Here is a 226237-nt window from a genome sequence, read left to right on the forward strand (position 1 = left end):
GATTTATTCGTGGCGCATGGTTCACGAACCCTCGACGGATGTGTTTAGAATGCCCTTCGTCACGATTACCCGGGTCCTTTGGGCAAGTCGTGCAAAGAGTTGAAACTGACCACTAAAACAAGAACAAGACGGGACCGAAGGCGTATGACGGACACCGATCCGATCGACGTTTGGCCGTCATAGTTTGAGGCTGCCGGGATGGCAGTTTCATCGTGGAACGCCATGAATTTCATTCTTTATTCGGATATCAACGACAGCTCCATCAGCCAGAATCCGGCTCAGCCTGATTCCAGTGACTTGCTACTGAAGGCCTATCGTCCGCTGCTTGAAACACTCGGGCGCGTTCACATCGTGCATTCTGTCGCCGCGGTCGATCCGCTCTACCGACAGTTGCTCAGCGCTGGCCAGGACAGCGTTTGCCTCTCGTTCAACCCCCCGCAGACAACGCCCTTCGATCTCGAGTGCCCGACCGTTTGTGTGGTCGCCTGGGAGTACGACTCGATCCCCGACGAACAGTGGGACAACGATCCGCTGCAGGACTGGACGCGCATGCTGGCGAAACACGGGCGGGTGATCACCCTGTCCAGCCACGCGGCCGCCGCGATCCGTCGCTCAATGGGCGACGCGTTCCCGGTGCTGGTGTTGCCGGCCCCCCTGTGGGAAAGCTTTGCGGCGATCCGCGAGGAGCACGCGAGCACACCGGTCAATGCCGGCACGACGTTGACGGTCAAAGGTTGCATCTTCGATTCTCGGCTTATGGACCTGCACCCGGATAAGCTGCTGCCGGAACCGCTCACCGCGGAGGAACAGGCGGAAATCGAGGCCCGACTGGAAGCTTCACGCCCACCGCCGCTGACCTTGAAGCGCCGCTATGTGATTGCCCGGCATTTCCTGCGCCTGTGGCTGCTGAATCTGGGCCACGAGCAGACGCCACCGGTGCCACGGGTGAGATTCCTGCAGAACTGGTACTGGGAAGGACTGCACGATCTGCTGCCGGAGCGGCTGCATGACTGGCTCGGTAAACGCTTGCCCACTATCGCCGGCCCGATACCGGTGCCTGTGGTCGCTCCTGCGCCACGGGAACTGCCGGATACCTCGGTAGAGGTCCAGACCCACATTGACGGGGTGGTCTATGTGTCGTCGTTCAGCCCTACGGACGGCCACAAAAACTGGATACAGATCCTTACCGCTTTTTGCGCGGCATTTCGCGACACGCCCGACGCAACACTGGTGATGCGCTTGACCCAGAGCGATCTGACGGATGTCTACGAGCACTTGATAACCCCGATGGCGCAACTGGCACCGTATGCGTGCCGAGTAATACTGATCGTGGGCGATCTGGATGATCGTGAACATGCCCGGCTTTATCAGGCCGCGAGTTTTTACGTCAACGCCTCGCATTGCGAAGGTGTGTGCCTGCCGCTGATGTCGTTCATGGCCTGCGGCAAACCGGTGATCGCGCCCGATCACACGGCAATGCAAGACTACATCGACGAGTCCGTGGCGTTCGTGGTCGGCTCCAGTCTGGAAGTGAGCAACTGGCCACATGATCCGCGTGGGCTGCATCGTGCGCGACGTTACCGACCGGACTGGGGCTCGCTGAAAAAGGCCTACGAAGACAGCTACCGGATGGCCACCACGCAGCCGCAGGATTATCAGCACATGGCACTGGCGGCGGCCGAGCGCATGCGCAACTACTGCGCGGTGCCCGCCTTGCAGGAACGCGTCGCGGACTTTTTCGGACTGGCGTCACACGCCGGCAACGTTGCCCAGGTTACGGATAACGCCTCATGCTGATCATCATCCATTCGGAAACCAACCAGCACACCATCAACCGCAACCTTGGCCGGTCGGAATACAGCTATTACTTCGTGCTCAAGGAGTATCGGCCTGTGCTGGAACGCCTCGGACGGGTGGTCGAGGTTGCTGATCCGGTCGCTGAAGTCGATGCGTTGTACGCGGACTGCCATGCCCGTGGCGAGCCCTGCGTGTTCCTGTCGTTCTCGCCCCCGCATCGCACCCCGGTGCATCTGGCCTGCCCGACGTTGCCGGTGTTCGCCTGGGAATTCAGCACCATCCCCAACGAACCGTTCAACGGTGATCCGTTGAACGACTGGCGCACCGTGCTCAATGCCTGCGGCGCCGCGATCACTCATTCCAGCTACACGGTCAATGCCGTGCGCGAAGCAATGGACGCCGATTACCCGATCGTCGCCGTGCCTGCACCGGTCTGGGATCGGTTTGCCGCGCGGGGCGTGCAGTTGCAGGGGCAGCCTGTCGTCGACGCCGTGCGGTTGAAAATCAAGGGACTGGTCGTCGACAGCCGCAAGCTCGATCTGAATGCTTTTGGTCCGGTGCGCCTGCGCCGCGGCAAGGGCATTGATTTTCAGGCGCCGGTCACCGAGCAAACGTTATTGCTTGAAGGCGTGGTGTACACCTCGGTGTTCAACCCTCGCGACGGGCGCAAGAACTGGGAAGACATGATCAGTGCCTTCTGCGCGACGTTCCGTGACAACGAAGACGCGACGCTGGTGCTCAAGCTCACCCACCACGATGCCGAAGAAGCCCTCACCGACATCCTTCATCACTTGTACAAGAATCAGTCTTATCGCTGCCGTATCGTGCTGATCTATGGCTACCTGGCAGACGCGGATTACGAGCGTCTGGTGCAGGCGACCCGCTATGTCGTCAACACGTCCTACGGTGAAGGCCAGTGCCTGCCGCTGATGGAGTTCATGTCCTGCGGCAAACCGGCAGTGGCGCCGTGCACGACGGCGATGATCGACTATCTGAGTGCCGATAACGCTTTCCTGATTGCGGCAACGGAGGATTTGACCACCTGGCCACACGATCCACGCTCGGCTTACCGCACGCTGCGCTATGCCACCCAATGGTCTTCGATTTGTGCGGCGTACCGCGCCAGCTATGAGGTGGCCAAAAACGATCCACAGCGCTATGCGTTGATGTCGGCGCAAGCGGTGGAGAGTTTGCGAGGTTTTTGCAGTCAGGCCGTGGCGGAGCAGCGGTTGCAGGTATTTTTTGCGCAACTGTTCGAGCGGCACGCCGAACGGGCTATTGAGGCGACCGGAGCATGATTCGCCGATTGCTTCGGCGTTTGCTCGGCGCACCATCGGCGCCCTCGGTTGAACCTGTTGTCGAGCCGGTGGCTGAGCCGACAACTGAACCGCCACCGCTGTTCACCTGGTCGCCGCGCGATGTCGGCTTCCATGACGCGGTACTCGATGGCTGGTTTCTCAATGACAGCGGCGAATTGCTCAAAGGCTTTGCCATTACGCCGGACGACACCTTGCTCGACGTCGGCTGTGGCGAGGGCGGCGCGACGTTGTTCGCGGTACGCAAGGGGGCCTCGGTGATTTTCACTGACAGCGAACACGACAAAGTGCGTGATCTGGCCCGTCAGGTTGAAGCTCAGAGCTCCCGGCCCGGATTGGGTCTTGTCAGTAATAGCCTGCCATTGCCTCTGGTTGATGGCTGCGCGAGCAAAGTGGTGTGCCTGGAAGTGATGGAGCACGTCGACGAGCCTGAGCCGTTCATGGCCGAACTGGTGCGCATGGGGCGCCCCGGTGCGTTGTATCTGCTCAGCGTACCGGCACCGGTTGGCGAGCATTTGCAAAAAGGCATCGCCCCCGAAAATTACTACCAGACGCCGAACCATGTGCATATCTTCACCCCGGAGCGCTTTGCAGCAATGGTCGAAGACGCGGGGCTGGTCATCGAGCATCGGCAGGCCAGCGGATTCTTCTGGGTGATGGGCATGATTTTCTTCTGGGCCAGCGAAAAGGCTGCCGGCAAGGATCCGGGGGGTGCGGTGCGCGATCGCATTCATGCGCCGTATCCACCGTTGATGGAAGGCTGGGCCCGAACCTGGGATGAGTTGCTGCAACGACCCGACGGACTCGCGGTCAAGCAAGTGCTCGACCAGTTCATGCCCAAGAGCCAGGTGATCATTGCCCGTAAACCCCTGGATACCGGGTTGCCCGATGAGCGCTGAACGAATGCTGGACATCATGGTGCCGCGCGCCAGTTGCGCCTACCTCACCGCCCGTAGTCCGACTCGCGCGCTGCGAGGTGGCCGCAACCGTCAGGAATCCTGGCGGATGCTCAGTGAACACAACGATCGCATTATCGAACTGCCCCTGCATTACCGTGGCGTTGCACGGGGCGAACGCCTCGGCACTTGCCGAACCGCCGTCCTATCCTCTGGAGCCACCTCATGCTGAGACTGTTGAAGAAACTCACGGCGACGACGCCTGTTCCAGCCCCGGCAGAGCCTGTCGCGGCGCCCGCCGCGAAGGCCGACTCGTACGCGCTCGGCCTGCACGATGCGGTGCTCAGCGGCTGGTTCAACCAGCAGACCGACGAGCTGTTCAAGGGCTTTGTGGTGTCGGCCGATGACACCGTGCTCGATGTCGGCTGCGGCGATGGCGGCAACGTGCATTTCTGCGGCATGCGCGGGGCGAAGATCATCATTGCCGACATTGATGGCGCCAAGGTCGAAGCCACCCGTCAGCGCCTGAGCGACACTCCGGCGCGCGACATCGAGTGCCACGTGACCGACTGCAACCCGCTGCCGATTGCCGACGCCACTGCCACGCGCGTGGTGTCCACCGAAGTCATCGAACACGTCGACGACCCTGCACAGTTCCTCGCTGAGCTGGTGCGCGTCGGCAGACCGGGCGCGCTGTACCTGTTGAGTGTGCCGCACCCCAGTTCCGAAGACCTGCAAAAGGACATCGCCGCGCCTGAGTACTTCCAGAAACCCAACCACATACGCGTCATCAGCGAAGATCAGTTCAAGGCGATGGTCAACGAGGCCGGGCTGGAAATCATCAGCCACAGCCAGTACGGTTTTTACTGGTCGCTGTGGATGCTGCTGTTCTGGGAAGCCAAGGTCGATTTGAGCGATCCGGATCATCCGCTGCTCAATCACTGGGCCAATACCTGGCAAGCCGTACTGGACTCGCCGCGCGGTTTGCAGATCAAGCAAGCGCTGGATGCGGTGGTGGCGAAAAGTCAGGTCATCATTGCCCGCAAGCCTGTTGCCTGATTAAGGTGGCGGCAACATCGGGTTGTATTTTTGGCGAGGGAACTTGCTCCCTCGCCACAGGATTGTTCACGGCATGCTGTTTTTTGTTCGTCAGCTGACATTAGCGGTCGCTGTATTACTGTTCGCCGGCTGCAAGCCGCAGGCCTCATTGCCGCTCGATCAGCAGCTCTACGTCTGGCAACGCCAGTGGACGTCGGCCCATGACCCTGCATTGCGTGACAGCCGTGCGGACTTCTCGACCTTGCGCGTGCTGGCCTTGCAGGCTTTTCCGAATGCAGGATGGAGCCGGGCGCGTATCGATCCGCAGGTGTTGAAGCGCGATGGTCGGCCATTGATCGCGGTCATGCGTCTCGACGGACAACTCCAGTCGCTGGACCAGGCGCAGGTCACGGCACAGATTCTCCAGGTCATCGCTGACTGGCAGGCACAAGGCCTGACCCTGAGCGGCATCGAGGTCGATCACGATGCCGGCAACGCGCGGCTGCCGGCGTACGCGCAATTCCTCAAGCATCTGCGCGCTGCGTTGCCGCCCTCTCTGCCATTGAGCATCACTGCGCTGCCCGCCTGGCTCGACAGCGGGCAATTGGCGACGCTGTTGCAAACCGTCGACAGCAGTGTGCTGCAAGTGCACGCAGTGAGCGATCCGCGACGCGGTCTGTTTGATCCCGATCAGGCGCTGCAATGGGCCAGGGCCTGGGCGCGGATCACCGATAAACCGTTCTATCTGGCACTCCCAGCCTACGGCGTGGCATTGCTGCCGGATGAGGGCGGTGCGCCGCTGGTGGAGAGTGAGGTGCCGCTCGAGCGCGGAGGTCAGCGTCAGGAGCTGCTTGCCGATCCCCAGCAACTGAGCCAACTGGGCAACACATTGCGTGAGGATCCTCCGGCCCATCTGGCCGGGCTGATCTGGTTTCGCCTGCCGCTGGCCAACGACCGCCGTGCCTGGAGTCTGACCACGTTGCGCGCCGTTGCCCGAGGCGATGCCTTGAACAGTCAGTTGGGCCTGACGCTCAGCGAAACCGACGGACTCTACGACCTCACACTCGATAACCCCGGTAACCTCGACAGCGCCTGGCCCGCGCGTATCACGGTGAAAGCGCGGGATTGCGAAGGCGCCGATGCGCTGGCCGGTTATGCATTGCAACAAAGCCCGGATCTGCTTACCTTCACCCGCCTGCGCGACGGCCGATTGCCGGCAGGCGCACAACGCGCCATCGGTTGGGCTCGTTGCGCACATATTGATCAAGGAGGTTCGCATGTTGACCCGTAACTGGCCCCGCCATTTGCTCTGCCTGAGTCTCAGCCTGCCGCTGGGTTCGGCGTTGGCCTGCGGCCCGGACTTCCCGCTGCGTCTGCTCGACAATCGCGGGCAGACCCTGGCCGATCTGCCGGAGGGCAACTTCAACTTCGAGATCAGCCGCCTCGGCAAAACCATCGCCGGGCTGAAAAACGCCACGGCCGCGACGCGTAATCCCGATGATCTGTACGGCGATGAGAGCGCAGCTGCTGCGGCGCGGGAGACCGCCGAGCAGGCCGGTCTGAGCGCCGAACAGCAAGCGCTGGTCAAACAGTTGCGTGGCTTGAGTGATGCGCGTCAGGCCGAGGCGCAGGGCGCCAGTCTGCCGCCGGAAATACGTTTGTATGTGGCTGGCGCCGTGGCATTTGCCACGGGCAATCATCCATTGGCGGTCGAGTACTTCGACAAGCTGCTGGCGCTGCCGGCCGATCAACGTCCGTTGCGCAGCACCTGGGCTGCGTACTCGTTGGGGCGTACCTGGTTTGCCATGAGCACCGAGGCGGGGGAAGCGCCAGAGGCGCTGGAACAATCGCGCGATGCCTTCCGCCAAGCCCGGCAACTGAGCATCGACGGCTTCAGCGACCCGCTGGAACTTGGGGTCGCCAGCCTCGGCGAAGAGGCGCGCGTGTTGCGCACCGCCGGCGACTGGAGTGGCGCGATCGAACTGTATGAAGCGCAAAACCTGCACGGCTCGGCCGTCGGGTATACCTCTCTGAAGCAATTGATGAATGAGCTGGCCGAACTGCCCGAGGCTGAGCTGGCGGATTTGCTCCAGCGCAAAGCCGTGCAGCAATTGGTCACGGCTTCTCTGGTCAGCCGTCTTGGCTGGTCGTTTGGCGATGAACCGCCGAACGAGAAAAAACTCGTGAAGCTGCTGCAGGACACTACCCGAGGCAGCCTGGAAAATGCCGATCGGCTGGCAGCGATGAGTTATCAACAGGGCGATTACGCCAGCGCCAAGGCCTTTCTTGAAAATGCCGGGGACGGCGGTCTGGCGTGGTGGTTACGGGCCAAACTGGCGGTGCGTGACGGTGATAAGACTGGCGCTGCCGCCGCTTATGCGAAAGCCGCGCAAGCCTTCCCGCAGACCGAAGACTGGGGCTATCGACGCACGCCAGACTGGGCGTTTGAAACCGTTCAGCCGAAATGCCGGGTCGAGGGCGAAAGCGCGATTCTCGCCTTGCAGCGTGGCGAATACCTGCAAGCCTTCGTGCAGTTGTATCGCAGCAACAGCACCTATTGGTTTGACGCTGCGACCGTGGCCGAACGTGTGCTGACGGTGGAAGAATTAAAGCGGTACGTGGATGAAAACGTGCCGGCCCCAGCGGCGCGAACCCAGCAGGAACGCGACAACTACGTGCCGCTGCCGGTCGCCGCCAGCCTGCGCAATCTGCTTGGCCGACGCTTGTTGCGTGAAGGGCATTACGCCGACGCGGTGGCTTATTTCGACAACCCCGATCTGCAGAACAAGGCCCGTCTCTACGGTGAGCAACGGCTGAAGGCCGATGCCGCGTGGTGGCCGACCAAACGCGCCAGTGCGCTGTACAACGCGGCGTGGACCGCCCGTGAGTGGGGCATGGACATCCTCGGATACGAGATGGCGCCGGACTACGCCACGTTCGGGGGCAATTACAGCCTGGAATCCGTCGAGCTGAACGTCGGCCCGCTGGTGTCCGAAGCCGAAGTGCAGCGCCAGAAGGCCAGCGAAGCACAACCGGATCAGCGTTATCACTACCGGTTTGTCGCCACCGCGCTGGCCAGTCGCGCCGCCGACAACCTGCCGCACACCAGTCAGGCGTTTGCCGCCGTGTTGTGCTCGGCCGCAGGCTGGAACAGCAGCCTGGAAGAGCAGAGCGCGTTATATCAGCGCTACGTGAAGGAAGGTCCGTACGTGCCCTGGGCGGTGGATTTTGGCCATCAGTGCCCGTATCCGGATTTTGAAAACGCCGACAAACGTTACGTCACCCAGGTCACCGATGCCGTGCGCACAACGCTGCGACCCTACAAATGGCCAGTGATCGGTGTCCTCGGGCTGGGCAGCGCCGCCGCGTTGTTGTTGATCAGCCGTCGCCGTCGCAAGACGCCCGACGTCTAAGCCTGTTGCACAAACGTCAGGCGCACCGCGAAGCCGATCAACAGGCTGCCGAACAGCCACTGTTGAACGCGTTGCGCCATCGGGCTGTGTTGCAGCCAGCGGCCCAGGGCGGCGCCGGTCAGGGCATAAGCACTGTCGAACAGCAGGCCGATGCCGACCAGCAGGGCGCCGAGCACGGCGAATTGGGTCAGCACCGGTGCGCCTTCGGCGACGATGAATTGCGGCAACAGCACTGAGCAGAACAGCAACGCTTTCGGGTTGAGCAGGTTGGTCAGCACACCGCGCCGGATCGCTTCACGCCATTGCCCGGGCATCCCGGCAACGTCGCCGGTATTCAGGTTCGGCACCAGCGTGCTGCGCAGGCACTGGATACCGATCCACAGCAGATACGCCGCGCCGGCCAGCCGTACCACTTCGAATGTCCACGGCGCGGCCTTGAACAGCGCCGCCAGCCCCAACGCCGCCAATGCCACGTGACAACCGCGGGCAATTGCCAGGCCTGTCGCTGTCGCCAGTGCCGCCCCGCGACCCTGCCGGGCCCCGGTTTGCAGCAGCAGGATCATGTCCGGGCCGGGCAACAGATAGACCACCGCCAAAGCCAGAAAAAACAGCCAGAGACTCGCCACCTCACACCCCTTTCGTTGTCGATTCGGTGAGCCAAGTCTAGAGCGCAAGGGCGGGGCAGGTGCTTGCGAAGTCCGCTTCAAAAGCCTGCAGGTTTGGCATAACCTGCTGGTTTTCAGCGGCTTTACTCTCGGAATCTGCCAAATATGAAACTGGACGCCTTTGATCGCAAGATTCTCGCCGCCCTGCAACGTAACGGACGCCTGAGCAACGTCGAGCTGGCCGACGAAATCGGCCTGTCGGCATCGCCTTGTCTGCGTCGGGTGCGGATGCTGGAGGAGGCCGGCGTGATTCGCGGTTACCAGGCCAATCTGGATCGCGATGAAGTGGGGCTGGGTCTGACGGTGTTTGTCGGGGTCAAGGTCGAGCGGCACAACGACGCACAGGCCGAGGCTTTTTATGAAGCGGTCACCGCGTTACCGGAAGTGATTTCCGCGTTTCTCGTTTCCGGTGAATCGGATTTTCTCTTGCAGGTGGTGGTGCCGGATCTGCGCGCGTATGACCGCTTTCTCAGCGGGTGTCTGTTGAAGTTGCCGGGGGTGAGCGACATTCGCAGCAACTTTGCGATTCACACGGTGAAGACGCCGGGGGCGTTGCCATTGGGGCATCTTCCGGATTGAGGTTGGCCTTCATTGCCAACAGGCTGGCCCCCACATTGGAACGCGGTCAAAGGTGGGATCCAGCCTGCCGGCGATAACGGTTTCTCTGCCTTGATTACATCTGCGTCGCCATCCCCTCGACATTCATTGCTGCCTGGCGCAACGCTTCGGAGCGCGTCGGGTGCGGATGACACGTCAGCGCAATGTCCTGCGCCGAAGCGCTGAACTCCATTGCCACACAGAATTCGCCGATCATTTCGCTCACGCTCGGGCCGACCAGATGCACCCCGAGAACTTCGTCCGTGCGTTCGTCAGCGAGGACTTTGGCAAAGCCTTCAGTCTCGTGGTTGATCTTCGCCCGGCTGTTGGCGGTAAACGGAAACTTGCCGACTTTGTAAGCGCGACCTTCGGCCTTGAGCTGCTCTTCAGTCTTGCCGACGCTGGCCAGTTCCGGCTTGGTGTAGATCACGTTGGGGATCAGGTCGTAGTTGACCTCGCCGGCCTTGCCGTGGATCTGCTCGACGCAGGCCATCGCTTCATCTTCGGCCTTGTGCGCAAGCATCGGCCCCGACGTGACGTCGCCGATCACCCACACGCCGGGCGCTTCGGTGCGGTGTTGTCTGTTGGCGAGCATGCCGCGTTTATCGGTGCTCAGCCCCACGTTTTCCAGACCCAGGCCCTGGGTGTACGGACGACGCCCGATGGCCACCAGCACGTAGTCGGCTTCCAGCAACTCAGCGCTGCCGCCGGCCGCCGGCTCGACGCTAAGCTGCACACCGCTGGCTGACGAGGTAGCGCTGGTGACTTTCGAACTCAACTTGAAGGCGATCCCTTGTTTGCTCAGCGAACGCTGCAGGGTTTTGCCGGCCTCGGCATCGACTCCGGGGCAGATGCGATCGAGGTATTCGACCACGGTGACCTGCGCGCCCAGACGCCGCCACACCGACCCCAGTTCGAGGCCGATGACCCCGGCGCCGATCACCACCAGATGGTTGGGTACTTCGCTCAGCGACAGGGCGCCGGTGGAATCCAGAATGCGTTGGTTGTCGATCTCCACGCCGGGCAGGGGAGTGGGCTCGGAGCCGGTGGCGATGATGATGTCCTTGGCGGTCAGTTCGACCTTGCTGCCCTGATCGTTGGTCACGCTGACTTTGCCCGGGCCGTCGATATGGCCCCAGCCCTTGATCCAGTCGACCTTGTTTTTGCGAAAGAGAAACTCGATGCCTTTGGTCAGGCCGCTCACGCTTTCGTCTTTCTGCTTCATCATCTGCGCCAGATTCAGCGTGGGTCTGACCTCGATGCCGAGGTTGGCGAATTCCGCACCCATTGCTGCGTCATACAGCTCCGAAGCATGCAGCAGCGCTTTGGAAGGCATGCAGCCGACATTCAGGCAGGTGCCGCCCAAGGTCGCGCGACCTTCGACGCAAGCGGCTTTGAGACCCAACTGGCCAGCGCGGATCGCCGCGTTATAACCACCGGGGCCGCCGCCCAGAATCACTACGTCATAGTTGCTCATGCGCTTGCTCCTGCTTGATGGATGCGGATGCTAAAAGTAGTCGGCGAAGAAAATTACGAACGTAATATGTGCGTTTATGGACATTTCGGTCAAGGCTTCAGGCAAGCGACAGGTTGGAAATCTTTAGATAAATGCAATTGTGTACGAATATTTCACGATTATCGTTATATCGTAACGATATGCGCAGTGAACCAATGATTTCGGGGTGTTATGCAAGTCGATCTGGAAGTTGAAGGCACGCCAGTGACCGGATTGCCGCGCTTTCAGCAGGCGGCGATGCAAGGTCGGCGATTACGGCGCTGGGCGATCGGCCTTGGCGGCTTGGCCGGGGCCGGGTGGGTGTTGGCGTTTTTTGTCGGGTTGTTCGCGCCGCAGTCGTTGTGGCTGCCGCTGTTGGTCAACCAGAGTGCGGCGTTGCTGGTGCTGGTCGCTGGTTTGCAATCGGCGTGGTGGGTGGCGCGATGGCGTGAGCGGGTGATGACGCCTCTGGCGTCGAATCCTCCAACAGTGGAAGAACCGTCTGCTGCGCAGGGATGGTACGAGCAGCTGTTGGAACGCGTGAGTCAGCGCAGTTTGCATTGGCTTGGCCAGATCGGTGCGGCGACGTTGTGGCTGGGTGGCTGGGCGTTGTTGGTGTTGCTTGGCATCGAGCAGGCATGGAACCTCGCGCGACCGGCTGCGGCGGTGGGTTTGTCTGCTACCGTTGGCGCGGTGATGGCGTTGTTGCTGGCCTTCGCCTTGCTGGTACTGGAGCGGCACCTGGCACAAGAGAGTCCGGCGCAATGGCCAGAAGCGGGCTCGCTGGCGCAACTGACGCGGGTGGTGATTATCACTCTGGTGCTGGGCGCACTGTGTTTACTGTTCGCCAGCGAGAGTGCCGTGTGGCCGGTTCGCGTGGCCGTACTGACTGGAATCTTGCCGGGACTGGTCGCGATCGAGCTGTTATTGCGCGCCGTATTGTCACTATTCAGTCCTCGTCGCGAGCAACTCGAGCCGACCCTGCTGGCGCGCACTTTTAGCGCCGATCTGCTGCGTTGGCCGCCACAACCGTTACTCGCGTTGCAGCACGAGTTGCACAACCGTTTCGGCATCGATCTGCGCCAGATCTGGGCGTTCAGCTACATGCGCCGCGCATTTCTGCCTGTGCTGGCGCTGGTTGTGGGACTCGGCTGGCTGCTGACCGGCATTCATGAAATTCCGTTGCAAGGTCGTGGGATCTACGAGCGTTTCGGCAAACCGGTGCAGGTGTTCGCTCCTGGGTTGCACGTTGGTTTGCCGTGGCCGCTGGGACGGGTGCTGAACGTGGAAAACGGCGTCGTCCACGAACTGGCGACCAGCGTCGGCGAAAACCCGGCGCCGGTTCAGCCCGATCCTGCCGAAGGCCCGGCCCCCATGACGGCCAATCGTCTGTGGGACGCCAGTCACGTCAACGACAAGTCTCAGGTGATTGCCAGCAGCCGCGGCGAGCAGCAGAGCTTCCAGATCGTCAACATGGACGTGCGGTTTGTCTATCGCATTGGCCTGAGTGACCAGGCGGCATTGGCGGCGACCTATAACAGTGCCGATGTCCCGACGTTGATCCGCAGCACGGCCAGCCGGATTCTGGTGCACGATTTCGCTTCGCGCACGCTCGACGGTTTGCTCGGTACCGATCGGGTAGGGCTGGGCGATCAGATTGGACGCGCGGTGCAAAACGATCTGCAAAAGCTCGACAGCGGGGTGGAGATTCTTGCCACGGTGGTTGAAGCCATTCATCCGCCGGCCGGTGCGGCCAACGCGTATCACAGCGTGCAAGCAGCGCAGATTGGCGCGCAGGCGTTAATCGCCCGTGAGCGGGGAGCGGCGGCTGAAGCGAGTAATCAGGCGCAGTTGCAGGCCAGCCTCGCCCGCGACCAGGCCAGCGCCAATGCGCGCGAAATCAATGCTTCGGCGCAGGCCGCAGACCTGAAATTCACTGCCGAGCAAAAAGCCTACGCCAGCGCCGGCCAGGCGTTTGTTCTGGAGCAATACCTCAGTCAGCTCAGCCAAGGCTTGAGCAAAGCCAAATTGCTGGTGCTCGACCATCGTCTGGGTGGCAGCAGCAATGCGCCGACCATCGACTTGCGTACGTTTACGCTGCCGGCTGATCCATCGCCCGCGCGCACCACCGCTCAACCAGGAGTTGCCCATTGAGCCAGTCGCACACTCACGATCACCATGACCACGGCGGCCACGATCACGGCCACGGCGGGCATCACCATCATCATGGCCATCACCATCACGGTGCGCCGGAAGAAGCGGGGCCGTTCCCCTGGCGACGCATGGCTTGGGCGGCATTGCTGGTGGCGTTTGCCATCGCGGCGGCGAGTCTGGTGCAAGTGCGCTCGGGCGAGGCCACGGTCATCACCCGGTTCGGTAATCCGTCGCGTGTGCTGCTCGATCCGGGTTTGAGCTGGCGTTGGCCGGCGCCGTTTGAAGCGGCGATCCCGGTGGACCTGCGTCTGCGCACCACCTCCAGCGGCTTGCAGGATGTCGGCACGCGCGACGGTTTGCGCATCATCGTTCAGGCTTACGTGGCGTGGCAGGTGCAGGGCGATCCGGACAATGTGCAACGTTTCATGCGCGCTGTGCAGAACCAGCCGGATGAAGCGGCACGGCAGATTCGCACGTTCGTGGGCTCGGCGCTGGAAACCACCGCCAGCAGTTTTGACCTGGCGAACCTGGTCAACACCGACGCCAGTCAGGTGCATATCGCTGATTTCGAGGCGCAACTGCGTCAGCAGATCGATCAGCAATTGCTCGCCACTTATGGTGTGCGCGTGGTGCAGGTGGGCATCGAGCGCTTGACCTTGCCGTCGGTGACGCTTACCGCCACGGTGGATCGCATGCGCGCCGAGCGTGAAACCATTGCCACTGAGCGCACGGCGATCGGCAAACGCGAAGCGGCGCAAATCCGTTCTGCGGCCGAGCGCGATGCGCGCATTGTGCAGGCGGACGCCACGGTAAAAGCCGCTGATATTGAAGCGCAATCGCGGGTTGAAGCTGCACAGATCTATGGCCGCGCCTATGCCGGGTCGCCGCAGCTGTATAACTTGCTGCGCTCGCTGGACACCCTTGGCACCATTGTTTCACCGGACACCAAACTGATTCTGCGCACCGACGCCGCCCCCTTCCGCGTATTGGTTGACGGCCCGCCCAGCGTCGACAGCAAATTCGGATCGCAGCCATGAGTGAAGAAGTTCCACGTGGAACACATGCGCTGAACAGTCCGTGGATTCAGGCAGGGCGCTTGGCGTTTTTCGCCCTGTATGCGGTGACATTGCTGGCCGCCCTGGCCTGGGCATTTTCCAATGTGCGGCAGATCGATCCGCAGAATCGCGCGGTGGTTTTGCATTTCGGTGCGCTGGATCGCATTCAGAATGCCGGTCTGTTGTTGGCCTGGCCGCAGCCATTTGAACAAGTGGTTTTGCTGCCGGCAGCGGACCGCGTGATCGAGCGCCGGATTGGCAACCTGCTGCGCAGCGCTGAGGCGGTGAAGGCAGATCGAGTCGCCTCGTTTGCGGTGCCGATCAGTGATGCGCTCGCCGGATCCGGATACCTGTTGACCGGTGATGCCGGTGTCGTGCAACTGGATGTGCGGGTTTTTTATAAGGTCACCGACCCCTATGACTTCGTGCTTCAGGGCGAACATGTGCTTCCGGCACTGGATCGCCTGGTCACGCGCAGTGCCGTGGCACTCACCGCCGCACGGGATCTGGACACCATTCTGGTCGCTCGTCCGGAGTTGATCGGCGCCGACAACCAGGCCGCCGAACGTCGCGAACGACTGCGCGGCGATCTGGTGCAAGGCATCAACAAACGCCTGGCCGAGCTTAAGGCGGGTGGGCAGGGCATCGGTATCGAGGTGGCGCGGGTCGATGTGCAATCGAGTCTGCCCGATCCGGCGGTCAGTGCCTTCAATGCGGTGTTGACCGCCAGTCAGCAGGCCGACAAGGCTGTGGCGAATGCACGTACTGATGCGGAAAAACTCACTCAGGCGGCCAATGAACAGGCCGACCGCGCGCTGCAAGTTGCACACGCTCAAGCCGGCGAGCGACTCGCCAAAGCCTCCGCCGATACCGCCACCGTATCGAGTCTGGCCAAAGCCCAACAGCAGGGCACTGACCCGCAGATGCTGTTGCGTCTGTATCGCGAACGCATGCCGAAAATTCTCGGTCAGGCTGGATCCGTGACCACGGTCGATCCGAAGGACGATTCCCGTCTGATCATTCAGGGAGCCGCAAAATGACCGCGACTACCGCTGCACCGAGCCTGTTGTCCTCGGCTGAACAACGCCGCGCCGCGCGGCAATTGACCTTGGCAATGCTCGCCTTGGGGCTGCTCGGCCTCGGTTTGATCTGGCGCTGGTTGAGCCCTGAGCAAACCGGCGTCAGCCAGTTGCTGCTCGGTTTCGCTTCTTTATTGGTTGCCGTGCCGGTGATGCGCTCGGCGTGGTTCAGCCTGCGTTACCCGAGTCTGCACGGCATCACCGATCAGTTGATTGCCTTGGCGATGCTCGGCGCCTGGGCGACCGGTGATCTGCTGACCGCAGCATTGCTGCCGATCATCATGATCTTCGGTCATGTGTTGGAGGAGCGCAGTGTCATCGGTTCCCAGGAAGCGATTCATGCGCTTGGCCAGTTGACCCGCAGCCATGCCCGCAAGGTTCAGGCCGACGGAACGATCATCGAAGTCGACAACGGCTCGCTCACATCCGGTGACACGGTCGAAGTGCGTGCCGGTGACCGTGTACCGGCAGACGGGCGGGTGTTGTCCGGCCAGGCCAGTCTCGACACAGCGTCGATTACCGGTGAGTCGGTGCCGGTAGAAGCGGGCGTCGGCATGACGGTGTTTGGTGGTGCGATCAACCTCGACGGTCTGCTGCGCATCGAAGTGACGCGCACCGGCGGTGAATCGACCCTCGGCAAAGTCATCGCGCTGATGCAAAACGCCGAGCGTTCGAAACCCCCGATCACCCGTTTGCTGGAGCGTTATGCCGGCAGCTACATGGTGCTGGTGTTGTTGTTGGCAGCGGTGACCTGGTTCATCACGCACAACGCGCAAGCGATGCTCGCGGTACTGGTGGCGGCGTGTCCCTGTGCCCTGGTGTTGTCGGCGCCGGCCACGGCGATTGCCGGTGTGGCGGTGGCGGCACGCCACGGGATTCTGATCCGCAGTTCGGCGTTCCTCGAAGAGTTGGCCGATCTGACGTCGCTGGTGGTCGACAAGACCGGCACGCTGACATACGGCACGTTGCGCTTGCAGTCGATCGACAAGCCGCGTGCCGACGCATCCATCGTTATGGCGTTGGCCGCAAGCCTCGGCGCGGCGAGCAGTCATCCGGTCAGTCGCGCGCTCGCCGGGCTGGTCAGTCAGGAAGAATGCCTGGCGCTGACGGATATCCACGAACGCCAGGGCCTCGGTGTGGTGGCGATGACCGCGCAGGGCGAAGCGGCACTCGGCCGTCCGGAGTTGTTTGCTCAACTGGGCATCACCACCACGGCCATTCCCGAGCACGATGGCCCGATCGCGGGCCTGGCCTTGAACGGTGAATTCCTCGCCTGGTTGCTGCTGGCCGATAGCGTCAAACCGGAAGCGCGCTTTGCCCTCGGTGAATTGCGCGACTTGGGTCTGGGCCGGCAACTGTTGTTGACGGGTGACCGGCAAAGCGTCGCCCACGCCCTGGCCAGGGAGGTGGGCCTGCACGAGGTTGAAGCGCAGGCGTTGCCCGAAGACAAACTCAATTGCGTGCTCAAGGAGATCGACAACGGTTTCCGGCCGATGGTGGTTGGCGACGGTATCAACGATTCGCTGGCCCTCAAGGCGGGCGTGGTGGGCGTTGCGATGGGGGCGGGTGGTGCCGATATCGCATTGGCCTCGGCGGATATTGTGCTGATCGGCAGTGACCTGCGTCGACTGGGGACTTGCGTGCGCCTGAGTCGGCAGTGCCGGCGAACCCTGCAAGTGAATGTGATCATCGGTCTGGGCTGGACGCTGGCCATCGTCGTGTTCGCTGCATTCGGCTGGCTGGGCGCCGCCGGAGCGATGATTGCCGCGCTGCTGCATAACCTCAGCACATTGCTGGTGCTGGGCAATGCCGGTCGTTTGTTGCGCTTTCAGGAGCCGCTGCTCAAGCTCAAGGAAGATGCCTGAAATTATTTTTTTCAGCCTCTGTAACGCCACAAGGGTAGGCCCTCTCTAGTGCTATGTCGGGACTGAACAACCTTCCAGCCGACAACCCCTGACGATGACCGAGGATAAAAAAATGACTATCAAGACCGCTGCTGCCGGTGCCGCTCTCGCTCTGGCTGCTGCCACAATGTTTGCCGGTGTGGCGACCAATGCGATGGCTGCCGATGCCAACGTTCACTGTTACGGTGTGAATGCCTGCAAAGGCCAGAATGACTGCAAAACCAAAGACCACGCTTGCAAAGGCATGGGCTCCTGCAAGGGCCAGGGCTTCAAGGCCATGACCCAGGCGGCGTGCGAAAAGGCCGGTGGCAAGGTCGGCGAATAACCTGACCGCCAGGTGTCGCCGCAGTGGTTAACGCCACTGCGGCCACTATCAACAGGAGTTCGCCCATGTCCGCCTCTCTTCCCTGTCTCGGTTATGGCCTGGGCTTGCGCAGCGCCTATTACCAACAGATCCTCGAACAGGCCCCTGACGTCGACTGGTTCGAAGTGATCTCGGAAAATTTCATGGTGCCGGGCGGTAAGGCCCTGTACTACCTGGACGCCATCGCCGAGCGTTATCCGCTGGTCATGCATGGCGTCTCCCTGTCCATCGGCGGGCCGCACGCCCTCGATCGCGACTACCTGATACACCTCAAACAACTGGCCGAACGGGTCAAGCCGGCGTGGATCTCCGACCACTTGTGCTGGAGCCGTGGCAACGCCCATCAACTGCATGACCTGTTGCCGTTGCCGTACACCGAAGAAAGTCTGGAATACATTGCCGGGCGCGTCGCGCAGGTGCAGGACGTTCTGCAGCGTCCACTGGTACTGGAGAACGTCTCCAGTTACGTGCGTGCCGCTTCCGATGATTTCACCGAATGGGAATTTCTCGCCGCCCTGAGCCGGGTGAGCGGCTGCGAATTGCTGCTGGACGTCAACAATGTCTACGTCAGTTCACGCAATCACGGCTTTGATCCGTGGACCTTCATTCAGCAGTTGCCGGCTGACAAGATACGTCAGCTGCATCTGGCGGGACACAGCGATTATGGCGACTACGTGATCGACACCCACGATCATCCGGTCAGCGATCCGGTCTGGGCGCTGTATCAACGTACGCTGCAACACCTCGGCCCGGTGGCCACCCTGCTGGAACGCGACGATCACTTTCCGCCGTTCGACGAACTGCTTGATGAATTGCACAAGGCTCGTGAATTGGCGGCAATGGTCCTGCAGGGGAGCACGCAATGCGCCTGAATGACTGGCAGTTGGCGTTCGAAGCATTTCTGCTGGATGAGGCCGTCGCCGATCCGGCACTGGTCGACTCGCTTGTCGGCGGCCCGACGCTGGATGTCGATACCGGTCTGGCGATTTACCACAACGCTTACCGAGCGCGACTGCTTGAGGTGCTGCGCAGCGACTTCCCGACGATCTGGCACTGGCTGGGCGACGAAGAATTCGACCTGCTGGCCAGCGCCTACCTGCGCCAACATCCTTCGACACATTACAGCCTGCGCTGGCTGGGCAAAGGCTTCGAAGGGTTCATCCGCGAACATCTGGTGCTGGCACAGAGTGCGCCGTTGGCTGAATTGGCAGCGCTTGAGTGGGCCTTTACGCTGGCCTTTGATGCGCCCGCAGGCGCGCCTTCAAGCATCGAGACAATGGCGACGCTGGCACCTGAAGAATGGCCTGGGTTGCGATTCAAACCGACCCCTTCATTGCAATGGTTTGAGTGTCGGTTCAACAGCCTTGCGCAATGGCGTGCGGTGAAGGAGCAAAGCGCTTTCCCTGCCAGCGTCAGCCTTGCGACGCCTCAGATCTGCCTGATCTGGCGAAATGGTCTGGTCAGTCATTATCGCAGCCTGCCATCTGCCGAAGGCGAAGCGCTGAACGGGGTGCTGAACGAGAACTGGAGCTTCTCTGAACTGTGCGCACAGGCAGCAGTCACTTATGGTGAGGGCGCGCCACTTCAAGCCGTCACCTGGTTGAAACAGTGGGTACAGGATGGCTTGCTGGAGCGTCTGCAATCATAGTTTCGGCTAATTAATTCGATAGCCTGCTATTTTTTCAGGATGGTCTACCCTCAGATCAGACGTCTGAAACAAGGGGGATTTTCCATGCTCGCGCAACTTCCACCGGCCTTACAGAATCTGCAGTTACCGCTTCGTCTGCGGCTCTGGGACGGCCATGAAATCAATCTGGGGCCGGCGCCCAGCGTCACCATTGTGGTCAAGGACCCGCAGATGGTCAGCCAGTTTACTCATCCAAGTCTCGACGCGCTGGGGGCGGCGTTCATCGAGGGCAAACTGGAACTGGAAGGCTCGATCAGCGAGGTCATCCGGGTCTGCGATGAGTTGAGCAGCGCGTTGCTCGATGAAGACGAAGACAGTCAGCCGGTGCGTTCCGTGCACGACAAGGAGACTGACGCTAAATCCATTTCCTACCACTACGACTTGTCCAACGCGTTCTACCAGCTCTGGCTGGACAGCGACATGGCGTACTCCTGCGCGTATTTCGAAACGGGCAGTGAAACCCTCGAGCAAGCGCAACAAGCCAAGTTCCGTCACCTGTGCCGCAAGCTGCGTTTGCAGCCGGGCGACTATCTGCTGGATGTCGGCTGCGGTTGGGGGGGGCTGGCGCGTTATGCCGCGCGGGAGTTCGGTGCCAAGGTGTTCGGCATCACCCTGAGCAAGGAACAACTGGAACTGGCCCGTGAACGGGTTAAAGCCGAAGGGCTGGAAGACCAGGTCGAACTGCAGTTGCTCGATTACCGCGATTTGCCGCAGGACGGGCGCTTCGACAAGGTGGTCAGTGTTGGCATGTTCGAACACGTCGGTCACGCCAATCTTGCCGAGTATTGCAAGACCCTGTTTGGCGCGGTGAAGGAGGGTGGACTGGTGATGAACCACGGGATCACCGCCAAGCACACGGACGGTCGTCCGGTGGGGCGCGGTGCCGGGGACTTCATCGAAAAGTACGTGTTTCCCAACGGCGAGCTGCCGCACCTGGCGATGATTTCGGCCGAGATCAGCGAGGCTGGGCTTGAGATCATCGACGTCGAAAGTCTGCGCCTGCATTACGCGCGCACACTGGATCACTGGAGCGAGCGCCTGGAGGACAACCTCGAAGCGGCGGCGAAACTGGTGCCCGATCAAGCGTTGCGCATCTGGCGTCTGTACCTGGCCGGTTGTGCGTACGCGTTCGCTCGCGGCTGGATCAATCTGCACCAGATCCTCGCCGTCAAGGCGCATCCGGATGGCAGCCATGAACTGCCGTGGACACGGGAAGATATCTACAATCCATGACGCCAGTGCGCCCTTGGCCTTACGGCAAAGGGCTCAAAGAATCGGTGAAATGAGCCGGGCGATCCGCATGCCGACCTGTTGCAGGCGGTGGATCTCCCGGCTTTCTTCTTTGGCGACCTCATAGGATTGCTCGAAATCCTGATTGAGCATGTGTTCCACACTGGCGGCGAAGTCGCTATCGACGGTCAGCAACATCACTTCGAAATTCAGCCGGAATGAGCGGTTGTCCAGGTTGGCGCTGCCGATCGCACTGATCTCGCTGTCGATCAGCACCACTTTTTGATGCAGGAATCCGGGTTCATAACGAAATACCCGCACACCGGCGCGTACCGCTTCAAAGGCGTAAAGGCTGGAGGCCGCGTAGACGATCCGGTGATCGGGCCGCGATGGCAGTAACAAGCGCACATCGACGCCGCGTAATACTGCCAGGCGTAACGCGGCAAATACCGCTTCGTCAGGAATGAAATAGGGGCTGGTGATCCATACTCGCTCTGTCGCGGCGTGAATGGCTTCGACGAAAAACAGCGAACAGGTTTCGTAGGCATCTGCCGGGCCGCTGGCCAGCAATTGGCAGAGCACGCCATCGTCCGGGTATTCATCCGGCAAAATCAGCGGCGGCAAGGCCCGCGCGGCCCAGAACCAGTCTTCGGCAAAGGATTCCTGCATGCACGCCACCACCGGACCGCGTACTTTCACATGGGTGTCACGCCACGGTGCCAGCGGTGGCTTTTCTCCCATGTATTCATCGCCCACGTTATGTCCGCCGACAAAACCGACTACACCATCGACCACGACGATTTTGCGGTGGTTGCGGAAGTTGACCTGAAAGCGGTTGAGCCAGCCACTGCGGGTGGCAAACGCCTTGACCTCGACGCCGCCGTCGCGCAATGCCTGCACATAGCTGTGGGGCAGGGCGTGGCTGCCGATGCGGTCGTAGAGCAAATGAATCGCCACGCCGTCGGCGGTTTTCTTCAGCAGCAGATCGCGCAGGCGCTGACCGAGGCGATCATCGTGGATGATGAAGAACTGGATCAGCACGGCTTCCTTCGCGTGTTCGATGGCCTGGAAGATTGCGTCGAAGGTGGCCGTGCCGTTCACCAACAACTGCACCTCGTTGTTCGCCAGACACGGCATGCGTCCCAGTTTGGGCATGGCGCGCAATGAGGTATAGGCGTTCGAGGCGCGTGCGGCCAGCGCTTCTTCGACCCACGGCCGCCAGTTCAGCTCGGAGATCGCCTGACGCATCTGTTCGTTGGCCTGGCGTCGCGCCTTGATGTAACCATCGAAAGTGCTGCGACCGAAGACCAGGTAGGGAATCAGCGTCAGGTAGGGGATGAAGATCAGCGACAATGCCCAGGCGATCGAGCCTTGGGCCGTACGCACGGTGAGCACCGCATGTACGGCGGCAATCAAACCGAGGGTATGTATCAGAGCGATGAGATAACCGAAAATGTGCGGTCCAAAATAATCCATGGGGCAGCCTTGCTCCGGAAGATTTAATGCTTAACAGACCATGTTCTGTTGCGAATGTCGCTATTTAATTGGTGCATGAACCGAAGCAATCGGCCGACGTCTAACGGCCACTACTGATCAGGAGTTTTTCGATGAACGTTCGTCTGCTGGGTTTGGCGCTGGGCCTGGGTTTGGCATTGCCGGTGATTGCGCAAGCGCAGATGTTGCAGCCAGGGCTGTGGGAAATGACATCGAGCAACGTCAAAGTCGATGATCAGCCGATGGATGTGCAGTCGATCCTCGGCCAGATTCAAGGCCAGATGACCCCGCAACAAAGGGCGGCCCTGGAAAAGAACGGTATCAATATTGGCGGTAAAGGTATCCGTGCCTGCCTGACGCCGCAACAGGTGGCAACCAACGATATCCCGTTGGCTGATCCGCAATCAGGTTGCAAGCAACAGATCACCGAGCGCAACGGCAACCAGTGGAAATTCCGTTTCAGTTGCCCGAAAGCCCAGGGCACGGGCGTGGCAACGTTCCAAAGCGATCGGGAATTCACCACGGTAGCCAACGGCACGTTCAATGCCATCGGGATCAACCAGAAGGGCAGCCTGGAGACCCGCGCCGTGTGGTTGGGCCAGGATTGCGGCGCGGTTAAACCAAGAGCTTAAAAAACATCGCGGGCAAACCCGCTCCCACAAGGTTCTGCAGTGGACATCAATGTTGTGTTCACCGGTGCAACCTGTGGGCGCGGACTTGCCCGCGATCGCGTCTTGTCAGTCACTGAATGCCTCAGCGCAAGAATCGCAACGCCAACCCTCGACACCCGTCATGCACCCGGTCGTCCCGCCACGCAATCTGCCCCGAAACAATTGTCGTATTCACCCGATGCCGAAAGCGGCGACCGGCAAACGGCGTCCATCCACATTGCGACAGAATCGGTTGCCGAGACACCTCCAGCGTCTGCGGTTCAATCAACACCAGATCTGCCCAATATCCCTCACGCAAATAACCGCGATCCGGAATGGCAAACAGATCCGCCACCCGGTGACTGGTCTTCGCCACCAGCGTGGTGATCGGCAAGACAGCGTCCGCCACCAGCTCCAGCAAGGCGGGCAGGGCGTGTTGCACCAACGGTAATCCCGATGGCGCCTCGCTGTAAGGTCGCTGCTTTTCCTGCCAGGTATGCGGGGCATGATCGCTGCCGATGACATCCAGCCGCTGGCTGTTCAACGCGGCGCGCAATGCATCACGGTCGGCGGGGGTTTTGATCGCCGGGTTGCATTTGATCAGGTTGCCCAGCGTTGGGTAGTCACGATCATCGAACAGCAGATGGTGCAGGCAGACTTCGGCGGTGATGTGCTTTTGCGCCAGTGGTTTGTCTTCGAACAGTTCGAGTTCACGTGCGGTGGTGAGGTGCAAAACGTGCAGGCGCGTGCCATGACGCTTGGCCAGGTCCACGGCCAGTGACGAGGAGCGATAGCAGGTCTCGGCATTGCGGATCAGTGCATGGGCATCCGGCGGCAGATGTGCACCGAACCGTTTGCGCAGGTTGGCCGCATTGGCGTCGATGCTCGGCGTGTGTTCGCAGTGTGCCAACAGAAGGGTCGGCACCTCGGCGAACAGCCGTTCGAGGATTTGCGGGTCATCCACCAGCATGTTGCCGGTGGACGCGCCCATGAACACTTTCACCCCGGCCACCTCACTCGGATTGAGCGCCGCCACCGTGTCGAGATTGTCCTGACTCACGCCAAAGTGAAAACCGTAGTTGGCCACCGAACTCATCGCTGCCCGGCGCTTTTTGTCCGCCAGCGCTTCGAGGGTGAGGGTGGCCGGTTGGGTATTGGGCATGTCCATGAAACTGGTGATGCCACCGGCAACCGCCGCGCGGGACTCGGTATATAGGCTGCCCTTGGCTGGCGCACCCGGCTCACGAAAATGCACCTGATCATCAATCATGCCAGGCAGTAGCCACTGACCGTTGGCGTCGATTTCCACCGCCGCGTTTTCGCCTTCGATGCTGCGGGCGATCTTGACGATGCGTCCGTTGCCAACCAATAAGTCGCCGTCGAACTCACGCCCTTCGTTGACCAGTCTGGCATTGCGAATCAGCACGCTGCTCATGGTTCAGAACTCGTTCTGCAAGGCTTTGTAGCCACGTACCAGATCGACATTGGTGCGCGCCACGTCTTCGGAAAACTCCGAGGCGCTGACGCTCACCGGTGGGAACTGCGAGAGATCGGTCTTCGGCCCGATGCGGGTGGTGGAGGGCACGTAGAACGCGTCGGGCAGATCGCGCCCGTCGACCACCGAGTTGTGCCGAACCACGCAGCCGTTGCCGACCACGCAGTTGAACAGCACGCTGTTGAAACCGATGAATACCCGGTTACCCACGACACACGGACCATGCACGATCGAACGGTGGGCGATGGAGCTGAATTCGCCGATCGTCACCGCCGCGCCGGATTTGGAGTGGATGACCACGCCGTCCTGGATGTTCGAATTGGCACCGATGGTTATCGCTTCCATCTCGCCCGATGCATCCACTTCGTCCGCGCGAATGACCGCATAAGGCCCGACAAATACGTTTTCGCCGATCACTACTTTGCCGCAGATGATTGCGGTTTTATCGACGTAGGCCGATTCGGCAATCTGCGGCAGATCACCTGATGGGTTCTTGCGAATCATGGTTGGCTCAGTGCGTTGTAGAGGGTGTTGAGGTTGTACTCGAACAGACCGGTGAAGGTGCTGGCCGGGCCGCTTGCGGCGAGGGCATCCGAATAGAGCGTGCCGCCAATGTGCGCTCCGCTTTCGTCGGCGATCTGTTTGAGCAGGCGTGCGTCCTTGATGTTTTCCATGAACACCGCTTTGACGTGGGCCTGGCGAATCTGGGTGATCAACGCGGCGACTTCCGCGGCCGAGGGTTCGCGTTCGGTGGACAGTCCTTGTGGTGCCATGAAGTCGATACCGTAGGCCTGGCCGAGATAACCAAAGGCGTCATGGCTGGTGACGATCTTGCGGTTGCCCGCTGGCAGCGAACCGAATCTGGCCTTGGCTTTGGCGAGCAGGGCGTAGATCTGCTTCCGGTAGGTTTGACTGTTGCGTTTGTAGTCGGCCTTGTTGGCCGGGTCGGCGGCGATCAACGCTTTGGTGATGTTGGCGATGTACAGCTCGGCGTTGGCCAGATTGTGCCAGGCGTGCGGGTCGGGGATGGTCTCGCCATCTTCATCCAGCGAACGTGGAATCACCCCGTGACTCGCACTGATCACCGTGGCCTGGGTGTCGGTGCTGGTCACCAGTCGATCCAGCCATGGCTCGAAACCGAGGCCGTTCTTGATGATCAGTCTGGCCTTGAGCAGCGCTTTTGCATCGTCCGGTGTCGGCTCGTAGGTGTGAGCATCGGCGTCGGGGCCGACCATGTTGGTGATCTGGACATGCTCGCCACCGACCTGATGAACCATGTCGGCGAGGATGCTGAAGCTGGTGACCACGGGCAGTTTTTCCGCCGCCGATAACGACATCGACAGCATCAGGCTGAACAGCACAAATAGAGCGCGCATCGGGAGACACCTCATTGGGATGTGAGCAAAGGCGGGCGGCGCAACAGACCGTGGACCGGTCCGAACACCACGGACAGCAGATAGCCGAGACCGGCAATCAGCACGATGGCCGGGCCGCTGGGCAGCGAGTAGTAGAACGACAGCAACAACCCGAGCCAAACCGAGAGGCAACCGAGGGCGGCTGCGATAGCGATCAGGCTCGGCAGGTGTCGGCTCCAGAATCGCGAAGCTGCAGCGGGAAGCATCATCAGTCCCACCACCATCAAGGCGCCGATGGCCTGAAATCCGATCACCAGATTGAGTACGACCAGGGTCAGGAATACGCCGTGGGCCAGAGGGCCGAGGCGGCTGACGGTGCTCAGGAACAGCGGGTCGAGGGTGTCGAGCAGCAGCGGTTTGTAGATCAGGGCCATGGCGATCAGGCTCAAGGCGCAGACCCACAACATGCCATGCAGTGTCGGTCCGTCCACGGCCAGTGCCGAGCCGAACAGCAGGTGCAAGAGGTCGAGGCGTTTGCCGGCGATGCCGAGAATCAGCACACCGCTGGCGAGGGAAATCGGATAGATCGCGGCGAGGCTGGCGTCTTCGCGCAGACCAGTGCGGCGAGTGATCCACGCCGCGAGGCCGGCCATGCTCAGACCGGCACCGAGACCGCCGAGGGTCAGGGCAGGCAGACTGAGGCCGGCGAACCAGAAGCCCAACGCGGCACCGGGAAGAATGCCGTGGGCGACGGCGTCACCGATCAGGCTCATTCGTCGCAGAATCAAAAACACCCCGAGTGGGGCGACGCTGCAGGCCAGCACCAGCCCGCCGAGCAGCGCACGCCGCATGAAAACGAACTCGCTGAACGGTTGCCAGAAGTGCGCGATGGCAAGCATCAGGCCACCTGCATGTCGGGAGTTTGTTGAATCAGTTCCGTGCTCGCGCCGTACACACATTGGCGATTGTTGATCAGCACTGTTTGAGCGATGTGTTGGCGGACGGCAGCGAGGTCATGGCAGACCACGACGAGGGTTCGGCCTTCGCCGTGCCAGGCGTGAATATGTTCCCAAAGCAACTGCTGGCCGAGTTCATCGAGTGCGGCGTGGGGTTCGTCGAGCAACAGGATCGGCGCGTCGGTCAGGCTCAAGCGCGCGAGCAGGGCACGTTGCAGTTCGCCGCCCGACAGTGCCATCAGCGGCCGGTGGCTGAGTCCACTCAGGTGCCAGTTGTCCAACGCATCGGCGAGTCGCTGGGCACGCAGCTGAGTCGATAATCTACGGCCCCAGAAACCGGCGGCCACCAGTTCGTGGAGGCTGATCGGAAATTGCCGGTCCAGATGCTGTTGCTGTGGCAGGAAGGACAGACCGCTCTGGCGTGGAACACTTAGCGTGACCTGGCCCGCCAACGGCTTTTGTAAACCGGCCATCACTTTCATCAGGCTGCTTTTGCCACAACCGTTAGCGCCAACGATTGCCGTGAGACTGCCATTGTCCAGCTCAAGTGAAAGGGGGGATGTCAGGGGTTGGCCGGGGGCGCCCCACGTCAGGGATTGGCAACGGATCATGCGTGCTCCCGCTGCCAGCGACTTTGCGCAACGGCGTCGTGGGCGTGGAGGCTTTCGGCATGAACTACGCGCAGCTGGAACGCGCTGACGCCCGGCGTGCGTCGCAGGGCCAGATTCAGTCGGCGGGCAGCGTCTTCGCAGAACATCAGATTTTGCCCGTTAGCGAGGGCGAAGGCTTGTTCGTCGGCGCGTTTCACTGCGGTTTGGACGGCGGTACCGAGCGCCGCTTCGGCGTCGTTGATGATTGCTGTCAGTGGCAACTCGTCGATGAATTCGTCCAGTTGAAGGTGCAATTCCGCAATGCTGCGTTGGCTGTGCGGCGTGGCGAGAATGCCTTGCGTTGATCCCAGCCAGGTCAAGACATCGGCATGTTGCAGCGACTTGTTGGCGAAGTCGTCGATGAATTGCTGCTGAATCAGCTGGCGGGCCAGCGCGGCGGAGCAAGGGCATGTTGAGGAGTAGGGCACGTCGATTTGTAGTTCCACGTGGAACATTTGCTTTTCCAGACGAGCAGCAATGGTTGCCGGATAGGATTTCCAGCCGCTCAACGGACTGACCAGTGCGGGTCTTTTCAGCAGCAAATCGGTGTGGATATTCAGATAGGCGCTATTGGATAAACCCTCATGGCTGTCGAGAAATCGTTGCAGCACCTGCCGTATCAGCGCAGGGGAAAGGTTTTCCTGCTCGAGTGCTGCGAGCGCCAGATAGAGGCGAGACATATGAATACCGCGTGCCTCGCCATCATCCAGACTCACGCCAGCATCGGCCTTCGCACTCAGTTGTCGGCCTTCCAGCCACACAGGTAAAGCGATGCCGCGCATGCCCACCCATTCGAGAGGGAGAGCCTGGCGAGCGGCCTGCGCGGCGATGTCCGGTAAGGTCAGCGCATTCATGTTCAGCCCCATCGTGTTAATTGAAATTGATGTTACATTATAACAATTCAAATCACGATGCCTTTTTCATGAACAGGCTTTCATATGCACAGACGCCATCTGCTTAACCTGATATTGGCCAGCGCGGCCTTCGCCCTTCCTTTCAGTGTCTCAGCCGCGCAAGTTCGTAATGCGCGGCTCTGGCGCTCGGGTGAGAAGTTGCGGCTGGTATTCGATTTGAGCGCACCGGTGCGCTACAAGACTTTTGCACTCAGCGCTCCAGAGCGATTGATCATTGATCTGAGCGGCGCCAGTGTGACCGGCGATTTCAGTCAGTTAGCCCTCGGTAACACGGTGATTCGTTCAATTCGATCCGGCCATTTCGGCCAGGGTGACACGCGGATTGTTCTCGATCTGAGCAGTCCGGTGCTGCTTAACAGCTTCCTGCTGGCGCCGCAGGATGGCCAAGGGCACCGCTTGGTGCTTGATCTGGTGAGCGCCAAACCGGCCCCGACCGCCCCAATGGTTCCACGTGAAACACCTGCAAAAGGCGTTCATCCTCAGCGCGACATTATCGTGGTCGTCGATCCCGGGCATGGCGGGAAGGATCCTGGCGCGGTTGGCGCGAAGGGCGAGCGTGAAAAAGATGTGGTGCTTTCCATTGCGCAACTGCTCGCAAAACGCCTGAAAAAAACCAGGGGTTTTGACGTGAAATTGGTGCGCAATGACGACTTTTTTGTGCCACTGCGCAAGCGCGTCGAGATCGCCCGCCAGCACAAGGCCGACCTGTTTATCTCGGTGCACGCTGACGCAGCGCCACGCCTGACCGCATCTGGCGCCTCTGTGTATTGTCTTTCGGAAGGGGGCGCGACGTCGGCAACCGCGCGCTTCATGGCGCAACGCGAGAACGGTGTGGATTTGCTCGGGGCTACCCGCTTGCTCAACCTCAAGGATAAAGACCCGATGCTGGCCGGCGTGATTGTGGATATGTCGATGAATGCAACGATTGCTGCCAGTCTGCAGCTGGGTAGCACGGTGCTTGCCAGCTTGGCGGGAATCACCACGCTGCACCAGAAGCGCGTCGAACAGGCCGGATTTGCCGTGCTGAAGTCGCCGGATGTGCCTTCCATCCTGGTTGAAACCGGCTTTATTTCCAATGCTCGCGACAGCCAACGACTGGTTACGGCGAGGCACCAGCAAGCGGTGGCCGAGGGATTGTTCGATGGTTTACAGCGCTATTTTCAAAAGCATCCGCCGGTCGACAGTTACATCGCCTGGCAACAGGCACAACACAGTTCGCGGGTCTAACAGCCCGTTATGCGGCTGCAGGTGAACTTTGCGCTGCTACCACCGGAGCTGGAGAAGCGATTGATGGTGGTCCAGCCCACCCGACGGGTGTAGCCCACCCAGGCTTCACCGTCGGACGCGATGCCGGTGAAGAACGTCAGTTGCCCGAAGCGGCTGTTGGTCTGCGCCCAGTAACGCTTTCCAGCTTTCTCGAATCCACGCAGGTAAAGCGTACTGCCCACGGTGTTGACGCTGTACGCATTGCCATCAGCATCCACGCAAGCCAGCAGATTGGCGCTGCGTGTGCAGCTGGCCAGCGCTGGAACCTGAGCCCAGGCATTGCCCACCATCAACAGCGCGAGGCTGAAAACCGAGTACTTCAGAGCATTTCTCATCACGTTTTCCAGGAAGCCAGTTGATTGCAGCTTCCAGTGCTTTGTCGTTCAAGGCAAGACAAGGGCTGGCTTGTTTGCATTGTTATACTATAACATTAATTTGAACTGAGCCTGACCCGACCGACTTCGAACGTTTACTTTCTCTGAAGCCCATCGTTTGGGGCCAGAAAACGTCCGGCGCGAGCAAAAGCGCCAGTCGGCTACCATTTGATGAGGATTACCCAATGTCAGCTGCATTGCCTGTGACAGTGCTTTCTGGATTTCTCGGCGCCGGAAAAAGTACACTTTTGAATTACGTACTACGTAATCGAGACGGATTGCGAGTGGCGGTCATCGTTAATGATATGAGCGAGATCAATATTGATGGCAGCGAAGTTCAGCGCGATGTCAGCCTGAACCGTGCCGAAGAAAAGCTCGTCGAGATGAGTAACGGTTGCATCTGCTGTACGTTACGCGAGGACTTACTCGAAGAAGTGAGCAAGCTCGCCCGCGAGGGTCGTTTCGATTACTTACTGATCGAATCCACCGGGATCTCCGAGCCGCTGCCGGTGGCAGAAACCTTCACCTTTCGCGACGAACAGGGGCAGAGCCTCGCTGACGTCGCGCGCCTCGACACCATGGTCACTGTCGTCGACGGCATGAACTTCCTCCTCGATTACCAGGCGGCGGAAAGCCTCGCCTCTCGAGGCGAAACCCTTGGCGAGGAAGACGAGCGCTCCATCACCGATCTGTTGATTGAACAGATCGAGTTCGCCGACGTGCTGCTGATCAGCAAGATCGACCTGATCAGCCAAGGTGATCGCGATGAACTGATGGCCATTCTCGGACGCCTTAATGCTCATGCTGAAATCATCCCGATGGTGATGGGCGAAGTGCCGCTGGAGAAGATCCTCAACACCGGTCGCTTTGACTTCGAAAAAGCCGCGCAGGCACCGGGGTGGCTGCAGGAGTTACGGGGCGAACACGTGCCGGAAACCGAGGAGTACGGCATCGCGTCTACGGTCTACCGTGCGCGTCGGCCCTTTCACCCGCAGCGGTTTTTCAGCTTCATCGACCGTCCGTGGCTGAACGGTAAACTGCTGCGCTCCAAAGGTTTCTTCTGGCTGGCCAGCAAACCCACGGATGCCGGAAGCTGGTCGCAGGCCGGCGGTTTGATGCGCCATGGCTTCGCGGGTCGCTGGTGGCGTTTTGTGCCGAAATCCCAGTGGCCGCAGGATCAGGAAAGCACCCAGGCGATCATGCAGAACTGGACGCCGAGCGTCGGTGATTGTCGTCAGGAACTGGTGTTCATTGGCCAGAACATCGACTTCGCCCAGCTCTCGGCGGATCTGGACGACTGCCTGCTGAGCGATGAGGAAATGGCACTCGGTGCGCAGGGCTGGCGATTGCTAGCGGATCCGTTCGGCCCCTGGCACGAAGAGGCCGCCTGATGCTCGCGTTCAAGCAGCTGCAAAACCGCGCGCGTTATCCGCATCACGGGCCGACGCCCAATGCATTGGCGCGGATCCTGGAGGACGACATCAACCTCGCGGTCTGGCAGCGACAACTGCCGCTGCACATTGCCGATTTCGCCGGGCTGCTGCTTTCGCGCAATGAACCCTTGGCGGAGTCGCTGTGCCTGGAATTGCCTGAGGAGGACGCCGAGCCTGACCTTGCCGGGCTGGCCGCAGGATTTCGTGACCTGGAAGGCTACGACAGCTTTATCGCCGACCTGAGATGGCTGGTCAGTGCATTTGCCTGTTTATTGGGTGCGCGGCGCATCGGCCTGCGGCTGCGGGTACTGGACAAGGCCATGTGCCCACGCTTCCACGTTGACCATGTGCCGGTGCGCCTGATTACCACGTACGCCGGCGTCGGCAGTCAGTGGCTCACCGAGGGCGCCATGGACCGTACTCAACTGGGGCAGGCCAACGCCGAGCCGCAGGATTGCGCGCAGATCCAGCAACTGTGCAGCGCTCACGTCGCGCTGCTCAAAGGTGAAAAATGGCACGGCAACGAGGGCTTTGGCTTGATTCATCGTTCGCCGGCATTATCGCCGGGCGAGCGTCGGTTGATCCTGACCCTCGACTGGCTCGGTTAAGCGCTCAAGGTTTGAGCCAGGTGCCCTGGCTCTGGCCTTCGCAATACGGTTGCAGATACACCGCATCAGTGGCGACGCCGTAATAGTGGATATCCTGGCGGTAAGGCATATTGGCGACTTGCGCGTTGCTGCACACGCCAAAGGCGCCGGCGGGGCATTGATCGACGTACTGCACCTCGACTTTCTGTCCGGCCAGGGTCGGCTGACAGAAACCGTCGCTGAACAGCTTGGCCGGGATGTTGCGGTTCTGCTGGCAGACTTTTACATCAAGCCGCTCGCCCTGACTGTGCACGACACAGGCCTGAGCCAACGCTTCGCTCGACAGCAGCATCAACAGCAACGACCATCCCACCCAACGCATCTTCAACCTCCTCAGAAAATGCCAGCCATGTTGCAGAACATTCCAACTCATGTCATCGCCGGTCCCTTGGGGGCGGGCAAGACCAGCCTGATCCGCCAGCTCCTGGCGCAACGCCCGGACGGGGAGCGCTGGGCGGTGCTGATCAATGAGTTCGGCCAGATCGGCCTTGATGCCGCACTGCTGACTCGTGACGCCGATGGTATCGCACTGGGCGAAGTGGCCGGGGGGTGTTTGTGTTGCGTCAATGGTGCGCCGTTCCAGATCGGGCTCGGGCGCTTGCTGCGCAAGGCAAAGCCGGATCGGCTGTTTATCGAGCCGTCGGGGCTGGGTCATCCGGCGCAGTTGCTCAGGCAGTTGAGTGAAGCGCCGTGGCGCGGCGTGCTGGCGGTACAGCCGTGTGTTCTGGTGCTGGACGCTCAGGCGCTGGCGGCGGGAAAACCGTTAGCGGCAGCGCAACAGGAGGCACTGGCCGGCGCCGGTTTACTGTTGCTGAACAAGGCTGAAAACCTTGATGAGCGCCTGCGCGGGCAGATAACCGCACAACTGCCGCCCGTGCGGTTGCTCTGGACGCAGCAGGCGCAGGTGTCCCTGAGCGAGTTGCCGGGCCTGACCGCACGGGCGACGGCGGGTGCGGATAGCCTGATCGTGCCCAACGGCCCGGCGCCCATGCCAACGGTGTGGAGTGATCCGACGCAACCGATCTGTCTGAGCCAGGCCCTGGAGGGCAGTTGGAGCGTGGGGTGGCGTTGGCACCCGGGGCAAACGTTCGACAGCCAGCGAATCGCCGACTGGTTGGCAAGCCTGGAGTGGAAACGCGCCAAACTGGTTATCCACAGCGTCGCGGGCTGGATTTCAGCGAATGCGCTGGACCGGGCTGAATTGAATTGGCAACCGAGCGAATGGCGGCGGGATTCGCGGATCGAGCTGATTTTCAGTGAGCCACAGGAAGTCGGGGCATTGCAGGCCGGTCTGGCGAGTGCGCGGACAAGCTGAGACTCAAAAGCTCACAAGACGGGGCTCAGGGCTTCCACTTGGTGTGTTCCTGGCGCCACTGACTGAGCTCGATCACTTCCGCGCGAGGCTTGTGCACCTCGACCACCGGCGGCGTATCGTCGAACGGCGCCGGGTAGGGCGCCAGTTCGATCTGTGCACTGTGCGCGCCGAACTGGGTGATGGTGCCGTTGTGGCGGGTTTCGCCGGTGACGGTGAATTCGAAGTTGTACACCCGCGCCAGGCGTCGGCGACCGCTGGCGTCCTTGATCAAGCCAATCTTTTTCAGCGCGACATTACCGTCCAGCAGTTCGATGCCAACGTTGATGCAATGCTGTTTGACCCGCTCCAGCGCCCGCTCGCGCAAGCCGTGGTTGTGCCATAGCCATGCGCCGGCAGCGGCGAACAGCATCAACACGAAGATGTTTTCGAGGGTCAGCATCGACAGGGGACTCCAAAAGATAGCGTCAGCTTAACTGCGTCGCCGGCCTGTCGTACAGGCTGCGTTTCGTCGCATACTGCGCGGCTTGAATTTCAATCGTTTTACGGAATGACCCGAATGAAACGTACGCCTCATCTGCTCGCCATCCAGTCCCATGTGGTGTTCGGCCACGCCGGCAACAGCGCTGCAGTTTTCCCGATGCAGCGGGTCGGGGTGAATGTCTGGCCCCTCAACACCGTGCAGTTTTCCAATCACACTCAATATGGGCAGTGGGCCGGTGAAGTGCTGGCACCGCAACAGATCCCCGAACTGGTTGAAGGGATCGCTGCCATCGGCGAACTGGGCAACTGCGATGCGGTGCTGTCCGGCTATCTCGGCAGTGCGGCGCAAGGGCGGGCGATTCTCAGTGGCGTCGAGCGCATCAAGTCGGTCAATCCCAAGGCGCTGTATCTCTGTGACCCGGTAATGGGCCATCCGGAGAAGGGCTGCAGTGTGCCGACCGAGGTCAGTGACTTCCTGCTGGAAGAGGCGGCCGCCGTGGCGGACATCATGTGCCCGAATCAGCTGGAACTGGACAGCTTCTCCGGGCGCAAGCCGCAGTCGCTGTTCGATTGCCTGGCGATGGCGCGAGCCCTGCTGGCCCGCGGCCCGAAAGCGGTGCTGGTCAAGCATCTGGATTACCCGGGCAAGCCGGCGGATGGCTTCGAGATGTTGCTGGTCACCGCTGACGGCAGCTGGCATTTGCGCCGGCCGTTGCTGGCGTTTCCGCGGCAGCCGGTGGGGGTGGGCGATTTGACGTCCGGCCTGTTCCTGGCGCGGGTGCTGCTCGGGGACAGCCTGGTAGCGGCGTTTGAATTCACCGCAGCGGCGGTGCATGAAGTGCTGCTGGAGACGCAGGCGTGTGCCAGTTATGAGTTGCAACTGGTGCGGGCACAGGACCGGATTGCGCACCCACGGGTGAAATTCGAGGCGACAGCCATCAGTCTGTAGCCCGCGTCATGCGCATTCGCGAGCAAGCCCGCTCCGACATTGGTTTGGTGAACCGCACAGATCCAGTGTGGGAGCGGGCTTGCTCGAGAAGGCTATCTATCAAGCCACATCAATTGGGGCTGATCAGGCGTCGCCCTTGATCTCCTGATAACGCTTCTCCAGCTCCTGGCGAATCTGCCGACGCTGCTGCGCTTGCATGTAGCGGCGTTTGTCTTCGCTGTTCTGCGGTTGCAGCGGCGGTACTGCCGCCGGTTTGCGCTGGTCATCGACAGCGACCATGGTGAAGAAGCAGCTGTTGGTGTGGCGCACCGAGCGCTCGCGGATATTCTCGGTCACCACTTTGATGCCGACTTCCATTGAGGTGTTGCCGGTGTAGTTGACCGACGCGAGGAAGGTCACCAGCTCGCCGACGTGAATCGGCTCGCGAAAAATCACCTGATCAACCGACAGGGTCACTACGTAGCGGCCGGCATAACGGCTCGCGCAGGCGTAGGCCACTTCGTCGAGGTATTTGAGCAGGGTGCCGCCGTGGACATTGCCAGAGAAGTTGGCCATGTCGGGGGTCATCAATACCGTCATCGACAGCTGGGCGTTTCCGGGTTCCATAACGTTCTCACGGATCAAGGCTGAGTGGCTGAAAGCACCTCTGCGGGTGCCTGGTCGCTTTTCAAAAGCACCGTTATCGGGACGCCGGGCGACAGGCCGCCGTCACGCCGGAATCGTTCTGTTTCCATATATTGCACCGCCTTCCAGGCGGAAGTCGCGGTGTTAACCTGCAAAAGGCCCTGCCCAAGGGCAATTCCCACGTGAAAAGCGGATTTTTCTCACCTCGCCCAGACCGTTCTGACGTCTGTCCGCGAGTCTCGTCATACAAGGAGGCCACGCCATGCATGCCATCAGCTTTATTCAGGATCTGGCAGTGATCATGTTGGTCGCAGGCGTGGTCACGGTACTGTTTCATCGCTTCAAGCAGCCTGTGGTACTCGGCTACATCGTTGCCGGCTTCATCATCGGTCCGCACACCCCGCCGTTCGGCCTGATCCACGACGAAGAAACCATCAAGACCCTTGCCGAACTGGGGGTGATCTTCCTGATGTTCTGCCTGGGGCTGGAGTTCAGCCTGCGCAAGCTGTTCAAGGTCGGCGCCACGGCCTTCATTGCAGCGTTCCTCGAAATTGTCCTGATGATCTGGATCGGCTACGAAATCGGCCGCTGGTTCGACTGGAACACCATGGACTCGCTGTTCCTCGGCGCGATCCTGGCAATCTCCTCGACCACCATCATCGTCAAGGCGCTCAATGACCTGAAGATGAAAAACGAGCGTTTCGCGCAGTTGATCTTCGGGGTGCTGATCGTCGAAGACATCCTCGGCATTGGCATCATCGCGTTGCTGTCGAGCATCGCGGTGAGCGGCACGGTGAGTTCCGGCGAGGTGTTTTCCACGGTCGGCAAGCTGTCGCTGTTTATGATTGTCGCGCTGGTCATTGGCATTCTGCTGGTGCCGCGCCTGCTGGCCTACGTCGCCAGATTCGACAGCAACGAGATGCTGCTGATCACCGTGCTGGGCCTGTGTTTCGGGTTCTGCCTGCTGGTGGTCAAACTTGAATACAGCATGGTGCTCGGCGCCTTCCTGATCGGTGCGATCATGGCCGAGTCGCGGCAACTGCTGAAAATCGAGCGCCTGATCGAACCGGTGCGCGACCTGTTCAGTGCGATCTTCTTTGTGGCGATCGGTCTGATGCTCGACCCTATGATTCTGCTCGAATATGCCTGGCCGATCGCCGTGATCACTGTCGCCGTGGTGCTAGGCAAGATGCTGTCCTGCGGCCTCGGTGCCTTTATCGCCGGCAATGACGGACGCACCTCACTGCGCGTCGGGATGGGCCTGTCACAGATCGGCGAATTTTCCTTCATCATCGCCGCGCTGGGCATGACCCTGCAGGTCACCAGCAACTTCCTTTACCCGGTCGCTGTGGCCGTGTCGGTGATTACCACGCTGCTGACGCCGTATCTGATTCGTGCCGCCGATCCGCTGTCGATCAAGTTGTCCGCCGCTGTGCCCAAGCGCCTGGGGCGTGTTCTGGGTATGTACGGAGAGTGGCTGCGCAGCATTCAGCCGCAGGGCGAGGGCGCGATGCTGGCGTCGATGATCAGGCGAATCCTGTTGCAGGTCGGGGTCAATCTGGCGCTGGTGATTGCGATCTTCTTCGCCGGGGCCTACTTCGCCGAGCGTATATCGACCTCATTGCAAGACTGGGTCAGCGATCCGAGCTGGCAGAAGGCGTTGATCTGGGGCGGGGCGTTGTTGGTGTCGTTGCCGTTTTTGATCGCGGCGTATCGCAAGCTCAAGGCGCTGTCGATGCTGCTGGCAGAGATGGGGGTAAAGCCGGAAATGGCCGGTCGTCACACGCAGCGAGTGCGCCGGGTGATCGCCGAAGTGATCCCGATCCTCTCGCTGCTGGTGATTTTCCTGCTGTTGTCAGCCTTGTCGGCCAGTATCCTGCCGACCAACAAGTTGCTGGTGCTGATCGCCGTGGTGGCGGCCGCCGTGGCGGCGCTGCTCTGGCGCTGGTTCATCCGCGTGCACACGCGGATGCAGGTGGCTTTGCTGGAAACCCTCGACAACCACAAGGAGTCGTCGGGGCACTGACCTACCGGGACGTGTGGCGGATCAGCTTTCCAGCCAGACGTCCCGCGCCCAATGCCACACCGATTCCCAGGACTCTTCGGTGATCAGCTCTTCTTCGCCGGACCACAGCACCACGGTGCCGTCTTCTTCAACGCAGTAGTAGTTGTAGCCGTCCTGACAGATCGGGATCAGGTCGCGCGGTACGCCAATATCCCAGGCGTTGGCCGCGACTTCCGGCAGGTAGGTGTGCGATTGCGGGTCGGTGACGGTCACCGGCTCGAGGCTGCCAAACACCACATCGCTGACGGTCAGCAGAAACTCTTTGAAGACGAACGGAATGTTGATGAACAGTTCTTCCTCGATCTCCACCAGTTGGTCTTCGTCAGGCAATTCCAAAGGAACCGGTACGGGTTCGTTGGCTTCGCGCAGTTGTTCGATGATTTCTTCCACGTCCGGGATCCTCTTGCTTGAATGGCGCGGTTTATATGGGCCGGTTTATACAGTAGCTCGCTATAGATGCAACCGCGAAATAGAAAAACCCCGGACGAGTCCGGGGTTTTCTTGGTCGCAGGTTCAGCGCAGCAAGGCTCAGCCGTTCTGACGAATACCGGCCACCAGCCAAGGCTGGTTGTCGCCCTGCGGACGTTCCATGTTCCAGCTTTCGCTGAACACTTCGCCCTGGTCGAAACGCGAGGTTTTCGACACACCACTGAAGGTCAGGGTGGCGATGGTCTTGTCGGCACGATCATCGACGCCGTCCAGCTGCACCTGCAGGTTGTCGATGTAGGTCGACTGGAAGCCGTCGCCCAGATCCGCGCGCTCACGCTTGAGGAAGTCGAGCATTTGCGGGGTCACGAACTCGGCAATCTTGTCCATTTCGTTGGCGTCCCAGTGCTGCTGCAGCGACTGGAAGTGGCTGCGTGCGGCTTCAAGGAAGCGCTGCTCGTTGAACCAGGCTGGCGCGTTGATTACCGGACGAGCGGCAACCGGAGCCGTCGAACCACCGAAGATCGAACCCATGGCAGCAGGCTTCTGTTCGAACACTTCACGCTGCATCGGCGCGCCGGCCGGAGCCAGATGCTCCTGCTGCTTGCGTCGACGGGCGGCGATGAAGCGGAAGATCACGAACGCGATCACGGCCATGATCAGGATGTCGAAGATCTGCATGCCCTGGAAGCCGCCGCCCATGAACATGGACGCGAGCAGGCCACCGGCAGCGATACCGGCCAGCGGGCCGAGCCATTTCGAAGCGCCACCGGCCTTGGCAGCGGCGCCAGCGGCACCGGCAGCACCAGCGGTCGCTGCTGCGCCGCCCATGCCTGGAGAAGAAGGAGCCATCTGGCTGGTCTGGTGCGTCGGCGCAGCGCCGGAGCTTTTGCCACCACCTAAGCGCTTGGCGTTGGCGTCGAGGCTCATCGTCAGGCCGATGCACAACGCCATGGCGATGCTAAGAAAACGTTTCATAAGGGGAATTCCCGTTTGTGGAGACACGCGCGCCATGTTGCACAGCTGAAGTGTTACTGGCTAGCGAGAGAGTGTTTCGGGCTTTTGCCTGACAGGTTAGGTTCAGCTTGGTCAGGGCAATAAGGCTGTTTACTTTTGGCTGTAGGAAACGACGACTGGTTCAGTGAGAAATCGCCTTAGCGACGAAACGCCAACATCACCACACCTGCCGTGATCAGGCCGATGCCGCCCCATTGGCGCAGGTCGAGTTTTTCGCCCAGCAGGATCACGCCGAGCACCGCCACCAGCACCACGCTGAGTTTATCCACTGGCGCGACCAGCGAGGCCGGGCCGACTTTCAGTGCGCGGAAATAGCAGAGCCACGATGCACCGGTCCCCAGACCGGACAGCAGCAGGAACAGATAGCTCTTGGCGGAGATCGAACCCAAGGACTGATATTGGCCCGTCGCGTACAAAATCAAGGCCAGGCTGACCAGTACCACGATGGTGCGCAGCAGGGTGGCGAAGTCGGAATTGACGTTTTCGATGCCGACTTTGGCAAAGATCGCCGTCAGTGCAGCGAAAGTCGCCGAGAGCAGGGCCCAGAATGTCCAGGAGGAAAAGAAGCCTGAGCCCATGAATTGCTCCCAAATTGCATCAAAGCTCACACAAGCTCTGTAGGAGTGAGCCTGCTCGCGATTGAAGCACCTCGGTCTAACTGTCAAACCGTGGTGAAGCTATCGCGAGCAGGCTCACTCCTGCAGAAGAGCAATCGAGCAAAGCCTTAGATAGCTTCCAGCTTGGCGTAACCGAGCATCAGCCACTTGCTGCCTTCGCTGAAATTCACCTGAACCCGCGCCTGCGCGCCGGCGCCTTCGAAGTTGAGGATCACGCCGTCGCCGAAGATCGAATGGCGCACGGCCTGGCCCAGACTGAAGCCGGTTTCCGGAATTTCGCTGCCGCTGAACAGGTTGCTGCCGCTCATTGACTGGTTGCCACCGAACGGTCGGCTGACGCTGTTCGACAAACGCACTTCCTGAATCAGGCCCTTCGGCACTTCGCGTACGAAACGCGAAACCTTGTTGTAGGTTTCGCTGCCGTACAGGCGTCGGGTTTCAGCATAGGTCATCACCAGATTCTGCATGGCCCGGGTGATGCCGACGTAGGCCAGGCGCCGTTCTTCCTCAAGGCGCCCCGGTTCTTCCAGGCTCATCTTGTGCGGGAACAGGCCTTCTTCCATGCCCACCAGGAACACGTAAGGGAATTCCAGGCCTTTGGCGCTGTGCAGGGTCATCAGCTGAACGCTGTCTTCGTGTTCGTCGGCCTGGGTGTCTCCGGCTTCCAGCGAAGCGTGGCCGAGGAACGCCGCCAGTGGTGTCAGCTCTTCGTCTTCTTCGGTGTTCTCGAAGTTGCGCGCGGCGCTGACCAGTTCCTCAAGGTTTTCCACCCGTGCCTGGCCTTTCTCGCCTTTTTCCGCTTCGTGATAGGCGATCAGCCCCGACTGCTCGATGACGGTCTGGGTCATCAGGTGCAGCGGCATCTCCATGCACTTGGCGGCGAGGTTTTCGATCAGCTCGATGAACGCACCCAGCGCCCCGGCGGCGCGACCGGTCAGGCCTTTATTGGCCACCAGTTGGCGCATCGCTTCCCACATCGACACATCGCTGTGGCGTGCGTGGTCGCGGATCGCTTCGACGGTTTTTTCGCCAATGCCACGGGCCGGTACGTTGATCACCCGTTCCAGCGCGGCATCGTTGCCGCGGCCTTCGAGCAAACGCAGGTAGGCCATGGCGTTCTTGATTTCCGCGCGCTCGAAGAAGCGCTGGCCGCCATAGATGCGGTACGGAATGCGTTCGCGCAGCAAGGCTTCTTCCAGAACGCGCGATTGGGCGTTGGAGCGGTACAGAATCGCGATATCGCTCCGGGCCAGGCCGGTTTTCAGCGCGCTTTCGATGGTTTCGACAACGTAACGTGCTTCGTCGTGTTCGTTGAACGCGGCGTACAGATTGATCGCTTCGCCGTCGCCGCCATCGGTCCACAGCTCCTTGCCCAGGCGCCCGGTGTTATTGGCGATCAGGGCGTTGGCCGCTTTCAGGATGCCGGCGGTGGAGCGGTAGTTCTGCTCCAGGCGAATGGTTACCGAATCCGGGAAGTCGGACGAGTACTGATGAATGTTCTCGATTTTCGCGCCACGCCAGCCGTAGATCGACTGGTCGTCGTCACCGACCACCATCAGGCTGTCGCCACCCTTGCCGAGCAGACGCAACCAGGCGTATTGCACGGCGTTGGTGTCCTGGAACTCGTCCACCAGAATGTGCCGGAAGCGCTTCTGATAATGCGCCAGCAGGCCTGGGTGGTCGCGCCACAGGTCGAGAGCGCGCAGCAGCAGTTCGGAGAAGTCGATGACGCCGGCACGCTGGCAGGCCGCCTCGTAGGCTTCGTAAATGCCGCGCATGGTGGCCAGGAACAGATCGCCACTGGCTTGAATATGTTGCGGGCGCAGACCTTCGTCTTTTTGCCCGTTGATGAACCACTGGGCCTGCCGGGCCGGCCAGCGTTGCTCGTCCAGACCCAGCTCGCGGATCACTCGCTTGACCAGTCGTTGCTGGTCGTCGCTGTCGAGAATCTGGAAGGTCTGGCTCAATCCCGCTTCCTGCCAGTGCGCCCGCAGCAAGCGGTGCGCCAGGCCGTGGAAGGTGCCCACCCACATGCCGGCCGGGTTGATACCCAGCAACTGCTCGATGCGGTGACGCATCTCGGCAGCGGCCTTGTTGGTGAACGTCACCGACAGGATGGAGTGGGGCGAGGCGTTTTCGACCTGGATCAACCAAGCGATACGGTGCACCAGCACTCGGGTTTTACCGGAGCCAGCACCGGCCAGGACCAACTGACGGCCAACGGGGGCGGCTACGGCCTGGCGTTGGGCATCGTTGAGGGAGTTCAGCAGAAGGGAGAGATCATCGCGCATCGGGGCATTCTAGGGTGCGCCGCAGGCCCGGGCAAACCGAGCTTTGCATTAGCCGATGAAAGTGCTGCCGATGACGACCGGTCGGTCATCGGCTGAAGGCGTGAGTCCGTGTGGCTCTGCGGGTTTCGGCGTCGTTGCGGGGAGCAAATGTTTCGCTGAAATTATGACCTTGGGCAGTTTGGCAACGGGATCGGCTTGTGTATGCTCCGTGCACGTTTCGGGCGCACGCCCCCCTTATAAGAACAAGAACGTTGCCCATGACCCTCAGCTCCGAACTGTCGGGCCCCTCTGTGGAACCCCGGGTTATCCGCAAGCACTATGCCGTCGAAATGGCGGTGGAGCGCACGCGCCTGCTGTACCAGGGCTCTCTGTTGCCCACCCTGTTCATGTTGATCAATGGTCTGGTCTGCGCCGCTTTGCTCTGGAGCCCGCAGCGCTACTTCGTGGTCAGTGTCTGGCTGGTGTGGTTGCTGTCGCTGGTGGCGTTGCGCGTGATTCAAGTGGCGGCGTTCGATTCGGCGATACCCAATCGCCAGGCCCAGCCGATCTGGTTCCGCATGTTCCTGCTCGGCTCGACCATGACCGGCCTGACCCTGGCTGGCGCTGGCATTGCCCTGGTGCCGGCCGACAACTTCATGCAGCAGGCCTGGGTGTTCGGCCTGATCGGTGCCGCGACATTGTCGGCCAGTGTCGCCTATGCGGTGAGCCTGCCGGCGTTTCTGTCATTTACCTTGCCGTGCCTGCTGCCGGCGATCGGCTATCTGTTCTGGGGCGGCGACGAGCAGGCGCGCGGCTGGGGCTGGCTGGGCCTGATTCTGCTCGGCTCGCTGAGCGTGGTGGCGTGGCAGGTCAATCGCCTGATTGATCGTGGTTTGCTGCGGCGCTTTCAGAATCAGCACCTGATCGAACATCTTCAGCAGACGCAGTCGCGCAGCGAACAACTCAATCAGGAGCTGGCGCGGGAAATTGAGCAACGGCGTTGCGCCGAAGGCCAGTTGCGCGAAGCGCAGGTCGACCTGGAAGACCGCGTCGCTCAGCGCAGCCGCGAGCTGGACGCCGCCAATCAGGCCCTGAGCAAAAGCGAAGCGCGCCTGGCGCTGGCGCTGAAGGCCAGCGAGCTGGGGTTGTGGGACTGGAACCTGCAGACCGACGAGGTTCATCACACGCAGATTCAGGAGCTGTTCGGCCTCGCCCCGGAATACGTCACGGCCATCCTGCGCGACCTTAAGCCACGCCTGCACCCGGAGGATGTGCCGTCGCTCAAGCACGCCTTGGTCGAGCATTTGAAGGGCCGCACCGAGGACTATCAGATCGAATACCGCGTGCGCCACGGCGATGGTCACTGGGTGTGGATCGAAGACCGTGGCCGCGCCGTTGAACGCAGCGAGAGCGGGCAAGTGATCCGCATGGTCGGCACCCGCCGCGACATCAGTGCCAGCAAAAGCCTCGAAGAGCAGCAGCGCCTGGCGGCGACGGTGTTCGAAGCGGCCAGCGAAGGCATTGTGATCCTCGACCCGAACTACGCGCTGATCGCGATCAATCAGGCCTTCAGCCGGGTGACCGGTTACGACATCGACGACATGCTCGGGCGCAATGTCGTCGAGTTGCCGTGCAGCCGCGATGCCCGTCGGCATTACGTCGCGATCCGCCATGCGCTGGAGCAGCATGGCAGTTGGCAAGGTGAACTGGTGGAAACCCGCAAGAACGGCGAGTTGTATCCACAGTGGCTGCAACTCAATGCAGTGCGCGACAGTCGGGGCAACGTCAGTCATATCGTCGGCTTCTTCGCCGATCTCTCGGCGCGGCGCGAATCCGAAGAGCGCATGCGTTACCTGACGCACTACGATGAACTCACCGGACTGGCCAATCGCTCGCTGTTTCGCGAGCGCCTGCACGAAGCCCACCAACGGGTCCGGCAGGGCGGACGGCGCAGTCTGGCGTTGCTGCACATCAATCTGGATCGTTTCAAATTGCTCAACGACAGCCTCGGCCATGAGATCGCTGACCAGTTGCTGCAAAAAATGTCCCGGCGGCTGGTCAATGCCTTGCCGGAAGCGGACACGATTGCGCGGTTGTCCGGTGACGAATTCGCGGTGCTGTTCGACGCTTACGGCAACCTGTCGAGCCTGGCGCGGGTCGCCACGCGGTTGTCGAGCAAGCTGCGTCTGCCGCTGACCGTCGAAGGGCATGAACTGGTGGTCAGCGCCTCGATGGGCATCAGTATGCTGCCGGACAACGCCCGTGAAATTTCCGCGCTGGTCAGTCAGTCGAACATGGCCATGCAGCATGCCAAGCATCTGGGCGGCAATAATTTCCAGTTCTACACCGACAGCCTGCAGGCCAGCACCCTTGAGCGTCTGCAACTGGAGAACCAGTTGCGCAAAGCTATCGAAGACAAGCAACTGAAGGTGTTCTATCAGCCGAAGTTGTGCCTGGCGACAGGTCGGCTGAATGCGGCTGAGGCTCTGGTGCGCTGGGAACATCCGATTCTGGGGCAGGTACCGCCAGGCGATTTCATCGGGCTGGCCGAAGAAACCGGGTTGATCGGCCCCATCGGCGAGTTCGTCTTGCGTCAGGCGTGTTGGCAGGCGTGCGAATGGCAGCGCGAGGGCCTGGAGGCGATCCGCGTGTCGGTGAACCTCTCGGTGCACCAACTGCGTCAGGGCAAACTGGTCAGCCTGGTGCGGCAGGTGTTGGAGGAGACCGGTCTGGCGCCGCATTTTCTCGAGCTGGAATTGACCGAAAGCCAGTTGCTCGACAGCGTTGAACACATCATTGCGACGTTCCAGCAACTGCGGGATCTGGGGGTGAAACTGGCCATCGACGACTTCGGCACCGGGTATTCGTCGTTGAGTTATCTGAAACGGATTCCGGTGGATTACGTGAAGATCGATCAGGCGTTCATTCGCGGCCTGGGCGAGGGCAGTGAGGATGCGGCGATCACCCGCGCGATCATTGCCATGGCCCACGGACTGTCGTTGAAGGTGGTGGCCGAAGGGGTCGAACGGCCGGAGCAACTGACGTTTTTGCGGGCCGAGGGCTGCGACGAGGTGCAGGGCTATCTGATCAGTCGTCCGGTAGAAGCTGCCGCGCTGGCCGGGCTTTTGCGTGAGCAGGCAAAACCGTTTTAAGTGCTACATGCGCGTCATCACGCCCAATACGGGGACATTGAGTTACGCATTGAGCAGGCAAAAAGCCAATTCATGTAGTATAACTACAAGCGTGCTACATCCTTGCCCATAAGAAGAGTCCAGCCCCTTGAATCTGCTGCAACACATCGCCCAGTCACGTCACCTGTTACGCAAGTCGGAGCTCAAGGTCGCCGACCACGTGCTGCTTGACCCTGCGGCCGTGATGCACAGTTCCATGGCCGATCTGGCCCACAGCGTCGGCATCAGTGAACCGACCATCGTGCGCTTCTGTCGCGCCATCGGTTGTTCAGGTTTTCAGGATCTGAAACTGAAACTGGCGCAGAGCCTGGCTGCCGGTGCCAGTTTTGGTCAGTTCGCGATCCATGAGGACGACTCGGTCGCCGACTACAGCCTGAAGATCTTCGACACCACGCTGCACACCCTGATGGAGGTTCGCGAGAAGCTTGATCCGGTGGAGTTGCAGCGCGCGGTGACGCTGATGTCTCAGGCGCAGCGTGTCGAGTTCTATGGCTTTGGTGCGTCCGGCGCGGTGGCGGCGGATGCGCAGCACAAGTTCTTCCGTTTGCTGCTGACGGCGGCGGCGTACTCCGACCCGCACATGCAGGCGATGTCGGCGGTGACGTTGAAGCCGACCGACGTGGCGATCTGCATTTCCCAGTCCGGGCGCTCCAAGGATCTGCTGATCACCGCCAACCTCGTTCGCGAGAGTGGCGCTTCGCTGATCACCCTGTGCCCAAGCCAGACGCCGTTGGCCGAACTGTCGACCGTCAACCTGGCGATTGATGTGCACGAAGACACCGAGATCTACACGCCGCTGACCTCGCGCATTGCGCATCTGGTGGTGATCGACGTGTTGGCGATGGGCGTGGCGATGGCGCGCGGGCCGAGCCTGGTCAATCACCTGAAGAGCGTCAAGCGCAGTCTGCGCAGCTTGCGCTTGTCGCCGAAAGCCGTAAAAGCGCTGGATGACTGAAATCATCTAAGGTCGTTCCGAACTTAATCGCGAGCAGGCTTGCTCCCACAGGGGATCTTCTGTGAACACACATTTTGTGTCACACCGAGATCAAATGTGGAAGCGAGCCTGCTCGCGAAGGCGTCCTCAGAAACACCACAACCCTGCGCAAGTTTCATCGCACTGTCATCCCCGCGCAGCCAAACCGTCATCCCTCACGCCTATCGTGAAACTCCCGTACTCGCCTTGGGAGACTCGAAATGGCTCAGCCCTACGAAGAACGCAACAGCGCCGCGAAAACCCGTCGTCAACAGGAAGACCAGCGCCGCATGGAATTCCGTCGCGCCATCGAAGATCGCTTCGAACTTCGTCAGCTTCAAAGCGAAATCAGCGATTTTCCCGAGGACATTGAAATCAACTACTGGCAGGCCGTACCGGCAGCTTCCCGTCGAAGCGCTCAACCAGCGCGCTGATCTGCACCCGTTCGCTGCGGATAAACGCCAGGAAGGCGTGCGCCACCGGTGACAGCCGTTTGGCCTTGGCTTGCACCAGGCACCAGCTACGGAACAGCGGCAACTCCTCGACCGGCAACTCCACCAGGCCGCCGGTCGCCAACTCCAGGTTCAGGGCGTGGCGCGTCAATAGCGCCAGGCCCAGACCCGCCACCACGCATTCGCGCTGGGCTTCGGCCGAGGCCACTTCCTGAGTCTGGGTGAAGTGCACGCGTTTCTCCTTGAAGTAGTCCTCGCAGGCCATTCGCGTGCCCGAACCCGGTTCGCGGATCAGCAGTGTGTAGGGTTCAAGGTCCTGCAAACGCAGCGGCCCCATATGCGCCAGCGGATGATCCGGGCGCGCCACGGCGACAATCGGGTTGTTCAGAAAGGGCAGAAACTCCAGGCCCATGTCCTGCGGCACCATCGACATGATCACCAGATCGTCGCGGTTGTCCGAGAGGCGGCGGATCACCTGGCCACGGTTGACCACGGTCAGTTGCAGGTTCACTTCCGGGTGCTGGCGCTTGAAGGCGGCGAACAGGTGCGGCACGAAGTATTTGGCGCTGGATTCCACCGCCAGCTTCAGTTGGCCTTGCAGCGAGCCCTGCATGTCCGACAGCTGCATGTCGAGGTTTTCCAGGCGACCGAAGATGTCCCGGCTGGCCCGCTGCAGGGCTTCGGCAGCCTCGGTCATGTAGAGTTTTTTGCCGACATAATCGAATAATGGCTGGCCGATGAGCTCTTCCAGCTGACGAATCTGTAGGCTGACGGCCGGTTGTGTGAGCGACATTTCTTCAGCCGCACGGCTGTAAGAACGCAAATCACACACTTCGTTGAAGATCTGCAACTGGCGTAATGTCATACGCATCAAGGACTTACGCATTTCTTATAGGCTCTGACGGCAGGCTGATGGTTTAACTATAAGTCTTTGCTTATGCCTGACCCAATTTTTATTCATTTTTGTTAATCCCTTGTGAGCGCTAGTGTGGGGCTGCGACTGAATTGAAACATTTGGTCACGCGTCGACCTGGGTCTAGCAGGTCGTGGTGCCACCGGCTCAAGGGAACCTCCAAGTGATAACAAAGATCCTGATCGCCAACCGTGGTGAGATTGCCGTAAGAATCGTGCGAGCCTGCGCCGAAATGGGCATTCGCTCGGTTGCGATTTTTTCCGACGCCGACCGCCATGCCTTGCATGTGAAGCGTGCGGACGAAGCCCACAGCATCGGTGCCGAGCCACTGGCCGGTTACCTGAACCCGCGCAAGCTGGTGAACCTGGCGGTGGAAACCGGTTGCGATGCATTGCACCCCGGTTACGGCTTCCTCTCGGAAAATGCCGAGTTGGCAGACATCTGTGCCGAACGCGGGATTAAATTCATCGGCCCGTCGGCAGAAGTCATTCGCCGCATGGGCGACAAGACCGAAGCCCGGCGCAGCATGATCAAGGCCGGCGTACCGGTCACCCCGGGCACCGAAGGCAACGTGGCCGACATCAATGAAGCCTTGGCCGAGGGCGACCGCATCGGTTACCCGGTCATGCTCAAGGCCACCTCCGGTGGTGGCGGGCGCGGCATCCGTCGCTGCAACAGCCGCGAAGAACTCGAACAGAATTTCCCTCGGGTGATTTCCGAAGCGACCAAGGCCTTCGGTTCGGCGGAAGTGTTCCTGGAAAAATGCATCGTTAATCCGAAGCACATCGAAGCGCAGATCCTCGGCGACAGCTTCGGCAACGTCGTGCACCTGTTCGAGCGTGACTGCTCGATCCAGCGCCGCAACCAGAAGCTGATCGAGATCGCCCCGAGCCCGCAACTGACCCCGGAACAGCGCGCCTACATCGGCGACCTGTCGGTGCGCGCAGCCAAGGCTGTGGGCTACGAGAACGCTGGCACCGTGGAGTTCCTGCTCGCCGAGGGCGAGGTGTACTTCATGGAGATGAACACCCGGGTGCAGGTGGAACACACCATCACCGAAGAAATCACCGGGATCGACATCGTTCGTGAGCAGATCCGCATCGCCTCCGGCCTGCCGCTGTCAGTGAAGCAGGAAGACATCCAGCACCGTGGCTTCGCGCTGCAGTTCCGGATCAACGCCGAAGACCCGAAGAACAACTTCCTGCCGAGCTTCGGCAAGATCACTCGCTACTACGCTCCCGGCGGCCCCGGCGTGCGCACCGACACGGCGATCTACACCGGCTACACCATTCCGCCGTTCTACGACTCGATGTGCCTGAAACTGGTGGTCTGGGCGCTGACCTGGGAAGAGGCGATGGACCGTGGCCTGCGCGCCCTCGACGACATGCGTCTGCAAGGGGTGAAGACCACCGCCGCGTATTACCAGGAAATCCTGCGCAATCCGGAATTCCGTAGCGGCCAGTTCAATACCAGCTTCGTTGAAAGCCATCCTGAACTGACCAACTACTCGATCAAGCGCAAACCCGAAGAGCTGGCCCTGGCCATCGCCGCCGCCATCGCCGCCCACGCAGGCCTATAAATGCAGCTGCGAGCTGCAGCGACAAGCTTCAAGTGAGAGCGACTCGGCTTTTTCTTGCAGCTCGTAGCTTGAAGCTTGCCGCTATGAGGAGATACCAATGACTAAGAAGATCTTCGTTACCGACACCATCCTGCGCGACGCTCACCAATCGCTGCTCGCCACCCGCATGCGCACCGAAGACATGCTGCCGATCTGCGACAAGCTCGACAAAGTCGGCTACTGGTCGCTGGAATGCTGGGGCGGTGCGACGTTCGACGCCTGCGTACGTTTTCTGAAAGAAGACCCGTGGGAACGCCTGCGCCAACTGCGCTCCGCGCTGCCCAATACCCGTCTGCAAATGCTTCTGCGCGGGCAGAACCTGCTGGGCTACCGCCACTACAGCGACGATGTGGTCAAAGCCTTCGTCGCCAAGGCCGCAGTCAATGGCATCGACGTGTTCCGCATCTTCGATGCGATGAACGACGTGCGTAACCTGCGCGTGGCGATCGAGGCGGTGAAGGCTGCCGGCAAACATGCGCAAGGCACCATCGCCTACACCACCAGCCCGGTGCACACCATCGACGCGTTCGTGGCGCAAGCCAAGCAGATGGAGGCCATGGGTTGCGACTCGGTGGCAATCAAGGACATGGCCGGCCTGCTGACGCCGTACGCCACCGGCGAACTGGTCCGCGCGTTGAAAGCCGAGCAGTCGCTGCCGGTGTTCATCCACTCCCACGACACGGCCGGCCTCGCCGCAATGTGCCAGCTCAAGGCGATCGAAAACGGCGCCGACCACATCGACACCGCGATCTCCAGCTTTGCCTCGGGCACCAGCCACCCAGGCACCGAGTCAATGGTTGCTGCGCTCAAGGGCACCGAGTACGACACCGGTCTGAACCTCGAATTGCTGCAAGAGATCGGCCTGTACTTCTACGCCGTGCGCAAGAAGTACCACCAGTTCGAAAGCGAATTCACCGCCGTCGACACTCGCGTGCAAGTCAACCAGGTGCCGGGCGGGATGATCTCCAACCTCGCCAACCAGTTGAAAGAACAGGGTGCTCTCAACCGCATGGCCGAAGTGCTGGCGGAAATCCCGCGGGTGCGTGAAGACCTCGGCTTCCCGCCACTGGTGACCCCGACCTCGCAGATCGTCGGCACCCAGGCGTTCTTCAACGTGTTGGCCGGCGAGCGTTACAAGACCATCACTAACGAAGTGAAGCTTTACCTGCAAGGCGGCTACGGCAAGGCGCCGGGCGTGGTCAACGAACAGCTGCGTCGTCAGGCTATCGGCAGTGAAGAGGTGATCGACGTACGTCCGGCCGATCTGCTCAAGCCGGAAATGACCAAGCTGCGGGCCGACATCGGCGCGCTGGCGAAGTCCGAAGAAGACGTGCTGACTTTCGCCATGTTCCCGGACATCGGGCGCAAGTTCCTCGAAGAGCGTGCCGCCGGCACCCTCGTTCCGGAAGTGCTGTTGCCGATTCCTGAGGCCGGTGGTGTGGCGAAGGCTGGCGGCGAAGGCGTGCCGACCGAGTTCGTCATCGACGTCCACGGCGAGACTTACCGCGTCGACATCACCGGCGTCGGGGTGAAGGCCGAAGGCAAGCGTCACTTCTACCTGTCCATCGACGGCATGCCGGAAGAAGTGGTGTTCGAACCGCTCAACGAATTTGTCAGCGGCGGTAGCAGCAAACGCAAGCAGGCGTCGGCACCGGGCCACGTCAGCACCACCATGCCGGGCAACATCGTCGATGTGCTGGTCAAGGAAGGCGATACCGTCAAGGCCGGCCAGGCCGTACTGATCACCGAAGCGATGAAGATGGAGACCGAAGTGCAGGCCGCCGTTGCCGGCAAGGTGACCGCCATCCACGTTGCCAAGGGCGACCGCGTCAACCCGGGCGAAATCCTGATCGAGATCGAAGGCTGAGATAACGGCCACGATCAAACGCTTTAAACCTCGGGGGGGCATGGTGCTCCCCTTTTTTTTGCCTGAACACAACGCTCACCTGTAGGGCGGCCGCAGACTGCAAACCTTTGACTTTGATTTTTTAAACCAGATTAAAAGACCGCAGCCTGTGGCAGCACTACCGATCGAGTTTTAGAACGCCATACGCCATTGACCGACGACGCCGTGAGTGCGGCTGTCGGTACCCATTTCACCGGTGACGCCTACGCCCAGCGTGTGGTTGGCGGAAAGCCCGAGGTCGAGGCCGGCATCCACGGACAGGCTGTTACGATCCAGCGCCGCACCGGCAATATCAAAGCGTTTGCCGCCCTTGACCAGTTGTTGGCGGGTATCGTTTTCGATCTCGCCAAAGGTGTGTTTCCAGCCGGTGCTCAGGCGCGGTGTCAGACGCATGCCGTTGTCGAGGATGCTGGTTTTGGCAACGCGAACTCCGAAGGTGCTACTGAGGTTGGCGCGCGTCTGGCCGAAGACTCTCAGCGCCGCATCGCCACCCTTTTCGCTATAGCTGTCGCGTTGGTAGCGTTGAAAACCGAGGCCGGCGAACGGCTCGAGCGTCACGTTGTTGCGGCCAAGATTGAAACCCAGTTCGGCAAAGGCTTGCTGGGTATTGACGTCGTAGGCGCCTTTGAGGCGATCACTGAAATCATTGAACGCCACGCGTCGTTTGCTGCTGCCGGCATGGCTTGCGTAGGTGGCGCCCAGGCGCAGAGCCATCGGTCCGTCCTGACGCACGGCATAAGCACCGAGGTGCCAGCTGTCGAGGTCGCCGTCGTATTGACGGGCGTCGAGTTTTGTCTGGGATTTCCCGCCGATCAATCCGACGTGCCATTGCTCATCGAGACGCCAGTCAGCACCGATGACCAGGCCTTGGGTCGCGTGCTTCAGGGCGCTGTCAGCGTCATGATCAACCTTGCCGCCATGGCCGAGCGCCTGAACCCAGACTCTGCCGGTATCAGCCGCGCCAGCGGCCTGGCGCGGCGAACTGGCGGAGCCATGGGTTGTGCCCGAGCGGGTGTTCAGCTGGTGCATGGCCGAGAGCATGCTTTTGCTCACGGGAGTGAGGCTGCTGAGTGTCGCCTTGGCGAGGTTGGCGTTGCTGCTGCCGGCGAGCTGTTCAATGGCGATCGGGGCGGACGCGCGGGTGCTACTCACGAGCGCTTGCACGGCGGTGTTGAGGGTTGCCGTCATCGGCGTATCAACGCTGCGCGCCAACGCCTGGCCACTGGCGGACTCCGCCAGTCGTTCGAGTGCCAGATCGTTGCGTTTGTACGTTAACGCTACGGCAGTGTCAGTGTACGAAAGCGTTGGCGTCAGGAAGGCCAGGTTAGTGCTGACCCGGCCGAATTCGCCTTCGATTTTTCCTGCAAACAGAATGGGGTGAGTGGCACTGTTGGCGTAGTCGCCGGGGGCGGCAAAAACCTGAACGCTGGCATTTGCCAGCGTTGCTGTGCCTTCTACCAGAACGGGGGTCGAAAACTGGTCAGCCGTCACTCCGTAGGAGTAAGTCGCGGTTTCGGTGAATTCCAGGTTGCCTTTGACGATTGGCGAACCGATTTCGGTATTGGCGACCAGTGCGCCTTGGACATATAAGTTGGAGACTTTGCCGTTCCCGCCGTACACGGCGGATTCGTCGACATAGGCATCGCCTTCAATCGAGCCGTTGTTCATCAGGCTGGCACCGGCCTGGACCTCGGCCGATCCCTGGAACTCATCGTGCAATTGCCATTTCCCTCGCGCGACACGTAGACCGGCAAAATTTGCGGTTGCCCCGATCTCTCCGCCTTCGGAAGCGTTCAGCAGTAATCCGTTCTTGCCTGCGCCGCCGTCGAGCCGGCCCTCCCATCGGGCGCCGTTGTTGATAACAAGCAAGTCGTCCGCCTCACCGAGTTGCAACGAAACACCTTCAACGTTTTCAATTGCTTGCGAGATAAACGAGATCTGAGTGGTGTAGGCATTCTGAAATTCGTCGAACGAATCGTCATCCAGCTCTGCTATCTCTGTTTCTCCAGTCTCAGGCTCGGGGAATTCGAGAAACTCATAGAAGGCGTCATCGAACTCGACAACCGCTTTGGCCGCTTCGACCACTGGCAATCGCGTTATCGCGTCTTCACGCGGCTCATTGATGGCTGGACGGGTATGCTCCATCGGGCCGATAAAATCCGGAATCTCAAAGAGATCGACGAAGGGCTCCGGTTGTTCGATGGCTGCATCAGGCAGGGCGGGGGCAACCTTTTTGGGGAGCCTTTTACGTGTTTTGGTTCCTTCTGCAGCGGTGACAACAGGTTCTTCTGCCTGTTGAGCGACGGAGCTCTCCACGCAGCAAACGGTCAGTGCAATCGCTAACGCCAGATGTTTCGGTTTGAATGTGTGTTGAACGGGCATCAAGTACGGCCTCTTTTGACAGGAGGCCAAACTCTAGGGAGATACCGCAAACTTCGATGTCGGCTGCTTCCCACGGAATTGCAGGGGACATCGGATCATTCTGTAGAAATTCACCGCCTGAGTCGGAACCGTTGTTTTTACGCGGTTCTGCCGATCCCTTTTCCTACAAGTAAACGGGACGACGCCTGCTAGCAAATATCAAAAACTCATTTGCCACTGCCCGATCAAACCGTGGTTGCGACTGTTGTTGCCCAACTCGCCGCGGTACCCCAGCCCCAGCGTATGCCGCGCAGAGACGCCCACGTCGAGGCCGGCTTCGAGCAGCAGGCTGTCGCGATCCAGTGCGCTGCCATCGACATTAAACGCAGTGCCGCCGGTCACGAACGCCTGACGCGTCGAACTGCTGACATCGCCGTACGTGTGCTTCCAGCCGAGAGCCATGCGTGGGGTCACGCTCATGCCGTTGTCCAGGCTGCTCAGGTGCGCCAGACGCAGACCGAGGCTGCTGCTGAAGTTGTCCTGGCTCTGGCTGTCGACCTGCAGCGCGGCGGCGCCGCCCTTTTCCTTGTAGCTGTCGCGGTGGTAGCGCTGGTAGCCGAGGCTGGCATACGGTTCGGCGCTGAGGCGACCGCTGCCCATGGCGTAACCGAGTTCGGCGAAGGCTTGCTGGCTGTCGGCGTCGTAGTCGCCTTTGGGCCGGTCGCTGAAACCGTTGAAGGCGATGGTGCGTTTGCTTTCGCCCTGATGGCCGCTGTAGGCCGCCCCCAGACGCAGCGACATCGGGCCATTTTGATGCAATGCATATACACCGGCGTGCCAGCTCTCGACGTTGCCGTCGACGCCGGTCGCGTCCAGATCGGTTTTCGAATAACCGCCCAGTACACCCAGGCGCCACGCCGGATTCAGCGACCAGTCGGCGCCGAGCACGCTGCCCTTGGTGCGTTGTTCGAGACCACTGCTGCCCTGTTCGCCGTCAAGCTTGCCGTAGCCACCGATGCCTTGCAGCCAGAGTCGGCCGCGAGCGTTCGGGTCATTCAGGTTGCGCGCCTCGGACGGCACGCCGTTGGCCGCCAGCACCGGCGTGTCGCGTTGATCGAGGCTGACCAGCAGTCCCGGGCTGCCGCCCATCTGCTGCAGCGCCGAGAGCATGCTGTTGCCGACCTGACTGCTGGCGCCAAGTGTGGCGCTGGTCAGGTTGGCGTTGCTGGTGCCGGCCAGTTGCTCGACGGCCGCGCTGGCGGTGCTTTGCGTGGTGTTGAGCAAGGCGTTGTACAGCGCCGTTTGCGTGCCCAGCGAGGCCAGGCTGTTGGCGGCGTTGCGGCCGTTGCCGGTGGCGGCGAATTCGCTGAATGCCACGTCGTTGCGGGTGTACGTCAGATCGACCTGCGTCGGCGTGTAGGCGAGGGTCGGCGTCAGGAACGCATAGTCGCTGGTGACCTGGCCGAAACGGCCGTTGACCTGCGCCGCTTGCAGCACGGTGTAATGATTCTGCCACGGCCAGGTGCCGCTGCCGGGATTGACCGCCAGTGTTGCACCGTTCAGGTTGGCCGTGCCGCCGACCTGCACCGGCGCACTGCTGCCGTCGGCGTTGACGCCGTAGGCGAGGGTGGCGTCGCTGCCCAGGTTCAAGTCATGCACGATGGTTGCGCGGCCGAGCCGGGTGTCAGTACGCAGGGTGCCGTTGACGGTGAGGCTGCCGACCGAGCCGCCCCCGGCATACACACCGCCGGTATCGACGGTCAGATTGCCGGCAATGCCGCCCTGGTTGATCAGCGTCGCGCCATTGCGCACTGCACCGCCGTCGCTGAAGTCATCATGGCCGGTCAGCGTCCACGCGCCTTGCCTGACCTCCAGCCACTCGAAGTTGCGACTGCTGCCGAAGTTGCCACCCGCCGGGTCATCCATCACCACCCGGTCATAACCGCTGCCACCGTCGACCACGCCGATGAAGCGGCTGCCGCTGCGCAAGGTCAGGTTGTCATTGCCGCCGCCCAGATCCAGCGCCAGGCCATTGCTGCCGCTGAAGGTGCCGCCGTTGATGACGTTGTCGGCGAACTCGCCGACAAACTTCACACCGAAACCGGCGAGGCCCTGGATGCTGCCGAAGTTTTCCAGTGTGGTTGCCGCCAGCCCGGAACCGCCGCTGCCGTCGTCCACCAAAATCGCGCTGTTGGCGCCACTGATCAGCGCGCCGCTGGCATTGAGGATGTAACCGCCGCCCAGTGCGATGCCTTCACTGCCATTGGCGAAACCGCCCTTGTCCACGCCGCCGGCGCCGACGCCTTGGAGGGTGCCGTAGTTTTCGATGTGGGCGATCTTGTCGATGTCCACACCGTCGCCGTCACCATTGGCTTGCAGCCCGGAATAGGCCCCGGTGATGGTGCCGTGGTTGATCACTGTGCCATCGCCGTCGGAGCCGAAGCCCGAGCCATTGCGCCCGCTGATCTGCCCGTAGTTGATCAGCGTCGCGCCAAGGTCGGTGGTGATGCCGTGACGGCCACCGGAAATCACCCCGTAGTTGGTGATGCTGACACCGTTGGCGGAATCAATGTCGATGCCGTCGAACTTCTCGTCGGCGTTGTGCGAATCCCCGGTGGAGATCTCGCCGTAGTTGCTGATGGTCGCATGGGCGCCGGTTTTCATGCCGTCGCTGGCATCGCCGCGGATCAATCCGCCCGCGCGGTTGATAATGGTGGTTGTTACCCCTTCGCTGCGCAGGGCATCAAGGTCCAGGCCCTGGCCGGTGGTCGAGCGAATGATGCCGCTGTTGTCGATCAGCAGGCTGCCGCTGACGAAGTTGCTGTCGACACGCAAGGCGTCGTTGGCGCCGAGAATCTGCCCGCCGCTGCGGTTGTATATCTGATAGTTGCGCGCCCGGGTCAGGTCGCCGCTGCTGTCGATTGCGCGGCCACCCGTGGAGATGATTTTGCCCGCATTGTCGATCACCACGCCGACCCCGCTGGTGCTGTCTTTCAGGCTCACGGCCTTGCCGCTGTTGGTGATGCTGCCCGGCGCCGAAATCGTCAGCGTGTCACTGCCGCCGAGAGTCTGCGATGCCGTGGTGGCGGTGTCGATCTGCACGGTTTTGCCGTGAGCAGTGGTGGCCGAGATCAGCAGGGCGATGGTGAGGGACAGACGCTGAGGCGGGAACGGCATGGTCGGACGGCCTTTTTGTTATAAGCGGGTCGTCCTGTATAGCGAAGGGTTTTTACAGAATGATGTCGGTGACTGATCTGCATTATTTTGCATTCGGATGGTGGTAATAAGGATTTAATCTGCAATTTGTTGCAGATTTAGGGAGAGCTGTCAGGCTTTGAATGCACTATATTGCATCTGGTATGAAGGAAAGCTCTGCTGAAATGCATTTCAATGCAGGTGGGAAGGCATGTACAACCTGACATTACAGATATTCACGGCGGGTAAATGGCAAGACGCGATGATTCTGAGCTTCGACGATCCTGAAAAGGGTTTCGAGAGTCGCTGCAGTTTTGGTTACGAGACGGCCTACCTTGCTGAAAATATTGAAGCCATGGGCTCTCCGTTTTCCAGGGCGGTGAGTGCGTTGTACCCACTGGATTGGGACGGCCATCGTTCCAAAACGCCGGCATTTGTGCACGACATTGCCCCCGCAGGGGCCGCCAAACGCTTTTTACTTGAGCGTCTAGGTCGAGAAAAACCGGCGAACATCAGCGCCGATCTATATCTGCTCGGTCGCAGTACTCCAGCCCCCATCGGCAATATGCGCATAAAAGAGTCGGCCGAGGCTGTCGATGAGCGCAAGCCAATCGGATTCAAGCGTGAGGATGTCGTCCACCGTGACAACCGTTTCCTCGAATATGCCTATGAGCTGGGTGCGGCAATCGGTGGAGCTACAGGCGCGGGTGGTGAGGCACCGAAGCTTTTATTGGCCGAGAACAAGGCTGGTCTCCTGTACCCCGATGCCGTATTGGATGACGACAAAGTCAGACAACATTGGTTTGTGAAATTTGCCAGAAACAGAGGCGGTTTGACCGATCAAGACATCCTGCGAAGCGAATTCCATTACTACAAGGCGCTTCAGAAACTCGGCATCGAAACGATCGCAGCCGAAGGCTTGGCACTGGAAGAAGCGAACAAGCCAAGTTTGTGGATGCAGCGTTTTGATCGCAAGGTAAGGGACGGTGATGTAAGCCGCTTGGCTGTGGAGTCGATTTACTCGTTGGCTCAAGTGACGACGCCGGGAAGTGCGATGAACCATATGGAGGTTATCCGCATGCTCGCCGGGCTTTGGCGCCAAGCAGGGCAGGCCAGTCAGATACCCGCTCTTGTGACGGACTACTTACGTCGGGATCTGATCAACAAGATTCTTGGTAACTCGGATAACCATGGTCGCAACACCGCGATCATTCGTCAGGCAAACACATTTCGTTTGGCGCCGATTTATGACCTGGCCCCGATGGTCATGGATGACGAAGGCGTGACCCGTACGACCAAATGGCCTAGAGATCTGGAGAGGGCTGGAGACGTGGATTGGCGTGGAGTGTGCCGTGCGTTGGCGGATATTGCTGAACCCAATGACCCATTGGCAGCGCTATGTGATGCGCCAGCGCTTTTCGAACGATTGCGCGAAGATGCCCAACGTCTGGCGGCACTGCCCGACATACTGACGGCGAGTGGTTTGCCCGACAGAACCATGAACCACCCAGGCATTCATCTGAAAAATCTGGAGCAACGCTTGAAAGAGTGGGATCTGCAATGACCATGACGGTTGCCGAGCGCACTGTGCTCATCGAAAGCATTCAAGAGGCGCTGGCCCAGGGGACGCTGGAGATCGGTGAGGCCGTTCGCCGTTTGCGCGTGGAAGTGACCGGTCTGCATCAGACCCAGTTTGCGAAGATGTGCAAAATATCGGTGCGTACGCTGGTTCATATCGAACACGGTGAGGGCAATCAGACACTTAAATCGTTGAATGCAGTGTTTCGTCCGTTTGGACTGAAAATGGGCGTTGTGCGGGTGCGCCGAGAGATCAATTAAAACCCGACGCTGCCCGCAATGTTCCGATCGCCCTAGCTGCGACGCACGTAAGCCTTGCCGTAGTGCCGTTCCATCCGCGCCTGAATCAGCTCCAGCCCGATCGACATCAGCCAGTAAATGATCGCTGCGGTCGTCAGCATTTCGATGTAGCGGTAGCTTGAGCGCCCATAGGATTGCGCCAGAAACATCACTTCCCAGACCCCCATCACCGAAATCAGTGACGAGTCCTTGAGCATCGAGATGAATTGGTTGGTCGTGGGCGGAATGATCGTGCGCATGGCTTGCGGCAGGGTGATCCGCCAGAAAATCACCGTCTCGCGCATCCCCAATGCCAGCGACGCTTCGCGCTGGCCGTGATCGACCCCGAGGATGCCGGCGCGGAAGATTTCGCTCAGATAGGCGCCGTAGTTCAGCGACAAGGCGATGATGCCGGCCACAATCGCGCCGGGCACGATACCCAGTTGCGGCAAGCCCAGGTAGATCAGCAGGATCTGGATGAGCAGTGGCGTGCCGCGAAAGAACGAGGTGTAAAAACTGGCGATGCCGAACGCCACGGCGCTTTTCGACAGGCGTGCCAGTGCCGTGATGAAGCCCAGCAGCGACGAGGCGATGATCGAGCACAGACAGAGGAACAGCGTCAGCGCCGCCCCTTGCAGAAAACCGTTGGGCGCCAGGTGCAGGCCGACCAGATTGGGCAGTTTGTCGAGGATGATCGAGAACTTCAGGTCGAAGCTCAGGAAGAACCCGGCGAACAGGCAGAACAGCGCTGCCCAGGTCAGGTACAGCCGCGTACGGAAACCGAACATGCGTTGCAGGCGTGATTCAGCCACCGGTTGCGGTGGCTGTGGAGGTGTCGGGAAAGCAGTCATTGGCTGATATCGGCGCCGATCCATTTTTGCGACAGTTGGCTCAGGGTGCCGTCCTGTTTCAGTTGCGCGAAGACCTCGCGAACTTTGGCATCCCATTGCGCGTCACCCTTTTCGATGGCCACCGAATTCGGCTCCGAGTACAGCGCCGGACCCGCCAGCTTGAAGCGTTTGTCTTGGTTCAGGCGCGGCTGTGCGGTGACGAGGTTGGTGAGAATCGCATCCAGGCGCACGCCGGCGCCCAGCCCCAAGTCCTGGAAGGCGACGTTATCGGTGTCGTACGGCGCGATCTGCACATCGTCGAACGGGTACTGCAACTGCGTGTCTTCGGCGCCTTCGATCACCAGGTTCTTGTTCAGATAGCTTTCGTAGCTGGACGCGCTGGTGAGGCCGACCTTTTTGCCACTCAGGTCCTTGGCGTCGTGGATGCGCTCATCCTTGGCATTGACCACGATCACCGCTGGCGAAGCGTAGTACTCGACGGGGAAATCGAACACTTCGGCGCGGGCCTTGCTCGGCGTCATCGAGCAGATGCAGATATCGTAGCGCCCGCTCCAGCGGCCGGCGGCAATGACGTCCCAGGACGGCGTTTCGAGTCGCAACTTGACCCCCAGTTTTTCCGCCACAGCCTTGGCGACATCCACGTCGAAGCCGTCGAGTTGGTTCTGGTCATTGAGGAACGAGAACGGTGGATAGCTTTCCATCAGCACGCCGACCAGCTCTTTCTTTTGCTCGATACGGTCCAGCGTTGTGCCACCAACGGCTTGCGTGGAGGCGGCCAGAATCGTCAGGCCCAGGGCCAGTAGCGGTTGAAATTTCACAGTCGATCCCTGAGCAAAAAAGAGGTTGTTATTAACCGGATGGTGCGTATTAAATAGTTATAAGAACGACTCCGATAGTGAGTTATTTTCATAAGCATATGAGTGAAAAGCATATGGGCGCAGCAAGCACGATTATTCTCGATGGCGGCATGGGCCGTGAGTTGCAGCGCGCCGGTGCGCCATTTCGTCAGCCGGAGTGGTCGGCGCTGGCGTTGAGCGAGGCGCCTCAAGCGGTCGAAGCGGTGCATGCCGCTTATATCGCCAGTGGCGCCAATGTGATTACCACCAACAGTTACGCCGTGGTGCCGTTCCATATTGGCGAAGAACGCTTCGCCGCTGAAGGGCAGGCGCTGGCCGCGTTGGCCGGTGAGCTGGCGCAACGTGCGGTGCAAGCCTCGGGGAAATCCGTGCGGGTGGCCGGCTCATTGCCACCGCTGTTTGGCTCGTATCGGCCGGATCTGTTCAACGCCGACCGAGTGACCGAGTTGCTGGCGCCATTGGTCAATGGCCTGGCACCGCACGTGGATCTGTGGCTGGCGGAAACCCAGAGTTCGCTGGCCGAGGCGCGAGCGATCCATGCGGGGTTGCCGAAGGACGGCAAAGCGTTCTGGCTGTCGTTCACCTTGCAGGATGAAGACACCGATGAAGTGCCTCGTCTGCGTTCCGGTGAGCCTGTGGCCGAAGCGGCCGCGGTGGCGGCTGAGTTGGGCGTCGAGACGTTGTTGTTCAATTGCAGTCAGCCGGAAGTGATCGGTGCCGCGATTGATGCGGCGCGCGCCACCTTCGAGCGTCTGGGGGTGAAGATTCACATTGGTGCGTATGCCAATGCGTTTCCGCCGCAGCCAAAAGAGGCAACCGCCAATGACGGACTTGATCCGTTGCGCGATGACCTGGATCCACCGGGTTACTTGCACTGGGCGATTGACTGGCAGCAGCGTGGCGCCAGCCATTTGGGCGGTTGCTGCGGGATCGGCCCGGAGCACATTGCGGTGCTTGCGCAAAAGCTGGGCTGACAGCCGATCAAAAGATCGCAGCCTGCGTGGGATTCAAATGCACGCCTGCAGGCGCTGTCGCGGGCTGCGATCTTTTGTTTTCAAGCAATCAGGAACGGCATTCCACCAAGCCTTTTACCTGCCCGTCTGGCGTCTGATTTTCATCCGCCAGCCACTGCTCGAACCCTGCCGCGATCGCCGGCCACTCTCCATCCAGAATCGAATACCACGCGGTGTCGCGGTTGTGGCCCTTGACCACCATGTGCTGGCGGAACACGCCTTCGAAGCTGAAGCCCAGGCGCTCGGCAGCGTATCTGGAGCGGGCGTTGCTGTTGTTGCACTTCCATTCGAGGCGGCGATAACCCAGCTCGAAGGAATACTTGGCCAGCAGGAAAACCGCCTCGGTGCTTTTCGGTGAGCGCTGCATCGGCGCACCGAAGGTGACGTGACCGATTTCGATGCGGCCCTGGGCCGGGACGATCGACATCAGGCTGAGGAGGCCTTGCACCTGACTGCTGGCGCGATCAACGACGCTGAAGAAGTACGGATCGCTGGCGGCCGCGTGGTTGTTCAGCCATGCGTCGAACGCTGTGCGCTCCGGGAATGGGCCGTAGGGTAAATAATCCCAGAGTTTGGGGTCGGCACCGGGGCCTTCGAGGGCGGCGAACAGTTGGTCACCGTGGCGCGCCGGGTCCAGTCTTTCCAGGCGAATGAAGCGGCCCTCGAGCAGGGTGGCGGTGGGGGCGGGGACGCCTTTCCAGTCAGCGAGTGAAGCGGTCATGCGTGCGTCTCCTTAAAGGGCTTTGCGAAACTGGATGAAGCCCGGGCGTTCGGCGATGCGCTCGTAGAGCTGGATCGCGGTGGCGTTGGTTTCATGGGTCAGCCAGTGGACTTTGCAGCAACCGTCGGCCTTGGCCGTGGCGTAGACGTGTTCGATCAGCAGACGACCGACGCCGGTGCCGCGGACTTGCGGCACCACCAGCAAGTCCTGCAGGTAGCAGGAGTTTTCGATGCTCCAGTTCGAACGATGATAAATGTAATGCACCATGCCCACCGCCTTGCCGTCGGCCCAGGCCAATGCCGCGTGGGTGAGTTCGCCCGGGTCGAGAAAGCGCTGCCAGGTGCTTTGCGTCACCGTGTCCGGCAGTTCGGTGTTGTAGAACCTCAGGTAAGCCTGCCACAGCGGCAGCCACGCGGCGTGATCGCCAGCGGTGACGGGGCGTATCTCGATCTGACTCATGGTGATTTCCTTAGCGCATCAGTTGGGCGAGGGTTTGGTCGTTGACTTCGGGACTGGCGGCCAGGCCTTCGCGCACGCCGGCGATATCGTCAGCGCTGCGGTTCTGGCTGAGCTTGCGCTTGCCTTCGAGGCGGTCGACGGGAATGGCAAAACCGACGATGGCCTTGAGCATGCCGTCGATGTAATCGGCCGGCGCGTCGGCCACCGACCAGGGTTGTGCGCGGCCAGCCTCATGGCGGTCGGTGAGGGTGCTGACGATGTCGAGCAGGCGTCCGCCGTCGCTGAAGGTTTCGGCGCGGCCGTAGGCGTGCACGGCGACATAATTCCAGGTCGGCACGACTTTGCCGTGTTCGGCCTTGCTCGGGTAGAAGCCCGGGCTCACGTAAGCATCTGCGCCGGCAAAGATCAGCATGGCCTCGGCACCGTCGCGCAGGTCTTTCCACTGGGGATTGGCTTTGGCCAGGTGTCCGTACAGCGTACCGAACTCACCCTGTTCGCGATGCAGCAGCACCGGTACATGGCTGGCTTGCAGGCCGTTGGCGCCGTGGCTCACCAGGATGGCGAGGCGGCTGGCGAGGATCAGTTCGTGCAGTTGCGACAGCTCGTCGATGGCAAAGGCTTTGGGCGTGTACATGGCGAGATTTTCCTTGGCGAATGCCAGCATCGTAGGCAGGCTATTGGACTGTTGTAAGAGCCATTACCGGCCAATTTCACAGGTCCATTGCCATGTCCGTTTCGCCGCCGCTGTCCATGCCATTCAATCCTGCCGGTATCGAGCTGGATCGCCGCCAGGGCTTGAGCCGTCAGCTCTACCAGGCCCTGCGTCTGCGGGTACTCGATGGCCGGCTGGCCAGCGGCACGCGTTTGCCGGCGAGCCGGGATCTGGCGTCAGCACTGGGGATTTCCCGCAACAGTGTGGTGCGGGCCTACGATCAGCTGTATGCCGAAGGCTTTATTGAAGGACGAGTCGGCGACGGTACCTACGTGGCGCAACTGGCTCAGTCGCTGAGCTCGGCAAAAAAACTATCCACAAAAGTATCCACAGGGTTGTCAACAGGCTTACCCACAGCCTTATCCACAAATTGGCTGGATTTGCCTGTGGTTTCATCCAGTAAAGTTATCCACAGCGCGACATTTTCGCGCCTCGAAAAGAACCATTTACCGCGTCCGCCCAGTGGTCCGCCGCGTGCATTTCGCGTGGGTGTGCCGGCGTTCGATCTGTTTCCCTTCGAGGTCTGGGCCAAGCTGAACGCGGCTTTCTGGCGCAAACCGGATCTTCAGCAGCTGTGCTACGGCGACCCGGCCGGCGATGCGCGTTTGCGCGGGATGATTGCCGCTTATTTGCGCAGCTCCCGTGGCATGCAGTGTTCGGCTGAACAAATTGTGATCACCAGTGGCGCCCAGCAGGGCATCAGTCTTTGTGCACAGTTGCTGGTAGAGCCGGGCGATGGTGTCGCGATCGAGAATCCCGGCTATCGCGCGGCGGGTCATGCGTTCGCTGTGGCCGGGGCGCAATTGCATGGCGTGGCGGTGGACAGTGAGGGCATCGACTGTGCGGCGATGGCCGGGCTCAGCGATTGTCGCGTGGCTTACGTGACGCCCTCCCATCAATACCCGACCGGCGTAGTGATGAGCCTGGCGAGGCGTCTGGAGTTGCTGGCGTGGGCCGAACGCAACCAGGGCTGGATCGTCGAGGATGACTATGACGGCGAGTACCGTTACACCGGCGCGCCTTTGGCGCCCTTGGCAGCACTCGATCGTCAGGGCCGCGTGTTGTACGTCGGTACCTTTGGCAAAGTCGCATTTCCGGCGTTGCGCCTTGGTTATCTGGTCTTGCCTCCCGGGCTGGTGGACGCGTTCTCGCAACGCCGGGCGGTGGATGTCCGGCATTCCGAGGTGAGTACTCAAGCGGTGATGGCCGAATTCATGGCCGCCGGGCATTTCCAGCGACACATCCGGCGCATGCGCCGCGCCGCGCTCAACCGCCGCAATACGCTGCTCAATGGCTGGCCGTCGGGCATTCCCGGGGTGGGTGCGCTGCCGGCGGTCTCGGCCGGGCTGCACCTGACGGTGGCGGTGGAGAGCATCGCGCGCGAGCAGCAGTTGGTCGAGCAGGCGGCACGCGCGGATGTGGAGATCAACGGTTTGAGCAGCTATTGGTTGCCCGACTCGACGACGCCAGCCGATCGCCGCGCCGGTCTGGTGCTGGGCTTCGCCGCCGTTCCGGAGCCGGCCATCAGAGCGGCACTGATGCGCCTGCGCCAGGCGTGGCTGGGGTGAAAAACAGGCTTTGCGCCAGCGGGTTGCTGATTTCGCTGCGGTAGATTGCGATCAGGTCCTGAGTGCTGTTGCCTTGCCGATAGAACGCGCCTCCCAGCCGTCGTTGCCGGACGGTTTTCATGTGTGCCGCGGTGAAGCGGCCAACCGCGTCAGCGCCTTTCGCGTAATGGAAATGCGCGTACCACAACACCTTGCCGGCTTTTGCATCGCGCACTTCATATTCATCCAGAAAGTCTTTGGCTCGCCCTTTGAGCCGGCGGCGTTTGACGGTTTGCGTGATCTTCACTTCGTTTTTGTGCCGGAGCCATTCCACGCGGGCCGCGGTCGGCGGTTGTTGTTTGATCATCTGAATACGCGCATTCGTACCCTTTGCGTACAGGGCTGTCGCGGCTTCGCTCAGGGCGTGACCGAGGGCTTGCGTCGGCCGCTTTGAGTCGACGGTCTGATTGCTGGCCGTCAGCGCCTCGTCGATCGCTTCGCCGGCATTGCGTAAACGGGCGGCGTGCTGATGGTAGATTTCTTCGATCTCCACCGGAATGCGTTGCGCCCGATTGATGAGCGCCTCGGTACGTCGCCGGAACAGCGCCAGTCCGTCGATCAGGGCCTGACCGGCCTCGACGCTTTTCGCAAGATTGGGCGTGGTTCTGGCTGGCGTCGGTTTCGGCGAAAGGTGTTCGACCCACTCGCCGGGGGATTTCTCATGGAAGGTCGCGATGACCCCCGTCAGCTCGCCTCGTACTGCCACCAGGTGAGCGGAATCTGCCTCTGTGCTGGTCACCGGTTCGCCGACGAGGGTGCCCTTGAATCTGGTTTTGATGATCTTGCGGCTCCATGAGACCGTCGGTTTCGACGGGTCAGGTATTGGCTCCAGCAAATGTTTGTTGCGCAGCAGGTCGGCCAGTCGTTCGTCCGTGCGCACCTTGAACTCAAGCGTGCGCGCACGCACGTGGTTCAGCCGGTCGTTGTCGAGCTGCTCAGGGAATTCGGCGGCAAAATCGACGAAGCGCTGATCGACCGAAGCAAATTGCTCGGAAAGATTGCTCAGGGTTTCGGTCCGCTCGCGCAGGTTGGTCAGGCTTTCGTCGCTGGTCAGATTCAGTGAACTCTGAATATTCAGGGCGGCGTCTTCGATCAGGGCTTCGAGCATCTGCCGGGCGTCGGCGTGAATCGCTGACGTGCCGGGTCGGACGCAGATTTCCTGGCCGAGACTGATCTGCAACAACTTCATGTTGTCCAGATTGTAATCGGGCACGCCCTTGCGATATTTGCTGACCCGCTCGACACCCTCTTTGCCGAGCCGTTGCAATTCTTCGAGCCGCGACTCGACCGCTTCCATTTTCTCGATGATGCCTTGGGTCTGTCCGGTCATGCGTTCGCAGGCCAGGATAAACGCCGAAGATTCGGTGTCGGGGTTGGCGGCCATCATGTCCATCGTTGACTTGACGCTGACTTGATAGGTCGCGGAGTGTTCGTTGAGCCACTCCAGTATCAGGAATATCTGCATTTCCAGACGTTGAATCATCAGCCCGCGAAAGGCCGGCTCGGGCTCTATCAGCTCCAGGGCCTTGAGCTTCTCGATCATGGCCCCGTACTCCCGACTTTGCGCGTCGAGGACATCAAGGTATGGCTGGCGTTGCCCCTCACGGGCCTCAGGCAATGCTTCTTGCAGCGCGGCGCGCGCGGCCAGGAGACGGGTACGTTTGTCCGGCATGGTCAGGTCGAACGCTTCGATTTCCGTGTTCAGTGCCTTGGCTTGCGCCTGCCGTCTTTCCCGGGCTTCTCGCTGGCGCCTGCTCAGGCCGCCACCGCGCAGGCGCAAGCGCAGGTCGATGATCCATTGGCCATTGACGGTGCGGGCCAGCACCGGACCGGCGCGAGGTGGTTGCTGGCGCGAGTCGATCAACTGAATGTCTTCGTTGTCGTTGATCTGCACTTCAAACCAGCGCTGGCCGACGGGCGCGTACCATTTCGTACCGTGGGCATACAGCGATCTGTATGGCCCTGAGCTGTGGGGCGTGCCGAGGTCTTCGGGCCGGGTGACTTTGAAACGGTCGAGCAAGGATGCCAGCGCTGTCGGTGAGCGTTTCAAAGCCGCAGGGGTGTTGAGTGAAGTCTCACGGGGGGGCAGAGGATCGTCGTCAATCACATCCGGCAAACGCTGCGGTTTGAGCGCTTGCGGGACGGGTTTCGGGACTTGCGTGGGTTCTTCCGGTGCGCTGATAGATTGCGTCTGGGGCTTGTCGCCGACCGCCGCGCGATGGGCCAGCACCATCCCCAGCGCGAGGAGAATATCGGCCAGTGCCGACCAGGCGACCTCGCCGGATGCTTGATTGGCGACGTCGCTGACTTCCTGCAGGTCGTCCATGATTTGCCAGATCCATGCTGCCGTTCCGACACTGCGCCCAAGAAACGGCAGCGCCGCATTGAACAGCATCCAGCCACCCTGCTTGAGCGTGGCCCAGCGTGCTTCTGCGTCGGAGACCGACTGACGATCCGCCTGGGTGATAAGCGCCTGGACGTTACTGGCGTACAGGGTCTCCAGTGCATCGTTTTCGATAAGCGTGGTGCCCAGTTCGACGGGGCGTGACATGTCCAGGGGCGTCACCGGATTGACCAGCAACTGCGGAATTGTCCACACCGAAGGCAGTCTGGCGGTGAACACAAACTGGCTGTAATTGAACCGTACATCGTCCGGCAGCCAGGCCAGCACCGACTCGCGCAGATGTTGCGAATGCTGGATCGCATACAACAGGTTGGCGTGGCCGGGGTATTGGAGCAGTGCCGTTTCAAACAATGGCCGATACAACACGCAGGGGCCTGAACCGGCCACGCGCGGGCCGATGACGAACATGTTCTGCACGGTGTCCGCCCTTGAACTGCTGCGGTGGGCAACGAATGCCAATGGCCGGATGACAATGTCCAGTCCATCGACCCGACGCTCGCCGGCAGTGCTGCCGAGGGCGGCGAGTACATAGCGGTAACCCTGCTCGTCGATACCGGCCTTGCCAAGAATTTTGTTTTGCAACGCCAGCAGCGGCAGTTCGATGCACAGCTGGCGGGTGTAGAGCGCTTGCAGGGTATGCGCCTGCGCAATGTCATCGACCAGCCGCGCTTTCAGGTACGCCGGGTAGGTCCTGCCGATGTCGACGGTGCTGACCAGGTTTTCCAGGTAAGCCACGCTCATCCACGCCGGCAATGCGCTGCCGTCCCTGGCGCTCACGGTCTTGTTGCCCAATGGCAGGCCCGCCAGGTTCTGCAGGGCCAGTTCGAGGAGCGACAGGGTCCGGGTCTGCGTATTGCCCGGCAGAACGAATGTGCCCCAGACCACCACGCTGGTGATGCTGACCTGGATGTCATCAATGCTCACATCAGCCGCTGTGGGATGGTCCTTGAGCATTGCCCGGCTCAGGGCATCGCGGGTGAAGGTCTGCAGGCTGTCCACTTCACTCTGAAAGGTTTTGCCATTGTTGGCATGCTGCACCGTGGTCAGGTCCAGCAGATGCCGGCTGTAGCTGGACTGATCGGCGGGGGATGCGGTGTTCAGCCACGAGGGCAACAACGGTTGCAGGCGTTCCATATGCGGTTTGAGGCGTGGCGTGGGTTGCTGATGATTGCCCGCAGTACCGGCGTGTGGGTAGAGGTTGTATTCGGTCGAGCCATCGAAGAAGTTGATCTGCCCCAGCGCATCGGCCTCCAGCGCAATCAGGCTGCAGGCCTGATGATCGAAAAAATTGCCGTCGGGCTCGAACAGCCGCCACTTGAGCTCGGCACTGGTGCTGTTGCGCCCGAAACGGCGCGGCAGGGTGTCGGCGAACTCATCCAGCGAATCGAAGCGCTGAAATCCATTGATCACCGAGTAGCTGATGATCAGGCTGCGTTCTGCCGCGGTACCGATCAACACGGCTGTGTCGAGCCGGGCCATGTACCCGCGCTCAGCCTCGGCACTGTAGTCGAGGTCGATCAGGCAGGTGCGTGTCTTGTAGGGATCGCCGGGCAGCCGCTGGCGTTTGTCCGGCTGCTGGAAAACCCTGTGCGCCATGGCCTGCAGGTCGGCATCCCAGCCAAGGCTGGCGTCGACGTTCCACAGGTTGCGCAAGGCATCCGACAATTGCAGCCAGCGCGGCTGTCCGGGGCTGGTGAATTCGTCCCAGTATTCGACCTGTTGTTCTTTGTAGGCGATGAACAGCAGCGGGGCCAGTTCGTTGAGCAGGGCGCCGATGGCATCGATCTTTACCGGCAACTGGAGTGACACGGGGACGCCAGGCTGCAAGGTGAGAAAGTGCTCGCCCTCGAGATACGTCACCGTGGTTCCGGACAGGCCGAGCCGTACCAGCACATCGGTGAGCGATTCGCTGTGACTGGCGCCCGCGATCACCTGGTCGTCGGCGATGAGCCAGGAGGGGGTCACCACCATCGCCAGTTGCGGGTCGATGTCCAGCGTCGGGTACAGTGCTTTCAGCGCGGGTTGCAACGCCCGGGTCGCAACTTCGCACGGCGACGGGCCGGTCACCAGTTGCGTTATCACTTCAACGGCGCTGGGTAAGGAGGGTTCGGTCATGGGCAAGTCCTGCTCTGTTTGGGGCGCCCGGCATGGGCGGCGAGTCAGCGCAAGATAAAAGGCCCGTCGCAACGGTGTGCGGTACATAAAGCTTGCGGGCAAAAAAAAGACCCGCAAGGGCGGGTCTCCGTCAGCAACGTTGTGTCAGGTGCCGGACTTGATCTTCGTCCATGCCCGGGTGCGTGCCCGTTCGGCGTCGCGCGGCAGTGGTTGCAGGGTGTACAGCGTGTTCATGGCGGCGTCGGTCGGGTACAGATTGGGGTTGTTGCGAATGGCCGGATCGACCTGTTCGGTGGCGTCCTTGTTCGGGTTCGGGTAACCGACAAAATCGCTGACCGGCGCAATCACTTGCGGCTGCAACAGGTAGTTGATGAAGGTGTAGGCGTCCTCGGTGTTCTTCGCTCCCTTGGGAATGGCGAGCATGTCGAACCAGATCGGTGCACCTTCCTTCGGCAGGCGCATGTCGACCACCACGCCGTTCTTCGCTTCCTTCGCCCGGTTGGCCGCTTGCGAGAAGCTGCCGGAATAACCGACGGCGACGCAGATGTCACCGTTGGCGATATCGGCCATGTACTTGGACGAGTGGAAGTAGGTCACGTAGGGCCGGATCTTCATCAGCAAGGCTTCGGCTTTTGCATAGTCGGCCGGGTTCTTGCTGTTCGGATCAAGACCCAGGTGTTGCAGGGCCAGCGGCAGAATCTCCGACGGCGAGTCGAGCAGGGCGACGCCGCACTGCTTGAGTTTGCTGATGTTGTCTTCCTTGAAAATCAGGTCCCAGCTGTCCACCGGCGCGTTGTCGCCCAGCGCAGCTTTGACCTTGGCCGGGTTGAAGCCGATCAGGATGGTGCCGTACATGTAAGGCACGGCAAACTTATTGCCCGGATCGTTGGCTTCGATCAGCTTCATCAATTTCGGATCGAGGTGATTCCAGTTCGGCAGTTTGCTGCGATCCAGCGGCTGGAATACGCCGGCCTCGATCTGCTTGGCGAGGAACACGTTGGACGGCACCACCACGTCGTAGCCGGAGTTACCGGTCAGCAGCTTGGCTTCCAGCGCTTCGTTGGTGTCGAAGATGTCGTAGACCAGTTTGGTCTGGGCGTTCTGCGTCTTGAAGTCTTCCAGGGCCTTGGGCGTGATGTAGTCGAACCAGTTGTAGACGCGCAAGGTGCGTTCTTCAGCGTGGGCTGCGCTGCTCAGCAGCGCCGTGCACAGGGCTGGCGCGATGAAATGCTTGAGTCGGTTCATTGTTCAAACCCTTCCAGCACGTTCACCGCGTTGATGCCGATTTCTTCCACCGCGTAACCGCCCTCCATGACGAACAGGGTTGGTTTGCCGAGGGCGGCGATGCGTTTGCCCATCGCCAGGTAATCCGGGCTGTCGAGTTTGAATTGCGAGATCGGGTCGTCCTTGAAGGTATCGACGCCCAGCGAGACCACAATGATGTCGGCGCCGTAGCGGTCGATCTCGTTGCAGGCCTGGTCCAGTGCCGCGCTCCACACGTCCCAGCCGGAACCGGCGGGCAGCGGGTAATTGAAGTTGAAGCCAACACCTGCGCCTTCGCCGCGTTCATCGTCGTAGCCGAGGAAGAACGGAAACTCGGCTTCCGGGTGGCCGTGAATCGAAGTGAACAGCACGTCGCTGCGCTCATAGAAAATCGACTGGGTGCCGTTACCGTGGTGGTAGTCGACGTCGAGGATCGCGACCTTTTTGTGCCCCTGGTCGAGGAACGCCTGAGCGGCGATGGCCGCGTTGTTGAGGTAGCAATAACCGCCCATCAAGTCGCTGGCAGCGTGGTGTCCCGGTGGACGGCACAGGGCGAAGGCACTGCGTGCACCGCGCTGGATTTCCGCCTGGGCCGTCAGCGCCACTTGTGCTGCGCTGTAGGCTGCTTGCCAGGTGCCCGCGGTGATCGGTGCGCCGCCATCGAAGCTGTAATAGCCGAGCTGGCCGTGCAGGCTGGTCGGTTTGATCTGCCGCAGCGTGCGCGCCGGCCAGGTGTAGGGCAGCAGATCGCCGTCGGTGTTGAATTCAGTCCAGCGCTCCCATGCGCCTTTGAAGAAGTCGAGGTAATCGCGGCTGTGGATGCGTGCGATCGGCTCCAGGCCAAAGTCCTTCGGCGCCTCGACCGGGCCAAGGTGCTGGTTCTGCACCCGTTGCAACACGTGGTCAGCGCGCGAGGGCATTTCGAAGCATGGCTTGAGCTGGCCGTCGATGAGTTCACAGCGACCATGGTGCAGGTGGTGATCGTCCGAGTAGATCGTCAGCATTTGTTGTTCTCCGCAGGGCTGGTTCGGTGGCCTCCAGTGTTGCGGCGCGCGGCGAATCGGAGAACGGCAGAAAAGGCCAAAAGGGGATCGTTATGGCCAAAAGGTCTGACCGCAATTCGCCCCTTGCTGATGCAGGTTTGCACCTGTCATGGGCAGGAAATAAAACATCCTTGTGGGAGTGAGCCTGCAGGGGGGGCTCAGTGGGGTCTGAACTGGCTGGGCGCGACACCGCTCCAGCGCACGAACGCATGGCGGAAACTGGCGGTCTCGCTGAAACCCAGCGTCTCGGCGATGCGGTAGATCGGCAACTGATCCTCACACAACATCTGCTTGGCGCGCTCGAAACGCAGCTCATCCAGCAACTCCTGATAACTGCTGCCCATGTCCTTGAGGTGGCGGCGCAGGGTGCGTGGCGAACACTTCATCTGGTGGGCCAGGCCTTCCAGTCCCGGCGCGGCATTCAGCTGGGTGCTGAGCAAGTGGCGGATGCGCCCCAGCCACGCCTGACGCCCGGTGAATTCAAGGTTCTGCTTGCGGCAACGTTCAGCCATCGCCTGATGGGTGATGACGTCGGCCAGCGGCAGTGGTTGCTCGAGCCAGCGGCGGTCGAACGCAAAGGCGTTGTCCTTGGCAGCGAAGTGCAGCGCACTGGCGAAGTGTTCGGCATAACTGTCGCGATAGTCCGGCGCATCATGCTCGAATCGCGTGGCCAGCAGCGGTAGTGGATGTCCGAGCAGGTCGTCGCAAATCACCTTCAGCGACACCAGGCAGAACTCGGCATTGAACACCGCCATCGCCGGGCTCTCGCGATAATCGGCGGCGACGAACCAGACCCGCTCGCCATCCTCTTCCAGACTCAGTTCAAAAAGTGTTCCCAGCAGCGCCGGATAACGGATCGCCAGACGCAAAGCGTCACCGAAGGTGGCACAGGTCAGCAGTGCGTAACCGAGGATGCCGTAGCAGGACACGTGCATGCGCCGGCCCAGTTCGAGGCCGATGTCATGCTTGAGGGCCACGGCGTTGGCGCAGACCTGCATTTCCTGATTGGTGGTGATGCGCGTGTCGGCGCGGGCCAGATCCGCCGCACTGATGCCGCTGCCCGTGAGCAGGGCGTCACTGGACAGGCCCTGATCCTTGAAGGTGTTGAGCACCAGCGAGACGGCGTTGAGGGTGGTGAGGTGGGAGTGCAGCATAGGATCTTCCAGCCTTGGGGATGGCTGGAGCGCAGCAAGTTGCATGCCGGACAACGATCAAAATGCAGGAGTGAGCCTGCTCGCGATAGCGGTCTGTCGGTTGCCCCAGGGTTTACTGACAGACCGCTATCGCGAGCAGGCTCACTCCTACAGGGTATTGCGTTGTGTCAGATCAGTTCGCCACACAGGTCGAGTTCGATCAGACGCCGCACTTCAGCCGTTTCCAGACCGGCACCGAGCAGCGCCTGCAACTTGCCGAACGCCGCCTCGCGGGTCATGCCGCCACCGGACAACACGCCCACGCCACGCAAGCGGCTGCCGGCCTCGTAAACGTCCAGCTCGACGCCGCCTTCATGGCACTGCGTGACCGCGACCACCACCACACCGTTATCCCGCGCACGGCCGAGGCTGGCGAGGAACTCGGCGTTGTCGCTCGGACCGGTGCCGCTGCCGTAGCACTCCAGCACCAGGCCCTGGATGCCGCCGTCGAGCAGGCCGTCGACAATCCCGGCGCTGATGCCGGGGAACAGCGGCAGCACCGCGACATTCGCCAGTTGTCTGGGCTGGTTGTAGTTCAGCGCTGCGGGGATCGCCGTAGCTTTCACGCCGCCACCCTGACGTTCCAGGCGCTTGAACGGATGCCGGCCGAAGCTGCGTACTTTCGCGCAGCGGGTCGGGGCCAGCAGTTCGCCGTGGAAGTACAGGTGCACGCCTGGCGCCAGGCCCTGGCCGAGGGCGACCAGCGCGCCACTGAGGTTTTCCCAGGCGTCGCTGTCAGTGACGCCCGCCGGCAGCATGGAGCCGGTGAAGCACACGCGTGCGTGGAGGCCGAGCAACTGGAAACTCATCGCGGCGGCGCTGTAGGCCAGGGTGTCGGTGCCGTGCAGGATCAGCACGCTGTCGCAGCCTTGCACGTCCACGGCATCGACCACCGCTTCACGCAGTTGCTGCCAATAGGCCGGGGTCATGTTGGCGCTGTCGATCAGCGGCGACATTTCCCGGAAGCGCCACTGCGGCACCACCAGCTCGGGTTGGCTGTGCAGGTAGTCGCGCATGCGGGCTTCGAAACCGGACGCCGGAGCCAGGCCGTTGGCACTGGCCTGCATGCCGATGGTGCCGCCGGTGTAGAGCACCATGACGTGTTGAGCGGCGGGGTAGGTCGACGAATTCATGGGGATTCTCCGAAAGGATGAGGTCCTTGTGGGAGCGAGCCGGCTCGCGAAGGGGGCATCCCATTCAACATTAATGTTGACTGATCAACCGCTATCGCGAGCAGGCTCGCGCCTACAAGTTATTGCATCACAATAACTGACGGGCGCAGGGGATGCGCCCGTCATTCACCTGTCAGCGTTGCGCTGCAGGCACGCCTTGCGGCTCGACGTCGGTCTTGCCGGCGGCTGGCGCGTCGGTCGGCCAGGCTTTCAGGTCCAGATCCAGATCGGCAAATTTGCTGGAGTCGAACACGGGCTGCTTGACGCCGGCGCGGCGCTGCTCGTCGTAGTCGCGCATCACGCGCATGCCGACCTTGAACAGCATGGCCAGGGCCATCAGGTTGACGAAGGCCAGGCAGGTCATGGTGATGTCGGCGAAGGCGAACACGGTCGACAGGTCCTGCATCGAACCCCATACCACCAGCGCCAGGACCAGACCGCGGAAAATCATCAGTGCGGCGCGGTTGCGGGTAAGGAACTGCAGGCTGTTCTCGCCCAGGTAGTAGTTGTAGAGGATGCAGGTGAAGACGAACAGCGACAGCGCGACGCTGACGAAGATGCGGCCCCAGTCACCGACCACGGCGGCCAGCGAGTTCTGGGTCAGGACGATGCCGTCACCTTCGAAGCCCGGGGTGTAGAAGCCCGACAACAGGATCAGCAGCGCGGTGCAGGTGCAGATCACGAAAGTGTCGAGGAACACGCTGAAGGCCTGAACCACGCCCTGAGCGCCCGGGTGCTTGACGGAGGCCACTGCGGCGACGTTCGGCGCACTGCCCAGGCCCGCTTCGTTGGCGAACACGCCACGCTTCACGCCCATGACGATGGCGCTGCCCAGCAGGCCGCCGAAGGCCGGGTCGAGACCGAAGGCGCTCTTGAAGATGGTTTCCAGCATGGCTGGTACGTGTTCGATCTGGGTGCCGATCACGTACAGGGTCACGCCGATGTAGGCCAGGGTCTTGACCGGTACCAGCAGGTCAGACACTGCGGCGATACGCTTGATGCCGCCGATGAAGGTGATGGCCAGCAGCACCGCCAGGACGATACCGGTTTGGCGTGGGTCGAAGGCAAAGGCGTTCTGCAGCGAATGGGTCACGGTGTAGGACTGCAGGCCAATGAAGGCGAAGCCGTAGGTGACCAGTAGCAGGATCGAGAACACTACCGCCATGCCTTTCAGCTTGAGGCCATGCTGGATGTAGTAGGCCGGGCCGCCGCGGTACAGGCCGTCGCCATCGGCGCGCTTGTACACCTGAGCCAGGGTGCATTCGAAGAAGCTGCTGGACATGCCGACCAGTGCGGTCACCCACATCCAGAACACCGCACCCGGACCACCGAGGGTCACGGCGATGCCGACACCGGCGATGTTGCCTGCACCGACACGGCCGGCAAGGCTGAGCATCAGGGCCTGGAACGAGCTGAGTTGCCCGCCGCTGCTTTTCAGGCTGTCGCGGAACACCGCGAACATGTGGAAGAAGTGCCGCAGTTGAACGAAACGCGAGCGAATCGTGAAGTAACTACCGAGCCCGACAATGAGCACGATCAGTACTTTCCCTGAGAGGAAGTCGTTAATGACTTCGAGCATGGATTTTTCCTCGCTGTTTTTTGTGTGAGCAAATGCTGGACGGTCGGAAACATCGTGTTACGCCGGTGTGCACGCGGCACGACAGGAGAGGCGATGGTTTCGTCCCGGAGCTATTTCGCGGGTTTGTTATTAGTTCGGGTTTCGCATGGGTTATGGCCTCGTTACCGACGACCGCTCACGCGAAGAGGGGCGGCACTATACCGATCAGTGCGGCGCCCGTCTGCACGGTTGTGGTGCAAGCGACGAAACGAAGCTTTGAAACACCCGGCGTTACCGGCGCCGGGCTTTTGTAGGCGTGAGCCTGCTCGCGATGCAGACGCTGCGGTTTTGCAGGCTCACCGCGTAATCGTTCATCGCGAGCAGGCTCACTCCTACAGAAGACATTTGTCCTTTCCAACAGTTAAAAAAAAGGGCTTGGAGACAAATCCCCAAGCCCTCAAAAGGTGAGAGGTGTCTAGTCCCTCGACCTGGTGAGCGGTGCTACACGTAACGCGTCGGCTCAGGCTTTGAGCGGAACCAGACGCGGAGCAATCATGTTTTCCGGGCGCAGGATGTCGGCGAGACTGGCTTCGTCGAGCAGACCTTCTTCGCGCACCAGTTCCAGCACGCCGCGGCCGCTTTCAAGGGCGATACGGGCGATGCGGGTGGCGTTTTTGTAGCCGATGTACGGGTTCAGCGCGGTGACCAGACCGATCGAGTGCTCGACCAGTTCGCGGCAGCGGGCTTCGTTGGCGGTGATGCCGACGATGCAGTGCTCGCGCAGCATGTCCATGGCGCGTTGCAGCAGGCGGATCGAGTCGAAGATCTTGAAAGCGATCAAAGGCTCCATCACGTTCAGCTGCAGTTGGCCGCCTTCGGCTGCCATGGTCAGCGCCAGATCGTTACCGATGACCTGGAAGGCCACCTGGTTAACGGCTTCCGGAATCACCGGGTTGACCTTGCCGGGCATGATCGAGCTGCCTGGCTGACGCGCTGGCAGGTTGATTTCGTTGATGCCGGTGCGCGGGCCGCTGGACAGCAGGCGCAGGTCGTTGCAGATCTTCGACAGCTTGACCGCAGTGCGCTTGAGCATGCCGGAGAACAGCACGAAGGCGCCCATGTCGGAAGTCGCTTCGATCAGGTCGGCCGCCGGTACCACCGGTTGACCGCTGATCAGGGCCAGACGCTGTACCGCCAGCGCTTGATAACGCGGGTCGGCGTTGATGCCGGTACCGATCGCGGTGCCGCCCAGGTTCACTTCAGTCAGCAGTTCCGGGGCCAGCGTCTTCAGACGGGCCAGGTCTTCACCCATGGTGGTGGCGAAGGCACGGAATTCCTGGCCGAGGGTCATCGGCACGGCGTCTTGCAGCTGGGTACGGCCCATTTTCAGGACGTGATCGAACTCTTTGCCCTTGGCCGCGAACGCCTGGATCAGGCTGTCGAGGCTGGCCAGCAGGGTGTCGTGACCCAGCAGCAGGCCCAGACGTATTGCGGTCGGGTAAGCGTCGTTGGTCGACTGCGCCATGTTGACGTCGTCGTTCGGGTGCAGGTACTGGTACTCGCCTTTCTGGTGACCCATTGCTTCGAGCGCAATGTTGGCGATCACTTCGTTGGCGTTCATGTTGGTGGAGGTACCGGCGCCACCTTGAATCATGTCGACCACGAACTCTTCGTGGAAATCACCGCGGATCAATCGGGCACAGGCTTCGCTGATGGCAGCGTGCTTGGCTTCGCTCAGGTGACCCAACTCGCGGTTGGCGTCAGCGGCGGCCTGTTTGACCATCGCCAGACCGACAACCAGTTTCGGGTAATGCGAAATCGGAACGCCGGAGAGACGGAAGTTGTTCACCGCTCGCAGGGTCTGGATGCCGTAATACGCTTGAGCCGGTACTTCGAGGGCGCCAAGCAGGTCGTTTTCTGTGCGGAAAGATGCAGCGGAGGACATGATAGAAATCATCTCGATATGGACCCGGTCTGTGCCGGAACGCTGCGAATGCTAGGCTTGTGGGAATTTTTGGGCCAATGCTGTTCAGCACTGCCCTATGCACATTCGGCATAATGCCCGTGTGACGCCGCGTGCGCGGCAGACGTGTGACCCGTTTTGGTGCGTGTCCGGGAGGACGTGATGAATCTGGAAAGCAAATGGCTCGAAGACTTCAGTGCTCTGGCCGCCACCCGCAGCTTCTCGCAGGCGGCCGAACGGCGCTTCGTGACGCAACCGGCATTTAGTCGGCGGATCCGCAGCCTTGAAGCTGCATTGGGGCTGACGCTGGTCAATCGCTCGCGCACGCCGGTCGAACTGACGGCGGCGGGGCAGTTGTTTCTGGTGACCGCGCGCACTGTGGTCGAGCAACTCGGTGAAGTGCTGCGCCACCTGCATCATCTGGAAGGCGGGCAGGGCGAAGTGATGCAAGTCGCGGCCGCGCACTCGCTGGCGCTGGGCTTCTTCCCGCGCTGGATCGCGCAACTGCGCAACGAAGGTTTGAACATCGCCACACGGCTGGTTGCGACCAACGTCGGCGACGCGGTGCATGCGCTGCGCGAAGGTGGCTGCGATTTGATGCTGGCGTTCTACGACCCGGACGCGGCGATGCAGATGGACCCGGAGATTTTCCCGTCGCTGCACCTGGGCCAGACCGAGATGCTGCCGGTGTGTGCGGCGGATGCCGAGGGCAAGCCGCTGTTCGATCTGGAAGGCGACGCCAGCGTACCGTTGCTGGCTTACAGCGCCGGGGCATTTCTCGGGCGGTCGGTGAACGGCTTGCTGCGTCAGCGTCAGCTGCGTTTCACCACGATCTACGAAACGGCCATGGCCGACAGCCTGAAAAGCATGGCGCTAGAGGGGCTGGGTATCGCCTGGGTGCCGCAACTGAGTGTGCGCGCCGAACTGGCTCGCGGCGAACTGGTGGTCTGCGGCGGCCCGCAATGGCATGTGCCGCTGGAGATCCGCTTATACCGCTGCGCGCTGGTGCGCAAAGCCAACGTGCGCCTGCTGTGGCGCAAGCTTGAAGGCGGCGCTGCCCAAAACTCTTGAACCCACCCGCAGCCCCTGTGGGAGCGAGCTTGCTCGCGAAAGCGCTGTACCAGACAACATCAATGTTGCCTGACACTCCCTCTTCGCGAGCAAGCTCGCTCCCACAAGGGATTTGTGGTGTTTGTCGGCTGACCTTCAGGTCAATAAAACCGGGCTTTTGCGGTAGATGACAGATGGTCGCGAAGGGGGCTGTTTATTGCTTTCTTTGCGGTATACTGCGCGGCCTTCGGCCGGTACGTCCGGCCATTTTTCGTACAATCAAGCCACGCAATCTGCGTGGCTTGTTGTTTTTGACGCGCCTGCGGGCGCCCAGAGAGAAGAGGCGCGACGATGAGTGCACTGGTTGGCGTGATCATGGGCTCCAAGTCCGATTGGTCCACCCTTAGCCACACCGCCGATATGCTGGAAAAGCTCGGCATCCCGTACGAGGTCAAGGTGGTTTCTGCCCACCGCACCCCGGATCTGCTGTTCCAGTACGCCGAAGAGGCCGAAGGCCGCGGCATTGAGGTGATCATCGCCGGTGCCGGGGGCGCAGCTCACCTGCCAGGCATGTGTGCGGCCAAGACCCACCTGCCGGTGCTGGGCGTACCCGTGCAATCGGCCATGCTCTCGGGCGTCGATTCGCTGCTGTCGATCGTACAGATGCCCGCGGGCATTCCGGTCGCCACCCTGGCCATCGGCAAGGCTGGCGCGATCAACGCCGCGCTGCTCTCGGCGAGCATCCTCGGTGCCAAGCATCCACAGTTCCACGCGGTACTGAAAACCTTCCGTGCCGAGCAGACAGACAGCGTCCTGGACAATCCAGACCCACGTATTGCCTGAGGTTGTTGAGATGAAGATCGGTGTAATCGGTGGCGGCCAGTTGGGTCGCATGTTGGCGCTGGCGGGCACTCCGCTGGGCATGAACTTCGCTTTCCTCGACCCAGCGCCGGACGCCTGTGCGGCCGCACTGGGCGAACACCTGCGGGCCGATTACGGCGATCAGGATCATCTGCGGCAACTGGCCGACGAAGTCGATCTGGTGACCTTCGAGTTCGAAAGCGTCCCGGCGGAAACCGTGGCGTTCCTCTCGCAGTTCGTCCCGGTGTACCCGAGCGCCGAAGCCCTGCGCATCGCTCGCGACCGCTGGTTCGAGAAGAGCATGTTCAAGGACCTGGGGATCCCGACCCCGGCCTTCGCCGACATTCAATCGCAAGCCGACCTGGAGGCCGCCGTGGCTTCCATCGGTCTGCCGGCCGTGCTGAAAACCCGCACCCTGGGTTACGACGGCAAGGGTCAGAAAGTCCTGCGCACGCCGCAAGACGTGGTCGGTACCTTTGCCGAGCTGGGCAGCGTTGCCTGCCTGCTGGAAGGCTTCGTGCCGTTCACCGGTGAAGTCTCGCTGATCGCCGTGCGTGCCCGCGATGGTGAAACGAAGTTCTACCCGCTGGTGCACAACACCCACGACAGCGGCATCCTCAAGCTGTCGGTGGCCAGTACCGATCACCCGTTGCAGGCCCTGGCCGAAGACTACTCCAGCCGCGTCCTCAAGCAGCTCGACTATGTGGGCGTGATGGCGTTCGAGTTCTTTGAAGTCGACGGTGGCCTCAAGGCCAACGAAATCGCCCCGCGCGTGCACAACTCCGGGCACTGGACCACCGAAGGCGCCGAGTGCAGCCAGTTCGAAAACCACCTGCGCGCCGTGGCCGGCTTGCCGCTGGGTTCGACGGCCAAGGTCGGCGAGAGCGCGATGCTCAACTTCATCGGCGTGGTGCCGCCGGTGGAGAAAGTCATCGCCATCGAAGATTGCCATCTGCATCACTACGGCAAAGCCTTCAAGGCCGGGCGAAAGGTCGGTCACGCCAACCTGCGCTGCGCCGACATGGCCACGCTGCAGGCGCAGATCGTCAAGGTCGAAGCGCTGATCGCCGAGTAACGACAGTTTCATCTGGCAGCGGCGGAACCATTCAGGGGCCGCCGTTCTCTGATGGCAGGATGCCAAAGTCTGACTAGGCTTCGCATATCTACTATTCAGAGGGAAATGCCATGGGAATTATCGGAACCATCTTTATCGGCTTGATCGTCGGCCTGCTGGCACGCTTCCTGAAACCGGGCGATGACAGCATGGGCTGGATCATGACCATCCTGCTCGGTATCGGCGGTTCGCTGGCAGCCACTTATGGCGGCCAGGCTCTGGGCATCTATCAGGCCGGTCAAGGCGCAGGTTTCATCGGCGCGCTGGTCGGCGCGATCGTGTTGCTGGTGATCTACGGTCTGATCAGAAAGAACTGATCCAAAGCGACAAAGTCCTCTCCGCCAGCGCGGCGGGGAGGGCTAGAATGCTCGGCGATTCAATGTACCTTCCTTTCTTGACCGAGCACCTTCATGCGCCGTCTTCTGTTGACTCTCCTTATTCTGGGCAGTGGTTTGGCCCACGCCGGCGAACTGCCGGAAACCGACTGGCTGGAACTGATGCCCAAGTCGGACCAAAAGGCCCTCGAGGCCATGCCCGAAATCGACCACAACTCCCCGGAAGCCACCGGCACCTTCACCGAGAAGGGCGGGATGAAACAGGCCAAGGGCCTGCCGGCGGTGATGTATTCGACCAAGACCGTGGCGTCGATGAACGACAAGCACATCCGCATTGGCGGTTACCCGGTGCCGCTGGAATCCGACGCCAAGGGCCGCAGCACGCTGTTCTTCCTCGTGCCATATCCGGGCGCGTGCATCCACGTGCCGCCACCGCCGCCGAATCAACTGGTGCTGGTGCGTTATCCAAAAGGCTTGAAGCTCGATGACATCTACACGCCGCTGTGGGTGACCGGCACGCTGAAGATCGAGAAGGTCAGCAATGATCTGGCCGATGCGGCGTATGCGCTGGAAGCGGACAAGGTGCGGGTGGTGCAGGAATCTGATCTGTAGGACCTATACAAAACAATTGTGGGAGCGAGCTAGCTCGCGAATGCTATCTCTCAGTCACATTGAAGTTGACTGATACGACGCTTTCGCGAGCAAGCTCGCTCCCACAGTTTTATCGGGTGTAGCTTAAAGCGGTTGGCTGCCGACACTGACGCCCATGGTGTGGCTCGCGCCCGGCGCCAGGCTCACGATGTCATCCATCACATTCGCCGTCTCGATGCACAGCATGCGCTGCCAGCCATCGTTGTCCATGTCCGCCAACGCCGCTGCGCGATCGATCCACGGGTTCCAGATCACCGCCGTGCGCGAACCTGTAGCGGTCAGCACAATGCGCCGTTCCCAGGCCGGGTCGACGATGCTCAGTTGCGGCGGAGCGTCGAGGTAGATGCGGTCGGTCTCACCGGCAAAATGCAGATCGCCTTGCTGGCTGAGGGTTTTCCAGTCATCCAGCGTCTCGATGTAATTCAAGCCATCCACGCCATCGACGTGCACATTACGCACATCACTGACGGCGAAATAGGTGTGCAGCGCCTGACTCAGGCTGACGGTGTCACTGCCACGGTTGTGGCTGGTCAGGCTGAAACTCAGTTGCTCGGACAAATGCAGGGTCAGGGTCAGGTCGACCTCATGCGGCCAGCCCGGCAGGCCACCTTCGGTGTCGGGCAGCTTGAACTCGACCTTGACGCCGTCTGCCTCCGATTCGATGCCGCCCAACGCCCAATCCATCGCCCGCACCAGACCGTGCGCGGGTGCCGGTTGCTCACCGGTGTACATGGCCTGCACGCTCTGCGGGTTGCGTTCGAACTTGCCGAACCACGGCCAGCACACCGGCACGCCGGCGCGGATGCTCTTGCCAGTCTTGAACACAGCCTTGTCGTTGAGCCAGATGATCGGCGGCTGGCCGTCGATCTGATAACTGAGGATGTGCGCGCCTTGCTGGGCCACCAGCACTTCGGCCTGACCGTGGCGGATGCGCCAGCAGTTCAGTTCATCCAGTTTCACGGCTTCAACGTTGGGCGTGTTCATGGGACAACTCTCGATCAGACACTTGGGACGACTATCGACCGCAAAACGGTCGCGAGGTTTAACGTGCGCGTGGCGGTACCGAACGGGTGCGGCCGCTGCCGTCGATGGCGACGAAGACGAACACCGCTTCAGTGACTTTACGCCACTCGCTGGACAGCGGATCGTCGCTCCACACCTCGACCATCATCTGGATCGAGCTGCGGCCGATTTCCAGGGTCTGGGTATAAAAGGACAGCTGTGCGCCGACGGCCACGGGCACGAGGAACGCCATGCGATCAATGGCAACTGTCGCTACGCGACCGCCCGCGACACGGCTGGCCATCGCCGTGCCGGCCAAATCCATCTGCGCCACCAGCCAGCCGCCGAAAATATCGCCAAAGCCGTTGGTTTCGCGGGGAAGTGCGGTGATTTGCAGGGCCAGGTCGCCTTGCGGGATCGGATCTTCTTGTTCGAGCTCTATCATGCCGGGGGTGCCTCTGACCCGTGACTCTTCGTTGGTATTGCTGGTGGTAGCCGTCTTCAGGAAAAACGATTCAGCACCGAACATACTGCGTTCGTCACGTTTTCCATAGGCGCCTAAAGGGAAACTCTGCGAAAGCGGCTGGATCCACGCACCAAGGCGACCAACGACGTTTTCGCACAGCAACCCCCTACAAACCGGAGCAAGGTTGCGAGTATATCGGTCGGTAGACTCCGCGACGACCATCCGGTTCTCATTTTGACCGTCAAATACGCGCCTCTATGTGCTTTTTCGAACAATTTGCTATGGTGCCGAACCTGCCCAAGCCACAGCCAGCGTTGTTGTGGCGGCAGATCCGACTATAAGAGAAGCCCTTGCCATGACCACAGCGCCTTCGAGCCTCGCGCAGCCCGAGCAACCCGCACGACCGTTGACCCGCAATGACTACAAGACTTTGTCGCTATCGGCCCTGGGCGGTGCGCTGGAGTTCTACGATTTCATCATCTTCGTCTTCTTTGCCACCGTGGTCGGCAAACTGTTCTTCCCGGCCGACATGCCCGAGTGGCTGCGCCTGATGCAGACCTTCGGCATCTTCGCCGCCGGCTACCTGGCCCGTCCGCTGGGCGGCATCGTCATGGCGCACTTCGGCGACCTGCTGGGCCGCAAGAAAATGTTCACCCTGAGCATTTTCATGATGGCCGTGCCGACTCTGATCATGGGGCTGCTGCCGACTTACGCGCAGATCGGCCTGTGGGCACCGATCCTTCTTCTGTTGATGCGGGTGATTCAGGGTGCGGCGATTGGCGGGGAAGTGCCGGGGGCGTGGGTCTTCGTTTCCGAACACGTGCCGCAAAAGCACATCGGCTATGCCTGTGGCACGCTCACCAGCGGCCTGACTGCCGGTATTTTGCTCGGTTCGCTGGTCGCCACGGCGATCAACAGCCTTTATACGCCGGTGGAAGTCGCGGACTACGCCTGGCGGATCCCATTCCTGCTTGGCGGTGTGTTCGGCCTGTTCTCGGTGTATCTGCGCCGCTGGCTGCACGAGACGCCAGTGTTCGCCGAACTGCAACTGCGCAAGGCGCTGGCTGAAGAAGTGCCGCTGCGTGCTGTTCTGCGTGACCATCGCGGGGCGATCGCGATCTCGATGCTGCTGACCTGGTTGCTCTCGGCCGGCATCGTCGTGGTGATCCTGATGACGCCGACCGTGCTGCAGACGGTCTATCACTTCTCGCCTACGGTGGCCTTGCAATCGAACAGCCTGGCGATCGTGTTCCTGAGCGTTGGCTGCATCATCTCCGGTGCCCTGGCGGACCGTTTTGGCGCTGGCCGGGTGTTTGTCTTCGGCAGTCTGGGCTTGCTGATCAGCTCCTGGACCTTCTATCACAGCCTCGCCGATCACCCGAACTGGCTGTTCCCGCTGTATGCCCTGACCGGTCTGCTGGTCGGCACCATCGGTGCGGTGCCATATGTGATGGTCAAGGCGTTCCCGCCGGTGGTGCGCTTCAGCGGGTTGTCGTTCTCGTACAACGTGGCGTACGCGATCTTCGGTGGTCTGACGCCGATGGTAGTCAGCCTGTTGCTTAAAGAAAGCGCGATGGGGCCGGCCTACTATGTGGCCGTCCTTTGCACGATGGGGATTCTGGTCGGAGCGTGGCTCTGGAAGAAGGGCCGCTGATTCCGATTCTGCAGCGGCTGTTCTGACGCCATCGCGAGCAGGCTCACTCCTACGGTTGGAATGTATTTCAATTGCAGGAGTGAGCCTGCTCGCGATTGGGACCACTCGAATCATTCAGTAGAACCCGGATGCTGGCCTTTCATCCAATTGTCATATTTCAGCCATAGAGTGTTCACACGGCCTGCTAATACTTGGCCCCGAATTAACACCCCCTATCTGCTAGGAGTAAGGCATGAAACTGAAGCGTTTGATGGCGGCAATGACTTTTGTCGCTGCTGGCGTTGCGACTGCCCACGCGGTAGCCGCTGGCGTTGACCCGGCAATTCCGGCTTACACCAAGGTCACCGGTGTTTCGGGCAACTTGTCCAGCGTTGGTTCCGACACTCTGGCCAACCTCATGACCCTGTGGGCTGAGAACTACAAAAAAGAATACCCGAACGTCAACATCCAGATTCAGGCCGCTGGCTCCGCCACTGCGCCACCTGCGCTGACCGAAGGCACCTCCAACCTGGGCCCGATGAGCCGCAAGATGAAGGACACCGAACTGGCGGCCTTCGAGCAGAAGTACGGCTACAAGCCAACCGCTATCCCGGTGGCTGTCGACGCCCTGGCGGTATTCGTGCACAAGGACAACCCGATCCAGCACCTGACCATGGAACAGGTTGACGCGATCTTCTCGTCCACTCGTCTGTGCGGCGCCAAAGCCGACGTCAAAACCTGGGGCGACCTGGGCGTGACCGGCGACCTGGCCAACAAGCCGGTGCAGCTGTTCGGTCGTAACTCGGTATCCGGCACCTACGGCTACTTCAAAGAAGAAGCCCTGTGCAAAGGCGACTACAAGCCGAACGTCAACGAACAACCAGGTTCGGCGTCGGTCGTGCAGTCGATCAGCTCCTCGCTGAACGGCGTCGGTTACTCGGGCATCGGTTACAAGACTGCCAGCGTGAAAACCGTTGCGCTGTCGAAGAAGGGCAGCACTGACTTCATCGAAGACACCGAAGAAAACGCCCTGAACGGCAAGTACCCGCTGTCGCGCTTCCTCTACGTTTACGTCAACAAGGCCCCGAACAAGCCTCTGGCCCCGCTGGAAGCCGAGTTCGTGAAACTGATTCTGTCGAAACAGGGTCAGGAAGTTGTAGTGAAAGACGGCTACATCCCACTGCCAGCCAAGGTTGCTGCCAAAGCCCTGGCTGACCTGGGTCTGCAGGAAGGCGGCGCTGTCGCCAAGAAGTAACAAATTGAGTCCGAGGTGAACCCCTTCGGACTCAGGTGAAAGGCCGGATCTGCCCGCAGACCGGCCTTTTATACACCTCTCAAATTTTCGATCCTCTGCCAGCTCCGTTGGCGGTGGATTTGGTGCGTCACTGCATTGTCATCTTTCTGTCATACAGGATCGCTAGGGTGTGCGCATGAATGATCTGGCCAATTCCCACATGACTACTAATCCCCCCAAGCGCATTGATTTCAATACGCCTGAGTTGCAACGCAAGCGCCGTATTCGCGCGCTCAAGGATCGCTTCACCCGCTGGTATGTCCTGATCGGCGGTCTTGCCGTACTGGCCGCCATCACCCTGATTTTCTTCTTCCTCGCCTATGTGGTTGCCCCGTTGTTTCAGGGTGCCAGCCTGACCGCGAAAGATGCTATTACCCCGGCCTGGATGCAGGACGCCGGCAAGCCGTTGATGATTTCGCTCGAGGAGCAGAATCAGGTGGCGATGCGCGTTTCCGACAAGGGCCAGGCGCTGTTTTTCGATATCGACAGTGGCGCTGAATTGAAGCGCGTCGATCTGCCGCTGCCGGCAGGCGCTACCGTAACCTCCATCGGCGAAGATCAGCCAGGTCATCCGCTGGTGGCTGTGGGCCTGTCCAACGGTCAGGCGCTGGTGTTCCGTCACACCTATAAAGTCAGCTACCCCGATGGCAAGAAAACCATCTCCCCGGCCATCGAATACCCGTACGGCAACACGCCGATCGTGGTGAACGAAAACGGCGGGGCGCTCGAGCACGTGAGCCTCAATGCCACCGATTCGACGCTGATGCTGGTCGGCTCGACCGGTTCGCAACTCAATGTGCTGTCGCTGACCAGCGAAGAAAACATGATGACCGGTGAAGTCACCAGCGAGCAGAAGCGTATTGATCTGCCGCAGATGACCGAGCCGGTGAAAAACATCTTCGTCGACCCGCGCCAGCAATGGCTGTACGTGGTCAACGGGCGTGCCCAGGCCGACGTGTTCAGCCTGCGCGACAAGAGCCTCAACGGTCGCTACAAACTGCTGGAAAACGCTGACGCCGAAGTTACTGCGAGCACCCAGCTGGTGGGCGGTATCTCGCTGATCATCGGTGACTCCAAGGGTGGCCTGGCCCAGTGGTTCATGGCCCGTGACACCGATGGCGAGCTGCGCCTGAAGCAGATCCGCACGTTCCAGATGGGCACTGCGCCGATCGTTGAAATCACTGCCGAAGAGCGCCGCAAAGGCTTCGTTGCCCTTGATGCATCCGGCAAGCTTGGCGTGTTCCACAGCACCGCGCACCGCACGCTGCTGGTCGAGCCCGTGACCGAAGGGCAGGGCCTGTTCGGTCTGTCGCCGCGCGCCAACCGGGTGATCGTCGAAGCCGGCGGCAAACTGCAACCGCTGCTGCTCGACAACCCGCACCCGGAAGTGTCGTGGAGCGCGCTGTGGAGCAAGGTCTGGTACGAGAACTACGACGAGCCTAAATATGTCTGGCAGTCGACGGCGGCCAACACCGACTTCGAACCGAAACTGAGCCTTTCGCCACTGACCTTCGGCACCCTGAAAGCCGCGTTCTACGCGATGCTGCTGGCGGCACCGCTGGCCGTTGCCGCAGCGATCTACACCGCCTACTTCATGGCCCCGGGCATGCGCCGCAAGGTCAAGCCGGTGATCGAACTGATGGAAGCGATGCCGACGGTAATCCTCGGTTTCTTCGCCGGTCTGTTCCTCGCACCGTATGTGGAAGGGCATCTGCCGGGCATCTTCAGCCTGCTGATGCTGTTGCCGATCGGCATTCTGGTTGCCGGTTTCACCTTCAGTCGCCTGCCTGAGTCGATCCGCCTCAAGGTGCCGGATGGCTGGGAAAGTGCACTGCTGATTCCGGTGATCCTGTTCGTGGGCTGGCTGTCGCTGTACATGAGTCCGTTCATGGAGAACTGGTTCTTCGGCGGTGACATGCGCATGTGGATCTCCCACGACCTGGGCATCACCTACGACCAGCGCAACGCTCTGGTGGTCGGTCTGGCCATGGGCTTCGCGGTGATCCCGAACATTTATTCGATCGCCGAAGACGCCGTGTTCAGCGTACCGCGTGGCCTGACCCTGGGCTCCCTGGCCCTCGGTGCCACGCCGTGGCAGACCATGACCCGCGTGGTGATCCTCACCGCCAGCCCGGGCATCTTCTCGGCGCTGATGATCGGCATGGGCCGTGCGGTCGGTGAAACCATGATCGTGCTGATGGCCACCGGTAACACCCCGGTCATGGAAATGAACCTGTTCGAAGGCCTGCGCACCCTGGCCGCCAACGTCGCGGTGGAAATGCCGGAGTCGGAAGTCGGCGGCAGCCACTACCGCGTGCTGTTCCTCTCGGCGCTGGTGCTGCTGTTGTTCACCTTCGTCATGAACACCCTGGCAGAACTGATTCGTCAGCGTCTGCGCAAGAAATACTCGTCGCTTTAAGAAAGGTAGAAGTCTGTGAAACAGAACTCCCTGAATGGATGGTTCAAGAGCGGCGCCCCGGGCGTCTGGATCAGCGGTGGCGCGGTGTCCATCGCGGTCATCATGACCATTGGCCTGCTGGCGGTGATCGCCGTGCGCGGTCTGGGTCACTTCTGGCCGGCGGATCTGATCCACGCCAGCTACGACGTGCCGGGCCAGGCCAATCACCTGGTCATCGGCGAAGTGGTGCAGAAAGAAGAAGTGCCCCGCGCCCGTTTGAAGAGCGCCGGCCTGCCGGTGCCCGATCAGGGCCCGGAATTCATGACCCGCGAGCTGATCAAGGTCGGTAACCGTGACTTGAATGGCAACGACTTCACCTGGATCGTCGGCGAGTGGCTGACCAACCAGAAAAATCCGCCGGAGCTGATGGCGCTGGAGCGCCGTGAGTGGGGCAACTTCTACGGCTACCTGGTCAACGTCAAACAGGACGGCAAAGTCATCGCCGAAGGCGAAGCGGCATGGCCTGAGCTGCAAGCGCGGATCAACCGTGTAAACGGTCTGGCTGCGCAACTGAAGTCGCTGGAAAAAACTGACATCGGTGCAATCAACGCAGGCCTTGAGCGCATCCGTCTGCACGGTCGCAAACTGGAACTGGAAGGCAAACTCGACGCCACCGCGCAAGCGGACATGGACTCCGAGCGCGCCGAGCTGAATGCCCGTTATCAGGACATTGAAGCCCGTCTCTCTGACCTGCACGCGCAGTTCAACCGTGACGCGCTGACTGCCCGCGATGCCAACGGCAAGGAAATCGAAATCAGCCTCGGCAAAGTGGTTCACGCCTACCAGCCGAACGCCATGGGCACTTTCAGCAAGATCGGTTTCTACTTCAGCAAGGTCTGGGAATTCCTCTCCGACGACCCGCGTGAAGCCAACACCGAAGGCGGGATCTTCCCGGCGATTTTCGGCACCGTGATGATGACCCTGATCATGGCGATGATCGTGACCCCGTTCGGCGTGCTGGCGGCGGTGTACCTGCGTGAATACGCCAAGCAGAACACCCTGACGCGGATCATCCGTATCGCGGTGAACAACCTCGCCGGCGTTCCGGCGATCGTTTACGGCGTGTTCGGTCTGGGCTTCTTCGTCTACGTGCTGGGTGGTTCGGTCGACCGTCTGTTCTTCCCCGAAGCATTGCCGGCGCCGACCTTCGGTACACCGGGTCTGCTCTGGGCGTCGTTGACCCTGGCGCTGCTGGCCGTACCGGTGGTGATCGTGGCGACCGAGGAAGGTCTGGCGCGTATCCCGCGTACCGTTCGTGAAGGCTCGCTGGCACTGGGTGCAACCAAGGCCGAGACGCTGTGGAAGATCGTTCTGCCGATGGCCAGCCCGGCGATGATGACCGGCATGATCCTCGCCGTGGCTCGCGCCGCCGGTGAAGTGGCGCCGCTGATGCTGGTGGGTGTGGTGAAACTGGCACCGTCGCTGCCGGTGGACGGCAACTACCCGTACCTGCACCTGGACCAGAAAATCATGCACCTGGGCTTCCATATTTATGACGTCGGCTTCCAGAGCCCGAACGTCGAGGCGGCACGTCCGCTGGTGTATGCCACCGCGCTGTTGCTGGTGCTGGTGATCGCCACGTTGAACCTGTCGGCGGTGTATATCCGTAACCACCTGCGCGAAAAATACAAAGCACTGGATAGCTAAGGACGACACGAACCCTGTGGGAGCGAGCTTGCTCGCGAAGCTTTTGGCGGCCGTAAGGGCCCCTTCGCGAGCAAGCTCGCTCCCACATTGAACCGCGTCCACTGGAATATTGATGGAAGCTGCAACAAGCAGTGTTCCGAACCGAATTTGTTAGCACAGGGAGCCTCCCATGCAGCACGAAACACACACCCACGGCATCAACATGTCTGCCCTGGGTCGCGACAAGCAGAGCCTCAACCTCGAACAGGAAACCGTGGCCATCGAAGTCCCGGGCCTGAGCCTGTTCTACGGTGAGAAGCAAGCCCTGTTCGACGTCAGCATGAACATCCCGAAACAGCGCGTGACCGCCTTCATCGGCCCGTCGGGCTGCGGTAAATCCACGCTGCTGCGCACTTTCAACCGTATGAACGACCTGGTTGACGGCTGCCGTGTCGAAGGCGCGATCAACCTGTACGGCAACAACATCTACCGCAAGGGTGAAGACGTTGCCGAGTTGCGTCGTCGCGTTGGCATGGTGTTCCAGAAGCCTAACCCGTTCCCCAAGACCATCTACGAAAACGTGGTCTACGGTCTGCGTATCCAGGGCATCAACAAGAAGCGCATTCTCGACGAAGCGGTCGAGTGGGCGTTGAAAGGCGCGGCGCTGTGGGACGAAGTCAAAGACCGTCTGCACGAGTCGGCACTGGGTCTGTCCGGTGGTCAGCAACAGCGTCTGGTGATTGCCCGTACCATCGCGGTTGAGCCGGAAGTGTTGCTGCTCGACGAACCGTGCTCGGCCCTCGACCCGATCTCGACCCTGAAAGTCGAAGAGCTGATCTACGAGCTGAAGTCCAAGTTCACCATCGTCATCGTGACCCACAACATGCAGCAGGCTGCACGGGTGTCCGACTACACGGCGTTCATGTATATGGGCAAACTGGTGGAATTCGGCGACACCGACACCCTGTTTACCAATCCGGCGAAGAAGCAGACCGAAGACTACATCACCGGTCGCTACGGCTAGCCGTACAGCTGCAAGCCGCAAGAAAGATGCGGTGCGATATCAGGACTTATACATAACTGCTTGAAGCTTGCAGCTTGAAGCTTGCAACTTTCGCGGAGCGAACAATGATTTCTAAAGAAGGTCTTACCCATCACATTTCCGCGCAGTTCAACGCCGAACTGGAAGAAGTGCGCAGCCACCTGCTGGCTATGGGCGGACTGGTCGAGAAGCAGGTCAATGACGCGGTCACCGCACTGATCGAGGCCGATTCCGGCCTGGCTCAGCAGGTGCGCGAGATCGACGACCAGATCAACCAGATGGAACGCAACATCGACGAAGAATGCCTGCGCATTCTCGCCCGTCGGCAGCCGGCGGCGTCCGACCTGCGTTTGATCATCAGCATCTCCAAGTCGGTGATCGACCTGGAGCGCATCGGTGACGAAGCGACCAAGATCGCCCGTCGCGCCATCCAGCTGTGCGAGGAAGGCGAAGCGCCGCGCGGTTACGTCGAGGTTCGCCACATTGGCGACCAGGTGCGCAACATGGTGCGTGATGCGCTGGACGCGTTTGCCCGTTTCGACGCCGATCTGGCGCTGTCGGTGGCGCAATACGACAAAGTCATCGACCGCGAATACAAGACCGCCCTGCGTGAGCTGGCGACCTACATGATGGAAGACCCGCGCTCTATCTCGCGGGTTCTGAGCATCATCTGGGTCCTGCGTTCGCTGGAGCGCATCGGCGACCACGCGCGCAACATTTCGGAACTGGTGATCTACCTGGTGCGCGGCACCGACGTGCGTCACATGGGCCTCAAGCGCATGAAAGAAGAAGTTGAAGGCACAAGCGGCGAAACCGCTAATGTTCCGGGCGTTGCTGACGATAAGTAAGATTGCCTGAGAAAAGCGCCCGGCCCTTTGGCCGGGCGTTTTTGTTTAGGGCTTTCAAGTAAAAAATCGAATTAAAAAGCAGCACCCGCGAACGAAAAGTCCCGGCGTGACTGAAGAGTTTTGGCAATGTGCCATCAGCCAGCGTTATGCTTGCCGGGATTTTTATAGGGGTGTTGGATGAGCAAGATCAGTGTGTTGGTCGTGGACGATGCGTCGTTCATTCGTGACCTGGTGAAAAAATGCCTGCGTAATTACTTCCCGGGGATCCGCACCGAGGACGCCATCAACGGCAAGAAAGCCCAGGCAATGCTGGCCAGGGAAGCGTTTGACCTGGTTCTGTGCGACTGGGAAATGCCGGAAATGTCCGGTCTCGAACTGCTGACCTGGTGCCGCGAGCAAGACAACCTCAAGACCATGCCGTTCATCATGGTCACCAGCCGTGGCGACAAGGAAAACGTCGTGCAGGCGATTCAGGCCGGTGTTTCCGGCTACGTCAGCAAGCCGTTCACCAACGAGCAACTGCTGACCAAGGTCAAGCAGGCGCTGAACAAGGTCGGCAAGCTCGACACCCTGATGAACAGCGCCCCGACCAAGATGAACTCGGCGTTCGGCAACGACTCCCTGAGCGCATTGACCGGTGGCAAGCCTGCCGTGGTCGGTGGTGCTCCGGCAGCCGCTGCGGTCAACCCGTTCGCCAAGCCTGCTGCCGCTGCTCCGGCGCCTGCTGCTGCGCCGTCCCGTGGTTTGCTCAACAGCCCGCCAGTCCAGGCCCCGGCCGCCGCGAAAGCACCGGCCGGCGGACGTGGCCAGGGTCAATTGCGTCTGCCGAGCGGCAACCAGCAATGCGTGATCAAGGCCCTGAGCATCAAGGAAGCGTTGCTGGTGGTGAAGCGCACCGACACCCTGCCGCAGATCCTCGACAGCGCCGTGCTCGACCTGGAGCAGGGCGACAACGCCGAAATCGCCCGCCTCAATGGCTACCTGCACGCCATCGTTGCCCACGAGCAGAAAGCCGACAGCGACTGGCTGCAACTGACCTTCCGCTTCGTCGACCAGGACGCGCAGAAGCTCGACTACATCTCCCGCCTGATCGCTCGCGGCACCGCGCAGAAACACTTCGTTCCGGGCGCGTAAGCGTCACATAAAAAGAGATCACAACCTGCGTTAATCCATACTTTCATTGAGTAAGGAATAACGCAGGCTGTGATCTCTTTTTTGTGTTTGCATTTCGCTTGGCAGACTTCGTTATCTCGGATCAACCTTTAAAGCCTGCCAATTGAGCTGCGCGATTGATGTTTTGCACGAATGCATCCTTGACTGCATCAATTGATGTTGGGTTGTCGCATTCGGGAATCCCATTTGAGTAGACATCGCCTTCCCATTTCCCGTCTACGAAGGCACCACGTAACTCTCCTTCCACAGCCTTTGCATAACCCTTGTCTGAGTAACAGATCCGGTATGCAAGACTTGGCAAAATGAAGGTCAGCGGCCAGTTTTTGAAATGCTCTTTTGCGATGGCTGTAAGAGTAATTTCTGCCCGCCAGGCCCCTACATCATAGTCATCTGGTTTGCTAATCACACAGTCTGCAATTTGCGAATCAGCGAGTTGTTCTATGACTTTTCGCAGCCCGCTTTCCAGCTCATCTGGCACAACGAACCATGTAGCGTGGCCCCGCGATTGAGGGTTGCCCACCCCGGTCTCACTGTCAGATCCGTTCCAACGCAGAGCCAGCACTTCCCGCTCATCCCATGATCCTTCAGCTGCACTCCAGCCGCCTTGTTTTGTGTTGTGAATTACCTTTTTTAGCTTCCAGCTGCTTTTCGGAGCAACTACATCTTCTGGATTGATATAGGCCATTTCATTGACTCTCAGCGAATGGAAAAATTTACATCCATATGTATGTACGTACGGATGTATAAAGATTGGACCTGAGCGTCCTCTTCGTCAAGGTAAAAATGCTTCTGGATCGGGCGGCAATTTGAAACATCTGTCGACTAGCCTGGTCTGTCTGAGCTGCTAGGCTCATTTCCAGGCCTTACTTCGACAGACTCTTGCCCATGCTCGCGCGCCTGCTGTTTTTCTGTGGTCTTTTCGTGGCCTCCACCTCGGCTGTGGCCATGACGATCTACAAATCCACCGATGCCAACGGCGTGGTCTCGTACAGCGACCGTCCGAGCAAGGGCTCGCAGGTGTTCGTGTTTCAGGACCGCATGGTCGAGCGCCTGGAGCGGCAGGTCTATCTCGACATCAAGAAGCAGAAGGGCGGTGACGTAGTGTTCGTGCGCAATGATCTGTACGCGCCGGTCGAGGTGGCACTGGCGTTTACCGGCATGAGCAATGTGCGGGGCGCGCCGGCGCAAACCATCCGCAGGGTGCTGCCGGCACGCAGCAACACGCGGCTGGCGCTGCTGACGGCGATTACCGGCGGCAAGCCGTTGGTGTATACGCCGCAATTCCAGTATGCCTTGGGCGACCCCGCTGGCGCGGCGCAGAGCTATCGCTATCCGCTGCCGTGGCGTGGCGGGCCGTTCCGCCTGAGTCAGGGCGCTGAAGGCCAGTACAGCCACTTCGGGCCAAAGAACCGCTATGCGATGGACATCGCCATGCCGGTCGGCACACAGATCATCGCGGCGCGGGCCGGGGTGGTGGTGAAAATCGAGAACTCACAGAGCGGGCGCGGTACGGATCCCTCCGGCAATTTCGTCCGGGTGCTGCACGATGACGGGACCATGGGCGTGTATCTGCACCTCAAGCAAGGGTCGGTAAGCGTACGCGAAGGGCAACGGGTGACCGTGGGCAGTCCGCTGGCGCTGTCGGGCAATACCGGCAACAGCAGTGGCCCGCACCTGCACTTTGTGGTGCAGCGCAACAACGGCTCGGGGCTGGTGTCGATTCCGTATCAGTTCAACCAGCCGCTGGGGGCGTTGCCCAACTTTGCGTTGGGCAAGCAATAAATCCAGTGGAGATCGACGGTGGCGAGGGGATTTATCCCCGTTGGGGCGCGTAGCGGCCCTGAATCCGGCATTCGCGCAATCCCTGAGGGGATGCATTCAATGGTTTCGGGACGGCTTTGCCGTCCAACGGGGATAAATCCCCTCGCCACAAAAGCTACCCTGCAACCGCCATCAATCCAGCATCAACACCTTGGCCAGCACAATCTTCGGCCCCTTCATCTTCTTGATGATGATCCGCAGGCCTTCGACTTCCAGCACTTCTTCCTCTTCCGGCACCCGTTTCAGGGTTTCGTAGACCAGCCCGGCGAGGGTTTCGGCTTCGATGTGGTCCAGGTCGATACCCAGCAGGCGTTCAACCTTGAACAACGGCGTATCGCCGCGCACCAGCAGCTTGCCCGGCTGATACGCCAGAATCCCGCGCTCAGCCTTGCGGTGTTCGTCCTGAATATCGCCGACCAGTACTTCCAGCACGTCCTCCATGGTCAGGTAGCCAATGATGTTGCCGTCAGCCTCCTCGACCACGGCGAAGTGCGAGCCGCCCTTGCGGAACTGCTCCAGCAGCTGCGACAGCGGCATGTGTCGCGACACACGTTCCAGCGGACGGGTCAGTTCAGCCAGGTTGAACGACTCGGGAATGTGATCCAGCGCCGCCAGTTCCAGCAGCAGGTCCTTGATGTGCAGCAGGCCGACGAACTCCTGGCGCTCGCTGTCGTACACCGGGTAACGGCTGAACTTGTGGCGACGGAACATGGCCAGGATTTCTTTCAGCGGCGCGTTGAATTCCAGGGTGATCAGGTCTTCCCGGGAGTTGGCCCAGTCGACCACTTCCAGTTCGCCCATCTCCACCGCCGAGGCCAGCACGCGCATGCCTTGGTCGCTCGGGTCCTGACCACGGCTGGAGTGCAGGATCAGTTTCAATTCTTCGCGGCTGTAATGGTGTTCGTGGTGCGGGCCGGGTTCGCCCTGGCCGGCGATCCGCAGAATCGCGTTGGCGCTGGCGTTGAGCAGGTAGATCGCCGGGTACATCGCCCAGTAGAACAGGTACAGCGGCACCGCCGTCCACAGCGACAGCAGCTCGGGTTTGCGGATCGCCCACGACTTGGGCGCCAGCTCACCGACCACGATGTGCAGGTACGAGATGATGAAGAACGCGGTAAAGAACGAAATGCCTTTGACCACCTCTGGCGATTGCACGCCGACTGCGCTCAGCAACGGTTCGAGAATGTGCGCGAACGCCGGCTCACCGACCCAGCCCAGGCCCAGGGAGGCGAGGGTGATACCGAGCTGGCAGGCCGAGAGGTACGCATCGAGCTGACTGTGCACGGTGCGCAGGATGTGCCCGCGCCAGCCGTTCTTGTCGGCGATGGCCTCGACCCGGGTCGAGCGCAGTTTGACCATGGCGAATTCCGCCGCAACGAAAAAGCCGTTGAGCAAAACCAGGATCAGAGCGAAAAGAATCATGCCGAAATCGGCGAATAGTGTTGCGAGGGACAAGCCAGGGGAAGGGTCCATGATGGAGTTTTGCGGGTTCCGTGTGATTCGTAAGAGAGAAAAAATCGCGCCTGAAAGGCAGACGCAAGTCAGCCAATGTAGCGGCTGACTTGGCGATTGCCTAGTGGCGCGTGCTGACCGGCGTTACTCGGCAGTGCTGATCGCCCGTGCCTGAGCGACCTGGGCCGGGGCGAAATGGCAGGTGAACGTGCTGCCGTGACCGGGCACGCTGCTGATCTCCATCCGCGCGCGGTGGCGCAACAACACGTGTTTGACGATTGCCAGGCCCAGCCCGGTGCCGCCAGTGTTGGAGTTGCGGCTGGAGTCGACGCGATAGAAACGCTCGGTCAGGCGCGGCAGGTGTTTGCTGTCGATACCGATCCCGGAATCCTGCACGCTCAGGTGCGCGCCTTGCTCGTCGCCCCACCAGCGAATGCGGATGTTGCCTTCGGCCGGGGTGTATTTCACGGCGTTGAACACCAGGTTGGAGAAGGCGCTGCGCAGTTCCGCCTCGCTGCCCTTGAGCAGGATTCTGCCGTCGGCTTCGAGGGTGATGTTCTGGTTCTTCTGCCCGGACAGCTGTTGCGCGTCGCTCTTGATCGACTGCAACAGCGTGTCGATCTGCACTGGCTGGTTGTCCGACGGGTAATCGGTGGCTTCCAGCTTCGCCAACAGCAACAGGTCGTTGAGCAGCGTCTGCATGCGCCCGCCCTGTTGTTGCATCTGCTGCAGCGCGCGGCTCCAGCGCGGGTTCACGTCCTCGACGTTGTCGAGCAGGGTTTCCAGGTAGCCGCAGATCACCGTCAGTGGCGTGCGCAGTTCGTGGGACACGTTGGCGATGAAGTCTTTGCGCATCTGTTCCAGCTGATGGATGCGTGTGACATCGCGCACCAGCATCAGGTGTTCGTTGTTGCCGTAGCGGGTCAGGTACAGCTGAATGCGCACGCGATCGTTGGTCGGCGAGGGGATTTCCAGCGGTTCGGCGTAGCTTTCCTGCTCGAAGTACTCCTTGAAGCGCGGATGGCGTACCAGGTTGGTCACCGGTTGGCCGCTGTCCTGCGGGGTCTTGAGGCCGAGCAGGGTTTCGGCGGCACGGTTCCACCATTCCAGGTTGCCGTCGCTGTCGAGCATGATCACCGCGTCTTTCAGCGCGGCGGTGGACTCCTGCACCCGGTCGATCACCGCTTGCAGGCGCCCGCGCACCCGTTGGTCGCGGCGTTGGAGGTGGTAGATGCTGTCGAACACCTCGCCCCACAGGCCGTAGCCGTCGGGCGGTGCTTCATCGGGTTGGTGCAGGCGCAGCCATTCGTGCAGGCGCAGCAGTTGCTTGAGCGTCCAGGCCAGGTAAAGACCCAGGCCGGCAGCGAGGCTCCAGCCGTAATAGCCGCTGATCAGGCCGATCACCAGACAGGCGGTGACCAGCAACAGCATGTGGCGAATCAGGGTGCCATGCCAGTTTTGATTCACGGAGCGTCCTTAAACGCAGCTTCAAGTTTCAAGCTGCAAGCTTCAAGCTAAAGCGGATCGGCTTTTACTTGCCGCTTGCCGCTTGCAGCTAGAAGCCTGCCGCTGCTTTTTTATGCTTTGGTGGAAAACCGGTAGCCGGTGCCGCGCACGGTTTGTACCAGATTTTCATAAGCATCGCCGAGGGCCTTGCGCAGGCGTCGGATGTGCACGTCGACGGTGCGTTCTTCAACATAGACGTTGCCGCCCCAGACCTGATCCAGCAATTGCCCGCGAGTGTAGGCGCGTTCCTGGTGGGTCATGAAGAATTGCAGCAGACGGTATTCGGTCGGGCCCATCTCGGCCGGTTTGCCGTCGATGGTCACGCGGTGGCTGATAGGGTCGAGCAGCAGGCCGCCGACTTCGATCGGCGCTTCGCCATCAGTCGGGCCGGCGCGGCGCAGCACAGCCTTGAGGCGCGCGACCAGTTCGCGTGGCGAAAACGGTTTGGTGATGTAGTCATCGGCGCCGACTTCCAGGCCCTGGATCTTGTTGTCCTCTTCGCCCTTGGCGGTGAGCATGATGATCGGGATGTCCCCGGTCAGCTCGTCGCGCTTGAGGCGTCGGGCCAGCTCGATGCCGGAAGTGCCGGGCAGCATCCAGTCGAGCAGGATCAGGTCCGGTTTGCGGTCGACGATGATGGCGTGTGCCTGCTGCGAGTTCTCTGCCTCGAGGCAGTCATAGCCGGCCATTTCCAACGCAACGGCGATCATTTCGCGAATGGGCGCTTCGTCGTCGACGATCAGAATGCTCCTGCCAACCATGCCTTAATCCTCTTGTCATTTAACTGTCTTGCGCCGCATTAGATAACGGAATTATTGCAGTCGTGTGACAGTATTTTAGTCGCCCGGCGGACGGCGGGATCCTGGACTAAGCTCTAAGTCCGAATCCTGACAACCACAAAAGAAGGTTTCCATGACGCAAATGACTGCTTCTTTCAAAGCCCTGTTGATGGCTGCTGCCCTGACTCTGCCTGGACTGGCCATGGCCGCCGAACCGGCCATGATGAAGGACGGCATGATGGTTGATCACAAAGGCATGACCGTTTACACGTTCGACAAGGACACTGGCGGCAAGTCGATGTGCAACGGTGATTGCGCGAAGAACTGGCCACCGATGATGGCGCCGGCGGGTGCCAAGGCTGAAGGCAAATGGACGGTCATCAAACGTGATGACGGGATGATGCAATACGCTTATGACGGCAAGCCGCTGTACACCTTCATGAAGGACGAAAAACCTGGAGAAATGAAAGGTGATGGCATGAAGGAGATGTGGCACGTGGTGCACGAGCACAAGTAAACGCAAATCCCCTGTGGGAGCGAGCTTGCTCGCGAAGGCGTCGTCTCAGTCAGCCTATGTGGCAACTGACCCAACGCTTTCGCGAGCAAGCTCGCTGCCACAGGTTTTTGCGGATCAGCGCAACGCGTAATCCAGCACGATCCCGACAAAAATCGCCAACCCGGCCCAGTGGTTGTGCAAAAACGCCTTGAAGCAACGCATCCGGTCGCGATCGCGGGTGTACCAGAATTCCCACGCGTAACACCCCGCCGCCGCCAACAGGCCGAGATGGAACCACGTCCCCAACTCGAACTTCGACCCGGCCAGCAGCAGGCAAGCCAATGACAGCGCCTGCAAGGTCAGGATGATGACCCGATCCGCATCGCCGAACAGAATCGCCGTGGATTTCACGCCGATCTTCAGGTCGTCGTCCCGATCGGTCATTGCGTAATAGGTGTCATAACCCACCGTCCACAACAGATTGGCGATCCACAGCAGCCACGCGGCGGCGGGCAGTTCGCCGGTTTCGGCGGTGAACGCCATCGGCATGCCCCACGAAAACGCCGCCCCCAGCACCACTTGCGGGTAATAGGTGTAGCGCTTCATGAACGGGTAGGTGAACGCCAATGCCAGGCCGCCCAGCGACAACCAGATCGTCGGAGCATTGGTGCACAGCACCAGCAGGAAACTCACGCCCATCAGCAGCGCGAAAAACACCAGCGCCTCTTTCGAACTGATCTTGCCGCTGGCCAGCGGGCGTTGCGCGGTGCGTTTGACGTGGCCATCGACCTTGCGGTCGGCCCAGTCGTTGATCACGCAGCCACCGGCACGAGTCAGTACCACGCCGAGCACGAAAATCACGATATTGGCCAGCGAAGGCGAGCCTTTACCGGCAATCCATAGCGCCCACAGCGTCGGCCACAGCAGCAGGTAAATGCCGATCGGCTTGTCCATGCGCGTCAGCTGAATGAAATCCCAGGCGCGCGGATTCAAGCGGTTCAGGGACTTGAGCAGGCTCTGGTACATCAGCAGTTCTCCGGATGGGCGCGGGCGGCACGCCACAGGCTCGGCAGGAAAATCTCCGCGACCAGCACACTCAGGGCGCCACGGTCGAAACGCGAACGGCGGCCCCACAGTTGCGGCGCTTTCGATGCGGCTGGCAACCACGCTTCAGGGTAGTGACAGACCTCGATGGCGCGGCGCTGGAAGGCGTGATCGCAAAACAGCAGCTCACCCAGGGAGCGGCTGCCCAGTTCGTCCATGTGCAAGCCATCACCTTGCAACGCGGCGCGTGACGCCACGCTGCGGGCAAACACCCAGGCCTCGCCGTGACCGCGCAGATACACCTCACGCACCCAGCCTTCGCTGCCTTCGGCCAGATCCAGCGCGGCGCATTCGTCGCTGCGCAGAGTGTCCCAGCCTTCGAACAACGGCGTAACGCTGAAGCCGTCATCGGACAGCCGCGTCAGGCGGCGGGTCAGCGAGCCTTCGTCGAACAACCAGTCCAGGGTCAACGGATCGGGGAGGGGCGTCAGTCGGCTTTGAGTCAGCCAGAGCGGGGCCGGGCAGGCATTTGAATGTTGCACAATGAGTCATTATTGGCCGCAAATGAGGCGGCGAGCTTAACATGGCGTGCTGCGAATTTGATTGATCCGGGTCGCCGTTGCGCCGAACAGGCTTGCATCTGCCCGGCACCATCAGTACAAAACGCCCTGAGCCGGATGGCAGCGCAACCACCATCGACCGTTCGCGCCGACAAAAGCCTGAATCCTGAGGAAGTACCTGAATGAAAAAGTGGCAATGCATCGTCTGCGGCCTGATCTACAACGAAGCTGAGGGTTGGCCGGATGACGGCATTGCGCCGGGCACCCGTTGGGAAGATGTACCGGAAGACTGGCTGTGCCCGGACTGCGGCGTCGGCAAGTCGGACTTCGAAATGATCGAAATCAACTGAGAAAAACCAAGGAGTAAGGTATGAACGCACCTGTCGTAATCGTAGGCACCGGGCTTGCGGGTTACAACCTGGCCCGGGAGTTTCGCAAACTCGATGGCGAAACCCCGCTGCTGCTGATTACCGCCGATGACGGCCGCTCTTACTCCAAGCCGATGCTCTCCACCGGTTTCGGCAAGAACAAGGACGCCGATGGCCTGAGCATGGCTGAACCCGGCACCATGGCCGAGCAGTTGAAGGCCGAAGTGCGCACCCATACGCGCATCAGTGGTATCGACGCCGGCCACAAGCGCCTGTGGATTGGCGAAGAGGCGGTGTACTACCGCGACCTGATCCTCGCCTGGGGTGCGGAAACCGTACGCGTGCCGATCGAGGGCGATGGCGCTGATCTGGTATTCCCGATCAACGATCTCGAGGATTACGCGCGTTTTCGTGCGGCAGCCGAAGGCAAACGGCGGGTGCTGGTGCTCGGTGCCGGGTTGATCGGCTGCGAATTCGCCAACGACCTGATCCTCGGCGGCTACGAGGTGCAGCTGGTTGCACCGTGCGAGCAAGTGATGCCGATGCTGCTGCACCCGGCCGCTGCGGCAGCCGTGCAGGCCGGGCTGGAAAGCCTGGGCGCGCGTTTCCACCTGGGTCCGGTACTGAATCGCCTGGAAAAGGACGCCGACGGGCTAAAAGCGCATCTGTCCGACGGTCAGGTGATTGCCTGCGATGTCGTGGTGTCGGCCATCGGTCTGCGCCCGCGCATTGATCTGGCAGCGGCGGCCGGGGTGCAGGTCAATCGCGGCGTCGTCGTCGACCGGTATCTGAAAACGTCCCACGCCAATATCTACGCCCTGGGCGACTGTGCCGAGGTCGATGGACTCAATCTGTTGTACGTGATGCCCCTCATGAGTGGTGCGCGTGCGCTGGCACAAACCCTCACCGGAAACCCTGCCGCAGTGAGCTACGGCCCGATGCCGATCACCGTGAAAACCCCGGTGTGCCCGTTGGTCGTTTCACCGCCGCCACTGGGCCGCGAAGGCGTCTGGACCGTCGAAGGGCAGGGCGCCGACATCAAGGCTGTGTGTCATGGCACCGACGGCCAGTTGCTCGGTTATGCCCTGACTGGCGCGGCGGTGATGGAAAAACTCGCCCTGAACAAACAGCTTCCGGCGCTGCTGGCGTAAATACCGGTCGTTCTGTCGGAATCACCCCGCTTTTGCCCCTACAAAGGTCGCGGGGAGACTGGCGCCGCCGGTATCCGCGTGCCATTCTCACTCCCGTCTGCCGCAGAGTAGAGCCTGCGGCGCCTTGGGCGCTGTTCCAACGAGAACAGCACGGACATAACAACAAAAAACCGTCAAAGGGGCTTCACTAATGCGTAAACCAGAACTCGCCGCTGCAATCGCTGAAAAAGCAGATCTGACCAAAGAGCAGGCCAACCGCGTACTCAATGCCGTCCTCGAAGAAATCACCGGCGCTCTGCACCGCAAGGACAGCGTGACGCTGGTGGGCTTCGGCACCTTCCTGCAACGCCACCGCGGCGCCCGTACCGGCAAAAACCCGCAGACCGGCGAGCCGGTTAAAATCAAGGCCAGCAACACCGTTGCGTTCAAGCCAGGCAAATCGTTGAAAGACAGCGTTAATCCTTAATTGCGGCGAACTCTCCGAACAACGGGGAGCAGCGCAATAAAAAATGGGCACACCGATTGCGGTCGGGTGCCCATTTTTTGTGGTGATTACACAATTGAATCAATATCCAGCTGATAGGGCGCGCCGACCGCGTGTCCTCCCGTCATTGCCGCGATCGCTGCATCGTGGTCCTGGGCGGCGGGAGGAATCATCGCCAGTTGTTCCTGAACGAGATTTTCCGGGTGCGCGTTCCAGCGCAGCAGGTTTTCCTGCACCCACTCGGGCTGTTCGGCGTAGCTGCCGTAGACGTCGGCCTCGGTGACTCGCTGGCCGTGCAGGGCGACCAGTCGAGCGTGGGTCATTTCTATTTTGCTGATTTCTCTGTCGAGAACTGTCGTCTTGTGGGTTCTTTCCTCGTGCCGGACATACGCGCTGGGGTGGTCTCGGAGATTGCGCTTCACGGCACTCAGTTGGTCTTTGAGATTCTTTAAAGCGCCACTCACCCATTCGAACTCCCGGTACGTCACCACAGAACGTTTGAGCTGCTGCGCCTCCTGCCAGCGGCGCAGGCTGGCCCAACAGCCGGGGATGTAGCTCCCGACCATCGAGTGATCGCTCGCCGCGGCGAGCTGCTCCAGAAATGAGCCGCGCTTGGGCAAGCCATTGATATTTCGCAAGGCCTGCGCGCAACCGTGATCGTTGATGAGGCTGCAGCCCGGCTGCCAGAGAATGGATGACTTGTGTTCCTTGCCAAACACCACCGGCATGAAGTGGCGTAGTTCACCGTGATGCCCGTAATCCTCACCAAAGAAGTTGGTTACGCCCCAGACCAGCAAGGCAAACCCGGCGACCGGTTGAAGGGCCAACACCACTCCGTTGGCGGTGTACATTTGCTTGGGTTCGGCATAGGTGTTCATCCAGGTGGCGGGTACGCTGGGTACCGGGTCGTTCTGGTTGACGATGCGGTGGTGGGTCAGTGACTGGGCGCTTGCGATGAAGGTGGTGTCGCCGGCGCGAGGGGCGCCGTAGGTGTAGAGCACGATATCCGATGAGTATTGAGGATCGCGGCGCAGCATCTCGGACAAGATCAGTGCTATCGCCCCGCCCAGGCTGTGTCCGGTAATCAGCAGTTTTTGCCCACTGTAGAACCTCTCCAAATAGCTCACGACAAACGGGAAAACCGCTTGGGCGCCCCCGTAGAAGCCACGGTGCACCTTGCCTTCTCCTTCTTGAAAAGGCACCTGATAGGCGTCTCCATCGCGCAGGCCATCGGGCAACGTTTCGCTGGTTCCCCGGACACTGATCAATATCACCTCGTCGTGATGCGTGATAAACGCCTGAGTGTCCGTACTGTCGGCTTGTTTGCGATCATCGAAAAAGTGCAGCTTGGCCGGATGTTCCTGTTGATCCCCCAGTGCTGGATCATTCACCTCGGGGTAGAGCTGTGGATCGAACGGCACCACTTCCAGGCGTTTCGAGTAAGGCACTTCTTCATACAACGGGTAGTACTTCTTCCTTTGCGAGGCATCGACTTTCCACAACTCATCAAACTGCGGCAGTGCATGGCCGAACCAATTGCCGCTGCTGGGCTGCACGGGGAAACTCACACGGTCGGTCTTGACCGGTTGCGTGTTCGGCTCCTGGCCGAAGTCGGTGTAACTCAGGGTCGCCATCAATGACAGTTGATAGAGGTTGAGTGCGCAGAACTCGTTGCCGATCGACAGCATAGGGCGTAGCGCCCGCATCGGGCGCACTTCCAGCACATGGTGCTTGTTCGGCAACAGAGCAATGCCCTTGGGTTCGGGCGGCGGCGGAGAGAAACCCAACTCGACCGTGGCCATGCTGGCCTGACTGAAGATCGCGCTCATTCCTGCGTCCGGCGCATTGCTATCAATCTGTGCGAACGTTCGGGTTTGGGGCGTGGAGCGCATGAGTTTGTGCGCCACCATATTCGGCGGATCACGACGCTCTGCCAGAGGCGGCAAGTGCGCTACATGTTTGACCAGTTCGCTCACTTCAACCTGGTAATAGGCGTTGGTCCCGGCTAGGTCTTTTGCTGGATTGGCCTGGGTACGCACGCCTGATTTGGTGACGAAGCGGGTTTTCTCGGCGCGAACCTGGAGTTCGGTGATGGGGAGGGGGTAGTGCTCCCTTGTTCTTAAATCTTTATAGAGTGCTTCTGTTCCTTTAAAGGGCTGGTTGAACTTGAGTACTACCGGGCCGCAGTAATGGTCGTTCACGTTGCCGGAACCCGTGGCATCCAGTTTGCCCGTGTAAACGGTGTCCTCATAATCGATAATTTCGTACGTCAACCCAGCATAGGATTTGCCATCACCAAACTCGTCCACTAATTGAAAACTCGTCGAATGTCCGCGCATTGGACAGGCGTGGATGTTGCCTTGCATAAAGGCAGCGACGCTCGGATCTAACGGTTCAATGCTCATGGGGTCTCGTCCTTGTTTTCCGTGCAGCCCGGATAAATAGTGCAAACCCGCTCATCCACCATCCTGAAGGTGCTGAAGTCTTTGTAATTTCCATTGCAGTAACCACGCTGATCTTCCATACCTTCACCCAAACAGCGCTTCCAGCCACCGGGAACTTCAACCCAGGTGTCACCCCAGCCGGGCCTTTCTTCATCAGTCAACTTGATCTTCAGTTTTACGGTTTTCCCCGGCAGTTGCTTCAGCGTGTATGCCGTGGAAGGACGACTCCGGGCGACATTGCCCTGCTCATCCATTTTTTTGCATCTCAACATTTTTATGAGGTAACGCTTGGGGCTGACCGTGCGAAAAAACCACATGCATTCACCGAAGAACTCACCTGTACCGTCATCGCTGAATGTCCCCATGTGCCGCTCCAGCAACTCTGGACGTACGGCAAATGACGCATAGTCATAGCTGCTGTTACTTCTTCCTGGGCCAAAAACGCCAATGACCTTGATCTCCACATGATTCAGCGCCAGCGGGCAGTTGCTCACGGTTCTGTAAAGCGGGATTTCTGATGTGCCTTCATATTTCATGTTGGTTTTATTGAACCCAAGCTGAGTACCTTTTCCACCCGGTACCGAGCATGTCTGATCTTGGGCGGACACGTAGGTGGCCGTCAGGTCGTACTTGAAGTTGGGCGGAAGGTCGGGAACGAAGGTGAAAGTGTTTGGTTTGCTGACAGCCGAGCAACCCACTGTCAAAGCAAGGCAAGTGCCCAATGTCAGACATTGAAGGACTTGTTTGAAGTGCAGGAAATACACCCGCGATTGCTGTGTTTTTTGATCCCTCATGGTGATGCATCCTTGTTTTCCGTGCAGCCGGGGTAAATGGTGCAAACGCGCTCATCCACCATCCTGAAGGTGCTGAAGTCTTTGTGATTGCCGTAACAAAACGCATGTTGATCTTCGAAACTTTTCCCCATGCAGCGCTTCCAGCCGTCAGGTACTTTGACCCAGGTGTCTCCAAAGGCCGGCTTTTCCTGTTCGGACAACCTGATCCTCAGCTTTATGGTTTTCCCCGAGAGTTGTGTCAGCGTGTAAGCCGTGAACGGACGACTTCGGCCAACATTGCCCTGCGCATCCATTTTTTTGCAGGTAAGCAGCTTGATCAGGTACCGCTTAGGCCCGACGGTACGAAAAGACCACATGCATTCACCGAAGAACTCACCTGTACCGTCTTCGTCGAAAGTCCCCATGTGCCGCTCCAGCAACTCCGGGCGTACGGCAAATGACGCATAGTCATAGCTGCTATCACTTCGTTCCGGGCCAAAAACACCGATGATCTTGATTTCCACTTCATTCAACGACAGCGGGCAGCCACTCGCGGTTTTGTACAGCTCAATTTCCGCGGTGCTGACGTATTCCATATTCTGCTTATTGAAGCTGACCCAGAAATCCGGCTTCCCCGCCACCCTGCACGTTTCACCTTCGATGGGCAGGTAGATGGCTTTAAGTTCGTACTTGAAGTTGGGCGGAAGATCGGGAACAAAGGTGAAAGTGTTTGGTGTCCCCACAGCCGAACAACCGACGCTCAGCGCGAGGCAACTGCCAAGCGCCAGCAATCGAAATGCACCGTTCATAAACGAGCCTCTCCCTGCCAATACAGCACTTGCTGGTAGACCCGCTCAAAATGCGCCGCCGGTTCTTCTTCAGGTTTTGGCAGCCACGATTTGGGCGGCAGATACCCCGGCATCTGCAAACTCTGCGTCAGCAAGAAATGCACTTGCTCCGGTGCTTGCCAGCCCCACAGGCGAGTTCGCTGAATCTGCCCCCACAACCAGTCATCCACATCCAGTTGTTCCGCGAGCCTGATCAGCGCTTCGGTGTGTTGGCCCACCAGATAGCGCCGGGCGTTATCGAACAGGACGTTGGCGTAAATCAGCTCCGGTGTCGGGGTTTGTAGCCATGGCGGGTCGGCTGACACCGGGTGTGCGCCAGGATCGGGATTGTCGGCGACCCTCCATTGCCCGTCGTGCCAGTAACAGACGCTGACCATCGGCCCCAGAAGTTCGGCGTACTGCTGCGGTTGCAGATGAGCCAGCGCGCGGCCGAGTACCCGATTGTCATGCGCGCGATAGACCGCCAGAGTTGGTCGTTCACCGGTCAGCACGCGTTCGCGCCAATGCGCCGCCAGGGCATCCAGCTCAACGTGACTGGCGCTTGCCAGCCAGCCCCAGTTGCGTTCGGGGGCGCGCAGCAAACTCTGAATCGCCGGGTCATGAATGGAGTCGATGTGAAACAGCAGCGGCCCTGCCTGCGCCAGTGCGTTTGCGGCTGTTCCTGCATACAGATTGCGATACCGCGCAACGCCCTGTTCGTCCAGCAGCGCAGCTCTTGTATCCATCTGCCCGTCGATATCGAGCATCAGATAAAGATCGCGCCCGGCCCGGTTTTGTTCGTGCAGCCATGATTCGAGCGCAGTCATGCGACTTCTCCAAGGCTGCACTGGCCAGCCAGACAGGCCTCGCAGAGCGGGCAATAGTCGGCCGCCTGCTGACGGGCGTCGCTGAGGATGGACGGCGGGGTGGCGATGGCGGGGATGGCTTGGCGGGCTTCAGCCTGCAATGGCTGCAACGGCGTGATCCCCGGCATGGGCGCACCGCCCTCGACGATGGGCACGCTACTGAAAATCCCCGCAGCGTTGATCACGAGGTGATGCCCGCCGGCCGTCAACGTCAGGCTCATCCCGGCATCAATCACCACGTTGCTGGCGCTCACATGTGCCTGTTCACCGGCCTGAATCACCAGTGCCCCGACCGACTGACTGCTGGTGCCACTGACCGTGAGCAAATCATCGGCGTTGATCACCGTGCTGCGCACGCCTTGGTGGGTGCGCAGCGCCTTGCCCTCGATCAGGGTGGTGCTGTCGTTGCCCGTCTGTTCGAAGCGGTCATGACCGATCACGCTGCGACTGTCGTTGAGGATCAGTTGCTCGATGTCGCGCTCGGCGCGCAGGTAGATTTTTTCCCTGCCGGCACGGTCTTCGATCGACAACTCGTTGTAGCCGCCATTGCGCGGCGAGCTTTGGCTGCGCAATACCGTTCGGGTCTTGTGTTCGGGCAGTTGATGGGCGACTGAGGTGACCTTGTTGGGCACGCAACCGGTGATCAGCGGTTTGTCCGGGTCGCCGTCCTGAAAGGTCACGACCACTTCCATGCCAATCCGCGGAATGGTTACCGCGCCAAAACCTTCACCCGCCCAACTGGATGCAACACGGATCCAGCAACTGCTTTTTTCGCTGCCGAGTTCGGCGCGATCCCATGGGAATTCCACGCGAACTCTGCCGTACTCGTCGCAAAAAATGTCCTCGCCAGCAGGGCCGGTCACGCGCGCGGTCTGGCAGACCAGCAGCGGCTTGCGCGGTGGCAGAGAAGGGCGGTAAGACACCTCCGCCGGCATGGCCGTGAAGGTGTTGCGATAACCTTGGGTGAAACCGTCGGCGGGTGGGGCGTCATTGCTGCCTGCTTCTTCAAGTGACTGCGGCTGCCTTCCTTCATGATGAAGACTTGCCAGTAGCCACAGCTCGTTGCAGTCCTGGCGCGGATGTTCGGTCAGGTCGAACAGGTAGCCGCTGCGCAAGGTGCTTTGATTGCTTTTGCCTTCGATCAATAAATAGTCGCGGCGATGCCGCTCCAGTGCCTGACGTGCCAGTTGTCTGCCGTGTTTTTCCGACGTCATCAGCAGCGGGTAGCGATAGTCCTCAAGCTCGGGTGTGAATTCGGCAGTGAAACGACTTTCAAGCAACAGGCTGGGTCGCCTCAAGTCATAGTCGCGGCGGGTGACGGTGGTGGTGCGAGTGTTGAAGCGCAGGGTCAGTTCATTGACCACCGGGTGTTTCGCGACCATGCCGCTGTCGGCCTGAAAAGGCGTCGGACCCAGTGTCGGGAAGAACACCTGACTGTCGGTGAACACCAGCAAATGCCGGTCTGGCGAATGCTGGTGATGCCACGCAATTCCGTCTTCGGCGCACAGACGCTGAATGAACGCGAAATCGCTTTCGTCATACTGGGTGCAGTACTCACGCTCCGGATTGAGCGCGACGTTGAAGGTGAAGACGTCGGACTGGATGCCATGACGCTGGAGCACTTGCGCAATGATTTGCGGCACCGTCAGCTTCTGGAAAATCCGCTGGTCGTAGCTGAACTGCAAATAGTGCAACGCTGGCACCAGCGTAAGTGCGTAGCGGGTCAGGCGTTTTCCGGATTCCCCGAGCATCACCTCTTCGATACGCCCGTGAATGCCTTCGCCGTTGTGGCCGAACTGCAGGAATGCCGGTTGACTGAGCAGTCGCTCCAGATCGAGGTGCGGATACTCGCTGACCAGTTCTATGCGGATGGAATAAAGCTGACTGATAGCTTCAGTGCCATCGAATGCCAGTACCTGAAAATCATGGCGAATTCCGGGAATTTGCAGGGTAAAAGGCGCGCAACTGCCCGTGCTGAACATACGCTTGTCCTTAAGCAAGGTGAGTCGATGCGCGGTGTTCGATCGTCCCTGATCGCCACGCGAAAGAATTTGCCAAGGCAAGCTAGCAATGCAGGAAATAAATTGATGTAAGAAGTATCCCTGAGGTTTGTCAGAGTATTCCGGGTGTGAAAGTCCGGGCAGAATTGAAGGAAAAGACTGTAGGGGAACACTTCAATAATTATTGAGTTGGTACGGATGTACAGTGTTCAGCAGTTGCGTATAAGTTTCAGGAATATGAATTGCCATCAGTTTGATGGCACTTTTTTTGTTTAGCGTTGTCTGCGGAAAAATATTTAGAAAAATCTGCGTTTTTCGGAAGAGTCCTACTTCTATTTTTTTCGAGAGTTGTCATGCTTGCCGCCCTGTAATGGAACGGGCGTTCGGGCCGATACGGTCAAGTTCGAGCGGGCCGCTCTGGATCAAGGGTTCTGAAGGGGCGTGGCGAACGCAGGCCATATAAATCGCTATCAGGGATTCCCCTGTCGGATATAGGGCAATCTCTTACACGCACCAATGAACACTTCGTCTTGTTGTTTAATCGGATGCTTGCTAGTGGCCATCATAGTGATTACGATGCGCCCACTTGAAAGAGCACATCTCAATTGGATGAGTCGCTTCACCGCTCTTCGATACTGTCCCGCGCCGTGGCAACTCCAATAGGCGCAAGACTGTAATCCTAATTAAAGGCCATGGATGTCCTACTCAAGCAAACTTTCCGCCCATTACCTCGAACTCGCAAAAGTCTCTGTTTCCAAAGAGAATTTCGCGGGCGAAGACGTTCGTTTTTCGAGCGAATTCGAGGCCCTGGAAAGCGAGCTGGCCAAAGCTTCGTCGATGCACGAGAGCGGGCAGATCGACTGGCTGAAAATCCGTGAAAACAGCGAAAATCTCCTGCGCACCCAGTCCAAGGACTTGCGGGTTGGCGCCTGGCTGACCTGGTCGCTGTACCAGCGCGAGTCCTTCCCCGGGCTGCTGGCGGGCCTCGGCTTGCTGCACCACCTGTCGGAAAACAACTGGGCCGACGTTCACCCGCTCAAACCCCGTACCCGTGCCGCCGCCATCGGCTGGCTGGTGCCGCGTCTCGAGCAGGTCATCACTGAAAACATTGCGATCAAAGAGCAGTTGCCGATGTTCCGGCAGCTCTCCGAGCACCTGTCCGGTCTCGAAGCGGCCTGCGCTGAACATCTGGGCGATGATGCGCCGCTGCTGCTGCCGATCTCCCGTCGTCTGAAAACCATGATCCAGCGCGCCGCCGACAATCAGCCGGCCCCCGGTGTGGTGGGCGCGGCGGTGGCGCAGGTCAAGCAGGCTGCGAGCCAGTTGCTGACGCCCGGCGCGCCGATCGACAACGAGCGCGAGGCACACAAAGCCTTGCGCGCCCAGCAGGAAAGTGCCCGCCCGTTGTGTGCCTGGTGGCTCAAGCAGAAGGCCACCGACCTGCGCGCCCTGCGCCTGAATCGCACTCTGCTGTGGATGACCATCGACGCGGTACCCGAGCGCAACGCCGAGCAGATCACCGTGTTGCGCGGCCTGCCGCTGGAGAAACTCAAGCTCTATCAGGACCGCTTCGATCAGGGCAAATACGCCGACCTGCTGGTGGAACTGGAGGCGAGCCTGGCGAAGGCGCCGTTCTGGTTCGATGGCCAGAGGATGGTCTGGGAATGTCTCCAGAACCTCAACGCCGAGTTGGCCATGCGCGAAGTGGAAATCCACTTCGCGCTTTTGATTCAGCGCCTGCCCGGCATTGTCGAGTTGCGCTTCCATGACGGCGCGCCGTTTGCCGATCCGTCCACCCGGGCGTGGATCGCCGCCAACGTCATGCCGCACCTGCAAAGCGCCAGTGCGCCGCGCAAGGTCGAAAGCGAAAACGTCGAAACCCAGCCCGCCTGGGAAAAGGCCCTTGAGGAAGTGTTGCCATTGCTGCGCAAGGAAGGCCTGAAACCGGCCGTGCAGATCCTCAAGCAGGGTTTGCAGTCGGCCCACGGTGGTCGCGAGCGCTTCTTCTGGCAGTTCGCCCTCGCGCGCCTGTGCTTCATGGCCAAGAAGTACGAACTGGCCAAGAACCAGCTCGAAACCCTCGATCAGACATTACAGGACTCAGGCCTGCACGCCTGGGAGCCCGATCTTGCATTGGAAGTGCTGCACCTGCTGCACAGTTGCTGCGAGTTGTTGCCGCAGAACCATGCAGTGCGTGAACGCAAGGAAGAGATTTATCGCAGGCTGTGCCACCTCGACCTCGAAGTGGTACTCGAATAGGCCCCAGGGCCACAACCGCAAGGAGAAAAGCCATGGCCAAAGAAGGCTCGGTAGCCCCCAAGGAACGCATCAACGTCACCTTCAAACCCGCCACCGGCGGTGCTCAGGAAGAGATTGAACTGCCGCTGAAACTACTGGCAATCGGTGACTACACCCACCGCAAGGACGATCGCAAAATCGAGGATCGCAAGCCGATCAGCATCGACAAGATGACCTTCGACGAAGTGTTGGCCAAGCAAGAACTGGGTCTGACGCTGAGCGTGCCGAACCGTTTGCAGGAAGATGGCGAGGCCGACGAGCTGGCTGTGCAACTGCGCGTCAATTCGATGAAGGACTTCAACCCGGCCAGCCTGGTCGAGCAAGTGCCTGAGCTGAAAAAACTGATGGAACTGCGCGATGCGCTGGTGGCCCTCAAAGGCCCGCTGGGTAACGCACCTGCGTTCCGTAAAGCGATCGAAGGCGTGCTCGCCGACGACGAATCCCGCGGTCGCGTACTCGGTGAGCTGGGCCTGAACGCCGCAGCCCCGGACGCCTGAGAACCCAGCAGCCAAGGAAGCCAACACAATGAGCACTAGCGCAGCACAAGAGAAAAGCGCCGACAACGGCGAGTACAGCATTCTCGACAGCATCATCGCCGAAACCCGTCTGACCCCGGACGACGAAGCCTACGACATCGCCAAGCGTGGCGTGTCGGCGTTCATCGAAGAGCTGCTCAAGCCGCAGAACAACGGTGAGCCGGTCAAGAAAGCCATGGTTGACCGCATGATCGCCGAGATCGACGCCAAGCTCAGCCGTCAGATGGACGAAATTCTCCACCACCCGGATTTCCAGGCCCTGGAATCGTCGTGGCGTGGTCTGCAGTTGCTGGTCGACCGCACCAACTTCCGCGAAAACATCAAGATCGAAATCCTCAACGTCTCCAAAGAAGACCTGCTGGACGATTTCGAAGATTCGCCGGAAGTCATGCAGTCGGGCCTGTACAAGCACATCTACACCGCTGAATACGGCCAGTTCGGTGGTCAGCCGGTTGGCGCGATCATCGCCAACTACTTCATGTCCCCAAGCTCGCCGGACGTGAAACTGATGCAGTACGTGGCCAGCGTATCCTGCATGTCCCACGCGCCGTTCATCGCCGCGGCCGGCCCGAAATTCTTCGGTCTGGAAAGCTTCACCGGCCTGCCGGATCTGAAAGATCTGAAAGACCACTTCGAAGGCCCGCAATTCGCCAAATGGCAGAGCTTCCGGACTTCGGAAGACTCCCGTTACGTTGGCCTGACCGTGCCGCGTTTCCTGCTGCGTAACCCGTACGATCCGGAAGAAAACCCGGTCAAATCGTTCGTGTACAAGGAAACCGTTGCCAACAGCCACGAGCACTACCTGTGGGGCAACACCGCTTTCGCGTTCGGCACCAAGCTGACCGACAGCTTCGCCAAATTCCGCTGGTGCCCGAACATCATCGGCCCACAGAGCGGTGGTGCGGTTGAAGACCTGCCGTTGCACCATTTCGAAAGCATGGGCGAAATCGAAACCAAGATCCCTACCGAGGTTCTGGTCTCCGACCGTCGTGAATACGAACTGGCCGAGGAAGGCTTCATCTCCCTGACCATGCGTAAAGGCTCCGACAACGCGGCGTTCTTCTCCGCAAGCTCGGTGCAGAAGCCGAAGTTCTTCGGCATCAGCGCAGAAGGCAAGGCGGCAGAGCTGAACTACAAGCTCGGCACCCAACTGCCGTACATGATGATCGTCAACCGCCTGGCTCACTACCTGAAAGTGCTGCAGCGCGAGCAACTCGGTTCGTGGAAAGAACGTACCGACCTCGAGCTGGAACTGAACAAGTGGATTCGCCAGTACGTCGCCGACCAGGAAAACCCGAGCGCCGAAGTGCGTGGCCGTCGTCCGCTGCGCGCTGCGCAAGTGATCGTCAGCGACGTTGAAGGCGAGCCGGGCTGGTACCGCGTGAGCTTGAACGTGCGTCCGCACTTCAAGTACATGGGTGCCGATTTCACCCTGTCGCTGGTTGGCAAGCTGGACAAAGAGTAAGAGCGACTCATGGACGGATACGGCAGTCTTTTCGAACGCCTCAATGGCGATGCGGAACAGCGCAAGGGCAGGAGCCTCGAGGCTTCGGCCATGGCGTCGGTGGCTGCCCATCTGGCCAAAATGCTCAGCACCCGGGCCGGCAGCGTGCAAACGCTGTCCGACTACGGGTTGCCCGATCTCAATGACATGCGTCTGAGCCTGCACGACTCCCTGAGTCAGGCCCGCCTGGCCATCGAAAGCTTCATCGAAGCCTACGAGCCGCGCCTGAGCAACGTGCGTGTCATTTCCCTGCCGCGTGACCACGATCAGCTTCGCCTCGCCTTCAGCATCGAAGGCCTGCTGGAAGTTGAAGGGTTCAAGCGTCAGGTCAGTTTTTCCGCGCGCCTGGATGGCAGCGGACAAGTGAAGGTCACCTAAGGAGATCCCCGATGTCTGGCAAACCCGCAGCACGCGTATCCGACCCCACCGCTTGCCCGCTCCCCGGCCACGGTACCAACCCGATCGCCGTTGGTTCCGGCGACGTGTTCTTCGACGGCCTCGCGGCCGCCCGCCAAGGTGATGCCTCGGCGTGTGGTGGTGCGATGTCGGGCGGTTTGGCGACCACTGTGTTGATCAACGGCAAACCTGCCGCGACGGTTGATTCGGTGGGTACGCATGGCAACAAGGTTACGGCTGGATCCGGGACGGTGATTATCGGTAATTCGCATTCGCCGGCGCCGTTTGTGCCGCCGTTGCCGGTGGAGCTCAGTTGGCCTTTTACCCAGCACTTCGTCGCACGCAATCCGAGAACCGGTGCTCCGGTCGCAAACCGTGCCTACACCCTGAGAACGGCCTCTGGCAAAGAAATCAAGGGTGTTACTGATGCACAGGGTAAAACGGCGCCTATTGCTTCCAATTTGGCTGAAAGCGTCACGCTTACCTTCGAACCGCAGTCTTCGCTCGTGATTGCATAGGGTTTATGACATGACCGCACCGGCACCACTCACGACCCAGCTCACGCCTTCTTCTGACAAGACGCCAGTAGAAGTGCCTGTGGACGAATTCCAGATCACAGATATTCCTGGCGCCATGAGAAAAATGGGCTGGGTGCAGGCCGCTCGACTGATGCAGCGCTGGTTCGATGGCAAGCCTTACGAAATGACTATCGACGAAAAAGAAGGGCGTCTTGACGTTAAACAACTCACTCCAGAAAAACTGTTTGATGATCTGGAGTTCGATTGGTTGAACAGTGCGTCACCGCACACAGGTGAAGATGTAAAAGCGTTGCTCGAAAAAGCAGCGTATGCCAGTCAGTACAACGAGCTGATCGGGCGTGCCAAAGGATTGAATCAACTGGCGCCTGGTCTTTTGCAGTTTATGACGCGTCTGAGAGATCTCGGGATTCTTGATCAGGCAAGCATGGATCTGAAAACAGGCGAATATGATTTCAGTTCTATGAGCGCCCAAGAGTTGGAAGTAACATCGCAGTACAATCGCAGGTCTATCGGAACTGATAAGTGGGCAAGAATTACTGATCCACTGGATGATGTTTACGGAACGTTGGGTGGGTTTTCCGTAAAGTTTGCTGTTACCAAATTTTCAACGGTTTCGAAAACCAAAAAAACACCGGCCACTTTGCATATCGAAGAAATTGGTTGCTACATACGTGATACGTATGAGTTTTTGAATGACAGCAGTAATAATCAGCCGCTTGGATACTGGAGCTTTGAAAGTGGCGTGAAAGGATTTAGTGCGTTGGGTCGAGATACATTTGAGGCCGATGGCCAGTTATATCACAAGGTAACTAACGATAGCTTCAATCAGTACCGTGCTCTACATGGTAAAGGTGGCGATTTGTTTGTTTATTCAACCGTGAAGAAGTTGCCAACATCCATTGACTTTCGTTTCATGAGTGCCGATTTCGGTGAGTTCGTGGCGAGGGCAAAGCCGATGGTAGCGTCATGATCAGTGCTAACAGAAAACGAGGCGTTTATCTGCTGCTGGCTGTGTCATTGCTTCTGGCGATGCTTCTCGCGCTAAAAGTTCACAGTTCTCTGGTTGCAAAGCCATTAAAAACTTATGTGAGTGAATCTGGTAAATGCTACATCGCCAGATATGCAGCTGATTATGGGTTTTTGGGAATCGCAGGAAGTTTGGTAGAGCTTTTCAGCAGTCAATCCTTCTATCGGGTCTATTCAATGGATGGGGAACTTCTAAAAACATCTGAGTGGTATCTATGGATGCGAGAGGGAGATCCGGGGGCTGCCCCGGAATTTCATGGCGAGATGATCTTGTATCCGGGTTCAGAAGGCTGGGAAAGTTGGATAATTCCAGAATGTCGGTAATAGGTTTTTTTGGGGCTGAAGGCACGTCCTCATTCCAGAGTGCCGATAAAGCCATGACCGGAGTTGCACATGAATAGCCGTCACGCCATCGGTCTGGCTGTGCACTCGCTAGCCTGTGTGATTTATATCGTTATGAATGGCTATGCGGTTCCCGCCTATAAACAACTGGTCGGTGGATTGACCTCGCACGGTGTCGCCATCGGCATGGCGATGTATCTGATTTTCTATTTTTTCGTTTTCATGAATTTGATTTTGGTCTTCATCCAGCGTCAAGCCATCCAGTTTGGCCTGGTAGTTTTGATGATGTTGACGATTCTGTTTTATCTGCTGCCGCAGTACCCCATTCGTGGCTTGGCCTATTGCGCGCTTACAGGTGGTTTGACGGTTTGCGCCATCCTGCTGACCAACGTCATCCACACGGCTTACACCCGCTGGCGCAAGCACGCGGCACTGCAACCGCTGGAGGCTCAGAAACGTCGAGCATTGCCGCGACTGTTGCTGGCTTTGGCGCTGACCGGTGTGTCCATATGCATCGTCTTGCTGGGGTTGAAGATTTTCGGTGGCTTAACGGCGCAGGCCTTGGCGCGACACTCGAGCGAGTCGGGCGAGTGCTACCTCATCACATACGCACCCGGTTATCCCAAGCTGGGATTGATCGGGCAAGTGTTTGGGATGTTCAGCAGCGGGTACTTTTTTCGGGTGTATACCAAGGACGGCGCGTTGCTCGAATCCTCGGAATGGAATTTCCGGGTGACTGAAATTTTTGCGGTTGCTCCCGAATTCAACGGCTCGACAGTGCTGTATCCCGGCACGCAAGGCTACGAAGACTGGTGGGTGCCGGAATGCGCCTGATCGCCAGAAGCTCTCTCATGCAGAAAACACATGGTATGCAGCATGACGCAATGGATGCGTGTGTTTTCGAGGATGGAGGCTTGCCCGTGATAGGTGTATCGGAGATGGCCCTGCTCAGTCGCGCGCAACTCAGTTTCTTCATGGGAGCCTTGTGGACGCCATTCTTGGCCATGCTGGCGTTTTCATCCTATGGCCTGTGGATTGGCGAGTATTCGACATTCGACTCGTCCGAGACCCACTGGGTGTATCTGTTGTGGTTCGGCATGCCCGGGTTGCTGTTGTTTGCGCTATGGGGCTCGCGGGCCGCGAAGAGCCGCAATGAGCAGCAGGCGCTGCGAATGGTCTGGCTGGCGCCGTTGAAAATCATCCCTTTCTACGCGGTGCCCTGGATGCTTTATGGCTTGTGCAGCCTGGTCGCCGGGCCATTCGACAATGCTTTCATGGCCTACGGATGGATCCTGCTCGTGCCGTACCTCCTGATCGCCGGTTACTTCTGTGCCGGTCTGACGGTCGCGCTCTACAGGATATTTTTTTGATGAGTTCCACTACCAGGCAGGTAACCCGTGTCCTTTAACCACTACTACCAAAGCGAACTCACCGCACTGCGCCAACTCGGTCGCCGTTTCGCCGAGCGTAGTCCGGCGTTGGCGCCGTTTCTGGGCCAGGCCGGGCGGGATCCGGATGTGGAGCGGTTGCTCGAAGGCTTTGCGTTTCTCACCGGGCGGCTGCGGCAGAAGCTCGATGACGAATTGCCGGAACTCAGCCATTCGCTGATGCAACTGCTGTGGCCGAACTACATGCGCCCGCTGCCGGCGTTCAGCATTCTGCAGTTCGATCCGCTCAAGCGATCCGGGCCTGCATTGCGGGTCGAGCGCGATACGCCGATTGAAAGCAAGCCGATCGAAGACGTGCGTTGCCGCTTCCGCACCTGCTATCCGACTGAGGTGCTGCCGCTGGATCTGGCTGCGCTGAACTACTCGGTGAAGGGTGACGGCTCGCTGCTCAGCCTGCGTCTGGAAATGAGCGCCGACGGCCACCTCGGTGAGCTGGAACTGAGCAAACTGCGTCTGCACTTTGCCGGCGAGCGCTACATCAGCCAGATGCTCTACCTGAGCCTGCTGCGCAATCTCGAAGGCATCGAGCTGATCCCGCTCGACGGCGCCGGCAAGCCGATAGATGGTGTCGCCGGCAAGCCGATGGCGTTCAAGATTCCCGGTGACCGGGTCAAGCCGGTGGGTTTTGCCGAAGAAGAGGCGTTGATTCCGTATCCGCTGAACACTTTCCGTGGCTATCGCTACCTGCAGGAATACTTCGCTTTCCAGGACAAGTTCCTGTTCGTCGACGTCAACGGTCTGGACATTCTCAAGGCGCTGCCGGAAGACACGCTCAAGCAGATGCGTGGCCTGGAACTGCGCTTCGACATTCGCAAGAGCGGCATCATGCGCATGCGGCCGACCCTGGATAACGTGAAGCTGTTCTGCACGCCGATTGCCAACCTGTTCGCCCACGACGCCCTGCCGATCCGTCTCGACGGCAAGCAGGACGAATACCTGCTGCTGCCGGCGGAATACGATCTGGAAAACTGCGGTGTGTTTTCGGTGGAAACCGTCACTGGCTGGAAGCCCGGCGGCCTCGGTTATCAGGAGTACGTGCCGTTCGAATCCTTCGAGCACGACCCGAGTTTCGACGTGCCCAACAGCCGTCCGCATTACAGCATTCGCCAGCGTTCGTCCCTGCTGCACGACGGCCTCGACACCTACCTGAGCTTCGGCATCCGCCACACCGAAGCCCACGAAACCCTGTCGATCGAGCTGATGTGCACCAACCAGAACCTGCCGCGCAAGCTCAAGCTCGGCGACATCTGCCTGGCCTGCGAAGAGACCCCGGAGTTCCTCAGTTTCCGCAACATCACCCCGGCGACGTCGAGCTTCGCACCACCGCTGAACCGTGACTTCCTGTGGAAGCTGATCAGCAACATGTCGCTTAACTATCTGTCGCTGGCCGACGTCAATGCGTTGAAGGTGATTCTGGAAACCTACGACTTGCCGCGCTACTACGACCAGCACGCGGAGAAGGTCAGCAAACGCCTGCTTGGCGGCCTCAAGCACATCAAACATCACCACGTCGACCGGCTGCACCGTGGGCTGCCGGTGCGCGGTCTGCGCACCGAACTGACCATCGACCCGGAAGGGTATATCGGCGAAGGCGACCTGTTCGTGTTCGCTTCGGTTCTTAACGAGTTTTTCGCGCTTTACGCCAGTCTCAATTCATTCCATGAGCTGCGGGTAAAAAGCACACAGGGAGAGGTGTACCAATGGACACCACGTATGGGCCTGCAGCCCCTGCTTTAAGCGGGCTGACCAAGGTAATACGCGAGTACTCGCTGTTTCAGGCCGTGCTGCTGGTGATCGACCGGCTGCGCGAGGCTCACCCGTACCTGAGCGAAGACGACTTGTACGATCACGTGGAATTCCAGGCCAACCCGAGCCTCGGTTTTCCGCGCAGCGATGTTGATCGTGTGGAGTTCTTCGAAGAGCACGGGCAGATGCGCGCGCGCATGCGTTTCAACCTGATTGGTCTGGTCGGTTCGGGCTCGCCGCTGCCGGCGTTCTATGGCGAACAAGCCTTGGGCGACAGCGAGGACGGCAACCCGACGCGCAACTTCCTCGACCTGTTCCACCATCGCCTGCAACGGCTGATGCTGCCGATCTGGCGCAAGTACCGCTATCGCGCCAGCTTCCAGAGCGGCGCGATCGACCCGTTCTCGTCGCAGCTGTTCGCGCTGATCGGTCTGGGTGGCGACGAGATCCGCAAGGCCAAGGAACTGAACTGGAAACGCCTGCTGCCGTACCTCGGCCTGCTCAGCTTGCGGGCGCACTCGGCGGCATTGATCGAAGCGGTGCTGCGTTACTACTTCAAACACGAAGACCTGGTCATCGAACAGTGCATCGAGCGCCGCGTGGAAATCCTCGACGAGCAGCGCAACCGCCTTGGGCGCGCCAACAGCCTGCTGGGTGAAGACCTGGTGCTGGGTGAGCGGGTGCGCGACCGCAGCGGCAAATTCCGCATTCACATCACCGAACTCGACTGGGAGCGATTCCACGAATTCCTGCCGATCGGGTTCGGCTACCAGCCGCTGTGCGCGCTGGTGCGGTTCACCTTGCGTGACCCGCTCGATTACGACATTCGCCTGGTGCTGCGCCCGGAAGAAATCCGCGAACTGCGCATTGGTGAGAAGAACGACTGTCGCCTGGGGTGGACCAGTTGGCTGGGCTGCGAAAAAGCAGACGGCGTAGTGACCCTGGGCAGCAAAATTCATTAAGGACGTGAGCCATGATCAACGTAGACCTGCAACAACTCATTCAGGCGCTGGACGCCGAAACCCGCCGTGATCTGGAGCGTTCAGCCGAGCGTTGCGTGGCCCGTGGCGGCAGCAAGATCCTCGTCGAAGACCTGCTGCTGGGGCTGCTGGAGCGTCCTAACGGCTTGCTGTCGCGTGCGCTGCAGGATGCCGACGTCGACGCCGGCGAACTGAGCGCCGCGCTGCAGTCGCGCGTTGAGCACAGCGCTTCGCGTAACCCGGTGTTCGCCCCGGAACTGGTGCAGTGGCTGCAAGATGCGCTGCTGGTGGCCAACCTTGAACTGGGCCAGACCCAGGTCGAAGACGCCGCGCTGATCCTCGCCCTGCTGCGCAACCCGATGCGCTACGCCGGCAGTCGCTATCAGCCGCTGCTCGCGAAATTGAACATTGATCGCCTGAAGGAATTTGCCCTGTCGCAACAGGAACAACCGGCGGCCAACGGTAAACCGGCGGCGCAGGGCGAGTCGCTGTTGCAGCGCTTCACCCACAACCTGACTCAGCAGGCCCGCGACGGCAAACTCGACCCGGTATTGTGCCGTGACGGCGCGATCCGCCAGATGGTCGACATCCTCGCCCGCCGCCGCAAGAACAACCCGATCGTGGTCGGTGAGGCCGGTGTCGGTAAAACCGCCATCGTCGAAGGCCTGGCCTCGCGCATTGCTGCCGGTGAAGTGCCGCAGGTGCTCAAGGGCGTCGAGCTGCTGTCGCTGGACATGGGTTTGCTGCAGGCGGGTGCCAGCGTAAAAGGTGAGTTCGAACGTCGTCTCAAAGGCGTGATCGACGAGGTCAAAGCCTCGCCAAAACCGATCATTCTGTTCATCGACGAAGCCCACACCCTGATCGGTGCTGGCGGCAATGCCGGCGGTTCCGACGCAGCCAACCTGCTGAAACCAGCGCTGGCGCGGGGCGAGCTGCGTACCATCGCCGCCACCACTTGGGCCGAGTACAAGAAATACTTCGAGAAAGACCCGGCACTGGCCCGTCGTTTCCAGCCGGTGCAACTGCATGAACCGACCGTCAACGAAGCGGTGACCATCCTTCGTGGTCTGGCCCAGGTTTACGAGAAGAGCCACGGCATCTACCTGCGTGATGACGCGGTGGTCTCGGCGGCCGAATTGTCCGCACGTTATCTGGCCGGTCGCCAGCTGCCGGACAAAGCTGTCGACGTCCTCGACACCGCCTGTGCTCGCGTGCGTATCAGCCTTGCCGCTGCCCCGGAAAGCCTTGAGCGCCTGCGTGGCGAACTGGCCGAAGGTGGTCGTCAGCGTCAGGCCCTGCGTCGCGATGCCGAGGCCGGTCTGCTGATCGACCACGAAGCGCTGGATGCTCTGGAAGCGCGACTCGACGAAGCCGAAACCGAAATGGTCGCGCTGGAAAGCCTGTGGACCGAACAGAAACAACTGGCCGAGCGCCTGCTGGAACTGCGCCAGCAACTGGCCAAGGCCCGCGAAGCCGCTGCCGTTGAACCGACTGTCAGTGTTGAAGAAGACGCCGAAGGCACCGTGATCGAAACCCTCGCCGCTGAAGTCGAGGAAGGCCAGAGCGTCGAAGCGCTGGAAGCCGAACTGAATAAAACCCACAGTGCCCTGACCGCCGCACAAGTCAAAGAGCGTCTGGTCAGCTTCGAAGTCTGCCCGCGTCTGGTCGCCGAAGTGATCAGCGCCTGGACCGGTGTGCCATTGGCGCAACTGGCCCGCGAACACAACGCCAAGGTCGCCAGTTTCGCCACCGACCTGCGCACGCGCATCCGTGGTCAGGAACAAGCCGTGCACGCACTGGATCGCTCGATGCGCGCCACCGCTGCGGGCCTGAACAAACCTGACGCACCGGTCGGTGTGTTCCTGCTGGTCGGCCCGAGTGGCGTCGGCAAGACCGAAACCGCGCTGGCCCTCGCTGATCTGCTGTACGGCGGTGACCGTTTCATCACCACCATCAACATGTCCGAGTTCCAGGAGAAGCACACCGTTTCTCGCCTGATCGGTGCGCCACCGGGCTACGTCGGTTACGGCGAGGGCGGCATGCTCACCGAAGCCGTGCGGCAGAAGCCGTACTCGGTGGTGCTGCTCGATGAAGTCGAGAAGGCTGACCCCGACGTGCTCAACCTGTTCTACCAAATCTTCGACAAGGGCGTGGCCAACGACGGCGAAGGGCGCGAAATCGACTTCCGCAACACGTTGATCCTGATGACCTCGAACCTCGGTAGCGACAAGATCAGCGACCTCTGCGAAGACGGCGCACGTCCGAGCGCCGAACTGCTCGAAGAAACCATTCGCCCGGTGCTGAGCAAACACTTCAAACCGGCGCTGCTGGCGCGGATGAAAGTGGTGCCGTACTACCCGGTCGGCGGTCCGGTGCTGCGCGAGCTGATCGAGATCAAACTGGGCCGACTCGGCGAGCGCCTCAACCGTCGTCAGCTGGATTTCAGCTGGTGCCAGAACCTCGTCGATCACCTGTCCGAGCGTTGCACGCAAAGCGAAAGCGGTGCGCGCCTGATCGACCATCTGCTCGATCAGCATGTGCTGCCGCTGGTGGCTGACCGCTTGCTCGACGCGATGGCCACCGGCGAAAGCCTCAAGCGTGTGCATGCCACGCTCGACGGCGAAGCCAGCGTGACCTGCGAGTTCGCCTGAGGTGGGTGTGATGTTCACTCAAGTGCCGCAGCCACTGGTCTACGCCGAAGCGTTGCTGGCGCAATTCGCCGGCCTGTCGCGGGCGGCGGACGGTGCTGCGTTGTTGGGTGACTTCGTGCGCGGTCTGGCCGAGCTGAGCGGGTGCGAATTGACGCAACTGTATTTGCTCGACGCCACCCACACCTGCCTGGGGATGAACGCCGAATGCCTCGACGGCGCGCTGCAACCGCGCGAAGCGGCGAGCCTGCCGGCGGACTACAACGGTGAGCAACTGCTGCAGTTCGCCCTGTGCCAGAACCGCGTGGTGTGCCTCACCGACTTGAGCGGCAGCCTGCACGAAACCAGCTTTCTGCCGGCGGCGGCTTCGCCGTGGCAGTCGCTGCTGTGCGTGCCGCTGGTCAATCAGCACAAGGCGGTGGAAGGTTTGTTGCTGTGTGCCAGCCGTCGCCGCGTCGACCTGCAAGGCTTTGCCGACTCGCTCGGGCAGCTCGGTTCGTTCGTGCTCGGCCAATTGCACTTGCTGCAGCGTCTGCGTCAGCCGCTGGCGGAATCGGCCACGGTGGCGCGCAGCGTGCCAAGCATCAGTGGTTACGGCCTGATCGGCAAAAGCGCGGCGATGCGCCAGACCCATTCGCTGATCAGCAAGGTCCTGCACAGCGCGTACACCGTGTTGTTGCGCGGCGAGACCGGCACCGGCAAGGAAGTCGTCGCCCGGGCAATTCACGATTGCGGCCCGCGTCGTTCCCAAGCGTTCATCGTGCAGAACTGCGCGGCGGTCCCGGAAAACCTGCTGGAAAGCGAACTGTTCGGCTATCGCAAAGGCGCGTTCACCGGTGCCGACCGTGACCGCGCCGGCCTGTTCGATGCGGCCAATGGCGGCACGCTGTTGCTCGACGAGATCGGCGACATGCCGTTGTCGTTGCAAGCGAAGATATTGCGCGTGTTGCAGGAAGGCGAGATCCGGCCGCTGGGTTCCAACGACACCCACAAGATCGACGTGCGCATCATCGCCGCGACGCACCGCGATCTGTCGACGCTGGTCAGCGAAGGCAAATTCCGCGAGGACCTGTATTACCGCCTCGCGCAATTCCCGATCGAGCTGCCGGCCCTGCGCCAGCGCGAAGGCGACATCCTCGAACTGGCCCAGCACTTCGCCGAGAAGACCTGCACGTATTTGCAACGCGATCCGGTGCGCTGGTCGAGCGCGGCGCTGGAACACCTGTCCGGCTACAACTTCCCCGGCAACGTGCGCGAACTCAAGGCTTTGGTCGAGCGCGCGGTGTTGCTGTGCGAAGGCGGCGAGTTGCTGGCCGAGCATTTTTCCCTGCGCATGGAGCCGATGCCGGAGGACAACAGCCATCTGAATCTGCGCGAACGCCTGGAGCAGGTCGAGCGCACGCTGCTGCTCGATTGCCTGCGCAAAAACGATGGCAACCAGACCCTCGCCGCCCGCGAACTGGGCCTGCCGCGACGCACGCTGCTGTACCGCCTCGGCCGCCTGAACATCAATCTGGGAGATTTCGATGGGTAGGCAAAAGATCATCGTTTTTCCCGCAAAACCCCATTTCAGCGCCGCCCGCAAGGGTCGGCGCTTTGTGCTTTGTCTACACCTGGAGACCCTCTGATGTCTGTTCGTCACTGGCACGCTGTCCTGCTGACCCTCGTCGTTCTATGCGGCCTGGGCGGCTGTAGCGGCAACTACAAATTCAACGACAACGACTATCGCCCGTTGGGTGATCCGCAAGCGGTCAATCGCGGCAAGTGACCGCAAGGAGCATCAAACATGGAACTGGTTTTCGAAATGCTGAACACCAAGCAGTTCGTGCCCACCGAGTTGTGCCAGAAGACCTTTAAACAGGCCGGCGGCGTGATCGGGCGGGGCGAGGACTGCGACTGGATCATCCCTGACCGCAAGCGTCACCTGTCCAATCACCACGCGATTGTCAGCTACCGCGAAGGCACGTTTTTCCTCACCGACACCAGCAGCAACGGCGTGCAGGACGGTTCGAGCGGAGCACGTCTGCACAAGGGCGAACCGGTGCGGATCGAGCACGGCAGCACTTACGTGCTTGGCGACTTCGAAATTCGCGCGCGCCTGGTGCGTGACCCGGCGACCTTCGACGGGGAAGTCGGCCGTCCGCGTGCTGCCGGCAGCATCATTCCCGATGACGCGTTCCTCGATCTCGACCCGCTCAACGCCCTCGAACAGCAAGAGCGCGTCTACTCGGAAATCGACGAGTTGCTGGCGCCGAACACCAAGCCGGAAGATTCCCGCCAGCGTGCCGACTACGCACGTATCGACATGGAAAGCCTGATGGTGCCGGAGCTGATCGCCGCGCCTGCCGAACCTGAACCCGCTCCGGCACCGAAAGCCGTCGAGCGTCAGAGCGAAGGTTTCTGGGAGCACTTCGGGGCGGCACTGGGTGTGGACGTCAAAGGCCTGAGCCACGACGAACGCGAAGCCCTGGCACTGAACGCCGCGCGCCTGCTGCGGCAGAGCATCGGCGGTTTGCAGCAGAGCCTGCGTACCCGCTCGGAGCTGAAAAACGAACTGCGTCTGGCCCAGACCACCGTGCAAGGCACCAACAAGAACCCGCTGAAGTTCGCCGTCGATCCGAGCGAAGCACTGGAGATTCTGTTGCAGCCAAGCAAGCCCGGCCACCTGCCGGCCGAGCAAGCCATCTCCCGTGCGTTCCGCGATCTGCAGGCGCATCAGGTGGCACTGCTGACCGCCAGCCGCGCCGCCGTACGCGGCACGCTGGAGCACTTCTCGCCGGAACAACTGACCCTGCGTTTCGAGCGCGACAACAAGCCGTTGATCGCCACGTCGGGCGGACGCTGGAGAGCGTTCGGCCGCTACCACCAGGCACTGCGTCAGGACGATGACTGGAGCGAGCGTCTGCTGGCCCGCGACTTCGCCCAGGCCTATGAAGAACAGATCCGCCTGATCTCCACCCTCCACACCGACCACCAAGGATGATGCGCATGTCTCGCCGCTCGACCGCTTTTTTCAAGACGCTGACTGCGCTCACCATGCTGGTGCTGCTCGCCGGTTGCTCGTCGCTGTCGCCATACTCGAAAGTGACCAAGATCAACCTGAAGCTGACCGGCAGCGATCAGCTCAACCCGGACCTCAACGGCCGCCCTTCGCCAATCGTCGTGCGCTTGTTCGAACTCAAGCACCCGGTAACCTTCGAGAACGCGGATTTCTTCAGCCTCTACGAGCGCGCCAAGGAATCCCTCAACCCGGACCTGGTGGCCAGCGAAGAACTCGAACTGCGCCCGGGTGAAACCGTGGAGATGAAACTCAAGGTGGAAGAGGGCAGCGGTTATGTCGGCGTTCTCGCCGCTTACCGCGACTTGCCGGAAACCCAGTGGCGCTACACGGTGCAGATCACGCCGCTGGAAGTCACCGAAGTCGATCTGACCCTGGACCAGACCGGCATCCGCAACACTCATCAAGTGCTCGCCAAGGCGGATGACTGAACATGAATACCCATAAAGTCATTTGGCAGGAAGGCATGCTGCTGCGTCCGCAGCACTTCCAGCACAACGATCGTTATTACGATCACCAGATGAAAACCCGCACGCAATTGTTGGGTGGCTACACCTGGGGTTTCCTCAATCTGGAGATTGACCTGCAGTTCCTCAACATGGGCAAACTGGTGATCAGTGAAGCCTCGGGGATTCTGCCGGACGGCAGCCTGTTCGAACTCGGTGGCAACACCGAGCCGCTGGCCCTGGACGTACCGCCGAACACCGGCAACACGCCGATCTACCTGGCGCTGCCGCTGGTCACCGGTAACCATATCGAAGCGCGCCGTCCGGAGCAGTCCGACGTGCTGGCGCGTTACACCGCGTACGACGCCGAAGTCGCCGACTCCAACGCCGGCGACGATTCCGCCAGCCAGGTGAGCTGCGGTCGTCCGGACTTCAAACTGTTGCTCGGCGAGCAGCAGAGCGATCAGGCCTACGTGAAGCTGAAGATCTGCGACGTGCTCGATACCACGCCCGACGGCGTGATCAGCCTCGATCCGGATTTCGTGCCGACCTACATTCAGGCCCACGCCTCCAGCTACCTGCTGTCGTGTCTGAAAGAAGTCATCAGCATGCTCAACCACCGTGGCGACACGATTGCCGAGCGGATTCGCTCCAACGGCAAGGTTGGCGGTGCGGAAGTCGGCGATTTCATGATGCTGCAACTGATCAACCGCACCGAACTGTTGCTGCGTCACTACCTCGGCCTGGAGCAGGTGCACCCGGAAGAGTTGTACCGCACGCTGCTGACCATGCTCGGCGATCTGGCGACCTTCTCCGGCGAGAGCAAACGTCCGCGTCTGGACAGCCGCTACTCCCACGCCGACCAGGGCGGCAGCTTCCGCAAACTGATGGAAGCGATCCGTCAGGTGCTGTCGATGGTGCTCGAACAGCACGCCATCGAGCTGATCCTGCAAGCGCGTCAGTACGGCATCATCGTGTCGCCGTTGCACGACCACAAACTGCTCGGCTCGGCGTCGTTCGTGCTGGCGGCCAGTGCCAACTGCGACTCCGAAGAACTGCGCCACCGCTTGCCGGCGCACCTCAAGGTCGGCCCGGTGGAGCGCATTCGCCAACTGGTCAACCTGCACTTGCCGGGGATCAAGGTCAAACCATTGCCCGTCGCTCCACGGCAGATCGCGTTCCACTCGAACAAAACCTACTTCATCCTCGAACTCAGTTCCGAAGACCTGGCACAACTCGAGCGCTCCGGCGGCTTCGCGTTCCACGTGTCCGGCGAATTCGCCGAGCTTGAACTGAAATTCTGGGCCATCAGGAACTGACCGACATGATCAAGGAAACGGATTACAACCAGGACGACAAAACCGTCCTGCTCGATCGTCAGGGCCACGGACCGGCATCGAGTCCGCTGACCGACTTCGCCGCGCCGCCGCGTTTCGAGCAACTGGAAGAACGCATGATCTACGCCGCGCGCCTGCGTCCGGCGGAGGCGTTCAACATCAGCCTCAATTCGCTGGTGGCGGCCTCGTCCGAGTTGCTGTCGGAAGTGGTGCGCCTCAAGCACAGCGAAACCCGCGAAGACCTGTACGCGCTCAACGAGCGCCTGACCGCCGGGCTCAAGCTGTTTGAAGTGCGCGCCCTGCACAATGGCGCCGAAAGCAGCCAGGTGATGGCCGCCCGTTACGTGCTCTGCACCGTGGTCGACGAAGCCGTCGTGACCACGCCGTGGGGCAACGAAAGCGAATGGTCGCAGATGAGTCTGCTCAGCAGCTTCCACAACGAAACCTTCGGTGGCGAGAAGTTCTTCCAACTGCTCGATCGCTTGTCGAAGAACCCGGTCAAGCACCTGCCGATGCTTGAGCTGATGTACCTGTGCCTGTCCCTCGGTTTCGAGGGCAAGTACCGCGTGCAGGCGCGCGGCATGCTCGAACTCGAAGGCATCCGTGACGCCCTGTACCGCCAGATCCGTCAACTGCGTGGCGACGTGCCGCGAGAGCTGTCGCCGCACTGGGAAGGCCTCAACGATCAGCGTCGCAACCTGGTGCGCATCGTGCCGGCTTGGATGGTGGTGCTGTTCACTTTCGTCTGTCTGGTGGTGATGTATTCGGGCTTCGCCTGGGTCTTGGGCGAGCAGCGCGACACCGTTCTGCAACCTTATCAGCCGCTTGATCCGGCCGCGGTGCAACCGCAGTCGCAGCCGTAAACAGGGACGTGTGATGAAAAAGTTTTTCAAGAAAGTCGGCGCCTTCCTGCGCCAGACCTGGGTCTGGACCCTGCTGCTGGTGCTGTTCGTGGCGCTGCTGGTGTGGTTTGTCGGCCCGTTGTTGGCGGTCGATGACTACAAGTTCTGGGAGAGCCCCACCTCTCGCCTGTTGACCATCGCCGTGCTGTTCCTGATCTGGGGCCTGACCATGGTCTTCGTCAGCTGGCGCGCCGGTGTACGCAAGAAAGAAGTCGAAGCCACCGAAGATGGCCAGGATCGGATCCGCCGCGAAGAGCTGATCGACGACGAGGAGAAAGAGTTGAAAGCGCGTTTCAAAGACGCGCTGAAAACCCTGAAAACCTCGAGCCTGTATCGCGGCCGCAGCGAGCGCTGGCGCAACGAACTGCCGTGGTATCTGTTGATCGGCCCGCAGTCCGGCGGCAAGACCAGCCTGCTGGACTTCTCCGGTCTGGAATTCCCGATCAACAAGATCGACCGCAAGCTGACCCGCGACACCCAAGGCACTCGTCATTGCGATTGGTACTTCGCCGACCATGGTGTGCTGATCGACACCGCCGGACGTTACATGACCCAAGGCGAGAAAGACGTCGACGGCAGTGCCTGGACCACCTTGCTGGAGCTGCTGCGCAAGCGTCGTCGCGGTCGTCCGTTGAACGGCGTACTGGTGACCATCCCGGTGGAAATCCTCACCGGTGGCAGCGAGCAAGACATCGACACCCTGGCGCGCCAGGTGCGTGGTCGCCTGCAAGAGATTTATCAGAAGCTGCACGTCGACGTGCCGGTGTATCTGGTACTGAGCAAGGCCGACAAACTGCTGGGCTTCGACGAGTTCTTCGATCAGCTGACCCGCGAGGAAAGCGATCAGGTGTTGGGTACCAGTTTCCGCAAGGACCAGGTTGGCACCGACGTGGCTGTGCTGCGCGGCGAGTTCGAGGAACTGCTGCGTCGCCTCAACAGCCAGGTGATCATGCGCATGCACTCCGAGCGTGACACGCAGCGCCGTGGCCGCATTCTCGACTTCCCGCATCAACTGGGGCAAATCGGCGAGCACCTGTGCCTGTTCGTCGACATGGCGTTCACCGGCAACCGTTACCAGCGGGCCACGCAACTGCGTGGTTTCTACCTGACCAGCGCACCCCATCTGGTTCAGCAAATGGACGAGACGGCTGCCGCCATCGGCGCGAATCTGGGTGTGAATGCCGGTGTGCTGCCGACCCTGCGCAGCGGTCGCTCGCGGTTCATCCACCATTTGTTCAGCCAGGTGATTTTCCCCGAGGCCGATCTGGCCGGTCTGGACAAGCGCGAACGCAGCCGCATCAACTGGGGCCAACGTGCGCTGTACGTCGGCGCACTGGCGGCACTGGCGCTGTTCGGCATGCTCTGGGCGGGCGGTTTTTCGGCCAACTATGAGCGTCTGGAAAACCTGCGCAATCTGGCGCAGAACTGGACGCAACAACGCTCGGCGCTGTCCCCGCGTGATGACGCGATGGGCGCGCTGAAAACCCTCGATACCAGCTACGCCGCGACCCAGGTGTTCCCGAAAAAGGGCGACGTGTCGTACCACGAGCGTGGCGGTCTGTATCAGGGTGAAGACGTCAATCCAGTGGTCAAAGAGGCTTACGAGCGCGAGCTTGAAAAGCAACTGCTGCCACGGGTTGCCACCCTGCTCGAAGGGCAGATCCGCGCCAACATGAAGGACCGCGACCGCCTGCTCAACAGCCTGCGCGCGTACCTGATGCTGAACATGAAGGACCGTCGCGATGCCGCGTGGCTCAAGGACTGGGTCGCCACTGACTGGTCGCAGCGCTACACCGGCAACACCGCGGTGCAGAACGGTCTGAATGCGCACCTGGAGCGTCTGCTGAAGCAGCCGTTTATCTACCCGCTGAACGAACAGTTGGTGACCCAGGCGCGCCAGGTCCTGCGCAGCGAATCGCTGGCCACCGTGGTGTATCGCATGCTCCGCGAGCAGGCGCGCAACCTGCCGGACTACCGCTTCAGCCAACACCTCGGCCCACAAGGCTCGCTGTTTATCGGCACCGAATACGTGATTCCGGGCTTCTACACGCAAACCGGTTATCAGCAGTATTTCTCGGTACAGGGTTCGGCGCTGGTCACCGACATCCTGCGTGACAACTGGGTGCTGGGCGAAGGTGCGGGCATCAGCGACATGGACTTGCGTCGCCTGATGGTCGAGCTGGAGCAACTGTACTTCCGCGACTACGCCAACTACTGGAGCGAAGCCGTTGGCCAGGTGGCCCTGCCGCCAATCAGTGACGCCGGTGAAGGCGCCGAGCAACTGGCGGGCCTGACCTCGGCCAACTCGCCGGTGCTGGCCTTGCTCACTGAAGTACGCGAGAACACGCGCTTCCCGGCCGCCGCCGATCCGGTGGATGAAGCCGGTGATGCCGCCGATGCATTGGCGGGGCAGAAGGGCAAACTGGGTAAAGTCGGCAAGCTTGCCGCCGCCGCAGCGGACAAGGCTTCGGCCCTGAACGTGGCGAAGACCCTGCCGGACACCGCGAAGAAGTCGCTGCAACGCCGCTTCGAACCGCTGCATCGTTTGCTCGATGACAACAACGGCCCGGCGGCAGACCTGACCCCTGCGCTGAGCGCGCTCAACGACCTGCAGCTGCAACTGTCCGGTCTGGCCCGTTCCAGTACACCGGAACAAGCCGCGTTCGAAATGGCGAAAACCCGCATGAGCGGCCAGCGTGATGCGCTGACCAACCTGCGTGCTGCCTCGGGTCGCCTGCCGCGTCCGCTCAGCGTGTGGTTCAACGTGCTGGCCGAAGACTCGTGGCGTCTGGTGCTCAACGATGCCTACCAATACCTGAACGGCCGTTATCAGAACGAGCTGTACAGCGTGTATGGCAAAACCATCAACAAGCGTTATCCGTTCAGCGCCAGCAGCACCAGTGACGTGGCGATCAGCGATTTCCGCGAGTTCTTCCGGGCTCAAGGCACCGTCGACCGCTTCTTCGACAGCTACATGCGTCCGTTCGTCAGCGGTGATCCGGGCAACTACCGGATGCGCAGCGTCGATGGCCACAGCCTGCCGGTATCGAAGATGTATCTCGACCAGATGGCCGCCGCGCTGACGATTCGCCAGAGCTTCTTCTCGATCAACCCGGCCGAGCCGACCGTGCAGTTCAAACTGGAGCCGTACACCCTCGACCCGGCCGTGAGCCGTTCCGAGTTCAAGTTCGGCGACAAGACCATGGAGTACCGCCACGGTCCGATCCTGCCAATGTCGTTCAAGTGGCCGACCGATGCTGAAGACGGTCGCACCAGCCTGGTCATGGACAAGATGGCGGGGCGTCCGATCGGCATCGAGAAGAACTCCGGCCCATGGTCGCTGTTCCGTCTGTTCGACCTGATGCAGACCGAGTACCTGACCGGTCGCGACGTGCTGGTGCTGAAAGCCGACGTGGGGGGCCTGCGCGCCAACTACCTGCTGACCAGCCAGCGCACGCCGAACCCGTTCGACATGGGCGTGCTGCGCACCTTCCGTATGCCGGTGCAGCTCTGATGCTGGTGGCCAGTCCCTGGCGCAGCGCGGCGCGTACCGACCCGGGCAAGGTGCGGTCGCGCAACGAAGATGCCTTCCTCGACAATCCGCAGCAGGGGCTGTGGGTGGTCGCGGACGGCATGGGCGGTCATCAGGGTGGCGACATCGCCAGCCAGTTGATCGTCGCCAGCCTGGCTGAACTGCCGCAACACGAGGACTTCGACGAACGCCTCAAAGCCATCCGCCAGTGTCTGCACTGGCTGAACCGGCGCTTGGGGCAGGAGTTGACGGTCACCGCCGGACGCCACGACAGCATCATGGGCAGCACCGTCGTGGCGCTGCTGGTGGAAGGCAATCGTGCGGCCTGCATCTGGGCCGGCGACAGCCGTTGTTACATGTGGCGTGGGCAGCGGTTGTATCAGCTGTCCAAGGATCATTCGCTGCAACAGCAACTGATCGACGAGCAACAGATGAGCGTCGAACAAGCGGCGGCGCACCCGGCGGCTCAGGCGTTGACCCGAGCCGTCGGCGCCGCCGAACAACTGACCCTGGATGTCCTCGAACTCGAGGTCTATCCGGGCGATGCGTTTTTGCTCTGCAGCGATGGTTTGTATCAGGGCCTGAGCAGCGATGCCCTCGGCAACGCCCTCAGCCTCAGCGCGCCGCACGTGGCACTGGAACGTCTGTTCGACGGCGCCCTGCGTGGCGCCGCCCGGGACAACCTGACAGCCGTGGTGATCCGCCAATGACTGAAATCGAATCCGCAGTCGATGACTTGCTGATGAGCGAAGAGCAGGCCAACAACCTGACCTACTTCGCCTTCGCCAAGGCAAACAAAGCCGAGCCGTTGCTGGCGCCAACCAAGGCCAGCATCGGTGCACTGCCGGACGTACTCGCCGGTCGCTACCACCTCGAGCGTCTGCTCGGGGCCGGTGGCATGGGTGCGGTCTATCGGGCGCGGGATCTGCTGCACGAGCAGTTCGGCGATCCCGATCCTTACATTGCGCTGAAAATCCTCAGCGAAGAATTTGCCGAATCGCCGGACGCCAGTGCCTTGCTCTACAGCGAGTTCGCCCTGACCCGACGCCTGCGCCACGACAACGTCGTGCGTGCGCACACCTTTGAAGTCGACACCGACTGCCAGCGGGCCTTCATCACCATGGAATACATGCGTGGCCTGACCCTGGACAAATTGCTCTGCGAGCGGCCCCTCGGCCTGCCGTGGAAAGAAACGCGCGACATCGCGCTGCCGCTGCTCGACACGCTGGCCTACGCCCACCGTCGCGGCGTGCTGCACGGTGACATGAAACCGAGCAACGTCATGCTCAGCGAAGACGGCCTGCGCCTGTTCGACTTCGGTCTCGGCCAGGCAGACCAAGGCGTGTTGCCTGGTCTGCCACACCTGAGTCGTGAGCGTTTCAACGCCTGGACCCCGGGCTACGCCGCCCCCGAGCTGCTTGAGGGCCAACCGTTGTCGGCCAGCGCGGACGTGTACGGCGTGGCCTGCGTGATCTATGAACTGGCGAGCGGCAAACACCCGTTCCGCCGCTTGCCCTCGACCCAGGCCCGCGACGAACACCTGGAGCGCGAGCTGCAAGCCCCGGCGAACCTGCCAAAACACGGCTGGCCAGCGCTAAAAACCGCGCTGAGCTTCAATGCGGCAGAGCGCACCATCACTGCCGACCAATTGCGTGACGCTTTGGGCGCCACTTCGTCCTGGTTGCAACGTCTGCGGCTTCGGGCGTAACGGACGACATTCGAACAGGGAGCACTTTATGTTCAACCCAGCTAACGAAACCCACTTCAGCCTCAAGGTCGAAGACTACGTGGGCGACCTGCAAGTGCTGTCGTTCACCGGCACCGAAGGCATCAGCCAGCCGTTTCGCTTCGACCTCGAACTGGTCAGCGAAAACCCCGATCTGGACCTGGAAAAACTCCTGCACAAGCAGGCGTTTCTCGCATTCGATCCGCAGGGTTCAGGCATCCACGGCCAGATCTACCGTGTTGCCCAAGGCGATGCCGGCAAGCGCCTGACCCGCTACAAGGTCTCGCTGGTGCCGCAACTGCAATATCTGCATCACCGCACCAACCAGCGCATCTACCAGCAAATGTCGGCGCCGAAAATCATCGCGCTGATCCTCGACGAACACGGGATCAAGGGCAACGCCTACAGCTTCCAGCTCAGCCAGCCGTGCCCGGATCGCGACTACTGCGTGCAGTACGACGAAACTGACCTGCATTTCGTCCAGCGCCTGTGCGAAGAGGAAGGCATTCACTACCACTTCCAGCACAGCGAAAAAGCCCACCTGCTGGTGTTCGGCGACGACCAGACCGTGTTCCCCGACCTCGGCCAGCCAACCGCGTACGTGCAAGGCAGCGGCATGGTCGCCGAAGAACCGGTGATCAAAGGCTTCAAACTGCGCCTGGAAACCCGCACCAGCCGCACCACGCGCCGCGACTACGACTTCGAAAAACCGCGCCTGCAAATGGAAGCGGCCTACAGACCCGATGGCGAAAGCACTGAGCCAGATCTCGAAGACTACGACTACCCGGGCCGCTTCATCGACCGCGCGCGCGGCAAGTTCCTCAGCCAGCGCGCCCTCGAACGCCACCGCGCCGACTACCGCCAGGCCGAAGGTCGTGGCGACCAGACCAAACTGGTCAGCGGCCACTTCATGGCCATGTCCGACCACCCGCGCAGCGAGTGGAACGACCTCTGGCTGCTCACCGAAATCTTTCACGAAGGTAAGCAGCCGCAAGTCCTCGAAGAAGGCGTGACCAGCGACACCACCGACAACAAGGACGACTTCCACCAGGGCTACCGCAACACCTTCCTCGCCACCCCGTGGGACGTGTTCTACCGCCCGGCCCTCGAACACCCGAAACCCCGCGTACTCGGCAGCCAGACCGCCATGGTCACCGGCCCCAAAGGCGAAGAAATCCACTGCGACCAATACGGCCGCATCAAAGTGCAATTCCACTGGGACCGCGAAGGCCTCGCCGACGACAAAACCAGCTGCTGGCTGCGCGTCTCCAGCTCCTGGGCCGGCGACCGCTACGGCGCCATCAGCATCCCGCGCATCGGCATGGAAGTCCTCGTCACCTTCCTCGAAGGCGACCCCGACCAACCGCTGGTGACCGGCTGCCTGTACCACAAGGAAAACCCGGTGCCGTATGCCCTGCCGGCGAACAAGACTCGCAGCGTGTTCAAAACACTCAGCTCACCGGGTGGCGGTGGGTATAACGAACTGCGTATTGAAGACAAGAAAGGTGCCGAGCAGATCTACATTCATGCCCAGCGCGATTGGGATGAAAACGTTGAGCACGATCAGAAGATACGGGTCGGGAATGAACGTCATGACACGGTGGTGAAGAACACCTACACCGAGCTGAAGGCCGAGGAACACCGCACCACCATCAGCGACCGCAAGATCGAAGCGAAGCTGGATGATCACCTGACGATTGGGCAGAACCAGCATGTGAAGCTGGGGACTGCACAACTGACCAGTGTGGGGAAAGAGATTCACCTCAAGGCTGGGGACAAGATTGTTATCGAGGCGGGGACGGAGCTAACCATTCTTGGGGGTGGGAGCTTTATCAAGCTGGATGGCGGTGGGGTTACGGTGGTTGGGCCGGTGATCAAGATCAATGCGGGTGGTTCGGCTGGCTCCGGCACGGGGATCGGGATTAAACCGCCGGTGCTGCCGGGGGCGGCGGATAAGGATAAGGCGGGGAGTTTGATGGATCAGGCGTTGGGGAATGCGGTGCCTGAGAAGGTTAAGCCGACAGTTGATTACCCTTTCTCGCTTTGAGCGGACGGACAAGCGTCAATATGAACAAGGAATTTTTTGAATGATCATTAGCCCTCCCTTTATTCCTGCTCCAGTGGCGGGTGAAACCGACGATGCTTATCTGGCACGGGCCATGGTGGGTGGCATTCCTGGTGATGGTGGTTATCCGCTGAGCTTTGATCTTAATTGGCATGGTGGTATTCATTTGACCGCTCCCAAAGAGGAGGGGAAATCACTGCCCGTACAAGCTATTTCAGATGGCACATTGGCTTATTTCCGACAACCTACCCTTGAAAGCGCAGCGCCTCCAGATCATGCATTACGTTATCGAAACAAATGGACTGATGACGGATGTGTGGTTATCCGGCATGAAACAGAAATAGGTGAAGGAGAAAAGGCGACGGTCATATTTTTCTCTATCTACATGCACCTTTCTAAAATACTGATTGCTGCTCCGCAGAAGGGTAAAGCAATTTCCCGTAAAGATAAAATTGGTGAGGCGGGAAGTATATACGGGGAAAATGGGCGAATTCATTTCGAAGTAGTCGCAGATCAAACTCAGATTGAGAAACTAGTAGGTAGGAAAGAGCGGGATTTAACGTTTCAGACCGGCCATGGACGATCAGATTGCGTTTGGGGTGATACATATTTCTTTATCCCGCCAGAAGTACTTGTTTATGAAAGTGCACCTCAGAATATTCTTTCAGCACAGAATAGTTCTCCAGTTATATATAGATGCCCGGCGATGCCTTCAGGGCCTGCTCCGATTCAGGAGGCCGGAGCGCCAACATCAAACGTTAATGATTCAGTGCAGGGGTATGATTGGTCGTTAGCGTCAGAGCTACAAAAAGGTATGTTTCTTAGGATGAGTTTTGCCAAAGGGGAATGTAGGCTTACTACATATAGCCATTCCGGCTTTGAGTTAGGCTCGCAGGCAGAAAGTGGCAGTTTTGAGTACGACCTGTATAAGACTGCGACCGAAAGATTTTCTAAGTCACCTAGTGCGGGGTTTGAACTGCTTAGGTTCGGTAGAGTATTGAGCGGAGACCAACTTATACCAGCTGATGCGGCCCACTGGCGAAAAATAAAAATTCCAGGAAAAATTGGTGAGGAAAATAAGGTTGGTTGGGTAGATCTCAATTCTTTTTCTGTAACTAAGTTTAGTGATGCAGATTTTCCGCATTGGCAAGGGTGGCAGTTAGTAGATGACGATACGGACTCTGATAGTCACTGCCAATCTCCATACATTCGGGCGTTATTAAAACTGGATGGGGCTAAAGTTGTTTCTGATAATCTAGATGCTGTTAGCATTGCTAAATCTCCAGCATATACAGCTCTTTCGACTGATGAGAAGCAGAATCTCTCAACGCGATACGTCGCAGAACGAAACTTGACGCAGTCTTTGCTTGAAAAGTCTGATGTGCAAGATCGTATAAAACGACTCGTTTGCAAATTCCCAAGTGAGTGGTGTAAAAATAACTTTGATACTCGATATGATTGGTTGAAGAAGGTTGCGGAGGGTGGTCCATTACCGGAAGACCAATATGTAAAGTTAAAATTTCACCAGCAAGCCTTGGGGTTCTGGGAGGAGGCAGCACTGGTAGGAATCGATCATATGCATTGGCATTTTCCTCCCAAAGAATTCATCCGTACCTTCAGCCAATGCGGTTGGCTTAGCAAGATCGATATGAAGGGGATTTACCCGGCCGCGTCCGATGCAAACATTAACAAATATATTGTCCACATAAATAAAACACTTGCTAAATATCTAATAGTTGGCCGGTTGAGACGTTCTCACTTTTTTGGGCAGGCAGGAGTGGAGTCTGGTCAGCTCAATACAGTATCTGAACTATACAATGGTACACCACATGATTATTTTAGGCGTTATGCCAGCGCCAAAAATTACAATGGTTGGCTCGGTAATATAAAGTATAATGATGGTGGGGACTTTAGAGGGCGTGGTTTGAAGCAGCTTACAGGCAGGGCAAACTATGCAAACTATTGGGTTTACAGAGGGTGGCTGCAAGCTAGTACTTTTTCAAATAACTGGTGGAAACACACTTCTTGGTGGGGGATTACCATTTCTGGACCTACAGTTACGGGCGCGCAGACTGCGACGCTACCAATTCAAAATGCTGCCACAATTGCACAACTGGATGCGCAAATCAGACCGCCTATTATAGTTAATCCTGATCGTGTAAAAGATGAACCCTTCACCTGTATTGATACGGCTGGCTGGTTTTGGACGAAAAACAAATTGCTGGGAATTGCCGACTCTAATGACATACCCCAAATGACTCGACGTATTAGGGGTGATGGTCCTTTAGTCGGGACCGATGCTGCTCACCCTTGGCCGGCTGCTGCGAACTTCTCGGCTCGTGAAACAATGACAAATAAGCTTCTAAAATTTTTCTGAGGTCATTTGAATGATTCGCCTAATAGTGTTTTTGTTGTCCATTTATAGTGGCGCTGCTTATTCGGCTTCAGCAGAGCATAGCCTAATATGTAAAGAATCTGATCAGATTGCCGATCAAGCTAGCTTGACTCTTTCTTTTGAAGGAGGAGTCTTCTCTCTTGATAATGCTGATCGCGGATGTCGGTCAGATTATGTTGCTAGAGAAGTGGCAGGGACCGAAAATATAGCAATTATATTTTCTTATCCAACCAGTGATGATATGGGTCTAAACGCTCAGGTTATGATTTTTTCTGCTGTAGCTAAAGGTGGAAAGGCCACATATATCGGAGACATTCCTGCTAGTGCTTCGGAGTTGGAGGATGGTACCTATAAAGATATTCAACAGTCCGGTGATTCAATTTACGAGAACGTTTACCGTATTGAAAGCACAAAAGTTGTGACTTTAATTCCAGGTAAAGAATTGATCATTTCTGGCGAGCAATGTGTTTATAAGGAAGCGGGTAGCACTGTCTGTCAAAGGATGAAAGGCACCTTCAAAAAACCTGTGTGCGTCCTCAATAATGGTGAGCGCAAGGTCCTCGCGGATGCGAAGGAGTGCATGGACATGAGGGAAAGTCTTTGAGGAAAAGGGGACGGATTTATTTGTTGCGCTCGACCGCTTTGAATTTGGTTGAGAACTTAAATAGGTCTGGCCCGCTTGTCGGTTCTCACTCTATCTTCTGTCGCAGGCCCGTTCAGAATTGAACGGATCACTGAGTTTTTTTACGGACGCCAAGGAATGCAGATTTTCAGATTCAGCCTCATTTTTTTACTTTCAATACTGCCGCCTGTGGTCTTGGCTGAGGGCACGATGATTGCCACCATCCTTCAGGCCGACTTTTCCAAGGACCCGGAAGTCCGGTTGCTTGTCAGAGTCGTCGATGTGGGTGGCGGTTCGGATACCCCTCCCATGGCGGTTCGTAATCAATGCCTGGAGAGGAAGGTGTCCGCAGAACGTCCTGGGCCGGATCCGTGCTTTTCGATAGAGATCACTGAGAGCAAAAAGCAACGGGCCATTGTTCGGCAAACGCTATTGAATGATCCTCAGCGCACAACCGACCCTATCTATTTGGAAATTGTTTATCGCTCGGAGGTCAGCGAGAGCGATCCGACGAATCACCATCAGCGATTCGCCACACTGAAGATCGAAGAAAACGGCCTCTACAATTGGAACAATGAAAGCGAACAGGCATTGGCGGACGTTGAGTGGTTTCCCTCGGGAAATGGTGTTCTTGATCTGATGGTTCCTGACGCGGATGCATTGTTGAACTCTGTATATCGGGATCGTATGAGTCGGCTGGACGAAAGCGGTCAGAAAGCACTGAGGGAAACTCAAAGAGCCTGGATGAAATTTCGAGATGCGGAGTGCCAGTCCGACCCGAAATCGAGTAAATCAGTTTTCGGTGAGTGGTCCGATGCCTGCCTGATTCGCGCGACGATAGAGCGTGCTCGCCATTTGGCTTTGGCACCGGACAAGAGCAGACGTTGAAACGGACAAGTCGGAGCATTGGGGCGAAAGCGTCGACTTGGATGAGCATGAACAAAATTATCTTCTCTTTTTTGCGCTATTTCCTTTACGTGTGAAAGGGGACGGATTTATTTGTTGCGCCAAAATTCTTTGATTTTGAGGCGCAGCGTAAACGTATCCGTTTCGATGGTGGGAAAATTTCTTTGAAGGCTGATTCAATGAAAAATTTACATTCGCTCCCCTGCTTTTTATCGTTAACCTTTTTGCTATTCAGTTCTGCCGCATTTTCTGCGAGTTTCGACTGTCGCAAAGCTTCGACGGAAGTAGAAAGAAAAATTTGTAGTTCTCCTTCTTTGTCCGCAATGGACGAAAAACTCAGTGAGGTCTTCAAACCGATAAAACATCGGCGGGCCTTGCAAATAATCGAAAGTGACTGGCTTGAGTCAGAGCGTAATTCCTGTGAGTCAGTGGAGTGTTTAGAGGGCGCTTATATTCAGCAGATAAACTTTCTCGCACCGGTTTCTATCGCGCCTAGGCCGGAACAGAAAGATATTAAGTTAATGTTGGGTGATAAACCCTACACACAGTTTGAGCGCTCATGGAAGGTCATTGATTTGGCAGGGCTTCCCAATGAAAAAGGGGCTGTCGAACGATTTTTGATCTCAGCTGAAACAATTTCAGGCATGTTGCATGTCATCGTGTTTGAGGGGCATTTTGATGCGGCGATGATTGCGTACCGGGGTAATCTATATGAGTACGTTGATCGCAACGACAGGCCGGTATTGCACACGATTGCGAAAAATATCGGTTTTGATGGTGCTCTGAGTTTGGGTTCAAACGACGAAGGGAAAAGGTTTGCGGGAATCTTTGATGGGGCGTTTTACTATCGACAGCAGCTCTCTAAGAATCAGCTGCGGGGGATGGTTTATAAGCTCGGTTCAAAATCTCCGCCAGTGGAAAGCAGTTTGCTGTTCCAGCAGTGGCCAAATACTGATGAAAATGCTGTTAGTGGTTTGGCATTCGGCTGGGGTGGTGAGTATGGAAGATTGCAAGCGTACTACTCGCACACCTCAGGGTATGAAACGATAGCGCAGGCTGGTCGGCCCGAGGCCGGTTGGAATATATATGCTCCGATTTGGAGCAAGTCACGGCCGACGTTTTATTTCAAGAATGGTGATGAAACTATTTGGCGTGCCAATGTTGCGGATAAGACGTTAACAAAAATTGCGAAGGCTAGTGATGAAGGAATGATCCAGAATCCTACCCCTGTCGATATTAATGGGCGCGAAGCAGTCGTTTATCTGAATGGATCTACTCTGAAAATGGCTATCTCCCTTGAAGAGTAAGCACGACTTAAAAATACACTTTCGCAAAATATTGTTGGAATTTGCCTTGAGTAAATATCTTATTCCGGTGCTGCCCGCCGTGCTGATTGGTGGTTTATCTCTGTTGGGGGGGCATGCATTTGCTGACGATGCATGTGCCAATATCACTACGAACTCGCAGAGTGAAAGATGTTCTGTGAGTGCCAAGGCTGCAGCAGATACGCAGTTGAATACCAGTTATCAAGAACTGATGGTTCGGCTCGAGGGTGGGTACCAAACTGATCCAGTTCTTGCTGCGAACCAAAAGGCAACGGTTCAGGAGGCTCAACGCGCCTGGATCAAGCTGCGCGATACCGATTGTCTGGTCGATGCGTTGGAGACGAAACCGGGCTCTTCGGCGCATGTGGCAGCGGTGAACAATTGCATCGCCAGTATGAGTCGTGACCGTTCAGTGTTTTTGGACAATATCGCGTCCGATACCGGGAGTGGCCCGACAATTGGACGTGGCTCGTGCCCTACGCAAGACTTTGCACAGTTTCTTCCAGCATTCTCCGCTAATGTCGAATCGCAGAAGCGACTAACTGCGCAGGCCGTGAAGCTATTGGTGTTGAAGGGGACGTCGGATATAGGACGGATAGTGACTCACGTCACTGCAGTGGTGGGGCGCGACATGGCGTTTCCCTTAATGGCTGCGGTGCCAGATGGGAAAGTCGAAGGAATAGAGATCGAGAAGGTGGATGACCGCCACGTTAACGTTGTGGATAAACGCGCCGGCAACAGCAATATCAAGATTTTCAACTTTTCGCGGAAGTCCTGCTGGACGCTTGATGGGGTTGAGGACTGGTCGATTCCTGATAAAGAGCTTTCTGTAGCCAGTACGCGGAAAATGAGTCGTGCGGAGAATTTCTGTTGGCAGCGTGGACAAGGATTTGCTGGCTTGGGCGGCCTTGAGCAATACCGACTGACAGGAGAACTTTTTGAGGCAACTTTGGAAAATTACCTGTGCGCGGCCGCTTCAGGTGATCCTATATCTAGTTCGGCTGCGGCCGGGCTGAGTCTGTCGGGTATGGCCCCGCAATTGGAATACGGCAAAGTTGAGGCTCTTTTCAAAGCAGCAGCCGTTGATTCGCCGAGCGGTGCTGAGTCGTTGGCTGGCTTCTATTGTTTTGGCAATGAATTGGCCGGTTCAGGACCCTGCCAGCGCCCGCTGGACGTTGAAAAAGAGTTGATTCGTGCTACCACCATGGGATCAACGCACGCATTCGTTTCGTTAGGCGATTATTGGAAAAGCGGCGATCTAGGAAAGAAAGATACTCCTCGCGCCTTGGCCTGTTATCAGCTTGCTGCCGACAAAGGTAACGACTCGGGCATCAATGCGATTAAGCGACTTCAGTCCGAAGTGGCCGAACCGATAGTGGCCAGCAGCTGCTTTTAGTGCGGTTAAGTGAAGAAGGGCGTTTATAGCGCCCGACGCCTTTTCACCTCGATGTGATCAAACGCGTTCCGCCACCATGGCTAACGCGTTTTCATATGCGCTGAGCCAGAATCCGCAGCGCTTGAACGTTTAATACTTGAGCATCTGACGACTGCGATTTTCCTTTAAACTCCCCACCCCCAAGGAATGCGCTCAGGACACGGAATGCCAGCCCCCTCGAACTCCCTTCGCCCCGCGTTAGTGCTCTGGCTATACGCCGCCGCAATCGTGCACATTCTCGCCGGTCTCACCCTGACCTGGGCCGGGCATTCCGGTTTACTCGACGGCTATCTGCACAATCTCGAACTCGCATTCTGGGGCGCCGATGCGGTACCTGCGGCCGGCCACGAACAACAAGTCTGGTGGCTCGCGCTGTTCGGCGCGACGCTGCAAAGTTATGCGCTGTACATGCTCGCGCTGGTGCACTTGGGCAATCGCTTGAAAGCTCCAGCAGTGTGGGGATGGTTGATCGCCGGCATCCTGTTATGGGCGCCGCAGGACATGTGGCTCTCAGCGCAACAACAGGTCTGGTCGCATCTGTGGCTCGACGGTTTTGCGCTGCTGATGCTGTTGCCGCCGCTGATCTGGCTGTATCGCCATGACCGCCGGAAATCCGCTCCAGAAAAATCTCTGAACAAGTCCAACCCCTTTGCCAGCAGCGCTTACAAACGCGTGCTGATCACCGGCGGTACCGGGTTTATCGGCGAAGCCGTGGTCAATCAATTACTCGACGCCGGCCACGCCGTGAGTGTGCTGGCACGTGATCCATTGAAAGCAGCCAATCTGTTCGAAGGGCGCGTTCGCAGCGTGCAGTCCCTGAGCGAACTCAGCCACGATGAAACCTTCGACGTGGTGATCAACCTCGCGGGAGCGCCGGTTGCCGGGCCGCGCTGGAGCCCCAAGCGTCAGGCCCAACTGCTCTCCAGCCGAGTCGATACCACCGAAGCGCTGATGACCTGGCTGAAGAACACAAAGCACAAACCAGCGCTATGGATTCAAGCCTCGGCCATTGGTTTCTACGGCGTGCGCGATGCCAGCGAAAGCCTCGACGAACACGCCAGCAAGGGCGAAGGTTTCATGGCCGAACTCTGCGCACGTTGGGAAGCCGCCGCGCAACCGGCTACGGAATTTGGCGTGCGTCAGGTGGTGCTGCGCCTCGGCGTGGTCTTCGGCCCGGGCGGTGCGTTGACGCCGTTGCTGATTCCGTTTCGCCTGGGCTTCGGCGGACGCATGGGCGATGGTCGGCAGATCATGAGCTGGGTGCATCGCGACGATGTGCTTCAGGTGATCGCGCGGGCTTTCGACGACGACAGTCTGTGCGGCACCTACAACATGGTCGCGCCCGAAACGGTCAGTCAGGCAGCGTTCGCCGAGCAGGCCGGCAAGGTCCTCAAGCGTCCGGTGTGGTTGCACATTCCCGCCGCGCCAGTGCGTGCAATGGCGGGGGAGATGGCGCAGTTGTTCTTCGACGGTCAGCGCGTGGTGCCGCAGCGTTTGACCGAGGCTGGCTACACATTACGTTATCCAACCCTCGACGCTGCTCTGCGCGATCTGACCTGAGGATCGTCCATGAGCAAGCCCTTGATGTATCTGCTGGCCGGCAACGGCAGCGCCGCCGATTGGTGGGATGACGCGCTGCCGCACTTTCAGCGCTACGACGTGGTGCCGCTGGAGTTGCCGGGCTTCGGCGCCAATCCGCAGCCACCCTGCGAGGATCTCGCGGACTACGCGCAGACTTTGCTGGCGATGACGCAGCAGGGCAGCGCGATCATGGCGGTCGGGGTCAATGCGTTGCTGGTGCTGCACGCGTTGCAACGGCGGCCGGGACACTTTTCTCGCAGTGTTTTGCTTGCGCCGGTCGGAGCGTTTTTGTGGCAGCGTCGATTGCCGGCACTGATGTCGCCGCTGCCGATCCGCAAGACCATCCACTGGCTGCTGTCGAACAAGCCCACGCTGTTCGCCCGCAAGTTCTCCAACCAGACCTGGACGCCCGCGCAGTACCAGCGCATGGGCGCCGGCTATGCGCGCTGCCGTGCGTTCGTGCCGCACTGGGATCTGATTCGCGCCGATACCGCGTTGCCACTGCTGGAGTGGATCACCGATCCGGTCGAGTTGGTCTGGGGCGATCAGGACGCTGTACTCGGCATCGAGCAAGCGGCGGCATGGTCGGCGATTCTCGCTCGTGCAGATCTGACCATCAGCCTCAAACCGGATTGGGGTCATTACCCATGGATCGACTCGCCCGCGCAGTTCGCGCAGTGGCTGGAGTCGGGCGAGCGCGGGTTTGTCGCGCACACCAAGGGCGGGCGTTTGCGTTTGGCGGAACTGGCGCGGCAAGCGGTGCCGGCGGCGCTGACGCTGAACGATTGCGACGATCCGCGTTTGTCGGCTTTCCTCGCCAGCCAACCGCAGGCGACCTGGGCGGTGCGCTCCTCCAGTTACGGCGAGGATCAGGCAGATTCGGCGAATGCCGGTTTGAGCACGACCTATCTGCGCGAGCCGTCCGCCAATGTGCCGAAACGCATCGCCGAACTGACGGCCGAAGGCGTCGAGGAAGTGGTGGTGCAGCGCTTCATTACGCCGGTAGTGTCCGGGATCGCTTTTGTGCGACATCTCTCGGTAGAACTGGAATGGGTTGAAGGCCATCTCGAATCGCTCGCCGACGGTCAAGTCAGCCCCTCGCGGGCAACGCTTTCGCGGCTCGGCGATGCGTGGCGCAGTGGCACGTTCACGCCGTCCCACGGCTTGACCGAAGACCTGCTGTGGCGCTTTCTGCAAGACGTGTTGCGCGTGTTCCACTACGTGCCCGGCGACGTCGAATGGGCCTGGGATGGCGCGCAACTGTGGCTGCTGCAATACCGGCCGATCAGCGACTACGGCTGGCGCCGCCACCTGACCGCCGCCAACATCGCCGAGATCCTGCCGCCGCAACCGAGCGTGCTGGTGGAATACGCCCAACGCCGCGCGGCAGCGAGTATCCCGGCGATCATGGCGCGCTGGGATGCTCGAGTGTTGCAGGACAATGAGCCGTTCACCGCCGTGTTCGGCGGCGCGTCCTACATCAACAATGACCTGTTCCTCGCAAGGCTGGCCGACTGGGGCATCAGCGCCGATAACTACGCCGGTGAAGTCGGCGGCGCGACGCCACATCTGCCGTGGCAACCGCTGAAGATGCTGCGTTCGTTGCCGCTGTTTTTGCGCATGCAACGCAAGGCTCGCGGCCATTTGCTTAATCTTGAAAGCGGCTTGCAGCGCTTTGATCAAGAGCTGGCCGAACTCGTCGCCCAAGCTGCCGACGGCCAACAACTGGCTGACTGGTTCACCCGGTTTTATGTGTTCGTGGTGCAAGGCAATCTGTGCATCGCCACGGCACTGGCCAGCAGCGGCGGCGATTGGCTGGGGCGCCCGCCGACGGCTTACGACAATCTTGAAAACAGCCCGCATCGACTGCCATGGGAAACCGATCCGGCTACGCCTCGACCCGCGTCTAGCGAACTGCCGCTACAACCATTCCCGCAGTGGTTAGGGCTGATCCGCCTCGCTCATTCCACCGGCATGCCGGGTCTGCGCGGCTACTACCTGCAAGTGCGCGAGTGGTATCGCGACAACCTCATGCGCATCTTCTTTCGTCTGCACCACGCCATGCCGCTGACGGATCGCGAGCACTGGTTTGCACCGCATCCCGACGTTCGCACTCGAGACGGCAGCTTCTGGCAGGACGGTCGCGAAGGTGCGGAGCAGGCCACCGGGTTCATGATTTATCCGGGGCAGGTGCAAGGCATCCTCGGCGCCGACATCCTGCTCGAAGACACCCTTGATCCGGGACGGCACGCGCACTATCAAGCCGCGCGGGCGGTGATTGCGCGGATGGGCGGGCGGCTGTCGCATGGCTCGACGTTGTTGCGGGAATTGCGCAAGCCGTCTGCGGTGATGCCGCAGGTGGATCAGGCGTGGTTGGGGTGTGAGGTGTTGTATCGGGATGGTGGGTTGGAGTTGATCAATTCGAAGGATATGAAGTGAAACGATTGCTGGTGTTATGTGTGAGCTGGTTGCCGATAGCAGTTATGGCGGCAGATGTTTGCAATCAGGAAGCTGACTCAAAATATTTCTTATCGCAATGGTCGCAGAGCAGTGAACAACCGGAAGACATACTTTCCAGTCTCGATGGAAAAGAGTTTTCTATCGATCCGGGCCACGTGGTTTTTCGCGGCGATCTAAATGGCGATGGCATCGAAGACTTCATCTTCAATTCCCGCGTCGGCATTGGCTCATCAATGGATAGCACATTTGCCTTCCTGATCCAGTGCCGTGGTTATTTGAGGTATTCGGGCGGCGATTACTTCGCCGGGGTCAAAGTTCTGGACGGCCCACCCAAGGGGGGAGGTGAGTTCAAGGACATCGAGATCTACTCCTACATCAGGGACAGGCGCGGGCGGATCCGCTACAAGGGCAAAGAGGCCATGACCCGACCCCATCTGTGGCAATTCAACCCGCAGACACAGCGTTATGAAGGGCAGTCTGAGTAAGTCGACGGTCCCCACTGCATTTACGGAGTTACTACGTGAAAGGATTTTCGGTTCTTCTCGCCAGCTTGATATTGGCTGCTGCGTCCATGGCATTCGCTGCCGATCCAACCTTCAAGGATTACACCGTCACGCCAGTTTTCACCGGCCCCAACCATAAGCTGGTGCCGCAAGAAAACAGCAGCCCAATGATGGATCAGGCACGGGTGCAAGCCCTGAAAGGCAAGGTCAACTTCGCCGGCCATTACATCCTGCACAGGCTCGGTTGTGGCGGTAGCGCGATTTGCGGCGAAGTGCTGGACGCTCAGACTGGGGAAGTCGTTGGCGGTCTGCCGAATGCTTACGACGGCAGTACGTTCGGCATGGTTTACCAGCCCGACAGCCGCTTGATCATCGTCTCCGGCATCACGCTCGACGGTGAGCAAGACTCCCAAGGGAATGCGTTGGAAAGCGGTAATCGGGATCGTTACTACGAGTTTGTGAACACTGAGTTTCGGCTGCTGAGCATGACCGACGTGGAATCGTCGCCGATGGATGAGGAGTGAGTGGATGAACCGTCTTCTCGCGGGCAGCCTTAAGCGGATGATGATTGTCATGAGCCTGTCAGCTTCAGCCAATGCCTTGTCTGAAAATATTCAGATCGTGGGGGTTGGCGGGCACTTAGTGACGCTGAATGACAAGACATGGGGCAGGCCTGCTGCGGAGTCGGCGGTCGCCTCGTTTACCGCCAATGGAAAAACTTTTCCCCTCTATGTACCCGCGGTGGGTACTGAAACGCATGAGGCTTGGTTAAGTCCCGACAAGAAAACATTGCTCCTCCTTCAGACTCTTTATGGCGTTGTCATTGGCCAGGAGGGTGAAGAAATCCCGACAGAGGAAACTGGTTGCGGGGTCATTTCGATGGAGACCGGTTGTGTGCTCAGTCAGCCCGCAGCCAGGTTTTGCTACGGCAAGTGGAAGGGCAATCTGTGGACTTCCGGGGAAGAGGATGCGCCTGATCTCGTCATGCAGACGCCGTCTCCAAAGGACTTATTGAAGCAGGTCTCAAATATTGAGATGCCGCAATCTCGCGTGGAAGAACTCGAATTTAATCTTCGCACTATAAGTCCAGAGTCCTATATGGCTTGTCACCCACCGGCGCGCAATGTTCAAGCTTTCAACGACCTGGCTTTCTACTTGGCCGAGGGCGGTAGAGATGAACTGGCGCTGAAGTTTTATCGCGGCGTTGAGGTCGTCGGTAAACGCACGGTGCTGATGTTGAACATCGCCGATTCACTCTGGCGCCTTGATCGCAAAGATGAAGCGCAGCGCTATTACAGCCAGTACCGCGACGCGATGAGCGCCGCCGGCAAGGCGCAGAAAATACCTCAACGTGTAGTTGAGCGATCCGTCATTCAGGGAATGAAAAATTGAACATGTTTGCGCGTTTTATCGCGTTGTCCTTTGGATGCCTGTTTGCCTCCTGCGCGATGGCCGAGGACGACTGCAAAGAAATCACCGTGAGCGCCCAGGTCGATCGGTGCGTGGAGGCAGCCCGCAAGGAAGCCGACACGCAACTCAATGCCAGCTACAAGAAACTGCTGGGACGGTTTGAGGCTCAACAAGCGCGTGACCCTGAGCAGGGTAAAGCGCTGGTCGCCATGGCCAGAGAATCCCAGCGCGCCTGGATCAAGCTACGCGACACCACCTGCCCGCTTGAAGCCACGGAAATCGAGCCTGGGGTGGCAGCGCATGTCACGACGATCAACAACTGCGTGGCCAGAATGAGTCTGGAGCGTGCGGCTTATCTGGACACGATCGTCGCTGATGAGCCGGGTAATGTAGTTGATCTCAACAAGGTGTACCTGTCCGGCTCCCAGCGCTTCGGCGATGTCGTGGCACGTTATGTCAGCACCTTTGGCAGCCCATGCCTGACGGTCCAGATACTGGCGCCCAACGGCGGTTGGAGGGTGCTGTCCTCCAAGCGTTTTTGCAGTTTCGAGGGCAAGGCATTTTGGACGGACTATGCCGATGCCGGGTTTGAGGATCATGCGTTTGCCGAGGATGGGTTGCACGTGACGCTCAGTTTGACGGAGCTTCGTGGGCTCGGAGAGAGGCGCCTTGCATGTGTGATTCCGATTCAGAGCGAGCAAATCAAAGAGCTGAAGTGTGGCGCGCTTGAGCCTGGTGCATAACAGGTTTGAATAGTTTGCTGATACCCCTGAAACCGCTAAAGGAATGTTCGGTTTGAAATTTTCGTCTGCATTGTTTTCTGCGTTGCTCGTTTTCGTTCCTCTGGCGGCTCATAGCGAGGTCACGACCGAGGTTTTTTGCTTCCGCTCCTACGAAGGCAAACCCATAAGTTTTGAATTCAGAACCTATTACGACTCTGTCGCCAAATGGAGCGGTGCTGGCGTCAAGTACAGCAAGTCGAAACAGGCTATTGGGCTGGTTCATCGCAGTACTGAACAAGAAGAGCTCGTGTATGGCCGGCCCTATCAGTACACGACAACTTGGGTTGAAGTAGTTGATGGCGCACTGACAGGTGAGTATCAGATGGTCACTCAGGGTGGCCGGGTTGATGCGATGACGTATACGAATTACAAGTCTGCAAAGAAGTATTCGTTTAAAAACGATTACAACGTGGATGCGAAACTCGAAAAAGGTTGCGAGTGGTGAAGCAGGGAATATTCAGAAAGGGGACTTAACGTCCCCTTTGTTTATCCGCAAATCTCGCTACGGCTTGGCCGCCATGCTCTTCGCTTCAATGTGATCAAGCATCCCTTCCACCATCAATCGCACCCCGTCCGCCATTCTGCTCAGAGCCAGTGCCACTGAGCGGCGGGAGCCGGGGAGGTCGTCGGCGAGGTCGCAGGCGATGACGCTGATGGACAGCAGGTCTTCCGAGGCGTTGGCCATGAGGGCCTCGGCGTCGGTGCCAGGGGAGAGGCTGAAGAGGCCCGTTTCGCGTTTGGTATGTGGTTCGGTGGGCGGCTTGAAGTGATGGTCGAGGGCGCGCTCGGCGGCTTCGTGGAATTTCTTTGATTCCAGAGTTTCGTAGGGCGAAACGTCTGGATTCTCTGGGGGATTGGGTGTTGGTTTGATCATTCGGTCTTACTCCAGTTTAAGGAGCCGACACCGTTTCGCTCGCACTTCGAAAGTGGTGGCAGCTGTGCATAGGTGTGCAAGACCGGTGGAGTAACCCGGCAGACCCGAAGGTCTCCCATACACAGCAGCCATAACGATCCGCGAGCATAGGAAAACGCTCGGCGAATTGCCATAACCAATGTGCACTCCAGCCGGACTTGCACGTCCGAGTCACCGATTTTGCGGCGACCCACAGAGCCTATCCACATCGCACCAACTCGCCTAGTTCATGGACAGCCCGGCACTTTGCAGGAAATTTCCCATAGATTCGCGGGCCGGAAGATCAAAAGATTGCAGGCTTCGCCAGCTCCCACAGGGATGTGTTTCAACAGGTGTAGGACGTTGCTTGCAGAAGCGTGACTTGGTGGTCATCGTGCGGGAAATGACCAGCATCCTCTTCCAACAGCGGCAGATACTGGCGTTATCGTCCGAATCCCTTACACTCCCCCGGCCGTTCATTTTCCTTTTGAGGCTGTGCGCATGAAATTTCGTTTTCTTCTGTGGATGATGGGTTTGTTGATGGGTAAGGCCAGTCGGACAAATCCTGCGTTCCAGCAGCAGTTGGGTGACAAGGATCTGGTGTTTCAGCTGCAGACGCTGGACGGGAAAGTGGCGCGGCATTTCGTGGTGAAGAATCAGCGCATCACCAGCAAGTCCGGTGTGGTGGCGGAGCCGGCGTTTGCGATTGCGTTTAAAGATGCGGGTTATGGCTTTGCCACGATGCAGGCGAAGAACAAGCAGCTGGCGTTTATGCAGGGGATTCAGGACAAGTCGATCCAGCTGAAAGGTAATCCGGCGCTGGTGATGTGGTTTCAGGGGTTGATGAAGTATTTGAAGCCGAGGAAGGCCAAGCCTAAGGCTTGAGTAGAAGGGCTGTTGTGGCGAGGGGATTTATCCCCGATGGGCTGCGCAGCGGCCCCAAAACCTGAGACCTCGATATAACTGACACACACTGTTGGCTGGGTTTGCGACTGCTGCGCAGCCGGTCGGGGATAAATCCCCTCACCACAGGTTTTGTGTCAGACAGGTAAATTGGGTTGGATTCATCGCGGGCAAGCCCGCTCCCACAGGGATTGTGTTGATCTTGTGGGAGTGAGGCTTGCCCGCGATGCGTTTAGGCCTGGCTGAACTGCGAGGCCAGTTCGCGCAGCAGAACTTCGGCTTCGAGGACTTTGCTGACCACGTCGTTGGCTTTGTCGCGGGTCAGGCCGACGCGTTCCAGCAGGGCGTCGGGAATGTCTTCGTCGGGGCCGGAGCCGATGCCGCGACCGCGCAGCAGGCGTACGGCCAGGCAGACGAGGTTCGGGTATTCGGCATAGGCGCCGTCGTAGCTTGGGTCGTGCTGGAAGCGCAGGGCGGTGGCCAGTTCGTCGGGCATGTCCCAGTAGCGCATCAGCCACGAGCCGATCTGTTCACGGCTGATACCGAGCAGGTGTTGCTCGATGTAGCTGTGGCACAGGTGCGGGTTGACCTCCAGGTGACGGCAGATCAGCGAGAAGTGCGGCGGGAACACGTGGGCCAGCAGCAGGTAGCCGAAGTTGTGCAGCAGGCCGGCCAGATAGGTCAGGCCGGCTTCCGGGCGCTGGGCGCGCGGCATGGCGCGGGTCAGGCCTTCGATGACGGCGGCGGTGTAGATCGACTGCTGCCAGTACGGTGTGGTGTGTTGCGGGTGGTCTTTGGGCAGGCTCAGGGTCTTGCCGAGGGCCAGGCCCAGCGCGAGGTTGATCACCAGATCGAAACCGAGCACGCGGACGATCGCGTCTTCCACCGAACGAATCTTGCCCGGCGAGGCGTAGTACGGCGACGCCGCCCAGCTCACCACTTGCGCGGCCAGCGCCGGGTCGGTTTCAACGACGCCGGTGATGTCGTCGATGGTGGCGTTGGGGTCGACGCGCAGCTTGATGATTTTTTGCGCGGTTTCGGCCAGCGGTGGAATCTCGATGGTCGCTTCCAGACGCTGCTGAATCCGCCGCGCGGTGAACGCTTGCACAGCCTGGGTGATTTCCTCGCGGTCATCGTCCGGGCGGTCGAGGTTCGGGCGGATGCTGCTCAGGGCTTCACCAAAGTTGGCGGCGCTGGCCTTGGTCAGCATGGTCTTGAAGTCTTCGCTGGCGATTTCCAGCAGCAGGCCCGGCTCGCCGGAGTTGATCAGCAACTTCGGCTCACGCAGCAGGCTTTCTTCGTAGAGGCACGGCGAACTGGTCAGCGCCGGCAGGCCCGGCAGCAGGCTCAGGCTGTGTTTGCCGAGCATTTTTTCCAGGCGATCGGTGGACACGGCGGTCAGGCGACGGCCCGTGAGTTCGGCGAGGCGGTTGAGGTCCAGCAACTGGCTCTGCGGAAACAGCACCATCAGCGCGCCGACGGCATCGTCCAGCAACACGGCTTGTACCTTGCGCGAAGCATTGAGACCGTGGTGGTCGAGCACCTCTTCGTAGGCGATACCCAGCTTGCCGAGCAGCAGCCGAATTACAGACGGCGCGTGCGGGAGTTCGGGGGCGAGAGCTGCGTCAGTCATGGTCTGTATCCGTTTTTGAAACAATTGCAGGAGTATAACCAGCTTGGTTGGAACGGGGGTTCAGAAACTGCGACGGTGCTCACACTTGGCCGTATTGCTGTCCGTGGCGCAGCCAGCGGTCGAGTAACGGGCTGACGTGGGTCGGCCAGCGTTCCAGCAAGGCTTGCGCGGCGTCGCGGACGGCGGGCAGCAGGTCGGCGTCGCGCATCAGGTCGGCAACCTTGAATTGCAGCAGGCCGGTCTGGCGGGTGCCGAGCATTTCGCCGGGGCCGCGCAGTTCGAGGTCTTTTTCGGCGATGACGAAACCATCGTTGGTCTCGCGCATGATGCCCAGGCGCTGGCGACCGATCTGTGACAGCGGAGGATGGTAGAGCAGCACGCAATGGCTGACCGCGCTGCCCCGGCCAACCCGGCCGCGCAGTTGGTGCAGTTGTGCGAGGCCGAGGCGCTCGGGGTTTTCGATGATCATCAGGCTGGCATTGGGTACATCGACGCCGACTTCGATCACCGTGGTGGCGACCAGCAGTTGCAGGTTGCCGGCCTTGAATTCGGCCATGACTGCGGCTTTTTCCGCAGGTTTCATACGACCGTGGATCAGCCCGACTTTCAGCTCGCCGAGGGCGGCGGTGAGGTCTTCGAAGGTGGTTTCGGCGGCCTGACAGGTCAACTCTTCCGACTCTTCAATCAGCGTGCACACCCAATAGGCCTGACGCCCTTCGGCACAGGCGCTGCGCACCCGTTCGATGACTTCGACGCGGCGGGTGTCGGTGACCAGCACGGTGTTGACCGGGGTGCGCCCGGGCGGCAATTCGTCGAGGATCGAGGTGTCGAGGTCGGCGTAGGCGCTCATCGCCAGCGTGCGCGGAATCGGCGTGGCGGTCATGATCAGTTGATGCGGACACATACGCCCGCCAACGCCCTTCTGCCGCAGTGCCAGACGTTGCTGCACGCCGAAGCGGTGCTGCTCGTCGATGATCACCAGTGCGAGGTTCTTGAATTGCACCTCGTCCTGGAACAGCGCGTGGGTGCCGACCACCATCGGTGTGCCGCTGGCGATCTGTTCCAGCGCGGCGACGCGGTTCTTGCCCTTGAGCTTGCCGGCCAGCCAGGCGACTTCAATGCCCAGCGGTTCGAGCCAGCGCTTGAAGGTGATGAAGTGCTGTTCGGCGAGGATCTCGGTCGGCGCCATCAGCGCGACTTGATAACCGGCCTCCAGCGCTTGCAGGGCGGCGAGGGCGGCGACCACGGTTTTACCGGCGCCGACGTCGCCCTGAATCAGCCGCAGCATCGGTTCGTGCTGACTGAGGTCGTAGGCGATTTCGTTGCCGACACGCTGTTGCGCGCCGGTCGGGTTGAAGCCGAGGTTGGCCAGGTATTTCGGCGGCAGCTTCGTGGCTTTTGGCATCGCCGGTGCGCGCAATGAACGCATGCTTTCACGCAGGCGTTGCTGGGACAACTGATGGGTCAGCAGCTCTTCGAAGGCCAGGCGATGCTGGGCCCAGTGATGACCGAGGGCCAGTTCATCGACGTCGGCATCGGCGGGCGGGTTGTGCAGGTAGCGAATCGCATCGGCCAGCGGCGCCAGTTGGTAGTCGCGCGCCAATTCGGTCGGCAGCCAGTCGGGCAGGGTGGCCGGCTTGAGCATCGTCAGCGTTTGCATGCACAACTGCCGCAGACGCGCCTGGGTCAGGCCTTCGGTGAGCGGGTAGACCGGGGTCAGGGTTTCATCCACGGGCGGCGGTTCGTCACCGGTGATGGCGCGGTATTCCGGGTGGTAGATTTCCAGCCCTGAAGCGCCGGGCCGGGCTTCGCCGTAGCAGCGAACCCGCGTGCCGCGCTTGAGGCCTTCTTTCTGCGCGTTACTGAAATGGTAGAAGCGCAGACTCAAGCCTCCGGTGCCGTCCTGCAAGCGCACAACGAGGCTGCGACGGCGACCCATGACGACGTCGGCACCGCTGACGGTGCCTTCGACCACGGCGTCCTGACCCGGCCGTAACGCACCGATCGGCACCACGCGGGTGCGATCCTGATAACGCAGCGGCAGGTGGAACAGCACGTCCTGCAGGTTCTCCAGGCCGACCTTGGCCAGTTTCTCGGCCATGGCTTCGCCGACACCCTTGAGTGCCGTCACCGACACTTGCGACAGCTCCGTCATGACGCTCGCTTAACCGGCGGTGACCGGTGCCGCTGGCTTGGCCACCGAACACAGGCGAATGGAATCGGCGAGGATCTCGATGGCTTTCGGCCGCGGGAAGCTCGCGCGCCAGGCGATGGCCACGGTGCGGAAGGGTACCGGTGGTGACAGCGGACGCACTTCGATGACGCCGGGGGCGTAGTGATGGCTGTCGACGGCCGACAACGGCAGGATCGAGATGCCCAGGCCGGAAGCGACCATGTGCCGAATGGTTTCCAGCGAGCTGGATTCGACCGTGGTGTGCTTGGCGCCGTCGTTGCCTTTGGTCAGGGTCGGGCAGGCTTCGAGCACTTGATCGCGGAAGCAATGACCTTCGCCGAGCAGCAGCAGGCTCTTGTCGTTGAGCAGGCCGGCGTCGATGGTTTCTTTCTGTGTCCACGGGTGCTGGGCCGGCATCAGGACGTAGAACGGCTCGTCGTAGAGCGGCAGGGTCAGCACGTCGGCTTCGTTGAACGGCAGGGCGATGATGATCGCGTCGAGCTCGCCGTTGCGCAGTTTGTCGCGCAGCACGTGGGTGAAGTTTTCTTCGATGTACAACGGCATCTGCGGGGCAACCCGGTGCAGTTGTGGAATCAGGTGCGGGAACAGGTACGGCCCGACGGTGTAGATCGCGCCGACTTTCAGCGGTGCGGTCAACTGGTTCTTGCCGGCCTGGGCCAGTTCACGAATGCCTTGCGCCTGCTCGAGCACCTTTTGCGCCTGGGCGACGATGCCTTCGCCGACCGGGGTCAGGCGCACGGCGCTTTTGCTGCGCTCGAAAATCAGCACACCGAGTTCGTCTTCAAGCTTTTTCACGCCCACCGACAGGGTTGGCTGGCTGACGTGGCAACGCTCGGCGGCGTGGCCGAAGTGCTGCTCTTGGGCGAGGGTAACGATGTAGCGTAATTCAGTGAGGGTCATAGCAAGCGTCCATGAAGATGCAGGCCAAGCATACCGGCTGCAATTGATAGACGCACGTTATCAGACTGAGTGAGGAATGCGACACCGGCCAATGTGGGTTTGCCGCGTGCAGATACGCAAAAGGCACCTTTCGGTGCCTTTTTGGCTGGCTATTACATCATCCTGTGGGAGCGAGCTTGCTCGCGAATGCGGTATGTCAGACGAAACTGCTCTGACTGACCTGGCCCCTTCGCGAGCAAGCTCGCTCCCACAGGGTACTGCGGTGTTTCCTAGCGGCGGCGATCGAGTGAGTACACAAACGGCGCCACAATTTCGATCGAGCCATTGGTCAACATGTCGGCTGGTGGCTTGGGCAGCGGTTGCGCGCGGCGGATCATTTCCAGGGTGGCCCGGTCCAGATCGGCGTTGCCGGAGCGGCTTACCAGTTCGAACGACAATACGTTGCCTTCGCCATCGACCACAAAGCGCAGACGGTTCAAGCCCTCCTTGCCGCGAGCCTGAGCACTTTGCGGGTACTTTTTGTACTTGGCCAGGTGTGCGAGCAGGGTGCCTTGCCAGCTGGCCTTGGCCGCCAACTGTGCCGGCGACGGGCCCGGCGCAGGCGCAGCGGATTTCTCCGTCGGTGCCGGGGTCGGTGGCGTATCGGCCGGTTTTTCCTCGGAAGGTTTTTCCTTCGGCGGATCAGGCAGCTTTTTCTCGACCGGCTTCGGCGGTTTAGGCTTTGGCTTCGGCTTGGGTTTCTGCACCGCGATTTCGGCTTTCGGTGCTTCAGCCAGTTTCGGAATCGGCAATTCTTCCACCGGAGCCGGCGGCTGCGGCGGTGTGACGACTTTCGGCGGAGCCGGCGGTGGCGGCGCCGGAACCGGTGCCAGTTCGACCATCATTGCCTGCGGTGGCAGTTCGATGGGCGGGCGGGCGGTCCAGTTCAGCGCCAGCGCGATGGCCAGCGCATGCACGCCCAGCACCACGGCCAGGCTACCGCCGTAACGCGTCAGCTTATGGCGCGTCGTGATCATTTCTTGGCAGCCGTCTCAAGCCCGACCAGACCGACCTTCAGGTAGCCGGCGGAGCGCAACTTGTCCATCACGCTCATCAGGTCACCGTAGTCCACGCCTTTGTCAGCCTGGAAGAAGATGGTGGTGTCTTTCTTGCCTTTGGTCTTGGCATCGAGCGCGGCGCCAAGGGTGTCGGCTTTGACTTCGTCGTCGCCGATGTACAGGCGCTGGTCAGCCTTGACGCTGAGGAACACCGGTTTCTCCGGGCGTGGCGCCGGTTTGGCGGTCGAGGCTGGCAGGTCGACTTTGATATCGACGGTGGCCAACGGTGCGGCCACCATGAAGATGATCAACAGCACCAGCATCACGTCGATGAACGGCGTGACGTTGATTTCGTGGTTCTCGGCCAGATCGTCGTCCGCGCCTTCTTTCAAATGCAGGCCCATGGCCGATTACCCCACTTTCACCATGTGCGGTTGCGAGCTGCTGCGCTCAGGCTGGTGGTCGAGGTCGCGGCTGACCAGTAGCAGCACCTGCGCCGAGGCATCGGACACCTGCGCCTTGTAACCGGCAATGGAGCGGGCGAACACGTTGTAGATCACAACGGCTGGAATCGCTGCAACCAGACCCAGTGCAGTGGCCAGCAACGCCTCGGCGATGCCCGGCGCGACGACGGCAAGGTTGGTGGTCTGGGTCTTGGCGATGCCGATGAAGCTGTTCATGATGCCCCACACGGTACCGAACAGGCCGACGAACGGCGCTGTGGAACCGATGGTGGCGAGCACGCCGGTGCCGCTGCTCATGTTGCGACCGCAGGCGGCGACGAGACGTTCGAGACGGAAGCTGACGCGTTCCTTGATGCCTTCCTTTTCGCGGCTGTTGACCGACAGGCGCATCTCTTCGAGGGCGTCATGCACCAGCAGGTTGGCGAGGGTGCCTTCCTTCGCCGCCGTGGCGCTGGCTTCTTTAAGGGTGGCGGCTTTTTTCAGGGCGGCGATTTCGCCACGCAGACGACGCTTGGCGCCCATCAGCTCGAAGCCTTTGGCGATCCAGATGGTCCAGGTGATGATGGAGGCGATGGCCAGACCGATCATCACGATTTTCACGATGATGTCGGCGTTCTGGTACATGCCCCAAGGCGACAGGTCGTGGGCCATGCCCAGGGAGTTGTCGGCTTCGAGGACTTCAGGGACGTCGGCAGCATCGACAGCCTGCACCGGATCGGTAGCGGCCGGGGCAACCGGAGTGGCGGCAGGTGCGCTTTGCTCGGTGGCGGCTGGAGTGGCGGGTGCCTGAGCGTCAGCGAAAGCGGCGGTCGGTGCCAGCATCAGGCTGAGCAGCAGAGCCGCTACGGTGCTCCAGGCGCGAGGTCGATTGGTTGGCGAAGCGGAGGTTTGATTACGTGTCATGCTGGCCGGACCTGAGATAGAAAAACGTTGCTGCTCTTCCAGGCCTCGTGAGGCCGAGAACAAAAGTGGCGTGCATTATTGCAAGTAATTCTTGTTAACAAAAGTAATAGAGTATCTTTTTTTCCTCGATTGCTAGCCGTTCGTCCTTCGCCGGGGCTAGTCTGTTCCTTTCCGATGGGAGTTTTCTGATGTCCGCGCCTTCTGTTTTGATTGCCGGTTGTGGTGATGTCGGCAGTCGTCTGGCTACGCAATTGTTGAACGCCGGCTGGGAGGTTCATGGCCTGCGCCGCAACATTTCGCGCCTGCCCGACGGCGTGATCGGCGTCGCGGGTGACCTGTTCAGTGAAGATTGCCCGGCGACCTGGCCGGTGGGTGCGGTGGATTACCTGGTGTATTGCGCAGCCGCCACCGATCACGACGAGGCCGGTTATCGCGCGGCTTACGTCCAGGGTTTGCAGAACGTGCTGAGTTGGTTGGGCGACTATGGTCAGGTGCCGGAGCGGCTGATTTTTGTTTCCAGCAGCAGTGTTTATGGCCAGCAGAATGGCGAATGGGTGGACGAGCATTCCGCAACGCTTGCGACCGGTTACTCGGGGCGATTGATGCTCGAAGCCGAGCAAGTGGCGCTCAACAGTGGCATTCCGGCCAGCGTCCTGCGCCTGACCGGCATCTACGGCCCGGGCCGTGAGTGGCTGTTGACTCAGGTGCGTCGCGGTTATCGCGTGGCGGTCGAGCCGCCGCTGTATGGCAATCGGATTCACGCTGACGACGCGGCCGGATTGCTAGCGTTCCTGTTGGAGAAGGATCGGCAGGGCGTGAAACTCGAGGATTTCTACATCGGCGTCGACGATGCCCCGGCACCGTTGGCCGAGGTGGTGGGCTGGCTGCGTGATTATCTTGGGGTTACCGAATGGGCGGAAGACGCCAGCGTGCGTCGCACCGGCAGCAAGCGCTGCAGCAATGCCCGGGCCAAAGCGTTGGGCTGGACGCCGACGTATCCGACTTATCGCGAGGGCTATGCCGCGATTCTTGAAGGTAAATGCTGACATCTGAACACCACACACGACTGTGGGAGCGGGCTTGCCCGCGATGGCGGCTTGGCAGTCAACTAAAGTGTTGAGTCTGTTGGCCTCATCGCGGGCAAGCCCGCTCCCACAGGATTATGTGTTGCTCCCAGGTGCGGTTACTGCTTTTCGAGCAACCACTTGCGCTCACCGGGGGTGAACTGCGGCATTTCATCCGCCAATGCAGTGTTCACTGCCTGGAAAATCTCCAGTGCCCTGCCTTTGCGGGCAAAGATCCAGTTGTTGCCCTGGCCGTTGAGTTGCAGCCACATGCTGTCGTGGTCGCTGTTCATCGAAGCGCAGTCGCCCGCCAGGCACAGCGCATAGCGGTCAGCGCCGGGCAGGCCGGAAACCTGGCCGTCAGCCTGGAACTGCACGGTGTTGCCTTCGCCGTCGCCACTGGCAATCTTCCAGCTGCCGCCCAGATACGCCGAATACAGTGCGCGTTCGAAGCTGGCGCCGATTGGCGCGCCTTCCGGCACCGGGATTTGCGCGCGGTCGAACAATTGGTCGGGCTCGTTCTCGGTGGCCGCTTGTTTCATCCGGCCGCCGTCGCGTTTCAGCTCACTGCTGGAGCTGCCATAGAAGTCGACTTTCCAGGCGCCGGACTGTTCGCCCTGCAGCCGTCCTTCGACGTTCTCGAAACCGTTGGTGTAGCGGGCCTGGCCGGCCTTGGTGTTGATGTCCCACTCAAGGTTCGGGCCGTAAGCCTGAAGCGCTTCGCGCAGGGGGCCGCCCTTGGCAGCGGCATCGATCGCCACCTGATTGATCCAGGTGCCGCTGATGTCACGGTCGGCAGGGTTGCTGGCGCAGCCGCCGAGGAAAATGGCGAGCAGCGGGAGAGCTAGCGCTTTGCGCATGGTGGAATCCTTTCAAAACCTTTTCTTGCTGAGCAGTCGGCGCGGCGTATCAGGCCGCGCCGTGCGCATCACTCGATGACCAGAATGGCATCCATTTCGACCTGCGCACCCTTTGGCAGGGCAGCAACGCCGATGGCGGCGCGGGCCGGGTATGGCTGGTCGAAGTACTTGCCCATGATCTCGTTGACCTTGGCGAAGTGGCTCAGGTCGGTGAGGAAGATGTTCAGCTTGACGATGTCCTTGAACGAACCGCCAGCGGCTTCAGCCACGGCTTTGAGGTTCTCGAACACCTGGACGGTCTGGGCTTCGAAACCCTCAACCAGTTCCATGGTTTTTGGGTCCAGAGGAATCTGACCCGACATGTAGACGGTGTTGCCGGCCTTGATCGCCTGGGAGTAGGTACCGATGGCGGCTGGGGCTTTGTCGCTGGTGATAACGGTCTTGGTCATGTATGACTCCTTGTTAGGTGTGAGTTATGCACGCATGCGGGTGATGCGAATGACCCCGGTCAGGGCGCGCAGCTTCTTGATCACGCGGGCCAGGTGCACACGGTCGTGGACGCTGACCACCAGTTGCACGACGCTGATGCGACCATCGCGTTCGTCCATGCTGATTTTTTCGATATTGCCGTCGGCCGCGTTGACGCTGCTGGCCAGCAGGGCGATCAGGCCGCGCTGGTGTTCCAGCTCGACGCGCAGTTCGACGTTGAATTCGCCGGTGACATCCTTGGCCCACGAGAGCTGGATGCATTTTTCCGGGTTGTGTCTGATTTCGCTGATGTTGCGGCAGTTGTCCAGGTGCACGACCATGCCTTTGCCTGCCGACAGATGGCCGACAATCGGGTCGCCCGGGATCGGTGTGCAGCACTTGGCATAGCTCAGAACCAGGCCTTCGGTGCCGCGAATAGCCAGCGGACCTTCCGGGCTCGGCAATTGCTCGCCTTCGCCGAGCAGGCGGCGGGCGACCACGTAGGCCATGCGATTGCCCAGGCCGATGTCTTCAAGCAGATCTTCGATCAGTTCGAGACGGTACTCGGCGAGCATCGCCTTGACGCGCTCGGCGTGGATCTTCTCCAGCGAACTGTCGAAGCCGTTGAGCACCTTGTTCAGCAGGCGCTCGCCGAGGCTGATGGATTCGGAGCGGCGTTGCAGTTTCAGCGCATGGCGGATGTGCGTGCGCGCCTTGCCGGTGACCACGAAGTTGAGCCACGCCGGATTCGGCCGTGCGCCCGGTGCGCTGACGATCTCGACCGTGGAGCCGCTTTGCAGCGGTTCGGACAGCGGCGCGAGACGACGGTTGATCCGGCAGGCGATGCAACTGTTGCCGACGTCGGTATGCACCGCGTAGGCAAAGTCGACCGCCGTGGAGCCTTTCGGTAGCTCCATGATCCGGCCTTTTGGCGTGAACACGTAGACCTCGTCCGGGAACAGGTCGATCTTCACGCTTTCGATGAATTCCAGCGAGTTGCCGGCACGTTGCTGCATCTCCAGCACGCCTTTGACCCACTGACGGGCGCGGGCATGGGTGCCTTTGGGCTGCTCGTCACCACTGGACTTGTACAGCCAATGGGCAGCGATGCCGTTGTTGGCCATCTCTTCCATTTCGCGGGTGCGGATCTGGATCTCGATCGGTACGCCGTGCATGCCGAACAGCGTGGTGTGCAGCGACTGATAGCCGTTGGCTTTGGGGATCGCGATGTAATCCTTGAAGCGTCCCGGCAACGGTTTGTACAAATTATGTACAGCGCCGAGTACGCGGTAGCAGGTATCGACCTTGTCGACGATGATCCGGAACGCATAGACGTCCATGATCTCGTTGAAGGCCCGACGCTTGCCGCGCATTTTCTTGTAGATGCCGTAGAGGTGTTTCTGACGACCGCTGACTTCGCCCTGGATGCCGTCGATAGCGAGGCAGTGGCCGAGGGATTCTTCGATCTTGTTGACGATTTCCTTGCGGTTGCCCCGGGCGCGCTTGACCGCCTGGTAGATCCGCGCGGAACGCATCGGGTGCATGGCCTTGAAGCCGAGGTCTTCGAATTCGATACGAATGGCGTGCATGCCCAGCCGGTTGGCAATGGGCGCGTAGATCTCGAGGGTTTCCTTGGCGATGCGCCGGCGCTTTTCGCCGGACAGCACTTCCAGCGTGCGCATGTTGTGCAGGCGGTCGGCGAGTTTGACCAGGATCACGCGAATGTCGCGCGCCATGGCCATGGCCATTTTCTGGAAGTTTTCGGCCTGGGCCTCGGCCTTGGTCTCGAAGTTCATCTGGGTCAGTTTGCTGACCCCGTCGACCAGTTCGGCCACGGTTTCACCGAACTGCGCTTGCAGCGCTTCCTTGGCGATACCGGTGTCTTCGATCACGTCATGCAGCATCGCGGCCATCAGGCTCTGATGGTCCATGTGCATGTCGGCAAGGATATTCGCCACCGCAAGAGGATGCGTGACGTACGCCTCGCCGCTGCGACGGCGCTGACCGTCATGGGCTTGTTCGGCGTAGAAATACGCTCGGCGGACCAGGTTGACCTGGTCATTGCCGAGGTAGGTCGATAAGCGATCGGCGAGGGCGTCTATGCTCGGCATGATGACTCCTGCCGTAGGCTGTGTTCCCGCGCCGTGCTACGTCGACCAGGCATAGGCTTAGACGGCCTCGTTGGACTCGTCCTCGAACGCGGCGAAGACCGGGTCTTCATGGACAATTTCCTGCTCGGCGATGAACTCGTAGCTCATCAGGCCTTCAGCGATTTCACGCAGGGCGACAACGGTCGGCTTGTCGTTTTCCCACTGGACCAGTGGCTCTTTGCCGCCGGTGGCCAGTTGACGGGCACGCTTGGTGGACAGCATGACCAGTTCAAAACGGTTTTCCACGTGGTTCAGGCAGTCTTCAACGGTTACGCGGGCCATGGTATTCCTCGGAGCGAATGCAATATGCGCGCTGCCCGGGTGGGCGAGCGGACTGAGCAGTTTAAAAAATCACCAGCGATTAGGGAAGCGCTGATTTTTTGACCAGACCCTTCAACGCGCTGCAAGCACCAATGTAAAGCCCTTGCAGCAGTTTTGGGAAGTGCTGTTTCAGCCCAGCAGTTCGGCCAGTAACTTGCCGAAACGCACCTGTTGGCGCTTCTGTTGCAGCTGATTGGCGCGGAAGATCGCTTTCAGGTCGTCCAGCGCGTGGGCGAAATCGTCGTTGATGATCAGGTAGTCGTACTCGACGTAATGGCTCATCTCGCTGACGGCTTCACGCATCCGGCCGTCGATGATCTCGTCGCTGTCCTGGCCACGATTGGTCAGGCGCTGGTGCAGGGCCTGCAGCGATGGCGGCAGAATGAAGATCGAGCGTGCCTGCGGCATCAGCTTGCGCACCTGCTCGGCGCCTTGCCAGTCGATTTCCAGGATCAGGTCGTGACCTTCGTCCAGTGTCTGCTGCAGGCGGCTTTGCGAGGTGCCGTAGAAGTTGCCGAAGACTTCGGCGCGCTCAAGGAAGTCGCCGTGTTCGCCCATCTTCACGAACTCTTCGCGGGTCACGAAGTGATAGTTCACGCCGTCCACTTCGCCCGGGCGCATGGCGCGGGTGGTGTGGGAGATCGACACGCGAATCTCCGGGTTGGCGTCGGTCAAAGCCTTGACCAGACTGCTCTTGCCCGCGCCCGATGGCGCGGAAATGATGTACAGGGTGCCGGTGTTGTGGGTCATGTCGGGGTAGCCTTACTCAATATTCTGCACTTGTTCGCGCATCTGCTCGATCAACACCTTGAGGTTGACGGCGGCTTGGGTGCTGCGCGGGTCGAAGGCCTTGGAGCCCAGTGTGTTGGCTTCGCGGTTGAGTTCCTGCATCAGGAAGTCCAGGCGGCGTCCGGCCGCGCCGCCGGATTTGAGCACCCGGCGCACTTCGATGATGTGGGTGCTCAGGCGATCCAGTTCTTCGGCTACGTCGCTCTTTTGCGCGAGGATGACCATTTCCTGTTCCAGACGCTGCGGATCCAGTTCGGCCTTCATGTCGGCGAAGCGGTCGAGGACTTTCTGGCGCTGGGTGGCGAGCATCTGCGGTACCAGTTCACGCAGGGTCACGACGTCTTCTTCGATGGACGTCAGGCGCTCGTTGATCAGGCGTGCCAGCTCCGCGCCTTCACGCTCGCGGCCGGCTTTCAGTTCTTTCAGACCTTGATTGAACAGGCCTAGCGCCTCGGCATTCAACGCTTGCGGATCGGTGGCGTCAGCTACCAGAACGCCCGGCCAGGCCAACACTTCCAGTGGATTCAGTGCGGCAGGGTTCTTGATCAGGCCGGCAACTGTCTCGGCGGCGGCGACCAGTTGCGCAGCGCGCTCGCGGTCGACCTGCAGCGGCTTGCCGGTGCTTTCTTCGGTGAAGCGCAGGGTGCATTCCAGTTTGCCCCGCGACAGGCCCTGACGCAGCGCTTCACGCACAGCGCCTTCGAGGTCGCGAAACGACTCCGGCAGGCGCAGGTGTGGTTCCAGATAGCGGCTGTTGACCGAGCGCAGCTCCCAGCTCAGGGTGCCCTGGACGCCGGCTTTCTCGACGCGGGCGAAGGCGGTCATGCTGTGCACCATGGCGGTGACCTCGCAATGCAGATCGGCGCGAAACGTCAGTTCCGCAGGCTCGATATGAATGAATTAAAGCCGACTGGCAGCAAAGGCGCAGGATTGTAGCGCAGTGCGGCGAATGCGCCCAAACACACGGTGTGACAAAGGGCTGCAGGCCGTCGGTTATGCGTGTTCTAGCGCCTTCGCTCGTCACCCGGAATTTTTAACGAGTGCTCAGGTGCGGTGCAGCGCTCTATAATGCTCGGCAGTTTTCCGTCCCCAGTACAGGTATTCCCTATGAAACGTCCAAGTGGTCGCGCTGCCGATCAGCTCCGCTCGATCCGCATTACCCGCAACTACACCAAACACGCCGAGGGATCCGTACTGGTCGAATTCGGTGATACCAAGGTCATCTGCACCGTCAGCGTCGAAAACGGCGTGCCGCGTTTCCTCAAGGGCCAGGGCCAGGGCTGGCTGACTGCCGAATACGGCATGCTGCCGCGTGCGACCGGCGAGCGTAACCAGCGCGAAGCGAGCCGTGGCAAGCAGGGCGGTCGTACTCTGGAAATCCAGCGTCTGATCGGTCGTTCCCTGCGCGCTGCACTGGACATGTCCAAGCTGGGCGACGTGACCCTGTACGTCGATTGCGACGTGATTCAGGCTGACGGCGGCACCCGCACCGCTTCCATCACGGGTGCCATGGTTGCGCTGGTCGATGCACTGAAAGTGATCAAGAAGCGTGGCGGCCTGAAGGGTGGCGACCCGCTCAAGCAAATGATCGGCGCAGTGTCGGTCGGCATGTATCAGGGCGAGCCAGTGCTGGACCTGGACTATCTTGAAGATTCCGCTGCCGAGACCGACCTCAACGTCGTGATGACCAGCACCGGTGGCTTCATCGAGGTGCAGGGCACTGCCGAAGGTGCACCGTTCCAGCCTGAAGACCTGAACGCCATGCTGGAACTGGCCAAGAAAGGCATGAACGAAATCTTCGAACTGCAACAGGCGGCATTGGCCGACTGAGCAGGTTTGTAACCCGCAAGGAGGACGCGATGAGTGATGAGCAAGAGTTGCTGCCCAAACCGAGCCAGGAGGTTCGTCAATGGGCGATGTTTTGTCACTTGTCCGCCTTGCTGGGCATCTGGATTCCGTTCGGTAACCTGATCGGGCCGTTGATCCTGTGGCAGATGAAGCGCGAAACCGATCCGTTCATCGACGCCCAGGGCAAGGAAGCGCTGAACTTTCAGATCACCGTGGCGATTGCTGCAGCGATCTGTCTGCTGCTGATGGTGTTGATCATCGGCTTCTTCCTGCTGGGCCTGTTGGCCATTGGCGCACTGGTGCTGACGATCATTGCCGGGGTGAAGGCCAATGACGGGTTCCCGTATCGCTACCCGTTCACTTGGCGATTGATCAAGTAATACCCAATTGCGGTTTTTCCTGTGGGAGCGGGCTTGCTCGCGAAGGCGGTGGATCATTCAGCATGAGTGTTGGCTGATACCACGCCATCGCGAGCAGGCTCACGCCTACAGAAAGCAAAAACCAGCGCGCACAAAAAAGCCGACAGCGATGTCGGCTTTTTTGCATCCACGAATCGATGCTTAGATGGTCAGCGTCCAGTCGTAGTCGACGATCAGCGGCGCGTGCTGCGAGAACCGTGGCTGACGCGGCAGGCGTGCGCTGCGTACAAAGCGGCGCAGGCCCGGAGTCAGGATCTGGTAGTCGAAGCGCCAGCCCAGATTGAGCATCTCGGCCTGTTCGTTGTCCGGCCACCAGCTGTACTGGTCGCCTTCGCGGCTGACTTCGCGCAGGGCATCGACATAACCCATGTTGCCGACAATCTCGTCCATCCAGGCCCGTTCCGGCGCCAGGAAACCCGGAGATTGCTGGCTGTCGCGCCAGTTCTTGATGTCGAGCTTCTGCTGCGCAACATACAGCGAGCCACAATAAATGTACTCGCGACGTTTGCGCCGCTGTTTGTCCAGGTACTTGCCGAAGTCGTCCATGAGCTTGAACTTCTGGTTCAAGTCCTCATCGCCGTTCATCCCCGAAGGAAGCAGCAAGGTGGCAATACTGACTTTGTCGAAATCTGCTTGCAGGTAGCGCCCGTAGCGGTCGGCCGTCTCGAAACCGAGACCGCTGATGACAGCCTTCGGTTGCAACCGCGAATACAAAGCCACGCCACCTTGGGCAGGGACTTCAGCATCGCAGGCATAAAGGAAGTAGCCATCCAGTTGGAAGGCTGGGTCATCCAGTTCAAAGGCGGAGGCACGGGTGTCCTGCAGGCAGATGACGTCGGCATTCTGTGCTTGCAGCCAACTGAGCAAACCACGCTCGACTGCAGCCTGAATACCATTGACGTTCACACTGATGATCCGCATAAATGGCCCCAAAAATCGCGTGCGTGTATGATACACGGCGTCAAGCTAATTAGCTAAATCCGTGGTATTTGGGGTTTTTTTCATGCAAGCGTATCAGCGCGATTTCATTCGTTTTGCCATCGATCGCGGCGTTTTGCGCTTCGGTGAGTTCACCCTGAAGTCCGGGCGCACCAGTCCTTACTTCTTCAACGCCGGCCTGTTCAACTCGGGTTCGGCCCTGGCGCAGCTGGGGCGTTTCTACGCGGCAGCCATTGCCGAAAGCGGCATTTCTTTCGATGTACTGTTCGGCCCGGCCTATAAAGGCATTCCGCTGGCGGCCACCACCGCTGTCGCGCTGGCCGAGCACCACAACCGTGATCTGCCTTGGTGCTTCAACCGCAAGGAAGCCAAGGCCCACGGCGAAGGTGGCAGCCTGGTCGGCGCGCCGCTGACCGGCGATGTGCTGATCATCGACGACGTAATCACTGCCGGCACCGCGATCCGCGAAGTGATGCAGATCATCGCCTCCCAGGACGGCGCCAAGGCCGCCGGCGTGCTGATCGCCCTCAATCGTCAGGAGCGTGGCAACGGTGAGTTGTCGGCCATTCAGGAGGTCGAGCGCGATTTCGGTATCCCGGTGATCAGCATTGTTTCGCTGAATCAGGTGCTGGAGTTCCTCGCTGACGATCCGCAGCTCAAGCAGCATCTGCCAGCCGTGGAAGCCTATCGCGCCCAGTTCGGCGTCTGACCGACTGGTGCAAAACCTGTGGGAGCGAGCTTGCTCGCGAATGCGGTGATTCAGCTCGCATCAATGTTGAATGTGCCGCCGTCTTCGCGAGCAAGCTCGCTCCCACAAAGTTTGCGATGATAAAAAAGACCCCGCTCAGCCAGGCTGAGCGGGGTCTTTTTGTTTGTACGCCGGCTTACGGACGCTTGCGATTGCTGATCAGCGTGCCCACACCGGTGTCGGTGAAGATTTCCAGCAGGATCGCGTTCGGTACGCGACCGTCGATGATCAGCGAGCTGCCGACACCGCCCTGAACCGCTTCCAGCGCGCAACGGATCTTCGGCAGCATGCCGCCGTAGATCGTGCCGTCGGCGATCAGGTCGTCGACCTGCTGGGTGCTCAGGCCGGTCAGGACGGTGCCCGACTTGTCCATCAGGCCGGCGATGTTGGTCAGCAGCATCAGCTTCTCGGCTTTCAGCGCCTCGGCAACTTTACCGGCCACCAGGTCGGCGTTGATGTTGTACGACTCGCCGTTCTCACCCACGCCGATTGGCGCGATCACCGGGATGAAATTGCCTTTGACCAGCAGGTTCAGCAGTTCGGTGTTGATACCGACGACTTCGCCTACCTGGCCGATGTCGATGATTTCCGGCTGGGTCATCTCCGGGGTCTGACGGGTGACCGTCAGTTTCTTCGCACGAATCAGCCCGGCGTCTTTACCGGTCAAGCCGATGGCGCTGCCGCCGTGACGGTTGATCAGGTTGACGATGCTTTTGTTGACCTGGCCGCCGAGGACCATTTCCACCACGTCCATGGTCGCGGCGTCGGTGACGCGCATGCCGTCGACGAAGTGGCTTTCGATCGACAGGCGCTTGAGCAGATCACCGATCTGCGGGCCGCCGCCGTGAACCACGACCGGGTTGATGCCCACGGCCTTCATCAAGACGATGTCGCGGGCGAAGCCGGTTTTCAGCTCCTCGCTTTCCATCGCGTTGCCGCCGTATTTGATCACCAGGGTCTTGCCGACATAACGTCGGATGTAAGGCAACGCTTCGGACAGGACCTGGGCGGTGTGGGCGGCGGCTTCGCGTTCGAGGGTCATTCAGGGCTCCGGGTGAATCAGAACGGTAGTTGGAGATCAGGTGCAACGCGTTTCAGTTGGGCGTGGAACACATCTTTGATGCGCTGCAATTCAGCCTCGTCATCGGCCTCGAAGCGCAGCACCAGCACCGGTGTGGTGTTGGAAGCGCGCACCAGGCCCCAGCCTTTGGCGTAATCGACTCGCACGCCGTCGATGGTGGTCAGGTCAGCGCCTGCGCCCCATTGTGCGTCGTGCAGTGCATCAATGATGCTGAATTTGCTCTCTTCGGTCACATGGATATTGATTTCCGGCGTAGAAATATCATTCGGGAAGGTCGCAAACAGCTCCTCCGCGGTGGATTTTTCCTTGCTGAGGATCTCCAGCAGCCGCGCGGCGCTATAGATACCGTCGTCGAAACCGAACCAGCGCTCCTTGAAGAAGATGTGCCCGCTCATCTCGCCGGCCAATAGAGCACCGGATTGTTTCATTTTCTTTTTGATTAACGAATGACCGGTCTTCCACATTAGCGGACGACCACCGTACTCCTTGATCAGCGGCACCAGGCGGCGGGTGCATTTGACGTCGAAGATGATTTCCGCGTCCGGGTTGCGCGCCACCACGTCGCGGGCGAACAGCATCAGCAGGCGGTCCGGATAGACGATGCTGCCGGTGTTGGTCACCACACCGACACGGTCACCGTCGCCATCGAAGGCGAGGCCGATATCGGCGTTGGTTTCCTTGACCTTGGCGATCAGGTCGACGAGGTTTTCAGGCTTGCCCGGGTCCGGGTGGTGGTTGGGGAAGTTGCCGTCGACTTCGCAGAATAGCGGGATGACTTCGCAGTTCAGCGCTTCGATCAGTTGCGGGGCGATCACCCCGGCTGCGCCGTTGCCGCAGTCGACCACGACTTTCATGCGTCGCGCCAGTTTGATGTCCTGGACGATTTCGGTGGTGTAGCGGTCGAGGATTTCGACCCGCGTGACGCTGCCCTGACCGCTGGTCAGGTCATTGCTCCTGATGCGCTCGTGCAGCACCTGGATCTGCTCGTTGGCGAGGGTGTCGCCGGCGATCACGATCTTGAAGCCGTTGTAGTTCGACGGGTTGTGGCTGCCGGTGAGCATCACTCCGGACTTGCCGGCCAGCACGTTGGCCGCGTAATACAGCGCTGGCGTCGGCACCAGGCCGACATCGCTGACGTGGCAGCCGCTCTCGGCGATACCGCGGATCAGCTCGGCCACCAGTTCCGGGCCGGACAGGCGGCCATCGCGGCCGACCGACACGTTCGGTTCGCCCTGGGCCAGGCTCTGCGAGCCGATGGCGCGGCCGATCCAGTAAGCGGTTTCGGCATTGAGGAATTCCGGCACGGTGCCGCGAATGTCATAGGCGCGGAAAATGCTGTCGGGCAGCTTCGGGGCAATCTTGGCTGGGGTGCTCATCTGCACAAATGCTCCATCTCGAAAGTGGCGGGACAGACCGACGATTCACTCGGCGGCAGGCTCAAACTGAAGGGTATGACGGCGTTTTCCACAGAGAGTTCGTGGTGTGAAAGAGCCATGACGCCTCAGCTGGCGTGGCTTGTGGCCGACAAAACCCTGGTTTTCGGTGCTAAAACCTGCTGCAAAAGTTGCGCAAATTTTGTGGCGTTACTTGGTGCCGGTATGGCCGAAACCGCCCGCGCCGCGCTCGGTTTCGACGAACTCTTCCACCATTTCGAAGTGCGCCTGGACCACCGGCACCAGCACCAGTTGCGCCAGACGTTCGCCAACGGTCATGGTGAAATCGCTCTGGCCACGGTTCCAGCAGGACACCATCAGCGGGCCCTGGTAATCCGAGTCGATCAGGCCGACGAGGTTGCCCAGCACGATGCCGTGCTTATGGCCCATCCCCGAGCGCGGCAGGATCAGCGCGGCGAGGTTCGGGTCGCCGATGTAAACCGACAGACCGGTAGGGATCAGCACGGTTTCACCCGGCTTGATCACGATGTCCTCTTGCAGCATGGCGCGCAGGTCGAGGCCGGCGGAGCCCGGGGTGGCGTATTGCGGCAGCGGGAATTCAGTACCGATGCGTGGGTCGAGGATCTTGGCTTGCAAAGCGTGCATGTAAATTAAACCTGGTTCAGACGTTCGGCGATAAAAGTGACCAGTTGGCGAGCGATCTTGCTCTTGCTGGTCTGGGCGAAAACCGTGGCGTGCAGCGCACGGTCAATTACGCTGCAGGCGTTTTCTTCGCTGTTGAAACCGATGCTCGGATTGGCGACGTCGTTGGCGACGATCAAATCGAGATTCTTGTCCTTGAGCTTGCGTGCAGCGTAGTCGAGCAGGTGTTCGGTCTCGGCGGCGAAGCCGACACTGAACGGACGATCGGGACGGGTCGCAATGGTGGCGAGGATGTCGGGGTTGCGCACCATTTGCAGGACGAAGCCGTCGCCGCTTGTAGGGTCTTTCTTGAGTTTTTGCGGGGCAACGACTTCCGGACGGTAGTCCGCGACCGCTGCCGAGGCGATGAACACGTCGCAAGGGATGGCCGACTCACACGCGGCGAGCATGTCGCGGGCACTGACCACGTCGATACGCGTCACGCGATCCGGCGTTGGCAGGTGCACCGGGCCGCTGATCAGGGTCACGCGGGCGCCGGCTTCCACTGCCGCTTCGGCGAGGGCAAAACCCATTTTTCCGGAGCTGTGGTTGGTGATGTAGCGCACCGGGTCGATGTTTTCCTGGGTCGGGCCGGCAGTGATCACTACGTGCTTGCCGGTCAGTGCCTGGCGCTGGAAGCAGTCTGCCGCGCACTGCGCCAGATCGGTGGCTTCCATCATCCGGCCCATGCCGACGTCGCCGCAGGCCTGGCTGCCCGAGGCCGGGCCGAAGGTCTTCAGGCCGCGGCTTTCGAGGAGTTGCAGGTTGGCCTGGGTCGCCGGGTCGCGCCACATCGCCTGATTCATTGCTGGCGCGACTGCCACAACGGCGTCGGTGGCCAGCACCAATGTGGTCAGCAAATCGTTGGCGATGCCTTGGGCCAGGCGGGCGATCAGGTCGGCGGTGGCCGGGGCGATCAGCACCAGATCGGCCCACTTGGCCAGCTCGATGTGGCCCATCGCGGCTTCTGCGGCCGGGTCGAGCAAATCGAGGTGAACCGGGTGGCCGGACAAGGCCTGCATGGTCAGCGGGGTGATGAACTCAGCGCCGCCATGGGTCATGACCACGCGCACTTCGGCGCCCTGGTCGATCAGGCGGCGAACCAGATCGGCGCTCTTGTAGGCAGCAATGCCGCCGCCGACGCCCAGAACGATGCGTTTCCGATACAGCCGCTGCATAGGTCTGCCTTTCATTTCGTGGGTGACATACGTGGCGAAACCCCCTCCCCAGGGTGAATTCGCCCGCAAAAAAGATGGGCTACGATATCACAGCGACCGCTACGGAACAGCGGCGCCCACAGACAAGGAATGTGTATGAGTATTCGCGATTGGCCTGCGGCGGAACGGCCGCGGGAGAAGCTGCTTGAACAGGGATCGGGAAGCCTTTCCGATGCTGAATTGCTGGCGATTTTTCTACGTACCGGGGTGTCCGGTAAAAGCGCGGTGGATCTGGCTCGACACCTTTTGAGCCAATTCGGCAGCCTGCGGGTTTTGCTCGAAGCCGATCTTGCGACGTTCAGCGAGCAATTGGGCCTGGGGCCGGCAAAGTTCGCCCAGCTGCAAGCGGTGCTGGAGATGGGGCGCCGACACCTGGCTGAGCGAATGCGCAAGAAACCGGCGCTGGAGAGTCCTCAGGTGGTCCGCGATTACCTCAAATCCATGCTGCGTCACGAGCCGCACGAGGTGTTTGGATGCCTGTTTCTCGACTCCAAGCATCAAGTGCTGACCTTCGAGGCGCTGTTTCGCGGCTCGATCGACAACACCAGTGTGCACCCTCGGGAGGTTGTGAAGCGCGCGTTGGCCAATAACGCGGCGGCGGTGATCCTCTGTCACAACCACCCGTCGGGGAACAGCGATCCCAGTCAGGCGGATCGCCAGCTGACCAAGCGTTTGCAGAAGGCTCTGGAATTGATTGATGTGCGAGTGCTGGATCACTTCATCGTGGGCGAAGGCGAGCCACTGTCCATGGCGGAGTGTGGCTGGATGTAAATCTCGGGAACGATGCAAATCCCTGTGGGAGCGAGCTTGCTCGCGAAGGCGTCGTGTCAGTCAGCATCACGTTTACTGACAGACCGCTTTCGCGAGCAAGCGCGCTCCCACAGGTTTGATTGCATCCACAGGGTTTCGTGTCGGGCAGGTTATTTGAGGTTGACCTTGGAGTAGTCCTGCCGGCCAAACGGGCTGACTGAATAACCTTGCACATCCTTGCGCGTCAGCGCGAAAGCGGTCGGATGCGCCAGCGGCAACCACAGCGCCTGTTGCTGAATCTGCGTCTGCGCCTGCTCATACAGCTTGGTGCGTACGCCTTGCTCGCTGGTGGTCTTGCCGGCGCTGATCAGCTTGTCCAGATCGGCGTTGCAGTAGCGCGCGAAGTTGGTGCCCGATTTGACCGCCGCGCAGGAAAACTGCGGCGTGAGGAAGTTGTCCGGATCGCCGTTATCGCCGGCCCAGCCCATGAACAACAGGTCATGCTCGCCAGCCTTGGCGCGGCGAATCAGTTCGCCCCACTCGATCACGCGGATTTCCGCTTGAATGCCGATCTCGGCCAGGTCCGATTGCAACAGCTGGGCGCCGAGGCTCGGGTTCGGGTTGAGCAGACTGCCCGACGGACGCGTCCAGATCGTGGTCTGGAATCCGTCCTTCAAACCGGCCTTGGCCAGCAGTGCCTTGGCTTTTGCCACATCGTGTGGATAGCCCGGCAGGTTCTTCGCGTAGCTCCAGGTATTCGGCGGGTAAGGGCCGTTGGCGGGTTCGGCGGTGTCTTCGAACACGGCTTTGATGTAGTTGGCCTTATCGAACGCAAGGTTGATTGCCTGGCGCACTTCCGGCTTGTCCAGCGGCGGGTGCTGGCTGTTGATGCCGACGAAAGCGGTCATGAACGCGTCAGTCTTTTCCACTTTCAAGGTCGGCTCTTTCAGCGCGGCCTGTACGTCCAGTGGCTTTGGTGACAGGGCGATCTGACACTCGTTATGCCGCAGCTTTTGCAGGCGCACATTGGCATCCGGCGTGATGGCGAAGATCAGCGGATCCACTGCAGGCTTGCCGCCGAAGTAATCCGGGTTGGCCTTGTAGCGGATCGACGCATCTTTCTGAAACCGGGTGAACACGAACGGACCGGTGCCGATTGGCTGGCTGTTGAGCTTGTCCGTGGCGTTGGCCTTGAGCAGCTTGTCGGCGTATTCGGCGGAATAGATCGAGGCGAACCCCATGCTCAGGGTGGCGAGGAAGGTCGAATCCGGATGGTCGAGGGTGAAGCGCACGGTCAGCGGATCCAGTGCGTCGATTTTCTTGATCAGCGCCGGCAACTGCATCGACTGCGCATGCGGGAAGCCGCTTTGCGCGACCTTGTGCCATGGATTGGCCGGATCGAGCATGCGGTCGAAGCTGAATTTGACGTCTTCGGCGGTCAGCTCGCGGGTCGGTTTGAAGTATTCGGTCGTATGAAACTTCACCTGTGGATGCAGTTTGAAGACATACGACAGCCCGTCGGTGCTGACTTCCCAGCTGTCGGCCAGGCTCGGGACCACTTTGCCGCTGGCAGTATCGAAGTCCACCAGGCGGTTCATCAGCACATCGGCCGAGGCGTTGGTGGTGGTCAGCGAGTTGTATTGCACCACGTCGAACCCTTCCGGGCTGGCCTCGGTACAGACGCTCAGCGCGGCGGCCTGGGCCAATGGGCTCAGCAGGAGCGGGACGAGCAACAGGGGTAGGGCAGCGAGGCGCATGGTCGGTTTCCTTTTACAGATCGAAGGCCCATCTGCAAGTGCAGTCTGGAAAAGGCCTACCCTAGAGGTCGCGATTGCAAATGACTATCCCCTTTTTGCATTTTTGGGGCAGGGCTTATGCAATTTCGACTGTCTGCTGGTGCATGCAAAGGCGTGATACCCTTCGCGGCCGGTTTTCTGCGACGAGCGGTAAAAGGCGACGGCGGCCTTTGTGTAAAGCGCTCGCAGCCCGAATTTGCGCCTTTTTGCTGATTGATTGCACACCGATTGTTGTTGCTCCCCGGTCTTTCTGGTATAAAGCAGCGCTCTTTTCTAGGGGCCCGGTTCCTTCACTGTAGGTGTAGCCGGTAAGACCTCTAAAGAAACGCGGCGCCTGGCGCCAAATGACTGAGAGATTAAGCGGCCAACCCATGCCGGGTTGGGCATGTGGTTTTAGAGGGCTGAGGCATGTCTAGAGTATGTCAAGTTACCGGTAAGGGTCCGGTAACCGGGAATAACATTTCCCACGCAAACAACAAAACCCGTCGTCGTTTCCTGCCGAACCTGCAGCATCACCGCTTCTGGGTTGAAGAAGAGAAACGTTTTGTGCGTCTGCGCGTATCTGCCAAAGGCATGCGTATCATCGACAAGCGTGGCATCACTGTCGTGCTCGCCGAACTTCGCCGCGATGGCAAGATTTAAGGGAGCTAATCATGCGTGAATTGATTCGTTTGATCTCGAGCGCCGGTACTGGTCACTTCTACACTACCGACAAGAACAAGCGTACTACCCCGGACAAAATCGAGATCAAGAAATATGATCCGGTTGTTCGCAAGCACGTGATCTACAAGGAAGGCAAAATCAAGTAATTGATTTTTCCCGACTTACAAAAAAGGCCCGTATCTCACGATACGGGCCTTTTTTGTTGCCTCGGGTTTCTGTGGTTTCTGGCCTGGCCTCATCGCTGGCAAGCCAGCTCCCACAGTGATCGCTGGTGTTCACAAAATTTGTGTTCACCGCAAAACCTGTGGGAGCTGGCTTGCCAGCGATAGGGTCGGATCAGTCAGCGACAATCTCAAGCCTTCTGTTCAAAGATCACATAGATCTTGCGGCAAGCCTCAAGCACTTCCCAGGTTCCACGAAACCCTGCCGGAATCACGAAGCGATCGCCCACGCGCAAGGTCTTGGCATTGCCATCGCTGTCTCGCAGCACCGAAACCCCCTGCAGGATTTCGCAGTATTCATGCTCGGTGTAATTCACCGTCCACTGACCCACCGCACCTTCCCACACACCGACATTCATTTGCCCGCAAGGGCTGTCGTATTGATTGAACACCGCTTGCTCGGGATCGCCCTTGAGCACTTTGGCCGGGTCCGGGCGATAGCGTTCGGCTTCGCTGCTGGTCAGACTGATGTCGACGACGTTCTGGATGTTCATTGTTGTTTTCTCCCGTGATGACGGCGCGGTGGTTGGAAAGGGCCAAAGTCTATGTTTATTAAATTGAACACCGCAAGGCCGTATAGCCGGCTTATGTCAAATATATTGAAACAACCCCGGCCGCTGGTTTAGGGTGGCGGGTGCCTTGGGCCGAAAAGCAGGCTGGCCGGGCAGCATTCCTGAAGACGACCGCGAAGACCGCGGCGCTCTATTCAACAAGAGGAGGACACTCGAATGACCACCCTGACTCGTGCCGACTGGGAACAACGCGCCCGCGACCTGAAAATCGAAGGCCGCGCCTACCTCAATGGTGAATACACCGACGCCGTCTCCGGCGAGACTTTCGAGTGCATCAGTCCGGTCGATGGCCGTCTGCTGGGCAAGATCGCCAGCTGTGACGCCGCTGACGCTCAGCGCGCCGTGGAAAATGCCCGCGCCACCTTCAATTCCGGTGTCTGGTCGCGCCTGGCGCCGACCAAACGCAAAGCTACCATGATTCGTTTCGCCGGCCTGCTCAAACAGCACGCCGAAGAGCTGGCCCTGCTCGAAACCCTCGACATGGGCAAGCCGATCAGTGATTCGCTGTACATCGACGTGCCGGGTGCTGCGCAAGCGCTGAGCTGGAGCGGTGAGGCGATCGACAAGATCTACGACGAAGTCGCTGCCACGCCGCATGACCAACTGGGCCTGGTGACCCGCGAGCCGGTGGGCGTGGTCGGCGCCATTGTGCCGTGGAACTTCCCGCTGATGATGGCCTGCTGGAAGCTGGGGCCGGCGCTGTCCACCGGTAACTCGGTGATCCTCAAGCCGTCGGAAAAATCCCCGCTGACCGCCATCCGTATCGCTGCGCTCGCGGTAGAAGCCGGCATTCCGAAAGGCGTGCTCAACGTGCTGCCGGGTTACGGCCACACCGTCGGCAAGGCGCTGGCGCTGCACAACGATGTCGACACCCTGGTGTTCACCGGTTCGACCAAGATCGCCAAGCAACTGATGATCTACTCCGGCGAGTCGAACATGAAGCGCGTGTGGCTGGAAGCTGGTGGCAAGAGCCCGAACATCGTGTTTGCCGACGCACCGGACCTGCAAGCCGCTGCCGAATCCGCCGCCAGCGCCATCGCCTTCAACCAGGGCGAAGTCTGCACCGCCGGTTCGCGTCTGCTGGTCGAGCGTTCGATCAAGGACAAATTCCTGCCGATGGTGATCGAGGCGCTGAAGGCCTGGAAACCGGGCAATCCACTGGACCCGGCGACCAACGTCGGGGCGCTGGTCGACACCCAGCAGATGAACACCGTGCTGTCGTACATCGAGTCCGGCCACACCGACGGCGCCAAACTGGTGGCCGGCGGCAAGCGCATTCTTCAGGAAACCGGTGGCACCTACGTCGAGCCGACGATTTTCGACGGCGTCAGCAACGCGATGAAGATCGCCCAGGAAGAGATCTTCGGCCCGGTGCTGTCGGTCATTGCGTTCGACACCGCCGAAGAAGCGATTCAGATCGCCAACGACACGCCGTATGGCCTGGCCGCTGCGGTGTGGACCCAGGACATCTCCAAGGCCCACCTGACCGCCAAGGCCCTGCGTGCCGGCAGTGTGTGGGTCAACCAGTACGACGGCGGCGACATGACTGCGCCGTTCGGCGGCTTCAAGCAATCGGGTAACGGTCGTGACAAGTCGCTGCACGCGTTCGACAAGTACACCGAGCTGAAAGCGACGTGGATCAAGCTGTAAGCCGCTGAGGGGAGCCTGATTCAATCAGGCTCCCAAACCAGACAGAGATCCCTGTGGGAGCGAGCTTGCTCGCGAATGCGGTGTATCAGTCAGCAAATCTGCTGAATGTGAAACCGTATTCGCGAGCAAGCTCGCTCCCACATTGGTTTTGTGGTGCACATAAAAATAATCCACAGGAGTGTGGACCATGCGTTGGGCGACGTATTTCGCCGTGTTGGCGTCTGTCTTGAGTGTCGGCCTGGCCCTGGGGGTCAGCATGCCGCTGGTGTCGTTGCGCCTGGAGGGCTGGGGCTATGGCTCTTTCGCCATCGGTGTGATGGCGGCAATGCCGGCGATCGGCGTGTTGCTGGGGGCGAAGATTTCCAGTCATCTGGCGGCACGTTTCGGCACGGCGAACCTGATGCGTCTGTGCCTGTGGGCTGGAGCACTGTCAATCGGCTTGCTGGCGTTGCTGCCGAGTTATCCAGTGTGGCTGGTGCTGCGCCTGATGATCGGGGTGATCCTGACCATCGTGTTCATCCTCGGCGAGAGCTGGATCAATCAACTGGTCGTCGAAAACTGGCGTGGTCGCCTCGTCGCTCTGTATGGCAGCAGCTATGCGCTGAGCCAACTGTCTGGTCCGTTGCTGCTGGGCGCGCTCGGCACTGAACACGATTATGGGTTCTGGGTCGGTGTCGGGCTGCTGACGGTTTCGCCTTTTCTGTTGATGGGCCGCAGCGGTGCGCCGAGCAGCGAAGCGAGCAGTGTGACCTTCGGCGACCTGTGGGGTTTTGCCCGCGAGTTGCCGGCGATTGCCTGGGCAGTTTCGTTGTTTGCCGCGTTCGAGGCGATGATCCTGACGCTGCTGCCGGTGTATTGCCTGCAACAAGGCTTCAGCGCCGAGATCGCGCTGGCAATGGTCAGCACGGTGGTGGTCGGCGACGCGCTGTTGCAACTGCCGATTGGCGCGCTGGCAGACTATCTGTCGCGGCGCACATTGTTCACCGGCTGCGCAGTGGTCCTGATGCTGTCGAGCCTGGCGATCCCCATGCTGATCGACACGCTGTTGATCTGGCCATTGTGGGTGCTGTTCGGTGCCAGCGCCGGTGGGTTGTTCACTTTGTCACTGATCCTGATCGGCGAGCGTTATCGCGACGATGCGCTGGTGCGGGCCAATGCGCACATTGCGCAGTTGTGGGGTGTCGGTTGTCTGATCGGGCCGTTGATGGCGGGGGCGGGCAGTCAGTGGATCAGCGGGCATGCGTTGCCGTTGTTGATGGCGGCGGGGGCGTTCGGGCTGGTGATTCTGCTGATGCGCCAAGGTGCGTTTGGCACCGTGTCCGAACCTGCCTGACCTGATTCCGATCCGAGTAATGAAAGTGTGGTGCGACGGTTCGCTAAATCCCCTCGCCACAAAAGCCCTGTCACGGCACTGACCTGTGTTTGTTTACAGCATCCGTTCAAGACCCACCGTGGTGCTGAACCATGCATTGAAGCGCCGCCACCAGCTCCCCGGTTCCTCGGTCAGCGTGTGCAGCTGGCCGTTGTCCTCGGTCACCCAGACGAGCTTGCCATCCTGCAGTTTCGCCTGATAACTCAGCGCTGGCGCCATGCCTTGCAGGGCCAGTTCGCGCACGTGCTCGGCCAGTTCCGGGCTGTCCACCAGCACGCCGACTTCAGTGTTCCACAGCACCGAACGCGGGTCGAAGTTGAACGAGCCGATAAACGCTTTGCGCCGGTCGAAAATCATCGCCTTGCTGTGCAGGCTGGAATCCGAACCCCGAAACGACTTGCTGTAGAACAGGTGCGGGCCGCTGCCGTAGTTATCCCCAGGCTGGCGACGCAGTTCATACAGTTTCACCCCGTGTTCCAGCAGCGCCTTGCGGTACGGCGCGTAACCGCCGTGCACCGCCGGCACGTCGGTGGCTTCCAGCGCATTGGTCAGCAGGCTCACCGAGACCCCGGCGTCGGCGCGTCCGGTCAGGTACACCAGGCCCGGCTGGCCGGGCACGAAGTACGCCGAAATCATGATCAGCTCTTTGTTGACGCCTCTCAGCTCCGGCGCCAGTTGCGTGGTCAGCAGCAGTTGCGGGTCCGGCTCGTTCTTGGCCAGCACCTTGCTTGGGGCATCCCACAGCGCCTGGTTCCAGGCCCAGATCAGTTCCTTGCGCCAGATGTCCATGCGCGGTTCGGTCTTGAACGTCATCAGCTGTTGGTACAGCGCGTGATTCTGTTTGCGGGTTTCATCCAGTGACTCTTCCAGGCGCGTGCGGGTGTTCTGCAAGTCCTTGGCGGTCGGTTTGCTGGAGAGGAATTCGTCGATCGGCTTGCTCAGCGCGCTGTTCCAGTATTGGTCGAAGCTGTGTCCGAGTTGCTCGGCCACAGGTCCGACGCTGAGCATGTCGATGTCGGTGAAATTCAGATTCGGCTCGGCGTCGAAATACTCGTCGCCCAGGTTGCGCCCGCCGACGATGGCCACGCTGTTGTCCGCCAGCCACAGCTTGTTGTGCATGCGCCGGTGTTGCAGCGACAGGTTGAACAGGCGCCCGGCGGCGCGGGTGACGCCGGTGCTGCGGCCCAGGTGCAGCGGGTTGAACAGGCGGATCTGGATCTGTGGATGCGCCGCGAGGGTGGCGATGAGCGTGTCGAGGCCGTCGCTGGTGGTGTCGTCGAGCAGGATGCGCACGCGCACGCCACGGTCGGCGGCCTTGAGCAGTTCTTCCACGAGCATCCGCGTGCTGACGCCGTCATGGACGATGTAGTACTGCAAGTCGAGGCTGGTTTGTGCCTGGCGAATCAGCTCGGCGCGGGCGGTGAAGGCCTCAGTGCTGTTGGACAGCAGGCGAAACCCGGAGCGCCCCTGATAGGGTGCGGCCTGAGCCTGGATCGAGCGGCCGAAACTGGAGTTCGACGCCGGCAAGGCCTGGCTCGGTTCACGCGGCACATCGAGGCTGGCGCAACCGCTCAGGAGCGAGGCGAGCATCAGCAAAGCGATTAGGGGCTGTCTGAAGCTCACGTAGGTTCATTCCGGTCGGCAGCAAAGGTCGGCATATGGACGCTGATCACTCGAAAAAAGTCAGTCGGCTTCGGCCAGTAATTTGCTGGCGGCGGCGCCGACCTTGCGCACCGCCTCTTCGATCTGCGGTGTCGGTTTGGCAGCGTAGTTCATCCGCAGGCAATTGCGGTATTTGCCCGAGGCGGAAAAGATGCTGCCGACGGCAATCTGTACGCCCTGGTCGTGCAGCGCCCGATTCAGTTTCAGCGTATCGAAACCTTCCGGCAGTTCGACCCACAACATGAAGCTGCCCTGTGGACGGCTGGCGCGGGTGCCGACAGGAAAGTAGCGGGTCACCCAGTCGATCATGACGTCGCGATTACGCTGGTATTGTGAGCGCATCCGCCGTAAATGCGGTTCGAAGTACCCGGATTTGAGAAATTCGGCAATCGCGATCTGCGGCTGCGGCGCAGTGGAGCCGGTGCTGATGTATTTCATGTGCAGCACCCGTTCCAGATAGCGGCCCGGCGCGACCCAGCCGATGCGCAATCCCGGCGCCAAGGTCTTGGAAAACGAACTGCACAGCAACACGCGGCCGTCCTCGTCGAAGGACTTGATCGTGCGTGGACGCGGGTAGGTATAGGCCAGTTCGCCGTACACATCGTCCTCGATGATCGCCACGTCGAAGCGCTGCGCGAGGTTGAGCAGCGCGCGTTTGCGCGACTCCGGCATGATGTAGCCCAGTGGGTTATTGCAGTTGGGCGTGATCTGGATGACCTTGATCGGCCATTGTTCCAGCGCCAGTTCCAGTGCTTCGAGGCTGATGCCGGTCAGCGGATCGGTGGGGATTTCCAGGGCTTTCATGCCCAGGCCCTTGAGCGTCTGCATGGCGCCGTGAAAGCTCGGCGAATCCACCGCGACGATGTCGCCGGGCTCGCAGATCGCGTGGATGCTGGTGGACAGCGCTTCGTGGCAACCGGTGGTGATGACCAGGTCGCTGGCGCTCAACTGGCAACCGGAATCGAGCATCAGCCGGGCGATCTGTTCGCGCAGTTCGAGGGTGCCGTGGATGTTGTCGTAATACAGACCGGGCATGTCTTGGCGCCGACTGATTCGCGCCAGTCCGCGCAACAGCGGTTTCATGGTGGGCGTGGTCACATCCGGCATGCCGCGCCCCAATTGCACGACGTCCTTGCGGGGCACCGCACGAATCAGCTCCAGCACCTGATCCCACTGCGAAATCTCCACCGGCCGCTGCGCCGGACGGCCGACCGCCGGCAGCTCCGGCAGCTCGCGTCCGACCGGTACAAAGTAGCCGGACTTGGGCTTCGGCGACGCCAGACCACTGTCTTCGAGCATGCGATAAGCCTGCTGCACCGTGCTGAGACTGACGCCATGTTCTACGCTCAAGGCGCGCACCGACGGCAATCGGTCACCCGGACGGTAGAACCCTTGTTCGATGCGCGTGCCGAGCAGCTCGGCGAGATTCACATAAAGCGTCATGGCAGGTGCCTCGATGCAGGAGTTTCGTTAAACCAGTACAGATGCGGCGAAAATCGACAATTCAGTGGCAGAAACGGCAAATCTGTATGGAGTTAATACAGATCGGTTGAATCTGTAATGCTTTTGCCGGCCCGCGCATCATGGAATCTCTGGCGACCCAAGTAAACAGGAGCGACAAAAATGAACGGCTTGAGCGATGTGCGGCTGACGTTACACAGTCAGGAACTGGTGACAGGGCAGGAGGACGGTGCATGGAATACGGCCCTGCGCAACGCGCCGTCCGGCCTCAGTCGCTGGGGCCTGTTCTGGCATCGTCTGCACACGCGCAAGGCGTTGCTGGCGCTTACACCCGAGCAGCTCAAGGATGTCGGGCTGACCCGGGAGCAGGCGCAGGAGGAGGGGTTGAAGCCGTTCTGGCGGATCTGAAGGAGGGCGGTGCTCTTGGTGACGCCATCGCGAGCAGGCTCACTCCTACAGGGGAACGCATTTCAACTGTAGGAGTGAGCCTGCTCGCGACAGGGTCTTCAAATCCCCTGCCAACACATCAGACCAGCTCTTTGAGCCGATGCCACAACATCCCCAGCGCCAGCAACGGCGAGCGCAAATGCTTGCCGCCCGGGAAGGTGATGTGCGGCACCTTGGCAAACAGATCGAACCCGCCACTGTGCTGGCCGCTGATTGCCTCGGCCAGCAGCTTGCCGGCCAGGTGCGTGGCATTCACCCCGTGCCCGGAATACCCCTGAGCGTAATACACGTTCGGCTGATCATTGAGCCGACCAATCTGCGGCAAGCGGTTGGCGCCGATGCCGATCATTCCGCCCCACTGATAGTCGATCTTCACCCCGGCCAGTTGCGGAAAGACGTCGAGCATCTTCGGCCGCATGTAGGCACCGATGTCCTTTGGATCGCGTCCCGAGTAATGGCAGGCACCGCCGAACAGCAGGCGCCGATCCGCCGAGAGCCGGTAGTAATCCAGCGCCACCCGCTGGTCGCAGACCGCCATGTTTTGCGGCAGCAGGGCGTGCGCCTGTGCCTCGCTCAACGGTTCGGTGGCGATGATGTAGCTGCCGGCGGGCAGGACTTTGCCACTGAGTTGTGGATTGAGGTCATTCAGATAAGCGTTGCAGCCCAGTACAAGTGTCTTGGCGCGCACCGAGCCTTGCGCCGTGTGTACCTTCACTTCGAGGCCGTAGTCGATGCGAGTGACGGCCGACTGTTCAAACAGTTTGACCCCCAGTTGTTGCGCGGCAGCGGCTTCGCCCAGCGCCAGGTTCAGCGGGTGCAAATGTCCCGAACCCATGTCGATCAAGCCGCCGACATAACGCTTGGAGCCGACCACGGTGTGCATCTGGTCGGCTTGCAGCAAGCGGGTTTCGTAGCGATAACCGAGGCCGCGCAGTTCGTCGGCATCTTCGGCAAAGCCTTCGAGGTCGGCAGGTTTGTTGGCGAGGTCGCAGTAGCCCCAGGTCAGGTCGCACTGGATCTGGAAACGCTCGACGCGCTGGCGAACGATTTCCACCGCTTCCAGGCCCATGAGTTTCATCTGGCGTACGCCGTCGGCACCGATGACGTTGGTGAACTGATCGAGGCCGTGGCCGACCCCGCGAATCAGCTGCCCGCCGTTACGGCCGCTGGCACCCCAGCCGATCCGGTGCGCTTCCAGCAACACTACGCTGAGGCCGCGTTCGGCCAGTTCCAGCGCGGTGTTCAGCCCCGAGAAGCCGCCGCCGACCACGCAGACGTCCGCTACCACCTCACCTTGCAACTGCGGATGATCAGGCTGTGGCAGGCTGCTGGCGGCGTAATAAGAGGCAACGTGTGGTTGGCTCGCGGTGATGTGGGCGCGGGCGATCATGGGCGTCATCCAACGGCTGAGTGTCGAGAAAATTTGACGGAGGATAAGCCGCACGCCCGAAATTGGGCAACATTGGTCGGCCTGCGGTGTCTGGATCAGGGCTTTTGCGGCACAATCGTCGCCTATTTCCCGTCGGTCACCGCTTCGATGAGCTGCAACAGCCAGAAAATCCGTACCCTGCGTCAGCAGATCCCCTCGTTCGACTGCGTGCCGGGCTGCCATGACTGTTGCGGGCCGGTGACCACCTCGCCGGAAGAAATGGCCCGCCTGCCGCGCAAGACCCGCGCCGAGCAGGATGCGGCGCTGGAAGCACTGAACTGCGTACACCTGGGGCCGAATGGCTGCACGGTGTATGAAGAGCGGCCACTGATCTGCCGGTTGTTCGGCACCACCAAAACGCTGCCGTGCCCGAACGGGCGAGGGCCGGTGGAGCTGATTCATCCGCGGGTTGAAAAGCAGATCTTCGAGTACATGGCTTCGAATCGGCAGGTGCTGGTCTAACGGGGTGGCACTCGGAACCGAGTCGGCGCCATCGCTGGCAAGCCAGCTCCCACAGGTTCGGCGGCGAGCGGGGGATTTTGTGAACACCCGCACTCATTGTGGGAGCTGGCTTGCCAGCGATAGGGCCGGGTCGGGCCCAATACACCTCAATCCGGAATCGGCAGGCTCAGGCTCTCTTTCACCTCTTCCATCACGATGTAGCTCTTCGATTCGCGTACATGCGGCAGCTTCAACAGAATGTCGCCGAGCAACTTGCGGTAAGACGCCATCTCGGAAATCCGCGCCTTTACCAGATAGTCGAAATCCCCTGACACCAGGTGACATTCCAGCACATGCGGCAATTTCAGCACCGCGCGTCGGAACTCTTCGAAAGTGTCGCCGGATTTGTAATCGAGGCTGATCTCGACGAACACCAGCAGGCTACCCTTCAAGTGCTGCGGATTCAGCCGGGCGTTGTAGCCCATGATGATCCCTTCGCGCTCCAGACGTCGCACCCGCTCCGTACACGGCGTGGTGGACAGACCGACCTTCTCCCCGAGTTCGGTAAACGATATCCGCCCGTCCGCCTGCAGGATCCGCAAGATGTTGCGGTCGATCTTGTCCAGCTCACGTTTGGTCTGAGTGTTGGTACGCATAGGGGATGCGCCTCCGTGAAAAGGGTTTTTGCCGAGAATTGTCGCCAAATATAGGCGCTTATACAGTGAAAAGCACTGGCCAATCTTTTTTACACTGCGCGCATCATTGCTCTAACAACAGACGTACGCGGCCCTGCCGCGATGAGGGATACAAAAATGCGCGTAATGGTCTTGGGTAGCGGCGTCATCGGTACCGCCAGTGCTTACTATCTGGCCCGTGCCGGGTTTGAAGTGGTGGTGGTCGACCGGCAGCCAGCCGTCGCCATGGAGACCAGTTTCGCCAACGCCGGCCAGGTGTCGCCGGGTTACGCCTCGCCGTGGGCCGCACCGGGCGTGCCGCTCAAGGCGATCAAGTGGTTGCTGCAACGCCACGCCCCTCTCGCGATCAAGGCCACCGCTGACATTGACCAGTACCTGTGGATGGCGCAGATGCTGCGCAACTGCACCGCCAGCCGTTACGCGGTGAACAAGGAGCGCATGGTGCGTCTGTCCGAGTACAGCCGCGACTGCCTCGACGAATTGCGTGCGGAAACCGGTATCGCCTATGAAGGCCGCAGCCTCGGCACTACGCAATTGTTCCGCACCCAGGCGCAGCTCGATGGCGCCGCCAAAGACATCGCCGTGCTGAAAGAGTCCGGCGTGCCGTTTGAAGTCCTCGACCGCGCCGGCATTGCCCGCGTCGAACCGGCCCTGGCCAATGTCACCGACATCCTTGCCGGTGCCCTGCGTCTGCCGAACGACCAGACCGGCGACTGCCAGATGTTCACCACCCGCCTCGCCGAAATGGCGGTGAAACTGGGTGTGGAATTCCGCTTTGGCCAGGACATCCAGAAGCTCGACTACGCCGGTGACCGCATCAACGGCGTGTGGATCGACGGCAAGCTGGAAACCGCCGACCGCTACGTGCTGGCCCTCGGCAGCTACTCGCCGCAACTGCTCAAGCCGCTGGGCATCAAGGCCCCGGTGTATCCGCTCAAGGGTTACTCGCTGACCGTGCCGATCACCAACCCGGACATGGCTCCGACTTCGACCATTCTCGACGAGACCTACAAGGTCGCGATCACCCGTTTCGACAACCGCATCCGCGTGGGCGGCATGGCCGAGATCGCCGGTTTTGACCTGTCGCTGAACCCGCGTCGGCGCGAAACCCTGGAGATGATCGTCAACGACCTTTATCCTCAGGGCGGCAATCTGGCCGAGGCGAGCTTCTGGACGGGCCTGCGTCCGACCACCCCGGACGGCACGCCGATCGTTGGCGCCACACCGTTCAAGAACCTGTTCCTCAACACCGGTCACGGCACCCTGGGTTGGACCATGGCGTGCGGTTCCGGTCGTTTGCTGGCCGATCTGATGGCGAAGAAAAAGCCGCAGATCAGCGCCGAAGGCCTCGATATTTCCCGTTACGGCAACAAGCCTCAGGAGTCCGCAAAACATGGCAATCCAGCGCCAGCTCACCAATGAGCGCATGAGTCAGATCGTCACCCACAACGGCATCGTGTATCTGGCCGGACAGGTCGGCGATGACTTCAACGCCGGGGTCGAACAGCAGACCCGCGACGTGCTCGCCAATATCGAGCGTTTGCTGGATCTGGCCGGGACTGACAAGCAGCATCTGCTGTCGGCGACGATCTACCTCAACGACATCGAGACGCACTTTGCCGGGATGAACTCGGTGTGGGACCAGTGGCTGCCCAAAGGCGCCGCGCCGGCCCGCGCCACCGTCGAAGCGAAGATGGCCAAACCGAGCATCCTGGTGGAGATTTCCATCGTCGCCGCCTTGCCGTAATCGTTTCAAAGATCCCTCTCCCGGCGCTGTTGGCGGTTCACGTCGTCAGTCGGCGCCGGTTTTTCTTCCCATGACCGCCTAGAAGTCTGCCGCCATGCGTCCTGCCCGTGCCCTGATCGACCTCCAAGCCCTGCGCCACAACTACCGAATTGCCCGCGAAATCACCGGCGCCAAGGCGCTGGCCGTGATCAAGGCCGATGCCTATGGTCATGGCGCGGTGCGTTGCGCCCAGGCGCTGGAAGCCGAGGCCGACGGGTTTGCCGTCGCCTGCATCGAGGAAGCGCTGGAGCTGCGCGCCGCTGGCATTCGTGCGCCAGTGTTGCTGTTGGAAGGGATTTTCGAAGCCGATGAATTGGCGCTGATCGTCGAGCATGACTTCTGGACCGTGGTGCATTCGCTGTGGCAGCTCGAAGCGATCGAGCAGGCGGCATTGGGCAAACCGATCACCGTGTGGCTGAAACTCGACTCGGGCATGCACCGCGTCGGTTTGCATCCCAAGGATTACGCGGCGGCCTATCAACGCCTGCTGGCCAGCGGCAAAGTGGCGAAGATCGTGCTGATGAGCCACTTCGCCCGCGCCGATGAGCTGCACGAGCAGAGCAGCGCCGACCAAGTCGCGGTGTTCGAAGCGGCGCGTCAGGGCCTGGCGGCCGAAGTCAGCCTGCGCAACTCACCGGCCGTGCTCGGTTGGCCGCAGATTCACAGCGACTGGGTGCGTCCGGGCATCATGCTCTACGGCGCGACCCCGTTCGAAGAAGCCAACGCCGTGGCCGAGCGTCTGCAACCGGTAATGACCCTCGAATCGAAAGTCATCTGCGTGCGCGAACTGCCCGCCGGCGAGCCGATCGGCTATGGCGCCAAATTCATCACCGACAAGCCGATGCGCGTCGGCGTGGTCGCCATGGGGTATGCCGATGGTTACCCGCGTCAGGCACCGACCGGTACGCCGGTGTTGGTCGCCGGCCAACGCAGCCGCATTCTCGGTCGCGTGTCGATGGACATGCTGTGTATTGACCTCACCGATGTGCCGGAAGCCGGCCTCGGTTCGACCGTCGAGCTGTGGGGCAAAAACATCCTCGCCAGCGAAGTGGCGAAGTGGGCGGACACCATTCCATACCAGATATTCTGCAACCTGCGTCGTGTGCCAAGGCTCTATTCCGAGGGCTGACGCCGCTGCGGGGGCCAAGTGTTGTAAATACTGAACGCTGTCGCCATGATAACGCTCAATATTCTTACAACATCAGGAGGCTCCCGCCTTGGACGTCGGTGAACGACTGCAATCGATCCGCAAGCTCAAAGGGCTTTCCCAGCGTGAACTCGCCAAGCGCGCGGGCGTTACCAACAGCACCATTTCGATGATCGAAAAGAACAGCGTCAGCCCTTCGATCAGTTCGCTGAGGAAAGTGCTGGGCGGGATTCCCATGTCGATGGTCGAGTTCTTTTCCGAAGAGATCCTGCAGGAAGTCCCGACCCAGATCGTCTACAAGGCCAACGAGCTGATCGACATCTCCGACGGCGCCGTGACCATGAAACTGGTCGGCCGCGCGCACCCTAGCCGCGCTATTGCCTTCCTCAACGAAATCTACCCGCCGGGCGCCGATACCGGCGAAGAAATGCTCACCCATGAAGGCGAAGAAACCGGGATTCTGGTTGAGGGTCGTCTGGAGTTGGTGGTGGGACTGGAAACTTTTATTCTCGAAGCCGGCGACAGCTACTACTTTGAAAGTACCAAGCCGCATCGTTTCCGTAATCCGTTCGACACGCCGGCGCGACTAATCAGCGCAGCCACGCCGGCGAATTTTTAACGATAGAGGCGCCAGGCCATGACGGCGAAGGCATCCGAATAGTTTTTCCACTGCGCGGTATAACCCCTTCGACTATGGGGTTGTTTCAGTGTGGCGGGCTACCCGCTATACTTGCGCCCGCCTGCGAACCGTGGCCGCAGGCGTGAATAGCCACCATTGAGGGTGAACGCGTGAACCTAATTATGAAAATGCTGGCCGCACCAGCAACCGTACTGGCCCTCTGGGCTGTCAGCGCTCAAGCTGCGACGAATGACGACATTGCCAAGCGCCTCGAGCCGGTCGGCCAGGTGTGCGTTCAGGGGCAGGAATGCAAAGGAATGGAGGTCGCAGCCTCCGCTGGCGGCGGCGGTGGTGCGAAGACACCGGATGAAGTGATTGCAAAACATTGCAACGCTTGCCACAGCACCGGGCTGCTGGGCGCACCGAAAATCGGTGACACCGCGGCCTGGAAAGAACGCGCCGATCACCAGGGCGGCCTCGACGGCATCCTGGCCAAAGCCATCACCGGCATCAATTCCATGCCGCCAAAAGGCACCTGCGCCGATTGCTCGGATGACGAGCTGAAGGGCGCGATCCAGAAGATGTCCGGCCTGAAGTAAGGCGCGCTTCTGATGAAAAAAAACCGTCTTCGGACGGTTTTTTTTGTGTGCAGCATCACTGCATGCTTTTCGCGATAAAGGCACCGGAAGAATTAAGTACGGCTTTGTACACAGCATAAGCATCAGTATCTGCCGGAGTTATTGGTTCGGAGCGCCCTTCCGATATCTGTCTCAGATCACATCCCGGGATCGACAAAATGAGAGGTGAGTGTGTGGCGATGATGAACTGTGCGCCTTTGCGTGCTAGCTCCATTATTCGGTTGATAAATACCAATTGCCTCAATGGGGATAACGACGCTTCCGGTTCATCGAGAACGTACAGTCCCTGGGCTTTGAATCGGTTTTGAAACAGAGCCTCCATTGCTTCACCGTGCGACATGCAATGCATATCCACGCCGCCGTAATAGGTCTTTATTTCGGGATCAAAGCTCCCCTCTGCATCAAGCTTGCGGATCGCAGTGTTCAAGTTATAGAAGGTTTCTGCTCTGTAGAAAAAAACGTCCTTCTCCCTTCGGTAGCCTTTTGAAAGCGTCAGGGTTTCGTGCAGTTTCGAGTGGGTGTTCTCAGTCGAGAAATTGAAGTTCTTCCCGCCGCCTTCTGGATTGCATCCCAACTTGATGGCAAGTGCTTCAAGCAACGTGGATTTACCAGAACCGTTTTCTCCAATAAATACGGTAATTCTGCTATTGAATTGAAGCGGAAAAAGGCCGCGTAAAAAATGAGCCGCGGCTATGTCTGGCTTCAGGCGTATCTGCTGGATGAATAAATCATTCATATTGGCGCCCCCTGAATACTCTACCAACGGATACCTTTACTCCTATCATCGTTATACCAAGTCTTATCGAACTCGTGCTGGCCATGGTAAAAATTCCGACGTAGCCAAGATAGGCAATAAGACGCTCGCCGAATAACTCCGGCGTCGCAGTGGCGCTAAAAATGATGACTGATACTGTCCCGGCCGAGATAGCCATTTCCGGCCAGAAGCACTGAATGGCGTTGGCTTTTTGATATTTGTAGCGTGCTTGTATTGTGTTGCTCAGACATTCATTGCTATTGCTGATAAGTGATTGAGAGCTTTGCTCATCAATTGTGCGTGAGCTGAAAGTGCTGATTAACGATTCCTTGTACAGGTCTTCATTGATCATTTCGGCTTTATACAGACTCTGGATATGTAGTTTTGCAAATTTCAACTGCACACAAGTCAATGTCATGATAAATATCAACGGGATGAAAAAATAAGTATTTTCACGGAGTAAGATATAGGCTGTAGCAAATGTCAGAATACAAGATCCTGCCAGATGAATTGAGTCATGAAGGACTGAAGCAATTTTCTCGGCATCTTCTTTGATCATCGTCACGCGAGAGCTTAACGGGCAAGGTCTTTCATCATGCACAATGAAATTGATGAGTGAAAAGCGAGATTTCGCTTCCATGAGCGCCGCCATGGAGCTGCCCAGAGTTTGAGTCGCGAGTTTGGATAAAAAAATAGCGGTGAGAAGGAAATACAGATTAGTGCTGACAGCACCACTACTGAGAGCAGTAAGTCCCTCTGCCACGATCGAAGGTATTAGCAACTGACATGCAGCTGCTAAAATCAGGCATATTGTTGAAAACAAAAATAATGCCCCGTTTTTTCGCAAGCACATAAGCATAATTCAACGCCCCCCGTGCTGTAGTTTATAGCTCAGTATTCGATTGCGGCGATAAGAGGCCTCTCTGCTTGAGTAGTAAATGGATATAAGTGATATTGTTGGGCTGAGCACACGCTCAAGGTAGATGGCTGAGGCAAAGATAGCACCTGTTGTCAAAGCGCTTTCACTTTTTAAATGAGCGGATATCAAGAACAAAACAACTATCGCTACCAAGTAACATGTTCCTGAAATTGATTCGAAAAAAGATGCCTTCAGGTTTGAACGAAAAGCGAGGCGCTCAATATTTTTGATGTCCAACTTGACTCTGTCGTTGTACGGTTTGGCATCGCATACATGCGCACAGATTGCCCCGATTATAACGGTGTTTGCTTGGACGTATTCTTCAAAAAGGGTGTCGCTCTTTCTCCGGGTTATAAAATATGCAGCTGAGGCATATAGCAGGCCGCTAAGGGGGGCGAGCGCCAGAAGAGGATGATACTGAGCCGTTATAATCAGCGCGAAGATTATGATGCTGAAGTTGAGTGAAGTGTCAAAAAATACCGAATGGTATAGATACATCGAACCGTCAACATCGCCGTCGATGAGTTCGATCTGCTCACCTGGATTTTCCCTATATGTAGATGCCTTGCTTCGCAGGTGCGTTAGAATTGTCCTTTTCAGAATATATCTTGTCTTGGCAGCAGTCCTTTGTAGATAAATGTTGGCTGCTAGTTTCAAGGGAGGCGTCGCGATGATAAGAAGCGAAGCGCCTGCGAGTGCATATAAATATAAGCGATCTTGGGATACATACAAATTAATTGAATTGCCGATTAGGTAGGGTGATGCGCTTGTTAGAACTGAAATACCCAGGCCAAAGCAGCAAAGTATTAGGTTGCTTTTCATGGTTTGATAAATTCCATTTGGTGCGGAGAAACGGAAAATCGTGATTGTGTTTTTAATCCTAGCTATTATTAAATTGACTTCAATTCAGACTCATCCTGAAGTTTTGCGTGATTAAATTCGAGTCAATGTAGGAAGGAAGCTGTAGGCTTGTGCGATGATTCTTTTGGTGTTGTTAATTCATTGTTATTGTTGAAAGTTTTCTGGATGTGCTTGCACCAAGCACCGCACTCGCCTATTTCACTTTTTTCGCATTAATTGCCTTCCCTCGGAAGTAAATCCCCGGCAATCTCGGTCTACCCCTTTTCACGGAACGGGCAGGAGGCTTCAGATGGTGCAGTTGTGTTCGATCGAACAGGCAGTGGACGAGGTGCTGGCGCGTTTGCCGGCGCATATCCACATGGGCATGCCGCTGGGCCTGGGCAAACCCAATCACTTCGTCAACGCGCTGTACCGGCGGATCAAAGGCCTGCCCGAGCGGCAACTGACGATGTATACCGCGCTGTGCCTTGGCCGTCCGACGCTGGGGGATGGTTTGCAGAAGCGCTTTATCGAACCCTTCGTCGAGCGGGTGTTCGGCGACTACCCGGAATTCGATTTCCTCGCCGACCTGCATCACGACAGCCTGCCCGCCAACATCCGTATCGAACAGTTTTTCATGCAGCCCGGCAGCCTGCTCAACAGCGCGCCGGCCCAGCAGGATTACGTCAGCAGCAACTACAGCCACGCCGCCCGTGACATCAACGCTGCCGGGCTGAACCTGGTGGCGCAACTGCTGGCCAGCAGCAGTGAACACCCGGACCGTCTGAGCCTGAGCTGCAACCCGGACATCACCCTCGACCTGTTGCCGATGATCGCCAAGCGCCGCGACGCCGGGGAAACCATTTTGCTGGTCGGCCAGGTGCACACCGATCTGCCGTACATGCCCGGCGACGCCGAAGTCGATATCGACACCTTCGACCTGCTGATCGACGCGAAGGACAGCAGTACGCTGTTTTCCACGCCGAACATGCCGGTGGGGTTTCAGGACCATTTCATCGGTTTGCACGCCAGCACGCTGGTGCGCGACGGTGGCACCCTGCAGATCGGCATCGGCTCAATGGGCGATGCCCTGACCGCCGCACTGCTCGCACGTCAGGCGGATAACGCCGGATACACAGCGTTGCTCGATGACATCAACCTCAGTCAGTGGGCGCAGTTGATCGAACGGGAGGGTGGCACCGCGCCGTTCGCCAAAGGCCTGTACGGCTGCAGCGAAATGTTCGTCAACGGTCTGCTGGTGCTGGCGGATGCCGGGATCATCCGGCGCAAGGTCTATCCCGACGTGCAGACGCAGGAACAGGCCAACGCTGGCACCCTCGATGAGGCCGCGCAGACTGACGGCATCTCGGTGCATGGCGGTTTCTTCCTCGGCCCGCGCAGTTTCTACGAGCGCCTGCGCGAGTTACCGCAGAGTAAACGCCTTGAATTCAACATGACCCGCATCAGCTACATCAACGAGCTGTACGGGCAGGAAGCATTGAAGCGCTTGCAGCGACTTGATGCGCGGTTCATCAACACCGTGTTCACCATGACGTTGCTGGGTGCCGGCGTGGCCGATCAACTGGAAGACGGGCGGGTGCTCAGTGGCGTCGGTGGGCAGTACAACTTCGTTGCCCAGGGCCATGCGCTGCACGATGCGAGGTCGATTCTGATTCTGCGCAGTTGGCGTGAGTCCGGCGGCGATGTCAGCTCGAACATCGTTTGGGAATACGGCCACTGCACGATCCCACGGCACCTGCGCGACATCGTGGTCACCGAGTACGGCATTGCCGATCTGCGTGGCAAGACCGATGCGGTGGTGATCGAGTCGTTGCTGAACATCAGCGATTCCCGTTTCCAGCAGGGGCTGATCGAGCAAGCGCAAAAGGTCGGCAAACTGCCAAAGGATTTCCGTCTCGATCCGCGTTTCGCCGAGAACACCCCGCAACGCTTGCAGGCGATTGCCGCGAAGCATCCAAACCTGTTTCCGGAGTATCCGCTGGGTTGTGATTTCACCGCGATCGAGCGCGATCTGCTGCGAGCGCTGAACTGGCTAAAGAGCAAGTTCAAGCTGAGCGAAATCCTCGAACTCGGCAAAGCCGCCCTCGATGCCCCCGAGGCATCGCTATACCCCGAACACCTCGAGCGCATGCAACTCACAAACCCGGAAGGCCTGAAAGAAGACCTCTTCCAGCGCCTGCTGCTCACTGGCCTCAAAGCCACCGCGCAGTAACAAGCGACAAAAAAAACTGTGGGAGCGAGCTTGCTCGCGAAAGCGGTTAGTCAGTCACTGAAGAGGGGACTGATCTGACGCCTTCGCGAGCAAGCTCGCTCCCACAGGTATTGCGTTGAGCTTGCGGCTTTCAGCTGTTATTCGATGAAGGTAACGACGCCATCCTTCAGCGATTTCACGCGGGCCAGCGATTCAACGCGATAACCCTGCGAATCCAGCTCGGCACGGCCGCCCTGGAACGACTTCTCGATCACGATGCCCAGGCCGGCCACGGTGGCACCGGCCTGCTTGATGATCGAGATCAGCGCTTGCGAGGCCTTACCGTTGGCCAGGAAGTCGTCGATGATCAACACGCGGTCGCTGCTGGTCAGGTGACGCGGGGAGATGGCCACGGTGCTTTCGGTCTTCTTGGTGAACGAGTAAACGGTCGCCGACAGCAGGTTTTCGGTCAGGGTCAGGGACTGTTGCTTGCGCGCGAAAATCACCGGCACACCGAGGTTCAGACCGGTCATGATTGCCGGGGCGATGCCCGAGGCTTCGATGGTGACGATCTTGGTGATGCCCGAATCCTTGAACAGCGTGGCGAATTCGTCGCCGATCAGCTTCATCAGGGCCGGGTCGATCTGGTGGTTCAGAAAGGCGTCGACTTTCAGGACCTGGTCGGAAAGCACAATGCCTTGTTCGCGGATTTTCTGGTGCAATGCTTCCATGAAGCTGTCCTCATTTGGCGCTTGGTGCGCCGAAGGTCTAGTAAAAAGGGGTCAATTCTAGCGCTTTAACATCGCGCGTATATCGGCCAATGCGTTGTTGCCGCGCACGGCTTTGACTTCGGTCGGTGTGTCGTCGTTGCCTTCCCACGCCAAGTCGTCCGGCGGCAGCTCATCAAGGAAGCGGCTCGGCGCGCAGTCGATGATCTCGCCGTACTGCTTGCGCTTGGCGGCGAAGGTGAAGGCCAGGGTCTGACGGGCACGGGTGATGCCCACGTAGGCCAGGCGGCGTTCTTCTTCGATGGTGTCGGCTTCGATGCTGGAACGGTGCGGGAGGATTTCCTCTTCCATGCCCATGATGAACACGTAAGGGAATTCCAGACCCTTGGAGGCGTGCAAGGTCATCATCTGCACGCCTTCGGCGCCGTCCTCTTCCTCCTGCTGACGCTCGAGCATGTCGCGCAGGACCAGTTTGCCGATGGCGTCCTCGACGGTCATTTCGCCTTCTTCGTCTTTCTCGAGGGTGTTTTTCAACGCCTCGATCAAGAACCAGACGTTACCCATCCGGTAATCGGCAGCCTTGTCGCTGGAGCTGTTGGTGCGTAGCCAGTTCTCGTAGTCGATGTCCATGACCATGCTGCGCAGCGCCGAGATCGGGTCTTCGCCGGCGCACTGCTCGCGGACCTTGTCCATGAAACGCTTGAAGCGCGCCAGACGATCGGTGAAGCGGCTGTCCAGGTGTTCGCCCAGACCGATTTCGTCGGTGGCGGCGTACATCGAGATTTTGCGTTCGGTGGCGTAGTTGCCGAGTTTTTCCAGGGTGGTCGAGCCGATTTCCCGGCGCGGCACGTTGATCACCCGCAGGAAGGCGTTGTCGTCATCCGGGTTCACGATCAGGCGGAAGTAGGCCATCAGGTCTTTCACTTCCTGACGGCCGAAGAAACTGTTGCCACCGCTCAGGCGGTACGGCACCTGGTGGTGCTGCAGTTTCAGTTCGATCAGCTTGGCCTGGTAGTTGCCGCGATAGAGGATCGCGAAATCGCTGTACGGGCGGTCGGTGCGCAAGTGCAGGCTGAGGATTTCCATGGCCACGCGCTCGGCTTCGGCGTCCTCGTTGCGGCAGCGGATCACACGGATCTCGTCGCCGTGGCCCATCTCACTCCACAACTGCTTTTCGAATTCGTGCGGGTTGTTCGAGATCAGCACGTTGGCGCAGCGCAGGATGCGGCTGGTGGAGCGGTAGTTCTGCTCGAGCATTACCACTTTCAAGGACGGATAGTCGTCCTTGAGCAGCATCAGGTTTTCCGGCCGCGCACCGCGCCAGGCGTAGATCGACTGGTCGTCGTCGCCCACCACGGTGAACTGGTTGCGCTTGCCGATCAGCATTTTCACCAGCAAGTACTGACTGGCGTTGGTGTCCTGGTATTCGTCGACCAGCAGGTAGCGCACCTTGTTCTGCCACTTTTCGAGAATGTCGGCGTGCTCTTCGAAGAGTTTTACCGGCAGCAGGATCAGGTCGTCGAAGTCCACCGCGTTGAACGCCTTGAGCGTGCGCTGGTAGTGGGTGTAGACGATGGCGGCGGTCTGTTCCTTGGGGTTACGCGCATTCTCCAGCGCCTGGGCCGGGAGAATCAGGTCGTTTTTCCAGGCGCCGATCATGTTCTTGATCTCGTCGACGCCGTCGTCGCCCGCGTATTCCTTCTGCATGATGTCGGTCATCAGGGCTTTGACGTCGGTCTCGTCGAAGATCGAGAAACCGGGTTTGTAGCCCAGCCGCGCGTGTTCCTTGCGGATGATGTTCAGGCCAAGGTTGTGGAACGTGCAGACGGTCAGGCCGCGACCTTCGCCGGCACGCAGCAGGGTGCCGACCCGCTCCTTCATCTCGCGTGCGGCCTTGTTGGTGAAGGTCATGGCGACGATGTACTGGGCGCGGATGCCGCAGTTCTGGATCAGGTGCGCGATCTTGCGCGTGATCACGCTGGTCTTGCCGGAGCCAGCGCCGGCGAGCACCAATAGAGGGCCGCCGACGTAGTTCACGGCTTCTTGCTGCCGGGGATTGAGTCGGGACATACGAAAATTCGGGAGTCGTTGACGAAATGGGCCGGCATTTTAACAGGCTCAGCGATTTGTGCTGCTCTGTCCGACTTGTGACGCACCACGCGATTCAAATTTGCCGGTTTTGTTACTTTCGCGGAGGATGCACGGTGATTTTGCGGCTAATGTTCTCATTCGTGACACAAAATAACGTTCTGATAACCGTTGTCATTTGGTCATTGAACATCGCAACGGCATAATGCCCCGCCCACATCATTGCAGAGTCTAGGGAGCTAGCTTGTCTACGCCTGTCGAACCCTTGCGTTTGCTGCTACTGGCCGAAGCGCCAGCGTGGACAGCGTTATTGCGTGAGTGTCTGGCTCCGATGGGGAGCGCGGCGGTGCTGATCAGCGCGCCGAGCTGGGAGTCGGTCAGCCGTTTGTTCGAAGACAACCGTCACGCGGTGTTGTTGACCGTACCCGCGTTGCAACCGGCCCCGGGCCGTTGCAGCCTGCCGACGGTATTGCTGCTGGAACACGAACCGGCCACTGCGCCCGTTGGCGTCAGCGACTGGCTGGTGTTCGACGCCCTCGACGCCGGCATGCTGCGGCGTTGCCTGCGTCATGTGCGCGAGCGCGGCGTGCTCGAAAACACCTTGCAACGTCTGGCCGAACAGGATCCGCTGACCGGCATCGCCAACCGCCAGGGCTTCCAGACCCTGCTCACGGCGCGCCTCGCGGAAAACGACGGGCGTGGCCTGGCCCTCGGACACCTCGACCTCGACAACTTCCGTCACGCCAACGACGCCCTTGGCCATCAGGCCGGCGACCGTTTGATCCTGCAAGTCGTCGCACGACTGAAAAGTCAGCTCGAAGCCGGTGATCAACTGGCGCGGCTGGGCAGCGATGAATTTGCCCTGCTGATCGACACCCGCCGTGCACCGCAGCGCGCCGAGTGGATGGCCGAACGTATCACCGAAGCCTTGTCCGAACCGTATTGGGTCGATGGTGAAAGCCTGTTGATCGGTTCCAGCCTCGGCATCGCCCATGCCCGCGCACAAGGGGGAGCCGACCCGCTGATGTGGCACGCACACATCGCCATGCAGCAGGCCAAGAGCACCCAGGGCTGCACCTTCCATATCTTCAACGAACGCATCAACCGCAACGCACGGAGCATGGCCGACCTCGAAAGCGAGCTGCGCCGGGCCTTGCGTCGCGACGAGCTGGAACTGCATTACCAGCCACGGCTGAACATGGCGGACGGGCAGATCGTCGGTCTCGAAGCGCTGGTGCGCTGGCGTCATGGCGAGCGCGGCTTGCTGCCGCCGAGCGAATTCGTGCCGCTGGCCGAGCAGAGCGGCTTGATCGTGCCGCTGGGGTACTGGGTGATTTCCCGGGCCCTGCGCGACATGCAGGCGTTGCGCGAACGTGGGCTGCCGGCGCTGCACATGGCAATCAACTTGTCGTTTCGCCAGTTTCAGGACAGCCAGTTGCTGCCGACCCTCAGCCGTTTGATCGCCGAGCGTGGTGTTGAAGCGCAATGGCTGGAATTCGAACTGACCGAAACCGCCGTCATGCGCCGCAGCGATCTGGTCAAACAGACCATGGACGCCCTCGGCCGCCTCGGCGTGCGTTTTTCGCTGGATGACTTTGGCACCGGGTTCTCATCGTTCGTGCACCTCAACAGCCTGCCGATCACTTTGTTGAAAATCGACAAGAGCTTCGTCGGCGGCATGGAGCAGCGTGAAGAGAACCGCAAACTGGTGCACGCGATGATCAATCTCGCGCACAACCTGCATCTGGAAGTGGTGGCGGAAGGGGTCGAGACGCCGGAGCAACTGGATCTGTTGCGCGGGTTTGGTTGCGATCAGGTGCAGGGTTATCTGATCAGCCGGCCGTTGCCGCTGGCGGAACTGGTTGAGTACCTGACCTTCGGCGCCAGCCAACAGCCCGCACTGGAAATCGTCAGCTAAATCCATAACTCAATTTGGAACAACATTGTGGCGAGGGGATTTATCCCTCGTTCGACTGCGAAGCAGTCGCAAGACCATAGCACTGGACACATCTGATAAACCCCAGCTACCGGTTTTGGGGCGGCTTCGCCACCCATCGGGGATAAATCCCCTCGCCACAAAGGCTCACTCCTACAAGGGATCTCAGTCGGTCTGAGGAACTGTGAATGGCCTGGATGACGCAGGCTCCCGCCGAATCATCCGCTTCATCTTCCACTCAAACGCCAGCGTCAGGCTGATCGCCGCACACGCCAAGCCCAGCGCCAGCCCCCACCAGACGCCCGTCGGCCCCCAATTGAGGTGGAACGCCATCCACCACGCCGCCGGCGCGCCGATCAACCAATAGCAACCGAGCCCGACCAGAAACGTGGTCTTGGCATCCTTGAGCCCACGGATGCAGCCCATGGCGATCGTCTGGGTGCCGTCGAACAGCTCGAACCACGCAGCCACTGCCAGCAGGCTCACGGCCAGGCGAATCACCTCGGCAAACGCCGGATCATTGTGATCGAGGAACAACCCGACCAACTGATTCGGCAACAACCAGAACACCATGGCAAAACCCAGCATCACCACCGCGCCGAAGGCGATGCCGACCCGTCCTGACATCCGCGCATCGTTCAACTGCCCGGCGCCGTAATGCTGGCCGACGCGCATGGTGATGGCGTACGACATGCCTGCCGGCACCATGAACGCCACCGAGACGATTTGCAGGGCGATCTGGTGCGCGCCCATCTGCGTGCTGCCCATGGTGCCCATGCACAAAGCCGCAAAGGCAAACAAACCCACTTCCACCGCATAGGTGCCGCCAATGGGCAGGCCCAGGCGCCAGAGCTCCTTGAGGTATTGCCGGTTCGGCCGCGACAGCCCGGCGCGCAGCGGGTAAGCGTCGTAAGCCGGATGCCGGCGGATATGCCAGGCCAGCGCCAGTGCCATGCAGCTGGCTACAATTGCCGTGACCAGGCCGATGCCCGTCAAACCCAGTTTCGGCAGGCCGAACATGCCGGTGATCAGTGCGTAATTGAGCAGGAAGTTGGCCACGGTGCCGCCCAGGCTGATGACCATCACCGGGGTCGCCCGGCCAATCGCGCTGGTAAAGCCGCGCAGGGCCATGAAACTCAAATAACCGGGCAGGGCGAAGGGCAGGGCGATCAGGAATTGTCCGGCGGCGTTGACGTTGGTTTCGGTCTGGCCGAACAGCAGCAACAGCGGTTTGAGATTCCACAGCAGCAACCCGGCGCCCAGCGCCATCAGCCACGCCAGCCATAATCCGGCCTGAGTCAGGCGTGCCGCGCCGATGATGTCGCCGGCACCCTGACGGATCGCGACCAGCGTGCCGACCGCTGCAATTACACCAATGCAGAAGATCGACACGAACGAATAACTCGCCGCCCCCAGACCGCCACCGGCCAGTGCCTCGGGGCTGATGCGCGCCATCATCAGGGTGTCGGTCAGCACCATCAACATGTGCGCCAACTGAGAAGCGATCAGCGGCCCCGACAGCCGCAGGATGGCCCAGAGTTCGGTACGCACAGGTTGCTGCATGATCTTCACCACTCATTTAAAGAGGGAACAGGGAGCCGTCGATTCTCGGCGCTCAAACGGTTTCGCACAAAGGGATAAAAAGGATGGGTGGCATGAGTCAAACTCATCCAGGGCAGATTCTGCTAAGTTGGCCGCATCCCGCTATAGGAGCTTTCCGAATGTCTCGTCGTCTTCCTCCCTTGTATGCCTTGCGCGCATTCGAAGCGGCGGCGCGGCACAGCTCGTTCACCCGCGCCGCCGAGGAGCTGTCGATTACCCAAAGTGCGGTCAGCCGGCACATTCGCACCCTCGAAGAGCATTTCGCCTGCAAGTTGTTTCATCGCAGTGGACGCAACCTGCAACTCACCGAGTCGGCACGGATGCTGTTGCCGGGGATTCGCGAAGGTTTCGCCGCCCTCGAGCGAGCCTGCAATACCTTGCGCGCCGAAGACGACATCCTGCGGATGAAAGCGCCATCGACCCTGACCATGCGCTGGCTGCTGGCGCGGCTCAGTCGATTCCGGCACTTGCAGCCGGGCAACGAGGTGCAACTGACCAGCGCATGGATGGACGTGGATTCGGTGGACTTCAACAACGAGCCTTTCGACTGCGCGGTGCTGCTCAGTGACGGGCACTTCCCGCCGGACTGGGAGGCCAGCCTGTTGTTTCCCGAAGAGCTGATTCCGGTCGGCGCGCCGAACCTGCTCAACGACCAGCCCTGGGACGTTGCGCGCCTGGCCTGCACCGAGCTGTTGCACCCGACCCCGGATCGGCGCGACTGGCGCAGCTGGCTGGAGCACATGGGGCTGTCCGATCAGGTCTCGCTCAAGGGCGGTCAGGTGTTCGATACCCTGGAACTGGGGATGATCGCGGCGGCGCGTGGTTACGGGGTGTCGATGGGCGACTTGCTGATGGTCGCCGAAGATGTCGCTCAGGGGCGCCTGAGTCTGCCGTGGCCGACGGCCGTCGCCAGCGGGCTGAATTATTACCTGGTGTGGCCGAAAACCCGTCCGGGAGGTGAACGTTTGCGCCGTCTCAGCGATTTCCTCCAAGGCGAAGTGCGAGCCATGGAGTTGCCGGCGGTTGCACGCTTGAGCTGAAACGTTAGAGCCGCCACAATGCCGGCCTTGTGCCATAACCTTGTTTTCCGCTCAAGTATTCGGATCCACCGCCGAATACGTGCTTGTGGCACCGTCGTGCCGGTGTCCACGATTCACCCCCATAACCAGAAAAATTTCCGAGTCGAGATCAAGGAGGATCACGTGGCTCGGCCAGGAGCTGCCCATGTCTCAACCTCGCGCCCGGATCGCCTCGCAGCTGGGCCTCGCGCTCGCCGTGATACTGGCGATTGTCATCAGCGGCAGTACGGTGTTCGCCCTGCGTTCGCTGGATACCGCCAACCTCGCCACCCGTGAAGAGCATCTCGCCAGCGAGGCGCGACTGCTGGCCGACCAGTTGAGCACTTTTCACGGCACGCTGCGTGAAAGCACCCAACGCCTGAGCGGGTTGTTCGAGAAGCGCTTCAGTAGCGGTCTGAGCATTCATCCGGATGAGCCGGTGACCGTGGCCGGTACCCAGACCCCGGGCCTGCACCTGGGCGACGAAGTGTTGAACAACAACTTCAAGCAAGTCGACGAGTTCAAGCAGATGACAGCGGGCGTCGCCACGCTGTTCGTGCGCAGCGGCGAAGACTTCGTGCGGGTCAGCACTTCGCTGACCAAACAGGACGGCACGCGCGCCATCGGCACCTTGCTCGATCATGCGCACCCGGCTTATGCGAAGTTGATGGCGGGGCAAGGTTACGTCGGCCGTGCCTTGTTGTTCGATCGCTCCTACATGACCCAGTACACCCCGGTGCGCGATGGCAGCGGCAAGGTGATTGCGGTGTTGTTCGTCGGCTTCGATTACACCGATGCGCAGAACATCCAGTTCGACAACCTGAAGCGCTTCCGCATCGGCCAGAGCGGTTCGCTGGCGTTGCTGGATGAGCAAAACAAATGGCTGGTCGCGCCGGCGGGGGTGCAGGCGCTGGATCAAGCGGTTCCGGTGATCAAAGGTCTGGCTGCGAAACCGGGCAAGGGTGAGTTCTGGAGCGACACCTCCGAAGACTTCTACAGCATCGCCGTGCCATTCGATGGCGGGCCATGGTCGGTCGTGGCGAGCATGCCGAAAGCCGAGATTCGCGCGGTGACTTGGAGTGTCGGTACGCAACTGGCCATTGGCAGTCTGTTGGCGATGCTGCTGGCCGTGGGTTCGGTGGTCTGGCTGCTGCGCAGCAAACTGGCGCCGCTGAGTGATCTGGTGCGACAAGCCGAAGCCTTGGGCGCCGGTGATCTGAGCGTGCGCCTGAACGTGTCGAGCAACGACGAAATCGGTCAGTTGTCCCGTGCGTTCAACCAGATGAGCCAGGCACTGTCGACCATGGTCGAGCACATCCGCCGCGCCTCGGAGGAGGTCAACAGCCGGGCGCAGGCGCTGTCCGGTTTGTCCGGTGGCGCGTACGAAGGCATGGAGCAGCAGTCCGGGGAAATCACCAGCATGGCCGGCGCCGTCGAAGAGTTCAGCGCCACCTCGCTGAACATCGCCGACAACATGGGCAACACCCAGCGTCTGGCCCAGGAAAACGCTCAGCAAACGCAGATCGGTCGTAGCTCGATGGAAGAGGCTTCTTCCTCGCTGGAGCAAATTGCTGGCGCACTGAACACCACTGCTACCGTGATCAACACCCTCGGCCAGCGCTCCCAGGAAATCGGCGGCATTGTCAGCGTGATCACCTCGATTGCCGAGCAGACCAATCTGCTGGCGCTGAACGCTGCGATTGAAGCGGCGCGTGCCGGTGAACAGGGCCGCGGTTTTGCCGTGGTGGCGGATGAGGTGCGCAGCCTGGCCTCGCGCACCCGCCAGGCGACCGATGAAATTTCCAGCATGATTCACAGCATCCAGCAGGAAACCGGCAACGCAATCAGCACCATGGAACAGGGCAATGTGCTGATGCAGGAAGGTTTGTCGCGTAACGCGAATGTTGCTTCGGCGCTGGCGCGGATCGACGAGCAAAGCCGTTCGGCGGGGCAGCAGTTTGCGGCGATTACCACGGCCACTCAGGAGCAGAGCAGCACTGCGACTCTGTTGAGCAGCAATTTGCAGAGCATCGCACTGGCCAACAGTGAGCAGCGTGAGGTTGTGTCGAACCTGGCTGTTACCGCCAAGGAGCTTGAGAAGCTGGCGGCGGATTTGCGTTCCGAGGTTGATCGCTTTCGTTGATGCGCGGCTGAAATAGCTTTCGCGAGCAAGCTCGCTCCCACATTTTCCGGGGTAGCTCACAAATTGTGTGAACACCCGAAAACCTTGTGGGAGCGAGCTTGCTCGCGAAGGCATCCCTGCCAATTCTTGATAAATCACACGATCGCAAGCTCCGTTACACTTGCTGAAACGTTTCCGCAGCGCTATAAAAATGGCACAACTCCAATAAAGGCTGCTGCCATGACCCCGCTCAAATTCGCCGTCGCCCTCGGCGCATTCTCTGCTGCTTCCCACGCCATGGCTTGGGATTACGTCCTTCTCGATACCAACAAGCCTGCGCAAAACTGGAGTATTACCAGTGAGCAGCTCGGGGTGAAAACCGACAAACCCTTTTCCGTGAGCCTGCGTACCTTGCACGGTGGGCGGCAGGAGGGCGTCAGCATCGTGGATATTGATAACGGCACGATGAAACTGTCCGTGGTGCCGACCCGGGGCATGAATGTGTTGCAGGCCTCGGTCGGCAACGTGCGCATGGGATGGGATTCGCCGGTCAAGGAAGTGGTCAACCCGGCCTTCATCGAGCTCAACGGGCGCGGCGGGCTGGGCTGGCTGGAAGGCTTCAATGAACTGGTGACCCGCTGCGGGTACGAATGGGTCGGCCATCCTGGCATGGACAATGACGAGCTGCTGACCCTGCACGGGCGCGCCGCCAACATCCCGGCCAGCAGCGTCACCCTGCACATCGACGAAAAGCCGCCCTACGCCATCAGCCTGCGCGGCGAGCTGAAGGAGCAGGCGTTCAAGAAAGTCGATTTCTCGGTCGTCACCGAACTGGTCACCGAACCCGGCACTGCGCGTTTCGCCCTCAATGACACGCTGACCAACAACGGCGATTATCCGAAGGAATACCAGGCGCTGTATCACAGCAATTTCAGTACGCCGTTCCTCGAGCAGGGCGCACGTTTTGCCGCACCGGTAAAACAGGTCTCGCCGTTCAACGACAAGGCCAAAGCCGAGTTGGCCTACTGGCAGACCTATCGTGGGCCGACCAAGGACTACGATGAAACGGTTTATAACGTTGTGCCCTACGCCGACGCAAAAGGCGAAACCCTGACCGTTTTGCACAACAAGGCCGGCAGCCTTGGTGTCTCTGTTGGCTTCAACACGCAGCAGTTGCCGGTCTTTTCCCTGTGGAAAAACACCGATACCCAAGGGCAGGGCTATGTCACAGGCCTTGAGCCGGGCACCAGTTTTTCCTACAACCGCCGCTATCAGCGTCCGCTGAATCTGGTGCCGACCATTGCGCCAAAGGCCAGCCAACAGTTCCAGATCAGCTACAGCCTGTTGGCGGACAAGGGCGCTGTGGATAACGCCTTGAAGCGCGTGACCGAGATTCAGGCCGGGCGTGAAACCGAAGTGCGGCAGAAGCCTTTGGTTGATTTGACCGAACATTAAGGTGTCGCCGGCCGGTATTGCAGCGCCTCGGCCAAGTGCTCACGCTTGATTGCATCGACTTCCTCAAGGTCGGCCAGTGTCCGGGCGACTTTGAGCAGGCGATGCGCTGAGCGCAGCGATAGCGTCAGTCGTTCACAGGCTGATTCCAGCCATTTCTCATCGGCTGTGGATAACTTGCAGTGCCGCTTCAATCCCGGCAGATCGAGAAACGCATTGGCACAATGCTGACGCTTTTGCTGGCGCTCCCGGGCCTCGGCCACCACGGCTGCCGCACTGGCACTGTCCTCTCCCGGTTTCATTGTCGGACTCAGCGCCGTCGCCTCTCGCGCCACTGTCAGGTGCAGATCAATTCGATCCAGCAATGGCCCCGACAGTTTGTTGCGATAGCGCTGCACCATGTCCGGCGTACAGGAACACTTGCCGCTCGGCTCGCCAAGATATCCACAGGGACACGGATTCATCGCCGCCACCAACTGGAAGCGCGCCGGAAAGCGCACGCGATCCTTGGCTCGGGCGATCACGATATGCCCGGACTCCAGCGGCTCGCGCAGCACCTCCAGCACCTTGCGATCAAACTCCGGCAGTTCGTCGAGAAACAGCACGCCGTGGTGGGCGAGGGTGATTTCGCCGGGTTGCGGTTTTGAACTGCCACCGACCAGGGCCGGCCCGGATGCCGAGTGGTGCGGTTGACGGAAAGGACGCTGTGGCCAATGGGTCAGCGGCACGCCGCTGGCGACCGATTGAATCGCCGCCACTTCCAGTGCTTCGCATTCAGACAGCGGCGGCAGCAGCCCCGGCAAGCGACTCGCCAGCAAGGTCTTGCCCGTCCCCGGCGGCCCGCTGAACAGCAGGTTATGCGCCCCCGCAGCGGCAATCAGCAATGCCCGTTTCGCCGCCACTTGCCCTTGCACTTCATTCAAGTCGGGATAAGGCTTGCTGGCATGCATCAGCCCGTCAGACACATAAGGCTCGACCGGTGTATGTCCGTTGAAATGCGCCACCGCCTCCAGCAGATGATCCACCGCAAACACCTTTAACCCCGAAGCCAGGCAGGCCTCCTCGGCATTCGCTCGCGGCACCACCAGCGCACGACCCGCCTTGCGCGCCGCGAGTGCCGCCGGCAACACACCGCGCACCGGCCGCACTGCGCCGGACAAGGCCAGCTCACCGAGGCATTCCACATCATCCAGCGTCAGACACGGCACCTGCACACTCGCGGACAGAATCCCCAAGGCAATCGCCAGATCAAACCGCCCGCCATCCTTGGGCAAATCCGCCGGCGCCAGATTCAAGGTGATCCGCCGCGCAGGAAAATGCAGCCCGGAATTGATGATCGCGCTGCGCACCCGATCCTTGCTCTCCTTCACCGCAGCCTCGGGCAGGCCAACCATGGTCAGCGACGGCAGACCGTTGGCCAGATGGACTTCGACGGTGACAGCGGGAGCATCCACGCCAATCTGGGCGCGGCTGTGGACGATGGAGAGGGACATGGTCGTTCCTTGAGCTGAATCGGGGGCCGCTTCCTGCGGGTTTTTGAAGGGTAGTTGGGAGAGCGAATGCAGGTGGCACGGACGCGAGGGTAAACCTTCACTGGATGTTGCCAAGTTGCCCTCCCAAGCCCAGTAGAGGCGCCACATTAGTTTTCTTGTTTGGGATTTTTTATTCGGCTTCCTCCCCCGGCCAGCCAACCATCCGGTTCGAGTTCTTTACCGTACTTGGCCGCTACCTCAATAAAACGACGCTGATTGGCTGAAATACCTCCGGCTAACCGAAGTGCTTCAGCGTGATATCCAACAATCTCCTCTAGCTTTTTCCTTCTCTTTTTGTCTTTCATTGAGGCCTCGTTTTTCGGGTGACAGATGCTTCGTTGGCTACCGTAGTACAAGGAGGAAGAGTCGCGTAATCAGGCGCAGACGCTGATTTTTGTAGGGCCATGCCCTAATAGTTGTAGGACGCCGGTGAAACGGTTTCGATGGCTTGCTTCCCTGAACCGGATGTTCCAGTTTGGCCACTCAATGCAGCCTCTGGAGGCGAAAAATGGACCGCAATGGTATGCGTCCGATTCATCCGGGCGAGGTTCTGAATAAGGATTTCGTGGAGCCGTTGGGCATGACCGTCATGGATCTGGCCATGCCCACGAAATGGCCCGAAAGTGAGATCGAAAAGCTTGTGAATTGCCAGCTCAGGATCTGCGCCGATCTGGCAATCAGACTTGCCATTCATCTCAACACTACGCCTGAGTTCTGGATGAATCTTCAGTCGACTTACGATTTGCGCAGGGCTCAGCTCCGGCATGCGGTCTTATAGCGATTGCAGCATCCGCGAAGCTCTTTTCCACCAAGGCCCCGTTACTGGGCGCTTCGGCTCTTCCCGTTCCACCACCATCAGCGGCACATCCTGCAACCGTATCCACGGCTGATTATTCCAGTGCAACAAACTCAACGTCATGTCCGGCCAATTGAGCAGGCTCAGTTGTGGGCGTTCGCTTGTGCTGGGGTGTTGGACGTCGCGCAGGGTGGGGATGACTTGGTGGGTGAGCCATTCGCGCAGCGCTCGGTATTCGGGGCAGTAGTGGTAGACGAGGAGGGCGTAGATGCCTGATTCGCTGATCAGCAGGGTGTTTTCGATCTGGTGGTGGATCAGGGTTTTGCGGGTTTGGTATTGGTCGGGGTCGAGTTTTCGCAGCATGCGTTCGTTGAGGTAGATGTGCAGCAGGCGGCTCAGGTCTCGGGCACAGAACCAGGGTTGGTTCTGGATGAGGAGGGCGTGGAGGGGGAGTTTGTGGCGGGTGAAGATGTGCGGCGTTAGATAAGTCTCTTCTTGATTCATTGAGCAGTTCCTCTTGCATAAGGGGCTGCCCTCAATCGTCGCCAAACGATTGGGTGGCAGTTGTACGCGGGTTGGCGAACCGGAGCAAAAGGAACCCGGCAGACCCGAAGGTCTCCCACGCACAACCGCCATGAAACGATGTGGCGGTAAATGTAGCCGCCATCATGGTTGTCGTGCGCCTTAAGCTGTTCGGGTCGCCAAACCCGGTGCTGAACATTCAGCATCGGGTGAGCTTAGAAACCTGGGCTTTTCGGCGCAATCGGACGGCGGTGGTGCAGGTTGTAGGACGTTGCCGGGATGGTTGAAGGGCTGAAGATCAAAAGATCGCAGCCTTCGGCAGCTCCTACAGAGGGCGCGGATTATTCCGCGGGCGCTGTCAGCTTGGCTTCCATCTCGGCGACTTTGGCTTCGAGGCTTTCGAGGCGAGCGCGAGTGCGGGCCAGAACGACCATCTGACTATCAAACTCTTCACGGCTCACCAGGTCGAGTTTGCTGAAGGCGCTCTGCAGCAGCATCTTGAACTGGCTTTCGATTTCGGCTTTCGGCAGCGGGGTGTCGCCGCTGAACAGGCGGGAGGCGGTGCCGCTCAGGGCGTCGAGGAAGTCTTTGGGCGCGAGCATGGGGAATGTCCTGAAAACAATGGCGGGCAGTGTATCACGCAGTGTCTATAGTCAATCCCGTGGTCAGGGATGCACGCTTTTCGCGCAAGGGGACGGACGGCGACGCACCGTTGTTGTGCGTATCCACAAGGCCTTTTGCACGGGATGGCTTGCGGCAGCGGCCAAGGGATTGAAATCAGGGGTTTTTGGCGAGATGGCAAGGTTTCTGCTTAGTCACCTTCGACCCATGCACTGATGCAGTCGCTGTGACGAATGCAGTGCGGCAGACGGAGCGGGGAGTTTCGTCAGCAGCGGTTAGCTGGCGTCAGTCGGGCAGGTAAGGCCGACGATGCGTTACAAAGCCAGGCACTGCGCTTAGACTTGAGTCGGGTTTGTTTTCCTGGGGCAAGTCCACCAATTCGGGAGAGAGTTTCATGAAGCTAGTCACTGCCATCATCAAGCCGTTCAAGTTGGACGACGTGCGCGAGTCGCTGTCCGAAATCGGCGTGCAGGGCATTACCGTTACTGAAGTCAAAGGCTTCGGCCGGCAGAAGGGTCACACCGAGCTGTATCGCGGCGCGGAATATGTGGTCGATTTTCTGCCCAAGGTGAAAATCGACGTGGCCATCGACGACAAGGATCTGGATCGGGTGATCGAGGCGATCACCAAGGCGGCCAACACCGGCAAGATCGGTGACGGCAAGATCTTCGTGGTCAATCTGGAACAGGCGATTCGCATCCGTACCGGCGAAACCGATACCGACGCGATTTAAGCCGCCACAAACCCCAACGCCCCAGGAGAAAACAATATGACTCTGCGTAAATTCGCAGGGCTAGGAGCCCTGTTGTCCATCGTAATGCCCAGCCTCGCTATGGCGGCAGACGAAGTGGCGGCCCCAGTCCTCAATTCTGGCGACACTGCCTGGATGCTCACCTCGACAGCCCTCGTGCTGTTCATGACCATCCCGGGCCTGGCGCTGTTCTACGGCGGCATGGTTCGCTCGAAAAACATTCTTTCCGTGATGATGCAGTGCTTCGCCATTACCGGTCTGATCAGCATCCTGTGGGTCATTTATGGCTACAGCATTGCGTTCGACACTACCGGCATGGAGCAGGGCGTCGTCAACTTCAACTCGTTCTTCGGCGGCATGGGCAAGGCGTTCCTCGCCGGTGTCACGCCTTCGAGCCTGACCGGCCCTGCGGCGTTGTTCCCTGAGGCGGTGTTCATCACCTTCCAGATGACCTTCGCGATCATCACCCCGGCGCTGATCGTCGGTGCGTTCGCTGAGCGGATGAAGTTCTCCGCGATGCTGATCTTCATGGCTATCTGGTTCACCCTGGTTTACGCGCCAATCGCGCACATGGTCTGGTCCGGCAACGGCGGTCTGATGTGGGACTGGGGCGTGCTCGACTTCGCGGGCGGCACCGTGGTGCACATCAACGCCGGTGTCGCCGGTCTGATTGCCTGCCTCGTACTGGGCAAGCGCAAAGGCTTCCCGACCACCCCGATGGCTCCGCACAACCTCGGTTACACCCTGATGGGCGCGGCCATGCTGTGGGTCGGCTGGTTCGGCTTCAACGCCGGTTCCGCTGCAGCGGCCAACGGCACCGCCGGTATGGCGATGCTGGTCACCCAGATCGCTACCGCTGCTGCCGCACTGGGCTGGATGTTTGCCGAGTGGATCACCCACGGCAAGCCAAGTGCACTGGGCATCGCCTCGGGTGTGGTGGCCGGTCTGGTAGCAATTACTCCGGCTGCTGGCACCGTGGGCCCGATGGGTGCACTGGTGATCGGTCTGGCGGCAGGCGTGGTGTGCTTCTTCTGCGCCACTACCCTGAAACGCAAACTCGGTTATGACGATTCCCTGGACGCGTTCGGCGTACACGGTATCGGCGGTATCCTCGGCGCGATCCTCACCGGCGTATTCGCTGCACCGTCGCTGGGCGGCTTCGGCACCGTGACCGACATCGCCGCGCAAGTGTGGATTCAGTGCAAAGGCGTCGGCTTCACGGTGATCTACACCGCGATCGTCACCTTCATCATCCTCAAGGTCCTGGACGCTGTGATGGGTCTGCGTGTGACCGAGGAAGAAGAGTCGGTAGGCCTCGATCTGGCACAACACAACGAACGCGGCTACAACCTGTAAGTACGCGCAGCAAAAAACTTGCCCGGCTTGCCGGGCATTTTTTTGTCTGGAGTTTGTCGCAGAGAGAGCAGCTGAAAGGATTTTTCGTACGTCTTTGGTCGTGTTTACGGCGAGCGTTTTTCTGCGGCCAATCGCTTACAACATTGCGGGAATATTAGGGCCTTTGTTTTTTCCCAGAGCGCGCTAGAATGCGCCCCGAACGTGCGGAGAACTGTATGTGGCAACAGACTCTGATAACCCTGCGGGCACGGCCCCGGGGCTTTCATCTGGTAACGGACGAGTTACTCGCCGGGCTGCCTGAACTCAGGCAGTGTCGGGTCGGTCTGTTGCATTTGTGGCTGCAGCATACCTCGGCGTCGTTGACCATCAACGAGAACGCCGATCCGGCGGTCCGTCGCGACTTCGAACGATTTTTCAATCGTCTGATCCCACAAGGAGCAGACGGCTATGAGCATAACGACGAAGGCCTGGACGACCTCCCGGCGCACTTCAAGGCCAGCGTGCTTGGCTGCCAGATCAGTCTGCCGGTGTCGGCAGGTCGACTGGCTCTGGGCACCTGGCAAGGCGTTTATCTGGGCGAGCACCGTGATCATGGCGGTGCCCGTAAAGTCCTCGCCACCTTGCACGGTGAAGGGGCGTAAACCGTTGGTCATCAGCGGTTACCGATTTTTTTACGGCGACTTTCGACAGTTGCCAAAGCTGGTCTATAACTAATCTGCTTTTCGCAAGTCATGAGGTAGAACATGAGCGACGATGATCTGGAAAACGACGACCTCGAAGTAGGCGACGAAGACGAGGCCGAGGATGGTCTGGAAGCAGCAGCGGAAGACGTTGCTGAAGACGATGGCGGTGACGATACGCCGGTCCCGGCTGCCAAAGGCAAAGCCAAGGCTGCGGTGTCGGTAGACGAATTGCCGAGCATCGAAGCCAAGAACAAGGAGCGCGACGCCCTGGCCAAGGCCATGGAAGAGTTCCTTGCGCGCGGCGGCAAGGTGCAGGAAGTCGAGGCCAACGTGGTCGCCGATCCGCCCAAGAAGCCGGACAACAAGTACGGCAGCCGCCCTATCTGAGGCGTGCCGCTTGCTTGCTGAAAAAGCCCGCCGTCGCTGCGGGCTTTTTCATGTCTGGAATAAACAGGGGCGCCCTATAAGAGAGGCCTGTGTGGCGAGGGGATTTATCCCCGATCGGCTGCCAAGCAGTCGTAAAGTCAGCTTGCGCGGAGTGTCAGGAAAGCACGATGCGCTGCATTTGGGGCTGCTTCGCAGCCCATCGGGGATAAATCCCCTCGCCACATGGTTTCCACAGGGATTTTTGTCAGGCCTTGGCATTCCAGCGTGCGAGAACGGCTGGCAGGTCAGTCAGGCTGCGGATTTCCGCGTCCGGCAAACGATCGGCTTCCCAGACCTTGCCCGCCGGGTTGTACCAGATCGCGCGCATGCCCGCTTGCTGCGCCCCGGCGATGTCATCGCCCGGATGATCGCCAATGTGCACCGCCACGTCAGCGCTCACGCCGCCGCGCTGCAAGGCCTCGTGGAACAGCCGCGCATCCGGTTTGGCGATGCCGATGTCTTCGGCGCACAACGCAAACTTGAAGTAGTCCGCCAGCCCCAGCCGACGCACATCGGCATTGCCATTGGTGACCACGCCAAGCGCGTAGTGGTTGGCGAGGATTTCCAGGGTCGGTTCGACTTCGGGAAACACCGTGATCTGGTGCCGCGCATGCAGGAACACTTCAAAGCTCTTGTCCGCCAGATCGGAAGCTTCGCCATGGGCGTAACCCGCGTCCTCCAGCGCATGGAACAACACCCGCCGACGCAATGCGCTGATGCGGTGTTTGAGTCCCGGCTCATTAGCCAGCACCCGCTCGCGAATCGCCCACAGATGCTCCACCGGCACCGTGCCCAGATTCGGTGCGTGTTCGCTCAGCCACTCGCGCAATACCGCTTCGGCGCTGACGATCACCGGGGCGGTGTCCCACAGAGTGTCGTCGAGGTCGAAGGTGATCAACTGGATGTTCATGAATCGTCGCCTTTGCTGCGTTTGGCCCGTGGGTGGGCGCTGTCGTAGACCGCCGCCAGGTGCTGGAAGTCCAGGTGGGTGTAGATCTGCGTGGTCTTGATGTCCGAGTGGCCGAGCAGTTCCTGCACCGCGCGCAGGTCCTGCGAGGATTCCAGCAAGTGGCTGGCGAAGGAGTGCCGCAGCATGTGCGGGTGCAGGTTCTGCCCCAGTTCGCGCTCGCCGGCCAGTTTGACCCGCACCTGAATCGCCCGTGGGCCGAGGCGCCGGCCTTGCTGGCTGACGAATACGGCGTCGTCGGCCGGGTTGGTCATGGCCCGCAACGGTAGCCATTGTTCCAGCGCTTCGCGGGCCTTTTTGCCGATCGGCAGGAGGCGGGTCTTGCTGCCCTTGCCGAGCACCTGAACCATGCCGTCGGCGAGGTCGAGTTGATCGAGGTTGAGTCCGGTCAGTTCGGACAGGCGCAGGCCGGAGGAATAGAACAGCTCAAGAATGGCTTGATCGCGGCGGGCGAGAAAATCATCCTCGACCGCACCTTCCAGTAGCTGCAACGCACGGTCGGTATCGAGGGTTTTCGGCAGCCGCCGTTCGCCTTTTGGTGGCGCCAGACCTGTCGCCGGGTCGTGGTCGCAGAGGCCTTCGCGATTGAGATAGTGATAGAGCCCGCGCACTGCCGAGAGCAAGCGGGCGAGGCTGCGTGAGGACTGGCCCTGGGCATGCAGGCGGGCGATCAGGCTGCGCAGGCGCTGGATATCCAGTGCGGTCCAACTGCCGATGTTCTGCTTGATGCACCAGCCGAGGACTTTATCGAGGTCGCGGCGGTAGGCCGACAGGGTGTGCGGTGACACCTGTCGCTCACTGCGCAGGTGTTCGCAGTAAGCGTCCAGTTGTCGTTCCATGTTCAGCGTACCGAGCGCAGGGAGCTATTGACCCGTGGCAGCACGCGGCCCATGACTTCGGCGATGTAGCTGAGGAACAGCGTGCCGACCGAACTCTTGTAGTGCTGTGGATCGCGGCTGGCGATCGCCAGAATACCGTGGATGCCTTGATGGCTGATGGCAACGACGGCGGTGGAGCCGATTTGCTTGCGCTGCTCCTCGCCGAACAGGAAGTCCAGCTCATGTTCACGCAGGGTGCCGCTGACGCTTTTGCCTTCGGTGAGCAGGCCGCCGATCGCGGTTTGCGCGTCGGCGTGGGTGACCCAGCGGCCGACCGGTGCCGGGTTGTCACCCAGCAGGATCAGGCTGACAAAAGGCACCTGGAAGTCCTGGCGCAGGCTGTCTTCAACGCTGATCACCACGTCTTCAAGGCTGGCCGCATCCATCAGGGACAAAATCAGGCGGCGGGTCTTGTCGAACAGGCGATCGTTGTCGCGGGCCACGTCCATCAACTGCGAGAGGCGATGACGCATCTCGATGTTGCGGTCGCGCAGAATGGTCATCTGCCGTTCGACCAGCGATACGGTGTCACCGCGTCGGTGGGGAATGCGCATTGCCGGCAGCAGTTCTTCGTGCTCGACGAAGAAGTCCGGATGAGCCTCCAGGTACGCGGCAACCGCTGCCGCCTCCAGGCTCTCGGACGCTGATTCGTCGGACTGTCGGGCGGGTACCTGAGGCTTATCGGTCATGGCTTCTGCTCACTCAAAGACGCACTTGTCCTTCGTATACACGCACTGCCGGACCGGTCATCAGCACCGGTTGGCCAGGGCCTGCCCATTCAATGGACAGACGCCCGCCGGGCAGGTCGATCAACAGCGGCGAATCCATCCACCCCTGACTGATTGCCGCGACAGCCGCAGCGCAAGCGCCAGTACCACAGGCCTGGGTTTCCCCGGCGCCGCGTTCCCAGACGCGCAGTTGCGCACGGTTGCGGTCGATGACCTGGAGGAAACCGACATTGACCCGCGCCGGGAAGCGCGGATGGTGTTCGATTTTCGGTCCCAGCTCATGCACCGGTGCACTGTTGATGTCCTGCACACGCAGCACGGCATGGGGGTTGCCCATCGACACGGCGGCCAGTTCGACCGTGGTGCCGTCGACTTCCAGCTGATAGCTGGTCGCCTGCGCTGGCGCTTCGAACGGAATGTCTGCCGGCACCAGGCGCGGCGCGCCCATGTTGACGCCGATCTGGCCGTCGTTACGCACGTCCAGTTCGATGATGCCACCCTTGGTTTCGACGCGGATCTGCCGTTTCGCTGTCAGACGCTTGTCCAGCACGAAGCGCGCGAAGCAGCGTGCACCGTTGCCGCACTGTTCCACTTCCGAGCCATCGGAGTTGAAGATCCGGTAACGGAAATCCACGTCCGGGTTGCTCGGCGCTTCAACAATCAGCAACTGGTCGAAACCGATACCGGTGTGCCGGTCGCCCCATTGCTTGGCGTGCTTGGGCTGAATATGCGCGTGCTGGCTGACCAGGTCGAGAACCATGAAATCATTGCCCAGGCCATGCATTTTGGTAAAACGCAGCAGCATGGGTTACTCCGGCAGCAGGCTTTCGCCGGCAAACAGCTCGGCCACAGTTTCGCGGCGGCGCACTTCAAAAACCTGATCACCGTCTACCAGCACCTCGGCAGCACGGCCGCGGGTGTTGTAGTTGGAACTCATCACGAAACCGTAGGCACCGGCGGAATGCACGGTCAGCAGGTCGCCTTCTTCCAGCGCCAGTTCACGGTCCTTGGCGAGGAAATCACCGGTTTCGCAGATCGGGCCGACAATGTCGTACTTGCGTGCGGCGGTATCACGCGGCTTGACCGCAGTGACGTCCATCCACGCCTGGTACAGCGCCGGGCGGATCAGGTCGTTCATCGCCGCGTCGACGATGGCGAAATCCTTGTGTTCGGTGTGCTTGAGGTACTCGACCTGGGTCAGCAGTACGCCGGCGTTGGCGACGATGAAGCGGCCCGGCTCGAACACCAGCCCCAGATCACGGCCGCTCAGACGCTCGCGCACAGCCTTGATGTAGTCGCCGGCCAATGGCGGCTCTTCATCGCGATAACGCACGCCCAAACCGCCACCGAGATCAATGTGGCGCAGGTGGATGCCGCAATCGCCGAGACGATCGACCAGATCCAGCAGGCGGTCGAGGGCATCGAGGAACGGTGGCAGGGTGGTCAGTTGCGAACCGATGTGGCAATCGACGCCGATCACTTCCAGGTTCGGCAGGTGCGCAGCGCGCACGTACACGTCTTCGGCGTCGGCAATGGCGATGCCGAACTTGTTCTCTTTGAGACCGGTGGAAATGTACGGGTGGGTGCCGGCATCGACGTCCGGGTTCACACGCAACGAAACCGGGGCGCGAACGCCGAGCTCGGCGGCGACCACTTGCAGGCGTTCCAGCTCGTCAGTGGATTCGACGTTGAAGCAGTGCACGCCGACTTCCAGCGCACGGCGCATGTCGTCACGGGTCTTGCCGACACCGGAGAAGACGATCTTGTCAGGGCTTCCACCTGCGGCGAGCACGCGTTCCAGTTCACCACGAGAGACGATGTCGAAACCGGCGCCGAGACGGGCCAGGACATTCAGAACGCCGAGGTTGGAGTTGGCTTTGACGGCAAAGCAAACCAGGTGCGGCATGCCGGCCAGCGCATCGGCGAAGGCCAGATACTGGGCTTCAATGTGTGCTCGCGAATAAACGTAGGTGGGCGTGCCGAAACGGTCGGCGATGGCGGACAGTGCCACACCTTCCGCGAACAGCTCCCCGCCACGGTAATTAAAAGCGTCCATGGCGATCCCTTAGTAAACGTCGTGCTTGTGTGCTTTGGAAACCGGTTGCTTTTGCGAAGACTGGGCTTGTTCGGCCGGGTCCTGATCGTCATCCGGCAGGTACAGCGGGCCTTTTTGACCACAGGCCGAAACGAGGCAGGCAACCGCGACGAGCGCAGCAAGGGAAGAGATCAGGCGCTTCATGGCGAAATCCTTGAAAATGCGTTAATTGCGCCGGAGTATACCGGCCACCCGGCAGCTTGCCTATGCGAGGGGCTTCCCGTCCGGCGGGGCTCTCTGGATACCGGTTGGATACAGGTAATTCCTGTGGGAGCGAGCTTGCTCGCGAAGAGGCCGGTACATTCGATATGTTTGCTGGCTGACACACCGCTTTCGCGAGCAAGTTCGCTCCCACAGGGGCCAGTGCTGGATGGGAAACGGTGCTTGGTCGTTAATCTTTGCAATCGGCCGGCAGCGTCCGTATCTTTCGGCGCTTGAGCCTGATCAGACATTTTTTGAGGTTGCCACAATGAGTTTGTCCGAAGCCCGTTTCCACGATCTGGTCGATGCTACCCAGCAGACGCTGGAAGATATCTTTGATGACAGCGACCTGGATATCGACCTGGAAAGCTCGGCAGGTGTCTTGACCGTCAAGTTCGAAAACGGCTCGCAACTGATCTTCAGTCGTCAGGAGCCCCTGCGTCAGTTGTGGCTGGCAGCGGTGTCCGGTGGTTTCCACTTCGACTACGACGAAGAGAGCGAGCGCTGGATGTGCGACAAGAGCGAAGAGCAGTTGGGCGAAATGCTCGAGCGCATCGTCAAGCAGCAGGCTGGCGCTGAATTCGACTTCGAAGGTCTGTGATTCCGTGACTGACACTGCTCCTGTTCGTCCGCCCAAACCGCTCTACAGCAACATCAGCCCGGCAGTGCCTTCGCCGTGCAGCGGTGTGTGCCGGCTTGATGAACAGAAGGTTTGTCTCGGCTGCTTCCGCCATGTCGAGGATATTCGCGAATGGCGCTCGGCGGATGATCAGCGCCGTCGGGTCATCTGCCAGCAGGCTGCCGCACGAAAATCCCTGAGTTGATTCGCTACAGGGGTTCTTGCCGGATCAAAATCGGGTGACTTGTATATTTTTTGAGCTGTGATAGTGTCCGGACACGCCTCAACCCATCGAGGCCTGGTGAAAACCCCGTCTTTTTTGGCGGGGTTTTGCTTTTTTTGTGTGCAGAAGAAAGGAGTCTGCCCGGATCATGACCGCACCTTCCATCACCCTTACCCGTCTGGACGTGCAACGTCTGGAGCGCCTGATCGACAGCCTGGATGACACGCTGCCGGGCGTGATCGCGCTGCAAACCGAACTGGACCGCGCCGATACCGTGGTCGGCCACGAAGAAGTGCCCGCCGATGTCGTGACGATGAATTCCCGCGTGCATTGCCGCGAAGAAGGCAGTGGCAAGGACTATCACCTGACGCTGGTCTATCCCAAGGATGCCAACGCCGACGAAGGCAAGATCTCGATTCTGGCACCGGTCGGCAGCGCGCTGCTGGGCCTGAAGGTCGGTCAGCACATCGACTGGCCGGCTCCCGGCGGCAAGACCCTGAAACTGACCTTGCTGGAAGTCGAATCGCAGCCGGCCAACGGCGGTGATTTCCGCGAATGACCCCGCCTCAGACCTGTTCGAGCGCCTCGTTCAGGGCGCGCTCCAGGTCGGCCTTGTAGCGCAGATACAAATTGCTTGAACTCTGCGCATCACCGAGCAGGCCTGACAGGTCCAGGTCGGTGATGTAGCAGCGATAGCGTTCGCTCTCGCGGCGCTGCTCGACGATCTCCCGGGCGACCACGCTGAACAGTTGGTCGCCATGTTCCAGCTCGCTGAATTCCCGTTGATTGCAATACAAAGTGACCTGCACTTCCCCCGGTGCGGCTTTGCCGACAATCGCCTGCACGTCGTAGAACGGCTTGTTGACCGGCGTTTGCGGTGCTGGTCGTGGTTCGACGCGGCGGGCTTTTCCCGGGCCTGACGGCAATAACTGGTAATACAAAGTGTCGAGGCTGGCCGAAGGCGCGGCGTCCATCGGCAGCAAGGCTTCGCGCCGGTACTGGATCGACTGCAGGAAGCGCTGTAATGGCACCAGCAGGCTCTGTTCGTCGTGATACGGCAGATGCTGTTGCCACAGGGCGTTGAATTCATCCAGCACGTACAGCTCGGCCTGCTGTTCGCTGATCCGGTAGAACACCTGAATGCAATCCGGCTGGCCCATTGGCAGGATCAGGGCGAGGTCGTGATCCTCCAGCGCCATCGGGTCCAGGTGCAGCGGGCTGTAGCGCGGTTGTTCTTCGCCGAGGTACTCCAGCAACGCCGGCAGGGTGGCGAGGGCGACGTGGTTGACCTGGCCCGGGACCAATTCGAGTACGTGATAGTGCTGTTGCACCTGAATCAGGTAGCGATGATTCAACTCACTGAGCAGCAGGTTTTGCGCGGTATCGACGATCTCCTCAACGCGACGGGCGATGAATTGTGCACGGTTGTGGCAGAAGCAGCGCACTTTCAACGACGGCTGCAGCGGCCCGCGCGGCAGGTTGTTGAGGTAGTCGCGCAGGCAGTCGAGCAGGGCGTGCGGGCCGTCGAAGCGGTTGACCAGCACTTCGTTCCAGCTGTTGAGCGTGACCTGATCCAGGGTCAGCACGAGGTTTTCCCGGACCCCGGCGTAGCTCAGCGAGTCGGTGCGCTCGGTGGTCATCAGAATATTCAGGTCGCGGTGATGCTTGAGCGGATCGACGCCGACGTTGACCAGAATCAGCACTTCGCTCGGCACGGCCGCGCGCAGCAACGGTGCTTCAGCCACCGTGGGCAAGGGCAGGGCGATGCACTGTTGCAGGCTGCCGAGCAGGTTGAACAGCTCGAACTCGCTCAGGTCGCTGCTGCCGGGATGCAGGGCCAGCCGGGTGCTGCTGTCGATCACGCCGTTGCGGTGGCACCAGGTCAGCAGTTCGAGCAATTCACGGCTGCGCTTGATCGGCGCGAAGTGCTCCCATTCCAGTGCGGTGAGGCTGCCGTTGTACAGGCCCCATTGGGCTTGCCCCGGTTCTTTTTTGTTGCGTGACTGCACCAGGGTCAGGGTGTCTTCGGCCAGATCCGGAGCGATCCCGGGGTTGATGAACTCGACTTTGTCGGCCTTGCGCTCGAACGCGGCGTAGAGGCGGCGGCCGAGGACGTTGAGATCGCGTTTGTTGATCAGGCTGACGGTCTGCTCGGTGCGGGCAAACTGGGTCAGGAAGCGATAGCTGTAATTCAGTTCGTTGACCAGGGCACGGCGTTCGGCGCTGACCTGGCGGACTTTCCACTGGCTGCGGCTGTCGAGCAGCGCCAGTTGACGCTGATCCCAATGCCATTCGCTGGCCAGCCGTTCAAGCAGGGTGCGTTGCCAGCCCTGGCTGCGGCTGTTGCCGGTGAGCTTGCGGTTGACCTTGAGGTACAGCGCGCGGCGCACCAGTTCCAGACGCTCCGGTTCGTTGCGCGCGGTGAGGTATTCCTCGATACGCCGGTACACGACCATGTACGGGTCCAGCTCATCCAGATCCAGCTGGTTGGCGAACACCGCTTTTTTGAAGCGCAGGCTCAGGCACTGCACATGGGGGTGTTCGCTGGCATAAACCTCGGTCAGCAACAGTTTGAGCACCGACTTGTACGGTGACTCGATGCCCTTGAACAGCTGCCACAGCCCGGCGCCGATGAACTCGCCCGGCGGAATCGTCGCCAGGTGACCGAGGTCGAGGGTTTCGTCGGCACGGATAAAACGCTTGGACAACAACGTGTCGGTGTAAAGGTCGTAGGCGCTTTCCTCGTAAACCGGCACCAGCCACCAGATCGGTGTGCGCCCGGCCAGCCAGATCGCGGTGCGATAAAACTCGTCCAGCAGCAGGTAATGCTGAGTGCTGCCGCAGTTCTCGGAACTCAGTTGGGTGTCGCGTTCGCCTTTGACGAAGCGCACCGGGTCAATCAGGAAGAAATGCGCTTCGGCGCCCTGGCTCGCGGCCCAGGTTTCCAGGAGCTGACATTTTTTGCTCAGCTCGGCCAATTCGCTTTCGCTCAGGTCCGGCGCGTGGCAGACCCACACGTCCATGTCGCTCTGATCGGCCTGGGCCAGCGTGCCCAGGCTGCCCATCAGGAACAGCCCGTGAATCGGCCGTGGCGGGTTGCTGCCGTGGCGCGGCTTGTAGGAGAACGAGCGGGTCAGGCGCTGGGCTTCGGCGAGGGTAGTGGCGTCCGGTTCGTAGTTGGACAGGCCCGCCGGGGTACTGCCGGATACATAGCCGGGCAGCAGCGGATGATTGACGTGGAAGAACAGCGGCAGCAGCGTCAGTACGCCTTGCTGGCGCGTCGACAGACCCTCCAGTGCGCGACCCAGGCGACCTGCATTGAGTTTGAGAAAGCGCGCACGCAGTTGGCTGAGCACCTTGCGGTCGATGCCTTCGTCCAGATCGGGGCGGATTTCATGGGTGCGCGTCATGTCAGCTCAAACCGGCTCGCAGGCTCGGACGAAGAGGGTCTCGGAATGGGAGGCAGTTTAGCCTCTGCGCAGCGGGACTTTTAAGCTGAATTTGTTTTTTTGACGTCAGATTTTTAGCGTGGGGTGATCAAGCGAGCCCGCGGAAATCCCGTGGCAGGAGTTCCCGTGGGCAAAGACGGGAAAATCAGGCGGTTTCCTGCTCTCTCAAAATGGTCAGTACGGTCTGCACATTTTGCGCGGCATCACGACCCAGGCTGGTCAGGTAGCCGCCATCGGGCTGGTCGGTGAGTTCTTTTTCAAAGAGGCGTTGTGCAGCAGCGATGTGTTTCGGGGCAGCGGTCTGATGAATTTTCAAACCTTCCTGGGAACTGTCCAGGTTGAAGAGTGCGAGGACTTCCAGTTCGGCAACCAGCTCAGGGGTAAGCGACATAAGGACTCCAGACTTTCTAGTAATTGGACGACAGCGCCCCTAAGGTGAACCCGCTTTTGCGGCATGTCCAGTGCTCAGATCAGGGATTTTGTCTTGAGGCGGATTCCAGTGTAGTCGGGGCCCGGAAGTTGGCTGGCTGGATACGTTACAAACATTGTAGGCCTTCGCCTGCTCGCGATAGAGGAGTGCCTGTCAGCATATTCTTCACTGACATCACAGAACGCTATCGTGAGCAGGCTCAGTCCTGCACGAACGGGGGCTTACTGCTTTTCGGGCGGCAGCTCTGGCAATGCGCGCAGCGCCGCTTCGTACCATTCGGTATCGAAGGCACGGTCTTCATCGAGCATGGCGTCGATTTCATAGGCCAGCACGTGCGCCATCAGGTTGAGGATCTTATCGCGCTCGAAACCCACCAGTGTCAGCTTGTTGAAGGTCGCTTTGGCCGCTGGCGGGTTGTCGTTTTCAATCTGATTTTCGATCGCTTCAATCAACGTGTTCTCGGCGAACTCTTCTTCGTCGTCAATCTCGATGTCTGTCGGCTCGCTCATGGCAGGCTCCTCAAGGAAAGGCGCCAGTTTACCTGCATTCAGCGAGGTGATGCTGCTGGCAGGATCGCGTCCGGCGATCTATAAACAGGGACTGCCCACCCCGCACGGCCCGGAGGCTATGTGATGCTCAAGCTCTACGGATTCTCTGTCAGCAATTATTACAACATGGTCAAACTGGCGCTGCTGGAAAAAGGCCTGCCGTTTGAAGAAGTCACGTTCTACCCGACGCCAACGCCGCAATCGCTGGCCATCAGCCCGCGCGGCAAAGTCCCGGTGCTGGGCGTTGATGCCGGTTACATCAATGAAACCGGCATCATCCTCGAATACCTGGAACAGACCCAGAAGGGCACACCGCTGTTGCCGAGTGACCCGTTTGCGCGAGCGCAGGTGCTGGCGATTGCCAAGGAGATCGAGCTCTATATCGAGTTGCCGGGTCGCGCCTGTTACGGCGAAGCGTTCTTTGGCTCGCCGGTGCCGGAGGCGATCAAGGAGAAAACCAAAGCCGAATTGCTGCTGGGTTTTGCGGCGCTGGGGCGTCACGGCAAGTTCGCCCCGTATGTGGCGGGCGACAGTCTGAGCATCGCGGATCTGTATTTCCTCTACAGCGTGCCGCTGGCGTGCGCGGTCGGGCAGAAGCTGTTCGGGATCGATTTGCTGGCCGAGATGCCGAGGGCCAAGGTGCTGCTGGAGCGGCTTGAGCAGAGTCCGCATGTGCAGAAGATTGCGGCGGACAAAGAGGCTGCGATGCCGGCGTTTTTGGCGATGATCGCGGCGAAGAAGTAGATTTTTAGCGTTCTGGAGTCAGTCATCGCGGGCAAGCCCGCTCCCACAGGATTTCGCGCTGAAACACCCTTGTGTGTTCGACGCAGAACGTGTGGGAGCGGGCTTGCCCGCGATGCTTTTAGCGGCTGGCGATCAACGCCTGACCGCGCACCACGGCAGCCTTGACCTGCGCCGGCGCGGTCCCGCCGATGTGGTCACGGGCATTCACCGAGCCTTCCAGGGTCAGTACGGCGAACACGTCCTGCTCGATCTGGTCGCTGAACTGACGCAGTTCTTCCAGGCTCATCTCGGCCAGATCCTTGCCAGTGTCGACGCCGTACTTCACCGCGTGACCGACGATTTCGTGGCAATCACGGAACGGCAGGCCACGGCGCACCAGGTAGTCCGCGAGGTCGGTCGCGGTGGAGAATCCGCGCAGCGCCGCTTCACGCATGATCGCGTGTTTCGGCTTGATTGCCGGGATCATGTCGGCGAAGGCACGCAGCGAATCGCGCAGGGTATCGGCGGCGTCGAACAGCGGTTCCTTGTCTTCCTGGTTGTCCTTGTTGTAGGCCAGTGGCTGGCCTTTCATCAGGGTCAGCAGGCCCATCAGTGCGCCGAACACACGACCGGTCTTGCCACGTACCAGCTCCGGCACGTCAGGGTTTTTCTTTTGCGGCATGATCGAGCTGCCGGTGCAGAAACGGTCCGGCAGATCAATGAACTGGAACTGCGCGCTGGTCCACAGCACCAGCTCTTCGGAGAAGCGCGACAGGTGCATCATCGCGATGCTCGCGGCCGAGCAGAATTCGATGGCGAAATCTCGATCGGACACGTTGTCCAGCGAGTTGCCGCCTACGGCATCGAAGCCCAGCAGTTGCGCGGTGTATTCGCGGTCGATCGGGTAGGTGGTGCCGGCCAGTGCAGCGCTGCCCAGTGGCATGCGGTTAGTGCGCTTGCGGCAGTCGACCAGGCGCTCATAGTCGCGGCTGAGCATTTCGAACCACGCCAGCATGTGGTGGCCGAAGGTCACCGGCTGCGCGGTCTGCAGGTGGGTGAAGCCCGGCATGATGCTCGCGGCTTCGCGCTCGGCTTGTTCCAGCAGGCCTTTTTGCAGGCGGGTGATTTCGGCGAGGATCAGGTCGATCTCGTCACGCAGCCACAGGCGGATGTCGGTCGCGACCTGGTCGTTGCGGCTGCGGCCGGTGTGCAGTTTTTTGCCGGTGATGCCGATGCGGTCGGTCAGGCGGGCTTCGATGTTCATGTGCACGTCTTCGAGGTCGACGCGCCAGTCGAACTGGCCGGCCTCGATTTCGCCCTGAATGGTCTTCAGGCCATCAATGATGCTGTCGCGCTCGGCATCAGTCAGCACGCCGACCTTGGCCAGCATGGTGGCGTGGGCGATCGAGCCCATGATGTCGTGGCGATACAGGCGCTGGTCGAAAGTGACGGAGGCGGTGAAGCGGGCGACGAAGGCGTCGACGGGTTCACTGAAGCGGCCGCCCCAGGACTGATTGGTCTTGTCAGTGCTCATGAATTCGCTCGTATCGGCTTGAAGAAAAGTGGCGTGAAACGCTGGCGCGGATAATAACAGGGTTGCCAATCCTGTCGCTGACACTGGTCGATACGTTTTTTTCTCATTGCGTCAGCCATAGTGGCCGCTGGTGCCGGGGGATTTGCGCAAGGATATTTTTCGATTGAGCAATATCGGCCCGGCGAGCGTCTACAGTTGGACATAAGGGTCGGTGAGCGCGGATTGTGCAAAGGTCCTGTCGCCGACTATAAGAAGTGGGGGTGGGTTATGTCCTTGGACAAAACCCGTGAGAAACGCGGGAAACAGCGGGCTTCGAGCAGTACGACCCGGACACTGGCAAATATTGCTGGCCGACGTACGGCACTTTTTGGCGCTCGGGCTAGTCTTAGCGTGGATCGCGGTGACGGACGTCACTCCACCTGTCTACGCTATCCTTGTGCGAGACTCACGCAGGAATCCAGCGCAATATGAATGTCCTGATCGTTGATGACGAACCACTGGCTCGCGAGCGCCTCAGCCGAATGGTGAGTGAGCTCGAGGGTTACACAGTCCTGGAGCCCAGCGCCACGAATGGCGAGGAGGCGTTGGCGCTGATCGACAGCCACAAGCCGGATATCGTGCTGCTCGATATCCGCATGCCTGGCCTGGATGGCCTGCAGGTCGCTGCCCGTCTGTGCGAACGAGAAACGCCGCCCGCCGTGGTGTTTTGCACCAGCCCCGATGAATTTGCCGTGGAAGCCCTGCAGGCCAGCGCCGTGGGCTATGTGGTGAAACCCGTGCGAACCGAACATCTGCATGACGCCCTGAAACGGGCTGAACGTCCCAACCGGGCCCAGCTCTCGGCCCTGACCCGTCCCGCTGCCGAAAGCGGCAACGGCCCGCGCAGTCACATCAGCGCCCGTACTCGCAAAGGGATTGAACTGATCCCGCTCGATCAGGTGGTCTACTTCATTGCCGACCACAAATACGTGACCCTGCGTCACGAGGCCGGCGAAGTGTTGCTGGACGAACCACTCAAGGCGCTCGAAGACGAATTCGGTGAGCGCTTCGTGCGTATCCACCGCAACGCACTGGTCGCCCGCGACCGCATCGAACGGCTGCAACGTACGCCGCTGGGGCATTTCCAGCTGTACCTCAAAGGCCTCAACGGTGATGCGCTGATCGTCAGCCGTCGGCACGTGGCCGGTGTGCGCAAGATGATGCAGGGCCTGTAACCCGATCGTTTCGGCAGGTTTCTGCTTTTCTTCACCGGGCATCGCAGGCCAGGGAGGCCACGTCGTTTCTGATTCAGGTCAAAGTGGATTTGGCTGAGCTGTTATTATCCGCCGTATCTATTCAGTACGGATTGATCCATGTCCTCTCGCGAAATCCGCATCGCCACCCGTAAAAGTGCGCTGGCCCTCTGGCAGGCCGAATACGTCAAAGCCCGTCTGGAGGCGGCCCATCCGGGCCTGCTGGTGACGCTGGTGCCCATGGTCAGTCGCGGCGACAAGCTGCTCGACTCGCCACTGTCGAAAATCGGCGGCAAAGGCCTGTTCGTCAAGGAACTGGAAACCGCGCTGCTGGAAAACGAAGCCGACATCGCCGTGCACTCGATGAAAGACGTGCCGATGGACTTCCCCGAAGGTCTGGGCCTGTTCTGCATCTGCGAACGTGAAGACCCGCGCGATGCCTTCGTATCCAATACCTTTCAAAGCCTCGATGCGCTGCCTGCCGGCGCCATCGTCGGCACCTCCAGCCTGCGTCGTCAGGCCCAGTTGCTGACGCGCCGCCCGGATCTCGAAATCCGCTTCCTGCGCGGTAACGTCAACACGCGCCTGGCCAAGCTCGATGCCGGTGAGTACGACGCGATCATCCTCGCGGCGGCCGGCCTGATCCGCCTCGGTTTCGAAGACCGCATCACCTCTGCCATTAGCGTCGACGACAGCCTGCCGGCCGGTGGCCAGGGCGCCGTCGGCATCGAATGCCGCAGCGCCGACACTGAAATTCATGCCCTGTTGGCACCGCTGCATCACGCCGATACGGCTGCGCGGG

At 60.0% G+C, this 226237-nt stretch carries 204 protein-coding genes and 2 pseudogenes (1 of these 206 running past the window's edge); 117 read left to right on the forward strand and 89 right to left on the reverse strand.

From position 1 onward, the window contains the following. Window positions 1–222: 222 nt before the first annotated feature. The 7 genes from K5Y35_RS07520 (at window position 223) to K5Y35_RS07550 (ending at window position 8460) form a co-directional block, all read left to right on the forward strand. On the forward strand, window positions 223–1797 hold the full coding sequence (locus K5Y35_RS07520; protein ID WP_261991309.1) for a glycosyltransferase: 1575 nt from the start codon (window positions 223–225) through the stop codon (window positions 1795–1797). Further along, window positions 1791–3095 carry a glycosyltransferase gene (locus K5Y35_RS07525; RefSeq protein ID WP_222833998.1) on the forward strand — a complete coding sequence of 435 codons (1305 nt, stop codon included), beginning with the start codon at window positions 1791–1793 and terminating at the stop codon, window positions 3093–3095. The genes K5Y35_RS07520 and K5Y35_RS07525 overlap by 7 nt, the downstream gene beginning before the upstream one ends. Beyond that, window positions 3092–4012, forward strand: a complete 921-nt coding sequence (locus K5Y35_RS07530; RefSeq protein WP_222833999.1) for a class I SAM-dependent methyltransferase — start codon at window positions 3092–3094, stop codon at window positions 4010–4012. Before K5Y35_RS07525 ends, K5Y35_RS07530 begins: the two co-directional genes overlap by 4 nt. After that, window positions 4002–4241, forward strand: coding sequence for a hypothetical protein (locus tag K5Y35_RS07535; protein WP_148050937.1), 240 nt, complete (start codon window positions 4002–4004; stop codon window positions 4239–4241). The genes K5Y35_RS07530 and K5Y35_RS07535 overlap by 11 nt, the downstream gene beginning before the upstream one ends. Beyond that, entirely contained in the window at window positions 4235–5068 is an 834-nt protein-coding gene (locus tag K5Y35_RS07540; protein WP_222834000.1) for a class I SAM-dependent methyltransferase, read from the forward strand. Before K5Y35_RS07535 ends, K5Y35_RS07540 begins: the two co-directional genes overlap by 7 nt. A gap of 73 nt (window positions 5069–5141) precedes the next feature. Beyond that, entirely contained in the window at window positions 5142–6338 is a 1197-nt protein-coding gene (locus K5Y35_RS07545) for a DUF3142 domain-containing protein (RefSeq protein ID WP_222834001.1), read from the forward strand. After that, the gene (locus K5Y35_RS07550; RefSeq protein WP_222834002.1) at window positions 6325–8460 is read left to right on the forward strand and encodes a hypothetical protein; all 2136 of its coding nucleotides are present in this window, start codon (window positions 6325–6327) and stop codon (window positions 8458–8460) included. The genes K5Y35_RS07545 and K5Y35_RS07550 overlap by 14 nt, the downstream gene beginning before the upstream one ends. On the opposite strand, the gene K5Y35_RS07555 is transcribed toward K5Y35_RS07550, so the two are convergent. Continuing rightward, window positions 8457–9086 carry a LysE family translocator gene (locus K5Y35_RS07555; RefSeq protein WP_123470054.1) on the reverse strand — a complete coding sequence of 210 codons (630 nt, stop codon included), beginning with the start codon at window positions 9084–9086 and terminating at the stop codon, window positions 8457–8459. The genes K5Y35_RS07550 and K5Y35_RS07555 overlap by 4 nt on opposite strands. Before the next feature lie 144 nt (window positions 9087–9230). Between K5Y35_RS07555 and K5Y35_RS07560 the strand changes: the two genes are divergently transcribed. Further along, window positions 9231–9704: an Lrp/AsnC family transcriptional regulator gene (locus K5Y35_RS07560; RefSeq protein WP_123470052.1), complete on the forward strand. Its 474-nt coding sequence runs from the start codon at window positions 9231–9233 to the stop codon at window positions 9702–9704. Between the two features lie 94 nt (window positions 9705–9798). Here the strand turns inward: K5Y35_RS07560 and lpdA are convergent, their stop codons facing one another. After that, complete coding sequence (lpdA, locus tag K5Y35_RS07565) at window positions 9799–11199, reverse strand: dihydrolipoyl dehydrogenase (RefSeq protein ID WP_222834003.1); 1401 nt, start codon at window positions 11197–11199, stop codon at window positions 9799–9801. Window positions 11200–11409: 210 nt separating this feature from the next. Between lpdA and hflK (K5Y35_RS07570) the strand changes: the two genes are divergently transcribed. From hflK (K5Y35_RS07570) to cfaB, 8 genes are all read left to right on the forward strand, one after another. Continuing rightward, a complete protein-coding gene (gene hflK, locus K5Y35_RS07570; RefSeq protein WP_222834004.1) occupies window positions 11410–13371 on the forward strand; it encodes a protease modulator HflK in 1962 nt (653 codons plus the stop codon). Next, window positions 13368–14408: a protease modulator HflC gene (gene hflC, locus K5Y35_RS07575; RefSeq protein ID WP_222834005.1), complete on the forward strand. Its 1041-nt coding sequence runs from the start codon at window positions 13368–13370 to the stop codon at window positions 14406–14408. The genes hflK (K5Y35_RS07570) and hflC overlap by 4 nt, the downstream gene beginning before the upstream one ends. After that, a complete protein-coding gene (gene hflK / locus K5Y35_RS07580) occupies window positions 14405–15466 on the forward strand; it encodes a protease modulator HflK (protein WP_186743815.1) in 1062 nt (353 codons plus the stop codon). The genes hflC and hflK (K5Y35_RS07580) overlap by 4 nt, the downstream gene beginning before the upstream one ends. Further along, on the forward strand, window positions 15463–17370 hold the full coding sequence (locus K5Y35_RS07585) for a heavy metal translocating P-type ATPase (RefSeq protein WP_222834006.1): 1908 nt from the start codon (window positions 15463–15465) through the stop codon (window positions 17368–17370). Before hflK (K5Y35_RS07580) ends, K5Y35_RS07585 begins: the two co-directional genes overlap by 4 nt. Window positions 17371–17482: 112 nt before the next feature. Then, entirely contained in the window at window positions 17483–17734 is a 252-nt protein-coding gene (locus K5Y35_RS07590) for a hypothetical protein (protein ID WP_123470041.1), read from the forward strand. A 65-nt stretch (window positions 17735–17799) separates the two neighbouring features. Next, a complete protein-coding gene (locus K5Y35_RS07595; protein WP_123470040.1) occupies window positions 17800–18645 on the forward strand; it encodes a DUF692 domain-containing protein in 846 nt (281 codons plus the stop codon). Continuing rightward, window positions 18636–19421 (forward strand): DNA-binding domain-containing protein, encoded by a 786-nt coding sequence (locus K5Y35_RS07600; protein WP_222834007.1) that lies wholly within the window; start codon window positions 18636–18638, stop codon window positions 19419–19421. The genes K5Y35_RS07595 and K5Y35_RS07600 overlap by 10 nt, the downstream gene beginning before the upstream one ends. Before the next feature lie 84 nt (window positions 19422–19505). Next, entirely contained in the window at window positions 19506–20693 is a 1188-nt protein-coding gene (cfaB, locus tag K5Y35_RS07605) for a C17 cyclopropane fatty acid synthase CfaB (RefSeq protein ID WP_123470037.1), read from the forward strand. A gap of 33 nt (window positions 20694–20726) precedes the next feature. Here cfaB and cls read toward each other — a convergent pair whose 3' ends face one another. Next, a complete protein-coding gene (gene cls / locus K5Y35_RS07610; RefSeq protein WP_123470035.1) occupies window positions 20727–22166 on the reverse strand; it encodes a cardiolipin synthase in 1440 nt (479 codons plus the stop codon). A gap of 131 nt (window positions 22167–22297) precedes the next feature. Here cls and K5Y35_RS07615 point away from each other — a divergent pair, with 131 nt between their 5' ends. Next, window positions 22298–22816, forward strand: coding sequence for a DUF3617 domain-containing protein (locus tag K5Y35_RS07615; RefSeq protein ID WP_123470034.1), 519 nt, complete (start codon window positions 22298–22300; stop codon window positions 22814–22816). 121 nt (window positions 22817–22937) lie between these two features. Here the strand turns inward: K5Y35_RS07615 and K5Y35_RS07620 are convergent, their stop codons facing one another. From K5Y35_RS07620 to folE2, 6 genes are read right to left on the reverse strand one after another with little or no spacing between them, the layout of a single operon-like run. Next, a complete protein-coding gene (locus tag K5Y35_RS07620; protein ID WP_123470032.1) occupies window positions 22938–24269 on the reverse strand; it encodes a dihydroorotase in 1332 nt (443 codons plus the stop codon). Between the two features lie 3 nt (window positions 24270–24272). Further along, window positions 24273–24833 carry a carbonate dehydratase gene (locus tag K5Y35_RS07625; protein ID WP_128615744.1) on the reverse strand — a complete coding sequence of 187 codons (561 nt, stop codon included), beginning with the start codon at window positions 24831–24833 and terminating at the stop codon, window positions 24273–24275. Beyond that, window positions 24830–25705: a metal ABC transporter substrate-binding protein gene (locus K5Y35_RS07630; RefSeq protein WP_222834008.1), complete on the reverse strand. Its 876-nt coding sequence runs from the start codon at window positions 25703–25705 to the stop codon at window positions 24830–24832. Before K5Y35_RS07630 ends, K5Y35_RS07625 begins: the two co-directional genes overlap by 4 nt. Before the next feature lie 11 nt (window positions 25706–25716). Beyond that, entirely contained in the window at window positions 25717–26583 is an 867-nt protein-coding gene (locus K5Y35_RS07635; protein ID WP_123470025.1) for a metal ABC transporter permease, read from the reverse strand. Further along, a complete protein-coding gene (locus K5Y35_RS07640) occupies window positions 26583–27251 on the reverse strand; it encodes a metal ABC transporter ATP-binding protein (protein ID WP_222834009.1) in 669 nt (222 codons plus the stop codon). The genes K5Y35_RS07635 and K5Y35_RS07640 overlap by 1 nt, the downstream gene beginning before the upstream one ends. Then, complete coding sequence (folE2, locus tag K5Y35_RS07645; protein ID WP_222834010.1) at window positions 27248–28144, reverse strand: GTP cyclohydrolase FolE2; 897 nt, start codon at window positions 28142–28144, stop codon at window positions 27248–27250. Before folE2 ends, K5Y35_RS07640 begins: the two co-directional genes overlap by 4 nt. Window positions 28145–28228: 84 nt before the next feature. On the opposite strand from folE2, the gene K5Y35_RS07650 reads away from it, so the two are divergent. Next, window positions 28229–29431, forward strand: a complete 1203-nt coding sequence (locus K5Y35_RS07650) for an N-acetylmuramoyl-L-alanine amidase (RefSeq protein ID WP_222834011.1) — start codon at window positions 28229–28231, stop codon at window positions 29429–29431. On the opposite strand, the gene K5Y35_RS07655 is transcribed toward K5Y35_RS07650, so the two are convergent. After that, a complete protein-coding gene (locus K5Y35_RS07655) occupies window positions 29428–29805 on the reverse strand; it encodes a glutamine synthetase (protein WP_222834012.1) in 378 nt (125 codons plus the stop codon). The two genes, K5Y35_RS07650 and K5Y35_RS07655, sit on opposite strands and share 4 nt — an antisense overlap. Before the next feature lie 224 nt (window positions 29806–30029). Here K5Y35_RS07655 and zigA point away from each other — a divergent pair, with 224 nt between their 5' ends. Continuing rightward, complete coding sequence (gene zigA, locus K5Y35_RS07660) at window positions 30030–31235, forward strand: zinc metallochaperone GTPase ZigA (protein WP_222834013.1); 1206 nt, start codon at window positions 30030–30032, stop codon at window positions 31233–31235. Further along, a complete protein-coding gene (locus tag K5Y35_RS07665) occupies window positions 31235–31885 on the forward strand; it encodes a DUF1826 domain-containing protein (protein WP_222834014.1) in 651 nt (216 codons plus the stop codon). Before zigA ends, K5Y35_RS07665 begins: the two co-directional genes overlap by 1 nt. A gap of 4 nt (window positions 31886–31889) precedes the next feature. On the opposite strand, the gene K5Y35_RS07670 is transcribed toward K5Y35_RS07665, so the two are convergent. After that, complete coding sequence (locus K5Y35_RS07670) at window positions 31890–32246, reverse strand: NADH:ubiquinone oxidoreductase (RefSeq protein WP_222834015.1); 357 nt, start codon at window positions 32244–32246, stop codon at window positions 31890–31892. Window positions 32247–32273: 27 nt separating this feature from the next. On the opposite strand from K5Y35_RS07670, the gene K5Y35_RS07675 reads away from it, so the two are divergent. After that, window positions 32274–33239 carry a CobW family GTP-binding protein gene (locus tag K5Y35_RS07675; protein ID WP_222834016.1) on the forward strand — a complete coding sequence of 322 codons (966 nt, stop codon included), beginning with the start codon at window positions 32274–32276 and terminating at the stop codon, window positions 33237–33239. 25 nt (window positions 33240–33264) lie between these two features. Here K5Y35_RS07675 and K5Y35_RS07680 read toward each other — a convergent pair whose 3' ends face one another. Next, window positions 33265–33678 carry a DUF3301 domain-containing protein gene (locus tag K5Y35_RS07680; RefSeq protein ID WP_123470010.1) on the reverse strand — a complete coding sequence of 138 codons (414 nt, stop codon included), beginning with the start codon at window positions 33676–33678 and terminating at the stop codon, window positions 33265–33267. 117 nt (window positions 33679–33795) lie between these two features. On the opposite strand from K5Y35_RS07680, the gene pdxY reads away from it, so the two are divergent. Beyond that, on the forward strand, window positions 33796–34668 hold the full coding sequence (pdxY, locus tag K5Y35_RS07685; RefSeq protein WP_128615994.1) for a pyridoxal kinase PdxY: 873 nt from the start codon (window positions 33796–33798) through the stop codon (window positions 34666–34668). 123 nt (window positions 34669–34791) lie between these two features. Here pdxY and K5Y35_RS07690 read toward each other — a convergent pair whose 3' ends face one another. Then, window positions 34792–35274 carry an acyl-CoA thioesterase gene (locus K5Y35_RS07690; RefSeq protein WP_003229693.1) on the reverse strand — a complete coding sequence of 161 codons (483 nt, stop codon included), beginning with the start codon at window positions 35272–35274 and terminating at the stop codon, window positions 34792–34794. 280 nt (window positions 35275–35554) lie between these two features. Between K5Y35_RS07690 and K5Y35_RS07695 the strand changes: the two genes are divergently transcribed. Next, window positions 35555–37318, forward strand: a complete 1764-nt coding sequence (locus K5Y35_RS07695; protein ID WP_123470007.1) for a cation:proton antiporter — start codon at window positions 35555–35557, stop codon at window positions 37316–37318. 21 nt (window positions 37319–37339) lie between these two features. On the opposite strand, the gene K5Y35_RS07700 is transcribed toward K5Y35_RS07695, so the two are convergent. The 4 genes from K5Y35_RS07700 to uvrD all read right to left on the reverse strand — a co-directional run bounded on the left by K5Y35_RS07700 (window position 37340) and on the right by uvrD (window position 41708). Beyond that, a complete protein-coding gene (locus tag K5Y35_RS07700; protein WP_123470006.1) occupies window positions 37340–37747 on the reverse strand; it encodes an SMI1/KNR4 family protein in 408 nt (135 codons plus the stop codon). A 138-nt stretch (window positions 37748–37885) separates the two neighbouring features. Continuing rightward, window positions 37886–38761 carry a Tim44 domain-containing protein gene (locus K5Y35_RS07705; RefSeq protein ID WP_222834017.1) on the reverse strand — a complete coding sequence of 292 codons (876 nt, stop codon included), beginning with the start codon at window positions 38759–38761 and terminating at the stop codon, window positions 37886–37888. A 176-nt stretch (window positions 38762–38937) separates the two neighbouring features. Further along, on the reverse strand, window positions 38938–39378 hold the full coding sequence (locus tag K5Y35_RS07710) for an EamA family transporter (RefSeq protein WP_016984014.1): 441 nt from the start codon (window positions 39376–39378) through the stop codon (window positions 38938–38940). 146 nt (window positions 39379–39524) lie between these two features. Then, window positions 39525–41708 carry a DNA helicase II gene (gene uvrD / locus K5Y35_RS07715; RefSeq protein WP_123470002.1) on the reverse strand — a complete coding sequence of 728 codons (2184 nt, stop codon included), beginning with the start codon at window positions 41706–41708 and terminating at the stop codon, window positions 39525–39527. Window positions 41709–41965: 257 nt separating this feature from the next. Between uvrD and K5Y35_RS07720 the strand changes: the two genes are divergently transcribed. From K5Y35_RS07720 to K5Y35_RS07730, 3 genes are all read left to right on the forward strand, one after another. Continuing rightward, on the forward strand, window positions 41966–44839 hold the full coding sequence (locus K5Y35_RS07720) for a putative bifunctional diguanylate cyclase/phosphodiesterase (protein WP_186743841.1): 2874 nt from the start codon (window positions 41966–41968) through the stop codon (window positions 44837–44839). 127 nt (window positions 44840–44966) lie between these two features. Beyond that, a complete protein-coding gene (gene hexR / locus K5Y35_RS07725; protein WP_007962240.1) occupies window positions 44967–45833 on the forward strand; it encodes a transcriptional regulator HexR in 867 nt (288 codons plus the stop codon). A 239-nt stretch (window positions 45834–46072) separates the two neighbouring features. After that, window positions 46073–46285: a PA3496 family putative envelope integrity protein gene (locus K5Y35_RS07730; protein WP_222834018.1), complete on the forward strand. Its 213-nt coding sequence runs from the start codon at window positions 46073–46075 to the stop codon at window positions 46283–46285. Here K5Y35_RS07730 and K5Y35_RS07735 read toward each other — a convergent pair. Further along, window positions 46227–47189, reverse strand: a complete 963-nt coding sequence (locus K5Y35_RS07735) for a LysR family transcriptional regulator (RefSeq protein ID WP_123469996.1) — start codon at window positions 47187–47189, stop codon at window positions 46227–46229. The two genes, K5Y35_RS07730 and K5Y35_RS07735, sit on opposite strands and share 59 nt — an antisense overlap. Window positions 47190–47379: 190 nt before the next feature. Between K5Y35_RS07735 and K5Y35_RS07740 the strand changes: the two genes are divergently transcribed. Beyond that, window positions 47380–48795: an acetyl-CoA carboxylase biotin carboxylase subunit gene (locus K5Y35_RS07740; RefSeq protein ID WP_123469995.1), complete on the forward strand. Its 1416-nt coding sequence runs from the start codon at window positions 47380–47382 to the stop codon at window positions 48793–48795. 97 nt (window positions 48796–48892) lie between these two features. Further along, window positions 48893–50701 carry a sodium-extruding oxaloacetate decarboxylase subunit alpha gene (oadA, locus tag K5Y35_RS07745; RefSeq protein ID WP_123469993.1) on the forward strand — a complete coding sequence of 603 codons (1809 nt, stop codon included), beginning with the start codon at window positions 48893–48895 and terminating at the stop codon, window positions 50699–50701. A gap of 171 nt (window positions 50702–50872) precedes the next feature. Here oadA and K5Y35_RS07750 read toward each other — a convergent pair whose 3' ends face one another. Both K5Y35_RS07750 and K5Y35_RS07755 read right to left on the reverse strand, forming a co-directional pair. After that, window positions 50873–53122, reverse strand: coding sequence for an autotransporter domain-containing protein (locus tag K5Y35_RS07750; RefSeq protein ID WP_261991327.1), 2250 nt, complete (start codon window positions 53120–53122; stop codon window positions 50873–50875). Between the two features lie 198 nt (window positions 53123–53320). Continuing rightward, a complete protein-coding gene (locus K5Y35_RS07755) occupies window positions 53321–56278 on the reverse strand; it encodes an autotransporter domain-containing protein (RefSeq protein WP_222834019.1) in 2958 nt (985 codons plus the stop codon). Between the two features lie 229 nt (window positions 56279–56507). Here K5Y35_RS07755 and K5Y35_RS07760 point away from each other — a divergent pair, with 229 nt between their 5' ends. Continuing rightward, entirely contained in the window at window positions 56508–57860 is a 1353-nt protein-coding gene (locus tag K5Y35_RS07760) for a type II toxin-antitoxin system HipA family toxin (protein WP_128613605.1), read from the forward strand. Further along, window positions 57857–58135, forward strand: a complete 279-nt coding sequence (locus K5Y35_RS07765) for a helix-turn-helix domain-containing protein (RefSeq protein ID WP_128613606.1) — start codon at window positions 57857–57859, stop codon at window positions 58133–58135. The genes K5Y35_RS07760 and K5Y35_RS07765 overlap by 4 nt, the downstream gene beginning before the upstream one ends. A gap of 32 nt (window positions 58136–58167) precedes the next feature. Here K5Y35_RS07765 and K5Y35_RS07770 read toward each other — a convergent pair whose 3' ends face one another. Further along, the gene (locus tag K5Y35_RS07770) at window positions 58168–59004 is read right to left on the reverse strand and encodes an amino acid ABC transporter permease (RefSeq protein ID WP_222834020.1); all 837 of its coding nucleotides are present in this window, start codon (window positions 59002–59004) and stop codon (window positions 58168–58170) included. Further along, a complete protein-coding gene (locus K5Y35_RS07775; protein WP_222834021.1) occupies window positions 59001–59822 on the reverse strand; it encodes an ABC transporter substrate-binding protein in 822 nt (273 codons plus the stop codon). Before K5Y35_RS07775 ends, K5Y35_RS07770 begins: the two co-directional genes overlap by 4 nt. 113 nt (window positions 59823–59935) lie before the next feature. On the opposite strand from K5Y35_RS07775, the gene K5Y35_RS07780 reads away from it, so the two are divergent. After that, window positions 59936–60835 (forward strand): homocysteine S-methyltransferase family protein, encoded by a 900-nt coding sequence (locus K5Y35_RS07780; RefSeq protein ID WP_128613608.1) that lies wholly within the window; start codon window positions 59936–59938, stop codon window positions 60833–60835. A gap of 88 nt (window positions 60836–60923) precedes the next feature. On the opposite strand, the gene K5Y35_RS07785 is transcribed toward K5Y35_RS07780, so the two are convergent. From K5Y35_RS07785 to K5Y35_RS07795, 3 genes are read right to left on the reverse strand one after another with little or no spacing between them, the layout of a single operon-like run. Beyond that, complete coding sequence (locus K5Y35_RS07785; protein WP_222834022.1) at window positions 60924–61595, reverse strand: GNAT family N-acetyltransferase; 672 nt, start codon at window positions 61593–61595, stop codon at window positions 60924–60926. A gap of 12 nt (window positions 61596–61607) precedes the next feature. Then, window positions 61608–62054: a GNAT family N-acetyltransferase gene (locus K5Y35_RS07790; protein ID WP_123469978.1), complete on the reverse strand. Its 447-nt coding sequence runs from the start codon at window positions 62052–62054 to the stop codon at window positions 61608–61610. A gap of 10 nt (window positions 62055–62064) precedes the next feature. Then, window positions 62065–62688 (reverse strand): FMN-binding negative transcriptional regulator, encoded by a 624-nt coding sequence (locus tag K5Y35_RS07795; protein WP_222834023.1) that lies wholly within the window; start codon window positions 62686–62688, stop codon window positions 62065–62067. A gap of 92 nt (window positions 62689–62780) precedes the next feature. On the opposite strand from K5Y35_RS07795, the gene K5Y35_RS07800 reads away from it, so the two are divergent. Beyond that, window positions 62781–64334, forward strand: a complete 1554-nt coding sequence (locus K5Y35_RS07800; protein WP_222834024.1) for a PLP-dependent aminotransferase family protein — start codon at window positions 62781–62783, stop codon at window positions 64332–64334. Here K5Y35_RS07800 and K5Y35_RS07805 read toward each other — a convergent pair. The 7 genes from K5Y35_RS07805 to aspA all read right to left on the reverse strand — a co-directional run bounded on the left by K5Y35_RS07805 (window position 64291) and on the right by aspA (window position 77066). Next, window positions 64291–68892: a dermonecrotic toxin domain-containing protein gene (locus K5Y35_RS07805; protein ID WP_222834025.1), complete on the reverse strand. Its 4602-nt coding sequence runs from the start codon at window positions 68890–68892 to the stop codon at window positions 64291–64293. The two genes, K5Y35_RS07800 and K5Y35_RS07805, sit on opposite strands and share 44 nt — an antisense overlap. Window positions 68893–69036: 144 nt before the next feature. Continuing rightward, window positions 69037–70137: a polyamine ABC transporter substrate-binding protein gene (locus K5Y35_RS07810; RefSeq protein ID WP_222834026.1), complete on the reverse strand. Its 1101-nt coding sequence runs from the start codon at window positions 70135–70137 to the stop codon at window positions 69037–69039. After that, window positions 70134–71159 (reverse strand): histone deacetylase family protein, encoded by a 1026-nt coding sequence (locus K5Y35_RS07815; RefSeq protein ID WP_222834027.1) that lies wholly within the window; start codon window positions 71157–71159, stop codon window positions 70134–70136. Before K5Y35_RS07815 ends, K5Y35_RS07810 begins: the two co-directional genes overlap by 4 nt. Before the next feature lie 197 nt (window positions 71160–71356). Beyond that, complete coding sequence (locus tag K5Y35_RS07820) at window positions 71357–72352, reverse strand: AraC family transcriptional regulator (protein ID WP_123469967.1); 996 nt, start codon at window positions 72350–72352, stop codon at window positions 71357–71359. A gap of 167 nt (window positions 72353–72519) precedes the next feature. Further along, a complete protein-coding gene (locus K5Y35_RS07825; RefSeq protein WP_123469965.1) occupies window positions 72520–73524 on the reverse strand; it encodes an asparaginase in 1005 nt (334 codons plus the stop codon). Window positions 73525–73696: 172 nt separating this feature from the next. Next, window positions 73697–75142 (reverse strand): alanine/glycine:cation symporter family protein, encoded by a 1446-nt coding sequence (locus tag K5Y35_RS07830; RefSeq protein ID WP_128613616.1) that lies wholly within the window; start codon window positions 75140–75142, stop codon window positions 73697–73699. A 499-nt stretch (window positions 75143–75641) separates the two neighbouring features. Next, window positions 75642–77066, reverse strand: a complete 1425-nt coding sequence (gene aspA / locus K5Y35_RS07835) for an aspartate ammonia-lyase (protein WP_123454738.1) — start codon at window positions 77064–77066, stop codon at window positions 75642–75644. A 180-nt stretch (window positions 77067–77246) separates the two neighbouring features. Here aspA and K5Y35_RS07840 point away from each other — a divergent pair, with 180 nt between their 5' ends. The 5 genes from K5Y35_RS07840 to K5Y35_RS07860 all read left to right on the forward strand — a co-directional run bounded on the left by K5Y35_RS07840 (window position 77247) and on the right by K5Y35_RS07860 (window position 81056). Further along, window positions 77247–78155: a LysR substrate-binding domain-containing protein gene (locus K5Y35_RS07840; RefSeq protein WP_123469962.1), complete on the forward strand. Its 909-nt coding sequence runs from the start codon at window positions 77247–77249 to the stop codon at window positions 78153–78155. Window positions 78156–78485: 330 nt separating this feature from the next. Beyond that, on the forward strand, window positions 78486–78977 hold the full coding sequence (gene purE, locus K5Y35_RS07845) for a 5-(carboxyamino)imidazole ribonucleotide mutase (RefSeq protein ID WP_007954291.1): 492 nt from the start codon (window positions 78486–78488) through the stop codon (window positions 78975–78977). A 10-nt stretch (window positions 78978–78987) separates the two neighbouring features. Beyond that, the gene (locus K5Y35_RS07850) at window positions 78988–80070 is read left to right on the forward strand and encodes a 5-(carboxyamino)imidazole ribonucleotide synthase (RefSeq protein ID WP_123469961.1); all 1083 of its coding nucleotides are present in this window, start codon (window positions 78988–78990) and stop codon (window positions 80068–80070) included. Window positions 80071–80180: 110 nt separating this feature from the next. Further along, complete coding sequence (locus K5Y35_RS07855; protein WP_123469959.1) at window positions 80181–80426, forward strand: GlsB/YeaQ/YmgE family stress response membrane protein; 246 nt, start codon at window positions 80181–80183, stop codon at window positions 80424–80426. Between the two features lie 93 nt (window positions 80427–80519). Further along, on the forward strand, window positions 80520–81056 hold the full coding sequence (locus K5Y35_RS07860; RefSeq protein ID WP_186743876.1) for a DUF3299 domain-containing protein: 537 nt from the start codon (window positions 80520–80522) through the stop codon (window positions 81054–81056). A gap of 123 nt (window positions 81057–81179) precedes the next feature. Here K5Y35_RS07860 and K5Y35_RS07865 read toward each other — a convergent pair whose 3' ends face one another. Both K5Y35_RS07865 and K5Y35_RS07870 read right to left on the reverse strand, forming a co-directional pair. Beyond that, window positions 81180–82079, reverse strand: a complete 900-nt coding sequence (locus tag K5Y35_RS07865) for a D-hexose-6-phosphate mutarotase (RefSeq protein ID WP_222834028.1) — start codon at window positions 82077–82079, stop codon at window positions 81180–81182. Window positions 82080–82137: 58 nt separating this feature from the next. Beyond that, on the reverse strand, window positions 82138–82542 hold the full coding sequence (locus tag K5Y35_RS07870) for an acyl-CoA thioesterase (protein WP_003229628.1): 405 nt from the start codon (window positions 82540–82542) through the stop codon (window positions 82138–82140). Window positions 82543–82918: 376 nt separating this feature from the next. Between K5Y35_RS07870 and K5Y35_RS07875 the strand changes: the two genes are divergently transcribed. The 7 genes from K5Y35_RS07875 (at window position 82919) to K5Y35_RS07905 (ending at window position 92598) form a co-directional block, all read left to right on the forward strand. Continuing rightward, a complete protein-coding gene (locus K5Y35_RS07875) occupies window positions 82919–84217 on the forward strand; it encodes an MFS transporter (protein ID WP_123469955.1) in 1299 nt (432 codons plus the stop codon). A 232-nt stretch (window positions 84218–84449) separates the two neighbouring features. After that, window positions 84450–85451: a phosphate ABC transporter substrate-binding protein PstS gene (locus tag K5Y35_RS07880; protein WP_222834029.1), complete on the forward strand. Its 1002-nt coding sequence runs from the start codon at window positions 84450–84452 to the stop codon at window positions 85449–85451. 424 nt (window positions 85452–85875) lie between these two features. Then, window positions 85876–87909 carry an ABC transporter permease subunit gene (locus tag K5Y35_RS07885; RefSeq protein ID WP_222834445.1) on the forward strand — a complete coding sequence of 678 codons (2034 nt, stop codon included), beginning with the start codon at window positions 85876–85878 and terminating at the stop codon, window positions 87907–87909. Between the two features lie 15 nt (window positions 87910–87924). After that, a complete protein-coding gene (gene pstA, locus K5Y35_RS07890; protein WP_128613621.1) occupies window positions 87925–89595 on the forward strand; it encodes a phosphate ABC transporter permease PstA in 1671 nt (556 codons plus the stop codon). A gap of 169 nt (window positions 89596–89764) precedes the next feature. Then, window positions 89765–90598, forward strand: coding sequence for a phosphate ABC transporter ATP-binding protein PstB (pstB, locus tag K5Y35_RS07895; protein ID WP_123469947.1), 834 nt, complete (start codon window positions 89765–89767; stop codon window positions 90596–90598). 104 nt (window positions 90599–90702) lie between these two features. Further along, complete coding sequence (gene phoU / locus K5Y35_RS07900) at window positions 90703–91464, forward strand: phosphate signaling complex protein PhoU (protein ID WP_123469945.1); 762 nt, start codon at window positions 90703–90705, stop codon at window positions 91462–91464. Between the two features lie 177 nt (window positions 91465–91641). After that, on the forward strand, window positions 91642–92598 hold the full coding sequence (locus K5Y35_RS07905) for a response regulator (protein ID WP_128613622.1): 957 nt from the start codon (window positions 91642–91644) through the stop codon (window positions 92596–92598). A 121-nt stretch (window positions 92599–92719) separates the two neighbouring features. Here the strand turns inward: K5Y35_RS07905 and K5Y35_RS07910 are convergent, their stop codons facing one another. Beyond that, the gene (locus K5Y35_RS07910) at window positions 92720–93322 is read right to left on the reverse strand and encodes a hypothetical protein (protein WP_222834030.1); all 603 of its coding nucleotides are present in this window, start codon (window positions 93320–93322) and stop codon (window positions 92720–92722) included. 200 nt (window positions 93323–93522) lie between these two features. Between K5Y35_RS07910 and K5Y35_RS07915 the strand changes: the two genes are divergently transcribed. Then, window positions 93523–94419 carry a peptidoglycan DD-metalloendopeptidase family protein gene (locus tag K5Y35_RS07915; protein ID WP_128613623.1) on the forward strand — a complete coding sequence of 299 codons (897 nt, stop codon included), beginning with the start codon at window positions 93523–93525 and terminating at the stop codon, window positions 94417–94419. A 171-nt stretch (window positions 94420–94590) separates the two neighbouring features. Here the strand turns inward: K5Y35_RS07915 and K5Y35_RS07920 are convergent, their stop codons facing one another. The 3 genes from K5Y35_RS07920 to phoB all read right to left on the reverse strand — a co-directional run bounded on the left by K5Y35_RS07920 (window position 94591) and on the right by phoB (window position 98177). Continuing rightward, entirely contained in the window at window positions 94591–95931 is a 1341-nt protein-coding gene (locus K5Y35_RS07920; protein WP_123469940.1) for a hemolysin family protein, read from the reverse strand. Window positions 95932–96054: 123 nt separating this feature from the next. Further along, the gene (phoR, locus tag K5Y35_RS07925) at window positions 96055–97341 is read right to left on the reverse strand and encodes a phosphate regulon sensor histidine kinase PhoR (RefSeq protein ID WP_259741353.1); all 1287 of its coding nucleotides are present in this window, start codon (window positions 97339–97341) and stop codon (window positions 96055–96057) included. A gap of 146 nt (window positions 97342–97487) precedes the next feature. Next, on the reverse strand, window positions 97488–98177 hold the full coding sequence (gene phoB / locus K5Y35_RS07930; protein WP_007896474.1) for a phosphate regulon transcriptional regulator PhoB: 690 nt from the start codon (window positions 98175–98177) through the stop codon (window positions 97488–97490). A 151-nt stretch (window positions 98178–98328) separates the two neighbouring features. Here phoB and K5Y35_RS07935 point away from each other — a divergent pair, with 151 nt between their 5' ends. Further along, window positions 98329–98712, forward strand: a complete 384-nt coding sequence (locus tag K5Y35_RS07935; RefSeq protein WP_123469936.1) for a hypothetical protein — start codon at window positions 98329–98331, stop codon at window positions 98710–98712. Between the two features lie 114 nt (window positions 98713–98826). On the opposite strand, the gene ubiA is transcribed toward K5Y35_RS07935, so the two are convergent. Both ubiA and K5Y35_RS07945 read right to left on the reverse strand, forming a co-directional pair. Then, on the reverse strand, window positions 98827–99717 hold the full coding sequence (gene ubiA / locus K5Y35_RS07940; RefSeq protein ID WP_222834031.1) for a 4-hydroxybenzoate octaprenyltransferase: 891 nt from the start codon (window positions 99715–99717) through the stop codon (window positions 98827–98829). Next, on the reverse strand, window positions 99717–100277 hold the full coding sequence (locus K5Y35_RS07945; protein ID WP_222834032.1) for a chorismate--pyruvate lyase family protein: 561 nt from the start codon (window positions 100275–100277) through the stop codon (window positions 99717–99719). The genes ubiA and K5Y35_RS07945 overlap by 1 nt, the downstream gene beginning before the upstream one ends. A gap of 200 nt (window positions 100278–100477) precedes the next feature. Here K5Y35_RS07945 and K5Y35_RS07950 point away from each other — a divergent pair, with 200 nt between their 5' ends. The 3 genes from K5Y35_RS07950 to K5Y35_RS07960 all read left to right on the forward strand — a co-directional run bounded on the left by K5Y35_RS07950 (window position 100478) and on the right by K5Y35_RS07960 (window position 102280). Next, window positions 100478–100645 carry a rubredoxin gene (locus K5Y35_RS07950; RefSeq protein ID WP_222834033.1) on the forward strand — a complete coding sequence of 56 codons (168 nt, stop codon included), beginning with the start codon at window positions 100478–100480 and terminating at the stop codon, window positions 100643–100645. A gap of 20 nt (window positions 100646–100665) precedes the next feature. Further along, on the forward strand, window positions 100666–101814 hold the full coding sequence (locus K5Y35_RS07955; RefSeq protein WP_222834034.1) for an NAD(P)/FAD-dependent oxidoreductase: 1149 nt from the start codon (window positions 100666–100668) through the stop codon (window positions 101812–101814). Window positions 101815–102004: 190 nt separating this feature from the next. Further along, entirely contained in the window at window positions 102005–102280 is a 276-nt protein-coding gene (locus K5Y35_RS07960; protein WP_003213368.1) for an HU family DNA-binding protein, read from the forward strand. Between the two features lie 86 nt (window positions 102281–102366). Here the strand turns inward: K5Y35_RS07960 and K5Y35_RS07965 are convergent, their stop codons facing one another. Genes K5Y35_RS07965 through tssI form a run of 5 tightly spaced genes read right to left on the reverse strand, consistent with a single transcriptional unit; the run spans window position 102367 to window position 109190 of the window. Next, window positions 102367–104703: a lipase family protein gene (locus K5Y35_RS07965; protein WP_222834035.1), complete on the reverse strand. Its 2337-nt coding sequence runs from the start codon at window positions 104701–104703 to the stop codon at window positions 102367–102369. Then, a complete protein-coding gene (locus K5Y35_RS07970; RefSeq protein ID WP_222834036.1) occupies window positions 104700–105536 on the reverse strand; it encodes a hypothetical protein in 837 nt (278 codons plus the stop codon). The genes K5Y35_RS07965 and K5Y35_RS07970 overlap by 4 nt, the downstream gene beginning before the upstream one ends. Next, entirely contained in the window at window positions 105533–106324 is a 792-nt protein-coding gene (locus K5Y35_RS07975) for a hypothetical protein (protein WP_222834037.1), read from the reverse strand. Before K5Y35_RS07975 ends, K5Y35_RS07970 begins: the two co-directional genes overlap by 4 nt. Beyond that, window positions 106321–107169, reverse strand: a complete 849-nt coding sequence (locus K5Y35_RS07980; RefSeq protein WP_222834038.1) for a DUF4123 domain-containing protein — start codon at window positions 107167–107169, stop codon at window positions 106321–106323. The genes K5Y35_RS07975 and K5Y35_RS07980 overlap by 4 nt, the downstream gene beginning before the upstream one ends. Beyond that, window positions 107166–109190, reverse strand: a complete 2025-nt coding sequence (gene tssI, locus K5Y35_RS07985) for a type VI secretion system tip protein TssI/VgrG (protein ID WP_222834039.1) — start codon at window positions 109188–109190, stop codon at window positions 107166–107168. Before tssI ends, K5Y35_RS07980 begins: the two co-directional genes overlap by 4 nt. Before the next feature lie 714 nt (window positions 109191–109904). On the opposite strand from tssI, the gene tssA reads away from it, so the two are divergent. The 34 genes from tssA to K5Y35_RS08155 all read left to right on the forward strand — a co-directional run bounded on the left by tssA (window position 109905) and on the right by K5Y35_RS08155 (window position 149601). Continuing rightward, window positions 109905–111467: a type VI secretion system protein TssA gene (gene tssA, locus K5Y35_RS07990; RefSeq protein ID WP_123469924.1), complete on the forward strand. Its 1563-nt coding sequence runs from the start codon at window positions 109905–109907 to the stop codon at window positions 111465–111467. Between the two features lie 32 nt (window positions 111468–111499). Then, window positions 111500–112003, forward strand: a complete 504-nt coding sequence (tssB, locus tag K5Y35_RS07995; protein WP_003229587.1) for a type VI secretion system contractile sheath small subunit — start codon at window positions 111500–111502, stop codon at window positions 112001–112003. Window positions 112004–112031: 28 nt separating this feature from the next. Beyond that, a complete protein-coding gene (tssC, locus tag K5Y35_RS08000; RefSeq protein WP_123469922.1) occupies window positions 112032–113507 on the forward strand; it encodes a type VI secretion system contractile sheath large subunit in 1476 nt (491 codons plus the stop codon). A gap of 9 nt (window positions 113508–113516) precedes the next feature. Then, the gene (gene tssE, locus K5Y35_RS08005; protein WP_122594477.1) at window positions 113517–113924 is read left to right on the forward strand and encodes a type VI secretion system baseplate subunit TssE; all 408 of its coding nucleotides are present in this window, start codon (window positions 113517–113519) and stop codon (window positions 113922–113924) included. 11 nt (window positions 113925–113935) lie between these two features. Beyond that, window positions 113936–114460 carry a PAAR domain-containing protein gene (locus K5Y35_RS08010; protein ID WP_222834040.1) on the forward strand — a complete coding sequence of 175 codons (525 nt, stop codon included), beginning with the start codon at window positions 113936–113938 and terminating at the stop codon, window positions 114458–114460. 10 nt (window positions 114461–114470) lie between these two features. Next, on the forward strand, window positions 114471–115451 hold the full coding sequence (locus K5Y35_RS08015; RefSeq protein ID WP_122842178.1) for a DUF6402 family protein: 981 nt from the start codon (window positions 114471–114473) through the stop codon (window positions 115449–115451). Next, on the forward strand, window positions 115448–115831 hold the full coding sequence (locus tag K5Y35_RS08020) for a hypothetical protein (RefSeq protein ID WP_222834041.1): 384 nt from the start codon (window positions 115448–115450) through the stop codon (window positions 115829–115831). Before K5Y35_RS08015 ends, K5Y35_RS08020 begins: the two co-directional genes overlap by 4 nt. Before the next feature lie 69 nt (window positions 115832–115900). Further along, the gene (locus tag K5Y35_RS27825) at window positions 115901–116683 is read left to right on the forward strand and encodes a hypothetical protein (protein ID WP_261991346.1); all 783 of its coding nucleotides are present in this window, start codon (window positions 115901–115903) and stop codon (window positions 116681–116683) included. A 104-nt stretch (window positions 116684–116787) separates the two neighbouring features. Further along, the gene (locus K5Y35_RS08030) at window positions 116788–117219 is read left to right on the forward strand and encodes a hypothetical protein (RefSeq protein WP_186620433.1); all 432 of its coding nucleotides are present in this window, start codon (window positions 116788–116790) and stop codon (window positions 117217–117219) included. Between the two features lie 27 nt (window positions 117220–117246). Continuing rightward, on the forward strand, window positions 117247–119034 hold the full coding sequence (tssF, locus tag K5Y35_RS08035) for a type VI secretion system baseplate subunit TssF (RefSeq protein WP_123469916.1): 1788 nt from the start codon (window positions 117247–117249) through the stop codon (window positions 119032–119034). Then, the gene (gene tssG / locus K5Y35_RS08040; protein WP_123469914.1) at window positions 118998–120005 is read left to right on the forward strand and encodes a type VI secretion system baseplate subunit TssG; all 1008 of its coding nucleotides are present in this window, start codon (window positions 118998–119000) and stop codon (window positions 120003–120005) included. Before tssF ends, tssG begins: the two co-directional genes overlap by 37 nt. 11 nt (window positions 120006–120016) lie before the next feature. Next, the gene (tssH, locus tag K5Y35_RS08045) at window positions 120017–122674 is read left to right on the forward strand and encodes a type VI secretion system ATPase TssH (protein ID WP_123469912.1); all 2658 of its coding nucleotides are present in this window, start codon (window positions 120017–120019) and stop codon (window positions 122672–122674) included. A 10-nt stretch (window positions 122675–122684) separates the two neighbouring features. Next, window positions 122685–124205: a sigma-54 interaction domain-containing protein gene (locus K5Y35_RS08050; RefSeq protein WP_222834042.1), complete on the forward strand. Its 1521-nt coding sequence runs from the start codon at window positions 122685–122687 to the stop codon at window positions 124203–124205. 93 nt (window positions 124206–124298) lie between these two features. Beyond that, on the forward strand, window positions 124299–124439 hold the full coding sequence (locus K5Y35_RS08055) for a hypothetical protein (RefSeq protein ID WP_003229566.1): 141 nt from the start codon (window positions 124299–124301) through the stop codon (window positions 124437–124439). Between the two features lie 18 nt (window positions 124440–124457). Beyond that, window positions 124458–125654, forward strand: a complete 1197-nt coding sequence (gene tagH / locus K5Y35_RS08060) for a type VI secretion system-associated FHA domain protein TagH (RefSeq protein WP_123469908.1) — start codon at window positions 124458–124460, stop codon at window positions 125652–125654. Window positions 125655–125659: 5 nt separating this feature from the next. After that, window positions 125660–126160, forward strand: coding sequence for a type VI secretion system lipoprotein TssJ (gene tssJ, locus K5Y35_RS08065; protein ID WP_123469906.1), 501 nt, complete (start codon window positions 125660–125662; stop codon window positions 126158–126160). Between the two features lie 2 nt (window positions 126161–126162). After that, entirely contained in the window at window positions 126163–127494 is a 1332-nt protein-coding gene (tssK, locus tag K5Y35_RS08070; protein ID WP_123469904.1) for a type VI secretion system baseplate subunit TssK, read from the forward strand. Window positions 127495–127499: 5 nt separating this feature from the next. Next, window positions 127500–128375, forward strand: coding sequence for a type IVB secretion system protein IcmH/DotU (gene icmH, locus K5Y35_RS08075; protein ID WP_016985783.1), 876 nt, complete (start codon window positions 127500–127502; stop codon window positions 128373–128375). A gap of 13 nt (window positions 128376–128388) precedes the next feature. Beyond that, a complete protein-coding gene (gene tssM / locus K5Y35_RS08080) occupies window positions 128389–131928 on the forward strand; it encodes a type VI secretion system membrane subunit TssM (protein WP_186743919.1) in 3540 nt (1179 codons plus the stop codon). Beyond that, window positions 131928–132656, forward strand: a complete 729-nt coding sequence (locus K5Y35_RS08085) for a PP2C family protein-serine/threonine phosphatase (protein WP_128615661.1) — start codon at window positions 131928–131930, stop codon at window positions 132654–132656. Before tssM ends, K5Y35_RS08085 begins: the two co-directional genes overlap by 1 nt. Further along, a complete protein-coding gene (locus K5Y35_RS08090; RefSeq protein WP_186743921.1) occupies window positions 132653–133654 on the forward strand; it encodes a serine/threonine-protein kinase in 1002 nt (333 codons plus the stop codon). The genes K5Y35_RS08085 and K5Y35_RS08090 overlap by 4 nt, the downstream gene beginning before the upstream one ends. A gap of 28 nt (window positions 133655–133682) precedes the next feature. After that, the gene (locus K5Y35_RS08095; protein WP_222834043.1) at window positions 133683–135719 is read left to right on the forward strand and encodes a type VI secretion system tip protein VgrG; all 2037 of its coding nucleotides are present in this window, start codon (window positions 133683–133685) and stop codon (window positions 135717–135719) included. A gap of 40 nt (window positions 135720–135759) precedes the next feature. Beyond that, on the forward strand, window positions 135760–138114 hold the full coding sequence (locus K5Y35_RS08100; protein ID WP_222834044.1) for a M23 family metallopeptidase: 2355 nt from the start codon (window positions 135760–135762) through the stop codon (window positions 138112–138114). Window positions 138115–138124: 10 nt separating this feature from the next. After that, window positions 138125–138736 carry a hypothetical protein gene (locus K5Y35_RS08105; protein ID WP_222834045.1) on the forward strand — a complete coding sequence of 204 codons (612 nt, stop codon included), beginning with the start codon at window positions 138125–138127 and terminating at the stop codon, window positions 138734–138736. A 156-nt stretch (window positions 138737–138892) separates the two neighbouring features. Then, on the forward strand, window positions 138893–139642 hold the full coding sequence (locus tag K5Y35_RS08110) for a lysozyme inhibitor LprI family protein (RefSeq protein WP_261991354.1): 750 nt from the start codon (window positions 138893–138895) through the stop codon (window positions 139640–139642). A 197-nt stretch (window positions 139643–139839) separates the two neighbouring features. After that, window positions 139840–140967: a lysozyme inhibitor LprI family protein gene (locus tag K5Y35_RS08115; protein ID WP_222834046.1), complete on the forward strand. Its 1128-nt coding sequence runs from the start codon at window positions 139840–139842 to the stop codon at window positions 140965–140967. A gap of 46 nt (window positions 140968–141013) precedes the next feature. Continuing rightward, window positions 141014–142381, forward strand: coding sequence for a lysozyme inhibitor LprI family protein (locus tag K5Y35_RS08120; RefSeq protein WP_186744119.1), 1368 nt, complete (start codon window positions 141014–141016; stop codon window positions 142379–142381). 204 nt (window positions 142382–142585) lie between these two features. After that, window positions 142586–143980 (forward strand): TIGR01777 family oxidoreductase, encoded by a 1395-nt coding sequence (locus K5Y35_RS08125; protein ID WP_222834047.1) that lies wholly within the window; start codon window positions 142586–142588, stop codon window positions 143978–143980. Between the two features lie 9 nt (window positions 143981–143989). Next, entirely contained in the window at window positions 143990–146440 is a 2451-nt protein-coding gene (locus K5Y35_RS08130; protein WP_222834048.1) for an alpha/beta fold hydrolase, read from the forward strand. Next, window positions 146437–146946, forward strand: coding sequence for a hypothetical protein (locus tag K5Y35_RS08135; protein WP_222834049.1), 510 nt, complete (start codon window positions 146437–146439; stop codon window positions 146944–146946). The genes K5Y35_RS08130 and K5Y35_RS08135 overlap by 4 nt, the downstream gene beginning before the upstream one ends. Window positions 146947–147032: 86 nt before the next feature. After that, entirely contained in the window at window positions 147033–147488 is a 456-nt protein-coding gene (locus tag K5Y35_RS08140) for a hypothetical protein (protein WP_222834050.1), read from the forward strand. A gap of 4 nt (window positions 147489–147492) precedes the next feature. Continuing rightward, entirely contained in the window at window positions 147493–148356 is an 864-nt protein-coding gene (locus K5Y35_RS08145) for a tetratricopeptide repeat protein (protein ID WP_222834051.1), read from the forward strand. Window positions 148357–148358: 2 nt separating this feature from the next. Then, window positions 148359–149117, forward strand: a complete 759-nt coding sequence (locus K5Y35_RS08150) for a lysozyme inhibitor LprI family protein (RefSeq protein ID WP_222834052.1) — start codon at window positions 148359–148361, stop codon at window positions 149115–149117. Between the two features lie 43 nt (window positions 149118–149160). Next, a complete protein-coding gene (locus K5Y35_RS08155; RefSeq protein ID WP_222834053.1) occupies window positions 149161–149601 on the forward strand; it encodes a hypothetical protein in 441 nt (146 codons plus the stop codon). A gap of 57 nt (window positions 149602–149658) precedes the next feature. Here K5Y35_RS08155 and K5Y35_RS08160 read toward each other — a convergent pair whose 3' ends face one another. After that, window positions 149659–150030, reverse strand: a complete 372-nt coding sequence (locus K5Y35_RS08160) for a DUF6124 family protein (RefSeq protein ID WP_186743949.1) — start codon at window positions 150028–150030, stop codon at window positions 149659–149661. A gap of 519 nt (window positions 150031–150549) precedes the next feature. On the opposite strand from K5Y35_RS08160, the gene K5Y35_RS08165 reads away from it, so the two are divergent. Further along, window positions 150550–150933, forward strand: a complete 384-nt coding sequence (locus tag K5Y35_RS08165; protein WP_025112696.1) for a helicase — start codon at window positions 150550–150552, stop codon at window positions 150931–150933. Window positions 150934–151183: 250 nt separating this feature from the next. Here the strand turns inward: K5Y35_RS08165 and K5Y35_RS08170 are convergent, their stop codons facing one another. The 6 genes from K5Y35_RS08170 to exbB form a co-directional block, all read right to left on the reverse strand. Beyond that, window positions 151184–152584 carry an aminoacyl-tRNA deacylase and HDOD domain-containing protein gene (locus K5Y35_RS08170; RefSeq protein WP_123469876.1) on the reverse strand — a complete coding sequence of 467 codons (1401 nt, stop codon included), beginning with the start codon at window positions 152582–152584 and terminating at the stop codon, window positions 151184–151186. A 79-nt stretch (window positions 152585–152663) separates the two neighbouring features. Next, entirely contained in the window at window positions 152664–154739 is a 2076-nt protein-coding gene (gene recG, locus K5Y35_RS08175; RefSeq protein WP_186743951.1) for an ATP-dependent DNA helicase RecG, read from the reverse strand. Between the two features lie 9 nt (window positions 154740–154748). Further along, window positions 154749–155678: a hydrogen peroxide-inducible genes activator gene (locus tag K5Y35_RS08180; RefSeq protein WP_007920331.1), complete on the reverse strand. Its 930-nt coding sequence runs from the start codon at window positions 155676–155678 to the stop codon at window positions 154749–154751. 269 nt (window positions 155679–155947) lie between these two features. Beyond that, the gene (locus K5Y35_RS08185; protein ID WP_123469872.1) at window positions 155948–156694 is read right to left on the reverse strand and encodes an energy transducer TonB; all 747 of its coding nucleotides are present in this window, start codon (window positions 156692–156694) and stop codon (window positions 155948–155950) included. Then, complete coding sequence (gene exbD / locus K5Y35_RS08190; RefSeq protein WP_123469870.1) at window positions 156691–157119, reverse strand: TonB system transport protein ExbD; 429 nt, start codon at window positions 157117–157119, stop codon at window positions 156691–156693. Before exbD ends, K5Y35_RS08185 begins: the two co-directional genes overlap by 4 nt. 6 nt (window positions 157120–157125) lie before the next feature. After that, window positions 157126–158082: a tonB-system energizer ExbB gene (exbB, locus tag K5Y35_RS08195; RefSeq protein WP_123469868.1), complete on the reverse strand. Its 957-nt coding sequence runs from the start codon at window positions 158080–158082 to the stop codon at window positions 157126–157128. A gap of 188 nt (window positions 158083–158270) precedes the next feature. Between exbB and K5Y35_RS08200 the strand changes: the two genes are divergently transcribed. Next, a complete protein-coding gene (locus K5Y35_RS08200; RefSeq protein ID WP_222834054.1) occupies window positions 158271–159128 on the forward strand; it encodes an SDR family oxidoreductase in 858 nt (285 codons plus the stop codon). Between the two features lie 137 nt (window positions 159129–159265). Here the strand turns inward: K5Y35_RS08200 and K5Y35_RS08205 are convergent, their stop codons facing one another. From K5Y35_RS08205 to K5Y35_RS08230, 6 genes are all read right to left on the reverse strand, one after another. Beyond that, the gene (locus K5Y35_RS08205) at window positions 159266–160006 is read right to left on the reverse strand and encodes a hypothetical protein (RefSeq protein WP_128615337.1); all 741 of its coding nucleotides are present in this window, start codon (window positions 160004–160006) and stop codon (window positions 159266–159268) included. A 68-nt stretch (window positions 160007–160074) separates the two neighbouring features. Continuing rightward, complete coding sequence (locus K5Y35_RS08210) at window positions 160075–160455, reverse strand: RidA family protein (RefSeq protein ID WP_014340863.1); 381 nt, start codon at window positions 160453–160455, stop codon at window positions 160075–160077. A gap of 24 nt (window positions 160456–160479) precedes the next feature. Then, window positions 160480–162585 carry a bifunctional GTP diphosphokinase/guanosine-3',5'-bis pyrophosphate 3'-pyrophosphohydrolase gene (gene spoT / locus K5Y35_RS08215; protein ID WP_123469862.1) on the reverse strand — a complete coding sequence of 702 codons (2106 nt, stop codon included), beginning with the start codon at window positions 162583–162585 and terminating at the stop codon, window positions 160480–160482. A 57-nt stretch (window positions 162586–162642) separates the two neighbouring features. Then, window positions 162643–162906: a DNA-directed RNA polymerase subunit omega gene (gene rpoZ, locus K5Y35_RS08220; RefSeq protein WP_123469860.1), complete on the reverse strand. Its 264-nt coding sequence runs from the start codon at window positions 162904–162906 to the stop codon at window positions 162643–162645. A gap of 168 nt (window positions 162907–163074) precedes the next feature. Next, window positions 163075–163695, reverse strand: coding sequence for a guanylate kinase (gmk, locus tag K5Y35_RS08225; protein WP_123469858.1), 621 nt, complete (start codon window positions 163693–163695; stop codon window positions 163075–163077). A 12-nt stretch (window positions 163696–163707) separates the two neighbouring features. Continuing rightward, complete coding sequence (locus K5Y35_RS08230) at window positions 163708–164571, reverse strand: YicC/YloC family endoribonuclease (protein WP_123469856.1); 864 nt, start codon at window positions 164569–164571, stop codon at window positions 163708–163710. Window positions 164572–164841: 270 nt separating this feature from the next. Between K5Y35_RS08230 and rph the strand changes: the two genes are divergently transcribed. Beyond that, window positions 164842–165564, forward strand: coding sequence for a ribonuclease PH (gene rph / locus K5Y35_RS08235; protein ID WP_123469854.1), 723 nt, complete (start codon window positions 164842–164844; stop codon window positions 165562–165564). Between the two features lie 29 nt (window positions 165565–165593). Further along, complete coding sequence (locus K5Y35_RS08240) at window positions 165594–165962, forward strand: DUF4870 domain-containing protein (protein ID WP_025112709.1); 369 nt, start codon at window positions 165594–165596, stop codon at window positions 165960–165962. Window positions 165963–166142: 180 nt separating this feature from the next. Here the strand turns inward: K5Y35_RS08240 and K5Y35_RS08245 are convergent, their stop codons facing one another. Continuing rightward, window positions 166143–166922 (reverse strand): exodeoxyribonuclease III, encoded by a 780-nt coding sequence (locus K5Y35_RS08245; protein WP_007920349.1) that lies wholly within the window; start codon window positions 166920–166922, stop codon window positions 166143–166145. Between the two features lie 82 nt (window positions 166923–167004). On the opposite strand from K5Y35_RS08245, the gene pyrE reads away from it, so the two are divergent. Continuing rightward, complete coding sequence (gene pyrE / locus K5Y35_RS08250) at window positions 167005–167649, forward strand: orotate phosphoribosyltransferase (protein ID WP_095057652.1); 645 nt, start codon at window positions 167005–167007, stop codon at window positions 167647–167649. 175 nt (window positions 167650–167824) lie between these two features. Here pyrE and argB read toward each other — a convergent pair whose 3' ends face one another. From argB to coaBC, 4 genes and pseudogenes are all read right to left on the reverse strand, one after another. Continuing rightward, window positions 167825–168730, reverse strand: coding sequence for an acetylglutamate kinase (argB, locus tag K5Y35_RS08255; RefSeq protein ID WP_003229488.1), 906 nt, complete (start codon window positions 168728–168730; stop codon window positions 167825–167827). Window positions 168731–168747: 17 nt separating this feature from the next. Next, window positions 168748–170124 (reverse strand): annotated as a pseudogene (locus K5Y35_RS08260) (phosphomannomutase/phosphoglucomutase); the annotation flags it as partial. Between the two features lie 228 nt (window positions 170125–170352). Next, window positions 170353–170808, reverse strand: coding sequence for a dUTP diphosphatase (dut, locus tag K5Y35_RS08265; RefSeq protein WP_123469848.1), 456 nt, complete (start codon window positions 170806–170808; stop codon window positions 170353–170355). A 5-nt stretch (window positions 170809–170813) separates the two neighbouring features. Beyond that, complete coding sequence (gene coaBC, locus K5Y35_RS08270) at window positions 170814–172022, reverse strand: bifunctional phosphopantothenoylcysteine decarboxylase/phosphopantothenate--cysteine ligase CoaBC (RefSeq protein WP_007920365.1); 1209 nt, start codon at window positions 172020–172022, stop codon at window positions 170814–170816. A 135-nt stretch (window positions 172023–172157) separates the two neighbouring features. On the opposite strand from coaBC, the gene radC reads away from it, so the two are divergent. After that, window positions 172158–172832, forward strand: coding sequence for a RadC family protein (gene radC, locus K5Y35_RS08275; protein WP_123469846.1), 675 nt, complete (start codon window positions 172158–172160; stop codon window positions 172830–172832). A gap of 149 nt (window positions 172833–172981) precedes the next feature. Here the strand turns inward: radC and K5Y35_RS08280 are convergent, their stop codons facing one another. Then, window positions 172982–174568, reverse strand: a complete 1587-nt coding sequence (locus K5Y35_RS08280) for an ABC transporter substrate-binding protein (protein ID WP_222834056.1) — start codon at window positions 174566–174568, stop codon at window positions 172982–172984. Between the two features lie 447 nt (window positions 174569–175015). On the opposite strand from K5Y35_RS08280, the gene rpmB reads away from it, so the two are divergent. Both rpmB and rpmG read left to right on the forward strand, forming a co-directional pair. Next, complete coding sequence (gene rpmB, locus K5Y35_RS08285) at window positions 175016–175249, forward strand: 50S ribosomal protein L28 (RefSeq protein ID WP_007920377.1); 234 nt, start codon at window positions 175016–175018, stop codon at window positions 175247–175249. An 11-nt stretch (window positions 175250–175260) separates the two neighbouring features. After that, window positions 175261–175416, forward strand: a complete 156-nt coding sequence (rpmG, locus tag K5Y35_RS08290; RefSeq protein ID WP_003177274.1) for a 50S ribosomal protein L33 — start codon at window positions 175261–175263, stop codon at window positions 175414–175416. A gap of 206 nt (window positions 175417–175622) precedes the next feature. Here the strand turns inward: rpmG and K5Y35_RS08295 are convergent, their stop codons facing one another. Beyond that, window positions 175623–175985: a cupin domain-containing protein gene (locus tag K5Y35_RS08295; protein WP_123469842.1), complete on the reverse strand. Its 363-nt coding sequence runs from the start codon at window positions 175983–175985 to the stop codon at window positions 175623–175625. A gap of 234 nt (window positions 175986–176219) precedes the next feature. On the opposite strand from K5Y35_RS08295, the gene K5Y35_RS08300 reads away from it, so the two are divergent. Further along, window positions 176220–177713, forward strand: a complete 1494-nt coding sequence (locus K5Y35_RS08300) for an aldehyde dehydrogenase (protein ID WP_008086799.1) — start codon at window positions 176220–176222, stop codon at window positions 177711–177713. A 187-nt stretch (window positions 177714–177900) separates the two neighbouring features. Continuing rightward, the gene (locus tag K5Y35_RS08305) at window positions 177901–179046 is read left to right on the forward strand and encodes an MFS transporter (protein WP_123469840.1); all 1146 of its coding nucleotides are present in this window, start codon (window positions 177901–177903) and stop codon (window positions 179044–179046) included. Window positions 179047–179139: 93 nt separating this feature from the next. On the opposite strand, the gene K5Y35_RS08310 is transcribed toward K5Y35_RS08305, so the two are convergent. Together K5Y35_RS08310 and K5Y35_RS08315 are read right to left on the reverse strand one after the other, a co-directional pair. Next, window positions 179140–180708, reverse strand: a complete 1569-nt coding sequence (locus K5Y35_RS08310) for a phospholipase D family protein (RefSeq protein ID WP_222834057.1) — start codon at window positions 180706–180708, stop codon at window positions 179140–179142. 60 nt (window positions 180709–180768) lie between these two features. Next, a complete protein-coding gene (locus K5Y35_RS08315) occupies window positions 180769–182190 on the reverse strand; it encodes a PLP-dependent aminotransferase family protein (RefSeq protein WP_128615342.1) in 1422 nt (473 codons plus the stop codon). Window positions 182191–182370: 180 nt separating this feature from the next. Here K5Y35_RS08315 and K5Y35_RS08320 point away from each other — a divergent pair, with 180 nt between their 5' ends. Continuing rightward, window positions 182371–182616, forward strand: coding sequence for a DUF1127 domain-containing protein (locus K5Y35_RS08320; protein ID WP_123469834.1), 246 nt, complete (start codon window positions 182371–182373; stop codon window positions 182614–182616). A gap of 118 nt (window positions 182617–182734) precedes the next feature. Here the strand turns inward: K5Y35_RS08320 and K5Y35_RS08325 are convergent, their stop codons facing one another. Continuing rightward, a complete protein-coding gene (locus K5Y35_RS08325) occupies window positions 182735–184045 on the reverse strand; it encodes an NAD(P)/FAD-dependent oxidoreductase (protein ID WP_222834058.1) in 1311 nt (436 codons plus the stop codon). A gap of 147 nt (window positions 184046–184192) precedes the next feature. On the opposite strand from K5Y35_RS08325, the gene K5Y35_RS08330 reads away from it, so the two are divergent. Beyond that, on the forward strand, window positions 184193–184546 hold the full coding sequence (locus K5Y35_RS08330) for a YkgJ family cysteine cluster protein (RefSeq protein ID WP_123470310.1): 354 nt from the start codon (window positions 184193–184195) through the stop codon (window positions 184544–184546). 146 nt (window positions 184547–184692) lie between these two features. On the opposite strand, the gene K5Y35_RS08335 is transcribed toward K5Y35_RS08330, so the two are convergent. Then, a complete protein-coding gene (locus K5Y35_RS08335; RefSeq protein ID WP_003177284.1) occupies window positions 184693–185181 on the reverse strand; it encodes an Lrp/AsnC ligand binding domain-containing protein in 489 nt (162 codons plus the stop codon). Window positions 185182–185337: 156 nt separating this feature from the next. On the opposite strand from K5Y35_RS08335, the gene dadA reads away from it, so the two are divergent. From dadA to K5Y35_RS08360, 5 genes are all read left to right on the forward strand, one after another. Beyond that, complete coding sequence (dadA, locus tag K5Y35_RS08340; protein ID WP_123469830.1) at window positions 185338–186642, forward strand: D-amino acid dehydrogenase; 1305 nt, start codon at window positions 185338–185340, stop codon at window positions 186640–186642. Next, window positions 186614–186967 carry a RidA family protein gene (locus tag K5Y35_RS08345; RefSeq protein WP_222834059.1) on the forward strand — a complete coding sequence of 118 codons (354 nt, stop codon included), beginning with the start codon at window positions 186614–186616 and terminating at the stop codon, window positions 186965–186967. The genes dadA and K5Y35_RS08345 overlap by 29 nt, the downstream gene beginning before the upstream one ends. 94 nt (window positions 186968–187061) lie before the next feature. After that, window positions 187062–188135 (forward strand): alanine racemase, encoded by a 1074-nt coding sequence (gene alr, locus K5Y35_RS08350; protein WP_123469826.1) that lies wholly within the window; start codon window positions 187062–187064, stop codon window positions 188133–188135. An 88-nt stretch (window positions 188136–188223) separates the two neighbouring features. Next, window positions 188224–188772 carry a cupin domain-containing protein gene (locus K5Y35_RS08355; protein WP_123469824.1) on the forward strand — a complete coding sequence of 183 codons (549 nt, stop codon included), beginning with the start codon at window positions 188224–188226 and terminating at the stop codon, window positions 188770–188772. Window positions 188773–188954: 182 nt separating this feature from the next. Then, a complete protein-coding gene (locus K5Y35_RS08360) occupies window positions 188955–189371 on the forward strand; it encodes a c-type cytochrome (protein WP_123469822.1) in 417 nt (138 codons plus the stop codon). Between the two features lie 55 nt (window positions 189372–189426). On the opposite strand, the gene K5Y35_RS08365 is transcribed toward K5Y35_RS08360, so the two are convergent. Genes K5Y35_RS08365 through K5Y35_RS08375 form a run of 3 tightly spaced genes read right to left on the reverse strand, consistent with a single transcriptional unit; the run spans window position 189427 to window position 191905 of the window. Next, window positions 189427–190146, reverse strand: a complete 720-nt coding sequence (locus tag K5Y35_RS08365; protein WP_222834060.1) for an AAA family ATPase — start codon at window positions 190144–190146, stop codon at window positions 189427–189429. After that, window positions 190139–191017 carry a hypothetical protein gene (locus K5Y35_RS08370; RefSeq protein WP_222834061.1) on the reverse strand — a complete coding sequence of 293 codons (879 nt, stop codon included), beginning with the start codon at window positions 191015–191017 and terminating at the stop codon, window positions 190139–190141. Before K5Y35_RS08370 ends, K5Y35_RS08365 begins: the two co-directional genes overlap by 8 nt. Before the next feature lie 9 nt (window positions 191018–191026). Beyond that, the gene (locus K5Y35_RS08375; protein ID WP_222834062.1) at window positions 191027–191905 is read right to left on the reverse strand and encodes a hypothetical protein; all 879 of its coding nucleotides are present in this window, start codon (window positions 191903–191905) and stop codon (window positions 191027–191029) included. A 328-nt stretch (window positions 191906–192233) separates the two neighbouring features. On the opposite strand from K5Y35_RS08375, the gene K5Y35_RS08380 reads away from it, so the two are divergent. Continuing rightward, complete coding sequence (locus tag K5Y35_RS08380; protein ID WP_222834063.1) at window positions 192234–194156, forward strand: acetyl-CoA hydrolase/transferase C-terminal domain-containing protein; 1923 nt, start codon at window positions 192234–192236, stop codon at window positions 194154–194156. Between the two features lie 137 nt (window positions 194157–194293). Here K5Y35_RS08380 and K5Y35_RS08385 read toward each other — a convergent pair whose 3' ends face one another. Further along, window positions 194294–194866 (reverse strand): xanthine phosphoribosyltransferase, encoded by a 573-nt coding sequence (locus K5Y35_RS08385; RefSeq protein WP_003229440.1) that lies wholly within the window; start codon window positions 194864–194866, stop codon window positions 194294–194296. 57 nt (window positions 194867–194923) lie between these two features. Continuing rightward, the gene (rep, locus tag K5Y35_RS08390; RefSeq protein WP_123469818.1) at window positions 194924–196933 is read right to left on the reverse strand and encodes a DNA helicase Rep; all 2010 of its coding nucleotides are present in this window, start codon (window positions 196931–196933) and stop codon (window positions 194924–194926) included. Window positions 196934–197195: 262 nt separating this feature from the next. On the opposite strand from rep, the gene K5Y35_RS08395 reads away from it, so the two are divergent. After that, the gene (locus K5Y35_RS08395) at window positions 197196–198869 is read left to right on the forward strand and encodes a putative bifunctional diguanylate cyclase/phosphodiesterase (RefSeq protein ID WP_123469816.1); all 1674 of its coding nucleotides are present in this window, start codon (window positions 197196–197198) and stop codon (window positions 198867–198869) included. 183 nt (window positions 198870–199052) lie between these two features. On the opposite strand, the gene K5Y35_RS08400 is transcribed toward K5Y35_RS08395, so the two are convergent. Further along, window positions 199053–200450, reverse strand: coding sequence for a NorM family multidrug efflux MATE transporter (locus K5Y35_RS08400; protein ID WP_222834064.1), 1398 nt, complete (start codon window positions 200448–200450; stop codon window positions 199053–199055). A gap of 158 nt (window positions 200451–200608) precedes the next feature. Between K5Y35_RS08400 and K5Y35_RS08405 the strand changes: the two genes are divergently transcribed. The 3 genes from K5Y35_RS08405 to K5Y35_RS08415 all read left to right on the forward strand — a co-directional run bounded on the left by K5Y35_RS08405 (window position 200609) and on the right by K5Y35_RS08415 (window position 205124). Next, window positions 200609–201529, forward strand: a complete 921-nt coding sequence (locus K5Y35_RS08405; RefSeq protein ID WP_123469812.1) for a LysR substrate-binding domain-containing protein — start codon at window positions 200609–200611, stop codon at window positions 201527–201529. 184 nt (window positions 201530–201713) lie between these two features. Then, entirely contained in the window at window positions 201714–203690 is a 1977-nt protein-coding gene (locus tag K5Y35_RS08410; protein ID WP_128616383.1) for a methyl-accepting chemotaxis protein, read from the forward strand. A 219-nt stretch (window positions 203691–203909) separates the two neighbouring features. Beyond that, the gene (locus K5Y35_RS08415; protein WP_222834065.1) at window positions 203910–205124 is read left to right on the forward strand and encodes an aldose 1-epimerase family protein; all 1215 of its coding nucleotides are present in this window, start codon (window positions 203910–203912) and stop codon (window positions 205122–205124) included. On the opposite strand, the gene K5Y35_RS08420 is transcribed toward K5Y35_RS08415, so the two are convergent. Beyond that, entirely contained in the window at window positions 205121–206614 is a 1494-nt protein-coding gene (locus K5Y35_RS08420) for a YifB family Mg chelatase-like AAA ATPase (protein ID WP_222834066.1), read from the reverse strand. The genes K5Y35_RS08415 and K5Y35_RS08420 overlap by 4 nt on opposite strands. A gap of 146 nt (window positions 206615–206760) precedes the next feature. After that, window positions 206761–206958: a hypothetical protein gene (locus K5Y35_RS08425; RefSeq protein ID WP_186744015.1), complete on the reverse strand. Its 198-nt coding sequence runs from the start codon at window positions 206956–206958 to the stop codon at window positions 206761–206763. 203 nt (window positions 206959–207161) lie between these two features. On the opposite strand from K5Y35_RS08425, the gene K5Y35_RS08430 reads away from it, so the two are divergent. After that, window positions 207162–207431: a HigA family addiction module antitoxin gene (locus K5Y35_RS08430; RefSeq protein ID WP_222834067.1), complete on the forward strand. Its 270-nt coding sequence runs from the start codon at window positions 207162–207164 to the stop codon at window positions 207429–207431. Here the strand turns inward: K5Y35_RS08430 and K5Y35_RS08435 are convergent. Together K5Y35_RS08435 and K5Y35_RS08440 are read right to left on the reverse strand one after the other, a co-directional pair. Continuing rightward, a complete protein-coding gene (locus K5Y35_RS08435; protein WP_222834068.1) occupies window positions 207426–207953 on the reverse strand; it encodes a Bro-N domain-containing protein in 528 nt (175 codons plus the stop codon). The two genes, K5Y35_RS08430 and K5Y35_RS08435, sit on opposite strands and share 6 nt — an antisense overlap. 359 nt (window positions 207954–208312) lie before the next feature. Then, window positions 208313–208573: an accessory factor UbiK family protein gene (locus K5Y35_RS08440; RefSeq protein WP_222834069.1), complete on the reverse strand. Its 261-nt coding sequence runs from the start codon at window positions 208571–208573 to the stop codon at window positions 208313–208315. A 413-nt stretch (window positions 208574–208986) separates the two neighbouring features. Between K5Y35_RS08440 and glnK the strand changes: the two genes are divergently transcribed. The 4 genes from glnK (at window position 208987) to sutA (ending at window position 211769) form a co-directional block, all read left to right on the forward strand. Then, a complete protein-coding gene (glnK, locus tag K5Y35_RS08445) occupies window positions 208987–209325 on the forward strand; it encodes a P-II family nitrogen regulator (RefSeq protein WP_002555808.1) in 339 nt (112 codons plus the stop codon). A 36-nt stretch (window positions 209326–209361) separates the two neighbouring features. Then, complete coding sequence (locus tag K5Y35_RS08450; protein WP_123469803.1) at window positions 209362–210699, forward strand: ammonium transporter; 1338 nt, start codon at window positions 209362–209364, stop codon at window positions 210697–210699. Between the two features lie 215 nt (window positions 210700–210914). Then, window positions 210915–211340, forward strand: a complete 426-nt coding sequence (locus K5Y35_RS08455) for a secondary thiamine-phosphate synthase enzyme YjbQ (RefSeq protein ID WP_123469801.1) — start codon at window positions 210915–210917, stop codon at window positions 211338–211340. 102 nt (window positions 211341–211442) lie between these two features. Then, on the forward strand, window positions 211443–211769 hold the full coding sequence (sutA, locus tag K5Y35_RS08460; protein WP_222834070.1) for a transcriptional regulator SutA: 327 nt from the start codon (window positions 211443–211445) through the stop codon (window positions 211767–211769). Window positions 211770–212013: 244 nt separating this feature from the next. Here sutA and K5Y35_RS08465 read toward each other — a convergent pair whose 3' ends face one another. From K5Y35_RS08465 to lptM, 6 genes are read right to left on the reverse strand one after another with little or no spacing between them, the layout of a single operon-like run. Continuing rightward, entirely contained in the window at window positions 212014–212718 is a 705-nt protein-coding gene (locus tag K5Y35_RS08465) for an HAD family hydrolase (RefSeq protein ID WP_123469798.1), read from the reverse strand. Continuing rightward, a complete protein-coding gene (gene xerC, locus K5Y35_RS08470) occupies window positions 212715–213614 on the reverse strand; it encodes a tyrosine recombinase XerC (RefSeq protein WP_222834071.1) in 900 nt (299 codons plus the stop codon). The genes K5Y35_RS08465 and xerC overlap by 4 nt, the downstream gene beginning before the upstream one ends. 2 nt (window positions 213615–213616) lie before the next feature. After that, entirely contained in the window at window positions 213617–214342 is a 726-nt protein-coding gene (locus tag K5Y35_RS08475; protein ID WP_123469796.1) for a DUF484 family protein, read from the reverse strand. 13 nt (window positions 214343–214355) lie between these two features. After that, on the reverse strand, window positions 214356–215186 hold the full coding sequence (dapF, locus tag K5Y35_RS08480; RefSeq protein WP_007911094.1) for a diaminopimelate epimerase: 831 nt from the start codon (window positions 215184–215186) through the stop codon (window positions 214356–214358). Window positions 215187–215189: 3 nt separating this feature from the next. Then, entirely contained in the window at window positions 215190–216437 is a 1248-nt protein-coding gene (gene lysA, locus K5Y35_RS08485) for a diaminopimelate decarboxylase (protein WP_123469793.1), read from the reverse strand. A gap of 9 nt (window positions 216438–216446) precedes the next feature. After that, window positions 216447–216620 carry an LPS translocon maturation chaperone LptM gene (gene lptM, locus K5Y35_RS08490; RefSeq protein WP_123469791.1) on the reverse strand — a complete coding sequence of 58 codons (174 nt, stop codon included), beginning with the start codon at window positions 216618–216620 and terminating at the stop codon, window positions 216447–216449. A gap of 325 nt (window positions 216621–216945) precedes the next feature. Here lptM and cyaY point away from each other — a divergent pair, with 325 nt between their 5' ends. From cyaY to rnk, 3 genes are all read left to right on the forward strand, one after another. Next, window positions 216946–217278: an iron donor protein CyaY gene (cyaY, locus tag K5Y35_RS08495; RefSeq protein ID WP_123454569.1), complete on the forward strand. Its 333-nt coding sequence runs from the start codon at window positions 216946–216948 to the stop codon at window positions 217276–217278. 4 nt (window positions 217279–217282) lie between these two features. Then, window positions 217283–217501, forward strand: a complete 219-nt coding sequence (locus K5Y35_RS08500; protein ID WP_123469790.1) for a DUF1289 domain-containing protein — start codon at window positions 217283–217285, stop codon at window positions 217499–217501. Between the two features lie 166 nt (window positions 217502–217667). Further along, entirely contained in the window at window positions 217668–218078 is a 411-nt protein-coding gene (gene rnk, locus K5Y35_RS08505; protein ID WP_123469788.1) for a nucleoside diphosphate kinase regulator, read from the forward strand. Window positions 218079–218085: 7 nt separating this feature from the next. On the opposite strand, the gene K5Y35_RS08510 is transcribed toward rnk, so the two are convergent. From K5Y35_RS08510 to K5Y35_RS08520, 3 genes are all read right to left on the reverse strand, one after another. Next, the gene (locus tag K5Y35_RS08510) at window positions 218086–220929 is read right to left on the reverse strand and encodes a class I adenylate cyclase (RefSeq protein WP_222834072.1); all 2844 of its coding nucleotides are present in this window, start codon (window positions 220927–220929) and stop codon (window positions 218086–218088) included. A gap of 184 nt (window positions 220930–221113) precedes the next feature. Then, window positions 221114–221359: a TIGR02647 family protein gene (locus tag K5Y35_RS08515; RefSeq protein WP_039757399.1), complete on the reverse strand. Its 246-nt coding sequence runs from the start codon at window positions 221357–221359 to the stop codon at window positions 221114–221116. A 260-nt stretch (window positions 221360–221619) separates the two neighbouring features. Continuing rightward, the gene (locus K5Y35_RS08520; RefSeq protein ID WP_123469784.1) at window positions 221620–221907 is read right to left on the reverse strand and encodes a hypothetical protein; all 288 of its coding nucleotides are present in this window, start codon (window positions 221905–221907) and stop codon (window positions 221620–221622) included. Window positions 221908–222030: 123 nt separating this feature from the next. Here K5Y35_RS08520 and K5Y35_RS08525 point away from each other — a divergent pair, with 123 nt between their 5' ends. Beyond that, window positions 222031–222690 (forward strand): glutathione S-transferase family protein, encoded by a 660-nt coding sequence (locus K5Y35_RS08525; RefSeq protein WP_222834073.1) that lies wholly within the window; start codon window positions 222031–222033, stop codon window positions 222688–222690. 118 nt (window positions 222691–222808) lie between these two features. Here the strand turns inward: K5Y35_RS08525 and argH are convergent, their stop codons facing one another. Further along, entirely contained in the window at window positions 222809–224203 is a 1395-nt protein-coding gene (argH, locus tag K5Y35_RS08530) for an argininosuccinate lyase (RefSeq protein ID WP_027610449.1), read from the reverse strand. Between the two features lie 330 nt (window positions 224204–224533). On the opposite strand from argH, the pseudogene K5Y35_RS28130 reads away from it, so the two are divergent. From K5Y35_RS28130 to hemC, 3 genes and pseudogenes are all read left to right on the forward strand, one after another. After that, window positions 224534–224674, forward strand: a pseudogene (locus K5Y35_RS28130) (sensor histidine kinase); the annotation flags it as partial. Further along, window positions 224671–225417 carry a LytR/AlgR family response regulator transcription factor gene (locus tag K5Y35_RS08540; protein ID WP_123469778.1) on the forward strand — a complete coding sequence of 249 codons (747 nt, stop codon included), beginning with the start codon at window positions 224671–224673 and terminating at the stop codon, window positions 225415–225417. The pseudogene K5Y35_RS28130 and the gene K5Y35_RS08540, both read left to right, overlap by 4 nt. A gap of 138 nt (window positions 225418–225555) precedes the next feature. Continuing rightward, window positions 225556–226237 carry the 5' portion of a hydroxymethylbilane synthase gene (gene hemC, locus K5Y35_RS08545; RefSeq protein ID WP_186744033.1) on the forward strand. The gene runs 260 nt beyond the window's last position, so only the first 682 of its 942 coding nucleotides appear in the window; it begins with the start codon at window positions 225556–225558; the stop codon falls past the right edge of the window.

Origin of the sequence: Pseudomonas sp. SC3(2021), assembly GCF_019856535.1 — a bacterium.
Classification (GTDB): domain Bacteria; phylum Pseudomonadota; class Gammaproteobacteria; order Pseudomonadales; family Pseudomonadaceae; genus Aquipseudomonas; species Aquipseudomonas monsensis.

What these genes read in the sequence shown, in the direction of transcription:
- K5Y35_RS07885 (WP_222834445.1), top strand. Translation starts at nt 85,876, where the DNA reads ATGCAGGACGCCGGCAAGCCGTTGATGATTTCGCTCGAGGAGCAGAAT.
- folE2 (WP_222834010.1), bottom strand. Translation starts at nt 28,144, where the DNA reads ATGAATGCGCTGACCTTACCGGACATCGCCGCGCAGGCCGCTCGCCAG.
- K5Y35_RS07970 (WP_222834036.1), bottom strand. Translation starts at nt 105,536, where the DNA reads ATGAGGGATCAAAAAACACAGCAATCGCGGGTGTATTTCCTGCACTTC.
- K5Y35_RS08105 (WP_222834045.1), top strand. Translation starts at nt 138,125, where the DNA reads ATGATTCGCCTAATAGTGTTTTTGTTGTCCATTTATAGTGGCGCTGCT.
- K5Y35_RS08280 (WP_222834056.1), bottom strand. Translation starts at nt 174,568, where the DNA reads ATGCGCCTCGCTGCCCTACCCCTGTTGCTCGTCCCGCTCCTGCTGAGC.
- K5Y35_RS08200 (WP_222834054.1), top strand. Translation starts at nt 158,271, where the DNA reads ATGTCCGCGCCTTCTGTTTTGATTGCCGGTTGTGGTGATGTCGGCAGT.
- K5Y35_RS07820 (WP_123469967.1), bottom strand. Translation starts at nt 72,352, where the DNA reads ATGCTGCACTCCCACCTCACCACCCTCAACGCCGTCTCGCTGGTGCTC.
- K5Y35_RS08155 (WP_222834053.1), top strand. Translation starts at nt 149,161, where the DNA reads ATGTTCGGTTTGAAATTTTCGTCTGCATTGTTTTCTGCGTTGCTCGTT.
- K5Y35_RS07960 (WP_003213368.1), top strand. Translation starts at nt 102,005, where the DNA reads ATGCGTAAACCAGAACTCGCCGCTGCAATCGCTGAAAAAGCAGATCTG.
- K5Y35_RS07720 (WP_186743841.1), top strand. Translation starts at nt 41,966, where the DNA reads ATGACCCTCAGCTCCGAACTGTCGGGCCCCTCTGTGGAACCCCGGGTT.
- K5Y35_RS08370 (WP_222834061.1), bottom strand. Translation starts at nt 191,017, where the DNA reads ATGTGCTTGCGAAAAAACGGGGCATTATTTTTGTTTTCAACAATATGC.
- radC (WP_123469846.1), top strand. Translation starts at nt 172,158, where the DNA reads ATGAGTATTCGCGATTGGCCTGCGGCGGAACGGCCGCGGGAGAAGCTG.
- K5Y35_RS07525 (WP_222833998.1), top strand. Translation starts at nt 1,791, where the DNA reads ATGCTGATCATCATCCATTCGGAAACCAACCAGCACACCATCAACCGC.
- K5Y35_RS07815 (WP_222834027.1), bottom strand. Translation starts at nt 71,159, where the DNA reads ATGCTGACGATCTACTCGGACGATCACCACCTGCACCATGGTCGCTGT.
- K5Y35_RS07765 (WP_128613606.1), top strand. Translation starts at nt 57,857, where the DNA reads ATGACCATGACGGTTGCCGAGCGCACTGTGCTCATCGAAAGCATTCAA.
- K5Y35_RS08360 (WP_123469822.1), top strand. Translation starts at nt 188,955, where the DNA reads ATGAAAATGCTGGCCGCACCAGCAACCGTACTGGCCCTCTGGGCTGTC.
- K5Y35_RS08095 (WP_222834043.1), top strand. Translation starts at nt 133,683, where the DNA reads ATGTTCAACCCAGCTAACGAAACCCACTTCAGCCTCAAGGTCGAAGAC.
- K5Y35_RS08380 (WP_222834063.1), top strand. Translation starts at nt 192,234, where the DNA reads ATGGTGCAGTTGTGTTCGATCGAACAGGCAGTGGACGAGGTGCTGGCG.
- tssB (WP_003229587.1), top strand. Translation starts at nt 111,500, where the DNA reads ATGGCCAAAGAAGGCTCGGTAGCCCCCAAGGAACGCATCAACGTCACC.
- K5Y35_RS08130 (WP_222834048.1), top strand. Translation starts at nt 143,990, where the DNA reads ATGAGCAAGCCCTTGATGTATCTGCTGGCCGGCAACGGCAGCGCCGCC.
- K5Y35_RS07965 (WP_222834035.1), bottom strand. Translation starts at nt 104,703, where the DNA reads ATGAGCATTGAACCGTTAGATCCGAGCGTCGCTGCCTTTATGCAAGGC.
- K5Y35_RS08330 (WP_123470310.1), top strand. Translation starts at nt 184,193, where the DNA reads ATGAGCTGCAACAGCCAGAAAATCCGTACCCTGCGTCAGCAGATCCCC.
- cyaY (WP_123454569.1), top strand. Translation starts at nt 216,946, where the DNA reads ATGAGTTTGTCCGAAGCCCGTTTCCACGATCTGGTCGATGCTACCCAG.
- rph (WP_123469854.1), top strand. Translation starts at nt 164,842, where the DNA reads ATGAAACGTCCAAGTGGTCGCGCTGCCGATCAGCTCCGCTCGATCCGC.
- K5Y35_RS07810 (WP_222834026.1), bottom strand. Translation starts at nt 70,137, where the DNA reads ATGAACCGACTCAAGCATTTCATCGCGCCAGCCCTGTGCACGGCGCTG.
- K5Y35_RS07705 (WP_222834017.1), bottom strand. Translation starts at nt 38,761, where the DNA reads ATGAAACGTTTTCTTAGCATCGCCATGGCGTTGTGCATCGGCCTGACG.
- K5Y35_RS07630 (WP_222834008.1), bottom strand. Translation starts at nt 25,705, where the DNA reads ATGCGCGCTCTATTTGTGCTGTTCAGCCTGATGCTGTCGATGTCGTTA.
- tssE (WP_122594477.1), top strand. Translation starts at nt 113,517, where the DNA reads ATGGACGGATACGGCAGTCTTTTCGAACGCCTCAATGGCGATGCGGAA.
- cfaB (WP_123470037.1), top strand. Translation starts at nt 19,506, where the DNA reads ATGCTCGCGCAACTTCCACCGGCCTTACAGAATCTGCAGTTACCGCTT.
- K5Y35_RS08160 (WP_186743949.1), bottom strand. Translation starts at nt 150,030, where the DNA reads ATGATCAAACCAACACCCAATCCCCCAGAGAATCCAGACGTTTCGCCC.
- phoR (WP_259741353.1), bottom strand. Translation starts at nt 97,341, where the DNA reads ATGCTGTTGCTGGTCACCGCCTGTCTGGTGATCGGCCTGATCAGCGGC.
- K5Y35_RS07690 (WP_003229693.1), bottom strand. Translation starts at nt 35,274, where the DNA reads ATGGAACCCGGAAACGCCCAGCTGTCGATGACGGTATTGATGACCCCC.
- tssJ (WP_123469906.1), top strand. Translation starts at nt 125,660, where the DNA reads ATGTCTCGCCGCTCGACCGCTTTTTTCAAGACGCTGACTGCGCTCACC.
- K5Y35_RS07855 (WP_123469959.1), top strand. Translation starts at nt 80,181, where the DNA reads ATGGGAATTATCGGAACCATCTTTATCGGCTTGATCGTCGGCCTGCTG.
- K5Y35_RS07640 (WP_222834009.1), bottom strand. Translation starts at nt 27,251, where the DNA reads ATGATCCGTTGCCAATCCCTGACGTGGGGCGCCCCCGGCCAACCCCTG.
- K5Y35_RS08540 (WP_123469778.1), top strand. Translation starts at nt 224,671, where the DNA reads ATGAATGTCCTGATCGTTGATGACGAACCACTGGCTCGCGAGCGCCTC.
- pdxY (WP_128615994.1), top strand. Translation starts at nt 33,796, where the DNA reads ATGAAACGTACGCCTCATCTGCTCGCCATCCAGTCCCATGTGGTGTTC.
- rpmG (WP_003177274.1), top strand. Translation starts at nt 175,261, where the DNA reads ATGCGTGAATTGATTCGTTTGATCTCGAGCGCCGGTACTGGTCACTTC.
- K5Y35_RS07905 (WP_128613622.1), top strand. Translation starts at nt 91,642, where the DNA reads ATGAGCAAGATCAGTGTGTTGGTCGTGGACGATGCGTCGTTCATTCGT.
- K5Y35_RS07540 (WP_222834000.1), top strand. Translation starts at nt 4,235, where the DNA reads ATGCTGAGACTGTTGAAGAAACTCACGGCGACGACGCCTGTTCCAGCC.
- K5Y35_RS08405 (WP_123469812.1), top strand. Translation starts at nt 200,609, where the DNA reads ATGTCTCGTCGTCTTCCTCCCTTGTATGCCTTGCGCGCATTCGAAGCG.
- K5Y35_RS07585 (WP_222834006.1), top strand. Translation starts at nt 15,463, where the DNA reads ATGACCGCGACTACCGCTGCACCGAGCCTGTTGTCCTCGGCTGAACAA.
- uvrD (WP_123470002.1), bottom strand. Translation starts at nt 41,708, where the DNA reads ATGCGCGATGATCTCTCCCTTCTGCTGAACTCCCTCAACGATGCCCAA.
- tssM (WP_186743919.1), top strand. Translation starts at nt 128,389, where the DNA reads ATGAAAAAGTTTTTCAAGAAAGTCGGCGCCTTCCTGCGCCAGACCTGG.
- K5Y35_RS08210 (WP_014340863.1), bottom strand. Translation starts at nt 160,455, where the DNA reads ATGACCAAGACCGTTATCACCAGCGACAAAGCCCCAGCCGCCATCGGT.
- K5Y35_RS08245 (WP_007920349.1), bottom strand. Translation starts at nt 166,922, where the DNA reads ATGCGGATCATCAGTGTGAACGTCAATGGTATTCAGGCTGCAGTCGAG.
- K5Y35_RS07560 (WP_123470052.1), top strand. Translation starts at nt 9,231, where the DNA reads ATGAAACTGGACGCCTTTGATCGCAAGATTCTCGCCGCCCTGCAACGT.
- K5Y35_RS08165 (WP_025112696.1), top strand. Translation starts at nt 150,550, where the DNA reads ATGAAATTTCGTTTTCTTCTGTGGATGATGGGTTTGTTGATGGGTAAG.
- K5Y35_RS08335 (WP_003177284.1), bottom strand. Translation starts at nt 185,181, where the DNA reads ATGCGTACCAACACTCAGACCAAACGTGAGCTGGACAAGATCGACCGC.
- K5Y35_RS08230 (WP_123469856.1), bottom strand. Translation starts at nt 164,571, where the DNA reads ATGGTGCACAGCATGACCGCCTTCGCCCGCGTCGAGAAAGCCGGCGTC.
- exbD (WP_123469870.1), bottom strand. Translation starts at nt 157,119, where the DNA reads ATGGGCCTGCATTTGAAAGAAGGCGCGGACGACGATCTGGCCGAGAAC.
- K5Y35_RS07870 (WP_003229628.1), bottom strand. Translation starts at nt 82,542, where the DNA reads ATGATAGAGCTCGAACAAGAAGATCCGATCCCGCAAGGCGACCTGGCC.
- K5Y35_RS08415 (WP_222834065.1), top strand. Translation starts at nt 203,910, where the DNA reads ATGACCCCGCTCAAATTCGCCGTCGCCCTCGGCGCATTCTCTGCTGCT.
- K5Y35_RS07915 (WP_128613623.1), top strand. Translation starts at nt 93,523, where the DNA reads ATGCTCGCGCGCCTGCTGTTTTTCTGTGGTCTTTTCGTGGCCTCCACC.
- K5Y35_RS08125 (WP_222834047.1), top strand. Translation starts at nt 142,586, where the DNA reads ATGCCAGCCCCCTCGAACTCCCTTCGCCCCGCGTTAGTGCTCTGGCTA.
- rnk (WP_123469788.1), top strand. Translation starts at nt 217,668, where the DNA reads ATGACCGCACCTTCCATCACCCTTACCCGTCTGGACGTGCAACGTCTG.
- purE (WP_007954291.1), top strand. Translation starts at nt 78,486, where the DNA reads ATGAGTGCACTGGTTGGCGTGATCATGGGCTCCAAGTCCGATTGGTCC.
- K5Y35_RS08440 (WP_222834069.1), bottom strand. Translation starts at nt 208,573, where the DNA reads ATGCTCGCGCCCAAAGACTTCCTCGACGCCCTGAGCGGCACCGCCTCC.
- K5Y35_RS07800 (WP_222834024.1), top strand. Translation starts at nt 62,781, where the DNA reads ATGTCCGTTTCGCCGCCGCTGTCCATGCCATTCAATCCTGCCGGTATC.
- K5Y35_RS08400 (WP_222834064.1), bottom strand. Translation starts at nt 200,450, where the DNA reads ATGCAGCAACCTGTGCGTACCGAACTCTGGGCCATCCTGCGGCTGTCG.
- K5Y35_RS08430 (WP_222834067.1), top strand. Translation starts at nt 207,162, where the DNA reads ATGGACCGCAATGGTATGCGTCCGATTCATCCGGGCGAGGTTCTGAAT.
- K5Y35_RS07880 (WP_222834029.1), top strand. Translation starts at nt 84,450, where the DNA reads ATGAAACTGAAGCGTTTGATGGCGGCAATGACTTTTGTCGCTGCTGGC.
- K5Y35_RS08020 (WP_222834041.1), top strand. Translation starts at nt 115,448, where the DNA reads ATGATCAGTGCTAACAGAAAACGAGGCGTTTATCTGCTGCTGGCTGTG.
- K5Y35_RS08015 (WP_122842178.1), top strand. Translation starts at nt 114,471, where the DNA reads ATGACCGCACCGGCACCACTCACGACCCAGCTCACGCCTTCTTCTGAC.
- cls (WP_123470035.1), bottom strand. Translation starts at nt 22,166, where the DNA reads ATGGATTATTTTGGACCGCACATTTTCGGTTATCTCATCGCTCTGATA.
- K5Y35_RS07770 (WP_222834020.1), bottom strand. Translation starts at nt 59,004, where the DNA reads ATGACTGCTTTCCCGACACCTCCACAGCCACCGCAACCGGTGGCTGAA.
- aspA (WP_123454738.1), bottom strand. Translation starts at nt 77,066, where the DNA reads ATGTCCTCCGCTGCATCTTTCCGCACAGAAAACGACCTGCTTGGCGCC.
- K5Y35_RS07620 (WP_123470032.1), bottom strand. Translation starts at nt 24,269, where the DNA reads ATGAGCAGCGTGCTGATTCGCAATGCCAGACTGGTCAACGAAGGGCGT.
- argB (WP_003229488.1), bottom strand. Translation starts at nt 168,730, where the DNA reads ATGACCCTCGAACGCGAAGCCGCCGCCCACACCGCCCAGGTCCTGTCC.
- coaBC (WP_007920365.1), bottom strand. Translation starts at nt 172,022, where the DNA reads ATGCAGCGGCTGTATCGGAAACGCATCGTTCTGGGCGTCGGCGGCGGC.
- K5Y35_RS08090 (WP_186743921.1), top strand. Translation starts at nt 132,653, where the DNA reads ATGACTGAAATCGAATCCGCAGTCGATGACTTGCTGATGAGCGAAGAG.
- K5Y35_RS07680 (WP_123470010.1), bottom strand. Translation starts at nt 33,678, where the DNA reads ATGCTGACCCTCGAAAACATCTTCGTGTTGATGCTGTTCGCCGCTGCC.
- K5Y35_RS27825 (WP_261991346.1), top strand. Translation starts at nt 115,901, where the DNA reads ATGAATAGCCGTCACGCCATCGGTCTGGCTGTGCACTCGCTAGCCTGT.
- K5Y35_RS07980 (WP_222834038.1), bottom strand. Translation starts at nt 107,169, where the DNA reads ATGACTGCGCTCGAATCATGGCTGCACGAACAAAACCGGGCCGGGCGC.
- gmk (WP_123469858.1), bottom strand. Translation starts at nt 163,695, where the DNA reads ATGACCCACAACACCGGCACCCTGTACATCATTTCCGCGCCATCGGGC.
- K5Y35_RS07955 (WP_222834034.1), top strand. Translation starts at nt 100,666, where the DNA reads ATGAACGCACCTGTCGTAATCGTAGGCACCGGGCTTGCGGGTTACAAC.
- K5Y35_RS07675 (WP_222834016.1), top strand. Translation starts at nt 32,274, where the DNA reads ATGTTGCAGAACATTCCAACTCATGTCATCGCCGGTCCCTTGGGGGCG.
- K5Y35_RS08365 (WP_222834060.1), bottom strand. Translation starts at nt 190,146, where the DNA reads ATGAATGATTTATTCATCCAGCAGATACGCCTGAAGCCAGACATAGCC.
- exbB (WP_123469868.1), bottom strand. Translation starts at nt 158,082, where the DNA reads ATGACACGTAATCAAACCTCCGCTTCGCCAACCAATCGACCTCGCGCC.
- K5Y35_RS08510 (WP_222834072.1), bottom strand. Translation starts at nt 220,929, where the DNA reads ATGACGCGCACCCATGAAATCCGCCCCGATCTGGACGAAGGCATCGAC.
- lptM (WP_123469791.1), bottom strand. Translation starts at nt 216,620, where the DNA reads ATGAAGCGCCTGATCTCTTCCCTTGCTGCGCTCGTCGCGGTTGCCTGC.
- K5Y35_RS08455 (WP_123469801.1), top strand. Translation starts at nt 210,915, where the DNA reads ATGTGGCAACAGACTCTGATAACCCTGCGGGCACGGCCCCGGGGCTTT.
- K5Y35_RS07670 (WP_222834015.1), bottom strand. Translation starts at nt 32,246, where the DNA reads ATGCGTTGGGTGGGATGGTCGTTGCTGTTGATGCTGCTGTCGAGCGAA.
- K5Y35_RS07590 (WP_123470041.1), top strand. Translation starts at nt 17,483, where the DNA reads ATGACTATCAAGACCGCTGCTGCCGGTGCCGCTCTCGCTCTGGCTGCT.
- K5Y35_RS07825 (WP_123469965.1), bottom strand. Translation starts at nt 73,524, where the DNA reads ATGAATTCGTCGACCTACCCCGCCGCTCAACACGTCATGGTGCTCTAC.
- K5Y35_RS07950 (WP_222834033.1), top strand. Translation starts at nt 100,478, where the DNA reads ATGAAAAAGTGGCAATGCATCGTCTGCGGCCTGATCTACAACGAAGCT.
- K5Y35_RS08435 (WP_222834068.1), bottom strand. Translation starts at nt 207,953, where the DNA reads ATGAATCAAGAAGAGACTTATCTAACGCCGCACATCTTCACCCGCCAC.
- K5Y35_RS07875 (WP_123469955.1), top strand. Translation starts at nt 82,919, where the DNA reads ATGACCACAGCGCCTTCGAGCCTCGCGCAGCCCGAGCAACCCGCACGA.
- K5Y35_RS08180 (WP_007920331.1), bottom strand. Translation starts at nt 155,678, where the DNA reads ATGACCCTCACTGAATTACGCTACATCGTTACCCTCGCCCAAGAGCAG.
- tssA (WP_123469924.1), top strand. Translation starts at nt 109,905, where the DNA reads ATGTCCTACTCAAGCAAACTTTCCGCCCATTACCTCGAACTCGCAAAA.
- K5Y35_RS08150 (WP_222834052.1), top strand. Translation starts at nt 148,359, where the DNA reads ATGTTTGCGCGTTTTATCGCGTTGTCCTTTGGATGCCTGTTTGCCTCC.
- rpoZ (WP_123469860.1), bottom strand. Translation starts at nt 162,906, where the DNA reads ATGGCCCGCGTAACCGTTGAAGACTGCCTGAACCACGTGGAAAACCGT.
- K5Y35_RS08450 (WP_123469803.1), top strand. Translation starts at nt 209,362, where the DNA reads ATGACTCTGCGTAAATTCGCAGGGCTAGGAGCCCTGTTGTCCATCGTA.
- xerC (WP_222834071.1), bottom strand. Translation starts at nt 213,614, where the DNA reads ATGGAACGACAACTGGACGCTTACTGCGAACACCTGCGCAGTGAGCGA.
- spoT (WP_123469862.1), bottom strand. Translation starts at nt 162,585, where the DNA reads ATGCCGAGCATAGACGCCCTCGCCGATCGCTTATCGACCTACCTCGGC.
- dadA (WP_123469830.1), top strand. Translation starts at nt 185,338, where the DNA reads ATGCGCGTAATGGTCTTGGGTAGCGGCGTCATCGGTACCGCCAGTGCT.
- hflK (WP_222834004.1), top strand. Translation starts at nt 11,410, where the DNA reads ATGCAAGTCGATCTGGAAGTTGAAGGCACGCCAGTGACCGGATTGCCG.
- K5Y35_RS07665 (WP_222834014.1), top strand. Translation starts at nt 31,235, where the DNA reads ATGCTCGCGTTCAAGCAGCTGCAAAACCGCGCGCGTTATCCGCATCAC.
- lysA (WP_123469793.1), bottom strand. Translation starts at nt 216,437, where the DNA reads ATGGACGCTTTTAATTACCGTGGCGGGGAGCTGTTCGCGGAAGGTGTG.
- K5Y35_RS08115 (WP_222834046.1), top strand. Translation starts at nt 139,840, where the DNA reads ATGAAAAATTTACATTCGCTCCCCTGCTTTTTATCGTTAACCTTTTTG.
- K5Y35_RS07750 (WP_261991327.1), bottom strand. Translation starts at nt 53,122, where the DNA reads ATGCCCGTTCAACACACATTCAAACCGAAACATCTGGCGTTAGCGATT.
- ubiA (WP_222834031.1), bottom strand. Translation starts at nt 99,717, where the DNA reads ATGTACCAGAGCCTGCTCAAGTCCCTGAACCGCTTGAATCCGCGCGCC.
- K5Y35_RS08525 (WP_222834073.1), top strand. Translation starts at nt 222,031, where the DNA reads ATGCTCAAGCTCTACGGATTCTCTGTCAGCAATTATTACAACATGGTC.
- oadA (WP_123469993.1), top strand. Translation starts at nt 48,893, where the DNA reads ATGACTAAGAAGATCTTCGTTACCGACACCATCCTGCGCGACGCTCAC.
- K5Y35_RS07795 (WP_222834023.1), bottom strand. Translation starts at nt 62,688, where the DNA reads ATGTACACGCCCAAAGCCTTTGCCATCGACGAGCTGTCGCAACTGCAC.
- alr (WP_123469826.1), top strand. Translation starts at nt 187,062, where the DNA reads ATGCGTCCTGCCCGTGCCCTGATCGACCTCCAAGCCCTGCGCCACAAC.
- K5Y35_RS07760 (WP_128613605.1), top strand. Translation starts at nt 56,508, where the DNA reads ATGTACAACCTGACATTACAGATATTCACGGCGGGTAAATGGCAAGAC.
- K5Y35_RS08030 (WP_186620433.1), top strand. Translation starts at nt 116,788, where the DNA reads ATGGCCCTGCTCAGTCGCGCGCAACTCAGTTTCTTCATGGGAGCCTTG.
- zigA (WP_222834013.1), top strand. Translation starts at nt 30,030, where the DNA reads ATGTCAGCTGCATTGCCTGTGACAGTGCTTTCTGGATTTCTCGGCGCC.
- K5Y35_RS08425 (WP_186744015.1), bottom strand. Translation starts at nt 206,958, where the DNA reads ATGAAAGACAAAAAGAGAAGGAAAAAGCTAGAGGAGATTGTTGGATAT.
- K5Y35_RS07830 (WP_128613616.1), bottom strand. Translation starts at nt 75,142, where the DNA reads ATGCTCGAAGTCATTAACGACTTCCTCTCAGGGAAAGTACTGATCGTG.
- K5Y35_RS07975 (WP_222834037.1), bottom strand. Translation starts at nt 106,324, where the DNA reads ATGAACGGTGCATTTCGATTGCTGGCGCTTGGCAGTTGCCTCGCGCTG.
- K5Y35_RS08050 (WP_222834042.1), top strand. Translation starts at nt 122,685, where the DNA reads ATGTTCACTCAAGTGCCGCAGCCACTGGTCTACGCCGAAGCGTTGCTG.
- K5Y35_RS07735 (WP_123469996.1), bottom strand. Translation starts at nt 47,189, where the DNA reads ATGCGTAAGTCCTTGATGCGTATGACATTACGCCAGTTGCAGATCTTC.
- K5Y35_RS08240 (WP_025112709.1), top strand. Translation starts at nt 165,594, where the DNA reads ATGAGTGATGAGCAAGAGTTGCTGCCCAAACCGAGCCAGGAGGTTCGT.
- K5Y35_RS08410 (WP_128616383.1), top strand. Translation starts at nt 201,714, where the DNA reads ATGTCTCAACCTCGCGCCCGGATCGCCTCGCAGCTGGGCCTCGCGCTC.
- K5Y35_RS08110 (WP_261991354.1), top strand. Translation starts at nt 138,893, where the DNA reads ATGCAGATTTTCAGATTCAGCCTCATTTTTTTACTTTCAATACTGCCG.
- lpdA (WP_222834003.1), bottom strand. Translation starts at nt 11,199, where the DNA reads ATGAGCAACTATGACGTAGTGATTCTGGGCGGCGGCCCCGGTGGTTAT.
- sutA (WP_222834070.1), top strand. Translation starts at nt 211,443, where the DNA reads ATGAGCGACGATGATCTGGAAAACGACGACCTCGAAGTAGGCGACGAA.
- K5Y35_RS08420 (WP_222834066.1), bottom strand. Translation starts at nt 206,614, where the DNA reads ATGTCCCTCTCCATCGTCCACAGCCGCGCCCAGATTGGCGTGGATGCT.
- K5Y35_RS08345 (WP_222834059.1), top strand. Translation starts at nt 186,614, where the DNA reads ATGGCAATCCAGCGCCAGCTCACCAATGAGCGCATGAGTCAGATCGTC.
- K5Y35_RS07695 (WP_123470007.1), top strand. Translation starts at nt 35,555, where the DNA reads ATGCATGCCATCAGCTTTATTCAGGATCTGGCAGTGATCATGTTGGTC.
- rep (WP_123469818.1), bottom strand. Translation starts at nt 196,933, where the DNA reads ATGTCCCGACTCAATCCCCGGCAGCAAGAAGCCGTGAACTACGTCGGC.
- recG (WP_186743951.1), bottom strand. Translation starts at nt 154,739, where the DNA reads ATGACGGAGCTGTCGCAAGTGTCGGTGACGGCACTCAAGGGTGTCGGC.
- hflK (WP_186743815.1), top strand. Translation starts at nt 14,405, where the DNA reads ATGAGTGAAGAAGTTCCACGTGGAACACATGCGCTGAACAGTCCGTGG.
- tssI (WP_222834039.1), bottom strand. Translation starts at nt 109,190, where the DNA reads ATGTTCAGCACGGGCAGTTGCGCGCCTTTTACCCTGCAAATTCCCGGA.
- K5Y35_RS07935 (WP_123469936.1), top strand. Translation starts at nt 98,329, where the DNA reads ATGACGCAAATGACTGCTTCTTTCAAAGCCCTGTTGATGGCTGCTGCC.
- K5Y35_RS08185 (WP_123469872.1), bottom strand. Translation starts at nt 156,694, where the DNA reads ATGATCACGACGCGCCATAAGCTGACGCGTTACGGCGGTAGCCTGGCC.
- K5Y35_RS08385 (WP_003229440.1), bottom strand. Translation starts at nt 194,866, where the DNA reads ATGGAAGCATTGCACCAGAAAATCCGCGAACAAGGCATTGTGCTTTCC.
- glnK (WP_002555808.1), top strand. Translation starts at nt 208,987, where the DNA reads ATGAAGCTAGTCACTGCCATCATCAAGCCGTTCAAGTTGGACGACGTG.
- K5Y35_RS07550 (WP_222834002.1), top strand. Translation starts at nt 6,325, where the DNA reads ATGTTGACCCGTAACTGGCCCCGCCATTTGCTCTGCCTGAGTCTCAGC.
- K5Y35_RS07595 (WP_123470040.1), top strand. Translation starts at nt 17,800, where the DNA reads ATGTCCGCCTCTCTTCCCTGTCTCGGTTATGGCCTGGGCTTGCGCAGC.
- tssK (WP_123469904.1), top strand. Translation starts at nt 126,163, where the DNA reads ATGAATACCCATAAAGTCATTTGGCAGGAAGGCATGCTGCTGCGTCCG.
- K5Y35_RS08300 (WP_008086799.1), top strand. Translation starts at nt 176,220, where the DNA reads ATGACCACCCTGACTCGTGCCGACTGGGAACAACGCGCCCGCGACCTG.
- K5Y35_RS07780 (WP_128613608.1), top strand. Translation starts at nt 59,936, where the DNA reads ATGGGCGCAGCAAGCACGATTATTCTCGATGGCGGCATGGGCCGTGAG.
- K5Y35_RS08170 (WP_123469876.1), bottom strand. Translation starts at nt 152,584, where the DNA reads ATGACTGACGCAGCTCTCGCCCCCGAACTCCCGCACGCGCCGTCTGTA.
- K5Y35_RS08085 (WP_128615661.1), top strand. Translation starts at nt 131,928, where the DNA reads ATGCTGGTGGCCAGTCCCTGGCGCAGCGCGGCGCGTACCGACCCGGGC.
- K5Y35_RS08205 (WP_128615337.1), bottom strand. Translation starts at nt 160,006, where the DNA reads ATGCGCAAAGCGCTAGCTCTCCCGCTGCTCGCCATTTTCCTCGGCGGC.
- K5Y35_RS07520 (WP_261991309.1), top strand. Translation starts at nt 223, where the DNA reads ATGAATTTCATTCTTTATTCGGATATCAACGACAGCTCCATCAGCCAG.
- icmH (WP_016985783.1), top strand. Translation starts at nt 127,500, where the DNA reads ATGATCAAGGAAACGGATTACAACCAGGACGACAAAACCGTCCTGCTC.
- K5Y35_RS08295 (WP_123469842.1), bottom strand. Translation starts at nt 175,985, where the DNA reads ATGAACATCCAGAACGTCGTCGACATCAGTCTGACCAGCAGCGAAGCC.
- K5Y35_RS07600 (WP_222834007.1), top strand. Translation starts at nt 18,636, where the DNA reads ATGCGCCTGAATGACTGGCAGTTGGCGTTCGAAGCATTTCTGCTGGAT.
- K5Y35_RS07545 (WP_222834001.1), top strand. Translation starts at nt 5,142, where the DNA reads ATGCTGTTTTTTGTTCGTCAGCTGACATTAGCGGTCGCTGTATTACTG.
- argH (WP_027610449.1), bottom strand. Translation starts at nt 224,203, where the DNA reads ATGAGCACTGACAAGACCAATCAGTCCTGGGGCGGCCGCTTCAGTGAA.
- rpmB (WP_007920377.1), top strand. Translation starts at nt 175,016, where the DNA reads ATGTCTAGAGTATGTCAAGTTACCGGTAAGGGTCCGGTAACCGGGAAT.
- K5Y35_RS07535 (WP_148050937.1), top strand. Translation starts at nt 4,002, where the DNA reads ATGAGCGCTGAACGAATGCTGGACATCATGGTGCCGCGCGCCAGTTGC.
- phoU (WP_123469945.1), top strand. Translation starts at nt 90,703, where the DNA reads ATGATTTCTAAAGAAGGTCTTACCCATCACATTTCCGCGCAGTTCAAC.
- K5Y35_RS07625 (WP_128615744.1), bottom strand. Translation starts at nt 24,833, where the DNA reads ATGATTCGCAAGAACCCATCAGGTGATCTGCCGCAGATTGCCGAATCG.
- K5Y35_RS07850 (WP_123469961.1), top strand. Translation starts at nt 78,988, where the DNA reads ATGAAGATCGGTGTAATCGGTGGCGGCCAGTTGGGTCGCATGTTGGCG.
- K5Y35_RS07910 (WP_222834030.1), bottom strand. Translation starts at nt 93,322, where the DNA reads ATGGCCTATATCAATCCAGAAGATGTAGTTGCTCCGAAAAGCAGCTGG.
- K5Y35_RS08375 (WP_222834062.1), bottom strand. Translation starts at nt 191,905, where the DNA reads ATGAAAAGCAACCTAATACTTTGCTGCTTTGGCCTGGGTATTTCAGTT.
- K5Y35_RS08315 (WP_128615342.1), bottom strand. Translation starts at nt 182,190, where the DNA reads ATGACGCTTTATGTGAATCTCGCCGAGCTGCTCGGCACGCGCATCGAA.
- K5Y35_RS07615 (WP_123470034.1), top strand. Translation starts at nt 22,298, where the DNA reads ATGAACGTTCGTCTGCTGGGTTTGGCGCTGGGCCTGGGTTTGGCATTG.
- tssG (WP_123469914.1), top strand. Translation starts at nt 118,998, where the DNA reads ATGGACACCACGTATGGGCCTGCAGCCCCTGCTTTAAGCGGGCTGACC.
- K5Y35_RS08055 (WP_003229566.1), top strand. Translation starts at nt 124,299, where the DNA reads ATGTCTGTTCGTCACTGGCACGCTGTCCTGCTGACCCTCGTCGTTCTA.
- K5Y35_RS08515 (WP_039757399.1), bottom strand. Translation starts at nt 221,359, where the DNA reads ATGTCGCTTACCCCTGAGCTGGTTGCCGAACTGGAAGTCCTCGCACTC.
- K5Y35_RS07840 (WP_123469962.1), top strand. Translation starts at nt 77,247, where the DNA reads ATGAATCTGGAAAGCAAATGGCTCGAAGACTTCAGTGCTCTGGCCGCC.
- K5Y35_RS08145 (WP_222834051.1), top strand. Translation starts at nt 147,493, where the DNA reads ATGAACCGTCTTCTCGCGGGCAGCCTTAAGCGGATGATGATTGTCATG.
- K5Y35_RS07785 (WP_222834022.1), bottom strand. Translation starts at nt 61,595, where the DNA reads ATGACCGCTTCACTCGCTGACTGGAAAGGCGTCCCCGCCCCCACCGCC.
- K5Y35_RS07790 (WP_123469978.1), bottom strand. Translation starts at nt 62,054, where the DNA reads ATGAGTCAGATCGAGATACGCCCCGTCACCGCTGGCGATCACGCCGCG.
- K5Y35_RS07920 (WP_123469940.1), bottom strand. Translation starts at nt 95,931, where the DNA reads ATGGACCCTTCCCCTGGCTTGTCCCTCGCAACACTATTCGCCGATTTC.
- K5Y35_RS07865 (WP_222834028.1), bottom strand. Translation starts at nt 82,079, where the DNA reads ATGAACACGCCCAACGTTGAAGCCGTGAAACTGGATGAACTGAACTGC.
- K5Y35_RS08320 (WP_123469834.1), top strand. Translation starts at nt 182,371, where the DNA reads ATGAACGGCTTGAGCGATGTGCGGCTGACGTTACACAGTCAGGAACTG.
- pyrE (WP_095057652.1), top strand. Translation starts at nt 167,005, where the DNA reads ATGCAAGCGTATCAGCGCGATTTCATTCGTTTTGCCATCGATCGCGGC.
- tagH (WP_123469908.1), top strand. Translation starts at nt 124,458, where the DNA reads ATGGAACTGGTTTTCGAAATGCTGAACACCAAGCAGTTCGTGCCCACC.
- K5Y35_RS07530 (WP_222833999.1), top strand. Translation starts at nt 3,092, where the DNA reads ATGATTCGCCGATTGCTTCGGCGTTTGCTCGGCGCACCATCGGCGCCC.
- dut (WP_123469848.1), bottom strand. Translation starts at nt 170,808, where the DNA reads ATGCACGCTTTGCAAGCCAAGATCCTCGACCCACGCATCGGTACTGAA.
- K5Y35_RS08325 (WP_222834058.1), bottom strand. Translation starts at nt 184,045, where the DNA reads ATGATCGCCCGCGCCCACATCACCGCGAGCCAACCACACGTTGCCTCT.
- K5Y35_RS08305 (WP_123469840.1), top strand. Translation starts at nt 177,901, where the DNA reads ATGCGTTGGGCGACGTATTTCGCCGTGTTGGCGTCTGTCTTGAGTGTC.
- K5Y35_RS07730 (WP_222834018.1), top strand. Translation starts at nt 46,073, where the DNA reads ATGGCTCAGCCCTACGAAGAACGCAACAGCGCCGCGAAAACCCGTCGT.
- K5Y35_RS07635 (WP_123470025.1), bottom strand. Translation starts at nt 26,583, where the DNA reads ATGCTTGCCATCGCGCACTTCTGGCAACCGTTCAGCGAGTTCGTTTTC.
- K5Y35_RS08010 (WP_222834040.1), top strand. Translation starts at nt 113,936, where the DNA reads ATGTCTGGCAAACCCGCAGCACGCGTATCCGACCCCACCGCTTGCCCG.
- K5Y35_RS08465 (WP_123469798.1), bottom strand. Translation starts at nt 212,718, where the DNA reads ATGAACATCCAGTTGATCACCTTCGACCTCGACGACACTCTGTGGGAC.
- K5Y35_RS08140 (WP_222834050.1), top strand. Translation starts at nt 147,033, where the DNA reads ATGGCATTCGCTGCCGATCCAACCTTCAAGGATTACACCGTCACGCCA.
- K5Y35_RS07650 (WP_222834011.1), top strand. Translation starts at nt 28,229, where the DNA reads ATGCACAGACGCCATCTGCTTAACCTGATATTGGCCAGCGCGGCCTTC.
- K5Y35_RS08520 (WP_123469784.1), bottom strand. Translation starts at nt 221,907, where the DNA reads ATGAGCGAGCCGACAGACATCGAGATTGACGACGAAGAAGAGTTCGCC.
- pstB (WP_123469947.1), top strand. Translation starts at nt 89,765, where the DNA reads ATGCAGCACGAAACACACACCCACGGCATCAACATGTCTGCCCTGGGT.
- tssH (WP_123469912.1), top strand. Translation starts at nt 120,017, where the DNA reads ATGATCAACGTAGACCTGCAACAACTCATTCAGGCGCTGGACGCCGAA.
- K5Y35_RS08100 (WP_222834044.1), top strand. Translation starts at nt 135,760, where the DNA reads ATGATCATTAGCCCTCCCTTTATTCCTGCTCCAGTGGCGGGTGAAACC.
- K5Y35_RS07805 (WP_222834025.1), bottom strand. Translation starts at nt 68,892, where the DNA reads ATGACCGAACCCTCCTTACCCAGCGCCGTTGAAGTGATAACGCAACTG.
- K5Y35_RS07755 (WP_222834019.1), bottom strand. Translation starts at nt 56,278, where the DNA reads ATGCCGTTCCCGCCTCAGCGTCTGTCCCTCACCATCGCCCTGCTGATC.
- dapF (WP_007911094.1), bottom strand. Translation starts at nt 215,186, where the DNA reads ATGCTGCTGCGTTTTACCAAAATGCATGGCCTGGGCAATGATTTCATG.
- phoB (WP_007896474.1), bottom strand. Translation starts at nt 98,177, where the DNA reads ATGGTTGGCAGGAGCATTCTGATCGTCGACGACGAAGCGCCCATTCGC.
- K5Y35_RS07710 (WP_016984014.1), bottom strand. Translation starts at nt 39,378, where the DNA reads ATGGGCTCAGGCTTCTTTTCCTCCTGGACATTCTGGGCCCTGCTCTCG.
- tssC (WP_123469922.1), top strand. Translation starts at nt 112,032, where the DNA reads ATGAGCACTAGCGCAGCACAAGAGAAAAGCGCCGACAACGGCGAGTAC.
- K5Y35_RS07655 (WP_222834012.1), bottom strand. Translation starts at nt 29,805, where the DNA reads ATGAGAAATGCTCTGAAGTACTCGGTTTTCAGCCTCGCGCTGTTGATG.
- K5Y35_RS08475 (WP_123469796.1), bottom strand. Translation starts at nt 214,342, where the DNA reads ATGACCGATAAGCCTCAGGTACCCGCCCGACAGTCCGACGAATCAGCG.
- K5Y35_RS07860 (WP_186743876.1), top strand. Translation starts at nt 80,520, where the DNA reads ATGCGCCGTCTTCTGTTGACTCTCCTTATTCTGGGCAGTGGTTTGGCC.